We start from the raw sequence: 169,909 nt of genomic DNA on the forward strand, positions 1-169,909 counted from the left end.
ATCGTGGTGATTCTCGCCTACGACCAGTTCCTGTTCCGCCCGCTCGTCGCGTGGGCCGACAAGTTCCGCATGGAGAACACGAGCTCGGGCGACGCCCCGGAATCGTGGCTGCTCGACCTGATTCGCCGCACCCATCTCATTCATCAACTGCTTGTGCCGCTCGGCTGGCTCTTCGCCAAGGCGGCGCGCATGCCGATCCAGCTGCCGTCGTTTCCGAACGTGTCGCGCGCCGCGCCCGTGGCGCGCGGCCGCGCCGGCTTGCGCGCACGCATCGGCGACGCGGTTTGGGCCGTGCTCGTGATCGCGTTGACCGTGTTCGTGGTGTGGCGCGTGGTGGCCTTCGTACGCACGGGCGTGGCGCTCGACGAAGTGTGGCACGTGCTCGGTCTCGGCTTTATCACGCTCTTTCGCGTGATCCTGCTGATCGCCATCGCTTCGGTGATATGGGTGCCGCTCGGCGTGCTGATCGGCCTGCGCCCGGCGCTCGCCGAGAAGGTGCAGCCGCTTGCGCAGTTCCTCGCGGCGTTCCCGGCGAACCTGCTGTTCCCGGTGTTCGTGATCGTGATCGTGCGCTTTCACCTCAATCCTGACATCTGGCTGTCGCCGCTGATCGTGCTCGGCACCCAGTGGTATATCCTGTTCAACGTGGTTGCGGGGGCCAGCGCCTATCCGAACGACTACAAGGAAGCGGCGAAGAACTTCCATATTCGTGGCTGGCAGTGGTGGCGTCAGGCCATGCTGCCGGGCATTTTCCCGTACTACATCACGGGCGCCATCACGGCTTCGGGCGGTGCATGGAATGCGAGTATCGTCGCGGAGTTCGTGCAGTGGGGCGACACGAAGCTCGCCGCGCACGGCCTGGGTGCGTACATCGCACAGATGACGGCGGCCGGCGATTACCCGAAGATCATTCTCGGCATTGCCGTGATGTCGCTCTTCGTCACGCTGTTCAACCGCCTCCTGTGGCGCCCGCTGTACACGTATGCCGAGTCTCGTCTGCGGCTCGACTGATCGAACAACGAATGATCGAAGGTAACGCGATGCAAAACCCCAAGACGCTGAGCGCCGCGCACGGCGATGTGCAGACGGCTCCGAACCCGCCGCGCCTCGGCGAAGAAATCCTGAACGTGAAGGACGTGTGCCGGGGCTTCAACAAGTCCCAGGGCGAGCTGCTCGTGCTCGACGACGCCAACCTCCAGCTGCGCGAGGGCGAGATCGTCGGGCTGCTGGGCCGCTCGGGCTCGGGCAAGTCCACGCTGCTGCGGATCATCGCGGGCCTGATCTCGCCGACCTCCGGCGAGGTCACCTGGCGCGGCAAGCCGCTCGAAGGGCCTGCCGAAGGCGTGGCGATGGTGTTCCAGACCTTCGCGCTGTTCCCGTGGCTCACCGTGCTGCAGAACGTGGAAGCGGGCCTCGAGGCGCAGGGCGTGGGCGCGCGCGAGCGCCGCGAGCGGGCGCTCGCGGCCATCGACCTGATCGGTCTGGACGGCTTCGAAAATGCCTATCCGCGCGAGCTTTCGGGCGGCATGCGCCAGCGCGTGGGTTTTGCGCGCGCGCTCGTGGTCGACCCGATGCTCATGCTCATGGACGAGCCGTTCTCCGCGCTCGACGTGCTGACCGCCGAAACGCTGCGTACCGACCTGCTCGACCTGTGGACGCAAGGGCGTCTGCCGATCAAGTCGGTGCTGATCGTCACGCACAACATCGAGGAAGCGGTGTTCATGTGCGACCGCATTCTCGTGCTGTCGTCGAATCCGGGCCGCGTGGTGGCCGAGATCAAGGTGCCGTTCAAGCATCCGCGCAACCGGCTCGACCCGGCGTTCCGCAAGCTCGTGGACGACATCTACGCGAAGATGACCGCGCGCCAGACCGGCGAAACGACCAGGAAGGGCCTCGAACTCGGCAGCTGGCTGCCGCGCGTGTCGACCAACCTGATGGCGGGTCTGATCGAAACGCTCGCGATGGCGCCGTATCACGGCCGTGCCGACATGCCGGAGATCGCGCGCTCGCTGCATCTGGAAGTGGACGACCTGTTCCCGATCGCCGAAGTGCTGCAAAACCTCGGTTTTGCCGACGTGCGCGAAGGCGACGTGCTCCTCACGCCGCCCGCGCGCGTGTTCGCGGAGTTCGGCACGCAGGAGCGCAAGATGATGTTCGCCGAGCATCTGCTGCGCCATGTGCCGCTCGCGGCGCGCATCAAGAAGGTGCTCAACGAGCGGCCCGGCCATCGCGCGCCGCGCGTGCGATTCGAGCAGGAACTGGAGGACTTTCTCTCCGACGGCGCCGCCGAAGAAACGCTCGACACGGTGATCGACTGGGGCCGCTATGGCGAGATCTTCTCGTATAACGACCAGTCGGAAATCTTCAGTCTCGAAGACGTGGAGTCCTGAGCGGCGCGCTTTTCGCCCGTGCATAAAAAAGGTCGCGGGGGCGTTCGCCCGGCGACCTTTTTTCGTTTGCGGATAAGGCGCGCTATTGCAGCGTGCCCCAGCGCTCCACCGCGGGCTCGGCCGTGGCCCATTTCCAGCCCGACTGGTCCTGACAGGCGCTCGCGGCAAACCACTGCTCGGGCGCGTCGGCTTTCTCGCCGTCCTGCACCGAGAACACGAAGTCCTTGCAGAGTGTGAGGGCGTTGGCGAACGCGCGCGTCACGCGCACCTGGCCGTGGCCGTTCTCCACGGGCAAATCGTGCTTGATGCGCCAGATGTCCATGCCGCCCACGGGCAGCCGGCCGGCCGTCCTGGCGATCATTGCCTGCTGGTCCGCGTGCATGCTCTTCATGAAGCGGCCGACGGCTTCGTCGGTGGCGGCCTGCACGGCAATGCCCACGCCGATACCGACGGCAGGATTCGCCGTGACGATGCCCGTCGCCGCAGCGGCGGCGGCGCCGCTCGCCGCGCCGATCGACGAGCAGCCGCTCGCCGCGAGCGCGATGCCCGCACAGAGCGCGGCCAGTGCGATGAGCCTCGCGGGGCGCGACGCCGGCGAATCCGTTCCGGCGTGCCGTGCGCGCTTCGCGCGCGCGTTCATGCCGTTCATTGCAGCGCACCCCAGCGGGCGGTGGCGGGCTCGGCCGAGGCCCACTTCCAGTCGTCGCCGTCGCGGCACACCGAAGCGACGAAGAAGGCGCTCGAGGCGGGCTTGTCCTGGGTGGCCTCGTGATCGACGGAGAACACGATCTCCTTGCAGTCGAGCGCACCGCTGCTGATCGTGCGGCTTACCGTGACGCGGCCGTGCTCGTCGTCTTCGATCGGGAACGAGTGCGTGATCGACCACGGCGCGACCGCGCCGACTGCGAGCGGGCCCGCCGCGCGGGCGATGCTGTCCTGGGTATGGGTGTGGACGACGCGCTCGGAGTACTGCACGCCGGCCTTCGCCGCGGCCACGGCGCCGAGGCCGATGCCGGTCGCCACGGCGGCGTTGCTCGTCACCTTCGAGGCGACCGCCGCGCCGGCGATACCGGCGCCCGTTTGCGCGCCTTCCGAGTAGAGCGAGCTGCAGGCCGAGCACGCGAGGCTCGCCACCGCAGCGAGCAGCGCGAGCGACATGACACGTCGCCGACGAGGATGAGCGCAAGGGAGCGGGGGCACGCCGGCAATCGTTTCCGCGACCGCCGCCGACACCGATGGCGCAATGCGCGCCCGAGCACTTCGTTCTTGCATGAGGATTCCCTGCCCCTGTCCGGATAGCGCCGCATTGCGCGGATATCCAGCATGTTTTGCTTACTTAACGTGCTGCGGATTGTGCAGCACGGGATTGCTCACGGGGATAGGGAAAGTGCAAGAAATTGCAAAAGGGCGTGCGCGGCAGGCCGATCTTTGATTGGCCTGGCCGTGCCGCTCCCGCCTCGCCGCGCAACGAGCGCGCTGTGGCGTGGCGGAGGGGGCTCAGGCTTCGTTGGTGTCCGGGTCGGTGGGCGCTTCGGTTTCGTCGTTGTCGTCGCCGTAGCTGCCGAGCCGGTTGTAGAGCGTCTTGAGGCTCACGCCGAGCGTGCGCGCCGCGAGACGCTTGTCGCCGCCGCAGTATTTGAGCGTGCCGAGAATGATCTGCTTTTGCGCATCGGCGAGCGGTGTGCCGATCCAGACGCTCATCGCGTCGCCCTGGGTGACGGGCTTCTTCACGCGCGGCACCAGTTGCGGATGCGCGATCTCCACGACCTTTTCCGCGAGGATGAACGCGCGGTACACGGCGTTTTTCAGCTCGCGCACGTTGCCCGGCCACGACCAGTTGCGTACGGTTTCGAGCGCGCGCTTGCTGAACGCCTTTTGCGTGCCTTCCTGGTCGTTCAGTTCGGTGAGGAAATGCTGCGCGAGCAGTTCGCGGTCGCGCTCGCGTTCTCGCAGCGGCGGGGCGCGCAGCGGAAACACCGCGAGCCGGTACATCAGGTCCTCGCGCAGGCAGTTTTCCTTAACGGCCGTCATGGGGTCGCGGTTGGTCGCGGCGATGATGCGCACGTCGCCGCGAATCGCCTCGTTGCCGCCCACCGGAAAGTACTCGCCGGTTTCGAGCGCGCGCAGCAGCTTGACCTGATGCAGCAGCGACATTTCGGTGATTTCGTCGAGGAACAGCGTGCCGCCGCGCGCGTGCTCGAAGTGGCCGTCGCGCGCCTGCACGGCGCCCGTGAAGCTGCCTTTTTCGTGGCCGAACAGCTCGGCCTCGATCAGCTCGTCGGGGATCGCGCCGCAGTTGACCGGGATGAACGGGCCATCGCGGCGTTCGCTGTGCGCGTGGATCGTGCGGGCGATCAGCTCCTTGCCCGTGCCCGATTCGCCGACGATGAGGGCCGTCGCTTCGGTTACGGCCACGCGCTCGATCTGCGCATAGAGATCCAGCATGACCGCCGACGAGCCGTACAGCAAACCGTACGACTGCAATCCCGCGATGCGCGGGTCCGCGTCCGCTGCGGCATTGCCGTTGTTTGCGCTGTTACGCTTTGTGGCGGCGGGCGAGCCCGGCTCGATTGACGCCATAGGGGGTTTCGTCCTGCAAAGGTAGTGCGGGGCGTTCGTTGCTGCGCGCGTCGGCATGCTGCTGCGCGTATCGGCGAACAGGCCCTGCGATCCGGGGCTGGCCGTCCAGGACAGGTGCGGAACTTGCCGCTCCGACGGCCGCGAAGGTTGGCGTCGACGGGATTGGCATCTCGTCGACGCGTAAACATTTAACCACTGCCGCGCCTGACAGGGCAATGGACCTGTAGAGGCAAGCGCGAGCGGGCGTGGCATGCATCCTGCTGCGGAACTTGCAGAGCCCGGCGCCGTCTGCGTTGATAGGGGCGGCGCGTCGGCCACGCCCCGGGCGATGTCATTCGAGTCAACTCGCGTCTTCCGTCTTTGACGAGGCGTATCTGGGAGAGAGCGACATGTCGAAGAACCGCAACGGCTTGGTAGGAACCCTGGTGACCGTCGGCGCGCTTGGCGCCATGGCGGGCATGCTGGCGTGGCGATTCTCGCAGCGCCACCGCGCGCAACGGCAGACCTTTTATCGCGATCTGAGCCGCTGGGAAGGCGAAGGCGGCTCGCTTGCCGATGCCACCGGCAACAACGGACTGGGCCCGGAAATGGCCATGGCCGGGGGCGCGCCGGACTCGCCCGCACAGGGCGCGAAGAGCCGGATGACGAATGGTGCGAACGGCGCGAATGGCTCGGCTGGCATGCCGTGGCCGTTTCCGCACAGCTAGGCGGGGGTGGCGGGGCCACGCGAGAGCCGTGCCCGCTTATCTCGAATACGTCTATAATAGTGATATCAACAACAATCGAGGTTCGGGCGGCCCGCGGCTGACGGTATTGTTGCTCAGTTGTAGCCAAACCGCGCAAATTCAGGCTTTTGCCGCTTGGGTGTGCGTCCCGACGTTTCGTACTCCACTGCAGCGCAATCACGTGCGTCGCGACCTCCGCGGCGCCGGGCAACGTCGTCCGGCGCGCTCGCGAAGGGCGCGGCGCTCGCGCTTTGGAGCCATTCACCTATCAAGGCTGACGAGACGCGATGCCACATGTATTGATTGTCGATGACGATGAGCAAACCCGCGAGGCGCTGGCGGCCGTGGTGAGCGAAGACGGGCTCACCACCGCGCAGGCAGGCGACCTGCGCGAGGCGCGCATTCAGCTCGTGCGGCAGACGCCGGACGTGGTCTTCACCGACCTGAAGCTGCCCGACGGCAGTGGCACCGACCTTTTCGAGGATCTCGACCCGCGCTCGGGCGTGGAACTCGTGGTCATCACCGGACACGCGACGGTCGAGACGGCCGTCGATGCGCTCAAGTCCGGGGCGATCGATTACCTGGTCAAGCCGATCAATCTCCAGCGCGTGAAGGCGATCCTGAACCGCCTGCCGCGCGCCGGCGACCTCAAGGCCGAAATCGGCACGCTGCGCGGCGAGTTGCGCCGCATGGGGCGCTTCGGTCTGATGCTCGGCAATTCGCCGACCATGCAGGAGGTCTACGACCAGATCAGCCGCGTCGCGCCTACGCCTGCCTCGGTCATGCTGGTGGGCGAATCGGGCACCGGCAAGGAAGTGGCCGCGCAGACCATCCACCAGTTGAGCCTGCGCCGCAAGCACGAATTCCTCGCTGTGAACTGCGGCGCGATCTCGCCGAACCTGATCGAGTCCGAGATGTTCGGTCACGAGCGCGGCTCGTTCACGGGCGCGGACCGGCAGCATAAGGGCTATTTCGAACGCGCCAACGGCGGCACGCTGTTCCTCGACGAAATCACCGAAATGCCGATCGAGCTGCAGGTGAAGCTGCTGCGCGTGCTCGAGACCGGCATGTTCATGCGCGTGGGCACGACCAAGGAGATCGAGACCGACGTGCGCCTGATCGCGGCGACCAACCGCGACCCGGAGCAGGCCGTTGCCGAAGGCAAGCTGCGTCTGGACCTTTATCACCGCCTGAACGTGTTTCCGATCAGCCTGCCGCCGCTGCGCGAGCGCGGCAAGGATGTCGAGCTGCTCGCCCAGTCGTTCCTCGACGAGCTGAACGAGCGTCACGGCACGAAAAAGCAGTTTCCCGCAGCAGTGCGCGACATGCTGGCGGCCTACCCGTGGCCCGGCAACGTGCGCGAGCTGAAGAACTACGTGCAGCGTGCGCACATCATGTCGGGCAACGACGGCGATTTCACGGCGACGGTGCCGCTGCAGATTTCGCTTTCGAAGCCGATTGCGGGCACGGCGGTGACGATCCCGTTCGGCACTTCGCTCGCCGACGCCGATCGCCAGCTCATTCTCGCGACGCTCGAGCAATGCGGCGGCGTGAAGACGCGCGCGGCGGAAATCCTCGGCATCAGCCTGAAGACGCTCTATAACCGTCTTGTGGAGTACGGCAACGAAAGCGCCGGCAAGGGCGATGCGCCCGCGCGCGCAGCCGGCGCCTGAGCAGCCTGCGCGAGCACGACGCTTCGCGCGCTCGCACGGGCGGTACGACGCTTGCAGTGTGAGTTTCGCGTCCATGATGAGGAGCGAAAGATGCCGAGCTGCAAAACCAGTGATGCCGTCCGCGTGAAGCCCTGGCTCGCGCATACCCCGCAGCCAGACGAACCGCCGCCGGACCAGCCCGGCGAGCCCGACGTCCCGCCCATCGGCGATCCGCCGGCGCAACCGGGTGAAGTGCCGCACACGGTGTATCCATTCGACCCCTCGGTCTCCTCTGGATTTCGCCGTTCGCGTGACGCATTGCCCGCGACGTGAGCGTTTGCTCGCACAGCCTCGCGAAGCCATTGGCTGATCCTGACGGCTTTTATGTACGAGTTACAAAGGCTCTACCATTTTTACCGGCGAATTCACGCGGCGAACCCTAGACTATAAAAAGCGCCACGGCCGCGTGGCCGCCTTCCCGCTGGAGGCATCGACATGAGACATCCTGCCTTGCGCCGCTCTGCACGCTACACGGGCAAGCGTGGCCCGCGCGATTCGCAAGAGAAAAGCAGTCCGCAGCAGTCGGTCGCGCCGGACCCCGCAGGCCAGAATCGCGCAGCGCCTGGCGTGCCGCCCGACGGCGAGCACAACCAAGGCGGGGCGCGGGCTGAGGGCATCGAGTACCAGCGCGATCTCGGCTCGGAACAGGACGCCTGATCCGCTGCGAACCGCAGCTCGCCGCGCGCTGTGTGCAGGCCGGTTTCCTGGCCTGACAGAACACCGGGGTATTCCGCATTTGCGTGCTTGCCGCGCGGAATTTGCTCGCGCTGTCGTTTGTGCGAAAAGATATTTTCTCCAGACCCTGCCGAGTCGGCACGCGTCTTGCGTGCATACCTGAAGCATCATCTTCGGACCCAACGAAACAGGAGGTAGAGCCGCAATGGGCAGACTGATCGTGGTATCGAATCGCGTTGCGCCGACCCAGGAGGGCCGGCCCGCTGCGGGCGGGCTCGCAGTCGGCGTACTGGACGCGCTCAAGGAAACCGGCGGTGTGTGGTTCGGGTGGAGCGGCGAGACCGTCGCGCAGCCGTGCGCACCGGTCATCGAGCAGCAGGGCAGCGTCACCTACGCGACGGTGGGTCTCACCCGGCGTGACTATGACCAGTACTACAAGGGCTTCTCGAATACGACGCTCTGGCCGACGTTCCACTACCGCAACGACCTCGCGCGCTACGAGCGCCAGGAGTACGGCGGCTACCTGCGCGTGAACGTGTCGCTCGCGCGCCAGTTGCAGCCGCTCATCGAGCCCGACGACATCATCTGGGTGCACGACTATCACCTGATTCCGTTCGCGCGGTGCCTGCGCGATCTCGGGGTGAAGAACCCGATCGGCTTCTTCCTGCACATTCCGCTGCCGGTGCCCGAAGTCCTGCGCTCGGTGCCGCCCCACGAAGAACTCATGAAGTTCCTGTGCCACTACGACGTGGTCGGCTTCCAGACCGGCGCGGACCGCCAGGCCTTTCTCGACTACGTCGAGCGCGGCGGCCATGGCACCGCAAGCGATGACGGCATGGTTCACGCATGGGACCGCTTCCTGAAGGTCGGCGCGTACCCGATCGGCATCTATCCGGACGCCATTGCCAAAGCCTCGTCGCAGTTCTCCGACCGCAAGGCCGTGCGCAGCCTGCGCGAAGCCATGCGCGGACGCAAGCTGATCATGAGCGTGGATCGGCTCGATTATTCGAAGGGGCTCGCCGAGCGCTTCCAGGCGTTCGAGCGCCTGTTGCAGAACGGGCCGGGCTGGCACGGCCGCGTCTCGCTCCTGCAGATCGCGCCGCCAACGCGCTCCGACGTGCAGACCTACCAGACGATCCGCCGCAATCTCGAAGGCGAGGCGGGCCGGATCAACGGCCGTTTCGCACAACTCGACTGGACGCCGATCCAGTACCTGAACCGCAAGTACGAGCGCAACCTGCTGATGGCGCTGTTCCGCGAGGCGCAGGTGGGCTACGTTGCGCCGCTGCGCGACGGCATGAACCTCGTGGCGAAGGAATACGTGGCCTCGCAGAATCCCGACGATCCCGGCGTGCTGGTGCTTTCGCAGTTCGCGGGCGCGGCCGAACAGATGCCGGGCGCGCTGGTCGTGAATCCGTACGACCTGAACCAGACGGCCGAGGCGCTGGAGCGCGCGCTCTCGATGCCGCACGCCGAGCGCGTCTCACGCTACAACGACATGATGGCGTCGCTGCGCGAGAACAATCTTTCGGTGTGGCGCGATACGTTCCTCGCCGATCTGCGCAGCGTCGCGACGGCCGCTTCGGTCACGGCCAGGGCGCGCAACGCGGCGCCGGCGGCGAAAGCCTCCGTGCAAGCGAGCGCGCCGGAACAGGCACCGCGCGCAGCACGCGCCTAGCGAGGCATCAGTGAGGGGCGGCGTGCGTGCCGCCCTGACTGTCTAGCGCAGTCTCGACGCAAATGGATCCGCGCGGCGGCCTTTCGGGCCGCCGCGTTTTCTTGCGTCCGCGCTATCGACACGTTGAGATAAGCGGCGATAAGCGGCGATAAGCGGCGCGGCGTGCGCTCAGACCCGCTGGCCGCTCGGCGCGGCGAACGGCATCGGCGCTCGGGTCGGATCGAAGTCGGCCCAGTGTCCGTCGTGCCATTGGCCTGAGGCGCACTCGATATCGGCGGCGCCGCCGTCGCGCAGCAACTGCGCGGCGAGGTCCTGATTCTCGTAGCAGACGTGCACCGAGAGCAGCACGCCGTCGCTGCGCGTCTCGCGATGCACCCTCTCGTGGTGCGCCGACATTGGCTGCGCAGCGGCTTTCGCCCCCACGCTCGCGCCGATGCGCGCCCCGATCCAGGCGCCCACGCCGGCTGCGATCACGACGGACGGCAGTGCAGCCGAGAACGCGCTGAAAATCACCACGCCCACTACGGCGCCCGCCACGGCTCCTGCGGTGACGTTGCGGGTGTGATGCGGGTGCGCCGCGGCGGCCGTGGGCGGTGCGCCCATGGCCGTCCCCTGAACGTTGTGGCGCGCATGCTGGCCGCGCGGATTGACAAAGAACAGGTTGACGTCTTCTTCGAGGAAGCCGCCCGCGTACAGCTTTTCGGCGGCGGCTTCGGCGGCGGGAAAGGTCGTGAACCGACCAGCGACGATCAGTGACATGGGAAGCCCCCTTTGCCGGATTCGGCAGGTTGACTCGCCGGGCGCCGCCGCGAATGCGGCTCGCCCTGAATCCATGTTAGTGCCTGCGCGCGTGCAGGGTTAGGCCGCGCTTAGCCCGGCGTGCGCGCCGCGGGACCCGGCATCAGGCGCAGCAGGCTCACCACAGCCGCGGCGGCGGCGAAGGCCGTCGCCACGTAGAGGGCCGCGGTCGGCCCGTGTTGCGGTGCAATGCCGAAGATGAGCGCCACGAGCGCAGCGCCGAGCGTTTGCCCGGTGAGGCGCGCGGTGCCGAGCATGCCGCTTGCGCCGCCGCTGCGCTCGCGCGGCGCGGAGGAGAGGATCTGCCGGTTGTTGGGCGACTGGAACACGCCGAAGCCCATGCCGCACAAGGCCATGCGCCAGCCGATATCGAACGCCGCGGGATGTGCGCCGAGCGTGGCGAGCGAGAGCAGGCCGAGTGCGAAAAGCGCGAGTCCGATGCCGCCGAGCATACCCGCCGGATAGCGGTCGGAGAGCGCGCCCGAGAGCGGCGCGGCGCCGACGATGACGAGAGGCCAGGGCGTCATGAGGAGACCCGTGTCGACCTGCGAGAAACCGAAGGTCTCCTGCAGCATGAAGGGCAGCGCGACGAACGCGAGCATTTGCGCGCAGAACGAGCACACCGAGGTGCTGATCGACAGCGCGAACACGGGGTTGGCGAGCAGATCGACGGGCAGCAGCGGCGCGGCCTGCGTGAGCTGGCGGCGCACGAAGAACCAGCCGATCACGATTGCGAGCACGAATTCGAGCGCGACGAGGCGATTGCTCTCGCCGTGGCCGAGACCGTCGACGGCAAAGATCAGGAGGCCGAACACAATGGCGTTGAGCACGGCGCTCACATAGTCGTAGGGTGCGGGGTGCCGCTCGTTCACGGGCAGCGCGCGCAGACCCAGCGCCAGCGCGGCGATGCCGATCGGCACGTTGATCGCAAAGAGCCAGGGCCACGTCGCGATGGCGAGCACGCCCGAGGCGAGCGTCGGGCCGACCGCCGAGGCGATCGCGACGACCATCGCGTTGATGGCGACGCCGCGGCCGAGCTGCGTGCGCGGATAGATCATGCGCACGAGCGCGGTGTTCACGCTCATGATCCCCGCGCCGCCTAGGCCCTGCACCATGCGTGCGAACGCGAGTTCGGGCAGCGTGCTCGCCAGCGCGCAGCCGAGCGACGCGACGGTGAACAGCACCATGCCGGCCAGATAGACGCGCTTGTAGCCGATGCGGTCGCCGAGCGAGGCGAGCGGCAGGAGCGAGATGGTCACCGAAAGCTGATACGCATTGACGATCCAGATCGAGCTTGCCGCGCTCGCACGAAGGTGCCGCGCGATGGTCGGCAACGCGACATTGGCGATCGCGCCGTCGAGCACGGCGAGCGTGATGCCGAGCGCGACCACGAGGATCGCGTAGTAACGCTGCGGGAAGGGCAGGCCGGTTTCGATGTCGGCGGGGGAAGCGGCGGAGAGTTCGGAAAGCGTGGGCATCGACGGGAGAGACGGCGCGCGATGCACGTGCGCCGCCGGCTGGAGTGGGTTTTCTGGTGGTTTATTTCAGTTCATAAAGCCCGACGTAGGTGGTCGAATCCACCTCGTTCAGATGTGCCATGAAGCGCGCCACCGCGTTCGTCGTTTCCGGCGTGACGGGCAGTTGCGCCGCCTTGAGCGCATGCACGCGGAAGATGTAGCGATGGGGTTTGTCGCCGCGCGGGGGCGCCGCGCCGCCGAAACCGACCGTGCCGTAGTCGTTGCGCACCTGCACCGCGCCCTGCGGGAGCAGGCTGCCGTCGGCCTTGCCGGCGTTGCGCGCGAGCGAGCGCACGTCGGGCGGAATGTTCACCACGACCCAGTGCCAGAAGCCGCTGCCCGTGGGCGCGTCCGGATCGTAGACGGTGAGCGCGAAGCTTTGCGTGTCGGCGGGCGGCCCGTCCCACTGCAGCGCGGGCGAGACATTGTCGCCGTCGACACCGAAGGCCCGGTCGTCGAACTCCTGCGCCTTCGGCATGAAACCGTTGCTGGGAAAGTCATCGGACCAAAGTCGGAAATCAGCCATCGGGTGTCTCCTTCGCTTGGGGTCGTTGGATGGTTGCGCCAGCACGATTGACGCGTGAAGATGGGTGCGCAGCCGCTCGATCGAGTTTATCACTGCGGGCTGCTCAGGCAGGGCCAGCTTCGCAGCGTGACATGCGCCGCGCATCGGCTGATTGACGCACGTCGTGCGATGCCTCGCGAGTGCGCGTTACGAGCGCGCCTCGAACCACGCCGACGGCTCGTCTTCGAGCCACGCGGCAAGCCGCTCGACGACCGCCTGCGGATCGTGCTGCGGGCCACGCAGCGCGCATTCCCAGACCACCGCCACGCGCCAGCCCTGGGCTGCGAGCGCGGCGAGTGCCCTGGCATCGTTCAGACGGTTGCGCGCGATCTTCTCGCGCCAGAACTCGGCGCGCGTTTGCGGCCATTTGAAGAGCGCGCAGTTGTGGCCGTGCCAGAAGCAGCCGTGCACGAACACCACGGCGCGCCGGCGCGGCAGCACGATGTCGGGCCGGCCGGGCAGCTCGCGTACGTTCAGCCGAAAGCGGAAGCCGCGCCGGTGCAGCAGACTGCGGATCAGCTTTTCCGGCTTCGTGTTGCGTCCGCGTATGCCGGACATCATCCGGCTGCGGGTCGCGGTATCGACGACGTCGACCATCGTCTGTCGCCTCGCTTCGGTTGGCTGCGGCGCGCGCCGGTCAGCGGTCTCCCGCCGTGGCCGTTGCCGCAGCCGTGGCGCGCGCGGTGCGCGACGTGCGTGCCGTACGCGTGGGGCGCATTGCGTGCGTTGTGTGCGCAACCGGGGGAACCGTCGTCGCGTCCGCACGGGGCGCTGCGTGCCGTGCGGCCAGCAACGCATCGAGATGCGGCATCATCGTGCGCGCGACTTCGCGCATCACCGGCATCACCACGCTGTTGCCGAACTGGCGGTACGCCTGGGTGTCGCTCACCGGAATGCGGAAGGTGTCGGGCAGGCCCATCAACCGCGCGCACTCGCGCGGCGTGAGGCGGCGCGGGCGCAATCCTTCGCCTTGATAGACGAGGATCTCCGAGCCGTCCTTGTGATAGCGCGCAGAAAGCGTGCGCGTGACGCTGTCGGCAAACGCGAGGCCGTAGCCGAAGCCGTTGCCGGCCGCGCGGTGCTTCTCGGCGTACTGCTGCAGATAGGCCCAGAGCCCCGGCGTGAGCGTGTACTTCGGCTGCACGCGGCGCGCGCCGTGATCGAAGAAGCGCTCGCCGTCCCAGGGCAGCAGCGGCTCGCAGCCGTCGGTGCGGTGCAGGATCGAGGCGAGCCGCGGGCCATCTTCGGGCAGTGCGAGCGTGTCCCATGAGAACGCCGCCGGCTCGCGAAAACCGACGATGATGATGCGTTCGCGATGCTGCGGCGTGAAATGGCGTCCGTCGATCACGCGATAGTGGACGTCATAGCCAAGCTCGTCGCGCAGCACCTGGAGGATCACGTCGAACGTGCGGCCGCGGTCGTGCGAGACCAGGTTCTTCACGTTCTCGAGCAGGAACGCGGCGGGCCGCTTCTCGGCGATGATGCGCGCGACATCGAAGAACAGCGTGCCCTGCGTGGTGCAGGCAAAGCCGTGCGGACGCCCAAGCGCGTTCTTCTTGCTCACGCCGGCGATCGAGAACGGCTGGCACGGAAAGCCCGCGAGCAGGACGTCGTGATCGGGTACGTCGGCGGCCGCCACGGCCGTAATGTCGCCGATGAACGGATGATCCTCGCCGTAGTTTTCCAGATAGGTCTTGCGCGAGAACGGATTCCACTCGCTCGTGAAGACGCACTCGCCGCCGTGTGCCTCGAAACCCTTGCGGATGCCGCCAATGCCGGCGAACAGGTCGACGAAGCGAAAGCGCGCCGGTGCGCCATTGGCGTGAGCGACGCCTTGCAGCAGCTCGCGCAGCGCGGCTTCGAGCATGGCGGGGCAGGGCGTTTCGCCCTTTTCCCAGCGCCGCACGGTCTTCACGTCGCGGCCGACGTGGGTGGCGATCTGCTGTTGCGTGAAACGCTTACGTGCCTGCTGGAGCAGGTCTCTCGGTTCGGCCGTGTGCACGGAGTCCTCGTTAGGGTATTTTTGCGGACATTATGACCGATGGTCGACCCGTGGCACCAGGAATTCCCGATGTGCGTGCGCGAGACGTGCGCCGCGCAGGCGTATGCCTGGCGCGTGCGAGCGTTGAATTCTGGAAGACGTCAGGAGTGTTGCGGACCGGCGTTGGCCTGTTTCGCCAGGGCTGCGGAGGCCGAGGCGACGTTCAGTTCGTGCAGGTCGAGGATGAGCAGCAGGCTGTCGATTTCACACAGCTGGCCCTTGTTCACGTGACCGGTGTCGAGCAGACGGTGCAGGCGCTGGCGCCAGTAGTTCGCGGGGAGAATCGGCCCGCCGAAGTCGCCGGCGAGCGACAGCGGCATGACGCGGCGAATGTGCGCGATATCCTGGTCGATGAGGGTCGACATCATATGACCGGCGGGGAGGGGACGCATGGAGTCCATGAAGGCCTTTACGGCACTATTTTTCCATTCTTTAGGGATATTTAATCCGGTATTTACCCTATATGGCCGGCCAGATTCCGCTTATTCGGCAGCCGGCGGCGTCGCGCCTTGCGCCTGGGCCGCGCTTTCGAAGAAACGCCGCGTCGCTTCGAACGAGTTCAGCATCTGCTCGGGCCAGGGCGTTTGCAGCATCACGGCCTGGTGGTTCTCGAACGCCGCGCCCAGTTGGCGGGCGAGTTCTGGCGAATTGAGGTGGCGCAGCAGCACGCTCACGGCGATGGCGGTGGCCTGACTGGCTCCCGCCGTCTGCAGTTCGGAGGCGGTGAGGGCGGCGACTTGCTTGTTGATGTCCATGGAAAACCTGCTCGGGAAAGAGAGTGCGCGAGTGCGCGAAAGAGACGGGACGGAGATCTGCGAACCGGTTGTGACCTTCGCGGCCCGGCCTGCACGGTCGGGCGGCTGGTCCCCTTGGGAGGAATCTTCCTGCCAAACTGAGAATGATATCAAACTAACTCAAATTCCGATAAAGTCAATATAGACAAGGGTTTTGGCTGGATCTGTGTGACTGTGCCTCGTCACAACCCAGCCCAAAATTCGCCAGAATTCCGCTATGCTTTACGCCAAATTTACGCCAGGGCGGGGAGCATGGCAGCATACAGAAAGCGGGGCAGCACGTGGCGAGCCGAGGTCGCCAAGGGCGGTATCCGCGAATCGAAAACGTTCGACACGAAGGCCGAGGCTGTTACCTGGGCGACCCAGCTCGAGGCGGAAATCGATGCCGGTCGACGTCGATCTTATTCCAAGGTCCAAAAGACGCTCGCCGACGCTTTCGACGAGTACCTCGAAAAGGTATCGCCGGGCAAGGGCAAGCACGAGTGGAACAAGACGCGTCTCGAATTCTTCCGTGAGGAGCTCGAGTTCGTCGGTGCGCTCATCCGCAAGGTGCGCCCCGAGGACATCTCTGCTTGGCGCGACAAGCGCCTGAAGATAGTCAAGGCCTCCACGGTGAACCGCGATCTTAACCTGCTGTCGGCCGTCTTTCAGTCGGCGCAGGAGGAATGGAAGTGGATCCACGCGAATCCAGTGCGCGAGGTGAAGCGGCCCGAGGATCCGCCGCCGCGCCGGCGCCGCGTGAGCGACGAGGAGGCGCGGGTGATGGCCCGCGCGCTCGGCCTCACTGATGAAGGCGACGTTGCCACGATCCAGCAGTACACGGCGATCGCGTTCCTGATCGCGATCGAGACGGGCATGCGTCAGGGCGAAATCGTTGGCCTGATCTGGTCAAACGTGCATCTGGCGAACCGGTATGTGCATCTACCGAAGACGAAGAACGGCGACGCGCGCGACGTGCCACTGTCGACGCGGGCGGTTGCACTGTTCGAGCGGCTACCGAAGGTGGCGGGAGAAGCGCGGTGTTTCCCGGTATCGCAGGGCAGCGTGGATGCGTTGTGGCGCAAGGTGCGCGCGAAGGTGGTGAAGGAACGGCCTGAATTCGCGGACCTGAATTTTCACGATTCGCGGCATGAGGCAACGACGCGGCTGGCGCGCCGGTTGAACGTGCTGGCCCTCGCCCGCATGATCGGGCATCGGAATATCCAGTCGTTGATGATCTATTACGACGAGACGGCTGCCGAATTGGCTGCTCGCCTCGACTGAAATCTGCGTTAAGCGCCGGCAGGGACCAAAGCTTGGTCCATCTGGCGCACGTAAAGTTTGCCAGCAATCATTTCCTCGCCGTCGCATATGACCACGGCTTTGACTACCGTTGGCTGGTTGAGCGAAAGGGGGCTAAGAAAGGTGGTCGCACCCAAGGCCACTGCTTGTGCCGGTTCGCTGCCGTCATCGCGGGCCAAGATGGTCCTTTGCGCCGAAGCCAGCTCCTCGGGGGGGACCTCATGCCGCACTAAAACGTCGGATCCGTCGCGAACCTCAAAAACCAACGTTGAAATCGGTTTGTCGATGTGCGTGCGGATGAACGTGACTACCGCAAACTTTGGCAGAACATACGGGAACGAAGGTACCTGCAAATCACCCCCATAGACACCCATCAATGACGATTTGTTGCCTACCTCGAGCCGAACATCATCGCAGAAGTGGCAATATGCAACTCGATTCATTGAACTTCCACAATGTTGGCTGACGGTTGCTGGATCAAGCCGCGCAAGGAGTCGAGCGTGATCTTCAGGGCGTCCGCAAGTTGTGCAGCGGTGGCGAACTGAATTTGAACCTTGCCGGCCTCGATTTTTGCGATATGTGACTGACTCGTGCCGATGGCCTCCGCAAGCTTGGCCTGCGAGAGGCCCGCACGGAGCCGCGCGGCAGCAATCGAATCGGGTTTGGAGGCAAACATTGACGCTGCGGCTCGAGCGCGAGCCGCAGCCATGCGCGTCTGAAACGCAGTGTCGCGTTCCTCTCTCCGCTGGAGCAGAGATCGGGGACTGCGCGGCGATTCCTGCTGCGCCGGTGCTGCGATGCTAGGACCGCCTGTAATCTTTACCTGGAGGCGTTCTGCAGAAGATACCGCCCCCACGATGTTAGTGTCGTATTGGAAGGCCCAAGGCTTCGTAGTCACGGCGGACTCGGTCGGTAATAGGATGGTCAGGTTCATAATCGTAAGCTTCGACTCGAAGTTCCTGCGGCGTATCGTCAATGCGCTTCATCACCACCGCAAGAATATGGAACATATCTTCGTCCGGCTCGGTAGCTGCTTCGTATGCGTACAGAATGCGATAGTGCTTTCGCCCCCATTCCATCTCTAACGAATACATGCGATATATGTTGTAACCTTCGCCTTGAAGGCTTACCACCGCTTTGCAGTCAAACTGGGGATCTTCATGCGTCTGCCGATAATGCCAGGCGCAAAGGCGATCCTTGAGTTCATCACTGCCGTCAACAATTTCCAGAAAGGCCCAGATATCGTCCGCGTCGTCAGGTGATCTGGCCTCAATATGTGCCAGATCTTCCTCAGCGTGGGGGTGCATCTGAAGGCTCGCCACTATATCACGCAGTATATAAGTCCAGTTTACGGCAGCTCAAGTGAACAATTGAACCGGAAATGTGTGGGCGGGCACGGTTGACCGATTTCATGCTCGCGACGGAGCATTTTATACCGGCAGGGGCCGTATCGCGGGCAGCCGGGAGTTGAGCCTTCAGTCGGTGCTTCGACGGCGCCCCGATCGCGGGGCGGGGAGCGTGCCCTTATTTTTGCGTGCCCAATCGAGCACGTCGCCGGCGAACCAGCGCCGATGCGCCTGCATCGACTCGACCGGCCGCAGGGCAGCGGGGAATCCGGGCCGTGTAATAACGCGTGTCTCGACGGTCTTCTTTGACAGGCCCAGCCAGCACGCTATCTGCTCGGAGCTCCACAAAGTCTCTTCAGGTTTGAAGCGCTGCTTTTCGATTGTGTTGATGAGCTGGTCGATTCGCTCCATTAGATGCTATGTGGGAGGGCAGCGGCAGTAAGCCCGACTGGAGTAAAACGGGATTTGCACACTCGTTTTCTCCAAAGGAGCAGGCAAATGGACGCGTCTGACACAGCCCTCCATGGGCAGAATACGACGGTGGTTGTCCAGCTGTACATCGCTTTTGAACTGGGCGAGAAGAGCTGGAAGCTCTCACTGGGTGATGGCCGGCGCTCGCCGCCGTCGCTGGTCCCCCTGGCAGGAATCGAACCTGCATCTAGCGCTTAGGAGGCACTTGTTCTATCCATTGAACTACAGGGAGCGCGAGCTCGAGCATGGCTCCGCACGATTGCCATGTTTCCCAAGTGACCCGTCATGGCGCGGAGCGGCGCGCGAAGCAGTTCGGCCTTGCGGGTCCGAGCAATATCGCGGCGCAGGGCCAAGAGTATAGCAAACGTGTTCGGGCGCGAAAATGTCGCCCCTTTAGCTTCCGCGGAGTCGCCGCAATCAGAACTCGACGACGGCGAACTCCGCCTTGCCTACGTCGCACAGCGGACAGCGCCAGTCGACGGGGATCTCCGCAAAGCGCGTGCCGGCCGCGATGCCTTCGTCGGGCAGACCTTCTTCCTCGTTGTAGATCCAGCCGCAGATCAGGCAGACCCAGCTCTTGTACTCGATTACTTCGCTCACAGCGTGTCCTTCGGTTAGTCGATTCGATGCGTGGCCCGTCATGCGGCCCTTTATCTACAAGACAGGGCGGCGCGGGCGACCCGCGATGTTACCGGAAAACGGTTCGCGTGCCGCCGTGCTGCAGGGAAGCTAAACGCGGAAGTGCGGCCCGGGTGGAGCGACCCTGCGGCCCGACCTGCGCGGCCCGGTACAATGCCCTCTTCAGGTCCACCGCACGCATCGCTTTCCATCCATGTCGCTTTACACCATCACAGGCGCGCAACTGGCGTTCGGCCACGTCGCGCTGCTCGACCACGCGGACTTTTCGCTCGAAGCCGGCGAGCGCGTCGGGCTGATCGGCCGCAACGGCGCGGGCAAGTCGTCGCTGCTCACGATCGTCGCCGATCTCGCCAGGCCCGACGACGGTCTCGTCACGCGCCAGCAGAATCTGTCGACCGTCTATGTGCCGCAGGAGCCCGACTTCGACGCCGGCGCCACGGTGTTCGACACCGTCGCCTCGGGACTTGCCGAGATGCGCGCGCTGCTCGACGAATACGACGCGGTCGCACACCAGCTCGCGGATACGCCCGAAGGCGCCGAACACGATGCGCTGCTCGCGCGCATGAACACGCTGCAATCGTCGCTCGATCATGCCGACGCCTGGAACTGGCGCACGCGGGTTGCCACGACGCTCGCGCAGATCGGCCTCGAAGGCGACGCCCGCGTAGGCGCGCTCTCGGGCGGCATGCAAAAGCGCGTGGCGCTCGCGCGCGCGCTCGTCGTGCAGCCCGATGTCCTGCTGCTCGACGAACCGACCAACCACCTCGACTTCGACGGCATCCGCTGGCTCGAGGAACTGCTCGTGGCGCAGCGTTCGAGCCTCCTCTTCATCACCCACGACCGCGCGTTTCTCGACCGCGTGGCCACGCGCATCGTCGAACTCGATCGCGGCAAACTGCTTTCGTATCCGGGCAACTTCTCGCAGTACCAGGAGCGCAAGGCGCAGCAGCTCGAAGTCGAGCGCGTGGAGAACGAGAAGTTCGACAAGCTGCTCGCGCAGGAAGAAGTGTGGATCCGCAAGGGCGTGGAGGCGCGCCGCACGCGCAGCGTGGGCCGCATCGCGCGCCTCGTGCAGATGCGCCACGAGCGCGAAGAGCGCCGCAACGTGCAGGGCAACGTGAAGCTCGACGTCGCGCAAGGCGAGAAGTCCGGCAAGATCGTCGCCGAACTCACGGACGTGACCAAGCGCTATGGCGGCCGCACGATCGTCGATCACTTTTCGTCGACGGTCATGCGCGGCGACAAGATCGGCTTCGTCGGTCCGAACGGCGCAGGCAAGACCACGCTGCTGAAGCTGATTCTCGGCGAGTTGAAGCCCGACGAAGGCACGGTGCGCGTGGGCACGAACCTGCAGGTCGCGTATTTCGACCAGATGCGCGCGCAGCTCGACATGGAAAAGAGCCTCGCCGATACCATCAGCCCCGGCAGCGACTGGGTCGAGATCAACGGCGCGAAGAAGCACGTGATGAGCTATCTCGGCGACTTCCTGTTCGCGCCCGAGCGTGCGCGCTCGCCCGTGAAGTCGCTTTCGGGCGGCGAGCGCAATCGCCTGCTGCTCGCGCGTTTGTTCGCGCGTCCCGCGAACGTGCTCGTGCTCGACGAACCGACCAACGACCTCGACATCCCGACGCTCGAACTGCTTGAAGAGTTGCTCACCGACTACGACGGCACCGTGCTGCTCGTCTCCCACGACCGCGCGTTTCTCGACAACGTGGTGACGTCGGTGATCGCGTCCGAGGGTGAGGGCAGGTGGCGCGAATACGTAGGCGGCTTCACCGACTGGCAGACGCAGAGCACACGCGCGCAGGAGATCGCCGAAGCACGCGCGCCGAGGGAAGCGGCGGCTGCGGTGGCCGCGCCCAAGGAGAGCGCCGCGGGCCGCAATGCGCAGCGCACCGTGAAGCTTTCGTTCAAGGAGCAGCGCGAACTCGAGGAACTGCCCGGGCGCATCGAGGCGCTGGAGACGGAGCAGAAGACGATCGGCGCGAAGATCGAGGACGGGTCGATCTTCGCGAAGGATGCGGCCGAAGGCGCGCGGCTCACCGAACGTTACGCGGCGATCGACGAGGCATTGCTCGTTGCGCTGGAGCGGTGGGAGGAGCTGGAGAGCAAGCGCAAGTGATGCGAGAGAAAGCGGCCTGATGAAGGCCGCTTTTTTATGAGCGTCTCAGCTGTGAAAGCTTGAGCTCAAGTTCGGGCAAATATGACTTCACGGTGCTCCAGACAATGTCGACGTCCACGACAAAGTACCTGTGCGTCACTGTGGTTGCGCATGCCGTACATGGCTTCCCACGGTATGTCGGGATGGGCGGCAGCAAAGTCGGGGTCGTCGCGAGTGATATTGCGCGCGGCTTTACCCATGATCGCGATGTTACGCACGACCGCATCGACAGCCATCGGTGTTGCCTCGAAGCTTTCGCGTGAAAGCGAAGCAGTGTATGTGCGAATCCGTTCGATCGCGTCAAGAATGTGCTGCAGGTAATCTGGCGTGCGCAGATCTTTCTTTCTCATACCGGCACCGATTCGGCGACTACGCGAGCGCGAAAGGTCTCGGGTAGCGCTTTGGGCGTGAGTACGTCCACTCGCACCCCTAGAAGCGCTTCGAGCCGTAGCTGGATTTGCGCGAGATCGATGAGTGTCGTTTCCGGCGTCGGGTCGACGAGCAGATCGAGGTCGCTATCCTCGTCGTCCTCCGCGCTCGCGGACGACCCGAAGACGCGCGCATTCGTTGCGTGATGACTTGCGACGATCTGGCGAATTTCGGCGCGGTGCGCGCGTAAGGCTTCGGATGGTCTCATGACGGCTCTACGCTCCTCAACGTGCAACAAACGGCTACGACAAGGCCGGGTGAACTTGCGGCAGCGCACGGCGCTCCACGCGTGCCCATTCTACGCGACTCGCCCAACGCTTCGCCCCTCCGCCGAACAGCCAACCGCGAGGCAAATTGCCGTGCGAGCCCAAATCAGTACAATACCTCGCGAATTCGAACAACTGCGCGAACCTCCGCGCCGCCGCGAGCGCACCTGCCACCGCGGCGCGCAGCCGGTTCACCCCGTTGTTTCGTATCGGTTTTTTTGAACGCTCAACGCGTTTTCCCCGCAGATGTCCACAGGACCTGTGGACAAGCGCGCGGACAACCCCCTGTGGATCACCATGTCAACGAAGAAGTCCAACGCTGGAAACACTGGCTATAGCGAAGCGTCGATCAAGGTGCTCAAGGGCCTCGAGCCCGTCCGGCAGCGGCCGGGCATGTATACGCGCACCGAGAATCCGCTGCACATCATCCAGGAAGTCATCGACAACGCCTCGGACGAAGCGCTCGGCGGCTACGGCAAGCGCATCACCGTGACGCTGCACGCCGACCATTCCGTCTCCGTCGAGGACGACGGCCGCGGCATTCCGTTCGGCCTGCACCCCGAAGAGAAGGTGCCCGTCGTCGAAATCGTGTTCACGCGCCTGCACGCGGGCGGCAAGTTCGACAAGGCCGCCGGCGGCGCCTATACGTTCTCGGGCGGCCTGCACGGCGTGGGCGTCTCGGTCACGAACGCGCTTTCCACGCGTCTGGACGTGACCGTCTGGCGCGACGGCAAGGTCGCCGAAATCGGCTTCTCGGACGGCAACGTCACGAAGCCGCTCGCCACGCGCAACGCCGCGCGCGACGAGAAGAAGAGCGGCACGCGCGTGACCGCCTGGGCCGATCCCAGGTATTTCGATTCGCCCAACCTGCCGCTCGGCGAACTGCAGCGTCTCTTGCGCTCGAAGGCCGTGCTGCTGCCGGGCGTCGAGGTCGAACTGATCGTCGAGAAGACCGGCGAGCGCCAGAGCTGGAAGTACGAAGACGGCCTGCGCGGCTATCTGCTCGAAGGCATGGGGGGCGCCGACCTGCTGATCCCCCTCTTCGAAGGCGAGCGCTACGCCGACGCACGCACCGCCGACGACACCTTCGCCGAAGGCGAGGGCGCTGCGTGGGTTGTGGCGTGGAGCGAGGAAGGCTCGCTCACGCGCGAGTCGTACGTGAACCTGATCCCGACGCCTGCGGGCGGCACGCACGAAAGCGGCTTGCGCGACGGTTTGTTCCAGGCCGTGAAGAGCTTCGTCGAATTGCACAATCTTCAGCCGAAAGGCGTGAAGCTGCTGCCCGAAGACGTCTTTGCGCGCGTCTCGTTCGTGCTCTCGGCCAAGGTGCTCGACCCGCAGTTCCAGGGCCAGATCAAGGAGCGCCTGAACAGCCGCGACGCCGTCAAGCTCGTTTCGTCGTTCTCGCGTCCGGCTTTGGAGCTGTGGCTCAACCAGCACGTCGAGCATGGCAAGAAGCTCGCCGATCTCGTCATCAAGCAGGCGCAGGCGCGCACGCGCGCGGGCCAGAAGGTCGAGAAGCGCAAGAGCTCGGGCGTGGCCGTGCTGCCCGGCAAGCTCACCGACTGCGAATCGACCGACATCGCGCGCAACGAACTCTTCCTCGTGGAGGGCGACTCGGCCGGCGGCTCCGCGAAGATGGGGCGCGACAAGGAGTACCAGGCCATCCTGCCGCTGCGCGGCAAGGTGCTCAACACGTGGGAGACCGAGCGCGACCGGCTCTTTGCGAACAACGAAGTGCACGACATTTCGGTGGCGATCGGCGTCGATCCGCACAGCCCCGACGACACGGTCGATCTCTCGAACCTGCGCTACGGCAAGATCTGCATTCTCTCGGACGCGGACGTCGACGGCTCGCACATCCAGGTGCTGCTGCTCACGCTCTTCTTCAAGCATTTCCCGCAACTGATCGAGCGCGGCCACGTATGCGTGGCGCGCCCGCCGCTGTTCCGCGTCGATGCGCCCGCGCGCGGCAAGAAGCCCGCGCAGAAGCTCTATGCGCTCGACGAAGGCGAACTCGAAGCGATCCTCGACAAGCTGCGCAAGGACGGCGTGCGCGAGACGCAATGGACCATCAGCCGCTTCAAGGGTCTTGGCGAAATGAGCGCCGAGCAGCTCTGGGACACGACGATGAACCCCGACACGCGGCGCCTCTCGCCCATCGCGCTCGGCGACCTCGACTACGAGGCCACGGTCGCGCGCATGACGATGCTCATGGGCAAGGGCGAAGCGGCATCGCGCCGTTCGTGGCTCGAAGAGAAGGGCAACGAAGTCGAAGCGGATATCTAGGCGAGCGCGCCCACACAAGATTACGGAACGATTGAAACATGGACGATCTCTTTGCTGAAGTGACGGACGCCCCGAACGGCGACACGCTCACGCTCGGCCACTACGCGGAACGCGCCTACCTCGACTATGCGGTGAGCGTGGTGAAGGGCCGTGCGCTGCCCGACGTCTGCGACGGCCAGAAGCCGGTGCAGCGGCGTATTCTCTTCGCGATGAACGAAATGGGCCTCGGCGACAACGCCAAGCCCGTGAAGTCGGCGCGCGTGGTGGGCGACGTGCTCGGCAAGTACCACCCGCACGGCGACCAGTCGGCCTACGACGCGCTCGTGCGCCTCGCCCAGGACTTCTCGATGCGCTACCCGCTCATCGACGGGCAGGGCAATTTCGGCTCGCGCGACGGCGACGGCGCGGCGGCCATGCGCTACACCGAAGCGCGCCTCACGCCTATCGCGAAGCTGCTGCTCGACGAAATCGACATGGGCACCGTCGATTTCATGCCGAACTACGACGGCTCGTTCCAGGAGCCGAAGACGCTGCCCGCGCGCCTGCCCATGCTGCTGCTCAACGGCGCGTCGGGTATCGCGGTGGGTCTCGCCACCGAAATTCCGTCGCATAACCTGCGCGAAGTCGCGGCGGCGGCGGTGGCGTTGATTCGCAACCCGAAGCTTTCGCATGCGGAGATCATGGAGAAGCTGCCGGGGCCCGATTTCCCGGGCGGCGGCCAGATCATTTCGAGCGACGCGGAAATTGCGGCGGCGTACGAGTCGGGCCGCGGCAGCCTCAAGGTGCGTGCGCGCTGGAAGATCGAGGACCTCGCGCGCGGCCAGTGGCAGCTCGTGGTGACCGAGCTGCCGCCGAACACCTCGGGCCAGAAGGTGCTCGAAGAGATCGAAGAACTCACGAACCCGAAGCTCAAGCTCGGCAAGAAGACGCTCACGCCCGAGCAGTTGCAGAGCAAGCAGACCATGCTCGCGCTGCTCGACGCCGTGCGCGACGAGTCGGGCAAGGACGCGCCCGTGCGCCTCGTGTTCGAGCCGAAAACGAGCCGCATCGACCAGGGCGAGTTCGTCAACTCGCTGCTCGCGAACACGAGCCTCGAATCGAACGCGTCGCTCAATCTCGTGATGATCGGCGCCGATGGGCGGCCGCGCCAGAAGGGCATCAGCGAGATTCTGGGCGAATGGATCGGCTTCCGTTTCGCCACGGTCACGCGCCGCACGCGGCATCGCCTGATCAAGGTCGACGACCGCATTCATATCCTCGAAGGGCGGATGATCGTCTTCCTCAATATCGACGAAGTCATCCGCATCATCCGCGAGTCGGACGAGCCCAAGAGCGCGCTGATGAGCGCGTTCGGGCTTTCCGGGCGCCAGGCCGAGGACATTCTCGAAATTCGTCTGCGTCAGTTGGCGCGGCTCGAGAAGATCAAGATCGAGAAGGAACTCGCGGAGCTGCGCGAAGAGAAGGCGAAGCTCGAAGAGCTGCTCGCGAACGATGCATCGATGAAGCGTCTCATCGTGAAGGAGATCGAAGCCGACGCGAAGCAGTACGGCGACGATCGCCGCACGCTCATCCAGCAGGAAAAGCGTGCGAGCTTCGAAGCGCGCGTGGTGGACGAGCCGGTCACGGTCGTCGTCTCGCAGAAGGGCTGGGTGCGGGCGCTCAAGGGCCACGGGCTCGATACCCAGGGCTTCACGTTCAAGGCCGGCGACGGCCTCTATGCGGCGTTCCAGTGCCGCACGCCCGACATGCTCATCGCGTGGGGCAGCAATGGCCGCGTCTATTCGGTGGCGATTGCGAATCTGCCTGGCGGCCGCGGCGACGGCGTGCCGGTCACGTCGCTCATCGAACTCGAAGCGGGCACGCATCTGCTGCACTACTTCGCGGCGAATGCGGAACAGCCACTGCTGCTGGCGTCGAGCAACGGCTTCGGCTTCATCGCGAAGATCGGCGACATGGTGAGCCGCGTGAAGGCGGGCAAGGCGTTCATGACGATCGACGAGGGCTGTGTGCCGCTCGCGCCGATGCCGATGCTGCCCGACGCGCTGCAGGTGGCGTGCCTTTCGTCGGGCGGCCGTTTGCTGGTGTTCGGCCTCGACGAGATGAAGACGCTCTCCGGCGGCGGGCGTGGCGTCACGCTCATGCAGCTCGACGACAATGAAAAGCTCGTGCAGGCGCTCGCGATCGGCGCAGCGGGCGTCGTGCTCGTGGGCACGGGCCGCGGCGGCAAGGCGGGCGAGGACCTGATGGCGGGCGCGGTGCTGGCCCCGCAGATCGGCAAGCGCGCACGCAAGGGCCGCGTGCCGGACTCGAAGCTCAAGGTCGTGACGGGCATGCGTCCGGTGTTGCCGCAGTAAACGCGCTTCGCGTAGGACCGGCGTCGGTGCCAAAGCACTCGCGCCGGTCGGCATATCCGGCGCAAACGGCTGCGCGGCATGGAATAATGCCGCGCACAACGCATGAGACGGGAGCATTCCCGTCTGCGTGCGCCAGATAAATACACGTTACGAGGGAATTCAAGCATGGGCCACGCGATCGCAGTCGCGCTCTTTCTGCATCTGCTGGGCGTCGCCGTCTGGGTGGGCGGCATGATCTTCGCGCACTTCTGTCTGCGCCCGGCGCTCGAAGACCTCTCGCCGCAGCTGCGCCTGCCGCTGATCGAATCGGTGTTCGGCCGCTTCTTCAACTGGGTGGGCGTCTCGGTCATCGTGATCCTGCTGACCGGCGGCTTCCTGCTCATGCAGTTCGGCGGCGGGCATGCCAGCTGGCAACTGCATGCCATGGCGGGCCTGGGCGTATTGATGATGCTGATCTTCGGCCACATCCGCTTCGCCGTGTTCCCGCGCATTCGCCGCGCCGTGCAGGCGCAGAAGTGGCCCGACGGCGCGCGCGCCGTGGGCACCGTGCGCCGGCTCGTCGTCGTCAATCTCGTGCTGGGTATCGTGACGATCGGGGTGGCGGTGCTCGCGCGCGGGTTCTGATCGTTTCTCCTGCAACGTTCGCGGCGGTGGCGCGCGTGCGCTTCGGCGGCTTTATGGGCGCGCGCCGAGCCGCGCGTGGGTCTGCGCGTCGGACTCGCCCCGGCGTCAGCGCGATTGCGGTGCGTCGCTTACGCGCTCGTTGCGGCGATCTTCGCGGGCGGCTTGCGCGCCCGCCGGCTGCGTGGCGCTGCATACGCCGAAGCGCTCGATCAGCGCGGCCACGCCTTCCACGGGCACGGGGCGCGAGAACAGGAAGCCCTGCGCCTCGATCGGGCCGAGCGCGGAGAGCCACGCGATCTGCTCTTCGGTTTCGGTGCCCTCGACGACCACCGTGAGTCCGAGCGAGCGCGCGAGATTGACGATCGCCGAGACCATCACGCATACGCTGCGATCCGCGGGAATGGCCTGCACGAACGAGCGGTCGACCTTCAGCGTGTCGACGGCGAAGCGGTTCAGGTAGGAGAGCGAAGAATACCCGGTGCCGAAGTCGTCGAGCGCGACGCGCACGCCAAGGCGCTTCAACGCGAAGATCTTCTCCGATACCAGCTCCGGGTACTCCATCATCGCGGTTTCGGTGATCTCGAGTTCGAGCCGGTGCGCGGCAATGCCGGTTTCTTCGATTGCGCGCGCCACGGTCTCGTAAAGGTCGCCGCGCCAGAACTGCACCGCCGAGATATTGATGGCGAGCGTGAGCGACTCGTAGCCCTGCTGCTGCCACTGCGCGAGCTGCGCGCACGCGGTGCGGATCACGAAGTCGCCTACGGGCACGATGAGGCCCGTGGATTCGGCCACGGGAATGAATTCGCCCGCAGGAATGAGCCCGTATTGCGGATGGTTCCAGCGCACGAGCGCCTCGAATCCCGTGATGCAGCGCCGGCGCAGATCGATCTTCGGCTGGTAGGCGAGAAAGAGCTGGTCCTCGGCGAGCGCGACGCGCAACTGCTGCTCCCACTTCATCAGGTGGTCGGCACGGTGGGCGAGCTGCGGCGAGTAGAAGCGAAAGCAGTTGCGTCCGGCCTCCTTCGCGGCGTACATCGCGAGGTCGGCCTTCTTGAGCAGATCGATTTCGCTTTCGTGCGCGACCGCGAAGAGCGCGATGCCCGTGCTCGCGTGCAGCACGAAGGCGCTGCCGCGCACGTCGAACGGATGCGTGAACGCGGCGTTGGTGGCTTCGGCGAGCGCGATGGCGCGCTTTTCGATGTCGTCGCCCTTCACGATCACCACGAACTCGTCGCCGCCGATGCGCGCGAGCGTGCCCGCGCCGCCCACGGCGTCGGCGAGGCGCGCGGCGCTCATCTGCAGCACGATATCGCCGGCGTTGTGGCCGAGCGTGTCGTTGACCGTCTTGAAGTTGTCGAGATCGATGAAGAGGATGGCGAGGCGCCCGAGGTTGCCCGGCTGCGAGACTTCATGACGCAGACGCTGCAGCGTGGCGTAGCGGTTGGGCAGGCCCGTGAGCAGGTCGTACTGCACGAGCTGCGACATCTCGCGCTCGCGCCCGAGCAGCTTGCCGATCAGTCCCGTGGCCACGGCGAAGAACGAGAGCATGGCAAGCGAGATGAACGTCGCCATCATCAGGTAGACGTCGCGCGTGTGGTTGTAGTCGGCGAATTCCTCGGCCTGCGAGAGACCGACCAGCACGGCGAGCGGATAGCCATCGATATGGCGGTACGAGACGATGCGCGTGACGTGATCGATCGGGTCGACATAGGTGCCCGACGCATGCTCGGAAATGGGATACACGCCGCTCGCGGAGAACGCGCCGTCCGCGTGCCCGGCGCTGCCCGTGCGGCGCGCGAGCACGGCGCCGCTGTCCGAGATCACGGCAATCACCCCGTCACGGCCGATCGCGGCGTTGTTGTAGAAGTCGCTCGTGAAGTAGCTCGGGTCTTCCGAGACGACCACCACGCCCGCGAACGAGCCGTCCGGGTGATTGAGGCGGCGTGTCATCTGCAGGGTCCAGTGGCCGGAGACGCGGCCGAGCACCGGCTTGCTGATAAAGAGCTGATCGTCGTTCTCGTGCTCGTGCACCTTGAAGTGCTCGCGGTCCGAGAGGTCGATGGGCTTGGGATTCGGATCGGCCGTATTGGCGACGAGCCTGCCATGCTCGTCGATGATCGACACCTGCACGAGCGAGTCGCTCTGCATCACACCCTTTTCGACCGTGCTCCCGAGATCGAAGTGGCCCGGCGACTTTTCGAACTCGTACTTCACGAAGCGCGTGATCTGGTCGACCTGGTGGATCGCCTTGACGGTGTGCTGTTCGAGCGCCGCCGAGAGGATTGCCGCCGAGGCCGTGGCCTCGCGCATGGTGGCTTCCTTCTCGACCGACAGACGCGTGAAGATGACCGCCCACAGCAGCACGAGCACCAGCACACCGAGCAGCGGAATGGCAAGCAGCGCGCGCGGACGCGTGTATGCCGGGCCGGGCACGTTGCGCAGGCTCGAATCGCGCGAGAACGGACCCCGCGTGGTGCTCATCGCGGCCGCCGCAGGCGCGTGGGCTCACACCGCGGCTGCGGCGGCCAGTACGGCAAGGATGCGCTCGGTTGAGTCGGCGGCATGAATGACGGATGGCTGGGGAATACGCGCATGACGCGCGCAATGCACGCCGGACGCGTCATGCGTCCGATGTTTCGATATTACTGGTTGGGGAATGATTAAGGAAGCTGTGGTCCGTCGGGTATACGCGAGGGTCGCCTCAAGCCGCGCGCGCTGCCCATGTACGGTGCATAGGTGCGAGGCGGCGCATCGCGGTCGATGCGCCTTGCATGAGGCAGGGGCCTGCCTGCGTTCAGCCGAGCCGGCAGGTCCCGTCGACGACCGTCACCGCATGGCCGCCAATCCAGATCTTTTTCGCCGCATCGTCGTATTCGACGTGCACGCGCCCGTCACGCCCGAGCGCCGTGCCTTGCCGCACCGTATAGCGTGCGCCCGGGCGCCGGTTCTGCTGTTCGAGCAGCATGGCGATGGCGGCGTTCGCGCTGCCGGTGACGGGGTCTTCGCCCTTGCCGAGCCCGGTCATGAGGCAGCGCACTTCAAAGGTCGCGGGACCGTCGGCTTCATGCGGGCCGTAGGCGGCCACGCCGTGCGCGCCCACACTCGCGGCAACCGCTTCGATTGCCGCGTAGTCGACGTCGAGCGCGAGCACCGCTTGCGCCGACGTGAGGCGCACGACGAGCCAGGGTGCGCCGTTATCGACGCCGCACGGCGCGGCCGTGAAGTCGATGGCGTCCGCGCGCAGCGCCGCGCGCAATGCATCGAACTGCGCCGCGGCGAGCGGCGTCACGCGCGCGGGCGGCGCGGCGAAGGCCCATGCGCCGTTTTCCGTGGCGGCCAGATCGATGAGGCCGGCGCCGCACTCCTGCACGAGGCGGCCGGGCGTCTTCGACGTGCGGCCGCTTTCGCGAAACGCGTGCGCCGTGCCGAGCGTCGGATGGCCCGCGAAGGGCAGCTCGCCCCTGGTCGTGAAGATGCGCACGCGGTAGTCGGCGCGCGCGTCGGTGGGGGCGAGCAGGAAGCTCGTTTCCGAGAGATTGGTCCAGCGCGCAATGGCCTGCATCTCGTCGCCGCTCAAGCCTTCGGCGTCGAACACCACGGCAAGCGGGTTGCCCTTGAAGGGTATCGACGTGAAGACGTCGACCTGTTTGAAGCGGACGCTGGACTGGATCATGGCGGGGCGGTCTTACTCGACTTCGGCGATCAGCTCGATCTCGACGCACGCGCCAAGCGGAATCTGCGCGACGCCGAAGGCCGAACGCGCGTGCTTGCCCTTCTCGCCGAACACGTCGGCGATCAGCTCCGAAGCGCCGTTCGTGACGATGTGCTGCTCGGTGAAAGCGAGCGTCGAGTTCACGAGGCTCATGAGCTTGACCACGCGCTTGACCTTGTTGAGGTCGCCCGTGTGGGCGTGCAGTGTGGCGAGCAGGTCGATCGCGATCGCGCGCGCGGCGGCCTGGCCTTCCTCGGTCGTGAGCGACTCGCCCAGCTTGCCGGCCCACACCTTGCCGTCCTTTTTGGCGATGTGCCCCGACAGGTACACGGTGTTGCCGCTTTGTGCGCTCATCACGTAGGCCGCGGCGGGCGCGCCTGCCTGGGGCAGGGTGATGCCGAGCTGCTCGAGACGGTCGTAGATGTTGATGTCAGCCATGGTCAGGATTCCTCATTCGGGTGTTGAGTCGGAAAAAGCCTGGCGCTGCGCCGGGCTTTCGCCGGGCTTGCGTCAGGCGTGCGCGCGGATCAGGGCGGCGAGCTTCGCAACGCCTTCTTCGATCTTCGCGGGCGGTACCGTGACGAACGACAGGCGCAGCTTGTTGTGTTGCGGCGCGTCGGCGAAGAACGGCGCGCCGGGCACGAAGGCCACATTCTGCGCGACGGCTTCGGCCAGCAGCTTCATGCTGTCGATGTTCGAGGGCAGCGTCACCCAGATGAACATGCCGCCTTCGGGGCGGTTCCAGCTCACGCCTTCGGGCATGTTGCGCTTGAGCGAGTCGAGCATCGCCTCGCACTGGTTGCGATACAGCGCGCGCACCTTCGGGATGTGCGTGTCGAGGAAGCCGTCCTTCACGACCTCGTAGACGATGCGCTGCGTGAAGCTCGGCGTGTGCAGATCGGTGGCCTGCTTGGCCTGCACGAGCTTGAAGTGCAGGTCTTCGGGCGCAATGATGTAGCCCACGCGCAGGCCCGGGGCCAGGATCTTCGAGAACGAGCCCAGATGCACGACATGCTCGGGCGCGAGCGAGTGGACCGTCGGCAACGGCTCGCCCGCGTAGAGCAGCGCGCCGTAGGGGTCGTCTTCGATCACGGGGAAGGGCGAGTGCCTCGCGAACGCCGCGAGCGCCTGGCGGCGTTCGAGCGGCAGGCGGCGGCCCGTGGGGTTCTGGAAGTTCGGGATCGCGTAGAGCAGGCGCGCGCCGGCTGTGAGCTCGGGCGTCAGGCCTGCGGGCACGAGACCCTTCTCGTCGGTCGGGACCTGGACGTACTTCGGTTCGTAAAGCGAGAACGACTGCAGCGCGCCGAGGTAGGTGGGCGTCTCGACGAGCACGGGGCTGGCGGGCGAGACCAGCACCTTGCCGATCAGGTCGAGCGCCTGCTGCGAACCCGTGGTGATGAGCACCTGCGAGGGACGCACTTTCACGCCGCCCACCGAGTGGCGCGCGGCGACCCATTCGCGCAGCGGCATATAGCCTTCGGTCGCGCTGTACTGGAGCGCGCCCGAGGGATCGTCGCGCAGGATGCGGTCGGCGGCGGCGCGCATTTCCTCGGCCGGGAAGCTGGCCGGCGCGGGCAGGCCGCCCGCGAACGAAATGACTTCGGGGCGCTCGGTGACCTTCAGGATTTCGCGAATCGCCGAGCTGGTCAGCTTGATTGCACGCTCGGACAGTTGCCACGCGGGCGCGGCCTTGAGATCGCTCTGGTCCATGGGGTCTCCTTGTTGGGGTGGGGCGAGTGGCTGATTCAGTGGCGGCATGGGGTGCGATCACGCGCCGCCGGATGCCGCCGAAAACCTTCGATTATGACGCGAAACCGGCTCATGCGCGCGCCGGCGCGGGGGCCGTGCGGATCGCCGAGCGGCGGCCCAGCACGACCGTGGCGATCACGGCGGCCGCGTAGAGCCACGCCGGGGGCGCGACCTGTTCGCCGAAAAAGAGCGCCGAGAACGCCATCGTGAAGAAAATCTGCAGCAGCTGCACCTGTCCCACGCGTGCTGTGCCGCCCATGGCGAGCCCCGCGTACCACGCGAAAAAGCCGATGAACTGCGAAAACAGCGTGACGTAGCCGAAGGCGAGCCAGGTCTCGAGCGCGACGGGCCCCGGATGCGCCACATGATGCGCCCACGCGAGCCAGCCTACCGGCAGCACGAGGAACGGCGCCGAGAGCACGAGCGCCCAGCAGATCACCTGCCAGCCGCCCAGTTGACGCGCGAGGCGCGCGCCTTCGGCGTAGCCGAGCGCGCCGATGCCCACCGCGATGAGCATCCACGCGTCGCCCGCGTGCAGCGAGCCGCCGCCCGCCTGGAGCGCGAACCCGACCACGAGCGCGCTGCCGACCAGCGCGCTGGCCCAGAACGCCTTCGAGGGCCGCTCGTGCGAGAGCCACGCGGCGTAGATCGCCACGGCGAGCGGCTGCAGTCCGTTGACGATGGCGCCGTGCGAAGCCGGCACGGTCTTCATCGCGAAGGCGGAAAACACCGGAAACGCGACGATCACGCCCAGCGACACCACCGCGAGGCTCTTGACCTGCGCCCACGTGGGCCATGTCTCGCGGCGGATGGCGAGCAGCAGCGCGGCCGGCACGGCAGCGGCGAGCGCTCGGCCGAGGCCGTTCAGGAGCGGGTGGAATTCGGCGACGACGATGCGCGTCATCGGCAGCGTCAGGCTGAAGATCATGACGCCGACGAGGCCGAGCAGCATGCCCTGGGTTTCGCGTGCTTTCATGCGGGACTTTGCGCTCGACGGATCAGCGTGCCGGCGCGCCGAGCGTGCGCGGGCCGGACGGGGTTTCGAACTGCGCGACGAGCGCGGGCGAGAGGGCTTCCTCCACGGCGATCAGGTGCGCTGCACCGAGCCACTGCAACTGCTCGCGCGCGGCTTGCGCCTCGCGGTGAAAGCCGGTGAGCGACGTGAGCGCGATGCCGGTATCGGCCAGCACCTGCGACGGATGATGCGCCGTGTCCCACTGGATCAGCGAGGGCAGGATGCCGTCGCCCGCGCCCTGCCAGGACGGGAAGGCGCCGTTTTCCGGCACCGTGAGCTGCCAGCAAAAGTCGCCGCGCGTCATCGGCACGGGCGCGGGAATGCGCTGGGGATACTGCTCGCGCCAGCGTGCGAGGCGCTTCGGCGGATCGACGCGCGCGACCCAATGCGACAGGTACGGCCCCTGTTCGAGGCGCGCCTGGACGGCAGGGTCGTCGAGCGCAAAGAGGCGCGCGCGGACATTCGCTCCACTGCCTGTTCCGCTGTTCGCGGCCGGATCGATGGCGATGACTTCCAGATACGCGCCGCCCCACAGCCCGAGCAGACGGTTGTGCGTGCGCATGAGCGGATGAGCGCCGCCGCCCGAGGGCGCGACGCCGAGCGCGTCGCTCACGTACTGCACGCCTTCTTCCAGCGTGCGCGCGGCAACGACGAGGTGATCGAGGCGAAGCGAAGACGCGTTCATGGGCGGGCAATCGGAGCCAGAAGTTTCCAGGGGGGCCGGAAGGAAGCGGGCAGCAGCACGCGCCTGAACACTATGCCGACGCCGCTACCGAATCCATACCGGTACGCATGCGATCAAATGTACCGGTATGGCTGCAGACAGTAACGGTACAATCGGCCCGATAGTGCTCTGTACAGTTCGAGTTCAGGGAGCCCTCATGTCCTCCGTACCGCTAGACCAGATTCCCGCCCCGCATGACGCGGCCACCCTCACGCTCGTCGACCAGCTCGTGCAGTGGGGCCGCCGCCGCATCGAGGAGCGCGTGTTCCGCCCCGGCATGCGCATGCCGTCCATCCGCAAGCTCGCGCTCGACAAGGGCGTGTCGCGCTTCACCGTGGTCGAGGCGTACGAGCGTCTGGTCGCGCAGGGCTACCTCGACTCGCGGCGCGGTTCCGGTTTCTACGTGCGCGAGCGGCTGGCGCTCGTGGCGGGCGGCGAACGCCCGCCGGCGGCCGCGGGCGTTCCGGCGCGCGCCGACGCGGTTGCCGCCCCCGCGCCACCCACCATCGACGTGGTCTGGCTGCTGCGCAACATGCTTCACACGTCCACGCGGCCAGAAAAAGGGCCGGGTCTGGGCTATCTGCCCGCACGCTGGCTGGACGGCGAGCTGCTGACCGGCGCGATGCGCTCGCTTGGCCGCCAGAGCGGCACGCAACTGCTCGGCTTCGGCTCGCCGCAAGGCTTTCTGCCGCTGCGCCAGCAACTCCAGACGCGCATGGCGGAACTCGAGATCGGCGCGACGCCCGAGCAGATCGTGCTCGTTTCGGGCATCACCCAGGCGATCGACCTGCTCGCGCGCATCTACGTGCAGCCCGGCGACACGGTGATCGTCGGCGACCCCGCGTGGTTCCAGATGTTCGGGCGCTTCGCCTCGCAGGGCGCGCGGCTCGTCGGCATGCCATACACGCCCGAAGGGCCGGACCTCGACGCCCTCGAGGCGCTGGTCGAGACGTGGCGGCCCCGGATGCTCGTCATCAATTCGGTGCTGCAAAACCCCACGGGCACCTCGTTGACCGCCGCGCAGGCGTTCCGCATTCTGCGGCTTGCCGAACAGTACGACTTCATCGTCGTCGAAGACGATATCTACGGCGACCTCTGCCCGGCCGGCTATCCGGCCACGCGCCTCGCGAGCCTCGACCAGCTTCGCCGCGTGATCTACCTCGGCAGCTTTTCGAAGACGCTCGCGCCGAACCTGCGCGTGGGCTATATCGCGAGCGCGCTCGACGTGACCCAGGCGGTGGCCGACCAGAAAATGCTCGTCGGCATGACGAGTCCCGAACTCAACGAGCGCGTGCTCTACCGCGTGCTCACGGAGGGCCACTACCGGCGACACGTGGAGCGCCTGCGCGGGCGGCTCGATGGCGTGCGCGACAAGGCCGCGCGCATGCTGGAGCGCGCCGGCCTGCGCCTGTTCGCGGCGCCGGGCGCCGGCATGTTCCTGTGGGCGGACACGGGCGTCGATGCGGACGCGCTCACCGCGGCGGGCCACGAAGCGGGCTTCCTGCTCGCACCCGGGAGCCTTTTTTCGCCGCACCAGTCGCCCACCACGTGGATGCGCTTCAATATCGCCAACTGCGGCGATCCCGCGCTACCCGCGTTCCTCGCCGACTACCTCGAACGCGTGGCCCGGCGCGGCGGCGCGGCAGCCTGAATTCGCGGGTGGCGGCTCTTGAAAACGGCGCCGTCTGTCCCCAAGTGGGCGGGCGGCGCGCCGCGATGCGAACAGGCCATCGAACTCGCGGCCACAAATTTGTCAGACTAGAACTGCAACGAAAGAGGACTCCCGACCATGGCACAAGAAACCATGAGCTTCCAGGCAGAAGTGAAACAGCTTCTGCACCTGATGATCCATTCGCTGTACAGCAACAAGGAAATCTTCCTGCGCGAGCTGATCTCGAACGCATCGGACGCGGCGGACAAGCTGCGCTTCGAGGCGATCGCGAACAGCGGGCTCTATGAGAACGATCCGAACCTGCGCATCCGCGTGGGCGTCGACAAGCAAGCGCGCACCATCACGATCGACGACAACGGCATCGGCATGAGTCACGACGAAGCCGTGTCGAACCTCGGCACGATCGCGCGTTCGGGCACGAAGGAATTCTTCGGCAAGCTCTCGGGCGACCAGCAGAAGGATGCGGCGCTGATCGGCCAGTTCGGCGTGGGCTTCTATTCGGGCTTCATCGTCGCGGACAAGATCACCGTGGAAAGCCGCCGCGCGGGCCTGACGGCCGCCGAGGGCGTGCGCTGGACGAGCGCGGGCGAGGGCGAGTTCGCCGTCGAGACGATCGAGCGCGCGCAGCGCGGCACGACGATCACGCTGCATCTGCGCGAAGGCGAGGACGAGCTGCTTTCCGCATGGAAGATCAAGTCGATCATCCAGAAGTATTCGGATCACGTCGGCCTGCCCATCGAAATGAAGAAGGAAGAATGGGACGCCGAAAAGAGCGAGATGGTCACGAAGGACGAGTACGAGACCATCAACCAGGCGAGCGCGCTGTGGACGCGCTCGAAGAGCGATATTACCGACGAGCAGTATCAGCAGTTCTATCAGCACCTCGCGCACGACCATCAGAACCCGCTCGCGTGGACGCATAACCGTGTGGAAGGCCGCAGCGAATATACGCAGCTCCTTTACGTGCCGTCGCATGCGCCGTTCGACCTGTGGAACCGCGATCACAAGAGCGGTCTGAAGCTTTACGTGAAGCGCGTGTTCATCATGGACGACGCCGAGCAACTGCTGCCGAACTATCTGCGCTTCGTGAAGGGCGTGGTCGATTCGAGCGATCTGCCGCTGAACGTGTCGCGCGAAATCCTCCAGGAAAGCCGCGACGTGAAGGCGATTCGCGACGGCGTGACCAAGCGCGTGCTCTCGATGCTCGAAGAGATGGCCGGCGCTGTTACGGATGCCGAAGCAAGCGAAGAGGACAAGGCGAAGTACGCGACGTTCTGGACCGAATTCGGCCAGGTACTCAAGGAAGGCATCGGCGAGGATCACGCCAACCGGGAGCGCGTGGCGAAGCTCGCGCGCTTTGCGTCCACGCACAACGACACGAACGAGCAGACCGTCTCGCTCGCCGACTACGTCGCGCGCATGAAGCCCGAGCAGACGAAGATCTACTACGTCACGGCCGACACGTGGCAGGCCGCGAAGAACAGCCCGCATCTCGAAGTGTTCCGCAAGAAGGGCGTGGAAGTGCTGCTCCTCACGGACCGCGTGGACGAGTGGATGCTGTCGTTCCTGAACGAGTTCGACGGCAAGCCGCTCGCGAGCGTGGCGCGCGGCGACCTCGATCTCGGCGCGCTCAACGACGAGGAAAAGCAGCAGCAGGAAAAGGTGAGCGAAGAACTCAAGCCGCTCGTCGAGCACATGAAGGAAGCGCTCAAGGACAAGGCCAAGGACGTGCGCCTCACGTTCCGCCTGACCGATTCGCCCTCGTGTCTCGTGGCGGATGAAGGCGACATGAGCGGCTATCTGCAGCGCATGCTGAAGGCGGCTGGGCAACACGCGCCGCAGATGCAGCCGATCCTCGAAGTGAACCCGGAGCATCCGCTCGTGAAGGCGCTGCGCACCGATAGCGCGGACTTTGGCGACTGGTGCAATCTGCTGTTCGATCAGGCGCTGCTGGCGGAAGGCGGCGCGCTGGAAGATCCGGCGAGCTTTGTGAAGCGCACGAACGCGCTGCTGATGGCGCGCGCGGGGTAAAGCTTCACGCCGCATTGCATGACCGAGACCCCTTGCGGCTGCCCGCTGCAAGGGGTTTTTCTTTTGTCCGCCGCGCTCGCAGCGAACTGAAATCCTCGCAGCCTATAATGCGCGCCATGCCTCTTCGATTCGATGCCGCTAACGCGCACTGGCGCGTCACGCCCTTGCCCGCCTTGAGCGCCGACCAGAAGGACTGGCTCACGCGCGGCGGTTCGCTCACGGCGCATTTGCGCACGCTCGGCCGCGTCGTCGTGCGGGTCACGCGCGAAGCCGTGGATATGCCCTGGTCCGACGAATGCGCCGCGCTTGGCCTCGCGCCGCGCGAGCGCGCGTGGGTGCGCGAGATCGTGCTCGAAGTCGAGGGCGTGCCGTTCGTCACCGCGCACAGCGTGACGCCGCTCGCCGCGAGTCAGGGCGTATGGCAGGCCATGCGCCGCTTGCGCACGCGTCCGCTCGCGGAACTCCTCTATAGCGACAGCGGTGTGGCGCGCTCCGCGCTCGTGAGCCGGCGCGTGAGCGCGCGGCATGCGCTCTATACGCTCGCCGCGCGCGAGATCGTGGTCGAGCCGAAGCGCGCGCCGCACGCGTTCGTCGCGCGCCGCTCGGTATTCGAGCGCGCAGGCGCGCCGCTGCTCGTGACCGAATGCATGCTGCCCGCGCTGTGGTCGCGTCTTGCGAGCGGTCCGCTCACCCAGGAAACCGGCGTGCATCTCGGACGCGAACGCGGCCCGCTCGATCACACCGCCTCGCGCGCGCATCACGTGCCGCGTTGAACGTGCCGCATCCGTAGCCATGACCGTCAAGCGCTGCTTCGATCCCGTCGTCGATGCACATACGCGTGTGCTCATCCTCGGCAGCCTGCCTGGCGAGGCGTCGCTCGCGCAGCAGCAGTACTACGCGCACAAGCAGAACAGGTTCTGGGCGCTTGTTGGCGATGTGATCAGCGTGGATCTCGTCGCGATGGATTATTCGACTCGGCTCGAAAACTTGCTGCAACATCGCGTTGGCTTGTGGGACGTTGTTGCTGAGGCTCGACGTGTCGGGAGCCTTGATAGCAGTATTCGCGATCATGCGCATAACGATCTGGTTGCGCTGGTCGATACGCTGCCGAATCTGGTCGCCATCGCGTTCAACGGCGGAACTGCGGAGAAGATCGGGATGCGCTCGCTTGATGAGACGGCAGGTCGATATCGGCTCGTCCGGTTGCCATCGAGCAGCCCGGCGTACGCGGCGATGCCTTACGACGTGAAGCGGCGCGCCTGGGCGGCGCTGCGTCAGTGGTTGCAGATGTAGGTTCCAGTCCGGGATGCCTTCCGTTCTCAGCACGAAAGAGCGGGTTTGTGTCGAATACGTCGCTTGTCTCGAAAACTCCGGCTCAGTGATAATCGCTTTCGCGTTGGTGGCGCACGGCGAGGATCGTTACCGTTTGATCGTCGTCGATTTCGAATAACGCGACATACCCCGATGCGCCGAACGGAATAATCAGTTCCCGCAGAAATGGCATTGACGAATGCGCTTTGCGGCAAGTAAATGGCGACGATTCCAGTGTCGCGATACCGGCAGTGATGGCCACAAGTGCGCGGGAAGCGAGGTCGACATCGGCGTCGTCGCGCTCGACAATGAAGCCATAAAGGCGATCCAGATCATCGGAAGCCGCCCGTGTGAACCGGACCGTATACGTCATCGAGATTTTGCCCGCGTCGTGCGAAGGGCATCGAGCTGCCTTTCCAGTTTTGCCAGCACTTCAGAAGCGGGCAGGTAGTCGCCGGTGCGTCGAGCCGCATCGCGCGATGCGATGCCACGGGCAATGAACTCGCTCTGGTTGCGACGACGTTCGATGCCCTCGCGGATCGATTGTTCGACGAAGCCCGAGAGCGTTTCTCCCTCGCCCAGGACATTTTCGGCCGCGTCACGGAGTTCCGGCTCGACCCGGATGGAGGGAAAGGTGGCGGATTTCATGATGTACCTCGATGCGTCGCAATTGCGATGCATTATCCTCCGACTACTGTGTTAATGCAAGTTGGCCGTTCGGCACCTCCGAAAGTGGGCGGCCGTCGCACTTCACCCCCGGAGGGTGGCGCGCAGGTGCCAAATTGACCAAAACACCAACAGGTTCTGGCAATTGATCGGCGATGTCATTGGCGAAGCGCTGCCGGGGATGAGCTACGAAGCGCGACTGCAAGCGCTGCTCGATCATCGCGTGGGGCTGTGGGACGTCATTGCGCAAGCGAGACGCGAAAGCAGTCTCGATAGCCGCATTCGCTATCACGGGGTGAACGATCTCGTGGCGCTGATCGCCACGCTGCCCAATTCGCGCCGCGTGCGGGACGAAGCGCGCGAAATGCCTGCGAAATCCAGCACGAAGCGCAGCGAATGCTATGCTCTCGGTCGCCTGAGCAAATGCACCTGCATTTGCGCCCCTACAGCAAACGATTTTCTACATGACGACTCTCATCAAGCGTGCCTCCGCCGAGGCCCGCGCATTCAAGCAAACCGGCAACGCGACGCAATCGGGCGAGACCGCGAGCAAGACCGCAAAGCTCCCGAAGCGCCCGCGCCGCGCCGCCGCTGCCGCCGCCGAACTCGACAACGCTCCGGTCATCGAAGCGCCGCGCAAGCCGCGTTTCGCGCCGGTCACGTTCTCGGAAGAGCACGGTGTGCGCTATCTGCACTTCGGCACGGAGTGGGTGCAGGGCGCGATGCGTCTTGCGAAGCCGCTGCACATCGAACTGGAATACGCGCAGCAGATGATGGCCTGGCTGCTGTTCCTCGCGACACCCGAGCGCATCGTGCAACTGGGTCTGGGCGCCGCCGCCCTCACCAAGTTCGCGCACCGCTATCTGCGTCCCGCCAAGGTCGAGGCAATCGAGCTGAATCCGGCGGTCGTGGTGGCCGCCCGCACGATGTTCGAACTGCCGTACGACGACGCACGCCTGAGCGTGCGCGAACTCGACGCGTGGGACTTCGTGCAGGACCGCGCCAATCACGGCACCATCGGCGCGCTGCAGATCGATGTGTACGACGCGACCGCGCGCGGCCCGGTGCTCGACAGCGTGGCGTTCTACCGCGCCGTGCGCGCGTGCCTCGCCGATGCCGGCGTCGCGACGATCAATCTGTTCGGCGACCACCCGAGCTTCGTGCGCAACATGAAGCGCCTGAACGAAGCCTTCGAAGGCCGCGTGATCGCGCTGCCCGAAGTGCACGAAGGCAATCGCGTCGCGCTCGCGTTCTCGGGCCCGGCGCTCGAAGTCACCTTCGATGCGCTCGAAAAGCGCGCGCGCCTGCTCGAAAGCAAGCTCGGGCTGCCGGCGCACCAGTGGGTCAAGGCGCTGCGCGAATCGAGCGGCCAGCACGGCGCAACGTTCTCGATCTGATCCGCGCGAACGGCGGCAACGCCGTTGCGGCACAGATAACCGGCCTCGGCGCCGGTTTTTTTTCGCCTGTAAAGTGTATTTCCGGGCAATTATCCGGACGTGGCGCAATCCGTTGGCTCTTGACAACGTCCTCGGAATTGGGGTCCGCCCTGCTTGACCGTGCGGCGTGGCCTCGATACTCTTTTCAGCGCTTTCGGGGACCTTGCGGGCTTATCCGTCTGCGAGGCCATCGGCCGCCTCACGCCGGGCGGCGGACCGCAGAGAAAGCCAGGCCGCATAACTACATAAGCAACGAGGAGACGTCATGGCTCACGACGCCGACGCCGGAAAACCGGGCAAGCATTGGCTTTGGCTTTTGCTGCTGCCCTGGATCGCGATGATCTGGGTGCCGTCTTACAACAAGATCGAGCCCACTCTGTGGGACTTCCCGTTTTTCTACTGGTATCAACTTCTCTGGGTGCTGATCAGCGCTGCCATTACCGCGCTCGTCTACTTCAAGACGAAGACCCGCAGCAAGGGCGATGAAGGGGGCGCGCAATGAACGTCACGGCAACCGTTGTCTTTGTTCTGTTTTTCCTCGGCGTCACGGTTCTCGGCTTCGTCGCCGCGCACTGGCGCAAGGGCGACCTCGCGCATCTCGAAGAGTGGGGCCTCGGCGGCCGCCGCTTCGGCACGATCGTCACCTGGTTCCTGCTCGGCGGGGACCTCTACACCGCGTACACCTTCGTCGCCGTGCCGGCGCTCGTGTTCGGTGCGGGCGCAATGGGTTTCTTCGCGCTGCCGTACACGATCCTGATCTATCCCTTCGCGTTCGTCGTGTTCCCGAAGCTCTGGGCCGTCGCGAAGCGCCATCAATACGTCACCTCGGCGGACTTCGTGAGCGCGCGCTATGGCAGCCGCCTGCTGGCGCTCGCCATCGCCGTGACGGGCATCGTCGCGACCATGCCGTATATCGCGCTGCAGCTGGTGGGTATCGAAGTGGTGATCGGCGCACTCGGCTTCGACACGACGGGCTTTGTCGGCGACCTGCCGCTCATCATCGCGTTCGCGATTCTCGCCGCGTACACGTACACGTCGGGCCTGCGCGCGCCGGCCATGATCGCCGTGGTGAAGGACATCCTCATCTACATCACGATCATCGTCGCGATCATCGTGATTCCCGCGCAGATGGGCGGCTTCGGCCACATCTTCGGCGCCGTGCCGCCGGCCAAGCTGCTGCTCAAGTCGCCGGACGCCACGAGTCTGAACGGCTATAGCGCCTACGCGACACTCGCGGTGGGCTCGGCGCTCGCGCTGTTCCTGTACCCGCACTCGGTCACGGCGATTCTGTCGTCGTCGTCGGGCAACACCATCCGCCGCAACATGGCGATGCTGCCGGCGTACTCGCTGGTGCTCGGTCTGCTCGCGCTGCTCGGCTACATGGCGCTCGCCTCCGGCGTGAAGGACATGCCGGAATTCGCGCCGTACTTCAAGGCCTTCGGCCCGAACTTCGCGGTGCCGGCGCTGTTCCTGCACTTCTTCCCGTCGTGGTTCGTGGGCGTGGCGTTCGCGGCCATCGGCATCGGCGCGCTGGTACCGGCTGCGATCATGTCGATTGCAGCGGCTAACCTCTACACGCGCAACATCCACAAGGAGTTCATCAACCGCAACATGAATCACGAGCAGGAGACCAACATCGCCAAGCTGGTCTCGCTGATCGTGAAGGTCGGCGCGGTGGCGTTCATCCTGGGCCTGCCGCTCACGTACGCGATCCAGCTGCAGCTGCTCGGCGGCATCTGGATCATCCAGACCCTGCCCGCCATCGTGCTCGGTCTCTACACGCGCATGCTCGACTACCGCGGTCTGCTGGTGGGCTGGGCGGCCGGCATCGCGACCGGCACGTGGATGGCCATTTCGCTCAAGCTCGCAGGCTCGATCTTCACGATTCACCTGTTCGGCATGGCGATTCCGGGCTACGCGGCGGTGTGGTCGCTGATCGTGAACCTCGTGGTCTCGGTTGTCGTGTCGGCGCTCGTGCACGTGGTTGGCATGCAAAAGGGCGCGGATCGCACGCGTCCGGAAGACTATCTCGACGTCGTCGAAGGCTGAGCCGCTCGTGCCCGGCGCGCGCCGCCGGGCTGGTTTTGTACCTGATGCCCGCGGCACGCAGTTGCGGGCATTTGTTTTTCTGGTGCACGATGACTGCCGATCCCGCTCACGTTCAGCCCGTGCCATGGCCTCATCCCGAACCCAATCCCGTTGCCGATCCGGGCGCGGCGGCGCGCAACGCCTGCGTCCGCCGCGCCGCCGCTCGCGTCTGGCGCGCATGTGGCGCGCGTTGACCTCCCCGTACTATCGCTACCGCAACGCCAAGGTGATCCACAGCGTGCGCGTGGGCCTCGCGATGCTCGCCTCGATTCTCGCGACCTCGGGCATCCATATTCCGCACGGCATCTGGGCGTCGGTCACGCTGCTCGTCGTGATCGGCGGGTTGCAGCACCACGGCAACATCCGCAAGAAGGCTGCCGAGCGCGCACTCGGCACGCTGCTCGGCGCCGTGATCGGGCTCGTGCTCATCGTCGTGCAGGCCATCACCGGTTCCGTGTCGCTCACCTACGTGCTGATGTCGCTCGTCGCCGCCGTGTGCGGCTACTACGCCATCGGCAAGCCGGGCTACGTCGCGCTGCTGGCCGCCATCACCATGTGCATCGTCGCGGGGCACGGGGACAATCTCATCGATACGGGTCTCTGGCGCACGCTCAACGTGATTCTCGGCATCGTCATCGCGCTCGTGTTTTCGTTTGCCTTGCCGCTGCACGCGACGTATTCGTGGCGCTACGGCCTTGCCGACAATCTGCGCGAATGCGCGCGCGTGTACGCGCAGGTGGCGGGCGGCGTGCACGTCGACACCGACGAGCAGGTGCAGACCTTCATGCGCCTGAACGCACGGCTCGTGCAACTGCGCGCGCTGATGCCCTCGGTTGCCGGGGAGATCGACGTGCCGCTCGCGCGGCTCGAGCAGGTGCAGCGTCTGCATCGCTCGTTGCTGAGTGCGCTGGAGATGCTCTGTACGGGCACGGGCAGCTACGAGCAGGCGCTCGTGCGCGTGGCGTTCGCCGAGCGCGGCGAAACCGTGCGCGGTGCGCTGCTTGCCACGGCACGGGCGCTGCGTTTTGGCGGCGGGCGTCACCCCGAGGCGGCGCAGCGTGCGCTGCGCCCGGTCGCGGCACGGGTGGAGGGGAGCGGCACGGGCGACGTGACGGCCGAGGCCGCCCGCGAAACCATGCCGGGCGAGCCGCAGGGCTGCCCCGAGCCGCAGATGCAGGGACCCTACTGGCTCAGCCTGCGTGTGGAGGAGCAGGTGGAGCGCCTGCGCGCGCTCCTCCTCGAAACCGAGCCGCGCTGGAACATCGAGCGCGCCGCGACCCACCGCATGGAGTGACGCCGGGCGCGCTTCTCCCGTCGTGGCGGGGGATCAGGCGGGTTGTTCGTGCGGCGCCGAGACCATCCACGGCACGCCGAACTTGTCGGTCAGCATGCCGAAGCCGGGCGACCAGAAGGTCTTCTGAAACGGCATCGTGACCGTGCCGCCTTTGGCCAGCGCGTTGAAGTAGCGTTCGGCGGTGCCGATGTCAGGCCCGGTCAGCGAGACGCCGAAGCCGAGGAACTTGTCGTTCTGCGTCATGCAGCCGCCGTCGGACACCATGATCTGCGCGTCGCCGATCTGGAGCGTCGCATGCATGATCTTTTCGGCGAATTCGGGCGGCATGGGGCGCGCGGGGTCCGGCGGCGCCTCCTTGAAGCGCATCTTGATCACTTCCTTCGCGCCGAGCGCTTCGCCGTAGAACGCGATCGCTTCATCGCAGTTGCCGGGATAAAAGAGATAGGGCTGGATTTGCATCGTCGGTTTCCTTGCGGACGGGACGTCGGCCGGCCTGTTTCGCGCGAGGGTGTGCGCGGGGCCGGATCGCGCGGCGGGTTGCGCCGCTGTTCTGATTCTAGGCGCGCGCGAGGGCGTGACTGAGCGGGGTGTCGTCAGGGTTTGCGAGAGTGCGCACGGGAACGGTCGTTGCAGACCGCCGCGTAAGAACCGCCGTGTAAAAAAGGCCGCACATGCGCCATGTGCGGCCCTCGGTCATCGACACTTCAATGCGCTCTGCATGGCGCCGGCGCATTATTTCGCGCGCAGTTCCTCGATCATCTTTTCGAGCTTGATCGCGTCTGCGGCGAACGCGCGGATGCCTTCAGCGAGCTTCTCGGTCGCCATGGCGTCTTCGTTGAGCTGGAAGCGGAACGACGGCTCGTCCACGGCCACGCGCTCGATCTTCGCGTCCTTGAACGCTTCCGGCGAGAGCTTGCGTTCGACCTTCTCGTTGCTGTCGTGGAGCTTCTGCAGCAGGTCCGGGCTGATGGTGAGCAGGTCGCAGCCGGCCAGCTCGACGATCTGGCTCGTGTTGCGGAAGCTCGCGCCCATCACCTCGGTCTTGTGGCCGAACTTCTTGTAGTACGCGTAGATCTTGCGCACCGACTGCACGCCCGGGTCGTTCGCGCCGCCGTCCTTCGCGTCGTCCCAGTCGGCGCCTTTGGCCTTCTTGTACCAGTCGTAGATGCGGCCCACGAACGGCGAGATGAGCTGCGCGCCCGCTTCGGCGCACGCGGCGGCTTGCGCGAGCGAGAACAGCAGCGTCATGTTGCAGCGGATGCCGTCCTTTTGCAGGACCTCGGCCGCGCGGATGCCTTCCCAGGTGGAGGCGAGCTTGATCAGCACGCGCTCGCGGCCGATGCCGGCCTGCTTGTACAGGTCGATGATGTGGTGCGCCTTGTCGATCGACTTTTTCGTGTCGAACGAGAGGCGGGCATCGACTTCGGTCGAGACGCGGCCCGGAATGATCTTGAGGATTTCGGTGCCGAAGGCGATCAGCAGATGGTCGATGATCGACTCGAGCGACTCGCTCGCGTGATCGCGCACGGTTTTTTCGAGCAGCGGACGGTACTCGGCTTTCTGGACCGCCTTGAGGATCAGCGACGGGTTGGTCGTCGCGTCCTGCGGCTTGTACTGCACGAATTGCTGGAAGTCGCCCGTATCGGCGACGACGGTGGTGTACTGCTTGAGCTGGTCGAGTGCGGTAGTCATGTCAGGCCTTGTGGGCGCGTGCGCGCCTGCTTCGGTGAGAGTTGAACGGCCGGTGCGCTTCAGGCGTGAACCTGGGGCGCGCCGGGCGGGACGCGAATGGGTGCTGCGCCGTTGCGGCCCAGCCCGTGCGGATGGCGCGGGAAGCCGGCTGGGGCGCATCTTGCCGCGCGTCCGGGCGCGGCTCAGTTCATCATTTTATGGCGGAAACGCCTGGCGTTGCGTTTCAAGCGGGTGCGGTGCATGTCGATCGCGCCGCACACACCGTGCCGGCAGTGCTGGCAGGCGCATGCGGCGACTCAGACGCCTCAGGCGCGCCGCGCGTTCAGCACGAACTGGGTGATCACGCCCGCCACCAGCCCCCAGAACGCCGCGCCGATCGAGAGCAGCGTGAGCCCGGATGCCGTGACCATGAAGGTGATGAGCGCGGCTTCGCGCTCTCTCGCGTTCTGCATGGCGTTGGTGAGGCCGCTCATGATCGAGCCGAACAGCGCGAGCGCCGCGATCGACACCACGAGCGCCGGCGGGAACGCTGCGAACAGCGCCGCGATGGTCGCGCCGAAGGTCCCGGCGATCAGATAGAAAATGCCGCACCACACGGCCGCCATATAGCGCTTCGTGCGGTCCTCATGGGCATGCGGGCCCGTGCAGATCGCCGCGGTGATGGCCGCGAGGTTCACGCCATGCGAGCCGAACGGCGCGAGCACGAGCGAGGCCAGGCCCGTGGTGGCGATGAGCGGCGACGAGGGTGCGGCCGTGTGGTCGTAGCCGTCGGCGCGCAGCACGGCGATGCCGGGGACGTTCTGCGAGGCCATCGCCACGACGAAGAGCGGAATGCCGATGCTCACCACCGCCGTGAGCGAGAACGCCGGCATCGTGAACACGGGTTTGGCCACCGCCACGCGGAAGTGGCTGAAGTCGAGCAGCCCGAGCGCAGCGGCGGCGGCGATGCCGATCGCGAGCGTCGCGACGATCGCGTAGCGCGGCACGAAGCGCTTCACGATCAGGTAGCCGAAGAACATCGTGAGCACGAGCGGCGTCTGCACCTGCGCGGCGTGGAAGATCTCGATGCCGATCTCGAACAGGATGCCCGCAAGCAGTGCCGCCGCGATACCCGCGGGAATGCGCTTCATGAGCGTGTCGAACCAGCCGGTGAGGCCCACGGCCGTGAGCAGCACGGCGCACACGATATAGGCGCCGATCGCCTCGGCATAGGGGACGTGCGGCAGCGAGCTGATGAGGAGCGCCGCGCCCGGCGTGGACCACGCGACCACGATGGGCGCGCGAAACCACAGCGACAGGCCGATGGTCGTGAGCGCCATGCCGATGGAAAGCGCCCAGATCCACGAGGAAATCTGCGCGTCGGACAGATGCGCGGCCTGGCCGGCCTGGAACATCAGCACGAGCGAGCTGGTGTAGCCCGTCATCATCGCGACGAAGCCGGCCACGATCGTGGCGGCCGAGGTATCGGCGAAGGGCCGCAGCGGTCCCGGCCTGAACGTCGCGCGCAGGTCAGGGGAGGAGGGGGCGGTCATGCGGTGGTCTCCAAATGCGTAGTGATGACGAGGTCGGGCGGCGCGGCCTGTTGACACTCAGGCATGCGCCGCCTCGGGAAAACGGAGAGGGGCGGGAGCGCCGGCGCCTATTTGCTCAGCACGCGCATGGCCGTTTCGAGCCCGGCGACGGTGAGCGGGTACATGCGGTGGCCGAGAATTTCGCGGATGATCGACACCGACTGGCGATACTCCCATAGTCGTTCGGGCTCGGGGTTGAGCCAGGCGAAATGCGGGAACTGGTCGGCGAGGCGGCGCAGCCAGACGGCGCCCGCTTCGGGGTTGTTGTATTCGACCGAGCCGCCCGGCTGAAGCACCTCGTACGGGCTCATCGTGGCGTCGCCGACGAAAATAAGCTTGTAGTCGGGCGTGAACTTGTGCAGCAGGTCCCACGTGGGCGTGCGCTCGGCGTGGCGGCGGCGGTTGTTCTTCCACAGGTGGTCGTACACGCAGTTGTGGAAGTAATAGAACTCCAGATGCTTGAATTCGGCCTTGGCGGCCGAGAACAGCTCCTCGGTACGTTTGATGTGATCGTCCATCGAGCCGCCCACGTCGAGCAGCATCAGCACTTTCACGTTGTTGTGGCGCTCCGGCACCATCTTGAGGTCCAGCCAGCCCGCGTTCGCGGCGGTGCTGCGGATCGTGTCGCCGAGGTCGAGCTCTTGTGCCGCGCCTTCGCGCGCGAAGCGGCGCAGGCGGCGCAACGCGACCTTGATGTTGCGCGTGCCGATTTCGACCTGGTCGTCGTAGTCGCGGTACGCGCGCGCGTCCCACACTTTCACGGCGCTGCGCTGGCCGCCTTCGCCGCCAATGCGGATGCCCTCGGGGTTGTAACCGCCGTGGCCGAAGGGCGACGTGCCGCCCGTGCCGATCCACTTGCTGCCGCCCTCGTGGCGCTCCTTTTGTTCCTCGAACAGTTCCTTGAGGCGCTCCATGAGCTTGTCGAGTCCGCCCATGGCTTCGATCTGCGCGCGCTGTTCGGGCGTGAAGTCGCGCTCCAGCCGCTTCTTGAGCCAGTCTTCGGGGATCTCGAAGGCGAGCCCGGACTTCTTCTCGATGCCGCGAAAATACGCACCGAATGCCTGATCGAAGCGGTCGAAGTACTGCTCGTCCTTCACGAGCGTCATGCGCGCGAGGTAGTAGAAGTCGTCGAGCGAGGGCGCGATCACGCGCGCCTTGAGCGCTTCGACGAGCGTGAGGTACTCCTTCACGGAAACCGGCAGCTTCGCGTCGCGCAGCGTGTAGAAGAAGTCGATCAGCATGCGGTGTCTCCGGCTTTTGCGCGCGGCGTCCTTATCAACGGTTCAACGGTTGTGACGGTTCATGTAGATGAGGCGCTCGAACAGCGTCATGTCCTGCTCGTTCTTGAGCAGCGCGCCGGCGAGCGGGGGCATGGACTTCGAGCCGTCGGCCGCGCGCAGCGCCGAGGGCGGAATGTCTTCGGCGAGCAGGAGCTTGAGCCAGTCGAGCAGTTCCGACGTAGACGGCTTTTTCTTCAGGCCCGCGACGTTGCGCAGTTCGAAAAAGCTTTCCATGGCCGCGTTGAGCAGTTCCTTGCGGATGCCCGGATAGTGCACCTCGACGATGCGCTGCATCGTCGCCGGATCGGGAAAGCTGATGTAGTGGAAGAAGCAGCGGCGCAGGAACGCGTCGGGCAGCTCCTTCTCGTTGTTCGACGTGATGATGACGAGCGGACGCTGTTTCGCCTTGATGAGCTGGCGCGTCTCGTAGACGTAGAACTCCATGCGGTCGAGTTCGCGCAGCAGGTCGTTCGGGAACTCGATGTCGGCCTTGTCGATTTCGTCGATCAGCAGCACGCTTTGCTGCTCCGACTCGAACGCCTGCCACAGCACGCCTTTCACGATGTAGTTGGCGATGTCCTTCACGCGTTCGTCGCCGAGCTGCGAGTCGCGCAGGCGCGAAACCGCGTCGTACTCGTAGAGCCCTTGCTGCGCCTTCGTGGTGGACTTGATGTGCCACTGCATGAGCGGCATACCCAGCGCCGCGGCCACTTCTTCGGCCAGCATGGTCTTGCCCGTGCCGGGCTCGCCCTTGATGAGCAGGGGGCGCTTGAGCGTGATCGCGGCGTTGACCGCGAGCTTGAGGTCGTCGGTGGCGACGTATTGCGATGAGCCTTCGAAACGCGTGGCGCGCATGGTGAATCCGCTCGCTGGGGAAAAAAATCCCAGTATAAGTCAGATGGGGTGTTGCGTCGGCGCGCCACCGCGTATCGTTGGGTCCGCTCTTCGGGGCGCGGCGCGCAAGCGCTGCCAGCCGTCTCGCGGCGGCGCGCGGCGAGTCCGTTGCGCGTGCCAGGGTTCCTCCGGGTTGTCTGCCGGGCGAGTCAGCGCGCAAGGGCGCTGCGTGGCCGCCACGGGCCCTTGGCGAGCCCTCGCCAGGCGCTCCGAGGCCCGCCAGGCGTGGCGCGGCCGGTGGACGGCCGGCGCGGCGCCGCGGTATACTCGGAGCGATTTTTTTCGGCCTGCACGGCGACCCCAAAAGTAAAACAGCAGTAATGCGGCGCAGGCCGTGGCCTGCGGTTCGGGCGTTCGAATCCCCTCAAGCCAGGTTGGATGCTATGAAAAAAATTGTCGGCAAGCACGTCGTCACGGGCGCAATCACCATGCTGGCGTGCTTCGCGGTCACGGCTCACGCGGACATCGTGGGCAACGCGAAGGCGGGTCAGGACAAGGTGGCGATGTGTATCGGCTGTCATGGTATTCCCGACTACCGCACCGCTTACCCCGAGGTCTATCACGTGCCCATTCTGGGCGGCCAGAACGCGCAGTACATCATGAGCGCGTTGCTCGCCTACAAGAAGGGCGACCGGCACTTCGAGACGATGCACGCGATCGCGTCCTCGCTGACCGAACAGGACATCGCCGACATCGCGGCCTACTATGCGTCGCAAACGGCCGCGTCGAAAGACAATCCGAATAAATAACCGGCAGGTGGAGAATCCATGAACAAGCCCTACACGGCTGTGCCTTCGTTTGCCGGTGCAACCATCAAGCTCGCCCTCGCCGGGGGCGCACTGGCCGCCGCGCTCGCGCTCAATCCCGCGCACGCGGCCGACGCCTCCAACGGCAAGGTCCTCGCCGACAGCCACAACTGCGCGGCCTGTCATGGCCCGGGCCTGAACAAGCCCGTGAGCCCCGAATATCCGAAGCTCGCCGGCCAGCACGCCGACTACATCTACTGGGCGCTGCGCCAGTACCAGATGGGCACGAGCAATCCGCACCTCGGCCGCAACAATCCGATCATGCAGGCGCAGGTGCAGAGCCTTTCGCAGAGCGACATGAAGGATCTCGCCGCGTACATCGAGTCGCTCGGCGGCGACCTCGTCAACAAGAAGTAAGCGTGAGCGCGGCGCGCGCCATGCGTGCCGCATCATGTCGAATACCCCGCGTGGGCCTCGCTTTCGGCGAGGCGTTCGCGGGGTGCTTTTTTTTTACGGGTTGTTTTGCCTCGGTCGCGAGTTTTGCCTCGGTCGCGAATCGATTGCGATTCAGTCGCGCGAGGCGCGGCGCTCGATGCGCATGAGATAGGCGTCCGTGTCGGGCGGCGTGTTCGTGCGCTGTGCTTCCCAGATCGTTTCGCCCAGGCACTCCATGATCGCGTGCTGCGCGTCGTGCGTGGAGCCGAGCCGTGCCGCGAGCCGGTCGTGGGCCGCGCGGATGCCGGGCGGCTGGTCGATCGACAACTGCTCGCTGATGGCAAGATGCATCGACAGATGCAGGAACGGATTGCTCTGGCCGCGCTCGGGCGAGTAGTCCTGCGTGGTGGCCGCATCGGCGTCGGCGAGTTCGGCGTGATATTCGGGGTGCTCGACGATCCAGTCGGCGGCGATCGCCTCGAGCGGCGTGAGGATTTCGCCCGCGCGCTGCTTGCGCCAGGTCTCGGTGAAAAAGCGGCGGACTTCGTCGCGGCTGGGATTGAACATCTTGAGTCGGTCGTATTGATGAGGCGCTAATTCGTGCGGTGCCGTGCTGCGACATCCGTGTCGATCATTTTACGTCCGGGCGCACGCGCTCGCTCAGAGCTCCGGCGGCGGCGTCTTCGGCTTGAACTCGCACAGCGGCTCGATCACGCAATGCCAGCATTCCGGCCGGCGCGCCTTGCATACATAGCGCCCGTGCAGGATGAGCCAGTGATGCGCGTCGTGGCGGAACTCGGCCGGCGTGAATTTTTCGAGCGCGGTTTCGACGGCGCGCACGTCCTTGCCGGGTGCGAGTCCCGTTCGGTTCGCAACCCGAAAGATATGCGTGTCGACGGCAATGGTCGGTTGGCCGAAGGCCGTGTTGAGCACGACATTCGCGGTCTTGCGTCCAACGCCGGGCAGGGCTTCGAGCGCCTCGCGCGTGGGCGGCACCTCGCTGCCGTACTGCTCGATGAGAATCCGGCACGTCGCAATGACGTTCCTGGCCTTGGTGCGATAAAGGCCGATCGTCTTGATGTAATCCGCCACACCTTCCTCGCCCAGCGCGAGCACCGCTTGCGGCGTGTTGGCGACCGGAAACATGCGGCGCATGGCCTTGTTCACCGAAACGTCGGTGGCCTGCGCGGAGAGCATCACGGCAATCAGGAGTTCGAACGGCGTGTTGAACTCCAGCTCGGTGGTGGGATGCGGATTGAGACTTTGCAGCGTTTCGTAGATGGCGCGGCGCTTGGTGGCGTTCATGTTCGTTGTGCGTGGGGCCTGGGCGTTGCGCAGCGCTATCGCGCGGATTTGTCGTTGGCGGGCGATGGGTCCGATGTGCCCGGCTCGATACCGATACGCTTGCGGCGCGCCTCGGCGGCGTCGATCTGCGCCTGCACGTCGGCGCTCACGTGCTCGACGTTGCGTGGGCCCACACCCTGTTCGGCCATTTCCGCTTTCTTGCGGCGCGCCCGTTCGAGCGCGGCCTGGATGATCGCTTTCTTCTTCGCTTCGGCGTCGTCGGCGGGCGGGCTCGCGGGCTGCGTGGCGGCGTCTTGCGGCGCCTCGGCCTGCGGTGCGCTCGTGGCGGCGCGGCGTGCCGCGGCGCGCGCCTCGGCGGCATGACGTTCGGCGGCCTGGCGCGCGGTGCGCCGGTCATGCCGCACGCGGGCTTCGTCGGCCTGCTGTTGCGTCCATGCGTCCCAGCCGGTTGCTTCGCCCGTAACGGGAATCATTGCGATGCAGTCGACCGGGCAGGGCGCGACGCACAGATCGCAACCCGTGCACTGATCCTTGACGATGGTGTGCATCTGCTTGGGCGCACCGACGATCGCGTCGACGGGACACGCCTGCATGCACAGCGTGCAGCCGATGCACAACTGTTCGTCGATGAACGCCACCGGACGCGGGCGCTCTACGCCGTTGTCCGGATTGATCGGGATGACCGGTTTGCCGAGCCGTGTCGCGAGGCGCTTGACGCCTTCCAGGCCGCCGGGTGGGCACTGGTTGTAGTTGGCGGTGCCGGCGGCGACGGCTTCGGCATAGGGCCGGCAGCCGTCATAGCCGCACTTCGTGCACTGGGTCTGGGGCAGCAGATCTTCGATGCGATCTGCGAGTGTTTTGGGATCGTTCACGTTCGCTACATCGGGGCGGGGCGGGCGGTGGCGTGGCCTGGGCACGCAGGGTTTCGCACCGGGCCTGAGGGGGCGCACACGCACAGCGCCAAAGCTTGCATTATCGCCGATTTCCCGCATTGCCATCGGCGGGCCATGTGCCATAATCAAAGCGCTTAATGTGAAGCACCGTGCAGTCCAGGGGAAATCAATAGACGTAAGCGGGACATGTCGGGCACGGCAGGCAACGTGCTTCGCACGCAGCAGACAGGGGGAAGAACGATGTCGGCTCGCAACGACATCTAACAAACAAGAAGGAACGCAAGACCGTAGGTCGGAGGGTGTCTGTCCATTAACCTGGCGCGCCCCGCACAACGTTGTCGATACCAGGGCGAGGAGAGGCCCGGCGCAGTATTGCCCGACAACGCAAACCGGACAACGCGGCTTAACGAGATCCTGCCACCATGAATCAGCCAAAAATCAAAAGAGATCCTGAAGGCACCCGCCGCCGCATTCTGCTCGCCGCGGCGGAAGAATTCGCCAATGGCGGCCTGTTCGGCGCACGCGTCGACCAGATTGCGCGACGCGCGGAAACCAACGAGCGCATGCTCTATTACTACTTCGGAAGCAAGGAGCAACTATTCACGGCAGTCCTCGAGCACGCATTCGGCGCGCTCAATGAGGCCGAGCGCGCGCTCGATCTCGCGGGGCTCGCACCCGTGGAGGCGATCACGCGGCTCGCGCATTTCGTGTGGGACTACTATCGCGACAATCCGGAACTGCTGCGGCTCGTGAACAACGAGAATCTGCACGAGGCGCGATATATGCAGAAGTCCACACGAATTCGCGAGATGATCTCGCCGATCGTGGCGACGCTCGGTTCGATTCTCACACGCGGCGAATCTGCGGGACTGTTCCGCCCGAGCGTCGATCCGTTGCGCCTCTATGTGACGCTTTCGGGCATGGGCTACTACATCGTGTCGAACCGCTACACGCTCAACGCCACGCTCGGCCGCGACTTCAGCACGACTGCCGAACGCGCGGAAATCATTCAGCTGAACACGGAGATGCTGCTCGCGTATCTCATGCGCAAGTAGCGCACGAGCCGCACGCGGCGAATTCACAAGTTCGCGCGAGTTCGCGCAAGTTCGTTTCACGCTCCACAAACGCCGCGCGCCGTCCTGGGACGGCGCGCGGATTTTGCTGCTGGCGTGTACTGCGTGCGCTCGAGTGAAGCGCAAGGCTGCGTCAGGCGACAGCGCCTTGTGCGGCGCGGCTGCGGGCAGACGTTGACTTGCCCGTGTGGCCGGCGGCCTGCTCGTGCTGGCGGATGAAGTCGCGCAGCTGCGGGTAGATGATCGTGCGCCAGCGGCGGCCCGAGAAGATGCCGTAGTGGCCGCATTTCTCGGCAGTCAGATGATGCTTGTTCGCCTCGGGGATGCCCGCGCACAGGTCGTGCGCGGCACGCGTCTGGCCCGCGCCCGAAATGTCGTCGAGTTCGCCTTCGATCGTGAAGAGCGCCGTGTCGCGAATGTCCTGCGGACGCACGCGTTCGCCGGCCACGTCCCACGTGCCTTCAGCGAGGCTGAACTCCTGGAACACGGTGCGGATGGTCTCGAGGTAATACTCGGCGGCCATGTCGAGCACCGCGTTGTATTCGTCATAGAACTGGCGATGTGCTTCGGCGTCCTCTTCGTCGCCGCGCAGCAGGCTCTTGTAGAAGTCCCAGTGCGCCGTGGTGTGACGGCCCGGATTCATCGCCACGAAACCCGCGTGCTGCAGGAAGCCCGGATACACCTCGCGTCCCTCGCCCGGATAGTTCGCCGGCACGCTATGGATCACGTTGTTCGCAAACCACTCGAGCGAATGTTCGGTGGCGAGCGAGTTGACGGCGGTGGGGCTGCGGCGCGCGTCGATCGGCCCGCCCATCATCGTCATCGTGAGCGGGGTGTCCTCGCCGCGGCTCGCCATTAGCGAGATGGCCGCGAGCACGGGCACCGTAGGCTGGCAAACCGACAGCACGTGCAGATTCTTCGCGCCGATATGGCGGATGAATTCCTGAATATACGCAACGTAGTCGTCGAGATGGAACGCGCCGGCTTCGAGCGGCACCATGCGCGCGTCGACCCAGTCGGTGATGTACACCTTGTGGTCTTGCAGCAGCGTGCGCACGGTATCGCGCAGGAGCGTGGCATGGTGGCCCGAGAGCGGCGCGCACACGAGCACGACGGGCTCGTCCTTGAGCGCGGCCACGGCGCCGGTGTCGTCTGCGTAGCGCTTGAAGCGCAGCAGGCGGCAAAACGGCTTCTCGATGATGGTCTGCTCGACGATCGGAATATTGAAGCCGTCTTTCACGATCTGGCGAAGGTTGAACTCAGGCTTCTCGTAGTCCTTGCCAAGGCGATAGAGCAGTTCGTAGCCTGCGGCAAAGCGCGTGGCGCCCGGCACGAGTGAAAACGGGCTCGTCGGATTCGAGAACGATTTCGAGGCGGCCTGGGCCCAGGCGGTCAGCGGGCTGAGCAATGCGCGCTGGAATTCACGGATTTGATAGAGCATGGGCGCTCCGGCATCTTCAAGGGGCGGTTCGCACCCGGGTCGCGCGCGGTCAAGGCGCGGAGCAGATGCGGGCCGGCAGGTTGGTCGGTCAGTCAGTCAGGTTGTTTATCGGCCGCCGCCCGGAGGGCTTTAGCGCGGGCAGACCCGCACGCATCTCGCAGCGGGTGGCTGCAAGGGCGCTGCAAGACGGTACACGCGTTTCGCCCCGTTGCCAGGCGGCTCGGGCGGTATTTTTTCCGCCCGGCTGTTGTGCAACGCAGCATGCCTAGTGTACCCCAGCTCGCGAAAACGTCCAGGCGCTTTCGAACATTTACGATGCGGATGCAACAGCCGGCTCGGCCGACGCGCCGCCGACCGCGGGATGTCCCGTCTCCTTCGCCATTTCCTGTTCGTGGCGCATGAGGTTCAGGCCCGTATGCACGAGCGCCACATGCGAGAACGCCTGCGGGAAGTTGCCGACCAGACGCCCCGCTATGGGGTCATATTCCTCGGCGAGCAATCCCACGTCGTTGGCGAGCGAAAGCAGGCGCTCGTACATACGGCGTGCGTCGTCCATGCGGCCTTGCAGGGCCAGGTTGTCGACCATCCAGAAGCTGCACGCAAGGAAGGTGCCTTCGCCCGGCGGCAGACCGTCGTTGAATTCGGTGGTGCGGTAGCGCATCACAAAACCTTCGCACATGAGGTCGCGCTCGATCGCCGCGACCGTGCCCGCGATGCGCGGATCGGCGGCAGGCAGGAAGCCGACGAGCGGCATGAGCAGCAGGCTCGCGTCGAGATCGGTGCCGCCGTAGATCTGCGTGAAGGAATTCAGATCCTTGTTGAAGCTGCGCTCGCAAATGGTCGCATGGATCGTCGAGCGCAGTTCGCGCCAGTGATCGAGCGGCCCCGGCAGTTCGAATTTTTCCGCCGACTTGATCGCCCGGTCGAACGCGACCCACGCCATCACCTTCGAGAACGTGAAATGCTGGCGGCCGCCGCGCGTTTCCCAGATGCCCTCGTCGGGCTCGGTCCAGATCGTTTCCAGGTGTTCGAGCATCGCGCACTGGATCGACCATGCGGTGTCGTCGGCCTGCAAGCCGCCCACGCGCGCGAGGTGCAGCGCGTTCATCACTTCGCCGTACACGTCGAGCTGCAGCTGGCCGACCGCGTTGTTGCCCACGCGCACCGGTTTCGCGCCTTCGTAGCCGGGCAGCCAGTCGAGTTCGAATTCGGGCAGACGGCGCTCGCCGGCGAGCCCGTACATGATCTGCAACTGCGAGGGCGAGCCGGCCATCACGCGGCCGAGCCATGCGCGCCAGGCCCGCGCCTCGTCGTAATAGCCGCCGCGCATCATCGCGAGCAGCGTGATGGTCGCGTCGCGCAGCCAGCAGTAGCGGTAGTCCCAGTTGCGCGTGCCGCCCAGCTGTTCGGGCAGCGACGTGGTGGGCGCCGCGACGATGCCGCCGGTGGGTTCGTAGGCCAGCGCCTTGAGCGTGATGAGCGAGCGGCGGATGGGTTCGGCCCAGCGGCCTTCCACTGTGCCGCGCGAGGCCCATTCCGCCCAGAAGTTTTCCGTGCGCGCAAGCGCCGTGAACGGGTCGCGCGGCGGCGGCAGACGCAAGTGCGAGGCCGCATACGAAAGCGAGAACGGCACGCGCTCGCCCGCCTTCACCTCGAACTGCGCCACCGTGTGCATGTTCTCGCCCTGGAGGTCCACAGGCGTGCGCAGCACGACCGTGTCCGGGCCTACGGTGGCCTTGATGCCGCTCTCGTAGGTGAGGCGGCTCACCCACGGCACCGAAAAGCCGTAGTCGAAGCGCAGCACGAGCCGGCTTTCCATACGCACGGTGCCGCGCCGGCCCACCACGATGCGCACGAGTTCCGACCAGCCGTTGCCGGGCGGCATGAAGTCGATGAGCGTCACCGCGCCTTCGGGCGTTTCGAAGTCGGTTTCGAGGATCAGCGTGTCGCCGCGATAACGGCGCGTGGTCCTGATCTCGGCCCGGTTCTGGTCGCTTTGGCCATCATCGGGCTGCGCGGGCGCGATGAGCCAGCGGCCGTTTTCCTCCGTGCCGAGGAGGGCGGCGAAGCAGGCGCCGGAGTCGAAGCGCGGCCAGCAGAGCCAGTCGATGGATCCGGCGCGGGAAACGAGCGCGGCCGTGTGGCCGTCGCCGATCAATGCGTAGTCTTCAATGGGTGCGGGCATAGTAAGCAGATTGACAGCGTTGCTCGAAAACGAAAGCCGCTTGCCGCAGCGGCGCGGCATGCACGCACAAGAGTAGTGGCAGCGGGGCCGCCTGCGCAATGCGTTTTGCGCAGCAGCACGCGCAAATACTCATCTCGCCTGTGTCAACAAACGCTGTCGGGCGCAGCCTGAGCGGGTCACAGGTGCCCGCCCACGCCGAAAAGCCCGATGACCCCGATGATGATCAGATACAGCGCGACGATGTAATTGAGCAGACGCGGCACGGCGAGAATCAGAATGCCTGCGATGAGCGCGACGAGCGGCCCGATGGCGACGTGAATGTTCATGACGGCTCCCTGGTTGCTGCGGATTTCGAACCTTTGCGTTGATGCCTTTGTTGCGCCGTGCTGCGCTTTGCTACACCTTCGCTGCTTCGGCTTCGGCGTTGGCCTCGTCCCGTCGCTGCGCGCTTGCGGGGCGGGTGTTCGCGACCTCTCTTATACTGGGCCGGTGTCTCATGTATCAGACGAAAGCTGGACAAATACGGTCGGCATTGCGACGAGGGCCGACCCGCTCCCCTGCATCGACAAGAAAAAAGAGGTCGACATGTTCCTTCGCCGTGCCGCCGCAAATGCCGTACCCGCGCCCTCCCGCTCGTCTATCCGCTCATCTGCCGATTCAGTCAGCCTTGCCCGTACGCGCCGGACTGAGCGCGGACCCGCGCATCTGCTCACCCAGCTCATCAAAGGTGTTGTCATCATGGCTTCCGTCGCCGCGACGCATGCGTTCGCGCAATCCGCTTCCACGACCGCGCCCGCGGGCGGTGTCTACAACCTGATAGTCGGCACTTATACGGGCGGCAAGAGCGAGGGCCTCTACGTCTACCGCTTCGATACGCAGACTGGCGAGATGCAGCCGGTCAGCGTGGCGAAAACCGTGAACCCGTCGTTTCTCGTGGTGAGCAAGGACAACCGCTTTGTCTATGCGGTGAACGAACTGCCGGGCGACAACGGCCCCGCGAGCCTGCGCGGCGACGTGAGCGCGTTCGGCTTCGATGCCGCAAGCGGTCAGCTCACCTTTCTCAACAAGGTGTCGGCGCAGGGCAACGATCCTTGCTACCTGAGCCTCTCGCCGGATGGGCGCTATCTCTTCGTGGCGAACTACTCGGTCGCCGCCGACCCGGGCGGCAGCTTCGCCGTCCTGCCCGTGCAGCAGGACGGCAGGCTGGGCGAGTCCGTGCTCACCGTGCACCACGAGGGCGGCGGCCCCGTGAAGGGACGTCAGGACAACGCCCACGTGCACTCGACGGTGTTTTCGCCGGACGGGCGCTACCTCTTCACCCAGGACCTCGGCACCGACAAGCTCTGGACGTATCGCTACACGCCCGACGGCAGCCGCGGCCTCGTGAGCCCGGCGGAGTGGCGGTATACCGATGTGAAGTCAGGCAGCGGTCCGCGTCACCTGATCTTCGGCAATGACGGGCGGCACGCGTATCTCACGAGCGAACTGGCCGCCACCGTGACGGTGTTTGCCTATCACGATGGCCATATGAAGCTCGAGCAAGTGGAGAAGCTCGCGGAGCCGGGCTTCAAGGGGACGCAGGGCGCGGCGGCGCTCCATCTGTCGCCGGACGGCAAGTTCCTCTACGTTTCCAATCGCGGCGACGCCAACGACATTTCGATCTTCGCCGTCGATGGCGATAGCGGCAAGCTCAAGCGCGTGGGGCGCCAGTCGAGCCTCGGCAAGTCGCCGCGCGAGTTCGCGATCGACCCGACCGGACAGTGGCTCATCGTGGGCAACCAGAACAGCGATACCGCCTACGTGTTCCGCCGCGATCAGCAGACCGGTTTGCTCGAGCCGAACCCGAAGCGCGTCGACATCGGCTCGCCGGTCGATTTCAAGTTCGTCGCGCAGTAACGTTTCGAGATGAGGAAAGCAGGCGCGAGGCGCGCCTGCTTGCTTACTCGCCCTGGCCGCCGCCGGGCGCGAGTACTTCGCGGCTGCCGTTGATGCCCATCGGCGAAACGAGGCCCGCCGTTTCCATCTGTTCGACCAGACGCGCGGCGCGGTTGTAGCCGATGCGCAGTTGCCGCTGCACCGACGAGATCGACGCGCGCCGCGTGCGCACGACGAACGCGACCGCCTCGTCGTAGAGCGGATCGGCTTCGGCGTCGGGCGAGTCGCCGAAGAGGTCCTGCGGCGCGCCTTCGGAAGCCGGGCCGTCGAGAATGCCTTCGACGTACTCGGGCTCGCCGAACTGCTTGAGGTATTCCACGACGGCGTGCACTTCCTCGTCGGCGACGAACGCGCCGTGCACGCGCTGCGGGTAGCCCGTGCCCGGCGGCAGGAACAGCATGTCGCCCTGGCCGAGCAGCGACTCGGCGCCCATCTGGTCGAGAATCGTGCGCGAGTCGATCTTCGAGGACACCTGGAACGCCACGCGCGTCGGAATATTCGCCTTGATGAGGCCGGTGATGACGTCCACCGAGGGTCGCTGGGTCGCGAGAATCAGGTGGATGCCGGCGGCGCGCGCCTTCTGTGCGAGACGCGCGATCAATTCCTCGATCTTCTTGCCCGCCACCATCATGAGGTCGGCGAGTTCGTCGATCACGACCACGATCATCGGCAGCGGCGAGAGCGGCTCGGGGGCTTCCGGCGTGAGCGAGAACGGGTTGCCGATCTTCTTTTCCTGAGCTTCGGCGTCGCGGATCTTCTGGTTGAAGCCCGCGAGATTGCGCACGCCCACCGCCGACATCAGCCGGTAGCGCTTCTCCATTTCGCCCACACACCAGTTGAGCGCGTTGGCGGCGAGCTTCATGTCGGTCACGACCGGCGCGAGCAGATGCGGAATGCCTTCGTACACGGAAAGCTCGAGCATCTTCGGGTCGATCATGATCAGCCGTACGTCCTCGGGCGTCGCCTTGTAGAGGAGCGAGAGGATCATCGCGTTGATGGCGACCGACTTGCCCGAACCGGTGGTGCCCGCCACGAGCATGTGCGGGGCCTTGGCGAGATCGGTGACGATCGGATGGCCGACGATGTCCTTGCCCATCGCGATCGTGAGCTTCGACTGCGAGCGATGGTATGGCGCCGATTCGAGGATCTCGGACAGGCGGATCATCTGGCGGCGGGCGTTCGGCAGTTCGAGGCCCATGCAGGTCTTGCCGGGGATCGTTTCGACCACGCGGATCGACGTGAGGCCGAGGCCGCGCGAGAGATCCTTCATGAGGCCGACGATCTGGCTGCCGCGCACGCCGAGCGCGGGTTCCACTTCGAAGCGCGTGATGACCGGGCCGGCCGAGGCGCCGACCACCGTCACGGGGACCTTGAACTCCTGGAGACGCTGCTCGATGAGCTGGCTCGTTTCGGCGAGCCTCTGCTCGGAGACGGGCTCGATCTCGGACGATGCGCGCTCGAGCAGATCGAGGCCAGGCAGTTCGACCGCCGATGCGCTGAGCGGCTCGAACACGAAGGACGTGGGCGCGTGGCCGCGCACGGGAGCGCGCTGGACTGCGGGCTCGGGTGCTTCGACGGCTTCGGGCGCTTCGATGGTTTCGGGCGCTTCGATGGCTTCGAATGCGGACTCGAAGTCGGGGCTCGCGACGTCGGGTTCGCTCGCGATGGCGGGGTAGGGCGCCGCGGGGGCCGCTATCGGGGTGGGAGCCGACGTTGCGGGTTGCGAGGGAGTCGGCGTGAGCGTGACCTCGGCAGGTGCAGGACGGTTTTGCGTCTGCGATTCGGCAACCCATGGCGGCGTTGCTTCGGGTGCGCTCGCCTGCACTGTGGGTAGAGGCGTCGCGTCAAAAGCCGTTGCCTGGGCTGCCGGCGCGCCAGGCGTCGGCAAGACCTGGGCCGCCTCGTTCGCAATCCCTTGCGCTCGATCCGTCGACGCGGGGTATTCATCGACGCTGGCGGTCTCGCTGGGCACGACGGGCGCGACATGGGCAGGCGTCTCGCGCGAGGAGATTTCGAACGTGCTGCCGTACGTGCCGTACGCCGATTCGTCGGGGGTCGTCGTCGATGCCGGTTCGACCACTGCGTCGGCGCGGGCGCTTGCTTCGAGTGGTTGTTCGCTAATGGGCGCTGCTTGCTGCGCAGGCGTTGCGGCGGCGTCGGGTTGTGCCTCGCGAGCGAACCGGGGCAAGTGCGCGATGTTCGATGCGGCCGATGTGTCGAGCCGTTCGTGTGGTTCGTGCACATCTTGCGTCTCGGCGGCGTGCGTCTCGGCGGCGTGCAACTCGGCGGGGGCGGCGGCCGACGGTTCGTCGTCGAGCAGGATCCACGGCATGCCGTGATCCGGCGTTGACCAGGTGGAAGGCGTGACGGCCTCCCCGCCAGTCGCTTGCACCGGCTCGACATGCGTTGCCTCGCTTGAGGCGCCTTGCGTGGCTTCGTCCACGTGCGCGAGCATTGGTTGCCGGGTAGGCGGCGCAGTCGTGTAGCCAGCGCTGAGCAAATTCGGCTCGAACGATGCCGGGTTCCGGGCCGCGGCAGGGTCGGGGGCAGCGGACGGCGCGTCTGGCGTCGTGTCGCCCGGTTGCGGCGAGGGGTGTGCTTGCTCGAACGATTGCGAACCCGGGTTTGGCGAAGCGTAGTTACTTTCCGGCTGCGTGACCGGAGCGAACGCCGTTTCCAGGGGGCCAGCCGCAGTCGTCGCCGGCACCGCCGCCGTCGCGATGTCCGGCGATGCGCTCGGGAATTGCGCACGCGTTTGCTCCTCGCCCGCGAGCGCGTCCGCGTCGTCCAGGGTGCGGCGTGCGAGGCTCGCGCCGGCAAGCGTGGTCCAGCGTGCGGCGTTCTCTTCGATCGAGCGCAATGTTTCGAGCACGCTCATCGATAGCGGTGCTTGCGCCTGCGGTGCGCTGCTGGGAGCGGGGCGCGAGTAGGCGGGCGTCGCGGGCGGCGTTTCCGACGCCAGATGCGGGCCGAACGGCGCAGTGCGCGGCGCACTCATGGGCGGGCGAGGGTTCACGCGCGCGGGCTGCCCCTGCCAGACGTACGGTTTCGGCGGCTTCGCGACGCGCGGCGGCGCGGCGGCAGCGGCGCGCGCGGCCGTGCTGCCCGCCGCAGGCGGCGGCGCCGTGCGGCGCGGCATGACGGGTAGTGCGAACGGCGAAGTCAGCGGATCGAGCGGCGCCGGCGTCGTGCCGAACGCGGCGCTGCGCGCGGCGGCGGCACCGGCGGCACCGGCGGCGAGCGGCGCACCGTGCGCCGCCGCGGCTGCGCGCGCAGCCGCGCCCGTCATCGCGGCTGGCATGGCAGCGCGCGTGTGACCCGTCTGCGCCCGCCATGGCGCATTGGGTTGCGCGGGGACGCCCTGCGCCCCATGCGCAAGCGCCATGTCCGGCATTGCCTGCATTGCGCTTGCACCGCGCGCCGGCTGGCGGCGCGCTTCGCCGAGCGGCGCACCTGGCTGCAACGGCACGCGCGGCGGTTCCATCGCTGCTCGCGACGCACCCGCAGGCGGCGTCTGCACCGGCGGCATCGGCGCACGCGTGCCGCGCAGCCATTCGGCGGCCGCGGTCGGTTCGGTGCGCGCCCATGCTGCGGAGGGATCGGCGGGACTACGGAAGCCGGGTTCGGCACGCCACGACGCTGCATCCGCAGAGGTGTCCTGTGCGGTGGCGGCGGCCGATGCCGCGCCGAATCCCGTGGCCATCGCGCCGGCTGTGCGCGGGTTATCGCGGCCCTCGCGCCCGTCGCGCCCGTCGCGCGCCGGCGGCCGCCAGATCGTCGGACGTTTGCGTCGCGCGCCGTCGCGAGGCACGGGCGGATTGAAGGTGGCCGCGCCATGCGTGGGCAGCCCGTCTTCGGCCGCGGCACGGCGGCTGCGGCGTTCGCGGCGCGGGCTGTCTTCGGTCTCACGCGCGGCGCGGATGTTCAGGCCGAGGCCGAGCGAGATGTCGGCCCAGGCGAGGAATTCGCGCCACTGGAAGTCGAGCAGCCACGGCAAGCTCACGAGGAGGAGTGCCGTCATCGCGAGCGGCGCGGCCACGTGGCCGATGAGCTTGCCGAGCCCGCCCGAAAGCGCGTGGCCGAGCGCGTCGAAACCGGCGATGTCGATCACCGTCGCTTCGAGCGCGCAGCTCGCCACGAGCACGCCGACGAAGCCGAGCCAGAGCCGGATCGTGCCCGGGCCGCGCAGGCCCGCGCCGCCCGGCAGCACGGACTTCACGAGACGCCAGATCAGAGGGATGAACCAGACGGCCGAAACGCCGAACCAGCCAGGAACTACCGTGTGCATGCCAAAGATGTACGTAGAGAAGGTGTGCGACGTGTGGAGTGTAACCGCTCGGCCCCTGCGCGCCGCCATCCGCTTGGGGGCGGTGTTGCGCGCGGCACGGCAGGCGTTGCGCGCCCGACACGCCAGAGACCCTGCGCGCGCCGCTTTGGTTCGCGCGCAACAAAAAAAGAGCCGCGCCGGGCAAGGGCGCGGCGGCTCATGCGCGCACCGATCACTGCGCCGGTTTGGCGTCGGAGGCTGTGCCGGGCGTCGCGGCCGGGCTTGTGCCTGGTTCGGCGCCCTGCTCGGCAAACGTCAGGCGGTCGCCGTTTTCGAGCACGAGAAAGAGCGATTGCGGATGGCGCATCTGCACGCCCGAGCGGGCGATATGCGAGAGCGCTTCCAGATAAGCACCCTCGATGTCGCCGCCCGCGCCGATGCACGCCATGCGCGTGCTGCCGAGCTGGCTGAACGAGAGCAGGCCGTTCTTGAGCACATAGGCGCCGAAATAGCGGTTGCAGCCCGAGAAGCCGCTTGCGCGGCGCTGGCCGCTCTCGGTCGAGAGGTCGAGCGTGATGGGGCGAGCGTCGGGGTTTTCGGTGTTGCCGGCTTCGGCGTTGCGGCCCGGCAGGGCGCGCATCGTGCCGTCGGCGCGCTTCCATTCCACGAGCTGCCAGTGCGTGTTGTCGAGCAACTGCGTCGTGGCGGGGTTGAACGGATCGGGTAGCGGCGCGGAGGCGTCCGTGTGCACGGGCAGCTTGCACGCGCACACCAGCAGGGCCGCGGCGAGCATCGTCGTGCGCGAGGCCAGCTTTCGCGCGAATTCGCCTCGGGCAGGGCGCAGGCGCAGGCGCATATTCACGTGCGGGCGCGGGCCCGGCGTCTGGCTCGGCGTCTGGCTCGGCGTCTGGCTCGCCGTCCGGCTAGTAGGCATCGCATCGTTCCTCGTAATCGACGAAGGCGTAAGCGTAACGCACCGCGCTGCAGCATGCGAGCGCAAACGTGCGTGCGGCGCGCCTGAACCGGACGGCTGCCGACGCGCCAAAGCGCCGCGCCGCGGCAAGGCCGCGTGTTAACATCGGCGCTCTTACGCATTTGCGCCATCCCGTCATTCTGGAGACATCATGCAAACCCGCCCCCGCATCGGCACGCCGCTTTCCGCTTCCGCCACCCGTGTCATGCTGCTCGGCGCGGGCGAGCTTGGCAAGGAAGTGATCATCGCGCTGCAACGGCTCGGCGTTGAGGTGATCGCCGTCGATCGTTACGAAAACGCGCCCGGCCATCAGGTCGCGCACCGCGCGCACGTGATCGACATGGCCGATCCCAAGGCGCTGCGCGCGCTCATCGACGCCGAACGCCCGCATCTCGTCGTGCCCGAAATCGAAGCGATCGCCACCGACGCGCTCGCCGCCGTCGAAGCCGAGGGTGTCGCCGAGGTGATCCCCACCGCGCGCGCCGCGCAGCTCACGATGAACCGCGAGGGCATCCGGCGTCTGGCCGCCGAGGAACTCGGCCTCGCCACCTCGCCCTATGCGTTCGCCGATTCGCTCGGCGAGCTGAAGGCGGGCGTCGCCAAGGTCGGCTATCCGTGCGTGGTGAAGCCGGTGATGTCGTCGTCGGGCAAGGGCCAGTCGGTCGTGCGCAGCGACGCCGACGTCGAGCGCGCCTGGGAATATGCGCTGGCGGGCGGCCGCGTGAACCGCGGGCGCGTGATCGTCGAAGGCTTCATCAACTTCGACTATGAAATCACGCAGCTCACCGTGCGCGCCACCGACCCGGCGAGCGGCCAGGTGCAGACGTATTTCTGCGATCCGATCGGCCACCTCCAGGTGGATGGCGACTACGTCGAATCGTGGCAGCCGCAGCCGATGAGCGCGAAGGCGCTCGAGCGCTCGCGCGAGATCTCGCACAGGGTGACCGAGGCGCTGGGCGGCCGGGGTCTCTTCGGCGTCGAGCTGTTCGTGCGCGGCGACGAGGTGTGGTTCTCGGAAGTGAGCCCGCGCCCGCACGACACGGGCCTCGTCACGCTCGCGTCGCAGCGCTTCTCGGAGTTCGAACTGCATGCGCGCGCGATTCTCGGCCTGCCCGTCGATACGACGGCGCGCGGTCCGGGCGCCTCGGCCGTGATCTACGGCGGCATGGACGCGCGCGGCATCGCGTTCGAGGGCGTCGTAGAGGCGCTGGCCGTGCCGGGCGCGGATCTGCGCCTGTTCGGCAAGCCCGAGAGCTTCGTGAAGCGCCGCATGGGCGTCGCGCTCGCCACGGGCGCCGACACCGGCGAGGCCCGCTCGCGCGCCCGCGAAGCGGCCGCGGCGGTGCGTCCGGTGCCGGGCGCCGCCGCGCAGTGACCATACGGAGCGGGGCCGGCGCAACGCCTACGCAGCAGGAGAACACCATGATCGACGCTCGAAGCGGTGCCATCCGGCTGGCGGCAGTGTGCGGTCTCGCCGCCGCGCTGCACGTGGGCGCGGCGAATGCGGCGCATGCGGCAAATGCGGCGGCCCCGCTCGAAGTGCGCGACATCCAGGTGCAGTCGCGCCACACGTTCAGCTACACCTGCGCCAACAGCAAGACCTTCAAGGTCACCTATCTGAACGCGGCCAACGGCCAGAGCTTCGCGCTCGTGCCAGTGGACGGCCGCAAGCGCCTTTTCGTCGGCGTGATCGCCGCTTCGGGCGTGAAGTACGTCGCCGACCGCTACACGTGGTGGACCAGGGGCCCCGGCGCGGATCTCTACGACGTCACGTCCGACGCGAGTCCGAAGCCGGTGCTCTCGGGCTGCGCGACGATCATGCGCTAACGCCCGACGCACGCTTCACGACGCATTCCGCCTTGCCGGAGTAACCTGTCGGCCTGTTCGCGAAGGTCGGCTGCCGCCCGCGCCGCCGGCCGCGCTCTTGCCAGCGAGGTGGTCGATGAAAGCATCGGATCTGTTCGTGAAGGCGCTCGAAGCAGAAGGCGTCGATTATGTGTTCGGTATTCCAGGGGAAGAGAACCTCGATCTGCTCGAATCGCTGAGGCGCTCGAAGATTCGTCTGATCGTCACGCGCCATGAGCAGGCCGCGGGCTTCATGGCCGCCACTTACGGACGGCTGACGGGCCGCACCGGCGTGTGTCTGGCTACGCTCGGGCCGGGCGCCACCAACTTCGTGACCGCGGCCGCCTACGCGCAGCTCGGCGGCATGCCCATGCTGATGGTCACGGGCCAGAAGCCCATCAAGTCGAGCAAGCAGGGCCACTTCCAGATCGTCGACGTCGTGCGCATGATGGAGCCGCTCACCAAGTACGCGCGTCAGATCGTCTCCATCGGCAACATTCCGGCGCTCGTGCGCGAGGCGTTTCGCCAGGCCGAGCAGGAGCGGCCCGGCGCCGTGCATCTCGAACTGCCCGAAGACGTAGCCGACGAAGAGGGCGACGGCAAGCCCATTCCCAAGAGCTTCAGCCGCCGGCCCGTGGCCGAGGAAAAGGCTGTCGCGCACGCGGTGGCCGCGATCTGCAAGGCGCGCCATCCGCTTCTCATGATCGGTGCGGGGGGGAATCGCAAGACCACGCGCAACGTGCTGCGCGAGTTCGTCGACGAAACTGGCATCCCGTTCTTCACCACGCAAATGGGCAAGGGCGTGATCGACGAGTCGCATCCGCTCTGGCTCGGCAACGCCACGCTGTCGGACGGCGACTTCGTGCACCGGGCGATCGAGCACGCCGACTGCATCATCAACGTCGGCCACGACGTGATCGAAAAGCCGCCGTTCTTCATGCGCAGCGCAGAAGAGAAAACCGTCATCCACGTGAATTTTCTCGGCGCGCAAGTCGACCCCGTGTATTTCCCGCAGATCGAGGTGGTGGGCGACATCGCCAACGCCGTGTGGCAGCTCAAGGAAAGCCTGAAACCGCGCGAGCACGCGTGGGACTTCGCGCGCTTCGAGGAGATCAAGCGCCATTTCGAGGCGCATCTCGCCAAAGGCCAGCACGACGAACGCTTTCCGCTGTACCCGGTGCGGCTCGTGCACGACGTGTACGGCGCGATGCCCGAGGACGGCATCCTGTGCCTCGACAACGGCATGTACAAGATCTGGTTCGCGCGCTACTACCGCGCGCGCGAGCCCAATTCGATCCTGCTCGACAACGCGCTCGCCTCGATGGGCGCGGGGCTGCCCTCGGCCATCGCCACGAAGATCGTGCATCCGCAGCGCAAGGTCGTCGCCGTGTGCGGCGACGGCGGTTTCATGATGAATTCGCAGGAACTGGAGACCGCGGTGCGCCTGAAGCTCGATCTCGTCGTGCTGCTGCTGCGCGACGACGCGTTCGGCATGATCCGCTGGAAGCAGGAAAACATGAATTTCCCCGACTACGGGATGACGCTGCAGAACCCCGATTTCGTCGACTATGCCCAGAGCTACGGCGCGCATGGCCATCGCGTGGGGTCGGCGGACGAACTCAAGCCGCTCGTCGAGCAATGCCTCGCGCAACCGGGCGTGCATGTGATCGACGTGCCCATCGACTATTCGGACAACGAGCGCGTGCTCAATCGCGACATCAAGCGCCTGAGCGCGCAGCTTTGACGCCGCCGCTTTGACCCTGCACTTACGGAGAACCCGTCATGCTCAAACCGACCTATCCGTATTACCTGGCCAACGAGGCCGTCGCCGCCAACACCGACCTCGAAGTCACCGACAAATACAGCGGTGAAGTCGCCACGCGCGTCGCGCTCGCCGACGCGAAAGCGATCGACCAGGCCATCGCGGCGGCCGAAGCCGCCATGCCCGCCATGCGCGCGTTCCCGCCGTACAAGCGCCAGGCCGTGATCGACCATTGCGTGGCGCGCTTTCGCGAGCGCTTCGACGAGCTGGCGATGGCGCTGTGCATCGAGGCGGGCAAGCCGATCAACGATTCGCGCGGCGAGGCCACGCGCCTGATCGACACGTTCCGCGTGGCCGCCGAAGAGAGCGTGCGCATCGACGGCGAGATCGTCAATCTCGAGATTTCGGCGCGCGCGAAGGGCTATCACGGCTACGTGAAGCGCGTGCCGATCGGACCGTGTTCGTTCATCTCGCCGTTCAATTTCCCGCTCAATCTGGCGGCGCACAAGGTCGCGCCGGCGCTCGCCGCCGGCGTGCCGTTCGTGCTGAAGCCCGCGAGCCGCACGCCGGTGGGCGCGCTCATCATCGGCGAGGTGCTGGCGGAAACCGACCTGCCCAAGGGCGCATTCTCGATCCTGCCCGCGCACCGCGACGGCGCGGACCTCTTCACCACCGACGAGCGCTTCAAGCTGCTCTCGTTCACGGGCTCGCCCGCGGTGGGCTGGGACCTCAAGAAGAAGGCCGGCAAGAAGAAAGTGGTGCTGGAACTGGGCGGCAATGCGGCGGCCATTGTCGACGGCGATCAGGGCGGCAAGCTCGATTACGTCGTCGAGCGCCTTGCGTTCGGCGCGTACTACCAGTCGGGGCAAAGCTGCATCGGCGTGCAGCGCATTCTCGTGCACGCGTCGATTTACGACGCGCTGCGCGACAAGCTCATCGCCAGGGTCAAGACGCTCAAGATGGGCGACCCGAAGGACGAAACGACCTTCGTCGGGCCGATGATCTCGGAGTCCGAGTCCAGGCGTCTGGCGGGCTGGATGGAGAGCGCGGTGCTCGCGGGTGCGAAGATCGTCGCGGGCGGCAAGGTGGACGGCGCGATGTTCGAGGCCACGCTGCTCGAAGACGTGCGCCGCGACACCGACCTCTACCGCAAGGAGGCGTTCGGGCCGGTCGCGATCCTCGAGCGTTTCGACGACTTCGGCCAGGCGATCGAGATCGTCAACGACAGCGATTTCGGCCTGCAGGCGGGCGTGTTCACGGATTCGCTCGCCCACGCGCACCGCGCGTGGGACGGGCTCGAGGTGGGCGGCGTGGTGATCAACGACATTCCGTCATTTCGCGTCGATAACATGCCGTACGGCGGCGTGAAGGATTCCGGCCTCGGGCGCGAGGGTGTGCGTTACGCGATCGAGGATATGACCGAACTGCGGCTGATGGTCATGCGCGAGACGTGGTGAGCGGCGAACAGCGGGCTGGCGAAAAGAGGGTGCGATGCTTCGCGCACGGCGCACGGCGCACGGGGTGTTCTCGTGCGCCGCGGTGCAGAACGCATGGTCTGCTGCCATAGGGATTTATGCCAAGGTGCTACAATACCGGCCTTTCGGCCCTTTGCGCCTGCAGCAAAGGGCGGGCAGAACGCCTGCAGTACGCCGGTCACAAGCCGCCCCGAGGCTTGCTGGATCGGCCCGAGTAGCCGATCGAGCCGTTTGACATATCCGGTGCGCACGCCAGTCGACAGGCGTGGATGGCGCCGGAACCATCTGGAATCGAGCGAGTCTGGCTGGGTTGAACCCGTGCGAGCGCGGCCATGGAGCCTGCGCCCCGTCCCCGGCAGATTCTCTCGTCGTCCACGGGCCATCCCGGGCCATCCGTTTGCCGGGGCGCCCTCGCGGGCGTGCGTTCCGCCCGTCGCCGCAGGGCGCCCGATGTAGTGTCCGGGCGCCTTTGCATCGACCTGCAATGCCCAGCAGTGACCTTTTGAGGCGCTCCCGCGCCTTGCGCGAATAGCGCCTTTATAGCGAAGCCACCATGTCCGACACAGCCGTCACGCCCAGCACTGCGAACTTTGACCAGTTTGGTCTGGCCCCCGAAATCCTCAGGGCCGTCAAGGAGCAGGGCTACACGACGCCCACGCCGATCCAGGCGCAGGCGATTCCCGTGGTCCTCACGGGCCGCGACGTGATGGGCGCCGCGCAAACCGGCACGGGCAAGACGGCGAGCTTCTCGCTGCCGATCCTGCAGCGCCTCCTGCCGATGGCGAGCACGAGCGCCTCGCCCGCCCGCCATCCGGTGCGCGCATTGATTCTCACGCCGACGCGCGAGCTGGCCGACCAGGTCGCCAACAACGTGCGCACCTACGCGCAGCACACGCCGCTGCGCAGCGCCGTGGTGTTCGGCGGCGTCGACATGAATCCGCAGTCGGACGAGCTGCGCCGCGGCGTGGAGATCCTGATCGCGACGCCAGGCCGCCTGCTCGACCACGTGCAGCAAAAGACCACGAGCCTCGGCCAGGTACAGATGCTCGTGCTCGACGAAGCCGACCGCATGCTCGACATGGGCTTCCTGCCCGACCTGCAGCGCATCCTGAACCTGCTGCCGAAGGAGCGCCAGACGCTGCTCTTCTCGGCCACGTTCTCGGGCGAGATCAAGAAGCTTGCCGCGACCTATCTACGCACGCCCCAGACCATCGAGGTGGCGCGCAGCAATTCCACCGCGACCAACGTCACCCAGGTGGTGTACGAAGTCGCCGAAGGCGACAAGACCGGCGCCGTCGTTCAGTTGATCCGCGACCGGGGCCTGAAGCAGGTGATCGTGTTCTGCAACAGCAAGATCGGCGCGAGCCGCCTCGCGCGCCAGATCGAAAAGCAGGGCATCGTCGCCGCCGCGATCCATGGCGACCGCTCGCAGAACGAGCGCATGCAGGCGCTCGACGCCTTCAAGCGCGGCGAAATCGAAGCGCTCGTGGCGACCGACGTGGCCGCGCGCGGCCTCGACATTGCCGAGCTGCCCGCCGTCATCAACTTCGACCTGCCTTTCAATGCCGAAGACTATGTGCACCGTATCGGCCGCACCGGCCGCGCGGGCGCCTCGGGTGACGCGCTTTCGCTGTGCAGCCCGAACGAGAAGAAGCAACTCGCCGATATCGAGAAGCTCATCAAGCGTCCGCTGACCGTGGAGCGCCTCGTGGTCGACGTGCCGGTGCCGCATCACGAGGGCGGCGGCCGCCGCCGCGAGCGCGACGGCTATGAGAGCCGCGAAGGCCGCGGCGAGCGCGGCGCGCACCGCCGCGCGGCGTCGTTCGAGCGCCCGCATCATCATCGCTCGCAGCCTATCGACGACTTTTTCCTGAAGCCCTACGAGCCCTCGGCGAGCGCGCGCAACAAGGCCGAAGACACGCCCGCGAACGCCGCGCCGCAAAAACAGCAATCGAAGCAGCCGCTCGCGGCGCTGCTGGGCGGCCTCGGGTCGTCGTGGCGCAACAAGCCGACGTCGTCTTCGTCGAATTGAGTGCGCGCGCGAAAGACTCGCGCCGCGCAGAAAAAACGGCATGTCGCTTTTGGCGGCATGCCGTTTTTGCTTAAGCTGCAGGCAATTGCCCGAGCCGCCGCTTCCACGCATCGATCGCGTCCAGCTGGAACGCCGCGAGCGTCGCGGGCGCGGGATCGTGCAATTCGAGGCCCAGATGCCGCGCCGCGGCCAGCAGCGCTTCCAGAGGCCGTGACGCATCGAGCGCCTGCGCCCCGGTTTGCTTCGAGAGCTTTTCCCCATCCGCGTGGGTGACGACCGGCACGTGCAGGTAAGCGGGCGTCGGTACGCCAAGACACTGCTGGAGCCAGATCTGCCGCGCCGTCGAGTCGAGCAGGTCTGCGCCGCGTACCACGTGCGTGATGCGCTGTTCGGCATCGTCCACGACGACGGCGAGCTGGTAGGCCCACTGGCCGTCCGCGCGCAGCAGCACGAAATCGCCGACTTCGGTTGCGAGATTCTGCTGCTGCGGGCCTTGCCAGCGATCGCCGAAGCGGATCAGTGCGGGATTGCCGCGGGCGCCGGCAGGCTCGTCCTCAGGTTCGTCCGCTGTTGCCTCGTCCGGCACGCGCAGCCGCCACGCGCGTGCGCGCTTGCCGTGCAGGCCGTCGCGGCACGTGCCCGGATAGATCAGCGTGGTATGGCGCTCGTGCGCGCGCAGTTGCGAATCGGCGATTTCCTTGCGCGTGCAGCCGCACGGGTAGACGTGGCCTGCGGCGATCAGCCGGTCGAGCGCCGCGCGGTAAAGACCGGTGCGGCGGCTTTGCCATTCGGGCGGCTCGTCGGCGTGGAAGCCGAAGGCCGCAAGCGTCGCGAGTATGTCCTCGGCCGCGCCCGGCACGGTGCGCGGGCCGTCGATGTCCTCCACGCGCACGAGCCAGGCGCCGCCATGCGCTCGCGCGTCGAGCCAGCTCGCGAGCGCCGAAACGAGCGAGCCAAAGTGCAGCGGACCAGTGGGCGAGGGCGCGAAGCGCCCGTGATACCCTTGCGGCGTTGCGCTCACGCGCGCGACTTAGGCGGCGGCCTGAGCCGCTGCACCCGACGCGCCCGCGCGCTCCGGATGGCACGCCGGGCAGCTCTTGCCCACGACGTAGAGCGGCGAAGCCTGCTCTTGCGGCGTTACGACGGCGCGGCACGCGAAGCACTGCACGGTGTCCGTCGGCTCGAGCCGGGGATTGAGCGCGGTGCGCTGGTCGAACACGAAGCAGTCGCCGTTGTAATGCGCGCCGCCCACTTCCTCGAAGTACTTGAGAATGCCGCCTTCGAGCTGGTACACGTGCTCGATGCCCACTTCCTTCATGTGGATGGCGGCCTTCTCGCAGCGAATGCCGCCTGTGCAGAACGATACGACCGTCTTGCCGTCGAGGTCGGCGCGGTTCGCCTCGATCACCGCGGGAAATTCGCTGAACTTGTCGATGCGGTAGTCGAGCGCCTTGTCGAACGTGCCGACGTCGATTTCGAACGCGTTGCGCGTGTCGAGCATGACGACGGGCCGGCCTTCGTCGTCGAAGCCGCGGTCGAGCCACGCCTTGAGCACGACAGGTGCGACGGAAGGCGCGCGGCCTTCCTCGGGGCGGATCGCGGGCTTCTTCATCGTGATGATCTCGCGCTTCAGGCGCACGAGCATGCGGTTGAAGGGCCGCGTTTCGGAGAAGCTTTCCTTGAACCGCAGCGTCGCGAACTTGCCCTCGAAGAGCGGATCGTGGTTGATGTAGTCCATGAAGGCGCGCACGTTGGCTTCATCGCCGGCCACGAACAGGTTGATGCCTTCCGGCGCGAGCAGGATCGTGCCCCGCAAATCGAGCGATTGGCAGCGTTCGAGCACGAGCGGACGCCACTCGGGGGTCTTGTCGAGCGTGGCGAACTGGTAAGCGGAGAGATTGAGGATACGCATGGTGCAACTGGAAAAGCGCCAGGGAAGGCGCGTGAAACCGGAGCCGGGCGCGCGTGCTGCCTGTCAACTGCGGATCTCCCCAAAAACGGGAATGGGGCAAGGCGCGCGGCGGGCGCAATCCGCTATTATCCCTCAATCGCGCTTCGCGCCGCCTGCGGCGTAGTCGACACCCTGTGCGCCGGCCCCGCGCCCGCGCAAGCTCCTGGCCAGCCGGCCAATGTCACGTGCCCATGCGAGCGTGCGCCGAAAATCGCGTGCCCCTGAAGGTACAATGACGGCCATGTCAGATCCCCGCTTCGTCCATCTCCGCGTCCACTCCGAATTCTCGATTGCCGACGGCATCGTGCGCCTCGACGACCTCGTCAAGGCGGCGGCCCAGGACGGCCAGGGCGCGCTCGCGCTCACCGACCTCGGCAACGCCTTCGGCCTCGTCCGTTTCTACAAGGAAGCCCGCGACAAAGGGGTCAAACCCATTGCCGGCTGCGACGTCTGGATCACGAATCCCGACGACCGCGACAAGCCGTCGCGACTTCTGCTGCTGGTGAAGAACAAGCGCGGCTACCTGAATCTGTGCGAGCTGCTTTCCAGGGCGTGGCTCACGAACCAGTATCGCGGCCGCGCGGAAGTCGACGTGGCGTGGCTCGAAGAAGGGCTGGCCGAGGGTCTGCTTGCAATCTCGGGTGCGCAACAGGGCGACGTGGGTCTCGCGCTCGCGGCGGGCAATGCGCAGAGCGCGCAGCGCCATGCGCAGCGCTGGGCGAAGCTGTTCCCGAACGCGTATTACATCGAGCTGCAGCGCTGCGGCCAGCCCGGCGGCGAGCCGTATGTCGAGCAGGCGGTGGCGCTCGCCTCGCAGCTGAAGCTGCCGGTGGTCGCCACGCACCCCATGCAGTTCATGACCGACGAGGAATACACCGCGCACGAAGCGCGCGTGTGCATCTCGGAGGGCGACATCCTCGCGAATCCGCGCCGCCAGAAGCGCTTCACGACCGATCAGCGTTTTCGCACGCAGGAAGAAATGGCCGCGCTTTTCGCGGACATTCCTTCGGCCATCGCGAACACCATCGAAATCGCGCGGCGCTGCAATCTCACGCTCGAACTCGGCAAGCCGAAGCTGCCGCTGTTCCCGACGCCCGACGGCATGTCGCTCGACGACTATCTCGTGCAGCTTTCGAAAGAGGGTCTCGAGAAGCGCCTCGTACAGCTGTATCCGGACGAAGCCGACCGCGAGCAGGAACGCGCGCGCTACAACGAGCGGCTCGAATTCGAGTGCGGGACCATCATCAAGATGGGCTTCCCGGGCTACTTCCTGATCGTTGCGGACTTCATCAACTGGGCCAAGAACAACGGCGTGCCGGTCGGTCCGGGCCGGGGTTCGGGCGCGGGCTCGCTCGTCGCCTACGCGCTCGGCATTACCGACCTCGATCCGCTGCGCTACAACCTGCTGTTCGAGCGCTTCCTGAATCCGGAACGCGTGTCGATGCCCGACTTCGACATCGACTTCTGCCAGCACGGCCGCGACCGCGTCATTCAGTACGTGAAGGAGAAGTACGGCGCCGACGCGGTGTCGCAGATCGCCACTTTCGGCACCATGGCCGCGAAGGCCGCGGTGCGCGACATCGGCCGCGTGCTCGACCTCGGCTACAACTTCACGGACGGCGTGGCCAAGCTCATTCCGTTCAAGCCGGGCAAGCACGTCACGATTGCCGATGCGATGAAGGAAGAGCCGCTGCTGCAGGAGCGCTACGACAACGAAGACGAAGTGCACCAGCTGCTCGATCTCGCGCAGCTCGTGGAGGGTCTCACGCGTAACGTCGGCATGCACGCGGGCGGCGTGCTGATCGCGCCGGGCAAGCTGACGGATTTTTGCCCGCTCTACACGCAGGGCGACGAAAGCGGCGTCGTGAGCCAGTACGACAAGGACGACGTGGAAGCCGTCGGCCTCGTGAAGTTCGACTTTCTGGGACTGACCACGCTCACGATTCTCGACTGGGCCGAGCGCTATATCCGCATGCTCGATCCGTCGAAGAAGGACTGGTCGCTCGCCCAGGTGCCGCTCGACGACGCGCCGTCGTTCCAGATCCTCAAGAAAGCGAATACGGTCGCCGTGTTCCAGCTGGAAAGCCGCGGCATGCAGGGCATGCTCAAGGACGCGCAGCCCGACCGCTTCGAGGACATCATCGCGCTCGTCGCCTTGTACCGTCCGGGCCCGATGGACCTGATCCCGAGCTTCTGCGCGCGCAAGCACGGCCGCGAAGTGGTGGAGTATCCCGATCCGCGCGTCGAACCTGTTCTGAAAGAGACCTACGGCATCATGGTCTACCAGGAGCAGGTGATGCAGATGGCGCAGATCATCGGCGGCTACTCGCTCGGCGGCGCCGACTTGCTGCGTCGCGCGATGGGCAAGAAGAAGCCCGAGGAAATGGCCAAGCACCGCGAGATCTTCGCGGAAGGCGCGGCGAAAAACGGCCTCACGCGCGAAAAGGCGGACGAAACCTTCGACTTGATGGAGAAGTTCGCGGGCTACGGCTTCAACAAGTCGCACGCGGCCGCTTACGCGCTCCTCGCTTATCACACGGCGTGGCTCAAGGCGCACCATCCGGCCGAATTCATGGCGGCGAATATGTCGCTCGCCATGGACGACACCGACAAGGTGAAGATCCTCTTCGAGGACTGCCTGACCAACAAGATGGTCGTGTTGCCGCCGGACGTGAACGCCTCGGCGTATCGCTTCGAGCCGGTGGCCGATGCCAATGTGGCCGAAGGCAAGCGCTCGCGCACGATCCGCTACGGTCTCGGCGCGATCAAGGGCAGCGGCCAGAACGCCATCGAAGAAATCTTGCGCGCGCGTGAAGAGGGCGGCCCGTTCAAGGACCTGTTCGACTTCTGCGAGCGCATCGACCGTCGTCTCGTGAATCGCCGCACGATCGAAGCGATGATCCGCGCGGGGGCGTTCGACACGATTCACGCAAACCGCGCACAGTTGCTCGCCTCCGTGCCGATGGCCATGGAAGCCGCCGACCAGGCGAGCGCCAATGCCATGCAGGCGGGCCTCTTCGACATGGGCGACGCGCCGCTCGCCGCGCACGAACTGGTCGACGAACCCGCGTGGGGCGAGAAGCGCAAGCTCCAGGAAGAGAAGGCCGCGCTCGGCTTCTATCTTTCCGGCCACCTCTTCGACGCCTACAAGGACGAAGTGCGCCGCTTCGTGCGCCAGAAGATCGGCGAGCTGAAGGAAGGGCGCGACAAGCTGATCGCGGGCGTGATCGCCTCGTTGCGCACGCAAATGACCCAGCGCGGCAAGATGCTGATCGCGCTGCTCGACGACGGCACCGGCCAGTGCGAAGTGACGGTGTTCAACGAGCAGTTCGAGGCGCACAAGGCGCTCTTCAAGGAAGACGAGCTGCTCGTCGTGCAGGGGGGCGCGCGCAACGACGCGTTCACGGGCGGCATTCGCTTCACCGTGGATACGGTGATGGACCTGGAGCGCGCGCGCAGCCGCTACGCGCAGGCGGTGAAGCTGCAGATGAACGGCAACGCGAATGCGCTCGCGCTGCGCACGGTGCTCGAAGCGTATCGTGCGAAGCCCGACGACTCGCTGCCGGCGCCCGCCGAGCAAACGCGCGGCCGTGGCGGCTTCGGGCGGGATCGCGGCGAGCGCACGCAAGCGGTCATTCCGAACGGGCTTGCGGTGCAGATCGCTTACCGCAACGATCGGGCGCAAGGCGAAGTGCGTCTGGGCGACGCCTGGCGCGTCAAGCCCACCGACGACCTGCTCGCCGCGCTGCGTGGCGAGTTCGCGGGCAGCGAAATCGAGATTGTTTACTGAAGCAGCAGCCGCGTGCCGATTGCGTTTCTGACGCAGCCGGCCGCGCCGGTTGAACTCAACGGCTTTGCCCCGGCTGCTCTGCACCGCCGCGTGACTTCGATGCCTGCATCGCCCGCGTCATCAATGCGAGCTTGGCGTATCGATAGTACGTGCCCTCGGCGTTCGTCACCGACAGCATGAAGCCCTCGGCGCCGTCGAGAAAACCGCGCTGAATGACGTAGGTGCGAATGAAGGCCCAGAGGCCTTTGCCGATCGCCTTGCCGAGCGTCGAACGTTTGCCGTTTTCGGCCATCGTCAACGCGCCCGAGGTCGAATACGAATTGGCTTTGTCGAGCGCTTCGTGAAGTTCGCCGACGGCGATATGGATGATCGGTCCGTCGAGCCGTCCAATCGTCCCTTCGATCACGAGCCGTGTGTGCGTGCGAACGTCGGTGAAGCGCGCGCTGCCGCGCCGGAACAGCCGCTCGATGCGATCGGGCCACCATCCCGAATGCCGCATGAAGCGGCCGCAAAAGCTCGAACGGCGCGGCGTCGAATAGGCGGCATGCGTCGTGCCGTGTTCCAGCAATTGCTCGATTTCGCGACGCAATTCGTCGCCGACACGTTCGTCCGCGTCGAGGCACAGCACCCAGTCGCCGGTGGCGACATCGAGGGCGCGGTTTTTTTGCGGACCGTCGCCAGGCCAGTCGGTCTCGAATACGCGCGCGCCGAGCGAGCGGCAGATGTCAGGCGTGCCGTCGCTGCTGCCGGAATCGAACACGATCGTTTCCATTGCCAGGCCTCGCACGGATTCGAGACAGTCGCGAATGTCATGGGCCTCGTTCATCGCGACGACGATCACGGAGAGTGTGGCGCGTTTCGTCGACGGAGCACGGGTGCTTTGCGTGCTGCTGGCGCAGGACGAGAGGGGGAGGTCGGACATGAAGGGTGAGCCTTTTGTATCGATGGCGGCCAGACGCAGTCCGGCATGTTGCAGCACGCGAGCGAATGCCGGAAGGACGGGCTGGCACGGTCGTCGCATGTGCCTATTCTAGACTATTGCCTCTCCCCCTCCAGGGTCACGCGAGTCAGGGCTCGGAGGAAAGCGCCGGGCATACGCTAAGATGTCGCACTGCCCGGGGGCGGCATTGCGGTGGTGTTGCCGTTGTCGTTTATTTCAGGCGCATCGGCCCTGCATTCCCCGCGCTCGTGTGCCTTGCCAGGCGACGCGCTATTGGACCCGCTTTCGTGAATCAGAACATTCTTGTTTCCCTGATCGTCTCGACTTACAACCGCCCCGACGCACTATCGCTCGTGCTGGCTGGCTGTGGCCGGCAGACCGACCCGCGCTTCGAGGTCATCGTCGCCGACGATGGTTCCACCGATGAGACGCGGGCAGTCGTTGAAGAGGCATCGGCGAATCTGCGGGCGCCGGTCGAACACGTGTGGCATCCGGACGAGGGGTTCCGGCTAGCCGCGATCCGGAATAAGGGCATCAAGCGGGCGCGTGGGGAATACCTGGTCTTTCTCGACGGCGATTGCGTGCCGCAGCCGGACTTCGTTGCACGACACCGGCAGCTGGCGCAAAGCGGCGCGATGGTGACCGGCAGCCGCATTCTGCTGGGACCGGAACTGACGGCAGCGGCGATCGGCACGCGCCTTGACCTGGCCGGAGCGAGCGTTGCGTTCTGGCTGCGCCAGCGCTTGCGTGGCCAGGCGAACAAAATCCTGCCGCTCTTCATCAAGCTGCCGGATTTTCCGGGCCGTCGCATCGACGGCTTCAAATGGCGCGGTATCAAGGGCTGCAATCTCGCGGCGTGGACCGCGGACGTCGCGAAGGTGAACGGCTTCGACGAAAGCTTTACCGGCTGGGGCCACGAGGACGCTGATTTCGTCGCGCGGCTCCACAATGCCGGCGTTGGCCGCAAGAAGGGCTTTATGGCAACTGAGGTGCTGCATCTCTGGCATCGCGAGCAGGCGCGGGATAACGAGAATCCCAACCGTCGGCGTGTCTTGCAGCGGCTCGCGGACGGCCACGTCGAGGCCGAACGCGGGCTCGCCCAAATGGGCGTTGTTTGACCCGTTGAGTTCGGCGCAGGGCGCCTGCGCGGCGCGTGCGCCCGAACGTTTACAATGCTGTTTCTGTGCGCCGCCGCCGGGTGGCCGCTCTTTCGTATTTCCAGAGGACCCTTTTGAGCGCCAAGCCAACCTTAAGCAAACCCATCGGTTCCGGTGAGGCGTCGTCGCCCGTCGTGGTCCTGCGCCGTCTCTGGCCATACGTTCTGCCACTCATCTGGGTGCTGCTGGGTGCCGTGGTCGCGATGGCGGTCAGCGCCGGCACCGACGCTGCCATTCCCGCGTTGCTCAAGCCGCTTCTCGACAAAGGCTTCGGCGCTCACGCGAACGACAAGGCCAAGTGGTTCGTGCCGATCGCCGTGATCGGCCTCGCCTTGGTCCGCGGCGTTTCCCAGTACGCGTCCGGCTACCTGCTTGCCTACGTATCGAACAAGATCCTGCTCGAACTGCGGCTGAAAATGTTCGACCGGATGATCCACACGAGCGTCGCGTTCTTCCAGCGCGAAACGGCCAGTACCGTGATCAACGCGATCGTCTTCGAGGTCAACCAGATCCTCAACGTGCTGCTGAGCGTGCTCGTCACCCTTGTACGCGATTCGCTGACGGTCCTGTTCCTGCTGGGCTATCTGTTCTATCTGAACTGGCGCCTGACGCTGATCGTTGCGGTGCTGCTACCGGGGATCGGCTGGCTGGTCGGCAAGATCAACCGCAGGCTGCGCCGGCTCAATCGCGAACATCAAATGTTGACTAATGAGCTGTCGTACATCGTCGAGGAAACCGTCGGCGGCTACAAGGTCGTGAAGGTGCACAACGGCGAGCAGTACGAGATGAGCCGCTTTTCGGCGATGAGCCGCCGGCTTCGCGGTTACTCGATGCGCATGATCGTGTCAGGCGGCCTGGCTCAGCCGCTCACGCAGTTTCTCGCGTCGATCGCGCTGGCCGTTGTGATCACGATCGCCGTGGTGCAGTCGTCGACAGACCAGACAACCGTGGGCGGGTTCGTCGCGTTCGTCACGTCGATGCTGCTGATCATTTCGCCGCTCAAGCATCTGATGGATGTGAATCAGCCGCTACAACGCGGTATGACTGCGGCCGAACTGATCTTTGGGCTGATCGACGAGCCGGCCGAGCCGGCGGGCGGCGGGCGCCGGCTCGAGCGGGCGACGGGCGCGGTGGAGTTTCGCGATGTGTCGTTCAACTACAGCAGCAATGGCACGCATAACCGGCACACGCTCGACCAGGTGTCGTTCAAGGTCGCGCCGGGCGAGATGGTTGCGCTCGCCGGGCCATCGGGCAGCGGCAAAACAACGCTTGTCAATCTGCTGCCGCGCTTTTTCGATCCGACCGGCGGCGAAATCCTCGTTGATGGCGTCGCGCTGCCGGAATACGGCATCCACGCGCTGCGTAGCCAGATCGCGATGGTGAGCCAGGACGTCGTGCTCTTCAATGACACCGTCGCGAACAATGTCGCGTATGGCCAGACGATGGAGCCAGAGCGTGTGAGGGCGGCGTTGCATGCAGCGAACCTGTCCGACACCGTCGACGCCATGCCGGACGGCATCGAAACGCTGGTCGGCGACAATGGCATGAGGCTCTCAGGCGGCCAGCGCCAGCGTCTTGCCATTGCGCGCGCAATCTACAAGGACGCACCGATCCTGATCCTCGACGAAGCCACCTCGGCACTCGATTCGGAGTCGGAGCGCCATGTGCAGGCTGCGCTCGAAACGTTGATGAAAGGCCGCACGACGCTGGTGATTGCGCACCGTCTATCGACCATCGAACGCGCCAACCGGATTCTGGTACTCGATGCAGGGCGCATCGTAGAGAGCGGCAGCCATCGTGAACTGCTTGCACAAGGCGGGTTGTATGCTCATCTGCACCGGATCCAGTTTCAGCAGAACGCGGCGTAATGAGCCCCGGCGCTCGCGGCGTCGGTCCGCACCGCTTGCGCCCGGCCCTTCTGGCGGCCAGCGCGCCCGTTATGAATGTGAGCAGGCCCTACGCGGTTTCAGGCGGATTTAGCTGGTGCGCAGAATCGCGAGCGGCTGCGGTGGCAGCGCCATAGGTGGCGACCTGTCTGGCGATCGCCTGCACGACCTCGGCGGGCGCGATAGTGTCGACGTTTCCTTTGCTCTGCAGGCCGATCGAGTGGCACTGCCCGGTGAGACGCAAATACGGCGGCTCCTTGATCCCGAAGAGCGAAACGCTCGGCACAGGGGTGGTGTGCGCGACGTGCATCAGGCCGCCGTCGGCGCCCAGGAAGAGGCTCGCGCGCGCGGCGACCTCACGGCTCTGCAACAACGTCAGTTTGCCGACGCAAGAGCTGATTTGCAGGTTCCTGAAGCGCTGCGCAGCCAGTTGCTCCGCCATCGCCAGACCGTTATCGGAGCCGAGCAGAACAACCCGCTTCAGGATCCGTAAATCGTCGGACCGGTCCATGAGGTCGAGCACTGCCGGCCAGTGGCTATAGGTGCGATTGGGATCCAGTCCGCCAACGGCCAGTGCGAGAAATGGCGTATCAGGGATGAACGGCAACACGCTTTCCACGGTGTCCGGCGTACTCGCCAGGTACGGCTTGCTGATCGACTGAAGCTCGCTTGCTGCATGTCCGAGCGAGAAGACGTCGTTGACGGACGCATAGCTGAAGTCGGTCTGGTTCCGGTCCGGCCCGTTGAAGTATTGGAACAGGCAGGCGTACGGCAGTTTCGCGAAATGCCGGTTCTTGAGCCTGATCGACGGCAAGTTGAATTCCGACATCAGAATGGCATCGTACTGGCGTCCAACGACCTCGCGCAGATCAGAGAATACATGCTGGAAGACGTCATCTTGCGCGAATAGTTTGTGCAGGCTGGGCAGCGTGAACAAGTCGATCGGCACGTTCATGCCGCGCAACAGCGCGCGCCCGGCCATGTCCATGATGGCGTCGCCGAAATTGCGGCGCGTGTAGATCCAGAGAATGCGTTGCGACGAATTCAGGTGCTTCAGTTCAAGCGGGATCTGGCCACGCAGCTTCAGCAAAAGATACTTGTGCAGGTATTTCCTCGTGATCTTCAGCGGGCTGTTGCGCGCGAGGAAGACCTCCGGCTCGAACGGCACGCCTTCGTAAGGAATGTGCGTCGAGCGGTTGACTGCCGTTTCCACGCATCGCGTCAGGAACGGAAAATGAAAACCAGAACGTGCAGGCCTGAATGCAGTCATTTTGAGGAGGGCTGGACCGGCTGTGTGGGCGGCGGTACCCCGGCGGTACCCCGTTTGGGCGAAAAATCCGAATAATATCGCATTCGTACGCGGGCAGCGCGGCCGGTCTTCCAATTACCGGGGTAGTCCGGGGTGGACCAGGTACAATGGCGGCCCACCCATCCTGCCTGGCCGGGTCCGGCGCGTGTGCCCTCAATGACGACCACTACGACACTATGTTCAGCATTCTGATCCCGACCTGGAATAACCTGCCGTACCTCAAGCTGTGCGTCGACAGCATCCGGCGGCACTCCGCGTTCGAGCACGAGATTCTCGTGCACGTCAACGACGGCAGCGACGGCACGCTCGACTGGGTCCGCGAACAGGGCATCCGCCATACGTGGAGCAAGGGGAACGTGGGCGTGTGCCTCGCCGTCAACGATGTGGCGCGCCTCGCCACGAGCGAGTGGATCCTGTTCATGAACGACGACATGTTCTGCACGCCCGGTTGGGATTCGGCCTTCGTCGATGCATTGCGCGAAATCGGCGAGGTGCCAGCGTATCTGGCCTCGCAAGTCATCGAGCCAACCGACACCGGCAATAGCCTCGTGACGGTCGCCCATTTCGGCACCGGTCCCGCCGATTTCGACGAGGCGGGGTTGCTCGAGTTCGCCGCGAAGATGAGCACGGCTGACCGCAACGGCATCGCACAGCAACCGACGTTGGTGAGCCGCGAACTCTGGCTGCGCGTGGGGGGCTATAGCATCGAGTTCGGGCCGGGCATGAGCAGCGACGACGACTTCCTGATGAAGCTCTGGCTGGTCGGCTGCCGCACGTACCGCTCAGTTGGCGCGAGCCGTGTCTACCATTTCGGCTGCCGTACGACAGGACGCATTCGCCGCAATCGGGGTGGCCGGGAATTCCTCATGAAATGGGGCGTGACGCAGCGCGATTTCAAGCGCAACTACATGGCCCGCACGGCCGACGCCGCGCCGGGTACGCTGCCGAATGTGCCGCGGCCCAACTTCGTGAGCCGTCTCAAGCGGGTGATCTACGCGTTCGGCCTTTACCCGACCCAGGATCTCGAAGCGTGGGAGCCCGATCTGCCCGCGCAGCTTCAGCACACGGCGTCGTTGGCACAACACGCCACGCCGCGCCGCTGATCGCGCCAACGCCGACGGCGCCGACGGTGCCGTTCGGCGCCGGTTCGCGCGGACTTTGCCTCGACCTGGAACAGTGCCTTAGGATTTTAGGGGTTAACCCTGGTCAATCGTGAGCATACGATGCGTACATCGGTCGCATGCACATACCGTAGCACGTCGACCGCCTGATCCAACTGGAGGTCGTTTCCATGAAGTCCCTGATTCAATCCGTTGCCGTCGCCGCCGTTCTCGCCGCTGCCGTTCTGCCTGCCGCTTCGTTCGCGCAGTCGCACTCGACCATCACCCGCGCCCAGGTGCGCGCCGAACTCGTGCAGCTTCAGCAGGTCGGCTACCGCGTCGGCGATGGCGACAACGCCCACTATCCCGAAGCGATCCAGGCCGCCCAGGCGAAGGTCGCCGCGTTGAATGGCGCAAACAGCAGCTACGGCGGCGTGGCGAACGCCGCGCAATCGGGCGGCCGCGCCACGGTTTCGCCTGAAGACTGGAACGCGATGTACTCGCGCTAAGCCATTGCGGCGCACGTGCCTGCCGTGAAGTCCGCGAGGGGGAAGGGGATACGTCAGACGGCGCGAGGCGCTTCGGCTTCGCTGCCCGCAGGTTCCGCGGCGTACGACGTTTCCTCCAGCCGCGCGAGCAGCGTGCGGGCTTGCGCGAGCGTGTCGCCCGTCATCGGCTGGAACGCGAAGTGCAGCGATTTTTCGAGCTTCGCGAAGTTGCGCCGCGTGCTGCGCGTGTAGGCGGGATCGTAGTGCTGCGCGACGAGCGCCTCGTAAAGCTCCGCCCTTCGATCTTCGTCGAGCAGCTTGCACCACGATTCGATGCGCTCGCGCCCGTGCAGAGGCGTGAGCTTGTTCAGTTGCTCGCGGAAATACGTCCGTTCGTCGAACAAGTGCCCGTACTCCTCGAGCAGCAAGTCGATACGTTCTTCGCGCGCGACATCGAGTACGACACAAGGCGCAGCATGCAGACGCTCCACGAGCGCGGGCGGCAGCGTGATGACGCCGATGCGCCGGCTCTCGGCCTCGACAAATACGGGGCGCGTGGCGTCGAAGCCGCGCAGCGTCTGCACGAGCGCCGTATCGAACGACTTCTGCGACGGCTGCGCCCGCTTGGGCAGCGCGCCCAGCAACGAACCGCGATGCGCGGCGAGTCCTTCGAGATCGAGCATCTGCGCGTTGGCGCGTCCCAGCGCCTTCAGGAGGCGCGTCTTGCCGCTGCCGGTCGGCCCGGCCAGCACGATATAGCGAAACCCGTCGGGCAGCGTGCCAAGCGCTTGCACGACCGTGTGCCGGTATGCCTTGTATCCGCCGTCCAGTTGACGCGCGCGCCAGCCGATCATGTTGAACCAGGCCGTCATCGAGCCGGAGCGCTTGCCGCCGCGCCAGCAGTAGATGAGCGGACGCCAGTTGCGTGGACGGTCGGCGAACAGCGTGTCGAGATGCATCGCGATATTGCGCGCCACCATCGCCGCGCCCACGCGCGTCGCCTCGAACGGCGACGCCTTGTACATCGTCCCGACGATCACGCGCTCCTCGTTGCTGAGCACGGGCGCGTTGATCGCGCCGGGAATGTGGTCCTCGGCGAATTCGAGCGGCGTTCGTACGTCGACGATCTCGTCGAATTCGCCGATCTGTTCAATGGTGACGCGCTGATGATTCAACTGCGATGCTCCGGTGATGCCTGCAAACGCGTCGCGCTACATGAGCACGATGTCGTACTGTTCCTGACTCAGATTCGACTCCACCTGCAACGAAACCGGCTTGCCGATGAAGTCGATCAACATGGCGAGATGCTGCGACTCTTCCTCGAGAAAGAGGTCGATGACCTGCTGTGAGGCGACCACGCGAAACTCGCGCGGATTGAACTGGCGCGACTCGCGCAGGATTTCACGCAGCACGTCGTAGCAAATGGTGCGCGCAGTCTTCACCTGGCCCTTGCCGAGACAAGTCGGGCAGGGCTCGCACAGCACATGCGCGAGCGATTCGCGCGTGCGCTTGCGCGTCATCTCCACGAGCCCGAGCTGCGAAAAACCATTCACGGTCACGCGCGTGCGGTCGCGCGAAAGCGCCTTTTTCAGCTCGCCGAGCACCTGGTCGCGATGCTCGACGTTCTCCATGTCGATGAAGTCGATGATGATCACGCCGCCCAGATTGCGCAGACGCAATTGCCGCGCGATCGTATGCGCCGCTTCGAGATTGGTCTTGAAGATCGTGTCGTCGAAGTTGCGCGCGCCGACGTAGCCGCCCGTGTTCACGTCGATGGTCGTCATCGCCTCGGTCTGGTCGATGACGAGGTAGCCGCCCGACTTCAGATCCACACGCCGCGAGAGCGCGCGTTGAATCTCGGCCTCGATGTTGTAGAGGTCGAACAGAGGCCGCTCGCCCGAGTAGTGATGCAGCTTCGGCAGCACGGCGGGCGTGAATTCGCCGGCGAACTCGGTGAGCTTCTGGAACGTTTCGCGCGAATCGACCTGAATGCGCGAGGTCTCGTCGTTCACGAAGTCGCGCAGCACGCGCTGCGCGAGATTCAGGTCCTGATAAAGCAGGCTCGTGGCGGGCACGCGCTGCGCCTGCGCGAGTATCGTTGCCCACGTTTTGCGCAGATACGCGACGTCGGCCGCAAGCTCTTCGCTCGTGGCGTCTTCGGCGATCGTGCGCACGATATAGCCGCCTTTTTCGTCGGCGGGCAGCACGGCCGTGAGGCGCGCGCGCACCGCTTCACGCTCGGCCTCGCTCTCGATCTTCTGCGAGATGCCGATGTGCGGTTCCTGCGGCAGATAGACCAGCGTGCGCCCCGCAATGCTCACCTGCGTGGAAAGCCGCGCGCCCTTCGTGCCGATCGGATCCTTCACGACCTGCACCATGAGCGTCTGCCCTTCGAACACGGTCTTTTCGATGGGCTGATGATGCACGCTCGCATGCGTTTCGCCGGCAATGCGCGGATGCCAGATATCGGCCACGTGCAGGAACGCGGCGCGTTCGAGACCGATGTCGATGAACGCGGACTGCATGCCCGGCAGCACGCGCACGACCTTGCCGAGATAGACGTTGCCGACGCGCCCGCGCGACAGCGTGCGCTCGACGTGAAGCTCCTGTACTGCGCCTTGCTGGACCAATGCGACGCGCGTCTCCTGGGGCGTGACGTTGATCAGGATTTCTTCGTTCATGATTTGTTCTAGAAGTCGATGCCCGCGGCGCGCAGGAGGGCGGCCGTTTCGAATAGTGGCAAACCCATGATACCCGAATAGGACCCGTCGATTCGCTCGACGAATTCCGCGGCGCGGCCCTGTATGCCGTATGCGCCGGCCTTGCCGAACGGCTCGCCGCTCGCCACGTAACGCGCGATCGCGGCGGGCATCACAGGAGCAAAACGCACGTGCGAGCGCGAGACCGCGACGGGCAGACAGACCCCTTCGGCGTTGACCACGGCCACTGCCGTGAGCACTTCGTGCTCGCGCCCGGCGAGGCGCTCGAGCATCGCATAGGCTTCGGCTGCATCGTGCGGCTTGCCGAGAATATGGCCGTCGATGGAGACCGTGGTGTCGGCGGTGAGAATCGGCGCGTGCCTGTGCGCGCCCGCGACGAGGCGCGCGCGGGCGGCGTCGGCCTTCGCGGCGCACACGCGCTCGACATAGACAGCGGCTTGCTCGCCGGGCAGCGCGGTTTCGAGCGCTTCGGCGTCTTCGTCGGGGCGCGGCAGCAGCAGCTCGAAGCGCACGCCGAGCTGCTGCAGCAGTTCCTGGCGGCGCGGGCTCTGCGAGGCGAGATAGACGAACGGATAGGGCGCGTTGGTGGGCATCGGAGCGTCTTTGTCGTTACGGACTTCGGGTTGACGTGCGCGCCTGCTTTCCGCGGCCGAGGCGCGCTTTACACCTGCATTACACGCGATGATAGGGGTGATTCTGCGTGATGGTCCACGCGCGGTAAAGCTGCTCGGCGAGCAGCACGCGCACCATCGCATGCGGCAGTGTGAGGGAGGACAGGCGCAGGAGCGTGTCGGCGCGCGACTTGAGTTCGGGATCGAGGCCGTCGGCGCCGCCGATCAGGAACGCCACGTCGCGGCCGTCCTGCTGCCACAGCGGCAGCGCACGGGCGAGCTGCATGGTGGTCCAGTCCTTGCCGCGTTCGTCGAGCGCGACGATGCGCGCGTTCTTCGGCAGCGCGGCTTCAATGCGCGTGCGCTCGGCGGCCATGACGCTCTCGGCGGAGCGGCCCGACGAACGCTGCTCGGGCTTCACCTCGCGCAGCTCGATGCGCAGCTCCGGCGGCATGCGCTTCGTATACTCCTCGAAGCCCGCGGCGATCCAGTCCGGCATCTTGTGGCCGACGGCGACGATATGCAGTTTCATCGTGCGTGACGTTGGTCGTTCGCGTGCGCGCGGCGCTTACTTCGCGGTTTTACGCGCGGCGGTCTTGCGCACGGGCTTTTTGACGGCCGGCGCGGCTTCTTCGTCTTCGTCCTCGTCATCGATCGGCTCGCTCGGGCGCGCGCCCACGAAGCCCGTGTTGGCCGCGAGCTTCACGCGCACCGGCTTGTCGCCCCAGATTTCCTCGAGGTTGTAGTACTGGCGCAGCGCGGGCTGGAGGATGTGGACGACCGCGTCGCCGCAATCCACGAGCACCCATTCGCCGATGTCCTCGCCTTCCGTGCTCACGATGTCGCCGCCGGCTTCCTTGACCTTCTCGCGCACGCTGTTGGCGAGCGCCTTGGTCTGGCGGTTCGACGTGCCGCTCGCGACGACCACGCGGTCGAACAGCTCGGTCAGATGGCTCGTGTTGAAGACGCGGATGTCTTGTGCCTTGACGTCTTCGAGACCGTCGACGATGGCGCGTTGAAGTTTGCGGATGTCCATAGTTACCCGTGATGCAGATAGAGATGATGTTGAAGGATATAGTCCCACACGGCCGCGGGAAGCTTGTCGGCGGCGGTGCCGCGACGTTGCCCGCTTGCCACGCAGGCCGGCAGGTCGCACCGGATTTCGGTCGCCGAAACGTCGAGCGCGAGCGTTTCGTCGACCAGCAGGTGGCCGTGCGGCGTGGTCGCGAGCGCGTGGGCGCCCGCGCGGCGCGCGGCGGCTTCGCGCGCGACCTCGGGCGGCAGCGCCGCGAAGTCGAAGCCGGGGCGGCTCGCCACGCCCAGATGCGCGAGCGCGAAAAGCTCGCGCCATTCGTGCCATGAATCGAGGTGCAGCAGCTGATCGGCGCCCATTAACAGCGTGAGCGCCGCTTTCGCGTTGCTCTCGCGGCCGTCGACGCCGCGCTGCGCGCGCCAGCGGCGCAGCGTGTCGACCGTGTAGGTCGGCCCGTTGTGCTCGATTTCGTCGGCGTCCACCGTCACCGTCACGCCCGGCAGCGCAAGCGAGGCAGCGGCTGCGCGCGTCATGGCGAGCCGATGCTGCGCCGCGGTAACACCCGGCTTCTGCCACGGTTGCCCGGCGGGCAGCAGGATCAGCTCGTTCAGGCCCAGTACGCGCGCAAAATGGCGCGCGAGCGCGAGGTGGCCCTCGTGGATCGGATCGAAGGTGCCCCCGAGCAGCCCGACGCGCCGTTCGAGCGCGTTGGGCGGGACGGTGAAAGCTTGCTTCACGGCGTGAGACGTCACGGCGTCAGACCCAGTCGCGCACTGGCAGGAAGTCGCTGTAGAGGCGCGCCTCCGGCGTGCCGGGCTGCGGCTGCCAGTCGTAGCGCCACGTGGCGCCCGGCGGCATCGACATGAGGATCGATTCCGTGCGGCCGCCGCTTTGCAGGCCGAAATGCGTGCCGCGGTCCCAGACCAGGTTGAATTCGACGTAGCGGCCGCGCCGGTACGCCTGGAATTCGCGCTCGGCTTCGCCATAGGGCGTCGCACGGCGCTTTTCGATGATCGGCAGATACGCCTTCAGGAAGCCGTCGCCTACGCTGCGCAGCATGGCGAACGCCTCGTCGAAGCCGCCGGTGGCGTAATCGTCGAAGAAAATGCCGCCCACGCCGCGCGCTTCATTGCGGTGCTTCAGGAAAAAGTACTCGTCGCACCAGCGCTTGAAGCGCGGGTAGAGGTCCGCGCCATAGGGCGCGAGCGCGTCGCGGCACACGCGGTGAAAGTGCTGCGCGTCTTCCTCGAAGCCGTAGTAGGGCGTGAGGTCCATGCCGCCGCCGAACCAGAACACCGGCGCCTCGTCCGGCCTGGTGGCGAGCAGCATGCGCACGTTCATATGCACGGTCGGGCAATACGGATTGCGCGGATGCAGCACGAGCGAAACCCCCATCGCCTCGAAGCCGCGGCCGTTGAGTTCGGGGCGCGCCGCCGTGGCCGACGGCGGCAAGGCGTCGCCGGACACGTCGGAAAAGCCGATGCCCCCGCGCTCGAAGAACTCGCCGCCTTCGATAATGCGCGTGCAACCGCCGCCGCGCAGCTTCTCGCCGGGGCCGCGTTGCCAGTTGTCCGTGGCGAACGGCTTGCCGTCGAAGGCGCCGAGCGTGTCGGCGATCTGCGTCTGCAGGCTGGCCAGCCAGGCGCGGACGGCGGTGCTGTCGGGCAAGGCGCGGTTTGGGGTGTCGGTCATCGATAAAATGGGGACGGCAGCGCACGGGCGCTGGAATCGGGTTACTCGTCGGATTGCTCGTTGGGCTACCCGGATAAACCGCCCGGGGCGGCCCGACAGCGGCAGTGTAGCGCCGATTGGCGCGAGGCCCGGCACCAACGGCGGCCGCGCGGACTGCGTGCCGTGCGCTCAGGCTGCTGCGCGGGTCGGCTCGCGCTGGACGGCATGGCGGCGCGCGCGAACGGCCAGCCGAAGAAGCCATGAGAGCGCCGTTGCGCGGCGCCGGATGGCCGCTCGCTTGCTTTGGGGCCGCATCGAAGCGCGCGGCCCCAGCAAGGCGCTGCGCCTACTGCTTGCGCCCCGCGGCGCGATAGCCGATGTCGTTGCGATACTGCATGCCGTCGAACGAGATGCGGTTCACGGTCTCGTACGCCACGTTCTGCGCGCTGCGCACCGAATCGGCGAGACCCACCACGCACAGCACGCGGCCGCCCGAGGTCACGAGCTTGCCGTCGACCATCTGCGTACCTGCGTGGAACGTCACCGAATCGGCGGTTTCGGCGGGAATCTCGCTGATGCGGTCGCCCTTGCGCGGCGTGTCCGGATAGTTGTGCGCGGCGAGCACGACGCCGAGCGCCGTGCGGCGGTCCCATTCGAGCTCGACCTGGTTGAGCGTGCCGGCGATGGCGTGCTCCACGACCTTCGAGAAGTCGCCCTTAAGGCGCGCCATGATCGGCTGCGTTTCGGGGTCGCCCATGCGGCAGTTGAATTCGAGCGTCTTCGGGTTGCCCTGCGCGTCGATCATCAGACCGGCATAGAGGAAGCCCGTGTAGCGGATGCCTTCCTTCTCCATGCCCGCCACGGTCGGCAGGATGATTTCGCGCATCACGCGTGCGTGCAGTTGCGGCGTGACGATCGGCGCGGGCGAATAGGCGCCCATGCCGCCCGTGTTCGGGCCCTGGTCGCCGTCGTGCAGACGCTTGTGGTCCTGGCTCGAGGCGAGCGCGAGCACGTGCTTGCCGTCCACCATGACGATGAAGCTCGCTTCCTCGCCCGCGAGGAACTCCTCGATCACCACGCGCGCGCCGGCGTCGCCGAGCTTGTTGTCGGCGAGCATCATGTCGATGGCCTGGTGCGCTTCTTCCAGCGACATCGCCACGACCACGCCCTTGCCGGCAGCCAGACCGTCGGCCTTGATGACGATGGGCGCGCCGTGCTTCTCGACGTAGGCGTGCGCGGCCGTCGCGTCCGAGAACGTCTCGTAGGCGGCGGTCGGGATGTTGTGGCGCTTCATGAACGCCTTGGCGAAGTCCTTCGAGCTTTCGAGCTGCGCGGCTTCCTTCGACGGGCCGAACACCTTCAGGCCGCGCTGGCGGAACACGTTGACGATGCCCGCGGCGAGCGGCGCTTCCGGGCCGACCACCGTGAGGGCGACGCCTTCGCGCTCGGCGAAATCGGCGAGCTCGTGGATGTCCGTGATGTCGACGTTGGCGAGCCGCTCGTCCTGCGCGGTGCCGCCGTTACCGGGTGCGACGTAGACGAGCTGCACGCGCGGCGCCTGCGCGAGCTTCCACGCCAGCGCATGTTCGCGGCCGCCAGAACCGACGACGAGTAACTTCATGAGAATCCCCGAAAGACCAAGACCAGAAACAGTTGCGGCCGGCGCACAGTGCGCCGGCCGTGAAAATCGCTTGCGGGAGGCGGGGCCGAAACAGGGCTCGAGGCGAACCTGAGCGTGGCCTGAGCGCGGCCTGAGCGCGGCCTCCCGGGCCGATGCCTTATTCCTCGGCGATCGACGCGTTGGTGTACACCTCCTGGACGTCGTCCAGGTTTTCGAGGGCGTCGAGCAGCTTTTGCATCTTCACGGCGTCGTCGCCCGTGAATTCGACCTCGTTCTGCGGCTTCATCGTGACTTCGGCCATTTCCGCCTTGAAGCCTGCGGCTTCGAGCGCGGTCTTCACCTTCGTGAAGTCGAACGGCGGGCAGACCACTTCGATCGAGCCGTCGTCGTTCGTCACGACGTCGTCGGCGCCCGCTTCGAGCGCGGCGTTCATGAGTTCGTCTTCGGGCGTGCCCGGCGCGAACACGAACTGGCCGACGTGATCGAACATGAATGCCACCGAGCCGTCCGTGCCCATGTTGCCGCCGAACTTCGAGAACGCGTGGCGCACCTCCGCGACCGTGCGCGTGCGGTTGTCGGTCATCGTATCGACGATGACGGCCGCGCCGCCGATGCCGTAGCCTTCGTAGCGGATTTCCTCGTAGTTCGCGCCGTCCACGCCGCCCACGCCGCGCTGGATGGCGCGGTTGATGTTGTCCTTGGGCATGTTGGCGTCGTACGCCTTGTCCACAGCCAGACGCAGGCGCGGGTTCGAGTCGATTTCGCCGCCGCCCATGCGCGCCGCGACCTGGATTTCCTTGATGAGCCGCGTCCAGACCTTGCCGCGCTTCGCGTCAGCAGCAGCCTTCTTGTGCTTGATGTTGGCCCATTTCGAATGACCCGCCATACCTTTCTCCGTCTCACGCGCCATGCGCGTGCAGTGTGCAATGTGCTGTTGTCGTTGCGATGTTCCCGGGCGCGGCCTTCGTGCGTCGCTCGCACGGCGCGCGCGATTCTGCGCGCCTCGCCCCTCGCCAGTAAAGCCCGCGCAGCACGATGTGCCGGCAGGACTGGACGCAGCGCCCGTTCAGGTGGATTTGAATTTTATCACGCCGGGACCGCCCGGCTTCGCCTGCCAACGTGGCGCGACGCCCGACGGTTGCCGGTTACGCCGGCCGTGGAGGGGACTAAGGGGGCGGGATCGGGTGCGTCCGCGCGAGGTGGGGAAGGGGGCGAGGGCGGCCAGTCCTCCCGGCCGCCCATCAACGACTGTGGCGCAGCGGTTAGTTCTTCGTGCCGAAGAGCCGGTCGCCGGCGTCACCGAGGCCAGGGATGATGTAGGCGTGCTCGTTCAGATGCGAATCGAGCGACGCCACGTAGAGCTTCACGTCCGGGTGGGCGTTCTGGAACACGTCGACGCCCTCGGGCGCGGCCACCAGCGCGAGGAACAGGATGCGCTCGCCGGGCACGCCGCGGCGCTTGAGCACGTCGATGGCGTGCGCCGCCGAGTAGCCCGTCGCGACCATCGGATCGCAGAGGATGAAGGTGCGGTCCTCGAGGTCGGGCAGGCGCACGAGATACTCGACCGGGCGATGGTCGTCGGCGCGATAGACGCCGATATGGCCGACGCGCGCGGAGGGCACCAGTTCGAGCAGGCCGTCGGACATGCCCACGCCCGCGCGCAGCACGGGCACGATGGCGAGCTTCTTGCCCGCGATCACCGGCGCGTCGACTTCGACGAGCGGTGTCTGCACGCGGCGCGACGCGACCGGCAGGTCGCGCGTGATTTCATAGCCCATCAGCAGCGTGATCTCGCGCAGCAGCTCGCGGAACGTGCGCGTGGACGTGTCCTTGTCGCGCATATGCGTGAGCTTGTGCTGGATCAGCGGGTGATCGAGGATGAAGAGATTCGGGAAACGGCTGTCCTGTTTCATGACGGGGCGCACGAGGCTGCAAGGGAATCGGAGAATCGGTCGTGCCGTTGCCGCGCGAGCCCGAAGCTTATGCCCGGGGTGCGCGGCGGCGGCGAGCACGGCCCGCCGCGCGCGGCAAGCGCTCAGGGCTTGCAAGGGCGCCGGGCCGCGCTACAGGCGCAAGTATACGGTAAGCCTGCGCGCATGGGCGCGCGCATGGCGCGTTGCGACGCGTCTTCGCGGGCCGGTTGCCGGGCCGCGCGCCATCGGCCTTCCACGCGGCGCGCCCGATTCTTCTAGAATCCCAAAAAAGGTCGCAGGGCGGCGCGGCGCAGGGCTTGGCCGTGTCCGCCCTGTCACAGGACGGTCATCCACGCAAAAAGGACACGAAAACGATGGACATGGGCATCGCAGGACGCAACGCGCTGGTGTGCGCGGCCAGCAAGGGGCTCGGGCGCGGCTGCGCCGAGGCGCTCGCCGCCGAAGGCGTCAACGTGACGATCGTCGCGCGCACCGCGCAGACGCTGGAGGAAACCGCCGCGCAGATCCGCAGGAGCACGGGCGTGGACGTCAAGGCGGTGGCCTGCGACATCACGACCGAAGCGGGCCGCGCCGCCGCGCTCGCGGCGTGTCCGTCGCCCGACATTCTGGTGAACAACGCCGGCGGGCCGCCGCCGGGCGACTTCCGCAAGTACACCCACGAGGCGTGGATCGCGGCGCTCGAAGCGAACATGCTCACGCCGATCGCGCTGATCCAGGCCACCATCGACGCCATGATCGCGCGCGGCTTCGGGCGCATCGTCAACATCACGAGCTCCTCGGTGAAGGCGCCGATCGACGTGCTCGGCCTCTCGAACGGCGCGCGCTCGGGCCTCACGGGCTTCGTCGCGGGCGTGGCGCGCCAGGTCGCGGCCACGGGCGTCACGATCAACAACCTGCTGCCGGGCGCGTTCGACACCGACCGCATCCAGGCCACCATCGTCGCGCAGGCGAAGGCAAGCCAGATTTCGGAAGAGGAGGCGCGCTCGCGCCGCATGAAGACAATCCCGGCCGGACGTTTCGGCACGCCCGAGGAATTCGGCCGCGCCTGCGCGTTCCTTTGCAGCGTGCACGCGGGCTATATCACCGGGCAGAACTGGCTGATCGACGGCGGCGCTTATCCCGGTACTTATTGAGCCGGCGCCGGGCAGCCGCGGCGCCCGGCGCGCCGCATCACGAGACGCATCACGACTATTACGCACGCAAACCACACGTCAAGGAGACTTACGCCATGCCAACCCGCGTCGCACTGATTGCACACGACCACAAGAAGGACGACATCGTCAAGCTGGCGAGCGAATACGTCGATACGCTGCGTCACTGCGAGATTGTCGCGACCGGCACGACCGGTTCGCGCATCGAAGCCGCGACGGGCATTAACGTCGAGCGCATGCTTTCGGGCCCGCATGGCGGCGACCTGCAGATCGGTGCACGGCTTGCGGAAGGCAACGTCGATATCGTGATCTTCCTGCGCGACCCGATGACTCCGCAGCCGCACGAACCCGACATCAACGCGCTCGTGCGCGCATGCGACGTGCACGATGTGCCGTGCGCAACGAACATCTCGACGGCGCGCATGCTGCTCGACGTGCTCACGCTGCGCCAGAAAAACGCGGTCTGAAGCGCGCGCCGCGTAGCCCGATTTCAGGAAACCAGCCAGAACACCATCAAGGAGACGTGATGACCAAGGCAATCCGATACGACAAGACCGGCGGCCCCGACGTCATGAAGTGGGTGGATGTCGATGTGGGCGAGCCGGGCGAGGGCGAGGTGCGCTTGCGCCAGAGCGCATGCGGCCTCAACTACATCGACGTGTATTTCCGCAACGGGCTCTATCCGCAGCCGCTGCCCGCCGGGCTCGGCATGGAAGCGGCCGGCGAGGTGACGGCGGTGGGCAAAGGCGTGAGCGCGCTCAAGGCGGGCGACCGCGTGGCTTACGTCGCGCGTCCGCCGGGTGCCTATGCGCAGGAGCGCGTGCTGCGCGCCGACCAGGTGATCAAGCTGCCCGACGCGATCAGCGACGAAGCGGCGGCCTCGATCATGCTGCAAGGTCTCACCGCGCAATATCTCCTGCGCCGCACGTATCGTGTGAAGGCGGGCGACACCATCCTCATCCAGGCGGCGGCGGGCGGCGTGGGCCTGCTCGTGTGCCAGTGGGCGAAGGCGCTGGGCGCGACCGTGATCGGCACCGTGGGCTCGGACGAAAAAGCCGCGATCGCGAAGGCGCACGGCTGCGATCATCCGGTCGTCTACACGCGCGAGGACTTCACGGCGCGCGTGCGCGAGATCACGAACGGTGCGGGCGTGCCCGTGGTGTACGACTCGATCGGCAAGGATACCTACACGAAATCGCTCGACTGCCTCGCACCGCTCGGCATGTTCGTGAGCTTCGGCAATGCGTCGGGGCCGCTGCCGCCGATCGATTCGTCGGAGTTCGCGGGGCGCGGCTCGCTCTTCTTCACGCGCCCGACGCTCTTCACCTATATCGCGAAGCGCGCCGACTACGAGGCGAATGCCGCCGAACTGTTCGACGTGGTCGCCTCGGGCAAGGTCAAGACGTCGATCAACCAGCGCTATGCGCTCGAGGACGTCGGCCTGGCGCATGCCGATCTCGAAGCGCGCAAGACCACGGGTTCGACCATCCTGATCCCGTGACGTAACAACCGACGCGCTGCCGCGCCGCATGGGGCATGCCATTGGCGCCGTCGCATTGATTCGACCTTTACGTTTCCTGACTCCGTCATGGAGACCTTCATGGAGACCCCAAAGGCGCGCAACGCCAACGTTGCGCGCCTTTTTTCCTTTTGCCCCGTTCCGTGATCGCGCCCGCGTTTACGCGTTTTTTATACGAGCGCCAAAACCTTTGATCCGGATTTAATGCCGCAGCGGGTAACGTTCAGCCATCCGTCATCCGCGAATGGAGAACACGACAATGGATGTGCTGTATATCGGGGGGCTGGTGGTTTTCGCCGCGCTCACATACGCGTTGATCGCGGGCTGCGAGAAGCTCATGCAGTACCGCCGCGATCAAGGTGCGAACGGGGTGCGGCCATGACCTGGATCTTCTGGCTATCGGGGGCGGCAACGCTGTTGCTGTTCGTTTATCTCGTCCATGCGCTGCTGCGCGCGGAGGATATCGAGTGAACGCCAACAATCTGCTCCAGGCGGGGATTTTCCTCGTTGTCCTGCTCGCGCTCGCGGTGCCGCTCGCGGGCTACATGACGCGCGTGCTCGACGGGCGCTCGCGCGTCGTACGGCTCTTTGCGCCGCTCGAAAACCTCCTCTATCGCATCGCCGGCGTCGATCCGCAGTCCGAGATGAACTGGAAGCGCTATGCGCTCGCCACTATCTCGTTCAACGTGCTCGGCGTGGGCTTTCTCTATGTGCTGCTGCGCATTCAGGGCTGGCTGCCCGGCAATCCGCAGCAGTTCGGCCCGATGACGGTGGACGGCGCGTTCAACACGGCCGTGAGCTTCGTCACCAACACCAACTGGCAGGACTACGCGCCCGAGCAAACGGTGAGCTATCTCACGCAAATGCTCGGCCTCACCGTGCAGAACTTCCTGTCTGCGGCGACGGGCATCGTGGTCGTGATCGCGCTGATTCGCGGTTTTGCGCGCCACTCGGTGCAGACCATCGGCAACTTCTGGGTCGACCTCACGCGCACGACGCTCTACATTCTCGTGCCGATGGCGGCGATCGTCGCCGCGCTCCTGATGAGCCAGGGCATGATTCAGAACTTCAAGGCGTATCAGGACGTGCCGGTGCTGCAGACGACGACCTACGCCGCGCCGAAGCTCGACGCCCAGGGCAACCCCGTGAAGGACGCGAAGGGCAATCCCGAGACGGTCGACACCAAGGTCACGTCGCAGACGCTCGCCATGGGCCCGGTCGCCTCCCAGGTCGCGATCAAGATGCTCGGCACCAACGGCGGCGGTTTCTTCAACGCGAACTCGGCGCATCCGTTCGAGAACCCCACGCCGGTTTCGAACGTCATCGAAATGTTGGCGATCCTGATCATTCCGGCGTCGCTGTGTCTCGTGTTCGGCAACGTGGTGGGCGACCGCAGGCAGGGTGTCGCGGTGCTCGCGGTGATGACGGTGGCGTTCGCCGTGGCCGTGGGCGGCGTGTTGTCCGCCGAGCAGTCGGGCAATCCGATGTTCGCGACGCTCAACGTCGACCAGCACGCGAGCGCGCTGCAAGCCGGCGGCAACATGGAAGGCAAGGAAACGCGCTTTGGCATCGCGCAAACGGGCATTTTCGTCGTCGCCACCACGGCGGCCTCGTGCGGCGCCGTGAACGCGGCGCACGACTCGCTCACGCCGCTCGGCGGTCTCGTTCCGATGCTCTTCATCCAGCTCGGCGAGGTGATCTTCGGCGGTGTCGGTTCGGGTCTCTACGGCATGCTCGTGTTCGCGCTGCTCGCGGTGTTCGTGGCGGGGCTCATGATCGGCCGCACGCCGGAATACGTCGGCAAGAAGATCGAGTCGTTCGAGATGAAGATGGTGTCGATCGTCGTGCTGCTCACGCCGCTGCTCGTGCTGCTCGGCACCTCGATCGCCGTGCTCGCCGACGCGGGCAAGGCGGGCATATCGAATCCGGGCGCGCACGGCTTTTCCGAGATCCTGTACGCGTTCAGCTCGGCCGCCAACAACAACGGCAGCGCGTTCGCAGGCCTTAGCGTGAACACGCCGTTCTACAACTGGCTGCTCGCCATTGCCATGTGGTTCGGCCGCTTCGGCACCATCGTGCCGGTGCTCGCCATCGCGGGTTCGCTTGCCGGCAAGAAGCGCATTGCCGTGACGGGCGGCACGCTGCCCACGCACGGACCGCTCTTCGTCGTGCTGTTGCTCGGCACGGTGCTGCTGGTTGGCGCGCTTACCTACGTGCCCGCGCTCGCGCTTGGTCCCGGCGTGGAGCATCTGATCATGATGGGCGTGCATTGAACGGGGGCCTTCGCAACATGAGCGAAACGAAAATGAATCAGCATAGTGCAACCCGGTCCATGTTCGATCCGGCGCTGGTGCGTCCGGCTATCGTGGACTCGTTCCGAAAACTCAAACCGCGCACGCAGTTGCGCAATCCCGTAATGTTCTGCGTCTACGTGGGCAGCGTGCTCACGACGATCCTCTGGATCGCGGCGCTCGTCGGTCAGGCCGAAGCGCCCGCGGGTTTCATCCTCGCGGTCGCGCTCTGGCTGTGGTTCACCGTGCTGTTCGCGAACTTCGCGGAAGCGCTCGCAGAAGGGCGCTCGAAGGCGCAGGCGGCGTCGCTTCGGCAGGCCAGGAAAGACGTCATGGCCAAGAAGCTCAACGAGCCGCATCCGAAGGCGCCGATCCGCATCATGACGGCGTCCGACCTGCGCCGCGGCGACGTGGTGCTCGTCGAGACCGGCGACACGATTCCGGCGGACGGCGAAGTGATCGAAGGCGTGGCGTCGGTGGACGAATCGGCCATCACGGGCGAATCCGCCCCGGTGATCCGCGAGTCGGGCGGCGACTTTTCCTCGGTGACGGGCGGCACGCGCGTGCTCTCCGACTGGATCGTCGTGCGCGTCACGGCGAACCCGGGCGAAGCGTTCCTCGACCGCATGATCGCGATGGTCGAAGGCGCGAAGCGCCAGAAGACGCCGAACGAGATCGCGCTCACGATCCTGCTGGTCGCGCTGAGCATCGTGCTGCTGATGGCCACCGCGACGCTGCTGCCGTTCTCGATGTTCTCGGTCGAAGCCGCGAAGATGGGGCACGTAGTAACGATCACGGCGCTCGTCGCTCTCCTCGTCTGCCTGATTCCGACCACCATCGGCGGTCTGCTTTCGGCGATCGGCGTGGCCGGCATGAGCCGCATGATGCAGGCCAACGTGATCGCGACGTCGGGCCGCGCGGTGGAAGCCGCCGGCGACGTGGACGTACTGCTGCTCGACAAGACCGGCACGATCACGCTCGGCAATCGTCAGGCGTCGATGTTCCTGCCGGCGCCCGGCGTGACCGAAGAAGCGCTCGCGGACGCCGCGCAACTCTCGTCGCTCGCCGACGAAACGCCGGAAGGCCGCAGCATCGTCGTGCTCGCGAAGCAGCGTTTCAACATTCGCCAGCGCGACATGAACTCGCTGCACGCCGTGTTCCTCGCATTCAGCGCCCAGACGCGCATGAGCGGCGTGGACATGCCCGGCCGCGAGATCCGCAAGGGCGCCGCCGACGCGGTCAAGCATTACGTCGAAGCCCATGGCGGCCGTTTCCCCGGCGAAGTCGAAAACGCCGTGGACGACGTGGCCCGCCGTGGCAGCACGCCGCTCGTGGTGGCCGAAACGCATGACGGCGTCGCGCGCGTGCTCGGCGTGATCGAGTTGAAGGACGTCGTGAAGGGCGGCATCAAGGAGCGTTTCGCCGAACTGCGCAAGATGGGCATCAAGACCGTGATGGTGACGGGCGACAACCGCCTGACCGCCGCGGCGATCGCCGCCGAAGCCGGCGTGGACGACTTCCTCGCGCAGGCCACGCCTGAAACCAAGCTCGCGACGATCCGCGAGCACCAGGCGCAAGGCAAGCTCGTGGCGATGACGGGCGACGGGACCAACGACGCCCCGGCGCTCGCGCAGGCCGACGTGGCCGTGGCGATGAACACGGGCACTCAGGCCGCGAAGGAAGCGGGCAACATGGTCGACCTCGACTCGAACCCGACCAAGCTCATCGAGATCGTCGAGATCGGCAAGCAGATGCTCATGACGCGCGGCTCGCTCACGACGTTCTCGATCGCCAACGACGTCGCGAAATACTTCGCGATCATCCCGGCGGCGTTCGCAACGACCTATCCGCAACTGCGCGTGCTCGACGTCATGCATCTGACCTCGCCTTCGTCGGCGATTCTTTCGGCGGTGATCTTCAACGCGCTCATCATCGTGATGCTGATTCCGCTCGCGCTCAAGGGCGTGAAGTACCGGCCGCTCGGCGCCGCGACGCTGCTGCGCCGCAATCTGCTGATCTACGGCCTCGGCGGCATTCTCCTGCCGTTCCCGTGCATCAAGCTGATCGACATGGTGCTCGCCGCGTTCGGCTGGGTCTGAGCCGCGCGAATAGACACGCAGATACACGCAGACACCCGGATAGATACATAGGAAGCCAAAATGAAATCGCAGTTTCGTCCACTTGTCGTGATCTTCGCCGTGCTGACGGTCGTCACCGGCCTCGTGTATCCGGCCGTGATGACCGCGTTCGGCCAGGCCGCGTTCCACCGCCAGGCCAACGGCAGCCTCGTCTTGGCCGACGGCAAGGTGGTGGGCAGCGCGCTCATCGGCCAGCAGTTCGACGCGCCCCAGTACTTCTGGGGGCGTTTGTCGGCCACCTCGCCGATGCCGTACAACGCGACGGGCTCGGGCGCCTCGAACCTCGGGCCGACCAACCCGGCGCTCGCCGACGAGATCAAAGGCCGCATCGCCGCCCTCAAGGCCGCGGGCACCGATGTCTCGCAGCCGATCCCCGTCGACCTCGTGACGTCTTCGGGCAGCGGGCTCGACCCCGAGATCTCGCCGGCCGCGGCCGCGTACCAGGTGGCGCGCGTGGCGCAAGCGCGCCACCTGAGCGCGAACGACGTGCAGGCGCTCGTGGACCGCTACACGAAGGGCCGTCAGCTCGGCCTCTTTGGCGAGCCGCGCGTGAACGTGCTCGAGCTGAACCTCGCGCTCGACGGCAAAGCGGTTAGCTGAGCGGGAACGCCGTGCCGCGCCGCACGCTCGACGCCTCGTGCGTCGAGCGTGCGGTTTGCCATTTCCGTGCCACGGTGAGACGATCATTCGTGCACAAGACGCAACCCACGTGACACTTATCCCGACTTCCGCATGAATCGCCCCGATCCCGACGAGCTGCTCGACCGGCTGCAGCGCGACGAAGAAAAGCGCCGCCGCGGCAAGCTGAAGATTTTCTTCGGCGCGTCAGCCGGCGTCGGCAAGACCTATGCAATGCTGCAGGCCGCGCGCCGCCGCGCCGAGGAAGGCGTGGACGTGGTAGTGGGCATCGTCGAGACGCATGGGCGCAGCGAGACCGCCGCGCTCACCGCCGGCCTCGAAGTGATGCCGCGCCAGCGCATTGCCTACCGTGGGCGGCTGCTCGAAGAGTTCGATCTCGACGCCGCGCTCGAACGCAAGCCGCAACTCGTGCTCGTCGACGAGCTGGCGCATTCGAACGTGGCCGGCGCGCGTCACATGAAGCGCTGGCAGGACGTGTACGAACTGCTCGATGCGGGCATCGACGTCTACACGACCGTCAATGTGCAGCACCTCGAAAGTCTCAACGACGTGGTGGGGCAGATCACGGGCATTCGCGTCTGGGAGACCGTGCCCGACCGCGTGTTCGACCGCGCCGACGAAGTCACGCTCGTCGACCTGCCCGCCGAAGAACTGCTCGACCGCATGCGCGACGGCAAGGTCTACATGCCGGCGCAGGCCGAGCGCGCGGTGCGCAACTTCTTTCGCAAGGGCAACCTGATCGCGCTGCGCGAGCTTGCGCTGCGCCGCACCGCCGACCGCGTGGACGCGCAGATGCGCGAGTATCGCGCCGACCGCTCGATCCAGCATATGTGGCAGGCGCGCGAGCGCCTCGTCGTCTGCGTGGGGCCGGGGCCCGAGGCGAACGCGCTGGTGCGCGCCGCCGCGCGGCTCGCCGCGAGCCTGAAGGCCGACTGGATCGCCGTGTACGTGGAGACGCCGAAGCTCCAGCGTCTGCCCGATGCCGTCCGCGAGCGCACGCTCGGCGCGCTCAAACTCGCCTCCGAACTCGGCGCCGAAACGGCGACGCTCGCAGGCGAAGACGCCGCGGCCACGCTGGCCGGCTATGCGCGGCTGCGCAATGTGTCGAAGCTCGTGGCGGGCGGGTCGCTGCGCACGGGCTTTTCACGCTGGGTGAAGCGCCCGTTCGGCGAGCGCCTCGCCGAAAAGGCCGGCGACGTCGATCTCACGCTCGTGCGCGCCAGTGCGGGCGAAGCCGTGCGTGGGGGCAGCGAGCCCGGGGGCGCGGCCAGTGCCGCCACGCGTGCCGCCAATGCGTGGCGCGATGCGCTGGCGGCGGGCGGCGCCGAGCGCTCGCCGCCGCGCGCCTATGCGGCCGCGCTCGTGATCTGCGCGTGCGTGACGCTCATCGCGAACCAGTTGATCGACCGCATCGATCTCGCGAATCTCGTCATGCTGTATCTGCTCGGCGTGATCTTCGCGGCGACGAAGCTCGGGCGCGGGCCGGGCGTGATGCTCTCGTTTGCAAGCGTCGCGGCGTACGACTTTTTCTTCGTGCCGCCGCGCATGTCGTTCTCGGTCTCCGATACGCAATATCTGCTGACCTTCGTCGGCATGCTGCTCACTTCGCTCGTCATCAGCCATCTCACGTCGAGCCTGCGCCGCGAGGCGAGCGTCGCGCAGCGGCGCGAACAGCGCACCGGCGCGATGTACGCGATGGCGCGCGAGCTGGCCGCGGCGCTCACCACGGAGCAGATCGTGGCGATCGGCAGCCGCCACGTGAGCGAGGTGTTCGGCGCGCGCGTGGCGCTGCTCCTGCCCGATAGCGCCGACAAGGTGCAGCAGAAGATCGAGGAACCCGATCCCAGGATCATGCTCGACGCCGCCAGCCTCGACATCGACGTGGGGCAGTGGGTGTACGACCAGCAAAAGCCCGCGGGCAACGGCACCGACACGCTGCCGGCGGCCGTGGCGCGCTACTTGCCGCTCAAGGCGCCGATGCGCACGCGCGGCGTGCTCGCCGTCGTGACGCGCGACGCGCGCGAGCTGCAGGTGCCCGAACAGCAGCGCATGCTCGACGCGTTCGCCGCGCAGATCGCGCTTGCGCTCGAGCGCGTGCACTACGTGGACATCGCGCGCGACGCGCTCGTCAACATGGAGTCGGAGCGGCTGCGCAACTCGCTGCTCTCGGCCATCTCGCACGACCTGCGCACGCCGCTCACGGCGATCGTCGGCTTCTCGTCGATGCTCGCGCAAACCCATGAGCCCGGGGATGCGCGGGACGCGCGCTCGGGCGAGCTGATCGAGGCAATTCACGACGAGGCGCTGCGCATGACGGGCATCGTGACGAACCTGCTCGACATGGCGCGTCTGCAGGCGGGCAGCCTCAGGCTCAATCGTCAGTGGACGCTGCTCGAGGAAACCGTGGGCGCAGCGCTCGCCGCTTGCCGCCGCGTGCTCGCGCGGCATCCGGTTCAGGTGAAGCTGGAAGAAGGCCTGCCGCTTTTGCAGCTCGACGCCGTGCTGATGGAGCGGCTCTTCTCGAACCTGCTGGAGAACGCGGCCAAGTACACGCCCGCCGACACGCCGCTCACCATCGCGGCGCGCCGCGTGGAGGAGGGCGGCCAGCCGTTCGTGCGCGTCTCGATCGAGGACAACGGGCCGGGCCTGCCGCCTGGCATGGGCGAGCGCGTGTTCGAGAAGTTCACGCGCGGCGAGAAGGAGTCGGCCAAGCCCGGCATCGGGCTCGGACTCGCCATCTGCCGGGCGATCGTCGAAGCCCACGGGGGTACAATCGGCGCGGCCAATCGCATTGCCGCCGACGGCCGCGTGGAAGGCGCGACGTTCTGGTTCGCACTGCCCGTAGAGTTGCCGCCGCCGCTGCCTGCCGATGTGACCGATGTGACCGATGTGACCGATGCGCCAGAGGCACCCGAAGCGCTCGAGCCGATCGAAATGCCCGCCGCTCCCCAGAAAACCGTCGATCCCAAACCCGCCAATGAGTGACCCAAGCATCGCCGTCGTTCTGATCGAAGACGAAAAACAGATTCGCCGATTCGTACGCGCCACGCTGGAGGGCGAGGGCATCGTCGTGCACGACGCCGAGACCGGCAAGCAGGGCCTCGTCGAGGCCGCCACGCGCAAACCCGACCTCGTGATCGTCGATCTGGGCCTGCCCGACACCGACGGCATCGACGTGATCCGCGAACTGCGCGGCTGGAGCGACCTGCCCGTGATCGTGCTTTCGGCGCGCACCCAGGAAAGCGAGAAGGTGGCCGCGCTCGACGCCGGCGCCGACGACTACCTCACGAAGCCGTTCGGCGTGTCCGAGCTGCTCGCGCGCATTCGCGCGCAACTGCGGCGGCGCAACCGCGGCGGGGCGAACGAGGCGCCGCAGGTGAGCTTCGGCGCCGTGAATGTCGATCTGGGGCTGCGCCAGGTCACGCGCGAAGGCGCGCCCGTGCATCTCACGCCGATCGAGTACCGCCTGCTCGCCACGCTCGTGCGCGACGCGGGGCGTGTGCTCACGCACCGGCAACTGCTGCGCGAAGTCTGGGGGCCTTCGCACGTGGAGAGCAGCCATTACCTGCGCATCTACATGGCGCATCTACGGCAGAAATTGGAGCGCGATCCCGCACAGCCGGAACACATCATCACGGAAACGGGCGTGGGGTATCGGCTGGTCGGCGTGCAGTAAGCGTCAACTGCGCCGGTGCTATCATTACGATTCTGTAAGGACGGCCTTACGGTTTTTTATGTCAGCGGGGACGGCCCCATTTCCCGAATGGAGCGTTCCCCATGTCCTGGTTTCTTCTTCTCGTCGCCGGCCTGCTCGAAGTGGCGTGGGCCGCCGGTCTCAAGTCTTCCGCAGGATTCACGCGGCTCTGGCCCTCGGTGTTCACCGTGGTCACGGCGCTCGGCAGCTTTGCGCTGCTCGCCGTGGCCATGCGTCAACTCCCGCTAGGTACCGCCTATGCAGTGTGGACGGGCATTGGCGCGGTCGGCGCGTTCGTGTTCGGCATCGTCGTGATGGGCGAGGCCGTGAGCGTGGCGCGTGTGGCGAGCGCCGCGCTGATCGTGCTCGGCCTCGTCGGCCTCAAGCTTTCTTCGTCCGCCTGATCAAATTCGCTGCGCATACCTCGGTGCGGATCCCATGCCGCGGCTGCGCAACACCGCTGCGGCACCGCAGCGAGCGTGGCTATAATGGAACGGTCATAACCCGATAACACTCCGCGCCGCATGAGCGGCGAGCGTGTGCGCGCAGCGCCGCTCCCCCGCATCCCGCGTGGAGCGCCGGCGCCCCGGCCGCGCCGCGCGAGGAGGCAGCCATGCTGGAACCACTTTCGCTAGCAGCGGGCCTGTCCTGGGGCAGCGGCCTGCGCCTCTATCTCACGGTGCTGATGGCCGGCGTGCTGCAACGTCTTGGCCTGATTCATCTGCCCGACACGCTTGCCGTGCTCGCTTCGCCATGGGTGATCGGCATTGCCGCCGCGCTCACGGTGCTCGAATTCCTTGCCGACAAGATCCCCGCGTTCGACTCGCTCTGGGACGCGGTGCATACCTTCATCCGCATCCCGGCCGGGGCCGTGCTGGCGGCCGGCGCGCTCGGCCATGCCGATCCGGCGCTGCTGACCGTCGCAGCGCTGGCGGGCGGCACGCTCGCGGGCACGGCGCATCTCGCCAAGGCGGGTACGCGCGCGCTCATCAACCTGTCGCCTGAACCGGTGTCGAATGTCGTCACCTCGAGCGCCGAGGACGGCATGACCTTCGTCGGCGTGTTGCTCGCGTTCTTCGTGCCTTTGCTCTTCCTCGTCATGCTCGTGGCGTTCCTCGTGCTCGCGGCCTGGGCGCTGCCGCGCCTGTGGCGCGGCGTGCAGGGCGGTTTTCGCGGCATGGCGACGCACATGGTTTCGCGACTTTCGTTGCGAGGTCGTCACGATTGAGCGGCGGCGCCCCTTCTTCCTCCAACGCGAGGCCTCCACGCAGCGAAGGCGGCCCGGGCTTCGCGCAGACTGAGCCGACGGGAGCAGGCGGCGGCCAGGGCGGTCCGGGCAGGCCCGTGGCCGTGCGCACCACACCCGGCTGGTCCGATCTCGTGCATCTTGCCGCGCGCATGACGGCGCGCGACTGGCGCGCGGGCGAACTCACCATGCTGCTATTCGCGCTCGTGCTGGCCGTGGCGGCGCTCGCAAGCGTCGGTTTTCTCGCCGACCGGCTGCAACGCGGCCTCGAGCGCGACGCCCGGCGCATGATCGCCGCCGATTTCATCGTGCGCGCCGATCACCCCGTCGATCCGATGTTCGCGCGCGAGGCGCAGTCGCTCTCGCTGCGCACGGCGACCACGGCGATCTTCCCGAGCATGGTGAGTTCGGCGCCGCCGCCAGCTGCGGCAGCGGCGGGCGCTTCCGCCGCGCCGGGCGTCACGGCCACTCGGCTTGCCGCCGTGAAGGCCGTCTCGGCGGACTATCCGTTGCGCGGCGCGCTGCGCATCGCCGCAGCGCCGGGCGCGCCCGATCACGCGGCGCAAGGCATTCCGCCGCCCGGCACCGTCTGGGTGGACGACGAACTGCTCGACGCGCTCAAGCTCCATGTCGGCGACACCGTGAAGGTCGGCACGCGCACCTTCACCGTGAACGCGCTCATCACGAAAGAACTCGACCGCGGCTTCTCGTTCGTGAACTTCTCGCCGCGCCTCATGATGCGCGCCGACGAAGTCGCGTCGACCGGACTGCTCGGCTATGGCAGCCGCGTGACTTACCGCCTGCTCGTGGCGGGCGCCGATCCGGCCGTCGCGCAGTTCGCCGCGTGGGCGCGTGCGCGCGTGGATGGCGGCAAGATGCGCGGCGTCGCGCTCGAATCGCTCCAGGACGGCCAGCCTCAGGTGCGCCAGACGCTCGACCGCGCGCGCCACTTCCTCACGCTCGTTTCGCTGCTCACGGCGCTGCTCGCGGCGGTAGCGATCGCCATGGCCGCGCATCGCTATACGCGCCGCCATCTCGACGCCTGCGCCGCGATGCGCTGCCTCGGCGCGAGCCAACGCACGTTGCGCACGCTGTTCGTGCTGGAGTTCGCGGGGCTCGGACTCGTGGGCGGCGCAGCGGGTGTGGCGCTCGGCTACGCGGGCCATCTCGCGCTGCTGGCGTGGCTCGGCAATCTCATCGACGTCGTGCTGCCGCAGCCCGGCCCGTTGCCCGTGCTCGAAGGCATCGCCGCGGGCCTCGTGCTGCTGCTTGGCTTCGCGCTGCCGCCGCTCCTGCCGCTCACGCGCGTGCCGCCGGTGCGCGTGCTGCGCCGCGAGTGGGGCGGCGAAGGGCGCGTCGCGTGGGCGGCCTATGGCGTCGGCATTGCGCTCTTCGCGGGGCTGCTCGTGATCGCGGCGGGGGAGTGGAAGCTGGGCGGCATCGTCGCCGGCGGTTTCGCGATCGGGCTGCTCGTGTTCGCCGGCGTGGCGCGCGCGGCGCTCTGGTGCGCGGCGCGCCTGGCACGTAGCGGACGCCTCGCCGGCCAGGCACGCGCGGGCGTGGGCTGGCGCTATGCGCTGGCGTCGCTCGAACGGCGGCCGGGCGCAAGCGCGCTGCAGATCACCGCGCTCGCCATCGGCCTCATGTGTCTCTTGCTGATCGCGATGACGCGCAACGACCTCGTCGAAGGCTGGCGCAAGTCCACGCCGCCCGATGCGCCCAACGAGTTCCTGATCGACATTCAGCCCGATCAGCGCGACGCCGTGGCCGCGTGGCTGCGCTCGCATGGCATTGCCGGGGCGGCCGATAGCGATCTCCAGCCGATGGTGCGCGCTCGCCTGATCTCGATCAACGGCAAGCCCGTGAATCCTGACTCGTACAAGAGCGAGGACGCGCGCCGGCTCGTGGATCGCGAGTTCAATCTCTCGTACACGACGAAGCTGCCCGACGACAATCGCATCGAGGCGGGCACCTGGTATGGCGATTCGGCCACGCCGCAGCTTTCGATCGAGCAGGGCCTGGCGAAGCTCATCAACGTGAAGCCCGGCGACGTGCTCAAGTTCGACGTGACGGGCCTGGAAGTCACGGCGCCCGTGACGAGCGTGCGCAAGCTCGACTGGGGCTCGTTCAAGGTCAACTTCTTCGTGCTGATGTCGCCCGCGCTGCTGCGCGACTTTCCGGCGACCTACATCACGAGCTTTCACCTGCCGCCGGGGCAGCGCGAAGTCGTGGACGGTCTGGTGGCCCGCTATCCCAACGTCACCGCGATCGACATCGCGCCGATTCTCGCGCAGATCGAGCGCGTGCTGGAGCAGGTGATCGGCGCGGTGCAGTTCCTCTTTCTCTTCACGCTCGCCGCCGGCGTGCTGGTGCTCTACGCGGCGCTCGCGGGCACGCGCGACGAGCGCATGCGCGAGTCGGCGCTGCTGCGCGCGCTGGGGGCATCGCACCAGCAGGTGCGCGCGGTGCAGGTGGCCGAATTCATTTCCGTGGGCGCGCTCGCGGGGCTCATGGCGGCAATCGGCGCGCAGGCGGTGGGCTCGGTGCTCGCCACGCACGTATTTCTCTTCTATCTCCCGTTCGATCCGTGGCTCGTGCCGGCCGGCATCGCCGCAGGCGTATTGTGCGCGGGCGTGGGCGGGTGGATCAGCTTGCGGCATGTGCTCGCACGGCCGGCGCTGCAGTCGCTGCGCGATGCGTAGTGCAGCGACCCTGCAGCCACCCGCGGCCACCACCCGCCACCCGCCGCTGTGCGAGAATCATTGGTCTTAAGGCAGCGCGCTGCCGTCCCTCTTTTTTCCTGATTCAACCGTATGACCGATCCAGCCGACGAAGCGCCGCAGAAACCCACGGCCTTCGAACTCGTCGGCGGCGAGGCGCGCGTGCGCGAACTCGTCGACCGTTTCTATGACCTGATGGACCTCGAGGCCGATTTCGCGGGCATCCGCGCCATGCATCCGCAAACGCTCGACGGCTCGCGCGACAAGCTGTTCTGGTTCCTCTGCGGCTGGCTCGGCGGCCCGGACCACTATATCGAACGCTTTGGCCATCCGCGCCTGCGCGCGCGTCATTTGCCGTTCGCGATCGCCTCGCCGGAGCGCGATCAGTGGCTGCGCTGCATGGCCTGGGCGATGGAAGACGTCGGCCTCGCGCAGCCGCTGCGCGAACGCCTGCTGCATTCATTCTTCGATACCGCCGACTGGATGCGCAATCATCCGGGTTGATCGACTGGGCACGATTGTCCCGGTCCTTGGGCCGGTACAGTCAGGCGTTCACGCGTCGCGGCCGTCCGGCGGGGTGGTTCGCCCCGCAGCCATAATGGCCCTTTGGCTGGTTGGCTGGTTGGCTGGCTGGCTGGCGGCCGGCTATGCGCGGCCCGCCGTACGCAAAACAAGGAGACACCCACGATGACGACCACCCGCGCGCTCTTTCGCGAAGACGCCTATCTCACGCAGTGCGAAGCGACCGTGCTTGCCGTTGGCGAGGACGGGGTGCGGCTCGACCAGACCGTGTTCTATCCGCTCGGCGGCGGCCAGGCTGGCGACGCCGGCGCGCTGGTGCTCGCCGACGGCACGCGCATCGAGATTGCCGATACGCGCAAGGCGAAGTTCGAAGGCGCGACGCCCGACGACGCGCTCCACGTTCCCGCGCCCGGCCAGCAAGCACAGCTCGCGCGTCTCGCCGCGGGCGAGCGCGTGCGCGCCGAGATCGACTGGACGCGCCGCCACCGCCACATGCGTCTGCACACGGCGAGCCATTTGATGTGCGCGGTGCTGCCCTATCCCGTGGACGGCTGCAGCATCACGACCGACTATGCGCGCCTCGATTTCGCGACCGTCGAGCCGATCGAGCGCGAGATGGTGGAGGCACGGCTCGCCGAACTCGTTTCGGGCGCGCACGCGGTGGCGACCGAATGGATCACCGACGAGGAGATGGCGCAGCGCCCCGAACTCGTGCGCACGATGAGCGTGAAGCCCCCGATGGGTCTCGGCCGTGTGCGCCTCTTGCGTATCGATAACGTCGATTTGCAGCCCTGCGGCGGCACGCACGTGCGTAACACGCAGGAGATCGGCGCGCTGCGCGTGGCGAAGCTCGAGAAGAAGAGTGCGCGCACGCGGCGTCTCGTGCTGGAACTGGCGTAATGCATCTCGAAGCGCGTGCGCGCGAGGTGCTCGACTTCTGGTTCGGCACGCCGGATTCGGAGGCATTCGGCCGCGAGCGCAAGATGTGGTTCCGCAAGAACGCCGCATTCGACGCGAAGCTGCGCGAACGCTTCGGCGCGCTGCTCGGTGCCGCGTGTGCGGGCGAACTCGACGCATGGTGCGAGACGCCCGAGGGCGCGCTTGCGCTCGTGATCGTGCTCGACCAGTTCTCGCGCAACTGCCGTCGCGGCACGCCGCACGCATTCTCCGCCGACGACAAGGCGCTCGGCATCGCGCGCGCGATGGTGGCGAGCGGCGCGGATCTGCGCTTGCCCACGCTGCAGCACCGCGCCTTCGCGTATCTGCCGTTCGAGCACGCCGAAAGCGCCGAAGCGCAGCGCGAATCGCTGCGGCTCTTCGGCGAACTGGCGAAGGATCCTGAGGGGAAGGGCTACTACGATTACGCGGTGCGCCACGCGAAGGTCATCGAGCGCTTCGGGCGCTTTCCGCATCGCAATGCGCAACTGGGCCGAGCGTCCACCGACGCAGAGGCCGCGTTCCTGCGCGAACGCGGTTCGTCGTTCTAGCGTCGTTCCAGCGCAATCCCGCGCGCGGGTTCAGCGTCCGCCGCTCACGTCGAGCAGGGCGCCTGTGACATACGAGGCGGCGTCGCTGAGCAGCCACACGATCGTTTGCGCGACTTCGTCGGCGCTGCCGGGGCGGCCGAGCGGCGTTTGCGCGCCGAGCACGGCCGCGCGATCCGGGCGGCCGCCGCTCGCGTGGATCTCGGTATCGATGAGGCCGGGGCGCACCGCGTTCACGCGCACGCCCTGCGGTCCGAGTTCCCTGGCGAGGCCGATCGTCATCGTGTCGACCGCGCCCTTCGACGACGCATAGTCGACATATTCGTTGGGCGAGCCCAGCCGCGCGGCCGCCGAGGAGACGTTGACGATCGAGCCGCCGTCGCCGCCGCGATCCTTCGACATGCGCCGCGCCGCTTCGCGTGCGCATAGAAACGCGCCGTACACGTTCACGTCGAACATGCGCTTCAGACGCTCGGCGCTCATGTCGGCGACCTGGCTGCCGGGCGCGACGATCCCCGCGTTGTTCACGAGCGCATCGATGCGGCCATAGGCCGATTCGAGCGCGTCGAACATCGCGACGACGTCCGCCTCGCTCGCGACGTCGCCGCGCAGCACGCGCGCGTGGCCGCCTGCGCGGCCCACTTCGGCGGCGGTTTCGTCGGCGGCCGGTTCGTTGTGCAGATAGTTGACGCCCACGGTCCAGCCGTGTGCGCCAAGCAGACGCGCCGTCGCGCGGCCGATGCCGCGGCTCGCGCCGGTGATCAGGACAACCTTGCTCATCGTGATGGACTCGTGAAGGTAACTGCGCGTGGTGACTGCGGATTGCCGGGGCGAACGGCGCTATGCGGCGGGATTACACGTTCTCGCGCAAGTCCGCCCACTTGTCCTTTGCGGGCGCGTGATAGCGCTTGAGCCTGGCGATCAGCGCGACGGGATCGGCGTCGGTTTGCAGCATGTCGAGGTAGGTCTGGCGCATGAAGCCTTCGCGCACCGTGTGGTCGAGCAGCGCCATGAGCGGATCGTAGAAGCCGCTGATGTTCAGCACGCCCACCGGCTTGCGGTGATAGCCGAGCTGCGCCCAGGTATAGACCTCGAACAGCTCTTCGAGCGTGCCCGCGCCGCCCGGCATCGCGACGAAGGCGTCGGAGAGGTCGGCCATCATCTTCTTGCGGTGATGCATGTCGGGCACGACGTGCAGCTCGGTGAGGCCCGCATGGCCCACTTCCTTGTCGACCAGCAACTCGGGGATCACGCCGATGGCGCGGCCGCCGCCCGCCATCACGGTGTCGGCGATCACGCCCATCAGGCCGACCTTTCCGCCGCCATAGACGAGTGCGAGGTTCGAGGCGACGAGCGCGCGGCCGAACGCCTGTGCGGCTTCGGTGTAAACCGGATTGGCTCCAGGCGAGGAGCCGCAATATACGCAGACTGCTTTCATTCGGCTTTGGCCTTTATTCGCGGTTGTCTTTTGCGGCGCCCGCGCCTTCGCGCGGCGGCAGGTAGTCGTAGAACTCGCGCTTGGCGAGCTTGCCCGAGACGAGGTCGTCGAACAGCTCGCGCGCGCGGCCGCGCAGATACGGCGCCATCAGCGAGACGATCTGCACGCTGACCTGGTGCAGCTCGTCGCGAATCGCTTCCTGGTCGTTGTACTTGCGCGGATTCATCACGAACTGGTACGAGAGCCAGTAGGTGGCGATCACGCCGATATTGGTCGAAATCACGTCGATCTCGGCGGGCGTGGCGACCATGTCGCCGTCTTCCACGAGCTGCTCGCAGAACTGCTTCGCGAAGTGCACCTTGTGGCTGATGATCTGCTTGAAATGCATCTCCAGCGTGCGGTTGCGCGCGAGCAGGTCGTTCAGGTCGCGATAGAGAAAGCGGTAGCGCCACGTGAAGTCGACCATGTACTGCAGGTATGCCCACATCTCGTCGATGGTGGCGCGATGGTCCTCGGGAAAGCGCAGACGCTTTTCGATCTCCTGCTCGAACTGGCTGAAGATGCTGTTGATGATGTCGTCTTTGTTGCGGAAGTGGTAGTACAGGTTGCCTGGACTGATCTCCATTTCCTCGGCGATGGTCGTCGTGGTGACGTTCGGCTCGCCGATCTCGTTGAACAGCTTCAGCGACAGCTCGAGAATCCGTTCGCGTGTACGGCGGGGAGGTTTGGCATCCATGTCGTCCGGCCCTGAAAATGCAGTGCCGGGCTCAGGCGCCCGCTCGTAGGTTGCGGTGCGCGCGGCCCGGACGCGGTTGGTCGTTATAAGACTGTCGTTCGATTATAAACCGACGGCCCGCGCGCACCGACAGCTTGCGCCGGTCAGGAGCGGGCAAGCGTGGTGAGGCCCTGGCGGACTGGAGGAGCGGGGCGCTAGAGCACGCCGATTCCGTGCAGCAGCAGCGGCCCGAAACGGGGTACGAGGATCAACCCCCAGGTCAGGACGCAGAGCAGCAACGCGAGTGTCACCGCTGCGCTGCCCAGGTCCTTGGCGCGGCCCGAGAGTTCGTTGCGCTCGAGGCCGATGCGGTCCACCGCGTTCTCGATGCTCGAATTGAGCAGCTCGACGATCAGCACGAGGATCACCGAGCCGAGCAGCAGTACGCGCTCGACGGGCTCGACCGGAATGAACACGCCGATCGGCACGAGGATGGCCGAGAGCGTGAGCTCCTGGCGAAACGCGCTTTCCTCCCGGATGGCGGCGCGAAACCCCTTGATCGAGTACTTGAGCGCCTTCCATGCGCGGGTGATGCCGCGGTTGCCCTTGTAGGGGTTGAAGGGGAGCGGGGCGAGCGGATCGTCGGGGCCGAGCGGTTCGTGCAGATGCGGCGGCTCGGGCGGCTCCGGTGCGGCAGCGCGCGGCGCAGCGGGCGCGCTGGGCGCAGTGGCGTTGGCGGGCTCGCTCGCAGGTGCGGGTGCGGGTGCGGCAGGCGGCGCAACGCCTGGTGCGGCCACGGCCGAAGCGCTCGCGCGCGGATCGAGCGCTTCGGCGGCGCGTGCGGCGCGCGAGGAGCCGCCGGCACGCTGGCCGGCTGGCGCAGCGGGACTGCGTGCGCCCTGGGCGCTATGCGGCGGTAACGGTGGACGTGGCGTCATGGTGGTGCCAGGTAGTACCCCAGTATCGCACGCGTGCGAGGCGGTTGCGCCGGGGCCGTCCGTGTCCCCGGCGCGCTCGCGGACAATCGAAGCGCGCACCATGGCCGGCCTCGCGCTCAGGCGGCGGCGCTGGAAGGCTCCATCGTCGCGCGCGAGCGCGGCTTCAGATGCGCCGCGAATTGCTCGGAGGCAGCGCGCCACGAGAAACGCTCGGCCCAGGCGCGTGCCTCGGCACGGTCGATCTTCAACGCTTCGAGGCACGCTTCGCGCAGGTCTTCGTTCATCGAGCCCGCGCCGCCCGTGCCCAGCACGTCGATCGGGCCCGTCACCGGGTACGCGGCCACCGGCGTGCCGCATGCGAGCGCTTCGAGCAGCACGAGACCGAAGGTGTCGGTGCGGCTCGGGAACACGAATACGTCGGCGGCGGCGTAGACCTTCGCGAGCTCGGGTTGGCTCAGGACACCCAGGTAATTCGCCTGGGGATAGCGCGACTTCAGTTCGGCGAGTGCCGGGCCTTCGCCGCAGACCCATTTCGAGCCGGGCAGATCGAGCTTGAGAAAGGCCTCGACGTTCTTCTCCACGGCCACGCGGCCCACATACAGGAAGATGGGACGCGCCGTGTTGAGCACCTTGGAGTCCATCGGCCGGAAGATGTCGAGGTCCACACCGCGCGTCCACAGCACGACGTTCGTGAAGCCGAACTTCTCGAGGTCGGTCTTGACGACGGGCGTGGGCGCCATCACCGCGAGCGAAGGCTTGTGGAACCAGCGCAGGAAGCGGTAGGTCGCGGAGAGCGGGATGCCGAAGCGCGCCTGCACGTACTCGGGAAAGCGCGTGTGATAAGCGGTCGTGAACGGCAGGTCGTGGTCGATCGCATAGCGGCGCGCGGCGAGTCCGAGCGGCCCTTCGGTTGCGATGTGGATCGCATCGGGCCCGAATGCGCTGATGCGATCCTGCAGATGGCGCTTCGGAAACAGCGAGAGCTTGATTTCCGGGTACGTGGGGCACGGTATCGTGCGGAACTCCAGCGGCGTGAGCAGTTCGACCTGATGCCCGAGCGCGATGAGTTCGCGCGTCGTGTTCTTCAGTGTTCGAACCACGCCGTTGACCTGCGGCTCCCATGCATCGGTCACGATCATTACTTTCATCGGTCGTCGGCCCTCTTGTCGTTCCGTAGTGCGGTTGTCGCTGCGGTTATGGCTGCCGCGTGGCGGTATGGGTTGACACTCAGGCGGCGCTCACACGCGCCTTGCGCGTCGAGCCCTGCGTCTGCGGCGCGCGCTTCACGGTCCAGTAGACGATGCGCAACTCGCCCTCGAACGTCTCGACGAGCGCGGACAGGCTCTCCACCCAGTCGCCGTCGTTGCAGTACAGGATGCCGTCGATGTCGCGGATCTCGGCCTTGTGGATGTGGCCGCAGACCACCCCGTCGCAGCCGCGGCGGCGCGCTTCGTCGGTCATCACGCGCTCGAACGAGGAGATGAAGTTCACCGCATTCTTGACCTGGTGCTTGAGGTACTGCGAGAGCGACCAGTACTGGAAGCCGAGCTTCGCGCGCACGCGGTTGAACCAGCGGTTGAGCAGGAGGATCAGCGTGTAGGCCGAGTCGCCGAGATAGGCGAGCCACTTTGCGTGCTGGATCACGCCGTCGAAGAGATCGCCGTGCACGACCCACAGGCGTTTGCCGGTGAGCGTCGTGTGAAAGGCTTCCTCGCGCACGTGGATGTCACCGAACGCGAGATTGCAGAACTGTCGCGCGCTCTCGTCGTGGTTGCCCGGAATGTAGACGACCTGGGTGCCCTTGCGCGCCTTGCGCATCACTTTTTGCACGACGTCGTTGTGCGCCTGCGGCCAGTACCAGCCCTTCTTCAACTGCCAGCCGTCGATGATGTCGCCCACGAGATACAGATACTCCGACTCGTTGTGGCGCAGAAAATCGAGCAGATACGAGGCCTGGCAGCCGCCCGTGCCGAGATGGATATCGGAGAGCCAGATCGTGCGGTAGCGGATGGGGTCGGGGTGATCGTCGTCGTGGGAGCCGGGGGGGCGGGTGTCGTCGATCGGCGAGGGCGGCAGGGGCGGGACGGGAAAGGCGGCTTCGCCGGGGGACGGATGGAACGTGGCGGAGTCGGTGCCTCGTCCGGTGGTCTGCCGGAACAGGGTGGTCGCAGACGTCTTTTGGGCCATGGCGCGCGCGGCAGGTTGTAATACGCGCATTGCGCCATGCCGCCGTGACGGCAACATGACAGTCACGAGAAGGTCTCGTTACGCAGTCCCAGGTTGCCATGCAGACGGCTTTCCGGTGCGGCGGCGGATGTCGTGCGGCTGCTAGGCCGCCGCGCTCTGTCGCGCGATTGCGACAATGCGGGTGCCCGCAATGCGGTCGTGAAGGAACTGCCTGTCGTGGGCGAAGCGGGCGCTGGCGGCCCAGATCACGAACCAGAAGGCAACGAGCGCAAGCGTGTGCGGAATCGAAAGATCGAGCAGTGGATGCAGCACGAGCGGCGGCAGGAACCAGAGCCACGCGGCGAGGTAGCGCAGCGTCGCTCGCGCGAGCGTGGGCGGCTCGCCGTCTGGCCCGACGACACGCAGGCGCCAGGTCTTCATCGGCAGCGTCTGCCCGCCCTTGTGCCAGAAGCCGACGAAGTACGCGCCGGCCACGAGGATGATCCAGGCCGCCATCGCGTTGTGATGCGTGTAACCATTGCGCTGCTGCAGGACGAGGCTGAACGCGAGTCCCGCGGCGAAGACGACGCCGAAAAGCAGCACGCTTTCGTAGACGAACGCAGCGAGGCGGCGGCGAATCGAAACGGGCGCGGGTTCAACCGGGAATAAGGCGGCGGACGGCAAGGCGGCTTGGGCGCTTTCGGGCACGATGGCGTCAGTTCGGGGACGGGACGTCCAAAGCATAACCTCGAACACGCGCGCGGCGAAATAACCGCAACGCCGCGGCGGGGCTCACGAGCGTATGAGGCGCGTGAGCATGCCGCGAGCGCCTGGTGGAGGCTTCAGGAGCCCTTGAACGCCGCCGGTGCTTCGGCGGGCGAGACGGGGATGGGCGTGGCCGGCACGAAGCTGCCGGCGGCGGGAATGCCCGCCGCAAACGACGAAGCCACCGCCGGCTCGCTCGGAGCGCCGGGCGCTGCGGGCGCGAGACCCGAGCCCGTGCTGCTCGCGCCGGCCGCGCCCGATGCTCCGGTGACACCCGCGGGCGCATGCGGCAGGCCGTGGTGATCGCGCTCGTTGACGAGGCGCTGGATATCGCGAATCTCGCTCTTGTTGCCGCTCGGCGGGGCGCTCACGACGGTGGGGCGGCGCTTGTGCTCGCTCGCGGCAAGACGTTCTTTCTGCTCTTCGGGGAGCTGCTGGTAAGCCTTCCAGGCGCGCTGGCGCGCCTGCGCCGGCAAATCCTTGGAAACCTGGTAGTTTTCGCGCGCGACACGCCGTTGCTCCGGCGTCATGCCGACCCATTCCGCCATGCGCTCATGCAGGCGCTTTTGTGCTTCGGGCGACATTTTGGGGTAACGTGCCGCGATCTTCAGCCATTTGCGCTTGCGCTCGTCGCTGAAGCGATCCCATTCGACGGCGAACGGCGCGAGCGCGGCGTGCTGCGCGTCGCTCAAATGCGCCCAGGCGAGCGGATTGGACTGGCCGGGCAACGGCGCGAACGTGGTCGTGATCGAATTATCGGCTGCGGGCGCTTTCGCCTGTGCGGGCGCGCCGGCGGTGTTTTCGCCGGTGGGCTCGGGATGAAAGCGCGGGTAGGTCGCCACATACGACACGACTGCCGCGACCACAGATCCAATGACAACGGCCAGGCCGCGCTTGTAACTCACCCCGTCAGTCTCCTGCTCAGATTTTCCTTAGTGCGCGCGCGTCAGATACGCGTTGAACCCGTGATCGAGATAGGCCGTGAGCGGCAGGTCGTCGCTCAGCATGGCCGCGTCGATATCGGCGAGTTCAGCGGTGCGTTGCTGATCTTCGAAATACGCGATGGCAAAGAGGCCCGCCACGAGGGCCGCGAGCGGCCAGGCGAGCGCGAAGCGCGCGAGCGCCGAACGGCGCCGCGCGAGCTGGTGCATGGGCGCGCCGGACAGACTGCCGACACCGGCCGCGGCGAGCGCCGGGGCGCGCACGAGCACGACTTCGGCCTTTTTGTGGGCGAGTGCTGTCTTGCGTGCGGCGGCGAGTCGGGCGGTGGTGGCAGTGGGCAGGTTGGCGGCGCTCTCGTCGAGCGCACGACGCATTTCCCGCACGAACGCTAATTCTTTATTTTCGAGGGCGGAGCTCATAGGGTGATTCCTTTGGCCTTGAGCGCTTGAGCCAGCGTGTGGGTGGCCCGCGAGCAGTGCGTTTTCACGCTGCCTTCGGAGCAGCCCATTGCGGCGGCAGTCTCGGCGACATCCATATCCTCCCAGTAACGCATCAGAAACGCCTCCCGTTGACGTGCCGGTAATTTCTGGATTTCGTCGTCGATCATCTGGAGCACCTGGGCGCGCTCGATCTGCTGCTCGCTGCTCTCGGCGCCGGCCGTGCCCTGCTCGGCTTCGAAGGTCTCGAGGGGGTCGAAATCCTCGTCTTCGGCGTTGCCGAGCGACGAAAACAGGCTCACCCACGTGTTGCGTACTTTCTGCCGACGAAAATAGTCGTGCATCGTATTTTGCAAAATACGCTGAAAGAGCAGGGGGAGTTCTGCGGCCGGGCGGTCTCCGTATTTTTCCGCGAGCTTGATCATCGCGTCCTGCACGATGTCGAGCGAGGCGTCGTCGTCCCTTACGGCGTAGACCGTCTGCTTGAACGCGCGTCTTTCGACGCCCGCCAGAAAGTCGGCGAGTTCCTTGTCTGATGCCATCCGTTGCAGGGCGCCGCCGCCAGCGTACGCGTAATCGTTCGAAAAATGTCGTAAAACCCGCGGATGCTAGCAAATTTTCGCGCCCGCAGGGTAGCGGGAAGGCCATGAGAATGCTTCGCATCATGGATGCGCCGACCCTGGTGGCTGTCCTGCCGGCCCGTGGCCGGCGCCGCGAGGCGTGCGCGCTGTCGCAACGTCCGTGCCCGCGTTCTCATTATTTGCTTGACCGAACGGCATCGAGCCGCTATCTTCGACGGTTCGCAACATAAGTGACTTGTCTCAATTCAGATGTGGCCCATGAAGCTCATCTGTCAACTGGACGCGCCGCTTGAACCCGAGCCACAAGCCCGGCAGAGAGCACCCGATCAATTTTTTGCCGAAAATTCGAAAGGTGAATGATGAACATGCCCAGCGCGGAATTCTCCACGTCGGTCCCCCCCTCGCAAGAATCTGACCCTCAAGCTGCTACGTCCATCGGCGGAACCGTGCTGATGAAGGCGCTCGCCGACGAGCAGGTCGAATTCATCTGGGGCTACCCCGGCGGCTCGGTGCTTTACATCTACGACGAGCTGTACAAGCAGGACAAGATCCAGCACGTTCTCGTGCGCCACGAACAGGCCGCCGTGCACGCCGCGGACGCCTATGCGCGTTCGACCGGCAACGTCGGCGTGTGTCTCGTGACCTCGGGACCTGGCGTCACCAATGCGGTGACGGGCATCGCGACGGCCTATATGGACTCGATCCCGATGGTGATCATCAGCGGCCAGGTGCCTACCGCCGCGATTGGTCAGGACGCCTTCCAGGAGTGCGATACGGTCGGCATCACGCGTCCCTGCGTGAAGCACAACTTCCTCGTGAAGGACGTGCGCGATCTCGCCGCCACCGTCAAAAAAGCTTTCTACATTGCGCGCACCGGCCGTCCCGGCCCTGTGCTGATCGACATTCCGAAGGACGTGTCGAAGACGCCGTGCACGTACGAGCCGATCAGGAACGTCGCGCTGCGTTCGTACAATCCGGTCACCAAGGGCCACTCGGGGCAGATCCGCAAGGCGGTGTCGCTGCTCCTCTCGGCGAAGCGTCCGTATATCTACACCGGCGGCGGCATCATCCTCGCGGATGCGTCGCGCGAACTGAACCAGTTCGCGGACCTGCTCGGCTACCCGGTCACGAACACGCTGATGGGTCTGGGCGGCTACCGCGCGAGCGACCGCAAGTTCCTCGGCATGCTCGGCATGCACGGCACCTACGAAGCCAACATGGCGATGCAGCACTGCGACGTGCTGATCGCAATCGGCGCGCGCTTCGACGACCGGGTGATCGGCGACCCCGCGCACTTCGCCTCGCGCCCGCGCAAGATCATTCACATCGACATCGACCCGTCGTCGATTTCGAAGCGCGTGAAGGTCGATATCCCCATCGTCGGCGACGTGAAGGAAGTGCTCAAAGAGCTCATCGAGCAGCTTCAGCACGCCGAACACGGCCCGGACACGGCCGCGCTCGCCGACTGGTGGAAGGAGATCGAAGGCTGGCGCGAGAAGAACTGCCTGAAGTTCGACCGTTCGAGCGACATCATCAAGCCGCAGTACGTGGTGGAAAAGGCGTGGGAGCTCACGGGCGGCAACGCGTTCGTGTGCTCCGACGTGGGCCAGCACCAGATGTGGGCCGCGCAGTTCTACCGCTTCAACCAGCCGCGCCGCTGGATCAACTCCGGCGGCCTCGGCACGATGGGCTTCGGCCTGCCGGCGGCGATGGGCGTGAAGATGGCGCACCCGGACGACGACGTGCTGTGCATCACGGGCGAAGGCTCGATCCAGATGTGCATTCAGGAGCTGTCGACCTGCAAGCAGTACGACACGCCCGTGAAGATCATCTCGCTCAATAACCGCTACCTCGGCATGGTCCGCCAGTGGCAGCAGATCGAATACAGCAAGCGCTATTCGCATTCCTATATGGATGCGCTGCCTGACTTCGTGAAGCTTGCCGAAGCGTACGGCCACGTCGGCATGCGGATCGAAAAGACCGCGGACGTCGAACCGGCGCTCAAGGAAGCGCTGCGTCTGAAGGACCGCACGGTGTTCCTCGATTTCCAGACCGACCCTTCCGAAAACGTCTGGCCGATGGTACAGGCCGGCAAGGGCATCACCGAGATGCTGCTCGGCTCGGAAGACCTGTAACGGTATTGGCACGGCGCCGCTTCGACCTCGCGCGGCGCGCGTCCACACAAAGGGCGCGCGGGTTCGCGGGGAAGGGCGGCAGCCACCGGCATCTGACAAAACGTCGCTGGATAAATCGCGGATCACATCATGAGACACATTATTTCCGTTCTGCTGGAAAACGAGCCGGGCGCGCTCTCGCGCGTGGTCGGCCTCTTCTCCGCACGCGGCTACAACATCGAAACCTTGACGGTGGCGCCGACCGAAGACCGTTCGCTGTCGCGCATGACCATCGTTTCCATTGGCTCGGACGACGTGATCGAACAGATCACGAAGCATCTGAACCGCCTGATCGAGGTGGTGAAAGTGGTCGACCTTACCGAGGGCGCCCATATCGAGCGCGAGCTGATGCTGATCAAGGTAAGGGCGGTCGGCAAGGAACGTGAGGAGATGAAGCGGATGGCGGATATTTTCCGCGGCCGCATCATCGACGTCACCGAAAAGACCTACACGATCGAACTGACGGGCGCGAGCGACAAGCTCGACGCGTTCATCGAAGCGATCGATGCGGCCGCGATTCTCGAAACCGTCCGTACGGGCGGCTCGGGCATTGGGCGCGGAGAGCGCATTCTGAAGGTGTGACCCGACCCCAGTCGATCTTGCACCGGAACCTGGCCGGATGCGTATCCTTAGAGAACGCATCCGGTGCAGCAAAAGCGAATAGCAGTACCGAAATTCACCAGACTCTCGCCAAGGAACCAACATGAAAGTTTTCTACGACAAGGACGCCGATCTCTCCCTCATCAAGGGCAAGCAGGTCACGATCATCGGTTACGGCTCGCAAGGCCATGCACACGCGCTGAATCTGAAGGACAGCGGCGTGAACGTCACGGTCGGTCTGCGCAAGAACGGCGCATCGTGGAGCAAGGCTGAGAACGCCGGCCTGCAGGTCAAGGAAGTGGCCGAAGCGGTGAAGAACGCCGACGTCGTCATGATGCTCCTGCCCGACGAGCAGATCGCCGATGTCTACGCGAAGGAAGTCCACGCGAACATCAAGAACGGCGCAGCGCTCGCGTTCGCCCACGGCTTCAACGTGCACTACGGCCAGGTGATCCCGCGCGCGGATCTGGACGTCATCATGATCGCCCCGAAGGCGCCGGGCCACACGGTTCGCGGCACGTACTCGCAAGGCGGCGGCGTGCCCCACCTGATCGCTGTCCACCAGGACAAGTCGGGCGCAGCGCGTGACATCGCCCTCTCGTACGCGGCAGCGAACGGCGGCGGCCGTGCCGGCATCATCGAAACGAACTTCCGCGAAGAGACCGAAACCGACCTGTTCGGCGAGCAAGCCGTGCTGTGCGGCGGTACGGTCGACCTGATCAAGGCTGGCTTCGAAACGCTGGTCGAAGCGGGCTACGCGCCGGAAATGGCTTACTTCGAATGCCTGCACGAACTGAAGCTGATCGTCGACCTGATCTATGAAGGCGGCATCGCCAACATGAACTACTCGATCTCGAACAACGCCGAGTACGGCGAGTACGTGACGGGCCCGCGCGTCATCACGGCCGAGACGAAGAAGGTCATGAAGGAAGTCCTGAAGGACATCCAGACCGGCGAATATGCCAAGAGCTTCATCCTGGAAAACAAGGCCGGCGCACCGACGCTGCAATCGCGCCGCCGTCTGGGCGCCGAGCACCAGATCGAAGTGGTCGGTGCGAAGCTGCGCGCGATGATGCCGTGGATCGCCGCGAACAAGCTGGTCGACCAGTCGAAGAACTAATCTGACGGTCTCGGGCGGATGGCGCGCGTGTCTTTGTGCAGGCGCGCATCGGCTCGATGCTGAGTCGGACCCGAAAAAGCCGCCCAGGTGGGATGAACCCTGGGCGGCTTTTGCTATCCTACGGTTTTTAAAATAACAGCGAAGCCATCATGAATTACCCCCATCCGATCATCGCGCGCGAAGGCTGGCCGTTCATCGCCATTGCGGCCGTCGTGGCGCTCTTGATCCATGCGGTCGCAGGCTTCGGACTCGCATGGCCCTTCTGGCTGATCCTGATCTTCGTCGTGCAGTTTTTCCGCGATCCGCCGCGCCCGATCCCGAGCCAGGCCAACGCCGTGCTGTGCCCGGCCGACGGCCGCATCGTCGCCGTGGAAACCGCGCACGACCCGTATGCCAACCGTGAAGCGCTCAAGATCAGCGTGTTCATGAACGTCTTCAACGTGCACTCGCAACGCTCGCCCGTGGACGGCGCCGTCGCCAAGGTCGAGTACTTCCCGGGCGCGTACCTGAACGCCGCCATCGACAAGGCTTCGACCGAGAACGAGCGCAATGCCGTGGTCCTGACGATGGCCGACGGCACGACCGTCACCTCGGTGCAGATCGCGGGCCTCATCGCGCGCCGCATTCTCTGCTACGTGCGCGCCGGCGAGCCGCTTTCGCGCGGCCAGCGCTACGGCTTCATCCGCTTCGGCTCGCGCGTCGACGTCTACCTGCCCGTGGGCAGCCGCCCGCGCGTGTCGATCGGCGAGAAGGTGTCTGCCTCGTCGACGATCCTCGCCGAACTGCCGACCCAATCGGCATAAAGGAGGGCTGCGATGGCCGGATTCAAACAGCGTCGACCCCGTAACCCTGCCGGCGCGCCGCTGCCGCGGCCGTTCCGGCGCAACAAGGCCGTGCAGGAGCCGATGGGCGTCGCCGCGAACCGGCGCGCGGCGCGCCAGGAATTCCTGAAGAAGCGCGGCATCTACCTGCTGCCGAACGCGTTCACCACGGCGGCGCTCTTCTGCGGCTTCTTCGCGGTCGTGCAGGCCATGAACGTGCGCTTCGAGGTGGCGGCCATCGCCATTTTCGTGGCGATGGTGCTCGACGGCATGGACGGGCGCGTGGCGCGCATGACGCACTCGCAAAGCGCGTTCGGCGAGCAGTTCGACAGCCTCTCGGACATGGTGTCGTTCGGTGTCGCGCCCGCCCTCGTGATGTACGAGTGGGTGCTCAAGGACCTCGGGCGCTGGGGCTGGCTCGCGGCTTTCGTCTACTGTTCGGGCGCGGCGCTGCGTCTTGCGCGCTTCAACACGAACATCGGCGTGGTGGACAAGCGCTTCTTCCAGGGCCTGCCGAGCCCGGCCGCGGCTGCGCTCATCGCCGGCTTCGTCTGGCTCGCCACCGACAACCGCGTGCCCGTGAAGCTTTCGTGGCTGCCGTGGGTGGCCTTCGTGCTGACGATCTACGCGGGCGTGACGATGGTGTCCAACGCGCCGTTCTACAGCGGCAAGGCGCTCGACGTGCGCCATCGCGTGCCGTTCGCGGCCACGCTGCTCGTGGTGGTGGCGTTCGTGCTGGTGTCGTCCGATCCGCCGCTGATGCTGTTCGGCCTGTTCGTGCTCTACGGCCTTTCGGGCTATGTGTTCTGGGCGTACCAGGCCGTGCGCGGACGCTCGAACCCGGCGCGTTCGTCGCCGCGCGAGCGGTAGGGCGCGGGTGGGGGAGTGCCATGAAGAGGGCTGCGCGCGGGCGCGGCCCTTTTTCTTTTTGCGCTCACCCACGCAGGCCGCTCAGGCAGGTCTGCCTGGGCAGGCCGCCCACGCAGGTCTCCTCCCATTGCGCTATCGGCGGATTCCGGCTATAGTCGGCGCCATGGACGCCATCCCGTTCCCCCTCTTCTCCCTTCAAGCCGGCGCGCTACCAGGCACGCTAGCGCTAGCGCGCCTGCCGCGCTGATCTCGCTCGCCCTCCGTAAGCCTCGTTCATTGTCAGCGTCGCCATCGGTGGCGCGAACACCCGAAATCCGTTTTAGACACTGAACAAGTCCCTCTGGAGACCCGAAATGGCAGCAGACAAGCTCATCATCTTCGATACGACGTTGCGTGACGGCGAGCAGTCGCCCGGTGCGTCGATGACGAAGGAAGAGAAAATCCGTATCGCGAAGCAGCTCGAGCGCATGAAGGTCGACGTGATCGAAGCGGGCTTCGCTGCCAGCTCGAACGGCGACTTCGACGCGATCCACACGATCGCCGGCATGATCAAGGACAGCACGCTCTGCTCGCTCGCCCGCGCGAACGACAAGGACATCCAGCGCGCCGCCGACGCGCTCAAGCCCGCCGACCACTTCCGCATCCACACGTTCATCGCCACCTCGGCGCTGCACATGGAGAAGAAGCTGCGCATGTCGCCCGAGCAGGTGCTCGAGCAGGCGAAGCTCGCTGTGCGCTTTGCGCGCAAGTTCACGAACGACGTGGAGTTCTCGCCCGAAGACGGCAGCCGCTCGGACATGGACTTCCTGTGCCGCGTGCTCGAAGCCGTGATCAATGAAGGCGCGACCACGATCAATATCGCCGATACGGTCGGCTACGGCATTCCCGAGCTGTACGGCAACCTCGTGAAGACGCTGCGCGAGCGCATTCCGAACTCGGACAAGGCGGTGTTCTCGGTGCACTGCCACAACGACCTCGGCATGGCCGTGGCGAACTCGCTGGCCGGCGTGCAGATCGGCGGCGCGCGTCAGGTGGAGTGCACGATCAACGGTCTCGGCGAGCGCGCGGGCAACACCTCGCTCGAAGAAATCGTGATGGCCGTGAAGACCCGCAAGGACTACTTCGGTCTCGAGCTCGGCATCGACACCACGCAGATCGTGCCGGCATCGAAGCTCGTTTCGCAGATCACCGGTTTCGTGGTGCAGCCGAACAAGGCCGTGGTCGGCGCCAACGCCTTCGCGCACGCTTCGGGCATCCACCAGGACGGCGTGCTCAAGGCGCGCGACACCTACGAGATCATGCGCGCGGAAGACGTGGGCTGGAGCGCGAACAAGATCGTGCTCGGCAAGCTCTCGGGCCGCAACGCATTCAAGCAGCGCCTGCAGGAACTGGGCATTCAGCTCGACAGCGAAGCCGAACTGAACAACGCGTTCGCGCGCTTCAAGGAGCTGGCCGACCGCAAGGCCGAAATCTTCGACGAAGACATCATCGCCATCGTCACGGAAGAATCGGCGCAGGCGCAGGATCACGAGCACTTCAAGTTCATCTCGCTCGCCCAGCACTCGGAGACGGGCGAGCGCCCGCACGCGCGCGTCGTGTTCTCTGCCGACGGCAAGGAAGTGACCGGCGAAGCCGCGGGCAACGGCCCGGTGGACGCCACGCTCAACGCGATCGAAACCGAAGTGGGCAGCGGCTCGGAGCTGCTGCTGTACTCGGTGAACGCGATCACGACGGGCACCCAGGCACAGGGCGAAGTGACGGTGCGTCTCTCGAAGGCCGGCCGCATCGTCAACGGCGTGGGCACCGATCCGGATATCGTTGCCGCTTCGGCGAAGGCGTATATCTCTGCGCTCAACAAGCTCTACTCGGGCGACAAGGTCAATCCGCAGCGCTCCGAAGCGGTGTAAGCGGCGGCGAGGCGCTTAGCCTCGCTTGACGGCGTTACGCCAACGAGGCAACAAAAAGCCCCCGGCTCGCAATGAGCGCGGGGGTTTTTTGTTTTTTGCTGCGCAGGTACCAGAGCGATCAAAACAGGCTGCGGCGATCCGGATCGTGCAGCGGATCGGGCGTCTTTTGCGTGAGCCGCAGAATGCCCTGGTCGTCGAAGTAGAAGCTGTAGAGCATGTACCAGACGTTGTCTTCGAGGTAGCGATAGGTCCACGCCTCCTTCTTCATCAGCGGGAAGTAGGCGGTTTCGACCGGGCGGCCGAAGTTCACCAGCACGTCGGCGCGCGTCCATTTGCCGATTTCCGCGCGATAGAACTCGTTGGGCTGCAGCACCTGGCGCACGTTCACGACGCGGCCGCTCGCGTCGATGTCGGCGGCGGTGGTGGTTTCGCCCATCGGCTGGGTTGGCCACATCAGGCGCTTGCCCCCGTCGGGCAGGTCGTAGGTTTCAGCCGGCGGGCCGAAGCGGGCGATCACGGCCTGAGCGTCGTCGCCTGCGTGGAATTGCTGCCACGGCTGCGCGCAGCCGGCGAGGGCGAGCGCGCCCACGAGGAGTCCGGGACGCAAGCGGCGCGAGACGAGACGCACAGGCATGGCGAGCGAGGTGAACAGGCGCGTGAACATGATGTTCCCCGATGGCAAGGTTTCGATGACCGCCGTGAATGTGGAACCCTTATTTTGACACGGCGCGAGGCGCTCGCGGGGGCGGCCTGTCCGGGCACGCGGAGGATCCCGGCCTTGCCGCCGCCCCGCCTTGCGGCCTATGATCCGCGCTTCGAATGACAATCCGGTTCGCAGCGAAAATGAAAGAGAAGTGCGTAACGGCACGCATGGCGCGTGCGGCAGCGGCCATGTTCGCCGTAGCGGCGATGGCGGCCGGGCTCGCGGCCGCAACCGGCGCACGGGCCGACGAGACGCCGGCCGGCAAGCCGATCCAGCTCGCGCTCATCGAAGGCATGTCCGGCCCGTTCGCGGACGCGGGCGCGGCCGTCGAGCGCAACCTGCGCTTCGGCGTGGAACGCGTCAATGCGCGCGGCGGCGTCGTGCTGCGTGACGGGGCGCATCCGCTCGAACTGGTCACGCTCGACAGCAAGGGCAGCCCCGAGGCGGCGCTCGTGCAGCTGCGCATGGCGCAGGACCGCCACATCGGCTATGTCTTGCAGGGCAACAGCTCGGCGGTGGCGGCGGCGCTCGAGTCGGCGGTCGATCGCCAGGCTGCGCGCGATCCGGAGAACCGCGAGATCTTCCTGAACTATTCCGCCGACGACCCCGCGCTCACCAACGCGAATTGCAGCTTCTGGCATTTCCGCTTCGACGCGCACGCGGGCATGCGCATGGACGCGCTCGCGGACGTGATCGCCGCGGACAAGTCGGTGAAGAAGGTATATCTGCTCAACCAGGACTACAGCTTCGGCCACGACGTGAGCACGCTCGCGCGCGCGGCTCTCGCGAGGGACCGACCGGACATCGCCGTCGTCGGCGACGCGTTTCACCCCATTGGCCGCGTGAAGGACTTCGCGCCTTACATCGCCAGGATTCGCGCCGCGGGCGCCGACGCCGTCATCACGGGAAACTGGGGCAACGACCTCACGCTGCTCGTGAAGGCCGCGCGCGAGCAAGGCCTCGACACGAAGTTCTACACCTTCTACGGCAACAGCCTGGGCGCTCCGGCGGCGCTGGGCGACGCGGGCGTGAAGCGCGTGATCGCCGTGGCCGACTGGCACCCGAACGCGGGCGGCGCGGCATCCGACGCGTGGTACAAGGCCTTCCGGGTGCGCTATCCGGCGGCCAGGGACGACTACCCGGTGCTGCGCATGTCGATGATGGTGGAGATGCTCGCGCAGGCCATGACGAAGGCGGGCACGGCGGACCCCGCCGCGGTCGCGAAGGCGCTGGAGGGCATGCCCTTCGACGGTGACGAAAGTGGCTTCCATCCCATGTGGATGCGCGCCGACGACCACCAGGCGATCCAGCCCCTTTACGTCATGGAGATGGACAAGCAGGGCGCGCCCGGCGTGCGCAACGACAACGAGGGTTCCGGCTATGGCTTTCGCACGGTGCTGGCGGTGCCCGCGCAGCGCACCGTGCCCGCCACTGTCTGCCAGATGAAGCGGCCTTGACGACGCCCCTTACAAGCGGTTTCGCGGCAAATCGGGGCTGTGCTACAATACGCCGCTTGTCGCGAACCTGCGGCAAGACAATCAGAAGTTGGAACCAAGCCACGGCACGGCCTTTCTTCCGTGACCGCTCGTTTGTTTTAAAGGAAAAGCAAAATGTCCGTAGCAGATATCAAGAAGTCCGACGTCGTCGCGCAATTCGCGCGCGGCACCAACGACACGGGTTCGCCCGAAGTGCAGGTTGCGCTCCTGACGTCGCGTATCAACGAACTGACCTCGCACTTCAAGTCGCACGCGAAGGATCACCACAGCCGCCGCGGTCTGCTGCGCATGGTGAGCCGCCGCCGCAAGCTGCTCGACTACCTGAAGGGCAAGGACGCTGACCGTTACCGCGCGCTGATCGAGAAGCTGGGTCTGCGTAAGTAATCGGAAGGTCTTCCGCAAAGATGCCTGTGTCAGTTCCACTGATGCAGGCATTTTGTTTTTGAACGGTGCACGTCATCCCGTCTTTCACGGGCAAAAAAGCCGTTCGAAACACCGGCAACACCACGTAGCACCCGCAGTACAAGCAGCAGGGCCGGGCCTCGGGGCAGAGCTTTGTGTCATTCCAGCAGATCGTGCGCCGCTGTGTCGCAACGGTATTGCAACTACGCGATCCGCTGGAATGGCATAACACTCCTCTTCCTGCGCGGTGCCGGAACCTGTCTTGCCGCATCGTCCGCGTGTGCGGGCGGCGCATAACAAATGAGTAAGGAGTGAGTGACCATGACCATGTTCAATAAAGTCGTGAAGGAATTCAAATGGGGCCAGCACAACGTGCGCCTCGAAACGGGTGAGATCGCCCGTCAGGCCAGCGGTGCTGTCATCGTCGACGTCGAAGACACCGTCGTGCTCGCGACCGTCGTCGGCGCGAAGACCGCCAAGCCGGGTCAGGACTTCTTCCCGCTCACCGTCGACTACATCGAAAAGACCTATTCGGCCGGCAAGATCCCGGGCGGCTTCTTCCGCCGCGAAGGCCGTCCGTCGGAAGGCGAGACGCTGATCTCGCGCCTGATCGACCGCCCGCTGCGTCCGCTTTTCCCGGAAGGCTTCTACAACGAAGTCCAGGTCGTGATCCACGTCCTGTCGATCAACCCGGAAATCCCGGCCGACATCCCCGCGCTGATCGGCGCGTCGGCAGCGCTCGCGATCTCGGGTCTGCCGTTCAACGGCCCGGTGGGCGCCGCACGCGTGGCCTACATCAACAACGAGTACGTGCTCAACCCGACGCGCGCCCAGATCAAGGATTCGCGCCTCGACCTCGTCGTGGCCGGCACCGAGCGCGCCGTGCTGATGGTGGAATCGGAAGCCGACCAGCTGCCGGAAGACGTGATGCTCGGCGCGGTCGTGTTCGGCCACGAGCAGATGCAAACGGCCATCGACGCGATCCACGAACTGGTGCGTGACGGCGGCAAGCCCGAGTGGGACTGGCAGCCGGCGCCGAAGGACGAAGCGCTCATCGCGCGCGTCACGGCTATCGCCAACGACAGCCTGCTCGCCGCATACCAGCTGCGCGACAAGCAGCAGCGTTCGGCCAAGCTGAAGGAAGTCTATGCAGCCACGTCGGCCAGGCTCGAAGAAGAGGCGGCTGCGGCCGGCACGACGGCGGCCGACAAGGCCACGGTCGGCAACATCGTGTTCGACCTCGAAGCGAAGATCGTCCGCTCGCAGATCCTGAACGGCGAGCCGCGTATCGACGGCCGCGACACGCGCACGGTGCGCCCGATCGAGATCCGCACGGGCGTGCTGCCGCGCACCCACGGTTCGGCGCTCTTCACGCGCGGCGAAACGCAGGCGCTCGTCGTCGCGACGCTCGGCACCAAGGGCGACGAGCAGATCATCGACGCGCTCGAAGGCGAGTACCGCGACCGCTTCATGCTCCACTACAACATGCCTCCGTTCGCAACCGGCGAAACGGGTCGCGTCGGCTCGCCCAAGCGCCGTGAAATCGGCCACGGCCGTCTCGCCAAGCGCGCGCTCGTCGCATGCCTGCCGAGCGCCGAAGAATTCGGCTACTCGATCCGCGTGGTCTCGGAAATCACCGAGTCGAACGGTTCGTCGTCGATGGCATCGGTGTGCGGCGGCTGCCTCGCGCTGATGGACGCCGGCGTGCCGATGAAGGCGCACGTCGCCGGCATCGCGATGGGCCTGATCCTCGAAGGCAACAAGTTCGCCGTGCTGACCGACATCCTTGGCGACGAAGATCACCTCGGCGACATGGACTTCAAGGTGGCGGGTACGGAAGCGGGCGTGACCGCGCTGCAGATGGACATCAAGATCCAGGGCATCACCAAGGAAATCATGCAGGTCGCCCTCGCGCAAGCGAAGGAAGGCCGTATGCACATCCTCGGCAAGATGACCTCGGCTGTGTCGGGCGTGAACACCGAGCTGTCGGCGTACGCTCCGCGCATGATCACCATCAAGATCAATCCCGAAAAGATCCGCGACGTGATCGGCAAGGGCGGTTCGGTGATCCGCGCGCTGACGGAAGAAACCGGCACGACCATCGACATTTCCGATGACGGCGTCGTGACCATCGCTTCGACGTCGAGCGAAGGCATGGCCGAAGCGAAGAAGCGTATCGAGAACATCACGGCCGAAATCGAAGTGGGCCAGGTGTACGAAGGCGCGGTGCTCAAGCTGCTCGACTTCGGCGCGATCGTGAACCTGCTGCCGGGCAAGGATGGTCTGCTGCACATCTCCGAGATCGCCAACGAGCGCATCAAGGACATCAACGACTATCTGAAGGAAGGTCAGGTCGTGAAGGTCAAGGTCATCCAGACGGACGAGAAGGGCCGCGTGCGCCTGTCCGCCAAGGCGCTGCTCAACGAGCAGGCGAATGGCGGCGCGCCGCAGGGCGAGCCGCAGCAGTAAAGCGGTAAGCTCCAACGGCCGGCAGCGTGCAAAACGCGCCGGCCGTTTTTCATGACAATGAGGGTGAATGGCAGTGCGCATGCGTCAATCGTGTCGCGTGCGCAGCGCCATCCAGATGGGGCGCGAAGCGCTGAGGAGAGGCGAGATGAAGGCAGTCGAGATTACGGAATTCGGTGCGCCGGACGTGCTCAAGCTGGCCGAACGGCCAACCCCCGAGCCGAAGGCCGGCGAAGTGCTGATCAAGGTGAGCGCCTCGGGCGTGAACCGTCCCGACGTGTTCCAGCGCAAGGGGTCATATGCGCCGCCGCCGGGCATTTCCGACCTGCCGGGGCTCGAGGTGGCGGGCGAGATCGTCGGCGGGTCGATCGACGAGAAGAACAACCCGTTCGGACTGAAGATCGGCGATCGCGTGTGCGCGCTGATTGCGGGCGGCGGTTACGCCGAATATGCAGTCGCGCCGCTCGGGCAATGCCTGCCGGTGCCGAACGGGCTCACGGATGTCGAGGCGGCCTCGCTGCCCGAAACGTTCTTCACGGTCTGGAGCAACGTCTTCCAGCGTGCGTACCTCGGCCAGGGCGAGGGCGGCGAGAACGAGACGCTGCTCGTGCAGGGCGGCTCGAGCGGCATCGGCGTGACGGCGATCCAGATCGCGCATGCCCTTGGCTTTCGCGTGTTCGCAACCGCGGGTTCGGACGACAAGTGCCGCGCGTGCGAGGCGCTTGGCGCCGACCGCGCCATCAACTACCGCACGAGCGATTTCGTGGAGGTCGTGAAGGCGCTCACGAACGACCGCGGCGTGGACGTGATTCTCGACATGGTGGCCGGCGGTTATGTGGCGCGCGAGCTTTCCGCGCTCGCGACCGGTGGCCGCATCGTGCTGATCGCGACGCTCGGCGGCTCCAAGGCCGAACTCAACATGGGCGAGATCCTGCGCCGCCGGCTGACGGTGACCGGTTCGACGCTGCGTGCGCGCTCCGTGGAATTCAAGGCCCAGATCGCTCAGGAACTCAAGGCGAAGGTCTGGCCCCTCATCGAGGAAGGGCGCATTAAACCCGTCGTGTTCCGCGTGTTTCCCGCCGCGCAGGCCGCCGAGGCCCACGCGTTGATGGAAAGCAGCGAGCATGTCGGCAAGATCGTGCTCGACTGGAGCAGCGCGGTCTGACGGCGCATCGGCAAGAGCGACCCGCTCGTGCTTGATTTTTCTGGATTTTTTTCGAGGATATTTTGTGCGTCGCGGGCCGGCCGGTTTGACCCGTCTGGATTTCACGCAGTAAAATTATGTGTTTTGCGTCCGCTTTAACAGCAACCGGAACAATGACGAAACAACGATCGAAGCTCGTAGTCGGTAACTGGAAGATGCATGGTCGCCTCGCGGCCAATGCGACACTGCTGGAAGGCGTTGTGCGCGGCGCGCAGGCGCTGCCCCCGGACGTGCACGTTGGCGTATGCGTGCCGTTCCCGTATCTCGCGCAGGCGCAGGCACTGCTCGGCGGCAGCCGGGTTCAGTGGGGCGCGCAGGACATCTCGGCGCACGAGCAGGGTGCCTATACGGGCGAAGTCGCGGCAGGCATGGTTGCCGACTTCGAAGCCACGTTTGCGATCGTTGGTCACTCGGAGCGCCGCGCTTACCACGGAGAGCGTTCCGAATTCGTCGCCGTGAAGGCGCAGCGCGCGCTTGCGGCGGGCCTCACGCCTATCGTCTGCGTGGGCGAGACGCTCGAAGAACGCGAGTCGGGCGCGACCGAGCGTGTGGTCGGCGCACAGATCGATGCCGTGCTGGCCGTGCTGTCGGTCGAAGAGGCGGCGCGTATCGTCGTCGCTTACGAGCCGGTCTGGGCGATCGGCACGGGCAAGAGCGCAAGCTCGGAGCAGGCGCAGCAGGTGCATGCGTTCCTGCGCGCGCGCCTCGCGGCCAAGGGCGCGCAAGTGGCGGACGTGCCGCTGCTCTATGGCGGCAGTGTGAAGCCGGATAATGCGGCGGAGCTCTTCCGTCAGGCCGACATCGACGGCGGGCTGATCGGCGGTGCGTCGCTGAAAGAGGGTGATTTCCTCGCGATCTGCGTGGCCGCCGCGGCGGGCGCCGGCGTCGCGAACTAAAGGCTTGCGCGCGAAGCGTTCGGATTAAAGCGCGTCGTGCGGGCTGCTTACGCGTGCGCTCCGGGAGGGGCGGACGTTCAACCAGGACTCAGGTGAGTGTAATGCTGTATTTGAAAACGTTGATTATCGTCGTCCAGCTCCTGTCGGCGCTCGGGGTGATCGGCCTCGTCTTGCTGCAGCACGGCAAAGGCGCGGATATGGGCGCCGCATTCGGCAGCGGCGCGTCGGGCAGCCTGTTCGGCGCGAGCGGTTCCGCCAACTTCCTTTCGCGCACTACCGCGGTTCTCGCAACGGTGTTTTTCTGCTCCACCCTTGCGTTAACCTACCTGGGGTCGTATCATGCGAAGCCTTCGGCGGGCGTGCTTGGCGCTTCGGTTCCAGCCCCGGCGCAGGTGAATTCGGCCTCGGCGCCGGCTGCTTCGGCACCGGTTGCATCGGCTCCTGGCGCAACCGCCGCGGCGGCGGCTTCGCCGGCTGCAGCAGCCTCGCAACCGGGCAACGACGTGCCGAAATAAATTTGAGAAACTTGTTTTGTGCGTTGAACAAAGAACGGAAACAAGTTAGAATCTAAGTCTTGAAGCGATTCGCGGGTTGCAATATTTGTTGTCCCGGATTGCATGTAGTGCCGACGTGGTGAAATTGGTAGACACGCTATCTTGAGGGGGTAGTGGCGAAAGCTGTGCGAGTTCGAGTCTCGCCGTCGGCACCAATGTTATCTAAAAAATGCCAGCCGCTTGCTTCAGCTTCGGCTGGCATTTTTGCTTCTTACGTCGTGTTCGTTTTCTGTTCGCAGCGCGAAGTACGTGAAGTGATTCCCGCGGAGCGATGCAAGTTCCAGCGGAACCTCAGAACCAACCGATATAGAGGATAGCCTTGAACCTCGCTGCCTATTTCCCCGTCCTTCTGTTCCTCCTCGTGGGTCTTGGTCTGGGCATAGCGCTAGTGACAATCGGCAAGGTCCTCGGTCCCAACCGGCCAGACAGCGAAAAGAATTCGCCGTACGAGTGCGGCTTCGAAGCGTTCGAAGACGCCCGAATGAAGTTCGACGTACGCTACTACCTGGTCGCCATCCTTTTCATCATCTTCGACCTCGAAACGGCGTTCCTGTTTCCGTGGGGTGTGGCCCTGCGCGACATCGGCTGGCCGGGCTTTCTGTCGATGATGCTGTTTCTGCTCGAATTCCTGCTGGGCTTTGCCTACATCTGGAAGAAGGGTGGTCTCGACTGGGAATAATGGGTTAATCGCCGGATTGCATGGGCGGCACTGCGGGGAATCTGTGGGCTGTCCGTCTGGAGTGGAAAGCACATGAGTATCGAAGGGGTCTTGAAGGAAGGGTTTGTCACCACCACGGCTGACAAGCTGATCAACTGGACGCGCACCGGCTCGTTGTGGCCGATGACGTTCGGCCTGGCGTGTTGCGCGGTCGAGATGATGCACGCGGGCGCGGCCCGTTACGACCTTGACCGTTTCGGCGTGGTGTTCCGTCCGAGCCCGCGTCAGTCGGACGTCATGATCGTCGCCGGCACGCTGTGCAACAAGATGGCGCCTGCGCTGCGCAAGGTCTATGACCAGATGGCCGAGCCGCGCTGGGTCATTTCGATGGGATCGTGCGCCAACGGCGGCGGCTACTACCACTATTCGTATTCGGTCGTGCGCGGTTGTGATCGCATCGTGCCGGTCGACGTCTATGTGCCGGGATGCCCGCCGACAGCGGAAGCCCTGGTCTACGGGGTGATCCAGTTGCAGGCGAAGATTCGCCGCACCAGCACCATCGCCCGTCAATAAAGGCCGCGTGCCTCCCCACAATATGGCAAGCAAACTCGAGACCCTGAAAGCGAACCTCGAAGCGGCCCTTGGCGCGCGCATCGTCAGCCTTACCGAGGCGCTCGGCGAGCTGACGCTGGTCGTCAAGGCGGGCGAGTCCCTCGCGGTGGCCAAGGAGCTGCGCGACAATCCCTCGCTGCGCTTCGAGCAACTGATCGACCTGTGCGGCGTCGACTACCAGACCTTCGGTGACGGCGCCTGGGAAGGCCCGCGCTTCGCCGCGGTGTCGCATCTGCTCTCGCTCGCGAACAACTGGCGCGTGCGTCTGCGCGTGTTCGCGCCGGACGACGAAGTGCCGATCGTGCCCTCGCTCGTCGAGATCTGGAATTCGGCCAACTGGTACGAGCGCGAGGCCTTCGACCTGTACGGCATCGTCTTCGAAGGCCACCCCGACCTGCGCCGCATCCTGACCGACTACGGTTTCATCGGCCACCCGTTCCGCAAGGACTTCCCGGTTTCGGGTTATGTCGAAATGCGTTACGACCCGGAGCAGAAGCGCGTGGTCTACCAGCCCGTCACGATCGAGCCGCGCGAGATCACGCCGCGCGTGATCCGCGAGGATCGCTACGGCGGTCTGAAGAAACACTAAGAGGGTCGCATGTCAGAGATCAAGAACTACACGCTCAACTTCGGCCCGCAGCACCCGGCAGCGCACGGTGTGCTGCGCCTCGTGCTCGAGCTCGACGGCGAAGTGATCCAGCGCGCCGATCCGCACATCGGCCTGCTGCATCGCGCGACGGAAAAGCTCGCCGAAAGCAAGACGTTCATCCAGTCGGTGCCGTACATGGACCGTCTCGACTACGTGTCGATGATGGTCAACGAGCACGGCTATGTGCTCGCCATCGAAAAGCTGCTCGGCATCGACGTGCCGGTTCGCGCGAAGTACATCCGCGTGCTGTTCGACGAGATCACGCGCGTGCTTAACCACCTCATGTGGATCGGCTCGCATGCGCTCGACGTCGGCGCGATGGCGGTGTTCCTCTACGCGTTCCGCGAGCGCGAAGACCTGATGGACGTCTACGAGGCGGTCTCGGGTGCGCGCATGCACGCGGCTTACTATCGTCCGGGCGGCGTGTACCGCGATCTGCCTGACGCAATGCCGCAATACAAGGCGTCGAAGATTCACAACGAGAAGGCGCTCGCGCGCATGAACGAGGCGCGCCAGGGCTCGGTGCTGGACTTCATCGACGACTTCTTTACGCGCTTCCCCGGTTGCGTCGACGAGTACGAAACGCTCCTCACCGACAACCGCATCTGGAAGCAGCGTCTCGTCGGCATCGGCGTGGTGAGCCCCGAGCGCGCCATGCAGCTCGGCCTGACGGGCGCGATGCTGCGCGGTTCGGGCATCGAGTGGGACCTGCGCAAGAAGCAACCCTACGAAGTCTACGACCAGATGGACTTCGACATTCCGGTGGGCGTGAACGGCGACTGCTACGACCGCTATCTCGTGCGCGTCGAAGAAATGCGCCAGTCCACCCGCATCGCGAAACAGTGCATTGAGTGGCTGCGCAAGAATCCCGGCCCCGTGATGATCGACAATCACAAGGTTGCGCCGCCCTCGCGCGTGAACATGAAGTCGAACATGGAAGAGCTGATTCACCACTTCAAGCTCTTCACGGAAGGCTTCCACGTGCCCGAAGGCGAGGCTTACGCTGCCGTCGAACATCCGAAGGGGGAATTCGGCATCTACCTGGTGTCAGATGGCGCGAACAAGCCTTATCGTCTGAAGATCCGTGCGCCGGGTTATGCCCACCTGTCCGCGCTCGATGAAATGGCGCGCGGCCACATGATTGCCGACGCGGTCACGATCATCGGCACGCAGGACATCGTGTTCGGTGAAATCGACCGCTAAGGCGGCGCGCAGTAAGGTGCGCCCGGTCCCGGGCGCACGCAGCATGGAACGCCACGTCTGTCGCAGCGAATGTATGAGAACGCGCGGCAGGTTTTCGTTCGGTAGGAATTGAAAGAGTCGTGTCTGAAAATGATCTCAGCTGAAGGCCTGAAAGAAATCGATCGCGCGCTGACGAAGTACCCCGCCGATCAGCGACAGTCCGCCGTGATGGCGGCTTTGGCCGTTGCCCAGGAAGAGCATGGCTGGCTGTCTCCCGAAATCATGCAGTTCGTGGCCGACTACATCGGCATGCCGCCTGTCGCGGTGCAGGAAGTCGCCACGTTCTACACGATGTTCGAGACGAAGCCGGTCGGCAAGCACAAGATCACGCTCTGCACGAATCTGCCGTGCCAGCTCGGCCCGGATGGCGGCTCGGAAAGCGCCGCCGAATACCTGAAGCAGAAGCTCGGAATCGACTTCGGCGAAACCACGCCCGACGGCAAGTTCACCTTGAAAGAAGGTGAGTGCATGGGCGCGTGCGGCGATGCGCCGGTGATGCTCGTGAACAATCACCGTATGTGCAGCTTCATGAGCCGCGAGAAGATCGACCAGCTGCTCGAGGAGCTTTCGAAATGACTTCGTTGCACGACCGTCACATCAAACCGCTGATTCTCGCGGGCCTCAACGGCGAGAACTGGCATATCGAGGACTACGTCGCGCGCGGCGGCTACAAGCAGCTGCGCCGTATTCTCGAAGAAAAGATTCCGCCCGAGCAGGTGATCGCCGACGTGAAGGCGGGCGGTCTGCGCGGCCGCGGCGGCGCGGGCTTTCCGACCGGCCTGAAGTGGAGCTTCATGCCGCGTCAGTTCCCGGGGCAGAAGTATCTCGTCTGCAACTCGGACGAGGGCGAGCCGGGCACGTTCAAGGACCGCGACATCCTGCGCTGGAATCCGCATAGCGTGATCGAAGGCATGGCCATTGGCGCTTACGCGATGGGCATCACCGTGGGCTACAACTACATCCACGGCGAGATTTTCGAGGTGTATCGCCGCTTCGAGGCCGCGCTGGAAGAAGCGCGCCAGGCGGGCTATCTCGGCGACAACATTCTCGGCACGGACTTCTCGTTCCAGTTGCACGCGCACCATGGCTATGGCGCGTACATCTGCGGCGAGGAAACCGCGCTGCTCGAGTCGCTCGAAGGCAAGAAGGGCCAGCCGCGCTTCAAGCCGCCTTTCCCGGCGAGCTTCGGGGTGTACGGCAAGCCTACGACGATCAACAACACCGAGACCTTCGCCGCGGTGCCGTTCCTGCTGAGCGTCGGTCCGCAGACGTACATGGAACTCGGCAAGCCGAACAACGGCGGCACGAAGATCTTCTCGGTGTCGGGCGACGTCGAGCGTCCGGGCAACTACGAGATTCCGCTCGGCACGCCGTTCGCCAGGCTCATGGAGCTGGCCGGCGGCGTGCGCGGCGGCAAGAAGCTGAAGGCCGTGATTCCGGGCGGTTCGTCGGCGCCGGTCATTCCGGGCGACCTGATGATGCAGACGGACATGGACTATGACTCCATCGCCAAGCAGGGTTCGATGCTCGGCTCCGGCGCCGTCATCGTCATGGACGAAACGCGCTGCATGGTGCGCTCGCTGCTGCGTCTGTCGTACTTCTATTACGAAGAGTCGTGCGGCCAGTGCACGCCGTGCCGCGAAGGCACGGGCTGGCTGTATCGCGTCGTGAACCGCATCGAGCACGGCGAGGGCCGCCAGGAAGACCTGGACCTGCTGAACTCGGTGGCGGGCAACATCATGGGCCGCACGATCTGCGCGCTCGGCGACGCGGCGGCCATGCCGGTGCGCGGCATGCTCAAGCATTACTGGGACGAATTCGAATATCACGTTCACAACAAGCGTTGTCTTGTCGGCGGCCATGCCGGCTCGCACGCGGCCTCGGAAACGGTGGCCGCCTGACAGGCGAAGAGACGGCATGTTGTGCCGGGTTGCGCACACCGCCGCGTAGCACGACGCAAGGGCGCAGTGACGGGGAATGCCGCTGTGAAATTGAGCGGTAACAGGTTAGGGACGATTAACCATCATGGTTGAACTTGAAATAGACGGCAAGAAGGTGCAGGTGCCCGAGGGCAGCATGGTGATCCAGGCTGCTCAGCGCGTGGACACGTACATCCCGCACTTCTGCTATCACAAGAAGCTCTCCATCGCGGCCAACTGCCGGATGTGTCTCGTCGATGTCGAGAAGATGCCGAAGGCCGTGCCCGCGTGCGCGACGCCGGTGTCGCAAGGCATGGTCGTGCGCACCATGTCGGACAAGGCCGTGCAGGGTCAGCAAGCCGTGATGGAATTCCTGCTGATCAACCACCCGCTCGACTGCCCGATTTGCGATCAGGGCGGCGAATGCCAGCTTCAGGATCTGGCCGTGGGCTACGGCAAGTCCGCCTCGCGCTACAGCGAAGAAAAGCGCGTGGTGTTCCACAAGAATGTCGGCCCGCTCATCTCGATGGAAGAGATGTCGCGTTGCATCCACTGCACGCGCTGCGTGCGCTTCGGCGACGAGATCGCCGGCGTGATGGAGCTCGGCATGCTCGGCCGCGGCGAGCACTCGGAAATCACCTCGTTCGTCGGCAAGACGGTCGACTCGGAACTCTCGGGCAACATGATCGACCTGTGCCCGGTCGGCGCGCTCACGAGCAAGCCGTTCCGCTTCTCGGCGCGGACGTGGGAACTGTCGCGCCGCAAGTCGGTGAGCCCGCACGACGCAACGGGTGCGAACCTCGTCGTGCAGGTGAAGAACAACCGCGTGATGCGCGTGCTGCCGTTCGAGAACGAATCCATCAACGAGTGCTGGATCTCGGACAAGGACCGCTTCTCCTACGAAGGCCTGAACGGCGAAGACCGTCTCACGCGCCCGATGATCAAGCAAGGCGGCGAGTGGATCGAGACCGACTGGCAGACCGCGCTCGAATACGTCGTGAAGGGCATCAAGGGCATTTGCGACGAGCACGGCGAGAACCAGCTCGCGTTGCTCGCGAGCCCGCACAGCACGCTCGAAGAACTCTATCTCGCGAAGCAGTTCGCGGATGCGATCGGCACGCCGAACGTCGATTTCCGTCTGCGCCAGAGCGACTTCTCGGCGCCGCTCGAAGGTGCGCCGTGGCTCGGCACGAAGATCGCCGAACTTTCGTACGCCGACTCGGCGTTCGTGATCGGTTCGTTCCTGCGCCGCGACCACGCGTTGTTCGCCGCGCGTCTGCGCCAGGCTGCGAAGGGTGGTGCGCAGGTCAGCTTCCTGCAGGCCACCGCAGACGGCTCGCTGATCCCGAACGCACAGCGCATCGTCGCCGCGCCCTCGGCATGGCTCGACGAACTCGCTTCGATCGCAGCGGCGGTTGCCGAAGCGAAGGGCGTTGCCGTGCCGGAAGGCTTCGCGGGCGCACAGGCTACCGAAGCCGCAAAGCAGGTTGCCGCATCGCTTGCGAATGGCGAGCGCCGTTATGTGCTGCTCGGCAACGCCGCGGTCCAGCATCCGGAATTCTCGCGCCTGCACGCGGCCGCGCAGTTCATCGCCGAAACGACGGGCGCGACGCTGGGCTTCCTCACGGAAGCGGCCAACACGGTCGGCGCGCACATCGCCGGCGCGCTGCCGGGCCGCGACGGCCTGAACGCACGCGAAGCGTTCGAGCAGCCGCGCAAGGGCTATCTGCTCATGAACATCGAGCCGGAATTCGATACGGCTAACCCGGCTGCCGCTCGCGCCGCGCTCGCGCAGGCCGAAATGGTCGCCGTGTTCTCGCCGTACAAGACAGGGCTCGACTACGCGGACGTGCTGCTGCCCATCGCACCGTACACGGAAACCTCGGGTACCTTCATCAACGCCGAAGGCACGGCTCAGACCTTCAACGGCGTCGTGCGCCCGCTCGGCGACACGCGCCCGGCATGGAAGGTTCTGCGCGTGCTCGGCACGCTGCTGGGCGCCAAGGGCTTCGAATACGACACGGCAGAAGAAGTGCGCCGCAAGGCGCTCGGCGACGGCAGCTTCGAAGGCCGCCTGTCGAACAAGGCCGGCGCAGCGGTTGCGCGCGGCAACCTCGTGAAGGCCGCGGAAGGCCGCTTCGAGCGCATAGCCGACGTGCCGATCTACCACGCCGATCCCATCGTGCGCCGGGGCGAAGCGCTGCAGCTCACCACGGCTGCCCGCGTGGCGAACGCGATCGGCTTGCCGGCGGCATACTTCGACCAGCTCGGCCTGAAGGAAGGCGACGCCGTGCGCGTGCGCCAGGGCGATCTGTCGGTGACGGCGCCCGCAACGCGCGATGCGAATCTTGCGCCGACGGTGGTGCGCGTGTCGGCGGCGACGCCGGCCGGCGCGCAACTCGGCAGCCTGTTCGGTGAACTGCTGGTGGAGAAGGCGTAAATGAGCTTGTTCGATACGATCAATGCAGGCGGCAGCCAGCTGCTCGGCGTGGCATGGCCCACCGTCTGGGCGCTGGTGCGCATTCTCGTCGTCGCGGTGGTGATCCTGCTGTGCGTGGCGTACCTGATCCTCTGGGAGCGCAAGCTGATCGGGTGGATGCACGTGCGTCTCGGCCCGAACCGCGTGGGCCCGGCAGGTTTGTTGCAGCCGATCGCCGACGTGCTGAAGCTGCTGCTAAAGGAAGTGATTCAGCCCGCGCAGGCGAGCCGCTGGATCTACATGGTCGCGCCGATCATGGTGGTGGTGCCGGCCTTCGCGGTCTGGGCGGTGATTCCGTTCCAGGCGGGCGCGGTGCTCGGCGACATCAACGCGGGCCTGCTCTACGCGATGGCGATCTCGTCGATCGGTGTCTACGGCGTGATTCTCGCGGGCTGGGCGTCGAACTCGAAGTACGCGTTCCTCGGCGCCATGCGCGCCGCGGCGCAGATGGTCTCGTACGAAATTTCGATGGGCTTCGCGCTCGTCGTCGTGCTGATGGTGTCGGGCAGCCTGAACCTTTCGGTGATCGTCGAAGGCCAGATGCGCGGCATGTTCGCGAACTGGGGCATCACGTTCCTCTCGTGGAACTGGCTGCCGCTGTTGCCGATGTTCGTCGTCTACTTCATCTCGGGTATTGCCGAAACGAACCGCCATCCGTTCGACGTGGTGGAAGGGGAGTCGGAAATCGTCGCGGGTCACATGATCGATTACTCGGGGATGGCGTTCGCGCTGTTCTTCCTCGCCGAGTACATCAACATGATCGTGATCTCGGCGCTCGCCTCGGTGTTGTTCCTCGGCGGCTGGAGCGCCCCGTTCGCGTTCCTTGACTTCATCCCGGGCGTGTTCTGGCTGGTGCTGAAGGTCTTCTGCCTGCTGTCGGTCTTCATCTGGGCCCGCGCGACGTTCCCGCGCTATCGCTATGACCAGATCATGCGTCTCGGCTGGAAGGTGTTCATTCCGGTGTGCATCGTGTGGCTGATCGTGGTCGGCTTCTGGTACATGTCGCCGTTGAGCATCTGGAAATAAGGGGCGAACACAACCATGAACGCTATCCAAAACTTCTTCAAAACGTTTTTCCTGACCGAGCTGCTCAAGGGGCTCGCGCTGACGGGGCGTTACACCTTCAAGCGCAAGTTCACGGTGCAGTTCCCGGAAGAAAAGACGCCTATGTCCCCGCGTTTTCGGGGTTTGCACGCGCTGCGCCGCTATGAAAATGGCGAAGAGCGCTGCATCGCGTGCAAGCTGTGCGAGGCGGTGTGCCCCGCGCTCGCGATCACGATCGAATCGGAAGTGCGCGAGGACAACACGCGCCGCACGACGCGTTACGACATCGACCTGACCAAGTGCATCTTCTGCGGTTTCTGCGAAGAGAGCTGCCCGGTCGACTCGATCGTCGAAACGCACATTCTCGAGTATCACGGCGAGAAGCGCGGCGACCTGTATTTCACGAAGGATATGCTGCTGGCCGTTGGCGATCGCTATGAAGCGCAGATCGCGGCGAACAAGGCAGCGGATGCACCGTACCGTTGATCTTTCAGTTTGACGCTGCATCGGCCCGCGGTCCGGGCCGGCTGTGGGGAGCGCGTGTGCCGAACGCACGCGCCATACCGCAGCCTGACCGCCGCGGCGCGACGCTCCCTGGTCTGGCCGCCAGACTGCGCCGCGCAATCCGCCTCACGAAGGCCTCAACGATGAACCAGTAATCATGGAATTCACGACCGTCCTGTTCTACATCTTCGCGCTGCTGCTCACGCTGTCAGGGCTGAAGGTGATCACTTCGCGCAATCCTGTCGCGTCTGCGCTCTTCCTCGTGCTCGCGTTCTTCAACGCGGCCGCGATCTGGATGCTGCTCGAGGCCGAATTCCTCGCGATCCTGCTGGTGCTCGTCTACGTGGGCGCGGTGATGGTGCTGTTCCTGTTCGTGGTGATGATGCTGGACATCAACATCGACGTGCTGAGCCGCGACTTCAAGCGCTTCATCCCGGTGGCGACCATCGTGGGCGCGATCATCGTGGTCGAAACCGCGCTGATCCTGTGGCACGGCTACGGCGCGACGAGCACGCCGGTGCCCGACACCACGCCGGCTGCCGCCGCGGCGATCTCGAACGCACACCTGATCGGCAAGATCATCTACACCGACTACATCTTCGCCTTCGAAGTCGCCGGCCTCGTGCTGCTGGTGGCGATCGTCGCGGCCATCGCGCTCACGGTGCGCGAGCCGAAGGATTCGAAACGCCAGGACGTGTCGAAGCAGGTCAACGTGCGTCGCCAGGACCGCGTGCGCCTCGTGAAGATGCAGGCCGTCGTGGAGGTGCCGGAGCCGGCGGAACCGGCGCAGGCCGAAGCCGGGGCGGCGGGTGCAGCGCCGGCCACACCGGCAACGAAGAGCTAAGCGCGAAGGAGCGAACCATGCTGACACTGGCCCATTACCTCGTCCTCGGCGCGATCCTGTTTGCGATCTCGATCGTCGGAATCTTTTTGAATCGGCGCAACGTCATCATCATCCTGATGGCGATTGAGCTGATGCTGTTAGCGGTGAACACGAACTTTGTCGCGTTCTCGCATTACCTCGGTGACGTTCACGGACAGATTTTCGTGTTCTTCGTGCTTACAGTTGCGGCGGCGGAAGCTGCAATTGGTCTGGCTATTCTTGTGACCCTGTTCCGCAGCCTCGACACGATCAATGTCGAGGATCTCGATCAGCTCAAAGGCTAAGGCAGGCTGACTTTATGGCAACGACTCTCAACGAAACTCTGCTGCTGGCGATTCCGCTGGCTCCTCTCGCCGGTTCTCTCATTGCCGGTCTCTTTGGCAAAACGGTCGGGCGCGCGGGCGCGCATACGGTGACCATTCTCGGCGTCGCGATTGCGTTCGTGCTTTCGTGCATCACGCTCTTCGACGTGATGAGCGGCGCGAGCTTCAACGCGACTGTCTACGAATGGATGTCGGTCGGCAGCCTGAAGTTCGAAGTCGGCTTCCTCATCGACTCGTTGACTGCGCTCATGATGGTCGTCGTGACCTTCGTGTCCCTGATGGTGCACATCTACACGATCGGCTACATGGCGGAAGAAGAGGGCTACCAGCGCTTCTTCTCGTACATCGCGCTCTTCACGTTCTCGATGCTGATGCTCGTGATGAGCAACAACTTCCTGCAGCTGTTCTTCGGCTGGGAAGCGGTGGGTCTCGTCTCGTACCTGCTGATCGGCTTCTATTTCAAGCGTGAAAGCGCCATCTACGCGAACATGAAGGCGTTCCTCGTGAACCGCGTGGGCGACTTCGGCTTCCTGCTCGGTATTGGCCTGTTGCTCGCGTTCGGGGGCTCGCTGAACTACAACGACATCTTCGCGAAGGGTCATGAAATCGCCGCGCTGACGTTCCCGGGCACCTCGTGGAACCTGCTCACCGTTGCGTGTATTTGCCTCTTCATCGGCGCGATGGGCAAGTCGGCGCAGTTCCCGCTGCACGTGTGGCTGCCCGACTCGATGGAAGGCCCGACGCCGATCTCCGCGCTGATTCACGCGGCAACCATGGTGACGGCCGGTATCTTCATGGTCGCGCGCATGTCGCCGCTGTTCGAACTTTCGGAAGCTGCGCTTTCGTTCATCGTCGTGATCGGCGCCATTACCGCGCTGTTCATGGGCTTCCTCGGCGTGGTCCAGAACGACATCAAGCGCGTGGTGGCTTACTCCACGCTCTCACAGCTCGGCTACATGACCGTGGCGCTCGGCGTCTCGGCTTACCCGGTCGCGATCTTCCACCTGATGACGCATGCGTTCTTCAAGGCGCTGCTGTTCCTCGGCGCGGGTTCGGTCATCATCGGCATGCACCACGATCAGGACATGCGCAACATGGGCGGCCTGCGCAAGTACATGCCCATCACGTGGATCACCTCGCTCATCGGTTCGCTCGCGCTGATCGGCACGCCGTTTTTCTCGGGCTTCTACTCGAAGGATTCGATCATCGACGCCGTGAAGCTCTCGCATCTGCCGGGTTCGGGCTTCGCGTACTTCGCGGTGGTTGCCAGCGTGTTCGTCACCGCGCTGTACTCGTTCCGCATGTACTTCCTCGTGTTCCACGGCGAAGAGCGCTTCCGCGGTCCGAAGCACCCCGAGTCGCCGATGGCGATCGAAGCCGCCAATGCTGCTCATGGCGGCCACGGCGATCATGGCCACGGTCACGGCGAACACCACGTGCACGTGCCGCACGAGTCGCCGTGGGTCATCTGGGTGCCGCTCGTTCTGCTCGCCATTCCCTCGGTGATCGCCGGTGCGTTCGCGATCCAGCCGCTGCTCTTCGGTGACTTCTTCTCGCATGGCGTGGCGTTCCAGAACGTCATCTTCGTTGGCGAGAACCACGAAGCGCTCGTGGAGATGGGCAAGGAATTCCAGGGCTGGGCCGCGATGGGCGCGCATGCGTTCTCGGGTCTGCCGGTGTGGCTCGCACTCGCGGGTGTGGTGGTGGCGTGGTTCTTCTACATGAAGCGCCCGGAACTGCCGGCCGTCGTGTCGCGCACTTTCTCGCCGGTCTACAAGCTGCTGGCAAACGCGTATTACCTCGACAAGATCAACGAAATCGTCTTCGCTCGCGGAGCAGTCGCGATCGGTCGCGGTCTGTGGAAGGAGGGCGATGTCGTCGTGATCGACGGCGTCGTAAACGGGAGCGCCAAGTTTATCGGCTGGTTTGCAACTGTCATTCGTTTCCTGCAATCCGGCTATATCTACCACTACGCATTTGCCATGATCATTGGCATGCTTGGCCTCCTTACCCTGTTTGTAACGCTCAGCGGCAAATAAGGCGAGGAAACGCATGCACGCAACTCCGATTCTCAGTATTGCGATATGGATGCCGATCGTATTCGGCATCGTCGTTCTTGTAGTGGGTTCCCGTCGGAACCCGAGTGCGGACCGCTGGCTCGCACTCATCGGTTCGGTGCTTAGTTTCCTCGTCACCCTTCCGCTCGTTGCGGGCTTCGATACGAGCACGGCTTCCCTGCAGTTCGAGGAGAAGTCGGTCTGGATCGAGCGGTTCAATATTGCGTATCACCTGGGCGTCGACGGCATTGCGATGTGGTTCGTCGTGCTGACGGCGCTCATCACCGTGATCGTCGTGATCGCGGGCTGGCAGGTCATCACGAAGAACGTCGCGCAGTATTACGCGTCGTTCCTCATCCTGTCGGGCATCATGATCGGCGTTTTCTGCGCCGCCGACGGTCTGCTGTTCTACGTGTTCTTCGAAGCCACGCTCATTCCGATGTACATCATCATCGGCGTGTGGGGCGGTCCGAACCGCGTGTACGCGGCGTTCAAGTTCTTTCTCTATACGCTGGCCGGCTCGCTGCTCATGCTGGTCGCGTTGCTGTATCTGTACCGCATTACCGGGACCTTCGACCTCGCCTCCTGGCAGGCCGCAAAGATCGCCATGACGCCGCAGATCCTGCTGTTCATCGCGTTCTTCTTCGCGTTCGCCGTCAAGGTGCCGATGTGGCCGGTCCACACGTGGTTGCCGGACGCGCACGTCGAAGCGCCCACGGGCGGCTCGGTCGTGCTGGCCGCGATCATGCTCAAGCTCGGCGCGTACGGTTTCCTGCGCTTCTCGCTGCCGGTCACGCCGGACGCGAGTCACTACCTGGCGCCGGTCATCATCACGCTGTCCCTGATCGCCGTGATCTACATCGGCCTCGTGGCGATGGTGCAGGCGGACATGAAGAAGCTGGTCGCGTACTCGTCGATCGCCCACATGGGCTTCGTCACGCTCGGCTTCTTTATGTTCGGCCCGTCGAGCCAGCTCGCGATGGAAGGCGGGATCATCCAGATGATCTCGCACGGCTTCGTCTCGGGCGCCATGTTCCTGTGCATCGGCGTGCTGTATGACCGCATGCACACACGCGATATCGCGGACTACGGCGGTGTGGTCAACACCATGCCGAAGTTCGCGGCCCTGGTCATGCTGTTCGCGATGGCCAACTGCGGTCTGCCGGGCACCTCTGGATTCGTCGGCGAATTCATGGTGATTCTGGCCGCCGTGAAGTACAACTTCTGGATCGCATTCGGGGCGGCGTTCACGCTGATCCTGGGCGCGGCCTATACGTTGTGGATGTACAAGCGGGTGTACTTCGGCGCCGTCGCGAACGACCACGTTCGCGAGCTGAAGGACATCAACTGTCGCGAATATTTCATTCTTGGGGTGCTCGCGCTGTTTACGCTTTTCATGGGCGTCTACCCGAAGCCCTTTACCGATGTGATGCACGTTTCCGTGGAAAACCTCCTCTCCCACGTCGCAGTGTCGAAACTGCCGCTGTCACAGTAATACCCGAGCGGAGGAACAAAAGATCATGCCAAACGCCCCTATGTACGCTCTGCTGCCCGACGGCCTGGTGATGACCGGCCTCGTCGTCGCGTGGCTCAACGACACGTTCACCGGTCCTGAAGGCCGGCGCACGACCTACTTCATTGCGCTGCTGACCGCGGTCATAGCCGGTATCTGGTTCGCGGTGGACGCGTTCGATCCGCACGTGTACTACTACTTCACGCGCATGTACGTGGTCGATCCGTTCGCGAGCGCCATGAAGGCAGTGGTCACGCTCGGCTACGCCGTGTCGATCGTGTACTCGCGCAAGTATCTCGAAGACCGCGACATGTTCCGGGGCGAGTTCTTCCTGCTTGGCCTGTTTTCGCTGCTCGGCCAGATCACGATGATCTCGGGCAACAACTTCCTCACGCTGTACCTCGGCCTCGAGCTGATGTCGCTCTCGCTCTACGCGGTGATCGCGCTGCGTCGTAACGCGACGCAGTCGAACGAAGCGGCCATGAAGTACTACGTGCTGGGTGCGCTCGCTTCGGGCTTCCTGCTCTATGGTATTTCGATGCTGTACGGCGCGACCGGCTCGCTCGAGCTGAACGAAGTGTTCAAGGCGGTGGCTTCGGGCCACATCAACGATATCGTCCTGCTGTTCGGCGTGGTGTTCATCGTCGCCGGCGTGGCGTTCAAGATGGGCGCGGTGCCGTTCCACATGTGGGTGCCCGACGTCTATCAAGGCGCGCCAACGGCCATGACGCTGCTTACCGGCGGCGGCCCGAAGGTCGCGGCGTTCGCGTGGGCGGTGCGCTTCCTCGTCATGGGCCTGCTGCCGCTGGCAGTGGACTGGCAGGAGATGCTGATCATTCTCGCGGCACTCTCGATGATCGTCGGCAACATCACCGGTATCGTCCAGCGCAACATCAAGCGCATGCTCGCGTACTCGGCCATTTCGAACATGGGCTTCGTACTGCTCGGCCTGCTCGCCGGCATCGTCGACAACAAGGCGACGGGCGCGGCCAGCGCATACAGCTCGGCCATGTTCTACAGCATCGTCTATCTGATCACGACGCTCGGTGCGTTCGGCATCGTCATGCTGCTGTCCCGCCGCGATTTCGAAGCGGAAACGATCGACGACTTCAAGGGCCTGAACCAGCGCAATCCAGTGTTCGCGTTCGTCATGATGCTCATGATGTTCTCGCTCGCGGGCATTCCGCCGACCGTCGGCTTCTACGCGAAGCTCGCCGTGCTCGAAGCGACCATGAACGCAGGCCTCACGTGGCTTGCCGTGCTCGCCGTGATCACGTCGCTGTTCGGCGCGTTCTACTACCTGCGTATCGTCAAGCTGATGTACTTCGACGCACCGCAGGACGACGCACCGATCGAGAGCCACGCATGCAACCGCGCGCTGCTCACGCTCAACGGCGTGGCGGTGCTCGTGCTGGGCATCATTCCTGGCCCGCTGATGTCGATCTGCCTGCAGGCTGTCACGCATACGCTGCCGCTCTAATGTCGGCAGCGGGCTGGTTCATCGTGCTGTTGGCGCTTGCGGGCGCCAACCTGCCGTTCCTCAACCAGCGATTGTTCGGCGTCGTGCCGCTTCGCGCACCGAAGAAGAGCGCGTGGATTCGCATCGCTGAAATGATCGTGCTGTATTTTGTGGTCGGTGCGTTCGGCTTCCTGCTGGAGGCGCGCGCCGGCAACCGCTTTGACCAGGGCTGGCAGTTCTACGCGATCACCTTCAGCCTTTTTGTCGTGTTCGCGTTCCCCGGCTTCACCTGGCAATATCTCGTCAAACGCCGCCCGGCGTGACGCGCGTCGCCGGCCTGCGGCCGGCACGCGCCGTGCGATCCCACTACCTGCGGCGCGCCCGCGGCTTCCCGATTTTTCCGAGCACCCACGAGGCTGACTATGGCTGAACATCATCGACACGACCCGGCGCTCGCCGAGACGTGTGTGGAAAGCACGACGCTCTACGCGGGCAATTTCCTTACGCTCAAGCGCGACACGGTCGCCTTGCCGGATGGCAAGCACGCCACGCGCGAGTTCGTTCAGCATCCCGGCGCGGTGATGGTGATCCCGCTGTTCGACGACGGCCGCGTGCTGATGGAGCGCCAGTACCGCTATCCGCTCTCGCGCGTGATGACGGAATTCCCGGCAGGCAAGCTCGATCCGCAAGAAGGCGCGCTCGCCTGCGCGATTCGCGAATTGAAGGAGGAGACGGGCTATACGGCGCGCGAGTACGTTTATCTCGCGCAGATCCATCCTGTGATCTCGTACTCGACCGAATTCATCGACATCTATCTCGCGCGCGGCCTGACCGCAGGCGCGGCGCAACTCGACGACGGCGAATTTCTCGAAACCTTCACGGCGACGGTTCCCGAACTGCTCGAATGGGTGCGCACGGGCAAGATCACCGACGTGAAGACGATCATCGGCACGTTCTGGCTCGAAAAGGCGCTGTCGGGCGCGTGGCCGCTCGCGAAGGCAGAGCAGGGCTGACACGCTTCCCGGTGCATCGAACGCCCGGATCAACGGCGGCCTTCGTGGCCGCCGTTGTCGCTTGACACACGCGCAAGCACCTTCAGCGCGCCCGCCCGTGCGGCGCTACAATCGAACCCCCGGGAAAGTCCCCGGTGGCTGACCGCAGGAATTTTTTCGAACGGTCGTTCACAAATTTACGATTTGCGTTAAACTCATTGCAAGCCTCGATTCCCCATGAAGGTCCTCGATTTACAGTGTCCAGACGGCCATCGGTTTGAAGGCTGGTTCGCATCGGTTGACGACTTCGAGTCGCAACTGTCTCGCAAACTGGTCGAATGTCCGATGTGCGGCGCCACCCATGTGACCCGCTTGCCGTCCGCGCCCCGCTTGAACCTGTCCGGCGCGAGCGAGACGCCGAAAGCGTCGCTGCACGAGCAGGCGGCCCAGTGGCAAGCTCATGCGATGCGTGTAATCCGCGAGGTCCTCGAAAAGACGGAGAACGTAGGCGACCGTTTCGCCGAGGAGGCGCGGCGCATTCACTACAACGAAGCGCCGTCGCGCAATATCCGTGGAGTCGCTTCTGCGGACGATGCGCAAGCTCTCGTCGAAGAAGGCATCGACGTGATGCCGCTGCCGGTTCCGGCCGCGTTGAAGGGTCCGCTGCAGTAACGCCATGCGGGTCTTTGCCGCGGCGCGGGGAACGCTCCGCACCGGCCGCGGCCAGGAGACATAGCGCATGGATCTGGACTACACCCCCGCCGACGACGCATTTCGCGCCGAAATCCGCGCCTGGCTCGAGGCCAATCTGCCTCAAGCAATGCGCGACAAGGTTCTCAACCACAAACGCCTCTCGCGCGACGACATCGCCAACTGGCACAAGCTGCTGGGCAAGAAGGGCTGGTCAGCGCCTGCGTGGCCCGCGGAGTGGGGCGGCCCGGGCTGGACCGAAGCGCAGCGCCACATCTGGGACGCCGAGTGCGGCCGCATCGGCGCGCCGCCGGTCCTGCCGTTCGGCGTGTCGATGGTCGCGCCCGTGCTCATGAAGTACGGCAACGAGGCGCAAAAGCGCCGCTATCTTCCGCGCATTCTTTCCGGTGAAGACTGGTGGTGCCAGGGCTACTCCGAACCGGGTTCGGGATCCGACCTCGCGTCGTTGCGCACGCGTGCAGTTCGGGACGGCGATCACTACGTCGTGAACGGCCAGAAGACCTGGACCACACTCGGCCAGCACGCCGACATGATGTTCTGCCTTGTGCGCACCGATCCCGCGGCCAAGAAGCAGGAAGGTATCTCGTTTCTCCTCATCGACATGAAGACGCCCGGCATCACCGTACGTCCGATCATCACGCTCGATGAAGACCATGAGGTTAACGAAGTATTTTTCGAAGACGTGAAGGTGCCGGTCGAAAATCTCGTCGGCGACGAGAACCGTGGCTGGACTTACGCGAAGTATCTGCTCGGCCACGAGCGCACGGGCATCGCGCGCGTGGGCGCGTCGAACCGCGAACTCGCCTTCCTCAAGGGCGTCGCGCTCAGGCAGAAGAAGCATGGCAGGCCGCTGCTCGAAGATCCCGTCTTCGCGGCACGCGTGGCGGCCGTGGAAATCGAACTCATGGCGCTCGAGGTGACCGCCGAGCGCGTGATCGCGAGCGCGTCCAACGGGCGCGGCCCCGGTCCCGAAGCGTCGATGCTCAAGATCAAGGGTACGGAGATCCAGCAGGCGCTGACCGAGCTGATGGTCGACGCGGTCGGTCCGCTCGCGGCGCCGTTCGATCCGGCCTTCCTCGATGGCGAGCACGACCACGCGGCAGGCGGTGACGACGACGCGGCTCCGCTCGCGGCGTACTACTTCAACTATCGCAAGACGTCGATCTACGGCGGGTCGAACGAAATTCAGAAGAACATCATCTCGCAGATGATTCTGGGGATTTGAGGAGCGGCGCAATGAACTTCAATTTCACCGCAGAACAACAGCAACTCGCCGACGCGCTGCGTCGCTATCTCGACAAGAACTACGGTTTCGAAGCGCGCCAGGCGATCGTGAAGACACCCGCTGGCGTCTCGGATCAGCACTGGAGCGCTTTCGTCGAACTGGGACTGACTGCGCTGCCGGTGCCGGCGGAGCAAGGCGGCTTCGACGGCGCGCCATTCGACATGCTCGTCGTCATGCAGGAGCTGGGACGCGCGCTGGTGGTCGAGCCGTACTGGTCGACCGCGGTAGGCGTCGAGGCGCTCAAGCTCGCGGGCGGTGCGGCCGAACCGGAAAACGCGGCGCTGCTCGAACGCGTGGCCTCGGGCGAGATCAAGCTCGCTGCCGCGTTCCACGAGCCGCAGTCGCGCTACGATCTGTTTTCGCTGGAAACGCAGGCGAAGGAAACGGGCGACGGCTTTGCGCTCACCGGCACGAAATCGGTCGTGCAGCACGGCGCCCAGGCGGGCTACTGGATCGTGCCGGCGCGCTTCGCGGGCGAAGTCGCGCTCTTCGTCGTCGCGCGCGATGCGAAGGGTGTCGAGGTGAGCGATTACCGCACGATCGATGGCCAGCGCGCTGCGACGCTGACCTTCAAGGAGGCGCACGCGCGCCGTCTTGGCGACGCGCACGCCGGTGCGGCGACGTGGGAGAAGATTGCCGACTACGCGACGTTCCTGTTGTGCGCGCAAGCCGTGGGCGCCATGGACGCGCTCAACCACGCCACGGTCGAATACACGAAGACGCGTCAGCAGTTCGGTGTGCCGATCGCGCGCTTCCAGGCGCTGCAGCACCGCATGGCAGAGATGCTGATCCACGCCGAGCAGGCCCGCTCGCTGACTTACCTCGCCGCCGCGCGTTACAGTAGCGAGTCGGCCGAAGCGCGGCGCCGCGCGATCTCGGCAGCGAAGGTGCGCGTGGGACAGGCGGCGCGTTTCATCGGCCAGCAGGCCGTGCAGCTGCACGGCGGCATGGGCGTCACCAACGAAGTGGCGGCCGCGCATCTGTTCAAGCGTCTGGCGATCATCGAAACGACGCTCGGCGATGTCGATCACCACCTCGAACGCTTCGCTTCGCTGCCCGGTTTCTCGCAGGCCGCGTAACGGGCGGCAGCAGGCAACAACAAGGGAACAGCAGGGCAACACCAGGGCAACACCAGGGCAACATCGGCGGAGAATACGGATGGGCGTGAGTTACGAAGATCTCGAAGTGGGCAAGCGCTATGTGATCGGTTCCCACACGTTCAAGCGCGACGAAGTGGTGCATTTTGCGGAGCAGTTCGATCCGCAGCCGTTTCACATGAGCGAGGCGGGCGGCGAGGCGTCGATGTTCGGCGGACTCGTCGCGAGCGGCTGGCATACCTGCTCCGTCATGATGGGCATGCTGGTACGCAACTTTCTCAAGGACTCGACCTCGATGGGCTCGCCCGGCGTCGACGAGATCCGCTGGCTCAAGCCCACGCGCGTGGGCGATACGCTCACGATGACAAACACGGTCGTGAGCAAGCGCGTGTCGGCGAGCAGGCCCGATCGCGGCATCGTCGAGACGCAGTGGGAAGGGCACAACCAGCACGGCGAACTGATCGTGGTCGTGCGTTCGAAGGCGCTCTTCGGCCTTCGCCATCCAGGGAGCGCATCGTGAGTGAGGGCGACGTCATGCAGATTGCCGACGCGGCGGCGTTGCGCGCGCTGATCGGCGCGGGGCCGCTCGTGAGCGGCTGGCGCGAGGTGAGCGAGGCGGACGTGCACGGCTTTGCCGACGCCACGGGCGACCACCAGTGGATCCACATCGACACCGAACGTGCGCGCCGCGAGTCGCCGTTCGGCGGCCCGATTGCGCACGGCTTTCTCACGCTTTCGCTGATTCCCGTGCTGCTCGGGACAACGCTGCACATGCGTCAGCGCATGGGCGTGAACTACGGGCTCAACCGCGTGCGCTTCACGCAGCCGGTGCCCGTGGGCGCGAAGGTGCGCGCGCGTATCGCCGTGAAAGAAGTGGGCGACGTGGAAGGCGGCGGCGTGCAGGTCGTGTGGGATGTGAGCATCGAGCGCGAGGGCAGCGAGCGGCCCGCTTGCATAGCCGAATTCATCACGCGGCATTATTTCTAAAGTTGTTGCGTGCTCAACGAAAAGGGGCGCCCCGCTGCAAGGCAGGCGCCCCTTTGGCCCCTTTGGTTTCGCGCGGGCTTCAGCGCGGCGAGTTAGTGCCTCGCGTACTGCGTCGCGCCGAACAACATCTCTTTCGCCTTGTCGTCCATGAGCGGCTTGCGCACATTGGCGAGCACCTCCACGCCGCGCTTGACCGCCGGCCGCGCGGCGATCGTTTCGTGCCAGCGTTTCACGTTGGGCAGCGAATCGAGATCGATGCCCTGGTTTTGCCAGGAGCGCGTCCACGGGAAGGCCGCGATATCCGCGATGGTGTACTCGTCGCCGGCCAGATACCCGGTCTTTTCCAACTGCGTTTCCATCACGTTGTAGAGCCGCTTCGCTTCGTTCGTGTAGCGGTTGACCGCATACTCGATCTTCTCGGGCGCGTAGATGCGGAAGTGGTGCGCCTGGCCGAGCATGGGGCCGAGGCCGCCCATCTGGAACATCACCCATTGCAGCACGTCGTAGCGCGCCGCGAGGTCCTCTGGCATGAAACGGCCGGTTTTCGCCGCGAGATAGATCAGGATCGCGCCCGATTCGAACAGCGAGAACGGCTGGCCGTCGGCACGGCGCGGGCCCTCAGAGTCGGTAATGGCGGGAATCTTGTTGTTCGGGCTGATGGCGAGGAATTCGGGCTTGAACTGGTCGCCCGCACCGATATCGACCGGATGCACCCGGTATTCGAGGCCGGTTTCCTCGAGCATGATATGGACTTTGTGACCGTTCGGCGTGGCCCAGCTGTAGACGTCGATCATCGCGGCTCCTTGGCACCATGAAAGAGGGCGCCGCGAAAGTCTGGATAGTCTTTGCGCGACGCCCGATCTGGCGCAAATTAGCATAGATCGGCGTCGCTCGCAGAGGGCGCAAGAGCGCCCCTGCTGCGCTTGTGGGCTTACGCGGACCTACGAGCGCGTGACCGGCATCTCCACGCGCGACGCGGCGCCCGCGTCCATATAACGCGCGAGTTCGAGCTTGGCGATGGCGTTGCGGTGCACTTCGTCGGGGCCGTCCGCGAAGCGCAGCGTGCGCGCCGAAGCGTACGAGTACGCCAGCGGGAAGTCGCCGCTCACGCCCGCCGCGCCGTGCACCTGCATGGCCCAGTCGATCACCTGGCAGGCCATGTTCGGCGCCACCACCTTGATCATGGCGATTTCGCCGCGCGCCCCCTTGTTGCCGACCGTGTCCATCATGTACGCGGTCTTGAGCGTGAGCAGGCGGGCCTGTTCGATCATGCAGCGCGCTTCGGCAATGCGCTCCTGCGTGACGGTTTGCTGGGCGAGCGCCTTGCCGAACGCCACGCGCGAGAGGGCGCGCTTCGCCATGAATTCGAGCGCGCGTTCCGCGAGGCCAATGAGACGCATGCAGTGGTGAATGCGGCCCGGCCCGAGCCGCCCTTGCGCGATCTCGAACCCGCGGCCCTCGCCGAGCAAAATGTTCGAAGCGGGCACGCGCACGTTTTCGAGCGTGATCTCCATATGGCCGTGCGGCGCGTCGTCGTAGCCGAACACCGTGAGCGGGCGGCGCACGGTGATCCCGGCCGTATCCGAGGGCACGAGGATCATCGACTGCTGAGCATGGCGCGGCGCATCGGGGTCGGTCTTGCCCATCAGGATGTAGATCGCGCAGCGCGGGTCGCCCGCGCCCGACGACCACCACTTCGTGCCGTTGATCACGTAGTCGCCGCCGTCGCGCTCGATGCGCGTCTGGATGTTCGTTGCGTCCGACGAGGCCACATCGGGCTCGGTCATCAGGAAGGCGGAGCGGATCTGGCCTGCCAGCAGCGGCGTGAGCCATTGCTGCTTGTGCGCCTCGCTGCCGTAGCGCTCGATGGTTTCCATGTTGCCGGTGTCGGGCGCGCTGCAGTTGAACACTTCGGGCGCCCAGTGCACGCGGCCCATGATTTCGCACAGCGGCGCGTATTCGAGGTTCGTCAGGCCCGCGCCGCGTTCGGATGCGGGCAAGAACAGGTTCCACAGCCCGGCCGCGCGCGCCTTCTCCTTCAACTGCTCGACGATCTCCGTGGGGACCCACGCGTTGCCATTCGCGCGATTGCGCTCGACTTCCTCGTGGAAGACAGCTTCGTTCGGGTAAATGTGTTCGTCGAAGAATGCGAGCAGTTTCTCGCGCAGCGCCTGCACTTTCGGGGAGTAATCGAAGTTCATCGGTGACCTCGCAATGCGATGCAGTGAAAGTGAAAAGTGAGTCGTTCCCGAACGCGTTTCAGCGCACCTTCTGCGCGTAGCGCCAGGCGAGCTCCGCCATGGGCTTCGCGCGACGGCCTGCGTCGACTGCCTGTGCGCTCGCGGCGGTGCCGTCCACCACGCGCTTCATGATGCCCTGCAGGATCGCCGCGATCCGGAACATGTTGTACGCAAGATAGAAGTTCCAGTCGCCGCGAATCTCGAGGCCGGTGCGCTCGCAATAGCGCGCGACGTACTGCGCCTCGCCGGGAATGCCGAGCGCCTGCCAGTCGAGCCCGGCGATGCCGCGAAACTGTGCGGGTTCGACGTGCCAGGCCATGCAGTGATACGAGAAGTCGGCGAGCGGGTCGCCGAGCGTGGAGAGCTCCCAGTCGAGCACGGCCAGCACGCGCGGCTCGCTCGGGTGAAAGATCAGGTTGTCGAGGCGGTAGTCGCCATGCACGACCGATACGCGTGAGCCCGCATCGTCGGGCATGTGCTGCGGCAGCCATTCGATCAGGCGATGCATGGCGTCGATGCGCTCCGTTTCCGAAGCCTGATACTGGCGGCTCCAGCGATCGATCTGGCGTGCGAAATAACTGCCTGGCTTGCCGTAGTCGGCGAGGCCCACGGCGTCGGGCTTCACGTTGTGGAGCGCGGCGATCACACGGTTCATCTCGTCGTAGATCGCGCCGCGTTGCTCGCGCGTCATGCCGGGCAGCGACGGGTCCCAGAGCACGCGCCCCTCGACGAATTCCATCACGTAAAACGCGCGGCCGATCACCGCTTCGTCGTCGCAGAGCGCGAGCATCGTTGCGACCGGGACGTCGGTTGCGGCGAGCGCGTCCATCACGCGGTATTCGCGCTCGATCGCGTGTGCGGAGGGCAGCAGTTTCGACTTGGGGCCGGGCTTGGCGCGCATCACGTAAGTGCGGCCGGGCGTGATGAGCTTGAACGTCGGGTTCGACTGTCCGCCGGCGAACTGCTCGATCGCGAGCGGGCCTTTGAAGCCCTCCACGCGCGCGGTGAGCCAGGCGCTCAGCGCCTCGGTGTCGAAGCGCTGGCGCTCGGCCACCGGGCGCGTGCCTTCGAACGCCGAGTAGTCGGGGCGCGTTTGCGCGTTGTTTTGCGTGTCTCCATCCGGGGTGGCTTGCGCCATATTCGTCTCCCTTCTCCTGATTCTCCTGTGGGGCGCCGTGCTCGTGCGGCGTTACTTGTAGACAGGGGCGCGTTTTTCGAGGAATGCGGTAATGCCTTCGAGGCCGTCGCGGTGGTGCAGCGACGCGACGAAACTGTCGCGCTCCGCCGTGAGCTGGGCTTCGAGCGGTTGCGTGTCCGCGACGTTCGTCAAACCCTTGATGCGCGCGACCGAATTCGGCGAGATCTTCGCGAGTTCGTCGGCCCAGGCAAGCGCCGTATCGAGCGCCGTTTGCGGCTTCGCGAGCCGGTTCACGACACCCAGTTCCGCGAGACGCGCCGCGCCGATCGGCTTGCCTTCCACCATCAGCTCGAACGCGAGCGAGCGCGGCAGCGAGCGCGCGAGGAACCACGAGCCGCCGCCGTCGGGCGTCAGACCCACGCGCGAATAGGCCATGACGAACTTCGCATCGTCGGCGGCGACGAGCAGGTCGGCGGCGAGCGCGAGCGAGAAGCCCGCGCCGGCGGCCGCGCCTTCCACGGCCGCGATGATCGGCTTGCTCGACTGGCGCATCGCGGTGACCCAGGTGGCGAGCATATCGATGCTGGCGGCCTGCACCGAAGGGTCCTTCGCGCGGTTTTCGAGTAGGCGGTTGAGGTTGCCGCCCGCGCAGAAGAAGTTGTCGGCGCCCGTGAGAACGATCGCGCGCAACGACGGGTCGCGCTCGGCAGTGTCGAAGGCTTCGACGGCGGCGGCGTACATGTCGGGATGCAGCGCGTTGCGTGCGCCGGGGTTCGACAGCGTGAGGACGAGTGTCGATTCGTGGCCTTGCGGGCGGGTGCTGCGGAGTTCGGCGCTCATTGCGGTGCCTCGTTCGATGCGTTGATGTCTGCGGTGTCGGTTTGCGTCAGCGAAAGGCCGAGCCGCGCACCGCGAGGCCAGCCTGCGCGGCAGTCTGGGCGATACCGCGGCCCATCCCGCCGGTGCCGGCTATGCCGATTGTCTCAATGTTGAAATGATGTTGAAGTCATTGGAAACCTGGCTCCATGATTGGCCTAGAATAGCACGACCGTTCAATTCTACGAAAACGGTTCGGCGGTTCCGATAAGGGGGCTGCCGCTCTCAAGGAGGCAACGAGGATGATCAAGCTGCACGGTTTCGCGCTTTCGAATTACTACAACAAGGTCAAGCTTCTGCTGCTCGAGCACGGCATCGCGTTCGAGGAGGTGCCGAACAGGCTGCCGCTCGAAGCGGCGCTGCTCGCGCAGTCGCCGGGCGGCAAGGTGCCTTTCATCGAAACGGAGCAGGGCGCTTTGTGCGAATCGGAAGTGATCGTCGAGTATCTGGCGGCGCGCTTTCCGGAGAAGCGCATTTTCGCGGCGGATCCGTGGCAGGCAGCGAAGGAGCGCGAGCTCATCGTCTTCATCGAAACGCATCTGGAGTTGAACGCGCGCGAGCTTTACGGCGAAGCGTTCTTCGGCGGCAAGGCGACCGACGAGGTCAAGGCGGCCATGGAAAAGCGGCTGCGCCGCTACGTGGCAGCCTTCAGTCGGATCGCGAAGTTCGGGCCTTACGTGGCGGGCGCGCAGTTCGGCGTGGCCGATGCGGCGGCGTTCGTGAGCCTGCCGCTCGTGGGGCGCGCGACGCAGGCGGTCTACGGCAGCGATTTTCTTGCCGAAGTGGGCATCGACTGGAAGCCGTATATCAAGCTGATCGGTGAACGCCCGACGGCCCAGCGCGTCAACGCCGACCGCAAGGCGTATATCGAGGCGAACGCGTAAGCGCTGCGGCGTTTTGCACAGTTTCGCGCGCGATGATCGGGAACGCACTGCCGTTCGCGGATTCATCGCGCGCGCACGACGTCAGAGGCGCGCGAGCCGCTCGAGCGCGGTCGCGAGCGTGCTTTCCTGCTTGGCAAAGCAAAAGCGGACGACGCCCGATTCGTGCGCCTCGTGATAGAACGCCGACACCGGAATGGCGGCTACGCCGATCTCGCTTGTGAGCCACTTCGAAAATTCCGCTTCAGGCAGATCGCTGATCGCCGAATAGTCCACGCACTGGAAGTAGGTGCCTTCGCACGGCAGCAGCTTGAAGCGCGTGTTGGCGAGTCCTGCGCGGAAGAAGTCGCGCTTCTTCTGGTAGAACGCGGGCAATTCCAGATAAGGCTTCGGATCGCGCAGATAGTGCGCGAGGCCGAACTGCATCGGCGTGTTCACGGTGAACACGTTGAACTGGTGCACCTTGCGGAACTCGGCCGTGAGCGGCGCGGGCGCGGCGACATAGCCCACCTTCCAGCCCGTCACGTGGTAGGTCTTGCCGAAGCTCGACACGATGAAACTGCGCGCGGCCAGTTCCGGATAGCGCGCCACGCTCTCGTGCGGTTGGCCGTCGTAGACCATGTGCTCGTAGACCTCGTCGGAGAGGATCAGCACGTTGGTGCCGCGCACGATCTCCTCGAGCTTTTGCATGTCCTCGGCGCGCCACACCGTACCCGTGGGGTTGTGCGGCGTGTTGACGAGGATGAGGCGCGTTTTCGGTGTGATGGCCGCGGCGAGGCGGTCGAACGGGATCGCGTAGTCGGGCGCTTCGAGCGTCACGAACACAGGCTTGCCGCCCGCCAGTTCGATCGACGGCAAATAGCTGTCGTAGGTCGGCTCGACCACGATCACTTCGTCGCCCGCGTGCACGGTCGCGAGAATCGCCGTGAGGAGCGCCTGCGTGGCCCCGGCCGTCACCGTGATCTCGCTATTGGCGTCGTAGCGGCGGCCGTAGACGTGCTCGATCTTGTCTGCGATCGCCTCGCGCAGCGCGGCGATGCCGGCCATCGGCGGGTACTGGTTGTGGCCCTCGCGCATGGCTTGTGCGACTGCGTCGACGATGCGCGCGTCGCAATCGAAGTCGGGAAAGCCCTGGCCCAGGTTGACCGCACCCTTTTCGGCGGCGAGCGCGCTCATCACGGTGAAGATCGTCGTGCCGACGTTCGGCAGACGCGACGGAAAAGAGGGCGTGAGCAGGGTGTCCTGCGAATTCTGCGTGGGATGCGGTGCGTTCATGTCGCGGGCGGAAGTCGGACGTTGGGACGGGAAAGGTTGATTGTAGGCAAATCGGCGCGGATGCGGTTGCCAGGCTGGGCGCGAGCGCCGTGACGCAAGGACATCAGGCCCGCGTTGCTTGGGCGGCGTTTTGCACACATTCGGCGACGAAGGCATCGGGCGTCGCGATGCGAAAGCCGAAGTCGCGCGCCACGCGCTTCGCGAGCTTGAGCACCGCGCGGTCCTTCGAGACGAGCCACTGTGCGCCGCTTGCGCGCGCCAGTTCCAGGAACTTCTGGTCGTCGCGGTCGCGGCATTGGGGCAGGGGCCGCGCGCCGCAGGCAAGCTCGGGCAGCTCGATCAGTTCGACGAGCCCAGCGTGCGCGGCGAGCGCGTGGGCTTTCGCGACGCCGCGGCCAGCGAACTGGGGATAGTCGAGCACGTGGGCCAACTCGGCCTGGCAGCGTGCGTCGATCAGCGCCTGGATCGCGCCGCGCTCGAGCGCCACGCGAATGGGGCGCGTGTGCGGGTCGTCGAACACGAGGATATCGAGCCAGACGTTCGAGTCGAGAACGACGGGGAGCGCGCGAGCGGCGGCGGGCGAGAGGGATGCTGCGGTTGGGGGCGTGAGGCCGGTCATTCGTGAATTCGCTACAATCGGGCTTTCGCCTTTGAACATCGGCACATCGTGCCTGCAAGCCTCTATGATAATCGTTCTGTCGCCGGCCAAATCGCTCGACTATGACACGCCGGCGCACATCGAAACCCACACCATCCCCGATTTCGTCGACGACGCAGCCGAACTGATCGCGGGCCTGCGCCGCCTCTCGCCGCAGCAGATCGGTTCGCTCATGAGCATTTCCGACCCGCTCGCGCGCCTGAATTTCCAGCGCTATGCCGACTGGTCGAAGCAGTTCAGCCAGGCCAACGCGAAGCAGGCCGTGCTCGCGTTCAACGGCGATGTCTACGAAGGCTTCGACGCGAAGTCGCTCTCGTCGGCGGATCTCGACTTTGCGCAACAGCATGTGCGTGTGCTCTCCGGGCTATATGGCCTGCTGCGTCCGCTCGACCTGCTGCAGCCTTATCGCCTCGAAATGGGCACGCGTTTCGAAAATGCGCGCGGCAAGGATCTCTATGCGTTTTGGGGCGAGCGCATCACGCACGCGATCAATGCGCAGATCGAGCACAACCATGCGAAAGCGGCGAAGGGTGCGCGCGTGGTGGTGAACTGCGCGTCGAACGAGTACTTCAAGGCCGTGAAGCCGAAGAAGCTCGCCGCGCCCGTGATCACGCCGGTATTCGAAGACTGGAAGGGCGGGCGCTACAAGATCATCAGCTTCCACGCGAAGCGCGCGCGCGGGTTGATGGCGCGTTATGCCGTCGAGAACCGCGTTGCCGGGCCCGAGGCGCTCAAGGCGTTCGACGTGGAAGGCTACGCATTCGATGCGGATGCATCGAACGATTCGACCTATGTATTTCGTCGGCGCATCGCCGAATAAGTGAACAAGCAAGCGGGAAGGAAAACACTATGACGATTGCCATCTCCAGCCAGTTCGATGCGGGCGCGATCGAGGTTCTGTCGTGCGAGCGCGCCGACGACGTCCGTCTGCGCGTGCGAGCGGACAACCAGTCCGAATTCGCGCAATGGTTCTACTTCCGCATCTCGGGCGTGCGCGGCGAGCGTTGCGTGATGACGTTCGAGAACGCGTCGGCCTGCGCATTTCCCGAGGGCTGGCGCGACTACCAGGCCGCGGCGAGCTACGATCGCGTGAACTGGTTCCGCGTGCCGACCTCCTATGACGGGAAGGAACTCGTCATCGACCACACGCCCGACTTCGACAGCATCTATTACGCGTACTTCGAGCCGTATAGCGAAGAGCGTCACTCCGAGTTCCTTGGCGCGCTTCAGCAACTGCCGCACGCCACGCTCACGGAACTCGGGCAAAGCGTGGAAGGCCGGCCCATGTCGCTGCTCTCGCTCGGCATGCCGGGCGACACTGCGCCTGACGGCAAGCCCAGGAAGACAGTCTGGATCATCGCGCGCCAGCATCCGGGCGAGAGCATGGCCGAGTGGTTCGTCGAAGGATTGGTCAAGCGGCTCGCCGGTTGGGGCGACTGGGCGGGCGATCCGGTCGCGCGCAAGCTGTACGACCGCGCCGTGTTCCATATCGTGCCGAACATGAATCCGGACGGCAGCGTGCACGGGAATTTGCGCACCAACGCCGTGGGCGCGAACCTGAACCGCGAGTGGATGGGGCCTGACGCGCAGCGCAGCCCCGAAGTGCTGGTCGTGCGCGATGCGATCGAAGCCACGGGCGTCGATCTCTTCTTCGACATCCACGGCGACGAGACGCTGCCCTATGTGTTCGTGGCGGGCTCGGAAATGCTGCCGGGCTTCACCGATCAGCAACGCACGGAACAGAAGGCGTTCATCGAGGCGTTCAAGGTGGCGAGCCCCGACTTCCAGGATCAGCACGGCTACGAGGCGAGCCGCTACCGCGAAGACGCGCTCAAGCTCGCGTCAAAGTACATCGGCCATCGCTATGGCTGCCTGTCGCTCACGCTCGAGATGCCGTTCAAGGACAACGCCAATCTGCCCGACGAACGCGTAGGCTGGAACGGCGAGCGTAGCGCCGCGCTCGGGGCTGCGATGCTGCAGGCCATCCTGCATCACGTGGAGGCGTTTGCGTAACACGCGCCTTCGCCATGCGGACATGAAAAAGGGGGAAACGGTCTGGCCGTTTCCCCCTTTTTCATCGGGACACCGACGGGTTCAGTTGGCCGTTGTCTTCTTCTTTGAAGTCGTTTTCTTCGCAGTGGATTTCGTCGTCGTCGATTTGCCGGACGACTTCGTGCTGCTTGTCGACGACTTGTGGCTCGACTTGCTCGCGGGCGCTTGCTTCGAGCCCTTGCCCGTGGCTTTCCTGGTCGAATGCTTGCCCTTTCCATGTGCGCCGCTCGACGCCGTGCCGCGCTCGCTGCGTGCGCGCGCCGGCGGGACCGGATCGTTCCAGCTGAACGCGAGCATCTGCTGCCCGACATAGCCGCAGCGAAACTTCAGATCGTAGGGCGAGTTGCCGCTCTCTTTGGGAATGCCGATGCCGTCGACTGTCACGATCGTATCGACCTTCACGCGCTGCTTGCCTTCGTCGAACGAATCGTTCCAGGGCGTCACGCTCGCGTGCGCGCTGTCGAACGAACTGGGCGGGAATTCGACGTGATCGAGCGCCGCAGACGTGCTTGCGACGAAGTCGCCATGCGCCGCGCAGTCCGCAACCAGCGGGTCCGCGTGCATCTGGGTGACGAACTGATTGACGAGAGTGTTGTGTTGATCGAGTTGATCTGCCTGCGCGGCTGGCGCGGCGATGAGCATGAGGCTCGCGGCGCACGCCGCCAGTTGACCGGCTACGAACAACAGCCGGCGGGATGCATGGTTGCGGTCCATCTGCTTGCTAAGGATGAGGGGTAAGACGTCAGGCACCGTAAGATGCTGCACAGCCGGGTCGAGTTCAATCCGGAAACAATTATTTTCTTCTGCCTGAGCGCTGGAATCGGCGCAAGCGCTGCTGCGTGTGGGCCGAAGGCCGCTCGCGACGTGTCGTCGCGCCCGTCGTCACGTTGCTGGCGGTGTGGCGTGTGTGGCGTGTGTGGCGTATGAGAGGCAGCGCTCAGGTTCGCGGGCCGCCCAGGCGATAGCGACGCACGTCGTAGGTGGTGACCCAGGCCGGCCGGTAGACGGCGATCAGCGCCGTTGCCATGCCGGTGAACCAGGCTTCGCCCGAAGCGAGCAGAAATACGCTGAATGCATAACCTGCGGGCACGGTGATCGCCGATCCGCCGTTGAGCGCGACATGGGTGCCGAGTGCGAGATAGGCCGCTGCAGAAACCGCGATGGCCGGCGACACGAAACCCTGGCCGACGATGAACATGAAGAGGTTGCGCGGCAGCCACGCGGTGCAGGCGCGCTGCAGCAGCGCCGAAATCGCGACAGGGAAGGCGCCGAATATCAGGAAGGTCAGGGCGACGCCTTCCCAGGGGGCGTCGAAGACAAGTGCAGCGAGCCCGACGACGACGCCCATGGCGACGAGCGCGAGCCCCCAGTCGAATAGCGTGACCACGAGCGTGGCGCCGAGCAGGTGCAGCACGGTGCCGTCTTCGAGCCACGCGTTGCTTGCCCACAGCACGGAGATCGCGACGACGATCGCAAGCCACACGTGCTGGAGCGTCGCGTCCTGCAGACGCTTGAAGGGGTTCTTCCACAGCGCGAGCGCGAGCAGCCCCACGGTGACAACCCAGGCACCGATTGCAACCCAGAGCGGAAGCGGCGTAAATAGGAACCCCATGTGCTTCATATTACTCGTTGGAAGGCAAGCCGTGTGCGCGGGCGAGCACCAGGGCTTCCTCGTCCACGCTCCCGCTGGCCTCGCCGACTTCGACGGGGCGTATCTGCTGCGCCGCGACGGTGTCGCCATAAGGCGTTACCGGCTCCGCGGCGATGGACAGCGGGGCCGCACTGTCGCCTGACAGCAACGGATAGCGATGCGTCAGACCGTCGCGTGCGCGCAATGGCACCGGGCCGTGCTCGCCGTGCCTCGGCTTCGTCGCCCGCTCGCATTGCGCGCGCAGCACCTGCAGATGGTTCGCGAGCAATCCGTTGTAGATCGCGACGGCCGCCGCGCGATTGGGCGCGCCGAGCTGCTGAAAGATGCTTGTCAGATGGACTTTCACCGTGCCCTCGCTGATGCCAAGCGCTCTCGCGATCATCTTGTTTGTATTGCCCATATGGACGCAGCGCAGGATCTGCTCCTGTCGTGGTGACAGGTCGACCTTCGGGCGTACCTTGCGAGCCTGTGCGGCGGCCTTGGCGTCGCGCCGGGGCGGCAGGGGCCACGGCGTGCACGGACCGAGCACGTCGGCCGGCAGATGATCGCCGCCGAGCATGATGAGCTCCAGAAACTTTACGATCAGGATGGAGTCCGTTGTGCGCCGGATGATGCCGCGGGCGCCTTCGTTGAGGAGCGCGCGTACGGAAGTGGGCGTCTCGGCGCTGTCAACCAGTATGGCGACGGGCAGGCTGCGGTGCCGCATGACGAAGTGGCGCAGTTCGCCGGCGCGGATGCCGTCGTGCCAGTCGATCACAATGAGGTTGGGGGTGAAACGTTGCAAGGCGCGCTCAGCGCTGCGCCAGTCCGGCGCATCGTTGAAGCGTGCGCGACGGTCGATTTGTCTTAACAGCGCCTTGAGCCCTTCGCGCCTTTCGGCGTCCGGATTGAGTACAACGAACCGCATGGATATGCCCTCCTCTCGTTGACGGCCTCTCGAAATGTTGTGAAACGCGTGCCGCTTCTGAGCGGCGTTGAACCAGACCAGCGGCACCATGATGACAAAAAGGCTGCGCGCTGGCGGCCTGTCCAAAGGGCATAAGACATAGGGCAAAAAAAAGTCCCGCACACAGGCGGGACCGGGTAGGAATCTGGGCGTTGTCCTAGTGGAAGTGTGGCTGTACGGGCTCAGCATCTTCTGGCATCTCGGCGTGGACGATCTCGCCGAGCGGATCCGCATAGAGCGGCACGCCGCAGTCATCGCAATATTCCGGCTCGAAGCGGCCAGCGTGACGACGGATGTCGGTGATACCCGATTCCTTCAGCAGCGCAACGATCTCTTCGAGTGGGCCGCTGCTGACACTCTCTTCGGTCGGTTCCTCGTCGATGTCGGCGTCGCCGTTCTCGCGTCCATAGAGCGGCCAGACCACGCCATACAGCACGTCATTGCTGCCGCGCTTCGTGAAGCCGATGCGATATTCGTCGATACGGCGCTCGCCGAAGCCGGCGACGACCGCGCGCAAGTCCTGAGCGTCCGCGCCGATCGTGTCGAGCAGATAGCGCACGGCGGTGCGGATCGTGTGCGGGCGCACGCGCTCGTCAGCATCGCGGCACGCGGAGTAGTAGGCGTCCGGCAGCAGGCATTCGAACTCGCAGCCCGGCATGACGACGGCAAGGTTGGCGCCGCCCTGGGTGGCCCATTGTTCCAGGCACTGACCGCGCTCGATGCGCGAGCCATGCTCCTCTTCCTGCCAGCGGAAGAGCGGGGCGCCAACGGGCGCTGCGACGACGGCGAGCAGGAAACGCGGATCGGCGAGGATCGGCGACGTTTCCGGCAGTTCGCCTGCGCTGATTTTCGCCGGCGCGCCGCTCAGCGCCGCCTGCGTAAGCTGTTGTGCGAGGCGCCAGGTTTCAACATGGTGGCGCGGCAACTGGTCGATGCTGTAGAGATAAGGGGCCATCGCCACACGCGTGCCGTTCGCCAGCACGTGGGCCTGAAGATGGGTGCGCAGGGCGTCTGCCCCGTCGGCCTTCAGCGGGCCCGAAGGGATGACATAGCGCGTCCAGGCCAGCACTGGCGCGGCGACGAGCAGCGCCTCGTATTGTGCGCCGTCGTGCTCGACGATGAAGGACTCGCTGTGCGTCTCCGCCATGTCGGCGAGCGCGCCGTAGGCGTCCGGATGATTCTGCTGCAGATGATCGAGCGCGGCGTCGAGCGTAGTCTGATTGCCGTTGCGCACGACCTTCGTTAGCAGCGTGTCGAGCTTTGCCTCCCAGAAGCGGTCTTCGGTGCGGCTGCCCGAGGCGAACAGGGCGAGCGACAGGCCGACGAGCTTGTCGGCGTCAGGAGGAAGGCGTTTGGCGATTCGCGAGCGCATAAATCTATGAGTTGGGTGCAGAGAACCCCATATTCTAGTCGGTTCCGGGCGCGCCATCGGATTGGGCAGCAGGGGTGCGCCGGATGGGCCCGTGCGCGATGCGGGATCGTCGTTGCTGTGGAGCCGGGAGGCATCGGCCGGAAGCTCTATGGTGACTGCTGTGTGGAGCGGGCGAGCCCGTGCTCCGCCCCACTTTGCTGGCCCGTCAAAAAACCGCTTGCAAGATGTCATCTGCGTGACTAGAATTCCGGTCTTTCGCGCTTTCGGTGAAGGCGCGGGGAGACGGGAAGCCCGGGCGAAAGCCTTGTGGCGACTGGGTCTGCGGGTGATTCGAAGTTCAGCGGCAGGTTAAGCGAAGTAAAAAAACCTGTTGACAGATCGCCGGACAGTCTTCATAATCTCGTTTCTCTGCTGCTGACGCAGCAACGCAGAAAACGCCGGGTGATGGTGGTAACGCAGTTCTCCGGCGGGTTTCGCGAATGCTCTTTAAAAATTTACAGCCGATAAGTGTGGGCGCTTGATGCGGTGGCGGCCTGGTTTCGTTCTTCGGGGCGGGGCCGGGAGCAGCGAAGGTATCAAGAGTCTCACACTAAAGTAAGTCAGGTTTTTGAATTTATTCTGAAACCTGTCAGCTTTGAGTGAGCGACCTGTCTCGAGAGAGACAGAAAACAGTAACAGGCATTGAACTGAAGAGTTTGATCCTGGCTCAGATTGAACGCTGGCGGCATGCCTTACACATGCAAGTCGGACGGCAGCGCG

General features: G+C 65.6%; 159 protein-coding genes, 2 tRNA genes, 1 rRNA gene and 1 pseudogene. 89 read left to right on the forward strand and 74 right to left on the reverse strand.

What is annotated here, in order from left to right; all coding sequences use genetic code 11:
- On the forward strand, positions 1-1,011 hold a 1,011-nt coding region (locus C7411_RS24820), incomplete at its 5' end, for an ABC transporter permease subunit (RefSeq protein WP_116603292.1).
- A 29-nt stretch (positions 1,012-1,040) separates the two neighbouring features.
- Entirely contained in the window at positions 1,041-2,390 is a 1,350-nt protein-coding gene (locus C7411_RS24825; protein ID WP_110386812.1) for an ABC transporter ATP-binding protein, read from the forward strand.
- An 82-nt stretch (positions 2,391-2,472) separates the two neighbouring features.
- Here the strand turns inward: C7411_RS24825 and C7411_RS24830 are convergent, their stop codons facing one another.
- From C7411_RS24830 to C7411_RS24840, 3 genes are all read right to left on the reverse strand, one after another.
- Positions 2,473-3,030 carry a hypothetical protein gene (locus C7411_RS24830; protein WP_373682650.1) on the reverse strand — a complete coding sequence of 186 codons (558 nt, stop codon included), beginning with the start codon at positions 3,028-3,030 and terminating at the stop codon, positions 2,473-2,475.
- A 5-nt stretch (positions 3,031-3,035) separates the two neighbouring features.
- Positions 3,036-3,548 carry a hypothetical protein gene (locus tag C7411_RS24835; protein WP_110386694.1) on the reverse strand — a complete coding sequence of 171 codons (513 nt, stop codon included), beginning with the start codon at positions 3,546-3,548 and terminating at the stop codon, positions 3,036-3,038.
- Positions 3,549-3,887: 339 nt separating this feature from the next.
- Complete coding sequence (locus C7411_RS24840; protein WP_110386695.1) at positions 3,888-4,970, reverse strand: sigma-54 interaction domain-containing protein; 1,083 nt, start codon at positions 4,968-4,970, stop codon at positions 3,888-3,890.
- A 389-nt stretch (positions 4,971-5,359) separates the two neighbouring features.
- On the opposite strand from C7411_RS24840, the gene C7411_RS24845 reads away from it, so the two are divergent.
- From C7411_RS24845 to otsA, 5 genes are all read left to right on the forward strand, one after another.
- Positions 5,360-5,677: a hypothetical protein gene (locus C7411_RS24845; RefSeq protein WP_110386696.1), complete on the forward strand. Its 318-nt coding sequence runs from the start codon at positions 5,360-5,362 to the stop codon at positions 5,675-5,677.
- Positions 5,678-5,982: 305 nt separating this feature from the next.
- Positions 5,983-7,368 carry a sigma-54-dependent transcriptional regulator gene (locus C7411_RS24850; RefSeq protein ID WP_110386697.1) on the forward strand — a complete coding sequence of 462 codons (1,386 nt, stop codon included), beginning with the start codon at positions 5,983-5,985 and terminating at the stop codon, positions 7,366-7,368.
- 90 nt (positions 7,369-7,458) lie between these two features.
- On the forward strand, positions 7,459-7,680 hold the full coding sequence (locus tag C7411_RS24855; RefSeq protein WP_110386698.1) for a hypothetical protein: 222 nt from the start codon (positions 7,459-7,461) through the stop codon (positions 7,678-7,680).
- Between the two features lie 162 nt (positions 7,681-7,842).
- Complete coding sequence (locus tag C7411_RS24860; RefSeq protein WP_042271192.1) at positions 7,843-8,064, forward strand: hypothetical protein; 222 nt, start codon at positions 7,843-7,845, stop codon at positions 8,062-8,064.
- Positions 8,065-8,287: 223 nt separating this feature from the next.
- The gene (gene otsA, locus C7411_RS24865) at positions 8,288-9,760 is read left to right on the forward strand and encodes an alpha,alpha-trehalose-phosphate synthase (UDP-forming) (protein WP_110386699.1); all 1,473 of its coding nucleotides are present in this window, start codon (positions 8,288-8,290) and stop codon (positions 9,758-9,760) included.
- A gap of 168 nt (positions 9,761-9,928) precedes the next feature.
- On the opposite strand, the gene C7411_RS24870 is transcribed toward otsA, so the two are convergent.
- The 7 genes from C7411_RS24870 to C7411_RS24900 form a co-directional block, all read right to left on the reverse strand.
- Entirely contained in the window at positions 9,929-10,519 is a 591-nt protein-coding gene (locus tag C7411_RS24870; protein WP_110386700.1) for a hypothetical protein, read from the reverse strand.
- A gap of 110 nt (positions 10,520-10,629) precedes the next feature.
- Positions 10,630-12,036 (reverse strand): MFS transporter, encoded by a 1,407-nt coding sequence (locus C7411_RS24875; protein ID WP_110386701.1) that lies wholly within the window; start codon positions 12,034-12,036, stop codon positions 10,630-10,632.
- 61 nt (positions 12,037-12,097) lie between these two features.
- Positions 12,098-12,601: a YbhB/YbcL family Raf kinase inhibitor-like protein gene (locus C7411_RS24880; protein ID WP_110386702.1), complete on the reverse strand. Its 504-nt coding sequence runs from the start codon at positions 12,599-12,601 to the stop codon at positions 12,098-12,100.
- A 186-nt stretch (positions 12,602-12,787) separates the two neighbouring features.
- Entirely contained in the window at positions 12,788-13,237 is a 450-nt protein-coding gene (locus C7411_RS24885; RefSeq protein ID WP_110386703.1) for a very short patch repair endonuclease, read from the reverse strand.
- 40 nt (positions 13,238-13,277) lie between these two features.
- Positions 13,278-14,642, reverse strand: coding sequence for a DNA (cytosine-5-)-methyltransferase (dcm, locus tag C7411_RS24890; RefSeq protein ID WP_110386704.1), 1,365 nt, complete (start codon positions 14,640-14,642; stop codon positions 13,278-13,280).
- Between the two features lie 140 nt (positions 14,643-14,782).
- The gene (locus C7411_RS24895) at positions 14,783-15,082 is read right to left on the reverse strand and encodes a hypothetical protein (protein WP_243413335.1); all 300 of its coding nucleotides are present in this window, start codon (positions 15,080-15,082) and stop codon (positions 14,783-14,785) included.
- Between the two features lie 81 nt (positions 15,083-15,163).
- Complete coding sequence (locus tag C7411_RS24900) at positions 15,164-15,436, reverse strand: hypothetical protein (RefSeq protein WP_110386705.1); 273 nt, start codon at positions 15,434-15,436, stop codon at positions 15,164-15,166.
- A gap of 213 nt (positions 15,437-15,649) precedes the next feature.
- On the opposite strand from C7411_RS24900, the gene C7411_RS24905 reads away from it, so the two are divergent.
- Positions 15,650-16,738, forward strand: coding sequence for a tyrosine-type recombinase/integrase (locus C7411_RS24905; RefSeq protein ID WP_243413336.1), 1,089 nt, complete (start codon positions 15,650-15,652; stop codon positions 16,736-16,738).
- 8 nt (positions 16,739-16,746) lie between these two features.
- Here the strand turns inward: C7411_RS24905 and C7411_RS24910 are convergent, their stop codons facing one another.
- The 6 genes from C7411_RS24910 to C7411_RS24935 form a co-directional block, all read right to left on the reverse strand.
- On the reverse strand, positions 16,747-17,199 hold the full coding sequence (locus C7411_RS24910; RefSeq protein WP_133253703.1) for a DUF6941 family protein: 453 nt from the start codon (positions 17,197-17,199) through the stop codon (positions 16,747-16,749).
- Positions 17,196-17,432 carry a helix-turn-helix domain-containing protein gene (locus C7411_RS24915; protein WP_181431372.1) on the reverse strand — a complete coding sequence of 79 codons (237 nt, stop codon included), beginning with the start codon at positions 17,430-17,432 and terminating at the stop codon, positions 17,196-17,198. Before C7411_RS24915 ends, C7411_RS24910 begins: the two co-directional genes overlap by 4 nt.
- A 184-nt stretch (positions 17,433-17,616) precedes the next feature.
- A complete protein-coding gene (locus tag C7411_RS24920; RefSeq protein ID WP_116603293.1) occupies positions 17,617-18,063 on the reverse strand; it encodes a hypothetical protein in 447 nt (148 codons plus the stop codon).
- A gap of 168 nt (positions 18,064-18,231) precedes the next feature.
- Entirely contained in the window at positions 18,232-18,513 is a 282-nt protein-coding gene (locus C7411_RS24925; RefSeq protein WP_110386708.1) for a hypothetical protein, read from the reverse strand.
- 217 nt (positions 18,514-18,730) lie between these two features.
- Positions 18,731-18,805: transfer RNA gene (locus tag C7411_RS24930), tRNA-Arg, on the reverse strand.
- 185 nt (positions 18,806-18,990) lie between these two features.
- On the reverse strand, positions 18,991-19,215 hold the full coding sequence (locus tag C7411_RS24935; protein WP_110386709.1) for a rubredoxin: 225 nt from the start codon (positions 19,213-19,215) through the stop codon (positions 18,991-18,993).
- Between the two features lie 190 nt (positions 19,216-19,405).
- On the opposite strand from C7411_RS24935, the gene C7411_RS24940 reads away from it, so the two are divergent.
- Positions 19,406-21,334, forward strand: coding sequence for an ATP-binding cassette domain-containing protein (locus C7411_RS24940; protein WP_110386710.1), 1,929 nt, complete (start codon positions 19,406-19,408; stop codon positions 21,332-21,334).
- Between the two features lie 65 nt (positions 21,335-21,399).
- Here the strand turns inward: C7411_RS24940 and C7411_RS24945 are convergent, their stop codons facing one another.
- A complete protein-coding gene (locus tag C7411_RS24945) occupies positions 21,400-21,723 on the reverse strand; it encodes a HepT-like ribonuclease domain-containing protein (protein WP_207786564.1) in 324 nt (107 codons plus the stop codon).
- Positions 21,720-22,010, reverse strand: a complete 291-nt coding sequence (locus tag C7411_RS24950; protein WP_110386711.1) for a nucleotidyltransferase family protein — start codon at positions 22,008-22,010, stop codon at positions 21,720-21,722. The genes C7411_RS24945 and C7411_RS24950 overlap by 4 nt, the downstream gene beginning before the upstream one ends.
- Before the next feature lie 355 nt (positions 22,011-22,365).
- On the opposite strand from C7411_RS24950, the gene C7411_RS24955 reads away from it, so the two are divergent.
- From C7411_RS24955 to C7411_RS24965, 3 genes are all read left to right on the forward strand, one after another.
- Complete coding sequence (locus tag C7411_RS24955; RefSeq protein WP_110386816.1) at positions 22,366-24,357, forward strand: DNA topoisomerase IV subunit B; 1,992 nt, start codon at positions 22,366-22,368, stop codon at positions 24,355-24,357.
- A 38-nt stretch (positions 24,358-24,395) separates the two neighbouring features.
- Positions 24,396-26,711: a DNA topoisomerase IV subunit A gene (gene parC, locus C7411_RS24960; protein WP_110386712.1), complete on the forward strand. Its 2,316-nt coding sequence runs from the start codon at positions 24,396-24,398 to the stop codon at positions 26,709-26,711.
- Positions 26,712-26,876: 165 nt separating this feature from the next.
- Positions 26,877-27,335, forward strand: coding sequence for a CopD family protein (locus C7411_RS24965; protein ID WP_110386713.1), 459 nt, complete (start codon positions 26,877-26,879; stop codon positions 27,333-27,335).
- A gap of 105 nt (positions 27,336-27,440) precedes the next feature.
- Here C7411_RS24965 and C7411_RS24970 read toward each other — a convergent pair whose 3' ends face one another.
- The 6 genes from C7411_RS24970 to C7411_RS24995 all read right to left on the reverse strand — a co-directional run bounded on the left by C7411_RS24970 (position 27,441) and on the right by C7411_RS24995 (position 34,496).
- Positions 27,441-29,816, reverse strand: coding sequence for a bifunctional diguanylate cyclase/phosphodiesterase (locus C7411_RS24970; protein WP_110386714.1), 2,376 nt, complete (start codon positions 29,814-29,816; stop codon positions 27,441-27,443).
- Positions 29,817-30,129: 313 nt separating this feature from the next.
- The gene (locus C7411_RS24975; RefSeq protein WP_110386715.1) at positions 30,130-31,008 is read right to left on the reverse strand and encodes a PhzF family phenazine biosynthesis protein; all 879 of its coding nucleotides are present in this window, start codon (positions 31,006-31,008) and stop codon (positions 30,130-30,132) included.
- Between the two features lie 12 nt (positions 31,009-31,020).
- Positions 31,021-31,485 (reverse strand): RidA family protein, encoded by a 465-nt coding sequence (locus C7411_RS24980; RefSeq protein ID WP_110386716.1) that lies wholly within the window; start codon positions 31,483-31,485, stop codon positions 31,021-31,023.
- Between the two features lie 72 nt (positions 31,486-31,557).
- Entirely contained in the window at positions 31,558-32,757 is a 1,200-nt protein-coding gene (locus tag C7411_RS24985; RefSeq protein ID WP_110386717.1) for an aminotransferase-like domain-containing protein, read from the reverse strand.
- 109 nt (positions 32,758-32,866) lie between these two features.
- Positions 32,867-33,772, reverse strand: coding sequence for a DMT family transporter (locus tag C7411_RS24990; RefSeq protein WP_110386718.1), 906 nt, complete (start codon positions 33,770-33,772; stop codon positions 32,867-32,869).
- A gap of 22 nt (positions 33,773-33,794) precedes the next feature.
- Positions 33,795-34,496 (reverse strand): VOC family protein, encoded by a 702-nt coding sequence (locus C7411_RS24995; protein ID WP_110386719.1) that lies wholly within the window; start codon positions 34,494-34,496, stop codon positions 33,795-33,797.
- Positions 34,497-34,692: 196 nt separating this feature from the next.
- Between C7411_RS24995 and C7411_RS25000 the strand changes: the two genes are divergently transcribed.
- The 4 genes from C7411_RS25000 (at position 34,693) to C7411_RS25015 (ending at position 39,531) form a co-directional block, all read left to right on the forward strand.
- Entirely contained in the window at positions 34,693-36,186 is a 1,494-nt protein-coding gene (locus tag C7411_RS25000) for an aminotransferase-like domain-containing protein (RefSeq protein WP_110386720.1), read from the forward strand.
- 138 nt (positions 36,187-36,324) lie between these two features.
- Positions 36,325-38,238, forward strand: coding sequence for a molecular chaperone HtpG (gene htpG / locus C7411_RS25005; protein WP_110386721.1), 1,914 nt, complete (start codon positions 36,325-36,327; stop codon positions 38,236-38,238).
- Between the two features lie 116 nt (positions 38,239-38,354).
- Complete coding sequence (locus tag C7411_RS25010; protein WP_110386817.1) at positions 38,355-39,011, forward strand: chorismate--pyruvate lyase family protein; 657 nt, start codon at positions 38,355-38,357, stop codon at positions 39,009-39,011.
- Between the two features lie 19 nt (positions 39,012-39,030).
- Positions 39,031-39,531 carry a DNA-deoxyinosine glycosylase gene (locus tag C7411_RS25015; RefSeq protein ID WP_110386722.1) on the forward strand — a complete coding sequence of 167 codons (501 nt, stop codon included), beginning with the start codon at positions 39,031-39,033 and terminating at the stop codon, positions 39,529-39,531.
- Between the two features lie 82 nt (positions 39,532-39,613).
- Here C7411_RS25015 and C7411_RS25020 read toward each other — a convergent pair whose 3' ends face one another.
- A complete protein-coding gene (locus C7411_RS25020) occupies positions 39,614-39,922 on the reverse strand; it encodes a type II toxin-antitoxin system RelE/ParE family toxin (protein WP_110386723.1) in 309 nt (102 codons plus the stop codon).
- Complete coding sequence (locus C7411_RS25025) at positions 39,919-40,197, reverse strand: YlcI/YnfO family protein (protein ID WP_110386724.1); 279 nt, start codon at positions 40,195-40,197, stop codon at positions 39,919-39,921. The genes C7411_RS25020 and C7411_RS25025 overlap by 4 nt, the downstream gene beginning before the upstream one ends.
- 148 nt (positions 40,198-40,345) lie before the next feature.
- Between C7411_RS25025 and C7411_RS38420 the strand changes: the two are divergent.
- The 5 genes and pseudogenes from C7411_RS38420 to C7411_RS25050 form a co-directional block, all read left to right on the forward strand.
- Positions 40,346-40,549: pseudogene (locus C7411_RS38420) on the forward strand (uracil-DNA glycosylase family protein); the annotation flags it as partial.
- Positions 40,550-40,679: 130 nt separating this feature from the next.
- The gene (locus tag C7411_RS25035) at positions 40,680-41,612 is read left to right on the forward strand and encodes a class I SAM-dependent methyltransferase (protein WP_110386725.1); all 933 of its coding nucleotides are present in this window, start codon (positions 40,680-40,682) and stop codon (positions 41,610-41,612) included.
- Positions 41,613-41,916: 304 nt separating this feature from the next.
- Positions 41,917-42,153 (forward strand): DUF3311 domain-containing protein, encoded by a 237-nt coding sequence (locus C7411_RS25040; protein WP_110386726.1) that lies wholly within the window; start codon positions 41,917-41,919, stop codon positions 42,151-42,153.
- Entirely contained in the window at positions 42,150-43,700 is a 1,551-nt protein-coding gene (gene mctP, locus C7411_RS25045; protein WP_110386727.1) for a monocarboxylate uptake permease MctP, read from the forward strand. The genes C7411_RS25040 and mctP overlap by 4 nt, the downstream gene beginning before the upstream one ends.
- A 217-nt stretch (positions 43,701-43,917) precedes the next feature.
- The gene (locus C7411_RS25050; protein ID WP_110386728.1) at positions 43,918-45,033 is read left to right on the forward strand and encodes an FUSC family protein; all 1,116 of its coding nucleotides are present in this window, start codon (positions 43,918-43,920) and stop codon (positions 45,031-45,033) included.
- 33 nt (positions 45,034-45,066) lie between these two features.
- Here C7411_RS25050 and C7411_RS25055 read toward each other — a convergent pair whose 3' ends face one another.
- From C7411_RS25055 to C7411_RS25075, 5 genes are all read right to left on the reverse strand, one after another.
- Positions 45,067-45,492 (reverse strand): VOC family protein, encoded by a 426-nt coding sequence (locus tag C7411_RS25055; RefSeq protein WP_110386729.1) that lies wholly within the window; start codon positions 45,490-45,492, stop codon positions 45,067-45,069.
- A 273-nt stretch (positions 45,493-45,765) separates the two neighbouring features.
- A complete protein-coding gene (tal, locus tag C7411_RS25060) occupies positions 45,766-46,725 on the reverse strand; it encodes a transaldolase (protein WP_110386730.1) in 960 nt (319 codons plus the stop codon).
- Positions 46,726-47,030: 305 nt separating this feature from the next.
- A complete protein-coding gene (locus tag C7411_RS25065) occupies positions 47,031-48,257 on the reverse strand; it encodes a benzoate/H(+) symporter BenE family transporter (protein ID WP_110386731.1) in 1,227 nt (408 codons plus the stop codon).
- 107 nt (positions 48,258-48,364) lie between these two features.
- Positions 48,365-49,537 carry a vWA domain-containing protein gene (locus C7411_RS25070; RefSeq protein WP_110386732.1) on the reverse strand — a complete coding sequence of 391 codons (1,173 nt, stop codon included), beginning with the start codon at positions 49,535-49,537 and terminating at the stop codon, positions 48,365-48,367.
- Positions 49,538-49,579: 42 nt separating this feature from the next.
- Positions 49,580-50,431 carry an AAA family ATPase gene (locus C7411_RS25075; RefSeq protein WP_110386733.1) on the reverse strand — a complete coding sequence of 284 codons (852 nt, stop codon included), beginning with the start codon at positions 50,429-50,431 and terminating at the stop codon, positions 49,580-49,582.
- A 422-nt stretch (positions 50,432-50,853) separates the two neighbouring features.
- Between C7411_RS25075 and C7411_RS25080 the strand changes: the two genes are divergently transcribed.
- Positions 50,854-51,219 carry a c-type cytochrome gene (locus C7411_RS25080; protein ID WP_110386734.1) on the forward strand — a complete coding sequence of 122 codons (366 nt, stop codon included), beginning with the start codon at positions 50,854-50,856 and terminating at the stop codon, positions 51,217-51,219.
- 18 nt (positions 51,220-51,237) lie between these two features.
- Positions 51,238-51,633: a c-type cytochrome gene (locus tag C7411_RS25085; protein WP_110386735.1), complete on the forward strand. Its 396-nt coding sequence runs from the start codon at positions 51,238-51,240 to the stop codon at positions 51,631-51,633.
- Between the two features lie 150 nt (positions 51,634-51,783).
- Here C7411_RS25085 and C7411_RS25090 read toward each other — a convergent pair whose 3' ends face one another.
- From C7411_RS25090 to rsxB, 3 genes are all read right to left on the reverse strand, one after another.
- Positions 51,784-52,218, reverse strand: a complete 435-nt coding sequence (locus C7411_RS25090; protein ID WP_110386736.1) for a DUF1841 family protein — start codon at positions 52,216-52,218, stop codon at positions 51,784-51,786.
- Between the two features lie 93 nt (positions 52,219-52,311).
- Complete coding sequence (gene nth / locus C7411_RS25095) at positions 52,312-52,956, reverse strand: endonuclease III (RefSeq protein WP_110386737.1); 645 nt, start codon at positions 52,954-52,956, stop codon at positions 52,312-52,314.
- A gap of 35 nt (positions 52,957-52,991) precedes the next feature.
- A complete protein-coding gene (gene rsxB, locus C7411_RS25100) occupies positions 52,992-53,828 on the reverse strand; it encodes an electron transport complex subunit RsxB (RefSeq protein WP_110386738.1) in 837 nt (278 codons plus the stop codon).
- Between the two features lie 443 nt (positions 53,829-54,271).
- Here rsxB and C7411_RS25105 point away from each other — a divergent pair, with 443 nt between their 5' ends.
- A complete protein-coding gene (locus tag C7411_RS25105) occupies positions 54,272-54,904 on the forward strand; it encodes a TetR/AcrR family transcriptional regulator (RefSeq protein ID WP_110386739.1) in 633 nt (210 codons plus the stop codon).
- A gap of 151 nt (positions 54,905-55,055) precedes the next feature.
- Here C7411_RS25105 and C7411_RS25110 read toward each other — a convergent pair whose 3' ends face one another.
- From C7411_RS25110 to C7411_RS25120, 3 genes are all read right to left on the reverse strand, one after another.
- Complete coding sequence (locus tag C7411_RS25110; RefSeq protein ID WP_110386740.1) at positions 55,056-56,363, reverse strand: polyhydroxyalkanoate depolymerase; 1,308 nt, start codon at positions 56,361-56,363, stop codon at positions 55,056-55,058.
- Positions 56,364-56,673: 310 nt separating this feature from the next.
- On the reverse strand, positions 56,674-58,548 hold the full coding sequence (locus tag C7411_RS25115) for a glycoside hydrolase family 15 protein (protein WP_110386818.1): 1,875 nt from the start codon (positions 58,546-58,548) through the stop codon (positions 56,674-56,676).
- A gap of 176 nt (positions 58,549-58,724) precedes the next feature.
- Positions 58,725-58,874, reverse strand: a complete 150-nt coding sequence (locus tag C7411_RS25120; protein ID WP_081771773.1) for a DUF3096 domain-containing protein — start codon at positions 58,872-58,874, stop codon at positions 58,725-58,727.
- 412 nt (positions 58,875-59,286) lie between these two features.
- Here C7411_RS25120 and C7411_RS25125 point away from each other — a divergent pair, with 412 nt between their 5' ends.
- A complete protein-coding gene (locus C7411_RS25125; protein WP_110386741.1) occupies positions 59,287-60,444 on the forward strand; it encodes a lactonase family protein in 1,158 nt (385 codons plus the stop codon).
- Positions 60,445-60,487: 43 nt separating this feature from the next.
- Here C7411_RS25125 and C7411_RS25130 read toward each other — a convergent pair whose 3' ends face one another.
- Positions 60,488-64,771, reverse strand: coding sequence for an FtsK/SpoIIIE family DNA translocase (locus C7411_RS25130; RefSeq protein WP_110386742.1), 4,284 nt, complete (start codon positions 64,769-64,771; stop codon positions 60,488-60,490).
- A 211-nt stretch (positions 64,772-64,982) separates the two neighbouring features.
- Positions 64,983-65,606 (reverse strand): META domain-containing protein, encoded by a 624-nt coding sequence (locus C7411_RS25135; protein ID WP_110386819.1) that lies wholly within the window; start codon positions 65,604-65,606, stop codon positions 64,983-64,985.
- Between the two features lie 268 nt (positions 65,607-65,874).
- On the opposite strand from C7411_RS25135, the gene purT reads away from it, so the two are divergent.
- The 5 genes from purT (at position 65,875) to C7411_RS25160 (ending at position 72,837) form a co-directional block, all read left to right on the forward strand.
- Positions 65,875-67,098 (forward strand): formate-dependent phosphoribosylglycinamide formyltransferase, encoded by a 1,224-nt coding sequence (purT, locus tag C7411_RS25140; RefSeq protein WP_110386743.1) that lies wholly within the window; start codon positions 65,875-65,877, stop codon positions 67,096-67,098.
- Positions 67,099-67,145: 47 nt separating this feature from the next.
- Positions 67,146-67,550: an MliC family protein gene (locus C7411_RS25145; RefSeq protein ID WP_110386744.1), complete on the forward strand. Its 405-nt coding sequence runs from the start codon at positions 67,146-67,148 to the stop codon at positions 67,548-67,550.
- A gap of 115 nt (positions 67,551-67,665) precedes the next feature.
- Positions 67,666-69,312 (forward strand): acetolactate synthase large subunit, encoded by a 1,647-nt coding sequence (locus C7411_RS25150; RefSeq protein ID WP_110386745.1) that lies wholly within the window; start codon positions 67,666-67,668, stop codon positions 69,310-69,312.
- A gap of 38 nt (positions 69,313-69,350) precedes the next feature.
- A complete protein-coding gene (locus C7411_RS25155) occupies positions 69,351-70,787 on the forward strand; it encodes an aldehyde dehydrogenase family protein (RefSeq protein ID WP_110386746.1) in 1,437 nt (478 codons plus the stop codon).
- 571 nt (positions 70,788-71,358) lie between these two features.
- Positions 71,359-72,837, forward strand: coding sequence for a DEAD/DEAH box helicase (locus C7411_RS25160; protein WP_110386747.1), 1,479 nt, complete (start codon positions 71,359-71,361; stop codon positions 72,835-72,837).
- 70 nt (positions 72,838-72,907) lie between these two features.
- Here C7411_RS25160 and gluQRS read toward each other — a convergent pair whose 3' ends face one another.
- Positions 72,908-73,858 carry a tRNA glutamyl-Q(34) synthetase GluQRS gene (gluQRS, locus tag C7411_RS25165; RefSeq protein ID WP_110386748.1) on the reverse strand — a complete coding sequence of 317 codons (951 nt, stop codon included), beginning with the start codon at positions 73,856-73,858 and terminating at the stop codon, positions 72,908-72,910.
- A 9-nt stretch (positions 73,859-73,867) separates the two neighbouring features.
- On the reverse strand, positions 73,868-74,749 hold the full coding sequence (locus tag C7411_RS25170; RefSeq protein WP_110386749.1) for a sulfurtransferase: 882 nt from the start codon (positions 74,747-74,749) through the stop codon (positions 73,868-73,870).
- Between the two features lie 271 nt (positions 74,750-75,020).
- On the opposite strand from C7411_RS25170, the gene dnaE reads away from it, so the two are divergent.
- On the forward strand, positions 75,021-78,578 hold the full coding sequence (gene dnaE, locus C7411_RS25175) for a DNA polymerase III subunit alpha (protein WP_110386750.1): 3,558 nt from the start codon (positions 75,021-75,023) through the stop codon (positions 78,576-78,578).
- 55 nt (positions 78,579-78,633) lie between these two features.
- Here the strand turns inward: dnaE and C7411_RS25180 are convergent, their stop codons facing one another.
- Positions 78,634-79,500, reverse strand: coding sequence for a glycosyltransferase family 2 protein (locus C7411_RS25180; protein WP_110386751.1), 867 nt, complete (start codon positions 79,498-79,500; stop codon positions 78,634-78,636).
- A 305-nt stretch (positions 79,501-79,805) separates the two neighbouring features.
- Between C7411_RS25180 and C7411_RS25185 the strand changes: the two genes are divergently transcribed.
- Complete coding sequence (locus C7411_RS25185; RefSeq protein ID WP_243413337.1) at positions 79,806-80,636, forward strand: glycosyltransferase family 2 protein; 831 nt, start codon at positions 79,806-79,808, stop codon at positions 80,634-80,636.
- Between the two features lie 113 nt (positions 80,637-80,749).
- Positions 80,750-82,543: a lipid A export permease/ATP-binding protein MsbA gene (msbA, locus tag C7411_RS25190; protein ID WP_110386753.1), complete on the forward strand. Its 1,794-nt coding sequence runs from the start codon at positions 80,750-80,752 to the stop codon at positions 82,541-82,543.
- An 88-nt stretch (positions 82,544-82,631) separates the two neighbouring features.
- Here msbA and C7411_RS25195 read toward each other — a convergent pair whose 3' ends face one another.
- Positions 82,632-83,945 carry a glycosyltransferase family 9 protein gene (locus tag C7411_RS25195; RefSeq protein ID WP_133253704.1) on the reverse strand — a complete coding sequence of 438 codons (1,314 nt, stop codon included), beginning with the start codon at positions 83,943-83,945 and terminating at the stop codon, positions 82,632-82,634.
- A 101-nt stretch (positions 83,946-84,046) separates the two neighbouring features.
- Here C7411_RS25195 and C7411_RS25200 point away from each other — a divergent pair, with 101 nt between their 5' ends.
- Both C7411_RS25200 and C7411_RS25205 read left to right on the forward strand, forming a co-directional pair.
- Positions 84,047-84,973, forward strand: coding sequence for a glycosyltransferase family 2 protein (locus C7411_RS25200; protein ID WP_110386755.1), 927 nt, complete (start codon positions 84,047-84,049; stop codon positions 84,971-84,973).
- A gap of 188 nt (positions 84,974-85,161) precedes the next feature.
- The gene (locus C7411_RS25205; protein WP_110386756.1) at positions 85,162-85,479 is read left to right on the forward strand and encodes a DUF4148 domain-containing protein; all 318 of its coding nucleotides are present in this window, start codon (positions 85,162-85,164) and stop codon (positions 85,477-85,479) included.
- A 53-nt stretch (positions 85,480-85,532) separates the two neighbouring features.
- Here the strand turns inward: C7411_RS25205 and mnmH are convergent, their stop codons facing one another.
- The 10 genes from mnmH to upp form a co-directional block, all read right to left on the reverse strand.
- Positions 85,533-86,633: a tRNA 2-selenouridine(34) synthase MnmH gene (gene mnmH, locus C7411_RS25210; protein WP_110386757.1), complete on the reverse strand. Its 1,101-nt coding sequence runs from the start codon at positions 86,631-86,633 to the stop codon at positions 85,533-85,535.
- A gap of 36 nt (positions 86,634-86,669) precedes the next feature.
- Positions 86,670-88,139, reverse strand: coding sequence for a ribonuclease G (gene rng / locus C7411_RS25215; RefSeq protein WP_110386758.1), 1,470 nt, complete (start codon positions 88,137-88,139; stop codon positions 86,670-86,672).
- 8 nt (positions 88,140-88,147) lie between these two features.
- The gene (locus C7411_RS25220; protein ID WP_110386759.1) at positions 88,148-88,771 is read right to left on the reverse strand and encodes a Maf family protein; all 624 of its coding nucleotides are present in this window, start codon (positions 88,769-88,771) and stop codon (positions 88,148-88,150) included.
- 79 nt (positions 88,772-88,850) lie between these two features.
- Entirely contained in the window at positions 88,851-89,321 is a 471-nt protein-coding gene (gene rlmH, locus C7411_RS25225; protein WP_110386760.1) for a 23S rRNA (pseudouridine(1915)-N(3))-methyltransferase RlmH, read from the reverse strand.
- Positions 89,322-89,357: 36 nt separating this feature from the next.
- Positions 89,358-89,825, reverse strand: coding sequence for a ribosome silencing factor (gene rsfS, locus C7411_RS25230; RefSeq protein WP_110386761.1), 468 nt, complete (start codon positions 89,823-89,825; stop codon positions 89,358-89,360).
- 2 nt (positions 89,826-89,827) lie between these two features.
- A complete protein-coding gene (locus C7411_RS25235; RefSeq protein WP_243413338.1) occupies positions 89,828-90,559 on the reverse strand; it encodes a nicotinate-nucleotide adenylyltransferase in 732 nt (243 codons plus the stop codon).
- Between the two features lie 19 nt (positions 90,560-90,578).
- Positions 90,579-91,514 carry an oxygen-dependent coproporphyrinogen oxidase gene (gene hemF / locus C7411_RS37875; RefSeq protein ID WP_110386763.1) on the reverse strand — a complete coding sequence of 312 codons (936 nt, stop codon included), beginning with the start codon at positions 91,512-91,514 and terminating at the stop codon, positions 90,579-90,581.
- Between the two features lie 325 nt (positions 91,515-91,839).
- Complete coding sequence (gene purD / locus C7411_RS25245; protein ID WP_110386764.1) at positions 91,840-93,114, reverse strand: phosphoribosylamine--glycine ligase; 1,275 nt, start codon at positions 93,112-93,114, stop codon at positions 91,840-91,842.
- A 157-nt stretch (positions 93,115-93,271) separates the two neighbouring features.
- Positions 93,272-94,000, reverse strand: coding sequence for a YebC/PmpR family DNA-binding transcriptional regulator (locus C7411_RS25250; protein WP_042272329.1), 729 nt, complete (start codon positions 93,998-94,000; stop codon positions 93,272-93,274).
- Positions 94,001-94,376: 376 nt separating this feature from the next.
- Complete coding sequence (gene upp / locus C7411_RS25255; RefSeq protein WP_110386765.1) at positions 94,377-95,027, reverse strand: uracil phosphoribosyltransferase; 651 nt, start codon at positions 95,025-95,027, stop codon at positions 94,377-94,379.
- Positions 95,028-95,401: 374 nt separating this feature from the next.
- Here upp and C7411_RS25260 point away from each other — a divergent pair, with 374 nt between their 5' ends.
- The 16 genes from C7411_RS25260 to C7411_RS25335 all read left to right on the forward strand — a co-directional run bounded on the left by C7411_RS25260 (position 95,402) and on the right by C7411_RS25335 (position 112,455).
- Positions 95,402-96,181 (forward strand): SDR family oxidoreductase, encoded by a 780-nt coding sequence (locus C7411_RS25260; protein ID WP_042272332.1) that lies wholly within the window; start codon positions 95,402-95,404, stop codon positions 96,179-96,181.
- 95 nt (positions 96,182-96,276) lie between these two features.
- Complete coding sequence (locus C7411_RS25265; protein ID WP_110386766.1) at positions 96,277-96,666, forward strand: methylglyoxal synthase; 390 nt, start codon at positions 96,277-96,279, stop codon at positions 96,664-96,666.
- Between the two features lie 59 nt (positions 96,667-96,725).
- On the forward strand, positions 96,726-97,700 hold the full coding sequence (locus tag C7411_RS25270) for a quinone oxidoreductase family protein (protein WP_110386767.1): 975 nt from the start codon (positions 96,726-96,728) through the stop codon (positions 97,698-97,700).
- Positions 97,701-97,977: 277 nt separating this feature from the next.
- The gene (locus tag C7411_RS25275; RefSeq protein ID WP_110386768.1) at positions 97,978-98,100 is read left to right on the forward strand and encodes a potassium ABC transporter ATPase; all 123 of its coding nucleotides are present in this window, start codon (positions 97,978-97,980) and stop codon (positions 98,098-98,100) included.
- Positions 98,097-98,189 (forward strand): K(+)-transporting ATPase subunit F, encoded by a 93-nt coding sequence (gene kdpF, locus C7411_RS25280; RefSeq protein WP_027819619.1) that lies wholly within the window; start codon positions 98,097-98,099, stop codon positions 98,187-98,189. The genes C7411_RS25275 and kdpF overlap by 4 nt, the downstream gene beginning before the upstream one ends.
- Positions 98,186-99,991, forward strand: coding sequence for a potassium-transporting ATPase subunit KdpA (kdpA, locus tag C7411_RS25285; RefSeq protein ID WP_110386769.1), 1,806 nt, complete (start codon positions 98,186-98,188; stop codon positions 99,989-99,991). Before kdpF ends, kdpA begins: the two co-directional genes overlap by 4 nt.
- 32 nt (positions 99,992-100,023) lie before the next feature.
- Positions 100,024-102,108, forward strand: coding sequence for a potassium-transporting ATPase subunit KdpB (gene kdpB, locus C7411_RS25290; protein ID WP_110386820.1), 2,085 nt, complete (start codon positions 100,024-100,026; stop codon positions 102,106-102,108).
- Positions 102,109-102,168: 60 nt separating this feature from the next.
- Positions 102,169-102,747, forward strand: coding sequence for a potassium-transporting ATPase subunit KdpC (gene kdpC, locus C7411_RS25295; RefSeq protein WP_110386770.1), 579 nt, complete (start codon positions 102,169-102,171; stop codon positions 102,745-102,747).
- 132 nt (positions 102,748-102,879) lie between these two features.
- Positions 102,880-105,771: a sensor histidine kinase gene (locus tag C7411_RS25300; RefSeq protein ID WP_110386771.1), complete on the forward strand. Its 2,892-nt coding sequence runs from the start codon at positions 102,880-102,882 to the stop codon at positions 105,769-105,771.
- Positions 105,764-106,462, forward strand: a complete 699-nt coding sequence (kdpE, locus tag C7411_RS25305; protein WP_110386772.1) for a two-component system response regulator KdpE — start codon at positions 105,764-105,766, stop codon at positions 106,460-106,462. Before C7411_RS25300 ends, kdpE begins: the two co-directional genes overlap by 8 nt.
- Positions 106,463-106,563: 101 nt before the next feature.
- Positions 106,564-106,884 carry a quaternary ammonium compound efflux SMR transporter SugE gene (gene sugE, locus C7411_RS25310; protein ID WP_110386773.1) on the forward strand — a complete coding sequence of 107 codons (321 nt, stop codon included), beginning with the start codon at positions 106,564-106,566 and terminating at the stop codon, positions 106,882-106,884.
- A 209-nt stretch (positions 106,885-107,093) separates the two neighbouring features.
- The gene (locus tag C7411_RS25315; RefSeq protein WP_042272294.1) at positions 107,094-107,708 is read left to right on the forward strand and encodes a DUF4126 domain-containing protein; all 615 of its coding nucleotides are present in this window, start codon (positions 107,094-107,096) and stop codon (positions 107,706-107,708) included.
- 170 nt (positions 107,709-107,878) lie between these two features.
- Positions 107,879-110,428 (forward strand): ABC transporter permease, encoded by a 2,550-nt coding sequence (locus C7411_RS25320; protein ID WP_110386821.1) that lies wholly within the window; start codon positions 107,879-107,881, stop codon positions 110,426-110,428.
- 111 nt (positions 110,429-110,539) lie between these two features.
- Positions 110,540-110,950 (forward strand): group II truncated hemoglobin, encoded by a 411-nt coding sequence (locus tag C7411_RS25325; RefSeq protein ID WP_110386774.1) that lies wholly within the window; start codon positions 110,540-110,542, stop codon positions 110,948-110,950.
- A gap of 183 nt (positions 110,951-111,133) precedes the next feature.
- Entirely contained in the window at positions 111,134-111,868 is a 735-nt protein-coding gene (locus tag C7411_RS25330; protein WP_110386775.1) for an alanyl-tRNA editing protein, read from the forward strand.
- A complete protein-coding gene (locus tag C7411_RS25335; protein WP_110386776.1) occupies positions 111,868-112,455 on the forward strand; it encodes a DUF924 family protein in 588 nt (195 codons plus the stop codon). The genes C7411_RS25330 and C7411_RS25335 overlap by 1 nt, the downstream gene beginning before the upstream one ends.
- 30 nt (positions 112,456-112,485) lie before the next feature.
- On the opposite strand, the gene C7411_RS25340 is transcribed toward C7411_RS25335, so the two are convergent.
- The 10 genes from C7411_RS25340 to C7411_RS25385 all read right to left on the reverse strand — a co-directional run bounded on the left by C7411_RS25340 (position 112,486) and on the right by C7411_RS25385 (position 120,395).
- Positions 112,486-113,232 (reverse strand): SDR family oxidoreductase, encoded by a 747-nt coding sequence (locus tag C7411_RS25340; protein WP_110386777.1) that lies wholly within the window; start codon positions 113,230-113,232, stop codon positions 112,486-112,488.
- A 73-nt stretch (positions 113,233-113,305) separates the two neighbouring features.
- Positions 113,306-113,890: an LOG family protein gene (locus C7411_RS25345; RefSeq protein WP_110386778.1), complete on the reverse strand. Its 585-nt coding sequence runs from the start codon at positions 113,888-113,890 to the stop codon at positions 113,306-113,308.
- 13 nt (positions 113,891-113,903) lie between these two features.
- Positions 113,904-114,626, reverse strand: coding sequence for a TetR/AcrR family transcriptional regulator (locus tag C7411_RS25350; RefSeq protein WP_069265294.1), 723 nt, complete (start codon positions 114,624-114,626; stop codon positions 113,904-113,906).
- Between the two features lie 194 nt (positions 114,627-114,820).
- Positions 114,821-115,543, reverse strand: a complete 723-nt coding sequence (locus C7411_RS25355) for a diacylglycerol kinase (protein WP_110386779.1) — start codon at positions 115,541-115,543, stop codon at positions 114,821-114,823.
- Between the two features lie 116 nt (positions 115,544-115,659).
- Positions 115,660-116,691, reverse strand: coding sequence for a glycosyltransferase family 4 protein (locus C7411_RS25360; RefSeq protein ID WP_110386780.1), 1,032 nt, complete (start codon positions 116,689-116,691; stop codon positions 115,660-115,662).
- Between the two features lie 79 nt (positions 116,692-116,770).
- The gene (locus C7411_RS25365; RefSeq protein WP_110386781.1) at positions 116,771-117,730 is read right to left on the reverse strand and encodes a UDP-2,3-diacylglucosamine diphosphatase; all 960 of its coding nucleotides are present in this window, start codon (positions 117,728-117,730) and stop codon (positions 116,771-116,773) included.
- A gap of 141 nt (positions 117,731-117,871) precedes the next feature.
- Positions 117,872-118,453: an RDD family protein gene (locus C7411_RS25370; protein ID WP_110386782.1), complete on the reverse strand. Its 582-nt coding sequence runs from the start codon at positions 118,451-118,453 to the stop codon at positions 117,872-117,874.
- A 98-nt stretch (positions 118,454-118,551) separates the two neighbouring features.
- Positions 118,552-119,379 carry a DUF3106 domain-containing protein gene (locus tag C7411_RS25375; RefSeq protein WP_110386783.1) on the reverse strand — a complete coding sequence of 276 codons (828 nt, stop codon included), beginning with the start codon at positions 119,377-119,379 and terminating at the stop codon, positions 118,552-118,554.
- A 27-nt stretch (positions 119,380-119,406) separates the two neighbouring features.
- Positions 119,407-119,835: a DUF3619 family protein gene (locus C7411_RS25380; RefSeq protein ID WP_110386784.1), complete on the reverse strand. Its 429-nt coding sequence runs from the start codon at positions 119,833-119,835 to the stop codon at positions 119,407-119,409.
- Positions 119,832-120,395, reverse strand: coding sequence for an RNA polymerase sigma factor (locus tag C7411_RS25385; protein ID WP_042271779.1), 564 nt, complete (start codon positions 120,393-120,395; stop codon positions 119,832-119,834). Before C7411_RS25385 ends, C7411_RS25380 begins: the two co-directional genes overlap by 4 nt.
- Positions 120,396-120,793: 398 nt before the next feature.
- Between C7411_RS25385 and C7411_RS25390 the strand changes: the two genes are divergently transcribed.
- The 6 genes from C7411_RS25390 to C7411_RS25415 all read left to right on the forward strand — a co-directional run bounded on the left by C7411_RS25390 (position 120,794) and on the right by C7411_RS25415 (position 127,926).
- Positions 120,794-122,569 carry an acetolactate synthase 3 catalytic subunit gene (locus C7411_RS25390; protein WP_110386822.1) on the forward strand — a complete coding sequence of 592 codons (1,776 nt, stop codon included), beginning with the start codon at positions 120,794-120,796 and terminating at the stop codon, positions 122,567-122,569.
- 129 nt (positions 122,570-122,698) lie between these two features.
- Positions 122,699-123,190: an acetolactate synthase small subunit gene (gene ilvN, locus C7411_RS25395; RefSeq protein WP_028226244.1), complete on the forward strand. Its 492-nt coding sequence runs from the start codon at positions 122,699-122,701 to the stop codon at positions 123,188-123,190.
- Between the two features lie 121 nt (positions 123,191-123,311).
- Positions 123,312-124,328 carry a ketol-acid reductoisomerase gene (gene ilvC, locus C7411_RS25400; protein WP_028205689.1) on the forward strand — a complete coding sequence of 339 codons (1,017 nt, stop codon included), beginning with the start codon at positions 123,312-123,314 and terminating at the stop codon, positions 124,326-124,328.
- Between the two features lie 149 nt (positions 124,329-124,477).
- Entirely contained in the window at positions 124,478-125,131 is a 654-nt protein-coding gene (locus C7411_RS25405; protein ID WP_028205688.1) for a phosphatidylserine decarboxylase, read from the forward strand.
- Positions 125,132-125,143: 12 nt separating this feature from the next.
- Positions 125,144-126,019, forward strand: coding sequence for a CDP-diacylglycerol--serine O-phosphatidyltransferase (gene pssA, locus C7411_RS25410; RefSeq protein ID WP_042271776.1), 876 nt, complete (start codon positions 125,144-125,146; stop codon positions 126,017-126,019).
- Between the two features lie 353 nt (positions 126,020-126,372).
- Positions 126,373-127,926 (forward strand): 2-isopropylmalate synthase, encoded by a 1,554-nt coding sequence (locus C7411_RS25415; RefSeq protein ID WP_110386785.1) that lies wholly within the window; start codon positions 126,373-126,375, stop codon positions 127,924-127,926.
- A gap of 118 nt (positions 127,927-128,044) precedes the next feature.
- On the opposite strand, the gene C7411_RS25420 is transcribed toward C7411_RS25415, so the two are convergent.
- A complete protein-coding gene (locus C7411_RS25420; protein ID WP_110386823.1) occupies positions 128,045-128,560 on the reverse strand; it encodes a hypothetical protein in 516 nt (171 codons plus the stop codon).
- 275 nt (positions 128,561-128,835) lie between these two features.
- Here C7411_RS25420 and C7411_RS25425 point away from each other — a divergent pair, with 275 nt between their 5' ends.
- The 28 genes from C7411_RS25425 (at position 128,836) to C7411_RS25560 (ending at position 156,061) form a co-directional block, all read left to right on the forward strand.
- A complete protein-coding gene (locus C7411_RS25425) occupies positions 128,836-130,086 on the forward strand; it encodes a branched-chain amino acid ABC transporter substrate-binding protein (RefSeq protein WP_243413341.1) in 1,251 nt (416 codons plus the stop codon).
- 153 nt (positions 130,087-130,239) lie between these two features.
- A complete protein-coding gene (rpsO, locus tag C7411_RS25430; protein WP_042271770.1) occupies positions 130,240-130,509 on the forward strand; it encodes a 30S ribosomal protein S15 in 270 nt (89 codons plus the stop codon).
- A gap of 339 nt (positions 130,510-130,848) precedes the next feature.
- A complete protein-coding gene (pnp, locus tag C7411_RS25435; protein WP_110386786.1) occupies positions 130,849-132,996 on the forward strand; it encodes a polyribonucleotide nucleotidyltransferase in 2,148 nt (715 codons plus the stop codon).
- A gap of 145 nt (positions 132,997-133,141) precedes the next feature.
- Positions 133,142-134,158, forward strand: a complete 1,017-nt coding sequence (locus tag C7411_RS25440) for an NAD(P)H-quinone oxidoreductase (RefSeq protein WP_110386825.1) — start codon at positions 133,142-133,144, stop codon at positions 134,156-134,158.
- Between the two features lie 152 nt (positions 134,159-134,310).
- Positions 134,311-135,093: a triose-phosphate isomerase gene (gene tpiA / locus C7411_RS25445; RefSeq protein ID WP_110386787.1), complete on the forward strand. Its 783-nt coding sequence runs from the start codon at positions 134,311-134,313 to the stop codon at positions 135,091-135,093.
- A 101-nt stretch (positions 135,094-135,194) separates the two neighbouring features.
- Positions 135,195-135,608: a preprotein translocase subunit SecG gene (gene secG, locus C7411_RS25450; RefSeq protein ID WP_110386788.1), complete on the forward strand. Its 414-nt coding sequence runs from the start codon at positions 135,195-135,197 to the stop codon at positions 135,606-135,608.
- Positions 135,609-135,717: 109 nt separating this feature from the next.
- Positions 135,718-135,802 (forward strand) — tRNA-Leu (locus C7411_RS25455).
- 164 nt (positions 135,803-135,966) lie between these two features.
- Complete coding sequence (locus tag C7411_RS25460; protein ID WP_091998289.1) at positions 135,967-136,326, forward strand: NADH-quinone oxidoreductase subunit A; 360 nt, start codon at positions 135,967-135,969, stop codon at positions 136,324-136,326.
- Between the two features lie 72 nt (positions 136,327-136,398).
- Complete coding sequence (locus C7411_RS25465; protein ID WP_027819582.1) at positions 136,399-136,878, forward strand: NuoB/complex I 20 kDa subunit family protein; 480 nt, start codon at positions 136,399-136,401, stop codon at positions 136,876-136,878.
- A gap of 22 nt (positions 136,879-136,900) precedes the next feature.
- Positions 136,901-137,506: an NADH-quinone oxidoreductase subunit C gene (locus C7411_RS25470; protein ID WP_042271759.1), complete on the forward strand. Its 606-nt coding sequence runs from the start codon at positions 136,901-136,903 to the stop codon at positions 137,504-137,506.
- Positions 137,507-137,515: 9 nt separating this feature from the next.
- Positions 137,516-138,769, forward strand: a complete 1,254-nt coding sequence (locus C7411_RS25475; protein ID WP_042271756.1) for an NADH-quinone oxidoreductase subunit D — start codon at positions 137,516-137,518, stop codon at positions 138,767-138,769.
- Positions 138,770-138,898: 129 nt separating this feature from the next.
- Entirely contained in the window at positions 138,899-139,384 is a 486-nt protein-coding gene (nuoE, locus tag C7411_RS25480) for an NADH-quinone oxidoreductase subunit NuoE (RefSeq protein ID WP_042271753.1), read from the forward strand.
- Positions 139,381-140,709: an NADH-quinone oxidoreductase subunit NuoF gene (gene nuoF / locus C7411_RS25485; protein WP_110386789.1), complete on the forward strand. Its 1,329-nt coding sequence runs from the start codon at positions 139,381-139,383 to the stop codon at positions 140,707-140,709. The genes nuoE and nuoF overlap by 4 nt, the downstream gene beginning before the upstream one ends.
- A gap of 124 nt (positions 140,710-140,833) precedes the next feature.
- Complete coding sequence (nuoG, locus tag C7411_RS25490) at positions 140,834-143,167, forward strand: NADH-quinone oxidoreductase subunit NuoG (protein ID WP_110386790.1); 2,334 nt, start codon at positions 140,834-140,836, stop codon at positions 143,165-143,167.
- Entirely contained in the window at positions 143,168-144,232 is a 1,065-nt protein-coding gene (gene nuoH / locus C7411_RS25495) for an NADH-quinone oxidoreductase subunit NuoH (protein WP_042271744.1), read from the forward strand.
- A gap of 15 nt (positions 144,233-144,247) precedes the next feature.
- Positions 144,248-144,736 (forward strand): NADH-quinone oxidoreductase subunit NuoI, encoded by a 489-nt coding sequence (nuoI, locus tag C7411_RS25500; RefSeq protein WP_028210402.1) that lies wholly within the window; start codon positions 144,248-144,250, stop codon positions 144,734-144,736.
- Positions 144,737-144,911: 175 nt separating this feature from the next.
- Positions 144,912-145,598: an NADH-quinone oxidoreductase subunit J gene (locus C7411_RS25505; protein WP_110386791.1), complete on the forward strand. Its 687-nt coding sequence runs from the start codon at positions 144,912-144,914 to the stop codon at positions 145,596-145,598.
- 17 nt (positions 145,599-145,615) lie between these two features.
- Complete coding sequence (gene nuoK / locus C7411_RS25510) at positions 145,616-145,921, forward strand: NADH-quinone oxidoreductase subunit NuoK (RefSeq protein WP_006052894.1); 306 nt, start codon at positions 145,616-145,618, stop codon at positions 145,919-145,921.
- Positions 145,922-145,935: 14 nt separating this feature from the next.
- Positions 145,936-147,999 (forward strand): NADH-quinone oxidoreductase subunit L, encoded by a 2,064-nt coding sequence (gene nuoL / locus C7411_RS25515; protein WP_110386792.1) that lies wholly within the window; start codon positions 145,936-145,938, stop codon positions 147,997-147,999.
- 13 nt (positions 148,000-148,012) lie between these two features.
- Positions 148,013-149,512, forward strand: a complete 1,500-nt coding sequence (locus C7411_RS25520; protein WP_110386793.1) for an NADH-quinone oxidoreductase subunit M — start codon at positions 148,013-148,015, stop codon at positions 149,510-149,512.
- Between the two features lie 25 nt (positions 149,513-149,537).
- Complete coding sequence (nuoN, locus tag C7411_RS25525; RefSeq protein ID WP_110386794.1) at positions 149,538-151,010, forward strand: NADH-quinone oxidoreductase subunit NuoN; 1,473 nt, start codon at positions 149,538-149,540, stop codon at positions 151,008-151,010.
- The gene (locus C7411_RS25530; RefSeq protein ID WP_042271725.1) at positions 151,010-151,312 is read left to right on the forward strand and encodes a DUF2818 family protein; all 303 of its coding nucleotides are present in this window, start codon (positions 151,010-151,012) and stop codon (positions 151,310-151,312) included. Before nuoN ends, C7411_RS25530 begins: the two co-directional genes overlap by 1 nt.
- Positions 151,313-151,411: 99 nt before the next feature.
- Positions 151,412-152,002 carry an NUDIX domain-containing protein gene (locus C7411_RS25535; protein ID WP_110386795.1) on the forward strand — a complete coding sequence of 197 codons (591 nt, stop codon included), beginning with the start codon at positions 151,412-151,414 and terminating at the stop codon, positions 152,000-152,002.
- Between the two features lie 216 nt (positions 152,003-152,218).
- Positions 152,219-152,653 (forward strand): DUF1178 family protein, encoded by a 435-nt coding sequence (locus C7411_RS25540; protein WP_110386796.1) that lies wholly within the window; start codon positions 152,219-152,221, stop codon positions 152,651-152,653.
- Between the two features lie 67 nt (positions 152,654-152,720).
- A complete protein-coding gene (locus tag C7411_RS25545) occupies positions 152,721-153,917 on the forward strand; it encodes an acyl-CoA dehydrogenase family protein (RefSeq protein WP_110386797.1) in 1,197 nt (398 codons plus the stop codon).
- An 11-nt stretch (positions 153,918-153,928) separates the two neighbouring features.
- Positions 153,929-155,056 (forward strand): acyl-CoA dehydrogenase family protein, encoded by a 1,128-nt coding sequence (locus C7411_RS25550; protein ID WP_110386798.1) that lies wholly within the window; start codon positions 153,929-153,931, stop codon positions 155,054-155,056.
- Positions 155,057-155,135: 79 nt separating this feature from the next.
- The gene (locus C7411_RS25555; RefSeq protein ID WP_110386799.1) at positions 155,136-155,594 is read left to right on the forward strand and encodes a MaoC family dehydratase; all 459 of its coding nucleotides are present in this window, start codon (positions 155,136-155,138) and stop codon (positions 155,592-155,594) included.
- 14 nt (positions 155,595-155,608) lie between these two features.
- Positions 155,609-156,061 carry a MaoC family dehydratase gene (locus C7411_RS25560; protein ID WP_110386826.1) on the forward strand — a complete coding sequence of 151 codons (453 nt, stop codon included), beginning with the start codon at positions 155,609-155,611 and terminating at the stop codon, positions 156,059-156,061.
- Between the two features lie 92 nt (positions 156,062-156,153).
- Here the strand turns inward: C7411_RS25560 and C7411_RS25565 are convergent, their stop codons facing one another.
- From C7411_RS25565 to C7411_RS25580, 4 genes are all read right to left on the reverse strand, one after another.
- Positions 156,154-156,855, reverse strand: a complete 702-nt coding sequence (locus tag C7411_RS25565) for a glutathione binding-like protein (protein ID WP_110386800.1) — start codon at positions 156,853-156,855, stop codon at positions 156,154-156,156.
- A gap of 147 nt (positions 156,856-157,002) precedes the next feature.
- Positions 157,003-158,262, reverse strand: coding sequence for an acyl-CoA dehydrogenase (locus tag C7411_RS25570; protein ID WP_110386801.1), 1,260 nt, complete (start codon positions 158,260-158,262; stop codon positions 157,003-157,005).
- A gap of 58 nt (positions 158,263-158,320) precedes the next feature.
- Positions 158,321-159,439 carry a phosphotransferase gene (locus C7411_RS25575; protein WP_110386802.1) on the reverse strand — a complete coding sequence of 373 codons (1,119 nt, stop codon included), beginning with the start codon at positions 159,437-159,439 and terminating at the stop codon, positions 158,321-158,323.
- Positions 159,440-159,490: 51 nt separating this feature from the next.
- Positions 159,491-160,279 (reverse strand): oxepin-CoA hydrolase, alternative type, encoded by a 789-nt coding sequence (locus tag C7411_RS25580; RefSeq protein WP_110386803.1) that lies wholly within the window; start codon positions 160,277-160,279, stop codon positions 159,491-159,493.
- Between the two features lie 278 nt (positions 160,280-160,557).
- Here C7411_RS25580 and C7411_RS25585 point away from each other — a divergent pair, with 278 nt between their 5' ends.
- Complete coding sequence (locus tag C7411_RS25585; protein ID WP_110386804.1) at positions 160,558-161,199, forward strand: glutathione S-transferase family protein; 642 nt, start codon at positions 160,558-160,560, stop codon at positions 161,197-161,199.
- An 81-nt stretch (positions 161,200-161,280) separates the two neighbouring features.
- On the opposite strand, the gene C7411_RS25590 is transcribed toward C7411_RS25585, so the two are convergent.
- Together C7411_RS25590 and C7411_RS25595 are read right to left on the reverse strand one after the other, a co-directional pair.
- Positions 161,281-162,471: a pyridoxal phosphate-dependent aminotransferase gene (locus tag C7411_RS25590; protein ID WP_110386805.1), complete on the reverse strand. Its 1,191-nt coding sequence runs from the start codon at positions 162,469-162,471 to the stop codon at positions 161,281-161,283.
- A 103-nt stretch (positions 162,472-162,574) separates the two neighbouring features.
- Entirely contained in the window at positions 162,575-163,090 is a 516-nt protein-coding gene (locus C7411_RS25595; RefSeq protein ID WP_110386806.1) for a putative toxin-antitoxin system toxin component, PIN family, read from the reverse strand.
- Positions 163,091-163,154: 64 nt separating this feature from the next.
- Between C7411_RS25595 and yaaA the strand changes: the two genes are divergently transcribed.
- A complete protein-coding gene (gene yaaA / locus C7411_RS25600; protein WP_110386807.1) occupies positions 163,155-163,949 on the forward strand; it encodes a peroxide stress protein YaaA in 795 nt (264 codons plus the stop codon).
- A 29-nt stretch (positions 163,950-163,978) separates the two neighbouring features.
- On the forward strand, positions 163,979-165,142 hold the full coding sequence (locus C7411_RS25605; RefSeq protein ID WP_110386808.1) for a M14 family metallopeptidase: 1,164 nt from the start codon (positions 163,979-163,981) through the stop codon (positions 165,140-165,142).
- Between the two features lie 81 nt (positions 165,143-165,223).
- On the opposite strand, the gene C7411_RS25610 is transcribed toward C7411_RS25605, so the two are convergent.
- From C7411_RS25610 to C7411_RS25625, 4 genes are all read right to left on the reverse strand, one after another.
- Entirely contained in the window at positions 165,224-165,895 is a 672-nt protein-coding gene (locus C7411_RS25610; protein ID WP_110386809.1) for a BspC domain-containing protein, read from the reverse strand.
- Positions 165,896-166,118: 223 nt separating this feature from the next.
- The gene (locus C7411_RS25615; protein WP_110386827.1) at positions 166,119-166,793 is read right to left on the reverse strand and encodes an energy-coupling factor ABC transporter permease; all 675 of its coding nucleotides are present in this window, start codon (positions 166,791-166,793) and stop codon (positions 166,119-166,121) included.
- 10 nt (positions 166,794-166,803) lie between these two features.
- Positions 166,804-167,739 (reverse strand): LuxR family transcriptional regulator, encoded by a 936-nt coding sequence (locus C7411_RS25620; protein ID WP_110386810.1) that lies wholly within the window; start codon positions 167,737-167,739, stop codon positions 166,804-166,806.
- A gap of 196 nt (positions 167,740-167,935) precedes the next feature.
- Positions 167,936-169,150 carry a DUF2863 family protein gene (locus C7411_RS25625; RefSeq protein WP_110386811.1) on the reverse strand — a complete coding sequence of 405 codons (1,215 nt, stop codon included), beginning with the start codon at positions 169,148-169,150 and terminating at the stop codon, positions 167,936-167,938.
- Between the two features lie 683 nt (positions 169,151-169,833).
- Between C7411_RS25625 and C7411_RS25635 the strand changes: the two genes are divergently transcribed.
- Positions 169,834-169,909, forward strand: a 16S ribosomal RNA gene (locus C7411_RS25635); the annotation flags it as partial.

It is taken from the genome of Paraburkholderia silvatlantica (assembly GCF_003096715.1).
In the GTDB taxonomy this organism is placed as follows: domain Bacteria; phylum Pseudomonadota; class Gammaproteobacteria; order Burkholderiales; family Burkholderiaceae; genus Paraburkholderia; species Paraburkholderia silvatlantica.

Coding starts and splice junctions, on each gene's coding strand:
- C7411_RS24825 (WP_110386812.1), top strand. CDS start 1,041: ATGCAAAACCCCAAGACGCTGAGCGCCGCGCACGGCGATGTGCAGACG.
- C7411_RS24830 (WP_373682650.1), bottom strand. CDS start 3,030: ATGAACGCGCGCGCGAAGCGCGCACGGCACGCCGGAACGGATTCGCCG.
- C7411_RS24835 (WP_110386694.1), bottom strand. CDS start 3,548: ATGTCGCTCGCGCTGCTCGCTGCGGTGGCGAGCCTCGCGTGCTCGGCC.
- C7411_RS24840 (WP_110386695.1), bottom strand. CDS start 4,970: ATGGCGTCAATCGAGCCGGGCTCGCCCGCCGCCACAAAGCGTAACAGC.
- C7411_RS24845 (WP_110386696.1), top strand. CDS start 5,360: ATGTCGAAGAACCGCAACGGCTTGGTAGGAACCCTGGTGACCGTCGGC.
- C7411_RS24850 (WP_110386697.1), top strand. CDS start 5,983: ATGCCACATGTATTGATTGTCGATGACGATGAGCAAACCCGCGAGGCG.
- C7411_RS24855 (WP_110386698.1), top strand. CDS start 7,459: ATGCCGAGCTGCAAAACCAGTGATGCCGTCCGCGTGAAGCCCTGGCTC.
- C7411_RS24860 (WP_042271192.1), top strand. CDS start 7,843: ATGAGACATCCTGCCTTGCGCCGCTCTGCACGCTACACGGGCAAGCGT.
- otsA (WP_110386699.1), top strand. CDS start 8,288: ATGGGCAGACTGATCGTGGTATCGAATCGCGTTGCGCCGACCCAGGAG.
- C7411_RS24870 (WP_110386700.1), bottom strand. CDS start 10,519: ATGTCACTGATCGTCGCTGGTCGGTTCACGACCTTTCCCGCCGCCGAA.
- C7411_RS24875 (WP_110386701.1), bottom strand. CDS start 12,036: ATGCCCACGCTTTCCGAACTCTCCGCCGCTTCCCCCGCCGACATCGAA.
- C7411_RS24880 (WP_110386702.1), bottom strand. CDS start 12,601: ATGGCTGATTTCCGACTTTGGTCCGATGACTTTCCCAGCAACGGTTTC.
- C7411_RS24885 (WP_110386703.1), bottom strand. CDS start 13,237: ATGGTCGACGTCGTCGATACCGCGACCCGCAGCCGGATGATGTCCGGC.
- C7411_RS24895 (WP_243413335.1), bottom strand. CDS start 15,082: ATGGACTCCATGCGTCCCCTCCCCGCCGGTCATATGATGTCGACCCTC.
- C7411_RS24900 (WP_110386705.1), bottom strand. CDS start 15,436: ATGGACATCAACAAGCAAGTCGCCGCCCTCACCGCCTCCGAACTGCAG.
- C7411_RS24910 (WP_133253703.1), bottom strand. CDS start 17,199: ATGAATCGAGTTGCATATTGCCACTTCTGCGATGATGTTCGGCTCGAG.
- C7411_RS24915 (WP_181431372.1), bottom strand. CDS start 17,432: ATGTTTGCCTCCAAACCCGATTCGATTGCTGCCGCGCGGCTCCGTGCG.
- C7411_RS24920 (WP_116603293.1), bottom strand. CDS start 18,063: ATGCACCCCCACGCTGAGGAAGATCTGGCACATATTGAGGCCAGATCA.
- C7411_RS24925 (WP_110386708.1), bottom strand. CDS start 18,513: ATGGAGCGAATCGACCAGCTCATCAACACAATCGAAAAGCAGCGCTTC.
- C7411_RS24935 (WP_110386709.1), bottom strand. CDS start 19,215: ATGACGGGCCACGCATCGAATCGACTAACCGAAGGACACGCTGTGAGC.
- C7411_RS24940 (WP_110386710.1), top strand. CDS start 19,406: ATGTCGCTTTACACCATCACAGGCGCGCAACTGGCGTTCGGCCACGTC.
- C7411_RS24945 (WP_207786564.1), bottom strand. CDS start 21,723: ATGAGAAAGAAAGATCTGCGCACGCCAGATTACCTGCAGCACATTCTT.
- C7411_RS24950 (WP_110386711.1), bottom strand. CDS start 22,010: ATGAGACCATCCGAAGCCTTACGCGCGCACCGCGCCGAAATTCGCCAG.
- C7411_RS24955 (WP_110386816.1), top strand. CDS start 22,366: ATGTCAACGAAGAAGTCCAACGCTGGAAACACTGGCTATAGCGAAGCG.
- parC (WP_110386712.1), top strand. CDS start 24,396: ATGGACGATCTCTTTGCTGAAGTGACGGACGCCCCGAACGGCGACACG.
- C7411_RS24965 (WP_110386713.1), top strand. CDS start 26,877: ATGGGCCACGCGATCGCAGTCGCGCTCTTTCTGCATCTGCTGGGCGTC.
- C7411_RS24970 (WP_110386714.1), bottom strand. CDS start 29,816: ATGAGCACCACGCGGGGTCCGTTCTCGCGCGATTCGAGCCTGCGCAAC.
- C7411_RS24975 (WP_110386715.1), bottom strand. CDS start 31,008: ATGATCCAGTCCAGCGTCCGCTTCAAACAGGTCGACGTCTTCACGTCG.
- C7411_RS24980 (WP_110386716.1), bottom strand. CDS start 31,485: ATGGCTGACATCAACATCTACGACCGTCTCGAGCAGCTCGGCATCACC.
- C7411_RS24985 (WP_110386717.1), bottom strand. CDS start 32,757: ATGGACCAGAGCGATCTCAAGGCCGCGCCCGCGTGGCAACTGTCCGAG.
- C7411_RS24990 (WP_110386718.1), bottom strand. CDS start 33,772: ATGAAAGCACGCGAAACCCAGGGCATGCTGCTCGGCCTCGTCGGCGTC.
- C7411_RS24995 (WP_110386719.1), bottom strand. CDS start 34,496: ATGAACGCGTCTTCGCTTCGCCTCGATCACCTCGTCGTTGCCGCGCGC.
- C7411_RS25000 (WP_110386720.1), top strand. CDS start 34,693: ATGTCCTCCGTACCGCTAGACCAGATTCCCGCCCCGCATGACGCGGCC.
- htpG (WP_110386721.1), top strand. CDS start 36,325: ATGGCACAAGAAACCATGAGCTTCCAGGCAGAAGTGAAACAGCTTCTG.
- C7411_RS25010 (WP_110386817.1), top strand. CDS start 38,355: ATGCCTCTTCGATTCGATGCCGCTAACGCGCACTGGCGCGTCACGCCC.
- C7411_RS25015 (WP_110386722.1), top strand. CDS start 39,031: ATGACCGTCAAGCGCTGCTTCGATCCCGTCGTCGATGCACATACGCGT.
- C7411_RS25020 (WP_110386723.1), bottom strand. CDS start 39,922: ATGACGTATACGGTCCGGTTCACACGGGCGGCTTCCGATGATCTGGAT.
- C7411_RS25025 (WP_110386724.1), bottom strand. CDS start 40,197: ATGAAATCCGCCACCTTTCCCTCCATCCGGGTCGAGCCGGAACTCCGT.
- C7411_RS25035 (WP_110386725.1), top strand. CDS start 40,680: ATGACGACTCTCATCAAGCGTGCCTCCGCCGAGGCCCGCGCATTCAAG.
- C7411_RS25040 (WP_110386726.1), top strand. CDS start 41,917: ATGGCTCACGACGCCGACGCCGGAAAACCGGGCAAGCATTGGCTTTGG.
- mctP (WP_110386727.1), top strand. CDS start 42,150: ATGAACGTCACGGCAACCGTTGTCTTTGTTCTGTTTTTCCTCGGCGTC.
- C7411_RS25050 (WP_110386728.1), top strand. CDS start 43,918: ATGTGGCGCGCGTTGACCTCCCCGTACTATCGCTACCGCAACGCCAAG.
- C7411_RS25055 (WP_110386729.1), bottom strand. CDS start 45,492: ATGCAAATCCAGCCCTATCTCTTTTATCCCGGCAACTGCGATGAAGCG.
- tal (WP_110386730.1), bottom strand. CDS start 46,725: ATGACTACCGCACTCGACCAGCTCAAGCAGTACACCACCGTCGTCGCC.
- C7411_RS25065 (WP_110386731.1), bottom strand. CDS start 48,257: ATGACCGCCCCCTCCTCCCCTGACCTGCGCGCGACGTTCAGGCCGGGA.
- C7411_RS25070 (WP_110386732.1), bottom strand. CDS start 49,537: ATGCTGATCGACTTCTTCTACACGCTGCGCGACGCGAAGCTGCCGGTT.
- C7411_RS25075 (WP_110386733.1), bottom strand. CDS start 50,431: ATGCGCGCCACGCGTTTCGAAGGCTCATCGCAATACGTCGCCACCGAC.
- C7411_RS25080 (WP_110386734.1), top strand. CDS start 50,854: ATGAAAAAAATTGTCGGCAAGCACGTCGTCACGGGCGCAATCACCATG.
- C7411_RS25085 (WP_110386735.1), top strand. CDS start 51,238: ATGAACAAGCCCTACACGGCTGTGCCTTCGTTTGCCGGTGCAACCATC.
- C7411_RS25090 (WP_110386736.1), bottom strand. CDS start 52,218: ATGTTCAATCCCAGCCGCGACGAAGTCCGCCGCTTTTTCACCGAGACC.
- nth (WP_110386737.1), bottom strand. CDS start 52,956: ATGAACGCCACCAAGCGCCGCGCCATCTACGAAACGCTGCAAAGTCTC.
- C7411_RS25105 (WP_110386739.1), top strand. CDS start 54,272: ATGAATCAGCCAAAAATCAAAAGAGATCCTGAAGGCACCCGCCGCCGC.
- C7411_RS25110 (WP_110386740.1), bottom strand. CDS start 56,363: ATGCTCTATCAAATCCGTGAATTCCAGCGCGCATTGCTCAGCCCGCTG.
- C7411_RS25115 (WP_110386818.1), bottom strand. CDS start 58,548: ATGCCCGCACCCATTGAAGACTACGCATTGATCGGCGACGGCCACACG.
- C7411_RS25120 (WP_081771773.1), bottom strand. CDS start 58,874: ATGAACATTCACGTCGCCATCGGGCCGCTCGTCGCGCTCATCGCAGGC.
- C7411_RS25125 (WP_110386741.1), top strand. CDS start 59,287: ATGGCTTCCGTCGCCGCGACGCATGCGTTCGCGCAATCCGCTTCCACG.
- C7411_RS25130 (WP_110386742.1), bottom strand. CDS start 64,771: ATGCACACGGTAGTTCCTGGCTGGTTCGGCGTTTCGGCCGTCTGGTTC.
- C7411_RS25135 (WP_110386819.1), bottom strand. CDS start 65,606: ATGCGCCTGCGCCTGCGCCCTGCCCGAGGCGAATTCGCGCGAAAGCTG.
- purT (WP_110386743.1), top strand. CDS start 65,875: ATGCAAACCCGCCCCCGCATCGGCACGCCGCTTTCCGCTTCCGCCACC.
- C7411_RS25145 (WP_110386744.1), top strand. CDS start 67,146: ATGATCGACGCTCGAAGCGGTGCCATCCGGCTGGCGGCAGTGTGCGGT.
- C7411_RS25150 (WP_110386745.1), top strand. CDS start 67,666: ATGAAAGCATCGGATCTGTTCGTGAAGGCGCTCGAAGCAGAAGGCGTC.
- C7411_RS25155 (WP_110386746.1), top strand. CDS start 69,351: ATGCTCAAACCGACCTATCCGTATTACCTGGCCAACGAGGCCGTCGCC.
- C7411_RS25160 (WP_110386747.1), top strand. CDS start 71,359: ATGTCCGACACAGCCGTCACGCCCAGCACTGCGAACTTTGACCAGTTT.
- C7411_RS25170 (WP_110386749.1), bottom strand. CDS start 74,749: ATGCGTATCCTCAATCTCTCCGCTTACCAGTTCGCCACGCTCGACAAG.
- dnaE (WP_110386750.1), top strand. CDS start 75,021: ATGACGGCCATGTCAGATCCCCGCTTCGTCCATCTCCGCGTCCACTCC.
- C7411_RS25180 (WP_110386751.1), bottom strand. CDS start 79,500: ATGTCCGACCTCCCCCTCTCGTCCTGCGCCAGCAGCACGCAAAGCACC.
- C7411_RS25200 (WP_110386755.1), top strand. CDS start 84,047: ATGTTCAGCATTCTGATCCCGACCTGGAATAACCTGCCGTACCTCAAG.
- C7411_RS25205 (WP_110386756.1), top strand. CDS start 85,162: ATGAAGTCCCTGATTCAATCCGTTGCCGTCGCCGCCGTTCTCGCCGCT.
- rng (WP_110386758.1), bottom strand. CDS start 88,139: ATGAACGAAGAAATCCTGATCAACGTCACGCCCCAGGAGACGCGCGTC.
- C7411_RS25220 (WP_110386759.1), bottom strand. CDS start 88,771: ATGCCCACCAACGCGCCCTATCCGTTCGTCTATCTCGCCTCGCAGAGC.
- rlmH (WP_110386760.1), bottom strand. CDS start 89,321: ATGAAACTGCATATCGTCGCCGTCGGCCACAAGATGCCGGACTGGATC.
- rsfS (WP_110386761.1), bottom strand. CDS start 89,825: ATGGACATCCGCAAACTTCAACGCGCCATCGTCGACGGTCTCGAAGAC.
- hemF (WP_110386763.1), bottom strand. CDS start 91,514: ATGACCGACACCCCAAACCGCGCCTTGCCCGACAGCACCGCCGTCCGC.
- purD (WP_110386764.1), bottom strand. CDS start 93,114: ATGAAGTTACTCGTCGTCGGTTCTGGCGGCCGCGAACATGCGCTGGCG.
- C7411_RS25250 (WP_042272329.1), bottom strand. CDS start 94,000: ATGGCGGGTCATTCGAAATGGGCCAACATCAAGCACAAGAAGGCTGCT.
- upp (WP_110386765.1), bottom strand. CDS start 95,027: ATGAAACAGGACAGCCGTTTCCCGAATCTCTTCATCCTCGATCACCCG.
- C7411_RS25260 (WP_042272332.1), top strand. CDS start 95,402: ATGGACATGGGCATCGCAGGACGCAACGCGCTGGTGTGCGCGGCCAGC.
- C7411_RS25265 (WP_110386766.1), top strand. CDS start 96,277: ATGCCAACCCGCGTCGCACTGATTGCACACGACCACAAGAAGGACGAC.
- C7411_RS25270 (WP_110386767.1), top strand. CDS start 96,726: ATGACCAAGGCAATCCGATACGACAAGACCGGCGGCCCCGACGTCATG.
- C7411_RS25275 (WP_110386768.1), top strand. CDS start 97,978: ATGGATGTGCTGTATATCGGGGGGCTGGTGGTTTTCGCCGCGCTCACA.
- kdpF (WP_027819619.1), top strand. CDS start 98,097: ATGACCTGGATCTTCTGGCTATCGGGGGCGGCAACGCTGTTGCTGTTC.
- kdpB (WP_110386820.1), top strand. CDS start 100,024: ATGAATCAGCATAGTGCAACCCGGTCCATGTTCGATCCGGCGCTGGTG.
- kdpC (WP_110386770.1), top strand. CDS start 102,169: ATGAAATCGCAGTTTCGTCCACTTGTCGTGATCTTCGCCGTGCTGACG.
- C7411_RS25300 (WP_110386771.1), top strand. CDS start 102,880: ATGAATCGCCCCGATCCCGACGAGCTGCTCGACCGGCTGCAGCGCGAC.
- kdpE (WP_110386772.1), top strand. CDS start 105,764: ATGAGTGACCCAAGCATCGCCGTCGTTCTGATCGAAGACGAAAAACAG.
- sugE (WP_110386773.1), top strand. CDS start 106,564: ATGTCCTGGTTTCTTCTTCTCGTCGCCGGCCTGCTCGAAGTGGCGTGG.
- C7411_RS25315 (WP_042272294.1), top strand. CDS start 107,094: ATGCTGGAACCACTTTCGCTAGCAGCGGGCCTGTCCTGGGGCAGCGGC.
- C7411_RS25320 (WP_110386821.1), top strand. CDS start 107,879: ATGACGGCGCGCGACTGGCGCGCGGGCGAACTCACCATGCTGCTATTC.
- C7411_RS25325 (WP_110386774.1), top strand. CDS start 110,540: ATGACCGATCCAGCCGACGAAGCGCCGCAGAAACCCACGGCCTTCGAA.
- C7411_RS25330 (WP_110386775.1), top strand. CDS start 111,134: ATGACGACCACCCGCGCGCTCTTTCGCGAAGACGCCTATCTCACGCAG.
- C7411_RS25335 (WP_110386776.1), top strand. CDS start 111,868: ATGCATCTCGAAGCGCGTGCGCGCGAGGTGCTCGACTTCTGGTTCGGC.
- C7411_RS25340 (WP_110386777.1), bottom strand. CDS start 113,232: ATGAGCAAGGTTGTCCTGATCACCGGCGCGAGCCGCGGCATCGGCCGC.
- C7411_RS25345 (WP_110386778.1), bottom strand. CDS start 113,890: ATGAAAGCAGTCTGCGTATATTGCGGCTCCTCGCCTGGAGCCAATCCG.
- C7411_RS25350 (WP_069265294.1), bottom strand. CDS start 114,626: ATGGATGCCAAACCTCCCCGCCGTACACGCGAACGGATTCTCGAGCTG.
- C7411_RS25355 (WP_110386779.1), bottom strand. CDS start 115,543: ATGACGCCACGTCCACCGTTACCGCCGCATAGCGCCCAGGGCGCACGC.
- C7411_RS25360 (WP_110386780.1), bottom strand. CDS start 116,691: ATGAAAGTAATGATCGTGACCGATGCATGGGAGCCGCAGGTCAACGGC.
- C7411_RS25365 (WP_110386781.1), bottom strand. CDS start 117,730: ATGGCCCAAAAGACGTCTGCGACCACCCTGTTCCGGCAGACCACCGGA.
- C7411_RS25370 (WP_110386782.1), bottom strand. CDS start 118,453: ATGCTTTGGACGTCCCGTCCCCGAACTGACGCCATCGTGCCCGAAAGC.
- C7411_RS25380 (WP_110386784.1), bottom strand. CDS start 119,835: ATGAGCTCCGCCCTCGAAAATAAAGAATTAGCGTTCGTGCGGGAAATG.
- C7411_RS25385 (WP_042271779.1), bottom strand. CDS start 120,395: ATGGCATCAGACAAGGAACTCGCCGACTTTCTGGCGGGCGTCGAAAGA.
- C7411_RS25390 (WP_110386822.1), top strand. CDS start 120,794: ATGAACATGCCCAGCGCGGAATTCTCCACGTCGGTCCCCCCCTCGCAA.
- ilvN (WP_028226244.1), top strand. CDS start 122,699: ATGAGACACATTATTTCCGTTCTGCTGGAAAACGAGCCGGGCGCGCTC.
- ilvC (WP_028205689.1), top strand. CDS start 123,312: ATGAAAGTTTTCTACGACAAGGACGCCGATCTCTCCCTCATCAAGGGC.
- C7411_RS25405 (WP_028205688.1), top strand. CDS start 124,478: ATGAATTACCCCCATCCGATCATCGCGCGCGAAGGCTGGCCGTTCATC.
- pssA (WP_042271776.1), top strand. CDS start 125,144: ATGGCCGGATTCAAACAGCGTCGACCCCGTAACCCTGCCGGCGCGCCG.
- C7411_RS25415 (WP_110386785.1), top strand. CDS start 126,373: ATGGCAGCAGACAAGCTCATCATCTTCGATACGACGTTGCGTGACGGC.
- C7411_RS25420 (WP_110386823.1), bottom strand. CDS start 128,560: ATGCCTGTGCGTCTCGTCTCGCGCCGCTTGCGTCCCGGACTCCTCGTG.
- C7411_RS25425 (WP_243413341.1), top strand. CDS start 128,836: ATGGCGGCCGGGCTCGCGGCCGCAACCGGCGCACGGGCCGACGAGACG.
- rpsO (WP_042271770.1), top strand. CDS start 130,240: ATGTCCGTAGCAGATATCAAGAAGTCCGACGTCGTCGCGCAATTCGCG.
- pnp (WP_110386786.1), top strand. CDS start 130,849: ATGACCATGTTCAATAAAGTCGTGAAGGAATTCAAATGGGGCCAGCAC.
- C7411_RS25440 (WP_110386825.1), top strand. CDS start 133,142: ATGAAGGCAGTCGAGATTACGGAATTCGGTGCGCCGGACGTGCTCAAG.
- tpiA (WP_110386787.1), top strand. CDS start 134,311: ATGACGAAACAACGATCGAAGCTCGTAGTCGGTAACTGGAAGATGCAT.
- secG (WP_110386788.1), top strand. CDS start 135,195: ATGCTGTATTTGAAAACGTTGATTATCGTCGTCCAGCTCCTGTCGGCG.
- C7411_RS25465 (WP_027819582.1), top strand. CDS start 136,399: ATGAGTATCGAAGGGGTCTTGAAGGAAGGGTTTGTCACCACCACGGCT.
- C7411_RS25470 (WP_042271759.1), top strand. CDS start 136,901: ATGGCAAGCAAACTCGAGACCCTGAAAGCGAACCTCGAAGCGGCCCTT.
- C7411_RS25475 (WP_042271756.1), top strand. CDS start 137,516: ATGTCAGAGATCAAGAACTACACGCTCAACTTCGGCCCGCAGCACCCG.
- nuoE (WP_042271753.1), top strand. CDS start 138,899: ATGATCTCAGCTGAAGGCCTGAAAGAAATCGATCGCGCGCTGACGAAG.
- nuoF (WP_110386789.1), top strand. CDS start 139,381: ATGACTTCGTTGCACGACCGTCACATCAAACCGCTGATTCTCGCGGGC.
- nuoG (WP_110386790.1), top strand. CDS start 140,834: ATGGTTGAACTTGAAATAGACGGCAAGAAGGTGCAGGTGCCCGAGGGC.
- nuoH (WP_042271744.1), top strand. CDS start 143,168: ATGAGCTTGTTCGATACGATCAATGCAGGCGGCAGCCAGCTGCTCGGC.
- nuoI (WP_028210402.1), top strand. CDS start 144,248: ATGAACGCTATCCAAAACTTCTTCAAAACGTTTTTCCTGACCGAGCTG.
- C7411_RS25505 (WP_110386791.1), top strand. CDS start 144,912: ATGGAATTCACGACCGTCCTGTTCTACATCTTCGCGCTGCTGCTCACG.
- nuoK (WP_006052894.1), top strand. CDS start 145,616: ATGCTGACACTGGCCCATTACCTCGTCCTCGGCGCGATCCTGTTTGCG.
- nuoL (WP_110386792.1), top strand. CDS start 145,936: ATGGCAACGACTCTCAACGAAACTCTGCTGCTGGCGATTCCGCTGGCT.
- C7411_RS25520 (WP_110386793.1), top strand. CDS start 148,013: ATGCACGCAACTCCGATTCTCAGTATTGCGATATGGATGCCGATCGTA.
- nuoN (WP_110386794.1), top strand. CDS start 149,538: ATGCCAAACGCCCCTATGTACGCTCTGCTGCCCGACGGCCTGGTGATG.
- C7411_RS25530 (WP_042271725.1), top strand. CDS start 151,010: ATGTCGGCAGCGGGCTGGTTCATCGTGCTGTTGGCGCTTGCGGGCGCC.
- C7411_RS25535 (WP_110386795.1), top strand. CDS start 151,412: ATGGCTGAACATCATCGACACGACCCGGCGCTCGCCGAGACGTGTGTG.
- C7411_RS25540 (WP_110386796.1), top strand. CDS start 152,219: ATGAAGGTCCTCGATTTACAGTGTCCAGACGGCCATCGGTTTGAAGGC.
- C7411_RS25545 (WP_110386797.1), top strand. CDS start 152,721: ATGGATCTGGACTACACCCCCGCCGACGACGCATTTCGCGCCGAAATC.
- C7411_RS25550 (WP_110386798.1), top strand. CDS start 153,929: ATGAACTTCAATTTCACCGCAGAACAACAGCAACTCGCCGACGCGCTG.
- C7411_RS25555 (WP_110386799.1), top strand. CDS start 155,136: ATGGGCGTGAGTTACGAAGATCTCGAAGTGGGCAAGCGCTATGTGATC.
- C7411_RS25560 (WP_110386826.1), top strand. CDS start 155,609: ATGCAGATTGCCGACGCGGCGGCGTTGCGCGCGCTGATCGGCGCGGGG.
- C7411_RS25565 (WP_110386800.1), bottom strand. CDS start 156,855: ATGATCGACGTCTACAGCTGGGCCACGCCGAACGGTCACAAAGTCCAT.
- C7411_RS25570 (WP_110386801.1), bottom strand. CDS start 158,262: ATGAACTTCGATTACTCCCCGAAAGTGCAGGCGCTGCGCGAGAAACTG.
- C7411_RS25575 (WP_110386802.1), bottom strand. CDS start 159,439: ATGGCGCAAGCCACCCCGGATGGAGACACGCAAAACAACGCGCAAACG.
- C7411_RS25580 (WP_110386803.1), bottom strand. CDS start 160,279: ATGAGCGCCGAACTCCGCAGCACCCGCCCGCAAGGCCACGAATCGACA.
- C7411_RS25585 (WP_110386804.1), top strand. CDS start 160,558: ATGATCAAGCTGCACGGTTTCGCGCTTTCGAATTACTACAACAAGGTC.
- C7411_RS25590 (WP_110386805.1), bottom strand. CDS start 162,471: ATGAACGCACCGCATCCCACGCAGAATTCGCAGGACACCCTGCTCACG.
- C7411_RS25595 (WP_110386806.1), bottom strand. CDS start 163,090: ATGACCGGCCTCACGCCCCCAACCGCAGCATCCCTCTCGCCCGCCGCC.
- yaaA (WP_110386807.1), top strand. CDS start 163,155: ATGATAATCGTTCTGTCGCCGGCCAAATCGCTCGACTATGACACGCCG.
- C7411_RS25605 (WP_110386808.1), top strand. CDS start 163,979: ATGACGATTGCCATCTCCAGCCAGTTCGATGCGGGCGCGATCGAGGTT.
- C7411_RS25610 (WP_110386809.1), bottom strand. CDS start 165,895: ATGGACCGCAACCATGCATCCCGCCGGCTGTTGTTCGTAGCCGGTCAA.
- C7411_RS25615 (WP_110386827.1), bottom strand. CDS start 166,793: ATGGGGTTCCTATTTACGCCGCTTCCGCTCTGGGTTGCAATCGGTGCC.
- C7411_RS25620 (WP_110386810.1), bottom strand. CDS start 167,739: ATGCGGTTCGTTGTACTCAATCCGGACGCCGAAAGGCGCGAAGGGCTC.
- C7411_RS25625 (WP_110386811.1), bottom strand. CDS start 169,150: ATGCGCTCGCGAATCGCCAAACGCCTTCCTCCTGACGCCGACAAGCTC.